At 60.4% G+C, this 230,686-nt stretch carries 197 protein-coding genes and 7 pseudogenes (2 of these 204 running past the window's edge); 101 read left to right on the forward strand and 103 right to left on the reverse strand.

The genetic code is table 11. From position 1 onward, the window contains the following. A protein-coding gene (gene hisD, locus AC4PTT_RS20760; RefSeq protein WP_297562201.1) for a histidinol dehydrogenase crosses the window boundary here: on the forward strand, positions 1 to 439 show its 3' portion. The gene continues 878 nt to the left of window position 1, outside the view; only the last 439 of its 1,317 coding nucleotides appear in the window; its start codon lies beyond the left edge, outside the window; its stop codon occupies positions 437 to 439. Between the two features lie 705 nt (positions 440 to 1,144). Here the strand turns inward: hisD and AC4PTT_RS20765 are convergent. The 9 genes from AC4PTT_RS20765 to AC4PTT_RS20805 form a co-directional block, all read right to left on the reverse strand. Beyond that, on the reverse strand, positions 1,145 to 1,357 hold the full coding sequence (locus AC4PTT_RS20765; protein WP_492162628.1) for a hypothetical protein: 213 nt from the start codon (positions 1,355 to 1,357) through the stop codon (positions 1,145 to 1,147). A gap of 83 nt (positions 1,358 to 1,440) precedes the next feature. Further along, positions 1,441 to 2,505 carry an ABC transporter ATP-binding protein gene (locus AC4PTT_RS20770; protein ID WP_492162629.1) on the reverse strand — a complete coding sequence of 355 codons (1,065 nt, stop codon included), beginning with the start codon at positions 2,503 to 2,505 and terminating at the stop codon, positions 1,441 to 1,443. Between the two features lies 1 nt (position 2,506). Then, positions 2,507 to 4,576, reverse strand: coding sequence for an ADP-ribosylglycohydrolase family protein (locus tag AC4PTT_RS20775; protein ID WP_492162630.1), 2,070 nt, complete (start codon positions 4,574 to 4,576; stop codon positions 2,507 to 2,509). After that, positions 4,573 to 5,700 (reverse strand): ADP-ribosylglycohydrolase family protein, encoded by a 1,128-nt coding sequence (locus AC4PTT_RS20780; RefSeq protein ID WP_492162631.1) that lies wholly within the window; start codon positions 5,698 to 5,700, stop codon positions 4,573 to 4,575. Before AC4PTT_RS20780 ends, AC4PTT_RS20775 begins: the two co-directional genes overlap by 4 nt. Positions 5,701 to 5,780: 80 nt before the next feature. After that, positions 5,781 to 7,196, reverse strand: a complete 1,416-nt coding sequence (locus tag AC4PTT_RS20785; RefSeq protein WP_492162632.1) for an extracellular solute-binding protein — start codon at positions 7,194 to 7,196, stop codon at positions 5,781 to 5,783. A gap of 22 nt (positions 7,197 to 7,218) precedes the next feature. Beyond that, positions 7,219 to 8,112 (reverse strand): carbohydrate ABC transporter permease, encoded by an 894-nt coding sequence (locus tag AC4PTT_RS20790; protein ID WP_113156657.1) that lies wholly within the window; start codon positions 8,110 to 8,112, stop codon positions 7,219 to 7,221. Further along, a complete protein-coding gene (locus AC4PTT_RS20795) occupies positions 8,112 to 8,960 on the reverse strand; it encodes an ABC transporter permease (RefSeq protein ID WP_210344136.1) in 849 nt (282 codons plus the stop codon). The genes AC4PTT_RS20790 and AC4PTT_RS20795 overlap by 1 nt, the downstream gene beginning before the upstream one ends. Before the next feature lie 140 nt (positions 8,961 to 9,100). Continuing rightward, positions 9,101 to 10,147: a LacI family DNA-binding transcriptional regulator gene (locus AC4PTT_RS20800; RefSeq protein ID WP_224873253.1), complete on the reverse strand. Its 1,047-nt coding sequence runs from the start codon at positions 10,145 to 10,147 to the stop codon at positions 9,101 to 9,103. A gap of 167 nt (positions 10,148 to 10,314) precedes the next feature. Continuing rightward, positions 10,315 to 11,229: a LysR family transcriptional regulator gene (locus tag AC4PTT_RS20805; RefSeq protein ID WP_113156655.1), complete on the reverse strand. Its 915-nt coding sequence runs from the start codon at positions 11,227 to 11,229 to the stop codon at positions 10,315 to 10,317. Positions 11,230 to 11,361: 132 nt separating this feature from the next. On the opposite strand from AC4PTT_RS20805, the gene AC4PTT_RS20810 reads away from it, so the two are divergent. The 5 genes from AC4PTT_RS20810 (at position 11,362) to arsH (ending at position 16,615) form a co-directional block, all read left to right on the forward strand. After that, the gene (locus AC4PTT_RS20810; protein WP_113156654.1) at positions 11,362 to 12,645 is read left to right on the forward strand and encodes a TRAP transporter large permease; all 1,284 of its coding nucleotides are present in this window, start codon (positions 11,362 to 11,364) and stop codon (positions 12,643 to 12,645) included. Between the two features lie 30 nt (positions 12,646 to 12,675). After that, entirely contained in the window at positions 12,676 to 13,659 is a 984-nt protein-coding gene (locus AC4PTT_RS20815; protein ID WP_113156653.1) for a TRAP transporter substrate-binding protein, read from the forward strand. Positions 13,660 to 13,674: 15 nt separating this feature from the next. Then, complete coding sequence (locus tag AC4PTT_RS20820) at positions 13,675 to 14,208, forward strand: TRAP transporter small permease (RefSeq protein WP_246747111.1); 534 nt, start codon at positions 13,675 to 13,677, stop codon at positions 14,206 to 14,208. A gap of 30 nt (positions 14,209 to 14,238) precedes the next feature. Continuing rightward, positions 14,239 to 15,690, forward strand: coding sequence for an N-acyl-D-amino-acid deacylase family protein (locus AC4PTT_RS20825; RefSeq protein WP_492162633.1), 1,452 nt, complete (start codon positions 14,239 to 14,241; stop codon positions 15,688 to 15,690). 193 nt (positions 15,691 to 15,883) lie between these two features. After that, positions 15,884 to 16,615: an arsenical resistance protein ArsH gene (gene arsH / locus AC4PTT_RS20830; protein WP_113156650.1), complete on the forward strand. Its 732-nt coding sequence runs from the start codon at positions 15,884 to 15,886 to the stop codon at positions 16,613 to 16,615. A gap of 142 nt (positions 16,616 to 16,757) precedes the next feature. On the opposite strand, the gene AC4PTT_RS20835 is transcribed toward arsH, so the two are convergent. From AC4PTT_RS20835 to AC4PTT_RS20855, 5 genes are all read right to left on the reverse strand, one after another. After that, positions 16,758 to 18,011 (reverse strand): ABC transporter substrate-binding protein, encoded by a 1,254-nt coding sequence (locus AC4PTT_RS20835; RefSeq protein ID WP_113156649.1) that lies wholly within the window; start codon positions 18,009 to 18,011, stop codon positions 16,758 to 16,760. A gap of 70 nt (positions 18,012 to 18,081) precedes the next feature. Beyond that, entirely contained in the window at positions 18,082 to 18,909 is an 828-nt protein-coding gene (locus AC4PTT_RS20840; protein WP_113156648.1) for a carbohydrate ABC transporter permease, read from the reverse strand. Beyond that, positions 18,906 to 19,805, reverse strand: a complete 900-nt coding sequence (locus tag AC4PTT_RS20845) for a carbohydrate ABC transporter permease (RefSeq protein WP_206549305.1) — start codon at positions 19,803 to 19,805, stop codon at positions 18,906 to 18,908. Before AC4PTT_RS20845 ends, AC4PTT_RS20840 begins: the two co-directional genes overlap by 4 nt. Next, entirely contained in the window at positions 19,802 to 20,872 is a 1,071-nt protein-coding gene (locus AC4PTT_RS20850; protein ID WP_206549304.1) for an ABC transporter ATP-binding protein, read from the reverse strand. The genes AC4PTT_RS20845 and AC4PTT_RS20850 overlap by 4 nt, the downstream gene beginning before the upstream one ends. 61 nt (positions 20,873 to 20,933) lie before the next feature. Further along, positions 20,934 to 21,563, reverse strand: a complete 630-nt coding sequence (locus AC4PTT_RS20855) for a TIGR00725 family protein (protein ID WP_492162634.1) — start codon at positions 21,561 to 21,563, stop codon at positions 20,934 to 20,936. A gap of 153 nt (positions 21,564 to 21,716) precedes the next feature. On the opposite strand from AC4PTT_RS20855, the gene AC4PTT_RS20860 reads away from it, so the two are divergent. From AC4PTT_RS20860 to AC4PTT_RS20905, 10 genes are all read left to right on the forward strand, one after another. After that, a complete protein-coding gene (locus AC4PTT_RS20860) occupies positions 21,717 to 22,367 on the forward strand; it encodes a DeoR/GlpR family DNA-binding transcription regulator (RefSeq protein WP_492162635.1) in 651 nt (216 codons plus the stop codon). A 369-nt stretch (positions 22,368 to 22,736) separates the two neighbouring features. Then, positions 22,737 to 23,057 (forward strand): ArsR/SmtB family transcription factor, encoded by a 321-nt coding sequence (locus AC4PTT_RS20865; protein ID WP_492162636.1) that lies wholly within the window; start codon positions 22,737 to 22,739, stop codon positions 23,055 to 23,057. Positions 23,058 to 23,213: 156 nt separating this feature from the next. Beyond that, entirely contained in the window at positions 23,214 to 24,098 is an 885-nt protein-coding gene (locus AC4PTT_RS20870) for an MBL fold metallo-hydrolase (protein WP_113156642.1), read from the forward strand. 151 nt (positions 24,099 to 24,249) lie between these two features. Next, a complete protein-coding gene (locus tag AC4PTT_RS20875) occupies positions 24,250 to 24,678 on the forward strand; it encodes a YeeE/YedE family protein (RefSeq protein ID WP_206552970.1) in 429 nt (142 codons plus the stop codon). Beyond that, positions 24,678 to 25,121: a YeeE/YedE family protein gene (locus tag AC4PTT_RS20880; RefSeq protein WP_206994662.1), complete on the forward strand. Its 444-nt coding sequence runs from the start codon at positions 24,678 to 24,680 to the stop codon at positions 25,119 to 25,121. The genes AC4PTT_RS20875 and AC4PTT_RS20880 overlap by 1 nt, the downstream gene beginning before the upstream one ends. Positions 25,122 to 25,123: 2 nt before the next feature. After that, a complete protein-coding gene (locus AC4PTT_RS20885; RefSeq protein WP_206552972.1) occupies positions 25,124 to 25,486 on the forward strand; it encodes a protein tyrosine phosphatase family protein in 363 nt (120 codons plus the stop codon). Positions 25,487 to 25,561: 75 nt separating this feature from the next. Then, positions 25,562 to 27,310 carry a SulP family inorganic anion transporter gene (locus AC4PTT_RS20890; protein WP_492162637.1) on the forward strand — a complete coding sequence of 583 codons (1,749 nt, stop codon included), beginning with the start codon at positions 25,562 to 25,564 and terminating at the stop codon, positions 27,308 to 27,310. Positions 27,311 to 27,976: 666 nt separating this feature from the next. Next, complete coding sequence (locus AC4PTT_RS20895; RefSeq protein ID WP_162742413.1) at positions 27,977 to 28,693, forward strand: GntR family transcriptional regulator; 717 nt, start codon at positions 27,977 to 27,979, stop codon at positions 28,691 to 28,693. Further along, a complete protein-coding gene (locus AC4PTT_RS20900; protein WP_432515718.1) occupies positions 28,690 to 30,600 on the forward strand; it encodes a TRAP transporter permease in 1,911 nt (636 codons plus the stop codon). Before AC4PTT_RS20895 ends, AC4PTT_RS20900 begins: the two co-directional genes overlap by 4 nt. Before the next feature lie 17 nt (positions 30,601 to 30,617). Next, positions 30,618 to 31,598, forward strand: coding sequence for a TAXI family TRAP transporter solute-binding subunit (locus AC4PTT_RS20905; RefSeq protein ID WP_206552984.1), 981 nt, complete (start codon positions 30,618 to 30,620; stop codon positions 31,596 to 31,598). Positions 31,599 to 31,691: 93 nt separating this feature from the next. Here AC4PTT_RS20905 and AC4PTT_RS20910 read toward each other — a convergent pair whose 3' ends face one another. Further along, on the reverse strand, positions 31,692 to 32,081 hold the full coding sequence (locus AC4PTT_RS20910; protein WP_206549154.1) for a carboxymuconolactone decarboxylase family protein: 390 nt from the start codon (positions 32,079 to 32,081) through the stop codon (positions 31,692 to 31,694). Then, on the reverse strand, positions 32,078 to 32,710 hold the full coding sequence (locus tag AC4PTT_RS20915) for a GntR family transcriptional regulator (protein WP_236042305.1): 633 nt from the start codon (positions 32,708 to 32,710) through the stop codon (positions 32,078 to 32,080). The genes AC4PTT_RS20910 and AC4PTT_RS20915 overlap by 4 nt, the downstream gene beginning before the upstream one ends. Positions 32,711 to 32,870: 160 nt before the next feature. On the opposite strand from AC4PTT_RS20915, the gene AC4PTT_RS20920 reads away from it, so the two are divergent. The 3 genes from AC4PTT_RS20920 (at position 32,871) to AC4PTT_RS20930 (ending at position 35,814) form a co-directional block, all read left to right on the forward strand. Continuing rightward, positions 32,871 to 33,473, forward strand: a complete 603-nt coding sequence (locus tag AC4PTT_RS20920) for an amino acid synthesis family protein (RefSeq protein ID WP_113156598.1) — start codon at positions 32,871 to 32,873, stop codon at positions 33,471 to 33,473. Then, entirely contained in the window at positions 33,445 to 34,257 is an 813-nt protein-coding gene (locus tag AC4PTT_RS20925; RefSeq protein WP_492162638.1) for an alpha/beta fold hydrolase, read from the forward strand. Before AC4PTT_RS20920 ends, AC4PTT_RS20925 begins: the two co-directional genes overlap by 29 nt. Before the next feature lie 108 nt (positions 34,258 to 34,365). Next, a complete protein-coding gene (locus tag AC4PTT_RS20930) occupies positions 34,366 to 35,814 on the forward strand; it encodes an NAD-dependent succinate-semialdehyde dehydrogenase (protein WP_492162639.1) in 1,449 nt (482 codons plus the stop codon). 85 nt (positions 35,815 to 35,899) lie between these two features. Here AC4PTT_RS20930 and ltnD read toward each other — a convergent pair whose 3' ends face one another. The 3 genes from ltnD to AC4PTT_RS20945 all read right to left on the reverse strand — a co-directional run bounded on the left by ltnD (position 35,900) and on the right by AC4PTT_RS20945 (position 39,118). Further along, a complete protein-coding gene (ltnD, locus tag AC4PTT_RS20935; protein WP_492162640.1) occupies positions 35,900 to 36,835 on the reverse strand; it encodes an L-threonate dehydrogenase in 936 nt (311 codons plus the stop codon). Further along, positions 36,832 to 37,824, reverse strand: a complete 993-nt coding sequence (denD, locus tag AC4PTT_RS20940; protein WP_299936543.1) for a D-erythronate dehydrogenase — start codon at positions 37,822 to 37,824, stop codon at positions 36,832 to 36,834. The genes ltnD and denD overlap by 4 nt, the downstream gene beginning before the upstream one ends. Positions 37,825 to 37,885: 61 nt before the next feature. Beyond that, a complete protein-coding gene (locus AC4PTT_RS20945; protein WP_492162641.1) occupies positions 37,886 to 39,118 on the reverse strand; it encodes an NAD(P)/FAD-dependent oxidoreductase in 1,233 nt (410 codons plus the stop codon). A gap of 344 nt (positions 39,119 to 39,462) precedes the next feature. On the opposite strand from AC4PTT_RS20945, the gene AC4PTT_RS20950 reads away from it, so the two are divergent. The 11 genes from AC4PTT_RS20950 (at position 39,463) to AC4PTT_RS21000 (ending at position 51,189) form a co-directional block, all read left to right on the forward strand. Then, positions 39,463 to 40,275: a creatininase family protein gene (locus AC4PTT_RS20950; protein WP_297558460.1), complete on the forward strand. Its 813-nt coding sequence runs from the start codon at positions 39,463 to 39,465 to the stop codon at positions 40,273 to 40,275. Further along, positions 40,272 to 41,075 carry an ABC transporter ATP-binding protein gene (locus AC4PTT_RS20955; RefSeq protein WP_113156592.1) on the forward strand — a complete coding sequence of 268 codons (804 nt, stop codon included), beginning with the start codon at positions 40,272 to 40,274 and terminating at the stop codon, positions 41,073 to 41,075. The genes AC4PTT_RS20950 and AC4PTT_RS20955 overlap by 4 nt, the downstream gene beginning before the upstream one ends. Positions 41,076 to 41,085: 10 nt before the next feature. Beyond that, positions 41,086 to 41,919: an ABC transporter permease gene (locus AC4PTT_RS20960; protein WP_206545208.1), complete on the forward strand. Its 834-nt coding sequence runs from the start codon at positions 41,086 to 41,088 to the stop codon at positions 41,917 to 41,919. A gap of 2 nt (positions 41,920 to 41,921) precedes the next feature. Further along, a complete protein-coding gene (locus tag AC4PTT_RS20965) occupies positions 41,922 to 43,175 on the forward strand; it encodes an amidohydrolase family protein (protein ID WP_492162642.1) in 1,254 nt (417 codons plus the stop codon). Further along, positions 43,172 to 44,554, forward strand: a complete 1,383-nt coding sequence (locus AC4PTT_RS20970) for an FAD-binding oxidoreductase (RefSeq protein WP_492162643.1) — start codon at positions 43,172 to 43,174, stop codon at positions 44,552 to 44,554. Before AC4PTT_RS20965 ends, AC4PTT_RS20970 begins: the two co-directional genes overlap by 4 nt. A gap of 53 nt (positions 44,555 to 44,607) precedes the next feature. Beyond that, a complete protein-coding gene (locus AC4PTT_RS20975; RefSeq protein ID WP_222474321.1) occupies positions 44,608 to 45,594 on the forward strand; it encodes an ABC transporter substrate-binding protein in 987 nt (328 codons plus the stop codon). A 61-nt stretch (positions 45,595 to 45,655) separates the two neighbouring features. Beyond that, positions 45,656 to 46,315, forward strand: coding sequence for a TetR family transcriptional regulator C-terminal domain-containing protein (locus tag AC4PTT_RS20980; protein ID WP_113156588.1), 660 nt, complete (start codon positions 45,656 to 45,658; stop codon positions 46,313 to 46,315). Between the two features lie 94 nt (positions 46,316 to 46,409). Beyond that, positions 46,410 to 46,730, forward strand: coding sequence for a 2Fe-2S iron-sulfur cluster-binding protein (locus tag AC4PTT_RS20985; protein ID WP_113156587.1), 321 nt, complete (start codon positions 46,410 to 46,412; stop codon positions 46,728 to 46,730). Between the two features lie 284 nt (positions 46,731 to 47,014). Further along, positions 47,015 to 48,358 carry a metal-dependent hydrolase family protein gene (locus AC4PTT_RS20990; protein ID WP_492162644.1) on the forward strand — a complete coding sequence of 448 codons (1,344 nt, stop codon included), beginning with the start codon at positions 47,015 to 47,017 and terminating at the stop codon, positions 48,356 to 48,358. 136 nt (positions 48,359 to 48,494) lie between these two features. After that, a complete protein-coding gene (locus tag AC4PTT_RS20995; protein WP_113156585.1) occupies positions 48,495 to 49,439 on the forward strand; it encodes a SphA family protein in 945 nt (314 codons plus the stop codon). Positions 49,440 to 49,509: 70 nt separating this feature from the next. Then, a complete protein-coding gene (locus tag AC4PTT_RS21000) occupies positions 49,510 to 51,189 on the forward strand; it encodes an alpha/beta hydrolase (protein ID WP_492162645.1) in 1,680 nt (559 codons plus the stop codon). 76 nt (positions 51,190 to 51,265) lie between these two features. On the opposite strand, the gene AC4PTT_RS21005 is transcribed toward AC4PTT_RS21000, so the two are convergent. The 6 genes from AC4PTT_RS21005 to AC4PTT_RS21030 form a co-directional block, all read right to left on the reverse strand. Continuing rightward, positions 51,266 to 51,493 (reverse strand): LuxR C-terminal-related transcriptional regulator, encoded by a 228-nt coding sequence (locus AC4PTT_RS21005; RefSeq protein WP_492162646.1) that lies wholly within the window; start codon positions 51,491 to 51,493, stop codon positions 51,266 to 51,268. A gap of 54 nt (positions 51,494 to 51,547) precedes the next feature. Further along, positions 51,548 to 52,327, reverse strand: coding sequence for a FadR/GntR family transcriptional regulator (locus AC4PTT_RS21010; RefSeq protein WP_492162647.1), 780 nt, complete (start codon positions 52,325 to 52,327; stop codon positions 51,548 to 51,550). Further along, complete coding sequence (locus AC4PTT_RS21015; RefSeq protein ID WP_492162648.1) at positions 52,320 to 53,312, reverse strand: ABC transporter ATP-binding protein; 993 nt, start codon at positions 53,310 to 53,312, stop codon at positions 52,320 to 52,322. The genes AC4PTT_RS21010 and AC4PTT_RS21015 overlap by 8 nt, the downstream gene beginning before the upstream one ends. Next, positions 53,305 to 55,242, reverse strand: coding sequence for a dipeptide/oligopeptide/nickel ABC transporter permease/ATP-binding protein (locus AC4PTT_RS21020; protein ID WP_492162649.1), 1,938 nt, complete (start codon positions 55,240 to 55,242; stop codon positions 53,305 to 53,307). Before AC4PTT_RS21020 ends, AC4PTT_RS21015 begins: the two co-directional genes overlap by 8 nt. Continuing rightward, positions 55,242 to 56,186, reverse strand: coding sequence for an ABC transporter permease (locus tag AC4PTT_RS21025; protein WP_492162650.1), 945 nt, complete (start codon positions 56,184 to 56,186; stop codon positions 55,242 to 55,244). The genes AC4PTT_RS21020 and AC4PTT_RS21025 overlap by 1 nt, the downstream gene beginning before the upstream one ends. Positions 56,187 to 56,420: 234 nt before the next feature. Then, positions 56,421 to 57,977, reverse strand: coding sequence for an ABC transporter substrate-binding protein (locus tag AC4PTT_RS21030; protein WP_206545117.1), 1,557 nt, complete (start codon positions 57,975 to 57,977; stop codon positions 56,421 to 56,423). A 138-nt stretch (positions 57,978 to 58,115) separates the two neighbouring features. On the opposite strand from AC4PTT_RS21030, the gene AC4PTT_RS21035 reads away from it, so the two are divergent. Beyond that, on the forward strand, positions 58,116 to 59,369 hold the full coding sequence (locus AC4PTT_RS21035; protein ID WP_492162651.1) for a Zn-dependent hydrolase: 1,254 nt from the start codon (positions 58,116 to 58,118) through the stop codon (positions 59,367 to 59,369). Between the two features lie 153 nt (positions 59,370 to 59,522). Here AC4PTT_RS21035 and AC4PTT_RS21040 read toward each other — a convergent pair whose 3' ends face one another. Then, positions 59,523 to 60,197 (reverse strand): GntR family transcriptional regulator, encoded by a 675-nt coding sequence (locus tag AC4PTT_RS21040; protein ID WP_492162652.1) that lies wholly within the window; start codon positions 60,195 to 60,197, stop codon positions 59,523 to 59,525. A gap of 281 nt (positions 60,198 to 60,478) precedes the next feature. On the opposite strand from AC4PTT_RS21040, the gene AC4PTT_RS21045 reads away from it, so the two are divergent. From AC4PTT_RS21045 to AC4PTT_RS21070, 6 genes are all read left to right on the forward strand, one after another. Continuing rightward, on the forward strand, positions 60,479 to 61,339 hold the full coding sequence (locus AC4PTT_RS21045) for an alpha/beta hydrolase (RefSeq protein WP_492162653.1): 861 nt from the start codon (positions 60,479 to 60,481) through the stop codon (positions 61,337 to 61,339). Further along, on the forward strand, positions 61,336 to 62,454 hold the full coding sequence (locus tag AC4PTT_RS21050; RefSeq protein ID WP_492162654.1) for a C45 family autoproteolytic acyltransferase/hydrolase: 1,119 nt from the start codon (positions 61,336 to 61,338) through the stop codon (positions 62,452 to 62,454). Before AC4PTT_RS21045 ends, AC4PTT_RS21050 begins: the two co-directional genes overlap by 4 nt. Positions 62,455 to 62,524: 70 nt before the next feature. After that, the gene (locus AC4PTT_RS21055; RefSeq protein WP_492162655.1) at positions 62,525 to 64,078 is read left to right on the forward strand and encodes an ABC transporter substrate-binding protein; all 1,554 of its coding nucleotides are present in this window, start codon (positions 62,525 to 62,527) and stop codon (positions 64,076 to 64,078) included. A gap of 83 nt (positions 64,079 to 64,161) precedes the next feature. Continuing rightward, positions 64,162 to 65,106: an ABC transporter permease gene (locus AC4PTT_RS21060; protein WP_492162656.1), complete on the forward strand. Its 945-nt coding sequence runs from the start codon at positions 64,162 to 64,164 to the stop codon at positions 65,104 to 65,106. After that, positions 65,103 to 65,927 (forward strand): ABC transporter permease, encoded by an 825-nt coding sequence (locus tag AC4PTT_RS21065; RefSeq protein WP_317562386.1) that lies wholly within the window; start codon positions 65,103 to 65,105, stop codon positions 65,925 to 65,927. The genes AC4PTT_RS21060 and AC4PTT_RS21065 overlap by 4 nt, the downstream gene beginning before the upstream one ends. A 42-nt stretch (positions 65,928 to 65,969) precedes the next feature. Beyond that, positions 65,970 to 67,724: an ABC transporter ATP-binding protein gene (locus AC4PTT_RS21070; protein ID WP_492162920.1), complete on the forward strand. Its 1,755-nt coding sequence runs from the start codon at positions 65,970 to 65,972 to the stop codon at positions 67,722 to 67,724. Positions 67,725 to 68,101: 377 nt separating this feature from the next. Here AC4PTT_RS21070 and AC4PTT_RS21075 read toward each other — a convergent pair whose 3' ends face one another. The 7 genes from AC4PTT_RS21075 to AC4PTT_RS21105 all read right to left on the reverse strand — a co-directional run bounded on the left by AC4PTT_RS21075 (position 68,102) and on the right by AC4PTT_RS21105 (position 78,677). Continuing rightward, positions 68,102 to 70,405 carry a dipeptide ABC transporter ATP-binding protein gene (locus tag AC4PTT_RS21075; RefSeq protein ID WP_492162657.1) on the reverse strand — a complete coding sequence of 768 codons (2,304 nt, stop codon included), beginning with the start codon at positions 70,403 to 70,405 and terminating at the stop codon, positions 68,102 to 68,104. Beyond that, positions 70,402 to 72,120, reverse strand: a complete 1,719-nt coding sequence (locus AC4PTT_RS21080; RefSeq protein ID WP_492162658.1) for an ABC transporter permease subunit — start codon at positions 72,118 to 72,120, stop codon at positions 70,402 to 70,404. Before AC4PTT_RS21080 ends, AC4PTT_RS21075 begins: the two co-directional genes overlap by 4 nt. After that, positions 72,117 to 73,094 carry an ABC transporter permease gene (locus AC4PTT_RS21085; RefSeq protein ID WP_113156579.1) on the reverse strand — a complete coding sequence of 326 codons (978 nt, stop codon included), beginning with the start codon at positions 73,092 to 73,094 and terminating at the stop codon, positions 72,117 to 72,119. Before AC4PTT_RS21085 ends, AC4PTT_RS21080 begins: the two co-directional genes overlap by 4 nt. Positions 73,095 to 73,163: 69 nt before the next feature. Beyond that, entirely contained in the window at positions 73,164 to 74,762 is a 1,599-nt protein-coding gene (locus AC4PTT_RS21090) for an ABC transporter substrate-binding protein (protein WP_206552997.1), read from the reverse strand. Between the two features lie 936 nt (positions 74,763 to 75,698). Then, positions 75,699 to 76,520, reverse strand: coding sequence for an ATP-binding cassette domain-containing protein (locus AC4PTT_RS21095; RefSeq protein ID WP_492162659.1), 822 nt, complete (start codon positions 76,518 to 76,520; stop codon positions 75,699 to 75,701). Position 76,521: 1 nt separating this feature from the next. After that, positions 76,522 to 77,646: an ABC transporter permease gene (locus AC4PTT_RS21100; RefSeq protein WP_492162660.1), complete on the reverse strand. Its 1,125-nt coding sequence runs from the start codon at positions 77,644 to 77,646 to the stop codon at positions 76,522 to 76,524. A gap of 80 nt (positions 77,647 to 77,726) precedes the next feature. After that, positions 77,727 to 78,677: a sugar ABC transporter substrate-binding protein gene (locus tag AC4PTT_RS21105; protein WP_492162661.1), complete on the reverse strand. Its 951-nt coding sequence runs from the start codon at positions 78,675 to 78,677 to the stop codon at positions 77,727 to 77,729. 187 nt (positions 78,678 to 78,864) lie between these two features. Between AC4PTT_RS21105 and AC4PTT_RS21110 the strand changes: the two genes are divergently transcribed. Continuing rightward, positions 78,865 to 79,869: a LacI family DNA-binding transcriptional regulator gene (locus AC4PTT_RS21110; protein WP_317562380.1), complete on the forward strand. Its 1,005-nt coding sequence runs from the start codon at positions 78,865 to 78,867 to the stop codon at positions 79,867 to 79,869. Between the two features lie 80 nt (positions 79,870 to 79,949). On the opposite strand, the gene AC4PTT_RS21115 is transcribed toward AC4PTT_RS21110, so the two are convergent. Genes AC4PTT_RS21115 through AC4PTT_RS21125 form a run of 3 tightly spaced genes read right to left on the reverse strand, consistent with a single transcriptional unit; the run spans position 79,950 to position 83,112 of the window. After that, on the reverse strand, positions 79,950 to 81,083 hold the full coding sequence (locus tag AC4PTT_RS21115) for a Gfo/Idh/MocA family protein (protein WP_492162662.1): 1,134 nt from the start codon (positions 81,081 to 81,083) through the stop codon (positions 79,950 to 79,952). A gap of 12 nt (positions 81,084 to 81,095) precedes the next feature. Then, the gene (locus AC4PTT_RS21120; RefSeq protein WP_492162663.1) at positions 81,096 to 81,989 is read right to left on the reverse strand and encodes a TIM barrel protein; all 894 of its coding nucleotides are present in this window, start codon (positions 81,987 to 81,989) and stop codon (positions 81,096 to 81,098) included. Positions 81,990 to 82,008: 19 nt separating this feature from the next. Continuing rightward, a complete protein-coding gene (locus AC4PTT_RS21125) occupies positions 82,009 to 83,112 on the reverse strand; it encodes a Gfo/Idh/MocA family protein (RefSeq protein ID WP_492162664.1) in 1,104 nt (367 codons plus the stop codon). A gap of 118 nt (positions 83,113 to 83,230) precedes the next feature. Between AC4PTT_RS21125 and iolD the strand changes: the two genes are divergently transcribed. From iolD to AC4PTT_RS21155, 6 genes are all read left to right on the forward strand, one after another. Next, positions 83,231 to 85,099 carry a 3D-(3,5/4)-trihydroxycyclohexane-1,2-dione acylhydrolase (decyclizing) gene (gene iolD, locus AC4PTT_RS21130; protein ID WP_492162665.1) on the forward strand — a complete coding sequence of 623 codons (1,869 nt, stop codon included), beginning with the start codon at positions 83,231 to 83,233 and terminating at the stop codon, positions 85,097 to 85,099. Then, a complete protein-coding gene (gene iolC / locus AC4PTT_RS21135) occupies positions 85,099 to 86,079 on the forward strand; it encodes a 5-dehydro-2-deoxygluconokinase (protein ID WP_317562375.1) in 981 nt (326 codons plus the stop codon). Before iolD ends, iolC begins: the two co-directional genes overlap by 1 nt. 12 nt (positions 86,080 to 86,091) lie before the next feature. Further along, a complete protein-coding gene (locus AC4PTT_RS21140) occupies positions 86,092 to 86,949 on the forward strand; it encodes a 5-deoxy-glucuronate isomerase (RefSeq protein ID WP_492162666.1) in 858 nt (285 codons plus the stop codon). After that, positions 86,946 to 87,776: a class II fructose-bisphosphate aldolase gene (locus tag AC4PTT_RS21145; protein WP_492162667.1), complete on the forward strand. Its 831-nt coding sequence runs from the start codon at positions 86,946 to 86,948 to the stop codon at positions 87,774 to 87,776. Before AC4PTT_RS21140 ends, AC4PTT_RS21145 begins: the two co-directional genes overlap by 4 nt. A 1-nt stretch (position 87,777) precedes the next feature. Continuing rightward, a complete protein-coding gene (iolG, locus tag AC4PTT_RS21150) occupies positions 87,778 to 88,767 on the forward strand; it encodes an inositol 2-dehydrogenase (protein ID WP_492162668.1) in 990 nt (329 codons plus the stop codon). A gap of 500 nt (positions 88,768 to 89,267) precedes the next feature. Then, positions 89,268 to 90,959: an FMN-binding glutamate synthase family protein gene (locus tag AC4PTT_RS21155; RefSeq protein ID WP_297561358.1), complete on the forward strand. Its 1,692-nt coding sequence runs from the start codon at positions 89,268 to 89,270 to the stop codon at positions 90,957 to 90,959. A gap of 59 nt (positions 90,960 to 91,018) precedes the next feature. Here AC4PTT_RS21155 and AC4PTT_RS21160 read toward each other — a convergent pair whose 3' ends face one another. From AC4PTT_RS21160 to AC4PTT_RS21205, 10 genes are all read right to left on the reverse strand, one after another. After that, on the reverse strand, positions 91,019 to 91,330 hold the full coding sequence (locus AC4PTT_RS21160; RefSeq protein WP_222474319.1) for a DAK2 domain-containing protein: 312 nt from the start codon (positions 91,328 to 91,330) through the stop codon (positions 91,019 to 91,021). Beyond that, on the reverse strand, positions 91,282 to 92,256 hold the full coding sequence (locus tag AC4PTT_RS21165) for a hypothetical protein (RefSeq protein WP_492162669.1): 975 nt from the start codon (positions 92,254 to 92,256) through the stop codon (positions 91,282 to 91,284). The genes AC4PTT_RS21160 and AC4PTT_RS21165 overlap by 49 nt, the downstream gene beginning before the upstream one ends. Positions 92,257 to 92,306: 50 nt before the next feature. Beyond that, the gene (locus AC4PTT_RS21170; RefSeq protein WP_492162670.1) at positions 92,307 to 94,316 is read right to left on the reverse strand and encodes a vWA domain-containing protein; all 2,010 of its coding nucleotides are present in this window, start codon (positions 94,314 to 94,316) and stop codon (positions 92,307 to 92,309) included. A 207-nt stretch (positions 94,317 to 94,523) separates the two neighbouring features. Beyond that, positions 94,524 to 95,069: a hypothetical protein gene (locus tag AC4PTT_RS21175; protein ID WP_492162671.1), complete on the reverse strand. Its 546-nt coding sequence runs from the start codon at positions 95,067 to 95,069 to the stop codon at positions 94,524 to 94,526. A gap of 222 nt (positions 95,070 to 95,291) precedes the next feature. Next, positions 95,292 to 96,536, reverse strand: a complete 1,245-nt coding sequence (locus AC4PTT_RS21180; protein WP_492162672.1) for an MFS transporter — start codon at positions 96,534 to 96,536, stop codon at positions 95,292 to 95,294. An 89-nt stretch (positions 96,537 to 96,625) separates the two neighbouring features. After that, positions 96,626 to 98,134 carry a tripartite tricarboxylate transporter permease gene (locus AC4PTT_RS21185; protein WP_492162673.1) on the reverse strand — a complete coding sequence of 503 codons (1,509 nt, stop codon included), beginning with the start codon at positions 98,132 to 98,134 and terminating at the stop codon, positions 96,626 to 96,628. A gap of 14 nt (positions 98,135 to 98,148) precedes the next feature. Further along, entirely contained in the window at positions 98,149 to 98,592 is a 444-nt protein-coding gene (locus tag AC4PTT_RS21190) for a tripartite tricarboxylate transporter TctB family protein (RefSeq protein ID WP_492162674.1), read from the reverse strand. 60 nt (positions 98,593 to 98,652) lie between these two features. Further along, complete coding sequence (locus AC4PTT_RS21195) at positions 98,653 to 99,606, reverse strand: tripartite tricarboxylate transporter substrate binding protein (protein WP_492162675.1); 954 nt, start codon at positions 99,604 to 99,606, stop codon at positions 98,653 to 98,655. Positions 99,607 to 99,633: 27 nt separating this feature from the next. Then, positions 99,634 to 100,314, reverse strand: a complete 681-nt coding sequence (locus AC4PTT_RS21200; RefSeq protein WP_492162676.1) for an RraA family protein — start codon at positions 100,312 to 100,314, stop codon at positions 99,634 to 99,636. A 2-nt stretch (positions 100,315 to 100,316) separates the two neighbouring features. Further along, on the reverse strand, positions 100,317 to 101,327 hold the full coding sequence (locus AC4PTT_RS21205; RefSeq protein ID WP_492162677.1) for a hydroxyacid dehydrogenase: 1,011 nt from the start codon (positions 101,325 to 101,327) through the stop codon (positions 100,317 to 100,319). A 180-nt stretch (positions 101,328 to 101,507) separates the two neighbouring features. Between AC4PTT_RS21205 and AC4PTT_RS21210 the strand changes: the two genes are divergently transcribed. After that, positions 101,508 to 102,404, forward strand: coding sequence for a LysR family transcriptional regulator (locus tag AC4PTT_RS21210; RefSeq protein ID WP_492162678.1), 897 nt, complete (start codon positions 101,508 to 101,510; stop codon positions 102,402 to 102,404). 134 nt (positions 102,405 to 102,538) lie between these two features. Here AC4PTT_RS21210 and AC4PTT_RS21215 read toward each other — a convergent pair whose 3' ends face one another. The 4 genes from AC4PTT_RS21215 to AC4PTT_RS21230 form a co-directional block, all read right to left on the reverse strand. Further along, positions 102,539 to 103,852, reverse strand: coding sequence for a YjiH family protein (locus AC4PTT_RS21215; RefSeq protein WP_492162679.1), 1,314 nt, complete (start codon positions 103,850 to 103,852; stop codon positions 102,539 to 102,541). An 88-nt stretch (positions 103,853 to 103,940) separates the two neighbouring features. After that, complete coding sequence (locus AC4PTT_RS21220) at positions 103,941 to 104,237, reverse strand: Dabb family protein (RefSeq protein ID WP_492162680.1); 297 nt, start codon at positions 104,235 to 104,237, stop codon at positions 103,941 to 103,943. Next, on the reverse strand, positions 104,237 to 105,193 hold the full coding sequence (locus AC4PTT_RS21225; RefSeq protein ID WP_492162681.1) for an arginase family protein: 957 nt from the start codon (positions 105,191 to 105,193) through the stop codon (positions 104,237 to 104,239). Before AC4PTT_RS21225 ends, AC4PTT_RS21220 begins: the two co-directional genes overlap by 1 nt. 14 nt (positions 105,194 to 105,207) lie before the next feature. After that, complete coding sequence (locus AC4PTT_RS21230; protein ID WP_475085566.1) at positions 105,208 to 105,894, reverse strand: IclR family transcriptional regulator; 687 nt, start codon at positions 105,892 to 105,894, stop codon at positions 105,208 to 105,210. A gap of 96 nt (positions 105,895 to 105,990) precedes the next feature. Here AC4PTT_RS21230 and AC4PTT_RS21235 point away from each other — a divergent pair, with 96 nt between their 5' ends. Together AC4PTT_RS21235 and AC4PTT_RS21240 are read left to right on the forward strand one after the other, a co-directional pair. Further along, positions 105,991 to 107,289 (forward strand): amidohydrolase family protein, encoded by a 1,299-nt coding sequence (locus tag AC4PTT_RS21235; protein ID WP_492162682.1) that lies wholly within the window; start codon positions 105,991 to 105,993, stop codon positions 107,287 to 107,289. A gap of 14 nt (positions 107,290 to 107,303) precedes the next feature. Continuing rightward, positions 107,304 to 108,956 carry an S-methyl thiourocanate hydratase gene (locus AC4PTT_RS21240; protein WP_492162683.1) on the forward strand — a complete coding sequence of 551 codons (1,653 nt, stop codon included), beginning with the start codon at positions 107,304 to 107,306 and terminating at the stop codon, positions 108,954 to 108,956. A gap of 409 nt (positions 108,957 to 109,365) precedes the next feature. Here the strand turns inward: AC4PTT_RS21240 and AC4PTT_RS21245 are convergent, their stop codons facing one another. Genes AC4PTT_RS21245 through AC4PTT_RS21265 form a run of 5 tightly spaced genes read right to left on the reverse strand, consistent with a single transcriptional unit; the run spans position 109,366 to position 114,609 of the window. After that, positions 109,366 to 110,226, reverse strand: a complete 861-nt coding sequence (locus AC4PTT_RS21245; RefSeq protein WP_492162684.1) for a DUF296 domain-containing protein — start codon at positions 110,224 to 110,226, stop codon at positions 109,366 to 109,368. Continuing rightward, positions 110,223 to 110,963 (reverse strand): SDR family NAD(P)-dependent oxidoreductase, encoded by a 741-nt coding sequence (locus tag AC4PTT_RS21250; protein ID WP_492162685.1) that lies wholly within the window; start codon positions 110,961 to 110,963, stop codon positions 110,223 to 110,225. Before AC4PTT_RS21250 ends, AC4PTT_RS21245 begins: the two co-directional genes overlap by 4 nt. Before the next feature lie 21 nt (positions 110,964 to 110,984). Then, a complete protein-coding gene (locus tag AC4PTT_RS21255) occupies positions 110,985 to 112,616 on the reverse strand; it encodes an acyl-CoA synthetase (protein ID WP_492162686.1) in 1,632 nt (543 codons plus the stop codon). Beyond that, on the reverse strand, positions 112,613 to 113,782 hold the full coding sequence (locus AC4PTT_RS21260) for an acetyl-CoA acetyltransferase (protein ID WP_492162687.1): 1,170 nt from the start codon (positions 113,780 to 113,782) through the stop codon (positions 112,613 to 112,615). The genes AC4PTT_RS21255 and AC4PTT_RS21260 overlap by 4 nt, the downstream gene beginning before the upstream one ends. Positions 113,783 to 113,799: 17 nt before the next feature. Beyond that, positions 113,800 to 114,609, reverse strand: a complete 810-nt coding sequence (locus tag AC4PTT_RS21265) for an IclR family transcriptional regulator (protein WP_475085582.1) — start codon at positions 114,607 to 114,609, stop codon at positions 113,800 to 113,802. A 207-nt stretch (positions 114,610 to 114,816) separates the two neighbouring features. Between AC4PTT_RS21265 and AC4PTT_RS21270 the strand changes: the two genes are divergently transcribed. The 13 genes and pseudogenes from AC4PTT_RS21270 to AC4PTT_RS21330 form a co-directional block, all read left to right on the forward strand. Continuing rightward, on the forward strand, positions 114,817 to 115,821 hold the full coding sequence (locus AC4PTT_RS21270; protein ID WP_475085584.1) for a DctP family TRAP transporter solute-binding subunit: 1,005 nt from the start codon (positions 114,817 to 114,819) through the stop codon (positions 115,819 to 115,821). Positions 115,822 to 115,897: 76 nt separating this feature from the next. Further along, positions 115,898 to 116,383: a TRAP transporter small permease gene (locus AC4PTT_RS21275; protein WP_475085586.1), complete on the forward strand. Its 486-nt coding sequence runs from the start codon at positions 115,898 to 115,900 to the stop codon at positions 116,381 to 116,383. After that, complete coding sequence (locus AC4PTT_RS21280; RefSeq protein WP_492162688.1) at positions 116,376 to 117,698, forward strand: TRAP transporter large permease; 1,323 nt, start codon at positions 116,376 to 116,378, stop codon at positions 117,696 to 117,698. The genes AC4PTT_RS21275 and AC4PTT_RS21280 overlap by 8 nt, the downstream gene beginning before the upstream one ends. Before the next feature lie 19 nt (positions 117,699 to 117,717). Next, the gene (locus AC4PTT_RS21285; RefSeq protein WP_492162689.1) at positions 117,718 to 117,942 is read left to right on the forward strand and encodes a hypothetical protein; all 225 of its coding nucleotides are present in this window, start codon (positions 117,718 to 117,720) and stop codon (positions 117,940 to 117,942) included. A gap of 430 nt (positions 117,943 to 118,372) precedes the next feature. Next, the gene (locus AC4PTT_RS21290; RefSeq protein WP_492162690.1) at positions 118,373 to 119,461 is read left to right on the forward strand and encodes an ABC transporter ATP-binding protein; all 1,089 of its coding nucleotides are present in this window, start codon (positions 118,373 to 118,375) and stop codon (positions 119,459 to 119,461) included. A gap of 12 nt (positions 119,462 to 119,473) precedes the next feature. Then, on the forward strand, positions 119,474 to 120,559 hold the full coding sequence (locus AC4PTT_RS21295; RefSeq protein ID WP_492162691.1) for an ABC transporter ATP-binding protein: 1,086 nt from the start codon (positions 119,474 to 119,476) through the stop codon (positions 120,557 to 120,559). Beyond that, a complete protein-coding gene (locus AC4PTT_RS21300; RefSeq protein ID WP_206545134.1) occupies positions 120,559 to 121,431 on the forward strand; it encodes a carbohydrate ABC transporter permease in 873 nt (290 codons plus the stop codon). Before AC4PTT_RS21295 ends, AC4PTT_RS21300 begins: the two co-directional genes overlap by 1 nt. A 1-nt stretch (position 121,432) precedes the next feature. Further along, complete coding sequence (locus AC4PTT_RS21305; RefSeq protein WP_283801576.1) at positions 121,433 to 122,287, forward strand: carbohydrate ABC transporter permease; 855 nt, start codon at positions 121,433 to 121,435, stop codon at positions 122,285 to 122,287. A 15-nt stretch (positions 122,288 to 122,302) separates the two neighbouring features. Then, a complete protein-coding gene (locus AC4PTT_RS21310) occupies positions 122,303 to 122,575 on the forward strand; it encodes a DUF2160 domain-containing protein (RefSeq protein ID WP_113156545.1) in 273 nt (90 codons plus the stop codon). A 57-nt stretch (positions 122,576 to 122,632) separates the two neighbouring features. Then, the gene (locus AC4PTT_RS21315) at positions 122,633 to 124,339 is read left to right on the forward strand and encodes an ABC transporter substrate-binding protein (protein WP_283801575.1); all 1,707 of its coding nucleotides are present in this window, start codon (positions 122,633 to 122,635) and stop codon (positions 124,337 to 124,339) included. Between the two features lie 169 nt (positions 124,340 to 124,508). Continuing rightward, positions 124,509 to 124,758: pseudogene (locus tag AC4PTT_RS21320) on the forward strand (DDE-type integrase/transposase/recombinase); the annotation flags it as partial. 229 nt (positions 124,759 to 124,987) lie between these two features. Next, positions 124,988 to 129,703 (forward strand): autotransporter domain-containing protein, encoded by a 4,716-nt coding sequence (locus tag AC4PTT_RS21325; protein WP_492162692.1) that lies wholly within the window; start codon positions 124,988 to 124,990, stop codon positions 129,701 to 129,703. A 318-nt stretch (positions 129,704 to 130,021) separates the two neighbouring features. Further along, positions 130,022 to 130,171: pseudogene (locus AC4PTT_RS21330) on the forward strand (transposase); the annotation flags it as partial. A gap of 108 nt (positions 130,172 to 130,279) precedes the next feature. Here the strand turns inward: AC4PTT_RS21330 and AC4PTT_RS21335 are convergent. The 5 genes from AC4PTT_RS21335 to AC4PTT_RS21355 all read right to left on the reverse strand — a co-directional run bounded on the left by AC4PTT_RS21335 (position 130,280) and on the right by AC4PTT_RS21355 (position 134,645). Beyond that, positions 130,280 to 131,056, reverse strand: a complete 777-nt coding sequence (locus tag AC4PTT_RS21335; RefSeq protein ID WP_206545142.1) for a MetQ/NlpA family ABC transporter substrate-binding protein — start codon at positions 131,054 to 131,056, stop codon at positions 130,280 to 130,282. 29 nt (positions 131,057 to 131,085) lie between these two features. Further along, entirely contained in the window at positions 131,086 to 131,754 is a 669-nt protein-coding gene (locus AC4PTT_RS21340) for a methionine ABC transporter permease (RefSeq protein WP_113156532.1), read from the reverse strand. After that, positions 131,744 to 132,784, reverse strand: a complete 1,041-nt coding sequence (locus AC4PTT_RS21345) for a methionine ABC transporter ATP-binding protein (RefSeq protein ID WP_206996031.1) — start codon at positions 132,782 to 132,784, stop codon at positions 131,744 to 131,746. The genes AC4PTT_RS21340 and AC4PTT_RS21345 overlap by 11 nt, the downstream gene beginning before the upstream one ends. Before the next feature lie 487 nt (positions 132,785 to 133,271). Then, positions 133,272 to 133,994 (reverse strand): aspartate/glutamate racemase family protein, encoded by a 723-nt coding sequence (locus AC4PTT_RS21350; protein WP_113156528.1) that lies wholly within the window; start codon positions 133,992 to 133,994, stop codon positions 133,272 to 133,274. A 21-nt stretch (positions 133,995 to 134,015) separates the two neighbouring features. Continuing rightward, on the reverse strand, positions 134,016 to 134,645 hold the full coding sequence (locus AC4PTT_RS21355; RefSeq protein ID WP_432515744.1) for a flavin reductase family protein: 630 nt from the start codon (positions 134,643 to 134,645) through the stop codon (positions 134,016 to 134,018). Between the two features lie 135 nt (positions 134,646 to 134,780). Here AC4PTT_RS21355 and AC4PTT_RS21360 point away from each other — a divergent pair, with 135 nt between their 5' ends. Next, positions 134,781 to 135,458 carry a GntR family transcriptional regulator gene (locus AC4PTT_RS21360; protein WP_113157101.1) on the forward strand — a complete coding sequence of 226 codons (678 nt, stop codon included), beginning with the start codon at positions 134,781 to 134,783 and terminating at the stop codon, positions 135,456 to 135,458. Positions 135,459 to 135,511: 53 nt separating this feature from the next. Here AC4PTT_RS21360 and AC4PTT_RS21365 read toward each other — a convergent pair whose 3' ends face one another. The 8 genes from AC4PTT_RS21365 to AC4PTT_RS21400 form a co-directional block, all read right to left on the reverse strand. Next, positions 135,512 to 136,492, reverse strand: coding sequence for an ABC transporter ATP-binding protein (locus AC4PTT_RS21365; RefSeq protein ID WP_113156527.1), 981 nt, complete (start codon positions 136,490 to 136,492; stop codon positions 135,512 to 135,514). After that, a complete protein-coding gene (locus AC4PTT_RS21370) occupies positions 136,489 to 137,472 on the reverse strand; it encodes an ABC transporter ATP-binding protein (protein ID WP_206545146.1) in 984 nt (327 codons plus the stop codon). Before AC4PTT_RS21370 ends, AC4PTT_RS21365 begins: the two co-directional genes overlap by 4 nt. Next, positions 137,465 to 138,982, reverse strand: a complete 1,518-nt coding sequence (locus AC4PTT_RS21375) for an amidohydrolase family protein (RefSeq protein ID WP_492162693.1) — start codon at positions 138,980 to 138,982, stop codon at positions 137,465 to 137,467. Before AC4PTT_RS21375 ends, AC4PTT_RS21370 begins: the two co-directional genes overlap by 8 nt. Continuing rightward, positions 138,982 to 140,175 (reverse strand): amidohydrolase family protein, encoded by a 1,194-nt coding sequence (locus tag AC4PTT_RS21380; protein ID WP_113156524.1) that lies wholly within the window; start codon positions 140,173 to 140,175, stop codon positions 138,982 to 138,984. Before AC4PTT_RS21380 ends, AC4PTT_RS21375 begins: the two co-directional genes overlap by 1 nt. A gap of 5 nt (positions 140,176 to 140,180) precedes the next feature. Beyond that, positions 140,181 to 141,152 (reverse strand): ABC transporter permease, encoded by a 972-nt coding sequence (locus AC4PTT_RS21385; protein ID WP_162742401.1) that lies wholly within the window; start codon positions 141,150 to 141,152, stop codon positions 140,181 to 140,183. Positions 141,153 to 141,173: 21 nt separating this feature from the next. Further along, the gene (locus AC4PTT_RS21390; protein WP_113156522.1) at positions 141,174 to 142,142 is read right to left on the reverse strand and encodes an ABC transporter permease; all 969 of its coding nucleotides are present in this window, start codon (positions 142,140 to 142,142) and stop codon (positions 141,174 to 141,176) included. A gap of 61 nt (positions 142,143 to 142,203) precedes the next feature. Beyond that, positions 142,204 to 143,775, reverse strand: a complete 1,572-nt coding sequence (locus AC4PTT_RS21395; protein ID WP_492162694.1) for an ABC transporter substrate-binding protein — start codon at positions 143,773 to 143,775, stop codon at positions 142,204 to 142,206. A gap of 445 nt (positions 143,776 to 144,220) precedes the next feature. Further along, positions 144,221 to 145,783, reverse strand: coding sequence for an ABC transporter substrate-binding protein (locus AC4PTT_RS21400; RefSeq protein WP_113156520.1), 1,563 nt, complete (start codon positions 145,781 to 145,783; stop codon positions 144,221 to 144,223). Positions 145,784 to 145,936: 153 nt separating this feature from the next. Here AC4PTT_RS21400 and AC4PTT_RS21405 point away from each other — a divergent pair, with 153 nt between their 5' ends. Continuing rightward, a complete protein-coding gene (locus AC4PTT_RS21405) occupies positions 145,937 to 147,418 on the forward strand; it encodes an amidohydrolase family protein (protein ID WP_492162695.1) in 1,482 nt (493 codons plus the stop codon). A gap of 524 nt (positions 147,419 to 147,942) precedes the next feature. Here the strand turns inward: AC4PTT_RS21405 and uxuA are convergent. The 6 genes from uxuA to AC4PTT_RS21435 form a co-directional block, all read right to left on the reverse strand. Then, the gene (uxuA, locus tag AC4PTT_RS21410) at positions 147,943 to 149,163 is read right to left on the reverse strand and encodes a mannonate dehydratase (RefSeq protein WP_317562260.1); all 1,221 of its coding nucleotides are present in this window, start codon (positions 149,161 to 149,163) and stop codon (positions 147,943 to 147,945) included. 148 nt (positions 149,164 to 149,311) lie between these two features. After that, complete coding sequence (uxaC, locus tag AC4PTT_RS21415) at positions 149,312 to 150,712, reverse strand: glucuronate isomerase (RefSeq protein WP_492162696.1); 1,401 nt, start codon at positions 150,710 to 150,712, stop codon at positions 149,312 to 149,314. A 13-nt stretch (positions 150,713 to 150,725) separates the two neighbouring features. Beyond that, positions 150,726 to 152,186, reverse strand: a complete 1,461-nt coding sequence (locus AC4PTT_RS21420; protein WP_492162697.1) for a mannitol dehydrogenase family protein — start codon at positions 152,184 to 152,186, stop codon at positions 150,726 to 150,728. 3 nt (positions 152,187 to 152,189) lie between these two features. Further along, positions 152,190 to 154,568 carry a glycoside hydrolase family 31 protein gene (locus AC4PTT_RS21425; RefSeq protein ID WP_492162698.1) on the reverse strand — a complete coding sequence of 793 codons (2,379 nt, stop codon included), beginning with the start codon at positions 154,566 to 154,568 and terminating at the stop codon, positions 152,190 to 152,192. A gap of 10 nt (positions 154,569 to 154,578) precedes the next feature. Continuing rightward, positions 154,579 to 155,883 (reverse strand): TRAP transporter large permease, encoded by a 1,305-nt coding sequence (locus AC4PTT_RS21430; protein WP_113156514.1) that lies wholly within the window; start codon positions 155,881 to 155,883, stop codon positions 154,579 to 154,581. A gap of 9 nt (positions 155,884 to 155,892) precedes the next feature. Next, on the reverse strand, positions 155,893 to 156,429 hold the full coding sequence (locus AC4PTT_RS21435) for a TRAP transporter small permease (protein ID WP_206545155.1): 537 nt from the start codon (positions 156,427 to 156,429) through the stop codon (positions 155,893 to 155,895). Positions 156,430 to 156,642: 213 nt separating this feature from the next. Here AC4PTT_RS21435 and AC4PTT_RS21440 point away from each other — a divergent pair, with 213 nt between their 5' ends. The 3 genes from AC4PTT_RS21440 to AC4PTT_RS21450 are packed head-to-tail and all read left to right on the forward strand — an operon-like array spanning position 156,643 to position 160,190. Further along, positions 156,643 to 157,614: a TRAP transporter substrate-binding protein gene (locus tag AC4PTT_RS21440; protein ID WP_412033323.1), complete on the forward strand. Its 972-nt coding sequence runs from the start codon at positions 156,643 to 156,645 to the stop codon at positions 157,612 to 157,614. 27 nt (positions 157,615 to 157,641) lie between these two features. Next, the gene (locus AC4PTT_RS21445; protein ID WP_206553030.1) at positions 157,642 to 159,447 is read left to right on the forward strand and encodes a glycoside hydrolase family 2 TIM barrel-domain containing protein; all 1,806 of its coding nucleotides are present in this window, start codon (positions 157,642 to 157,644) and stop codon (positions 159,445 to 159,447) included. A 2-nt stretch (positions 159,448 to 159,449) separates the two neighbouring features. After that, a complete protein-coding gene (locus AC4PTT_RS21450) occupies positions 159,450 to 160,190 on the forward strand; it encodes an FCD domain-containing protein (protein WP_299941533.1) in 741 nt (246 codons plus the stop codon). Between the two features lie 309 nt (positions 160,191 to 160,499). Here AC4PTT_RS21450 and AC4PTT_RS21455 read toward each other — a convergent pair whose 3' ends face one another. The 7 genes and pseudogenes from AC4PTT_RS21455 to AC4PTT_RS21485 all read right to left on the reverse strand — a co-directional run. Beyond that, on the reverse strand, positions 160,500 to 161,414 hold the full coding sequence (locus tag AC4PTT_RS21455) for an ABC transporter permease (protein ID WP_492162699.1): 915 nt from the start codon (positions 161,412 to 161,414) through the stop codon (positions 160,500 to 160,502). Continuing rightward, the gene (locus AC4PTT_RS21460; protein ID WP_206548917.1) at positions 161,411 to 162,346 is read right to left on the reverse strand and encodes an ABC transporter permease; all 936 of its coding nucleotides are present in this window, start codon (positions 162,344 to 162,346) and stop codon (positions 161,411 to 161,413) included. The genes AC4PTT_RS21455 and AC4PTT_RS21460 overlap by 4 nt, the downstream gene beginning before the upstream one ends. Then, the gene (locus tag AC4PTT_RS21465) at positions 162,343 to 163,083 is read right to left on the reverse strand and encodes a glycerophosphodiester phosphodiesterase (protein ID WP_297559147.1); all 741 of its coding nucleotides are present in this window, start codon (positions 163,081 to 163,083) and stop codon (positions 162,343 to 162,345) included. The genes AC4PTT_RS21460 and AC4PTT_RS21465 overlap by 4 nt, the downstream gene beginning before the upstream one ends. 2 nt (positions 163,084 to 163,085) lie before the next feature. After that, the gene (locus AC4PTT_RS21470) at positions 163,086 to 163,985 is read right to left on the reverse strand and encodes an ATP-binding cassette domain-containing protein (RefSeq protein ID WP_206548919.1); all 900 of its coding nucleotides are present in this window, start codon (positions 163,983 to 163,985) and stop codon (positions 163,086 to 163,088) included. Next, the gene (locus AC4PTT_RS21475; protein ID WP_492162921.1) at positions 163,982 to 164,953 is read right to left on the reverse strand and encodes an ABC transporter ATP-binding protein; all 972 of its coding nucleotides are present in this window, start codon (positions 164,951 to 164,953) and stop codon (positions 163,982 to 163,984) included. Before AC4PTT_RS21475 ends, AC4PTT_RS21470 begins: the two co-directional genes overlap by 4 nt. Before the next feature lie 71 nt (positions 164,954 to 165,024). Continuing rightward, entirely contained in the window at positions 165,025 to 166,581 is a 1,557-nt protein-coding gene (locus AC4PTT_RS21480; RefSeq protein WP_222474290.1) for an ABC transporter substrate-binding protein, read from the reverse strand. 253 nt (positions 166,582 to 166,834) lie between these two features. Then, positions 166,835 to 166,957 (reverse strand): annotated as a pseudogene (locus AC4PTT_RS21485) (IS6 family transposase); the annotation flags it as partial. A 457-nt stretch (positions 166,958 to 167,414) separates the two neighbouring features. On the opposite strand from AC4PTT_RS21485, the gene AC4PTT_RS21490 reads away from it, so the two are divergent. From AC4PTT_RS21490 to AC4PTT_RS21530, 9 genes and pseudogenes are all read left to right on the forward strand, one after another. Further along, entirely contained in the window at positions 167,415 to 167,822 is a 408-nt protein-coding gene (locus AC4PTT_RS21490) for a hypothetical protein (RefSeq protein ID WP_492162700.1), read from the forward strand. Between the two features lie 233 nt (positions 167,823 to 168,055). After that, the gene (locus tag AC4PTT_RS21495; RefSeq protein ID WP_492162701.1) at positions 168,056 to 168,280 is read left to right on the forward strand and encodes a hypothetical protein; all 225 of its coding nucleotides are present in this window, start codon (positions 168,056 to 168,058) and stop codon (positions 168,278 to 168,280) included. 57 nt (positions 168,281 to 168,337) lie between these two features. Continuing rightward, positions 168,338 to 168,633 (forward strand): annotated as a pseudogene (locus AC4PTT_RS21500) (type II toxin-antitoxin system RelE/ParE family toxin). After that, positions 168,633 to 168,929: an addiction module antidote protein gene (locus tag AC4PTT_RS21505; protein ID WP_492162922.1), complete on the forward strand. Its 297-nt coding sequence runs from the start codon at positions 168,633 to 168,635 to the stop codon at positions 168,927 to 168,929. The pseudogene AC4PTT_RS21500 and the gene AC4PTT_RS21505 overlap by 1 nt, the downstream one beginning before the upstream one ends. Before the next feature lie 186 nt (positions 168,930 to 169,115). Continuing rightward, the gene (locus AC4PTT_RS21510) at positions 169,116 to 169,379 is read left to right on the forward strand and encodes a BrnT family toxin (RefSeq protein ID WP_206553038.1); all 264 of its coding nucleotides are present in this window, start codon (positions 169,116 to 169,118) and stop codon (positions 169,377 to 169,379) included. Further along, positions 169,366 to 169,581 carry a type II toxin-antitoxin system BrnA family antitoxin gene (brnA, locus tag AC4PTT_RS21515; protein ID WP_492162702.1) on the forward strand — a complete coding sequence of 72 codons (216 nt, stop codon included), beginning with the start codon at positions 169,366 to 169,368 and terminating at the stop codon, positions 169,579 to 169,581. Before AC4PTT_RS21510 ends, brnA begins: the two co-directional genes overlap by 14 nt. A gap of 25 nt (positions 169,582 to 169,606) precedes the next feature. After that, positions 169,607 to 171,649 (forward strand): CCDC174 family protein, encoded by a 2,043-nt coding sequence (locus AC4PTT_RS21520; RefSeq protein WP_492162703.1) that lies wholly within the window; start codon positions 169,607 to 169,609, stop codon positions 171,647 to 171,649. Between the two features lie 21 nt (positions 171,650 to 171,670). Beyond that, positions 171,671 to 171,781: pseudogene (locus AC4PTT_RS21525) on the forward strand (IS6 family transposase); the annotation flags it as partial. A 165-nt stretch (positions 171,782 to 171,946) separates the two neighbouring features. After that, positions 171,947 to 172,831: a hypothetical protein gene (locus tag AC4PTT_RS21530; protein WP_492162704.1), complete on the forward strand. Its 885-nt coding sequence runs from the start codon at positions 171,947 to 171,949 to the stop codon at positions 172,829 to 172,831. Between the two features lie 172 nt (positions 172,832 to 173,003). Here AC4PTT_RS21530 and AC4PTT_RS21535 read toward each other — a convergent pair whose 3' ends face one another. The 5 genes and pseudogenes from AC4PTT_RS21535 to AC4PTT_RS21555 all read right to left on the reverse strand — a co-directional run. Further along, positions 173,004 to 173,432: a type II toxin-antitoxin system VapC family toxin gene (locus tag AC4PTT_RS21535; protein WP_492162705.1), complete on the reverse strand. Its 429-nt coding sequence runs from the start codon at positions 173,430 to 173,432 to the stop codon at positions 173,004 to 173,006. Further along, a complete protein-coding gene (locus tag AC4PTT_RS21540) occupies positions 173,429 to 173,680 on the reverse strand; it encodes a type II toxin-antitoxin system VapB family antitoxin (RefSeq protein ID WP_492162706.1) in 252 nt (83 codons plus the stop codon). Before AC4PTT_RS21540 ends, AC4PTT_RS21535 begins: the two co-directional genes overlap by 4 nt. 72 nt (positions 173,681 to 173,752) lie before the next feature. After that, complete coding sequence (locus AC4PTT_RS21545) at positions 173,753 to 174,190, reverse strand: hypothetical protein (protein ID WP_492162707.1); 438 nt, start codon at positions 174,188 to 174,190, stop codon at positions 173,753 to 173,755. Beyond that, positions 174,187 to 175,371, reverse strand: coding sequence for a ParA family protein (locus tag AC4PTT_RS21550; protein ID WP_492162708.1), 1,185 nt, complete (start codon positions 175,369 to 175,371; stop codon positions 174,187 to 174,189). Before AC4PTT_RS21550 ends, AC4PTT_RS21545 begins: the two co-directional genes overlap by 4 nt. Before the next feature lie 131 nt (positions 175,372 to 175,502). Beyond that, positions 175,503 to 175,879 (reverse strand): annotated as a pseudogene (locus AC4PTT_RS21555) (integrase core domain-containing protein); the annotation flags it as partial. Between the two features lie 241 nt (positions 175,880 to 176,120). Between AC4PTT_RS21555 and AC4PTT_RS21560 the strand changes: the two are divergent. From AC4PTT_RS21560 to AC4PTT_RS21570, 3 genes and pseudogenes are all read left to right on the forward strand, one after another. Further along, positions 176,121 to 176,641 (forward strand): annotated as a pseudogene (locus AC4PTT_RS21560) (IS6 family transposase); the annotation flags it as partial. 241 nt (positions 176,642 to 176,882) lie between these two features. After that, complete coding sequence (locus AC4PTT_RS21565; protein ID WP_492162923.1) at positions 176,883 to 178,058, forward strand: tyrosine-type recombinase/integrase; 1,176 nt, start codon at positions 176,883 to 176,885, stop codon at positions 178,056 to 178,058. A 182-nt stretch (positions 178,059 to 178,240) separates the two neighbouring features. Beyond that, on the forward strand, positions 178,241 to 178,489 hold the full coding sequence (locus tag AC4PTT_RS21570; RefSeq protein ID WP_206546499.1) for a WGR domain-containing protein: 249 nt from the start codon (positions 178,241 to 178,243) through the stop codon (positions 178,487 to 178,489). Positions 178,490 to 178,536: 47 nt separating this feature from the next. Here the strand turns inward: AC4PTT_RS21570 and AC4PTT_RS21575 are convergent, their stop codons facing one another. From AC4PTT_RS21575 to AC4PTT_RS21600, 6 genes are all read right to left on the reverse strand, one after another. Continuing rightward, positions 178,537 to 179,049, reverse strand: a complete 513-nt coding sequence (locus AC4PTT_RS21575; protein WP_206548922.1) for an RES family NAD+ phosphorylase — start codon at positions 179,047 to 179,049, stop codon at positions 178,537 to 178,539. After that, positions 179,042 to 179,413 (reverse strand): antitoxin Xre/MbcA/ParS toxin-binding domain-containing protein, encoded by a 372-nt coding sequence (locus AC4PTT_RS21580; RefSeq protein WP_492162709.1) that lies wholly within the window; start codon positions 179,411 to 179,413, stop codon positions 179,042 to 179,044. Before AC4PTT_RS21580 ends, AC4PTT_RS21575 begins: the two co-directional genes overlap by 8 nt. An 81-nt stretch (positions 179,414 to 179,494) precedes the next feature. Next, positions 179,495 to 180,883: a plasmid replication protein RepC gene (gene repC / locus AC4PTT_RS21585; RefSeq protein ID WP_492162710.1), complete on the reverse strand. Its 1,389-nt coding sequence runs from the start codon at positions 180,881 to 180,883 to the stop codon at positions 179,495 to 179,497. A 229-nt stretch (positions 180,884 to 181,112) separates the two neighbouring features. After that, positions 181,113 to 182,240, reverse strand: a complete 1,128-nt coding sequence (repB, locus tag AC4PTT_RS21590) for a plasmid partitioning protein RepB (protein WP_492162711.1) — start codon at positions 182,238 to 182,240, stop codon at positions 181,113 to 181,115. Then, positions 182,237 to 183,487, reverse strand: a complete 1,251-nt coding sequence (gene repA / locus AC4PTT_RS21595; protein WP_206546510.1) for a plasmid partitioning protein RepA — start codon at positions 183,485 to 183,487, stop codon at positions 182,237 to 182,239. Before repA ends, repB begins: the two co-directional genes overlap by 4 nt. A 652-nt stretch (positions 183,488 to 184,139) precedes the next feature. Beyond that, the gene (locus AC4PTT_RS21600) at positions 184,140 to 184,949 is read right to left on the reverse strand and encodes an IclR family transcriptional regulator (RefSeq protein ID WP_299941961.1); all 810 of its coding nucleotides are present in this window, start codon (positions 184,947 to 184,949) and stop codon (positions 184,140 to 184,142) included. Positions 184,950 to 185,160: 211 nt separating this feature from the next. Between AC4PTT_RS21600 and AC4PTT_RS21605 the strand changes: the two genes are divergently transcribed. From AC4PTT_RS21605 to AC4PTT_RS21635, 7 genes are all read left to right on the forward strand, one after another. Beyond that, positions 185,161 to 186,693, forward strand: coding sequence for a M81 family metallopeptidase (locus AC4PTT_RS21605; RefSeq protein WP_475080228.1), 1,533 nt, complete (start codon positions 185,161 to 185,163; stop codon positions 186,691 to 186,693). An 83-nt stretch (positions 186,694 to 186,776) separates the two neighbouring features. Next, positions 186,777 to 188,402, forward strand: coding sequence for an ABC transporter substrate-binding protein (locus AC4PTT_RS21610; protein WP_206553056.1), 1,626 nt, complete (start codon positions 186,777 to 186,779; stop codon positions 188,400 to 188,402). 167 nt (positions 188,403 to 188,569) lie between these two features. Next, a complete protein-coding gene (locus tag AC4PTT_RS21615; RefSeq protein ID WP_206546493.1) occupies positions 188,570 to 189,511 on the forward strand; it encodes an ABC transporter permease in 942 nt (313 codons plus the stop codon). Next, positions 189,511 to 190,395, forward strand: a complete 885-nt coding sequence (locus AC4PTT_RS21620) for an ABC transporter permease (protein ID WP_113156411.1) — start codon at positions 189,511 to 189,513, stop codon at positions 190,393 to 190,395. The genes AC4PTT_RS21615 and AC4PTT_RS21620 overlap by 1 nt, the downstream gene beginning before the upstream one ends. A 2-nt stretch (positions 190,396 to 190,397) precedes the next feature. Continuing rightward, positions 190,398 to 192,059: an ABC transporter ATP-binding protein gene (locus tag AC4PTT_RS21625; RefSeq protein ID WP_492162712.1), complete on the forward strand. Its 1,662-nt coding sequence runs from the start codon at positions 190,398 to 190,400 to the stop codon at positions 192,057 to 192,059. Between the two features lie 28 nt (positions 192,060 to 192,087). Continuing rightward, entirely contained in the window at positions 192,088 to 193,251 is a 1,164-nt protein-coding gene (locus AC4PTT_RS21630; protein WP_492162713.1) for a M20 aminoacylase family protein, read from the forward strand. 120 nt (positions 193,252 to 193,371) lie between these two features. Further along, on the forward strand, positions 193,372 to 194,502 hold the full coding sequence (locus AC4PTT_RS21635; protein ID WP_492162714.1) for a M20/M25/M40 family metallo-hydrolase: 1,131 nt from the start codon (positions 193,372 to 193,374) through the stop codon (positions 194,500 to 194,502). Between the two features lie 17 nt (positions 194,503 to 194,519). Here AC4PTT_RS21635 and AC4PTT_RS21640 read toward each other — a convergent pair whose 3' ends face one another. After that, complete coding sequence (locus tag AC4PTT_RS21640) at positions 194,520 to 194,999, reverse strand: Lrp/AsnC family transcriptional regulator (RefSeq protein ID WP_297559127.1); 480 nt, start codon at positions 194,997 to 194,999, stop codon at positions 194,520 to 194,522. 145 nt (positions 195,000 to 195,144) lie between these two features. Between AC4PTT_RS21640 and AC4PTT_RS21645 the strand changes: the two genes are divergently transcribed. Beyond that, a complete protein-coding gene (locus AC4PTT_RS21645; RefSeq protein WP_492162715.1) occupies positions 195,145 to 196,158 on the forward strand; it encodes a 1-aminocyclopropane-1-carboxylate deaminase in 1,014 nt (337 codons plus the stop codon). Positions 196,159 to 196,167: 9 nt separating this feature from the next. Here AC4PTT_RS21645 and AC4PTT_RS21650 read toward each other — a convergent pair whose 3' ends face one another. The 4 genes from AC4PTT_RS21650 to AC4PTT_RS21665 all read right to left on the reverse strand — a co-directional run bounded on the left by AC4PTT_RS21650 (position 196,168) and on the right by AC4PTT_RS21665 (position 200,379). Then, positions 196,168 to 197,283 carry an ABC transporter ATP-binding protein gene (locus AC4PTT_RS21650; protein WP_206546487.1) on the reverse strand — a complete coding sequence of 372 codons (1,116 nt, stop codon included), beginning with the start codon at positions 197,281 to 197,283 and terminating at the stop codon, positions 196,168 to 196,170. Positions 197,284 to 197,286: 3 nt separating this feature from the next. Then, on the reverse strand, positions 197,287 to 198,165 hold the full coding sequence (locus AC4PTT_RS21655; protein ID WP_206553059.1) for a carbohydrate ABC transporter permease: 879 nt from the start codon (positions 198,163 to 198,165) through the stop codon (positions 197,287 to 197,289). Beyond that, the gene (locus AC4PTT_RS21660; RefSeq protein ID WP_113156403.1) at positions 198,162 to 199,040 is read right to left on the reverse strand and encodes a carbohydrate ABC transporter permease; all 879 of its coding nucleotides are present in this window, start codon (positions 199,038 to 199,040) and stop codon (positions 198,162 to 198,164) included. The genes AC4PTT_RS21655 and AC4PTT_RS21660 overlap by 4 nt, the downstream gene beginning before the upstream one ends. Before the next feature lie 91 nt (positions 199,041 to 199,131). Then, a complete protein-coding gene (locus tag AC4PTT_RS21665; protein ID WP_371685998.1) occupies positions 199,132 to 200,379 on the reverse strand; it encodes an ABC transporter substrate-binding protein in 1,248 nt (415 codons plus the stop codon). A 256-nt stretch (positions 200,380 to 200,635) separates the two neighbouring features. Here AC4PTT_RS21665 and AC4PTT_RS21670 point away from each other — a divergent pair, with 256 nt between their 5' ends. Next, entirely contained in the window at positions 200,636 to 201,688 is a 1,053-nt protein-coding gene (locus AC4PTT_RS21670) for a LacI family transcriptional regulator (protein ID WP_113156401.1), read from the forward strand. 16 nt (positions 201,689 to 201,704) lie between these two features. Here AC4PTT_RS21670 and AC4PTT_RS21675 read toward each other — a convergent pair whose 3' ends face one another. Next, positions 201,705 to 202,265, reverse strand: a complete 561-nt coding sequence (locus AC4PTT_RS21675; protein ID WP_113156400.1) for a TetR/AcrR family transcriptional regulator — start codon at positions 202,263 to 202,265, stop codon at positions 201,705 to 201,707. Positions 202,266 to 202,439: 174 nt separating this feature from the next. Here AC4PTT_RS21675 and AC4PTT_RS21680 point away from each other — a divergent pair, with 174 nt between their 5' ends. From AC4PTT_RS21680 to AC4PTT_RS21690, 3 genes are all read left to right on the forward strand, one after another. Further along, positions 202,440 to 203,624, forward strand: coding sequence for an efflux RND transporter periplasmic adaptor subunit (locus tag AC4PTT_RS21680; protein ID WP_206548932.1), 1,185 nt, complete (start codon positions 202,440 to 202,442; stop codon positions 203,622 to 203,624). Further along, positions 203,621 to 206,707, forward strand: a complete 3,087-nt coding sequence (locus AC4PTT_RS21685) for an efflux RND transporter permease subunit (protein WP_113157088.1) — start codon at positions 203,621 to 203,623, stop codon at positions 206,705 to 206,707. Before AC4PTT_RS21680 ends, AC4PTT_RS21685 begins: the two co-directional genes overlap by 4 nt. A 226-nt stretch (positions 206,708 to 206,933) precedes the next feature. Continuing rightward, positions 206,934 to 207,344 (forward strand): DUF4168 domain-containing protein, encoded by a 411-nt coding sequence (locus tag AC4PTT_RS21690; RefSeq protein ID WP_113157087.1) that lies wholly within the window; start codon positions 206,934 to 206,936, stop codon positions 207,342 to 207,344. Positions 207,345 to 207,372: 28 nt separating this feature from the next. Here AC4PTT_RS21690 and AC4PTT_RS21695 read toward each other — a convergent pair whose 3' ends face one another. Beyond that, on the reverse strand, positions 207,373 to 208,017 hold the full coding sequence (locus AC4PTT_RS21695; protein ID WP_224873312.1) for a GntR family transcriptional regulator: 645 nt from the start codon (positions 208,015 to 208,017) through the stop codon (positions 207,373 to 207,375). Positions 208,018 to 208,278: 261 nt separating this feature from the next. On the opposite strand from AC4PTT_RS21695, the gene AC4PTT_RS21700 reads away from it, so the two are divergent. The 8 genes from AC4PTT_RS21700 to AC4PTT_RS21735 all read left to right on the forward strand — a co-directional run bounded on the left by AC4PTT_RS21700 (position 208,279) and on the right by AC4PTT_RS21735 (position 217,880). After that, complete coding sequence (locus tag AC4PTT_RS21700; protein WP_113157085.1) at positions 208,279 to 209,058, forward strand: class II aldolase/adducin family protein; 780 nt, start codon at positions 208,279 to 208,281, stop codon at positions 209,056 to 209,058. A gap of 71 nt (positions 209,059 to 209,129) precedes the next feature. Continuing rightward, positions 209,130 to 210,677 carry an ABC transporter substrate-binding protein gene (locus AC4PTT_RS21705; protein WP_297559122.1) on the forward strand — a complete coding sequence of 516 codons (1,548 nt, stop codon included), beginning with the start codon at positions 209,130 to 209,132 and terminating at the stop codon, positions 210,675 to 210,677. Positions 210,678 to 210,753: 76 nt separating this feature from the next. Then, a complete protein-coding gene (locus tag AC4PTT_RS21710; protein ID WP_113157083.1) occupies positions 210,754 to 211,722 on the forward strand; it encodes an ABC transporter permease in 969 nt (322 codons plus the stop codon). Beyond that, a complete protein-coding gene (locus AC4PTT_RS21715) occupies positions 211,722 to 212,561 on the forward strand; it encodes an ABC transporter permease (RefSeq protein WP_113157164.1) in 840 nt (279 codons plus the stop codon). Before AC4PTT_RS21710 ends, AC4PTT_RS21715 begins: the two co-directional genes overlap by 1 nt. Positions 212,562 to 212,570: 9 nt before the next feature. Continuing rightward, complete coding sequence (locus AC4PTT_RS21720) at positions 212,571 to 214,193, forward strand: ABC transporter ATP-binding protein (protein ID WP_492162716.1); 1,623 nt, start codon at positions 212,571 to 212,573, stop codon at positions 214,191 to 214,193. A gap of 380 nt (positions 214,194 to 214,573) precedes the next feature. Further along, the gene (locus tag AC4PTT_RS21725; protein WP_206995834.1) at positions 214,574 to 215,875 is read left to right on the forward strand and encodes an ArgE/DapE family deacylase; all 1,302 of its coding nucleotides are present in this window, start codon (positions 214,574 to 214,576) and stop codon (positions 215,873 to 215,875) included. Continuing rightward, complete coding sequence (locus AC4PTT_RS21730) at positions 215,868 to 216,833, forward strand: NAD(P)-dependent oxidoreductase (protein ID WP_492162717.1); 966 nt, start codon at positions 215,868 to 215,870, stop codon at positions 216,831 to 216,833. The genes AC4PTT_RS21725 and AC4PTT_RS21730 overlap by 8 nt, the downstream gene beginning before the upstream one ends. A gap of 9 nt (positions 216,834 to 216,842) precedes the next feature. Beyond that, positions 216,843 to 217,880, forward strand: a complete 1,038-nt coding sequence (locus AC4PTT_RS21735) for a histone deacetylase family protein (RefSeq protein WP_206553066.1) — start codon at positions 216,843 to 216,845, stop codon at positions 217,878 to 217,880. A 98-nt stretch (positions 217,881 to 217,978) separates the two neighbouring features. Here AC4PTT_RS21735 and AC4PTT_RS21740 read toward each other — a convergent pair whose 3' ends face one another. The 4 genes from AC4PTT_RS21740 to AC4PTT_RS21755 are packed head-to-tail and all read right to left on the reverse strand — an operon-like array spanning position 217,979 to position 220,585. Then, the gene (locus AC4PTT_RS21740; protein ID WP_206546482.1) at positions 217,979 to 218,617 is read right to left on the reverse strand and encodes a CDP-alcohol phosphatidyltransferase family protein; all 639 of its coding nucleotides are present in this window, start codon (positions 218,615 to 218,617) and stop codon (positions 217,979 to 217,981) included. Next, entirely contained in the window at positions 218,614 to 219,000 is a 387-nt protein-coding gene (locus tag AC4PTT_RS21745; protein ID WP_317088437.1) for a hypothetical protein, read from the reverse strand. The genes AC4PTT_RS21740 and AC4PTT_RS21745 overlap by 4 nt, the downstream gene beginning before the upstream one ends. After that, entirely contained in the window at positions 218,997 to 219,947 is a 951-nt protein-coding gene (locus tag AC4PTT_RS21750; protein WP_113157076.1) for a phosphatidate cytidylyltransferase, read from the reverse strand. The genes AC4PTT_RS21745 and AC4PTT_RS21750 overlap by 4 nt, the downstream gene beginning before the upstream one ends. After that, the gene (locus AC4PTT_RS21755; RefSeq protein ID WP_206553069.1) at positions 219,947 to 220,585 is read right to left on the reverse strand and encodes a lysophospholipid acyltransferase family protein; all 639 of its coding nucleotides are present in this window, start codon (positions 220,583 to 220,585) and stop codon (positions 219,947 to 219,949) included. Before AC4PTT_RS21755 ends, AC4PTT_RS21750 begins: the two co-directional genes overlap by 1 nt. A 787-nt stretch (positions 220,586 to 221,372) precedes the next feature. Between AC4PTT_RS21755 and AC4PTT_RS21760 the strand changes: the two genes are divergently transcribed. The 4 genes from AC4PTT_RS21760 to ugpA form a co-directional block, all read left to right on the forward strand. Continuing rightward, positions 221,373 to 226,946: an MBG domain-containing protein gene (locus tag AC4PTT_RS21760; RefSeq protein WP_492162718.1), complete on the forward strand. Its 5,574-nt coding sequence runs from the start codon at positions 221,373 to 221,375 to the stop codon at positions 226,944 to 226,946. A gap of 2 nt (positions 226,947 to 226,948) precedes the next feature. Next, positions 226,949 to 228,739, forward strand: a complete 1,791-nt coding sequence (locus tag AC4PTT_RS21765) for a ShlB/FhaC/HecB family hemolysin secretion/activation protein (RefSeq protein ID WP_492162719.1) — start codon at positions 226,949 to 226,951, stop codon at positions 228,737 to 228,739. 445 nt (positions 228,740 to 229,184) lie between these two features. Beyond that, a complete protein-coding gene (ugpB, locus tag AC4PTT_RS21770; protein WP_113157072.1) occupies positions 229,185 to 230,510 on the forward strand; it encodes a sn-glycerol-3-phosphate ABC transporter substrate-binding protein UgpB in 1,326 nt (441 codons plus the stop codon). 59 nt (positions 230,511 to 230,569) lie between these two features. Then, positions 230,570 to 230,686: the beginning of a sn-glycerol-3-phosphate ABC transporter permease UgpA gene (gene ugpA, locus AC4PTT_RS21775; RefSeq protein ID WP_206546477.1), read on the forward strand. Its footprint extends 765 nt past the window's final position; the window shows 117 of its 882 coding nt (coding positions 1-117); the start codon lies at positions 230,570 to 230,572; the stop codon falls past the right edge of the window.

Below are 230,686 nucleotides of genomic sequence, written 5' to 3' on the forward strand. Positions count from 1 at the left end.
CGCGGTTGCAGCCGAATCCTGGCAGCGTTTCGGCGAGATCGTCCTGTGCGACGATGTCGACGCCATGATCGCCTATTCCGATCTGGTCGCTCCCGAGCATCTTGAGGTCATCACTGCCGATTCCGACGCTGTCGCAGCAAAGCTGCGCAATTACGGCTCGCTGTTCATCGGCGCGAACGCCTCGGTTGTCTACTCGGACAAATGCTGCGGCACCAACCACACGCTGCCGACGGCCGGCGCCGGTCGTTACTCCGGTGGTCTATGGGTCGGCGCGTTCGTCAAGGTGTGCACGCATCAGCGCCTGACCACCGAAGCCGTAGCAGAAGTCGCGCCGCATGCGGTTCGCCAGAGCCTTTATGAAGGCATGGAAGCCCACGCCCGCGCCGCCGACTATCGCCTCGTGGCCGCTGGCCTCGGATCGAAGATCACGAAGAACTGACGCAAAGCGTCACCCCGCACATGAACCCCCGGCGGCGAAATCTCGCGTCGCCGGGGGGGCTTTTTCGGGTATCTCGTGGTTGGATTTACCTGTCACCAGTTTGGTGTATTCCCACACGATGTGCGGGCCAAGGCAGGGTCGCAACAAAGGCCTGCAATCCGGCTTTCTGGACATCTGCTTTCAACGGACACAGTTTCCCAACTTTGTTCAGGAACCTTCACTTAGTGCATTGGTTCCGCACTAATACGCAAGGGCACGCTCCAATGAGCTTCAGGAAGAGCGCCTAGATTAAGCAAATTTCTACGCCGATCTCATCCTGCAGCTTTGACAGTCGTATAGACTGGCAGCGAAGAGCAGGCTGCCTCAAGAAAGCCACCGCACTAAAGCCATCTGCTCCAGTCCCGAATTGCCTTCTTGAGCGCTTCTGTCGGGCGACTTGTGAAGGCACTGTTGGGATAACGGAGATAGAGCGGCAGGCCAGGCATCGCATTGCCGGAGTGGACCATCGAGCATGTGATTGAGATTCAGGCGATGACCCGCTCACGAAGTGAAACGCCCAATTCCAATACGCGCGACATTCTTGGCCGCCCTGCACGGCCCCTGACGGACCTACCTGCGCGAACTACTCAGCGCAGTTGCAAGGGCATGTGTCATCGCCGAGACGCAAACACTGCGAGCTTGGGCTAAACCAAGGCCTTCTCGAACCTAGCCGTCCCCTCCCGGGATCGCCTGCAACAGCGACTGCGTGTAGGGGTGCCGGGAATGGATGAACAGCTCACGCGGTTCCGCTTCCTCGATAATGCGGCCCCGCTGCATGACGCAGATCCGGTCGCAGAGTGAACTGGCAATACGCAGATCATGGGTGATGAACAGCATCGCGAAGCCAAACCGCTCCTGCATCGTGCCCAGAAGTTCCAAAACCTGAGCATTCTGGCCCGCGGGACCGCACAGACCCGCCGCCACACCCGGCGAGCCTTCCGGTCAGCCTCCCCCGATCCGGATCACAACAGGCGTCCACCGGTCGCCGGGTCGAAGACCAGCGCGCGTTCAGCGGGGATGCCAAGCGCGATCTGGCGTCCGGGTTCCAGCCCGGCTTTCGCCGGAAGAACGGCGGCCATCTCCTGCCCCGCGAGCGAGAGCGTCACTTCGGCTGTCTCGCCGGTCGGCTCCACAAGCAGCACCTCGGCCACAGGACCTGTTTCAGAGATCTCGATCGTCTGCGGACGAATGCCGTACGTCACCTCGGTGCCTTCAGCCACGTCCAGCGGCCGCCCGAGCGGCATGGTGACGCCGCCGTCCAGAACGACGTGATGCGCGCCTTTCGCACCTGCCTTCGCCTTGAACATGCTGATTTCGGGCGAGCCAATGAAACTCGCCACAAAGGCTGAGTTCGGATTGTTGTAAAGCTCGGAGGGCGGCCCGATCTGGGCAACATGACCGTCATGCAGAACGACGATGCGGTCTGCCATCGTCATCGCCTCGGTCTGATCATGCGTGACATAGATCGTCGTCTTTGCGAGCCGCTGATGCAGCTTCTTGATCTCCGACCGCATGCGCACACGCAGCTTGGCGTCGAGGTTTGAAAGGGGCTCATCGAACAGAAAGGCTTCCGGATCGCGGACGATGGCCCGCCCCATGGCGACCCGCTGCCTTTGGCCACCCGAAAGCTCTTTGGGCAGACGGTCGAGATAAGGCTCAAGCCCGAGTATCTCGGCGGCCTGCCGAACCTTCGCGTCGATCTCGGATTTCTTGACGCCTGCGAGACGGAGCGCAAAGCTCATGTTCTCGGCAACCTTCATGTGCGGGTAGAGCGCATAGGACTGAAAGACCATCGCCAGCCCGCGCTCCTTCGCCGGAACCCGGTTCGCAACCTTGCCGTCGATGATGATGCGGCCCTGCGAAATGTCCTCAAGCCCCGCCACCATACGCAGGAGCGTGGACTTGCCACAGCCCGAAGGTCCGACGAGGACGACGAACTCGCCGTCCTCGATATCGAGATTGATGTCCTGCAAGACCCTGGTTCCACCATAGGTCTTGCCAACATTCTCCAGCTGGATCCGTCCCAAATCAGCCCTCCAGTATCTCGAAGCGGCGGCAGATCACGACACCGGCGCAACCGAGCCTGAGACCGGCCATGCCGCGCGGATGCCGGCTGTCAGTCGCCGAGACAATTTCCTTGCCGTCGATGGACAGGGTGAGCGTCTCACCCTTCGCAGCGAATGTCAGGGTCACGTCCTGCCCCACCTCAACCGGCGCAGCCGCAAGGATCTCGGTTCCGAAATCCTCGCGGAGGATCACAGCCTGGCCCTCGTGGATGCCCGCCGCATAGAAGCGCTCATTGCCCGAGGCGCGCACGCTGACCAGATGGCTCTCGCCCTCGACACGGGAGATCTGCGCCGTCGCAGTCTGGTCGGTTGCGAAGGCGTGACCGGTCCAGAGATCTCCGTCCTTCGTCGCCTCACCGCGAATGCAGCCATCCGACAGGCCCCAGCTTCCGCGATTGAAGCTGAAACGGCTGACAGAGCCCCATTCCTCGGATTCGATCTGCGGGTTGATGACCGTCTTGCCGGCTCCCGTCACGGTGAAGCTGCGGATCAGCACGTTCATGAAAACGCGGGCTTCCGCCGTCTGCTTCATCAGGATGCCAATCTCGTCAATAGCCTCCTCGCTGTCGGGAAGCGTGAACCCGATGACCTGCCAGTCCTCCGGCAGAAGCGACCATTCTCCCAGTTCCCGCACTTCGCCGGAAGCGGCAAAGCGGACATAGGGAACGAACGTCACCTGTCGCGGACCTTCGAGCGCCTCGGTACCCGTCAGGGAAATCTCGACGCGCTGGCCCGAGGCCGTGACGGGTGAGAGCATCGGACGATAGCGGTTATCGTCAAACTCGCATTCCCGGTAGAAGGGCTTCCAGAACACGCGGCCATTGTCGCCAGCGGCCCAGCGGTCGATCTGGACGGTGATCGCGCCCTCGGCGTTGCCCGGCAGTGTGCGCAGCCGATGCGAACCTTCCGCACGAATGCCATGGCTTGCGCCCGGCAGCGCGAAGTCGAAATCGACGGCGCGGGCGAGCGCCTTGTCGGCCCAGCCCTCCGGGATCGCATCGCCCCGTCGACGCAGCGCCAGCACAGCGAAATCGCGCGCGGCCGAGGGCATATCAACGATGTTGAGCGAACCGGTCACCGCCGAGGTGATCAGGATGTCGTTGATCGGACGACGCCATTTGGCCCAGTGTGGCTGAACACCCTGAAGCACGCCTGCAATGTTTGCGGCATTGCCCGCATTGCAGTCGGTGTCCCAGCCACACATCGAGGCCACTGCCGCCGTGCGCGGCATGTCGCCCTCACCATAGAGCAGCGCCAGTGCTGTCACGCCCGCATTGGGGATCACGTGGCAGACGCCGGTCCATTTGTCATAGCCGAAGTCACGCTCCAGCATGTGAAAGCAGCCGCGCCAGTCTTCGGGGTTCGCCGCATGGTAGGCTGAAACCGCATCGAGAACACGGGCATAGTGCGAGCCGTCGGCAACCAGTGCGCGCGCGGTTTCATGCACTTCGGCGATGGTCGAAGCGGTGAAGGCCGCCGCCGTCGCTCCGGCGACATAGGCCGCGCCGTGCAGCGCTTCGCCGTCATGCGACACGGAAGCCATGATCCGCGCGAGCCGCGCGGCTTCCCCGGGCTTGCCAGGGCAGACCCAGCCCCAGCAATCCGAAAAGATCTGCCCGCCGATCTGTTCGGCTTCGATCTGGCCGCGCAGCTTGATGCTGCCCGAGGTCGGCGCGGTGACACCGTCCTGAAGATAGCGATAGGCCGTTTCCTCGGTGGAGATATTGAACCCGCCCCACCAGAGCATTCCGTGGCCGTCACCGATATAGTTCAGCCATGTGCGCCCGGCGGATGCGTAAGTCAGCTCATCGCCTTCGTCCCAGAGGGCGCGCACAAAGAAGAGCGGTCCATTGGTGTCGTCGTCCGCCGCGAAATTGCGGTAGTCGCGCACATAGTCATCGATCTCGCCATAGACCTCGCGGATCAGCTTTTCGGTCCAGACCGTCGGTTCGACCGGCGCACCAAGGCGCACGCCAACGGCCTTGCCGATCAGTCCGGCATAGATCTTTTCGCGGATGCTCTCCGGGGTCATTCGGCAGCTTCCTTCTTGTCCTGTGCGAAGATTGCGGCACGCTGCGCAGCCCTTGCGCGCGCAGCCTCTTCATCCCCCTGGATGATCGCCTGCGCAGCGGTGGTGAAACGGTCTGCGCTCTCGGAGAGGCAGAACCGGTTGGCGCTATCCAGAAGCTCGGCGTCATCCTCATCGATCACCGAAGGGCCATGCATTGCCCCGAGGATCGCGCCGACCATCACACCGATGGAATCCGTGTCGCGGCCCGAGTTGATCCCGTCGATCACCCCCTGCCGGAAATCACCGCCGGCCGTGATGCAGAACCCCAGCGCCAGCGGCAACTCCTCGATCGAAAGCAGACGCGAGGGCTGGTAAGCAGCGGTCGCCACCCCGGCCTTCTCGGGCCCGTGCGCAACGTTGTCCCCCATCGGCGAGAACGGCGCGATAAGGCGATGGAACGTGTCGGTGACCTCGTCGGCTTCGGCTCCCTTGCGGGCAAGCTCCCCGGCGGCAGCAACGATCTCGCCGATCGCCGTGCGGGTGCCGTCATGGGCGAGATCATAGGCCGTCTGAACGACCTCGGAGAGCGTCGCGCCCGGTACGAAAGCCTGTGCAATCGCAGCGGCAAACACACCGGCGGCCTCAAGGCCATAGCTTTGCTGATGGCCCTCAGCGAAATTGATCGCCTCATCATAGGCCGCGCGCGGGTTGCAGGCGTTCACAGCGCCCACCGGCGCGATATACATCGTCGCACCGCAGTTCACCATGTTGCCCACGCCGCCCTGACGCGGATCGCAGGCCGATAGCTGCAGACGCTGGAAAATCCATTTCTCGGGATAGAAGAGGCGTTCGATCAGCGGCGTCTCGCGCTGCAGCTCGGGCACCCAGCGGCTTTCCCATGCGATTTCGCGCACCATGCCTTCAGCCATGTCCCAGGCGTCCAGATGGCGGCATTCGCGCTCATAGATCCGCATCAGCGAAAGCGTCATTGCCGTGTCGTCGGTGGTGATCCCGTTGCCGCGAACCCTGCCCTTGCGCTGATCCTCGCTCTGCCCGTCACGATGCCACGCGGTGCGCAGCGAGGTCACCCGACCATAGCGCTCGCGGATTTCGGCTGCAGAAAGTTTCTCGACCGGGGCACCCATGGCGTCGCCGAAAGCGACGCCATGAACCATTGCCCGGACGCGACCACGGAACGGGGAGGTTCCGTCTTGTCCTTGCTGTGTCACATTACGGTCCTTGCATGATCAGTCATTGCCTGCCCACCAGCGGCCAGCCAGCCCGCAACGAAGGCATCCCAATCGTTTTCGGTCGACAGTTCGCCGGAGACGAAGCGGAAGACATTGGTGCGGTAGTAGGTCTCCGCCCCGTCCACAGCCGCCGCCAGATCCGGGGACCAGACGAAGGTATTGTCGGCGCGGAAGAAGTCGACGCCCTGCTGAAGCGCGCTCTGGGCCAAAGGCGACAGAGGGCTGAGCGGCGGCTGGTGGTAGTTCGGGTTTGCATAGATGAAGCGCGGATACCAGGCGCCGAGCTTGTCGGTCGCGGTCAGCGTATCACCTTCGCGGGTGTAGTGTTCGCCCTCGAAGCCGAGGCGCTCCATCATCTGCCCTTCCGGGGAAGCCACGAAATCGAAGAAGGCCATGATGGCGTCGGTGTTCTTCGTGGTGACCGGAATGGCGAAGCCCCGGCTTTCCTTGCTGACATCAACGGCCTGAATGCCGGCGGGCGGGGTCAGAAGCACCAGCTCGGCGCCGGGGTTCACCTGCGCCATCTTGGCTTCGTAGATGCCCACGACCGGGCCGGCCGTGCCCATCACCACACCGACCTGGCCAGTGTAGAACTTGTCTTCCTTCACTTCCCAGTTCGAGGTGATGAATTCCGGATCGAGCACCCCGTCGGCGAAGAGGCTGGCGTACCAGGCGAGCTTGGCGCGCTCGCCCTCGCTGATGCGCGAGTGGATCAGTTCGCCATCGGCGTTCTTCATCCAGGTCTGTTCGATGCCGAAGGCCGGATCGAAGATCGCGTCCAGCTCGGCAGTGTTGTTCGGCGCGATGATGCCGTGCTTCACGGCTTTGCCGCCGATCTCGGTGCCGGGGATGGCGCGCAGAAGCGCATCCCATTCCTCGAGCGAGGTCGGCGCGGAAAGGCCGGTCGCTTCCAGAAGGTCCTTGCGCATCACCGGCGCCTTGGTCCGTGCCGGGTAGACATAGAGCAGATGCGGGTAGTTGCCGAGCCGCGCGGTATTGTGCGGCCAGAGCGCCTTGCTCAAATGTTCGGTTTTGGCAATCAGCGGGTTCAAATCCATCAGCACGCCCTGCTGCGCGATCTGCTCGTCACCGCCCTGGAAATAGATGATGTCCGGCACGTCGCCCGAGAGCAGCATCAGGTTGAGCTTTTCCGCATAGCCTTCGGACGGCAGATCGATGATCTCGATCTTGATGTCGTGGCCACGCGCGGCAAGAGCCTCTTCGATGCGTGCGACATGGGCAACATCTTCCGGGTTGCTCGTCAGCAGATCCTTCATGACGATCCGGATCGTGCCGCTTGCGGCCATTGCCCTGCCCGGCAGCATTGCAAGCGCCGGTGTTGCGGCAAGCCCTGCAAGCAGGGCGCGACGGGATATGGTTAGGTCTTTCATCATTTCCTCCCTGAATATGCGGTCATTTGAGGGCACCGGACATGGTTCCCTTGGTGAAGTAGCGAAGGATGAACGGGTAAATCGCGAGGACGGGCAGGATGGTGAACAGGATCATCCCGGCGCGGAACGCCCGGAGATCGATCTGGCTCGCGCCCTCGTAATTGTTCATGGCCTGAAGTCCGACGATGGCGGCCTTGTCGCCGACCACGACGAACTGGCGCAGCACAACCTGCAGCGGCCACATGTCCTGATCGTTGAAATAGATCATCGGACGCAGGAAATCGTTCCAGTGATAAACCACGTAGAACAGGGTGATGGTCGCCAGCGCCGGTCTGGCGAGCGGCAACACCACGCGCCAGAAGACCTGAAACGCATTTGCACCGTCCAGCGTCGCTGCCTCGATGAGCTCTTCCGGAACCTCCTCGAAGAAGCGGATCAGGATGATGAGGTACCAGGCGTTGACGAGCTTGTAGATGATGACCGAAGCATAGCTGTCGATCAGCCCCAGGCGTCGCATCACGAAGTAATCGGGAATGATCCCCGGTTCGAAGACAATGGTCGCAAGGATCAGCACAAACAGGGTCCGGCGCAGCGGCAGCTTCTTGCGTGACAGCGCCCAGGCCATCATGGCGGTAAACGTGACGTTGAGGATCGCCCCGACGAGGGTGATGAAGATCGAGTTCATCAGCCCGCGCTGCACCGCCGGGTGGCTTGCGAGGAGTTTCCAGATATCGATCGAGAACCCGTCCGGCACGATATCCATGCCGCTCATCCCCGGCACGCGGGCCGGATCGGAGAGCGAGATCGCCAGAAGGTTCAGGATCGGCTGCACCGTCACCACGACGATGGCGATAAGGACGGAATAGATAATCGCTTCTTCGAGCCGTTCCATCCGGGTCTTGTTGCTGGATGCCATCACCACACCCCCTTGCCTGTCAGTCGCTTGGACAGCGTGTGCGCGCCGATCATCAGGATCATCCCGATCACCCCCTTGAAGAGGCCGGCGGCCGTGGCGAGCGAGAACTGCCCGCCGGTGATACCGAGCCGGTAGACATAGGTGTCGATGATGTCGATCTTGTCCCGGATGGCGTCGTTGGTCAGGTTGAAGACCTGATCGAAGCCCGCGTTCAGGAAGAGCCCGACATGCAGGATGAAGAGCGTCGCAATCGTCGGCACAATGCCCGGCAGCGTGATGTGGCGCATCTTCTGCCAGCGCGATGCACCATCCATCTCGGCAGCCTCATAAAGCGCCGGATCAATGGCCATGATGGCGGCGAAATAGAGCAGGCTGTCCCAGCCGGCGCTGCGCCAGGCCTCGGACCAGACCAGCACCCAGCGGATCGATCCGCTGTCAGTCATGAAGCTGCGACGGTCGAGACCGACGAAGTCGCGCAAATCGTTGACCACGCCATTGGACGGCGAGAGCGCTGCAATGAAAATGCCCGCGATCACGACCCAGGACAGGAAATGCGGCAGATAGATCACCGACTGCACGCCGCGCCGGAAACGTCCCGAGCGCACCTCGTTCAAGAGCAGAGACAGGATGATCGGAAGCGGGAAGACGAAGGCGACCTTCATCGCGCTGATGATGAGCGTGTTCTTCAGGACCTCGAAGAAGGTCGGCGACGCAAAGAGCTGCGCAAAATGCTTGGTGCCGACCCAGACATTCGGACCGATGATGCGCAGATCCTCAAAGGCAAGCCGCGCCTCCCAGATCGGCAGGTAGTGGAACAGCCCGAAGTAAATCAGGCCTGGCGCCAGCATCAAATAATAGGGCCACCATTCGCGCACCCCGTCCCGCAGTCTCGCACCACGCGAGTTATAGGCATCGGCCTGTCGAGGCCGTGTGCGATTGGGAACGTTCCCAATTTCGGGCGAAAAAGCCCCTGTCCTGTCGTGCTTTGTCACGTCGCTGTCCTCTCCTCCCCGCGAACGACGCGCGGCCCTTCTCTTGTCGGCAGCGTCCCCCGCTCAACGAGCGAACAGGGCAGCGACATGTGCGGAACATCCTCATCACCAGCGATCTTCCGGCTCAGCAATTCAAATGCCCGCCGGCCAATATCGCGCGAAGGCTTCATGATCGTTGTGAGTCCCGGCATCGAGACCTCCGCCGCCGGCGTTCCGTCGAAACCGAGAATGGCCACATCCTCCGGGCAGTTCAGCCCGGCCTCCCGGACGGCATGAAGCGCGCCCAGCGCCATCATGTCATTGGCCGCGAAAACAACGCGCGGCACACCGCCCTGAAGCAGCCGCTTCATGGCGTCGCGACCACCCTCAATGGTGTAGTGACCGTCCTGAAGCCTCAGCCCCTCGACCGGCCAGCCCTGCGCCGCGCCAAACTCGCGAACAGCGCCAACGAACCGCTCCCGCGCGGTACGATGCGGATCGCCGACCAAGAGGGCCGGCATTCCGAGATCGGCCTGAACAAGTCGCTCAAGCCCGAGCTGCACACCCTGCGTAATATCGCTGCCGACCGAAGGCAGTTCCGGAAACCGTTCGGCCGACGAGCCGATCAGCACCAGCGGAACCTGGCTGCGGGAGAGTTCATCCAGCCCGTTCTGGACCGGATTCACAATCGCGCCATCGACCCGCGACTGGGTCAACGCCATGAGATGCCGGCGCTCGCGCTCGGGATCCCAGTCAGAATTGAAGATCAGGACAGAGGCCATCTCTTCCGTGGCCGCATCCTGCGCACCACGGGCGACCTCGGCCCAGAAGGGGTTGGCAATATCAGGGATCAGAAGGCCGACCATGCCGGTGCGCCCGGACCGCAGGGACCGCGCAAGCTCGTTGCGCCGAAAGCCGGATGCCTCAACGGCCTCGGTCACCTTGCGACGCGCCTCCTCGGACACATTCTCCGCCCCGGACAGCACACGGGACACGGTGCTCTTGGACACGCCAGAGAGCCGCGCAATGTCGATAATGGTCAGGGAAGCGGCGTTATCCGTCACTCTGATTCTGTCCTCCTCATCTTCTTCATTAGCATGAGCCCTTGCTTGTGGGAACCTTCCCACGGAGATTCTGTCCATGCCTGATCAACGGCACAGCATCATGGGCAATGGGGACATCCACCGACGTGAAGCACACCACGCCGAAGCGCGCAGGACGCGCCCCGCTCCTAAAACTGCATCTTCCCTGCCCGCCAGTCTGCGAGCATTCCACGTATTTCCTTGAGGAAGAGCTGGCTGGCCACTTTGCTCGCCGTTGCACCCATGGAGATCGACTGGATATCGAGCGGCAGGTCGGGCTCCAGCGGCAGCGTCACCAGCCCATCCAGACCGTGAAAGGCGGCGGTAAACTCATCGACCACCGCAGAACGCTGCATTGCCAGAACGAGATGGGGTACGGAAACCAGTGTGTTGCCCGTCACCGTATTGTCGAAAGGCAATCCGCGCTCCAGAAGCGCCTCGTTCAGCACACGCCCGATGGGACCGCGCGGGGTTAGCCCCAGCATCGGCACAGAGCTCAGATCTTCCAGCCTGACACGGTCCAGCCGGGTCAGCGGGCCGTCCTTTGGGCTCAGTACCACCAGACGGCCACGCCCCAGCGGCTCTGTGGATATGTCGTCAGCCTGAAACCTGCCAATGACGAGCCCTACATCGACCATGCCCGCACGTATCGCCTGAACCTGCTGCTGCGCCGTCCCCACATCCACGGCCACGCGCAGGCCCGGCATCGCATCCAGCACCCTGCGAAGCGCGGTGGGCACGAAATAGGGAGCGAAAAGCCCGACCGACATCACCAGAAGGCGCGTGCCGACGCCCTTTCGCAGCGAGTCGATGCGTTGTTCCAGCCGGCTGATCCCGTCATAGAGAAAACGGCTCTCATTGTAGATGGCGTCCGCCTCGACGGTCGGGATCACGCGCCCCTTGTCGAGCACGAAAAGCGTCAGGCCGATGGCCGCTTCGAGGTCACGCAGATGGCGGCTGACCGTGGGTTGCGACAGGTTCATTTGCCGCGCCGCCGCCGTGATCGACTGCCGCTCGTAGACCGCGCAGAAAACCTGCAAACGCTGCAAAGTCAATGGTTTCATGGCCGCGCTGCCTTCCCGTTTTTCCGCCACTCCATAGAGAAATGCTATGGAATAGTGAAAACTTTTCTATTTTCTAACGCAAGCGCTTTCGCCAGATTTGTGTGAGCCATCGGGGAGGGGAACCCAAGAGCCATGCAGGCGCCGCTTATCATCGCATTCACCGTTTTCGGCCTCATGGCCGGCGCCGCCATTGCCTATGTCATTGGCGCTTCCGCGATCCTGACCTTCATTGCCGCAGACCGTCAGATGTATATGGCGGTGCTGCCCCAGCGGCTTTTCAGCCAGCTCGATGTGTTCGCCTTTCTGGCCATGCCGCTGTTCATCTTCGCGGGCGATTTGATGAACCGTGGCGGTCTGGCAACCGCGCTGATCGATTTCTGCATGTCCTTCCTCGGACGCCTCAAGGGCGGCCTGGGCCATGTCAACGTGATGACTTCGGTGTTCTTTGCCGGCGTATCCGGCTCGGCGGTCTCCGACGCCGCCGCACTCGGCAACTCGCTGGTGCCCGAGATGCGCCGGCGCGGCTATTCGCTCGACTACGCTGCGGCCATCACCGGCGCATCGTCGATCATCGGCCCGATCATCCCGCCGTCGTCCATCCTGATCTTCTATGGCGCGCTGATGGAGACGAACGTCACTGCGCTTTTCGCCGCCGGCATTCTGCCCGGCCTGCTGCTGGCCGGCGTTCTGATGGCGATCAACGCCTATTACGCCCATCGCGACAACCACCCCGGCGGCCCGGGCGAGGACGTGCCTGCATTCTTCCCCTCGCTCCTGAGGGCCCTGCCCGCCATGACCCTGCCGGTGATCATTCTCGGCGGCACGCTGTTCGGCTTCATGACGCCGGCTGAAGCGGCAGCGGTGGCCGTGATTGCGGCTCTGGTGGTCGGTTTCACCCATGGCAATCTCACCTGGAGCCAGGTGGGCGCAAGCCTGCAACGCACGGCGGTGATGCTTGGCGGGCTTTTCATCATCCTGTGCGCGATCTCAACCTTTTCCTACATCGCCGCGCTTCTGCAATGGCCGCAGGCCATCAAGGCGACGGTGGAAGACTGGAACCTCAGCCCGCTGCAATATCTGATGCTGATCAACCTGATCTTTCTGGTGGCCGGCATGGCGATGGATGTGAAGGCCGCCGTGGCGCTGTTCGCGCCGATCTTCGCACCTGTCGCAATCGCCATGGGCGTCGACCCCGTGCATCTGGGCATCGTGATCTGTTTCAACATCACCACCGGCCTTCTTTCGCCGCCGCTTGGAGGGGTTCTGCTGATCCTCGCGACCACGGTGCGCATGAATTACTGGCGGCTGATACGCGCCACCCTGCCCTTCTTTCTGGCCGAAGTCGCGCTGCTGCTGGTGCTCACCTATTTCCCGGAGATTTCTCTGGCCATTCCACGCCTGTTGGGGCTCGCCTGACGGAAAACGAAACAAAACGGAGGAGAAAAAATGAAGTTTTTACCCAAAGCCCTCGCCATCTCGGCGCTTGCGCTCATGACCGCCGCTGCACAGGCCGCTGACATCAAGATCGCCATGAACGGCGCCGACGATACGGCGACCAACCCGGAAGCAGCCTTCGCCCACGGCTTTGCCGATGCGCTCAAGGGAACCGAATTCGAGGTCTCCATTTTCCCGTCCGGCACGCTGGGCTCGGAAAAAGAGCGTTTCGACCAGGTTGCCCAGGGCCTTCTGGAGGTCAATCTCGCCGCCCTTTCCACCGGTTTTGGCATGTCACCGCTGATGAAGGGCGTCCAGCTCCCGTTCTTCTTCGAGAACCGCGAACAGATCGACGCCGTGCTTTCGGAAACGGACATGCTTGAGCAGATGAACGGTCCGCTTCTCGACAATGGCGTGCGTTTCGTGGACGTCAATTACATCGGCATGGATATCGGCATTCACAATTCCAAGAAGCCGATCGCCAAGGTCGAGGACATGTCCGACCTGCGCTTCCGCGCGCTCAACAGCGAGCAGATCGCACTGCAGGAAGCGCTGGGCGCAACCGGCACGATCGTCTCTTGGTCGGAAGTGGCAAACGCCATCCAGACCGGCGTTGCCGATGGCTATTTCAACCCGCCGAACTCGGCCATCCGCACCGGCCACACCGAGTTTCTGAAGCACTTCACGCCCGCCGACATCACGCCGTCCTCGCGCATCGTTCTAATTTCGGAAGACTGGTACACATCGCTGGGTGATGAGGAAAAGGGCCAGATCGACGCTGCCCTCGCTGCCGGCAAGAAAGCGAACAGGGACTGGGTCAACAACTGGGCCAGCGAAGTGCGCGCAAAGCATGAAGCCGCTGGCGTGACCATCACCGAGCTTGCCGAAGGCGAACGCGGAAAGATGGCCGAGCTGGCCCGCGCCACCTGGGCGACGTCTCTGCCGGACGACCAGCTGAGCATCTGGACCGAAGCCCGCGACTCCGTCGCAGACTAAGCAATGGCCGCCCCCATGAAACACATCGCCAAATCCGTCATCCGCTTCAGCAACGGACTCGATCGTCTGGCCACAGTGATGGCCGGCGTGGCGCTGGTGATCCTCGTGGGGGCCGTCATGCTGCAGGTGCTGGCGCGCTATGTCTTCAACCAGCCGCCGGCCTATACAGAGGAGCTGGCCCGATACGCGATGATCTGGGCCGGCCTCATGGGCGCCACGATATCATTCAAGCGCCGGTTCGATCCGGCGCTCTTCACCGGGGAAGGTTCACGCAACGCCCTTCTCGGGCTTGCCGCCGCGCTGATGCGGTCGGCCGTGGTTCTGATCTATCTTCTGCCGATCCTCTGGTACGTTTTCTACGGTCCCAACATGAACCCGGCGCGCGGTTTTCTGCTGCGCCACAGCCGCACCATGGCCGACGCACTGCCCTTCAGCACCTTCTGGGTGGCCGTGGCCGTTCCGATCATGATCGTCTTCATTCTCGTTCATCTCGCCGCCCGATGGTGCGGCGATGACGGCGTGCCGCCTGCGGACAGCGACGCCACCTGACCTTCGACATAACAATACAGGAGCCTTCCCATGCACGCTGATCTCATCATCCGCGGCGCAGACATCATCGACGGTACAGGCGCCCCCCGTCGCAAGGGTGATGTGGCCGTGTCCGACGACCGCATTGTCGCCACCGGTGACCTGCAACACTGGACCGCCGGACGCGAGATCGAAGCGAAGGGCCGCGTCGTAGCGCCCGGCTTCATCGATCCGCATGTGCACCATGATGCCGCGATGCTCACCCTGCCCGACATGGAGTTCATGACATCGCAGGGCGTCACCTCCGTCATCAACGGCAATTGCGGTTTCTCCATCGCGCCGCTCGTGCCGAAGGGCGAGATCCCCGCCCCTCTGCGCATGATCATTGAAGATGAGGCGCTGCGGTTTGAAACCTACGCCGCCTATCGCGACCGGCTTCTGGCGGAACCGGCAGCGGTCAATGCAGCCTGTCTGATCGGACACTCCACGCTGCGCGTGAACGAACTGCCCGACCTGAACAAAGCCGCCGATGCAGCGCAGCTGAAAGAAATGTGCCGCAAGCTCGACCGTGCGCTGGGCGAAGGCGCAATCGGGCTCTCCACCGGCCCTTTCTACCCACCCGCACGCGCCTCCACCACTGAAGAGCTGATCGAGGTGGCGAAGATCACGCAGGCCCACGGCAAGCTCTATGTCACCCACATGCGCGACGAGGGCGACCGCGTGGTTCAGGGGCTTGAGGAGACCTTCACCGTGGGGCGTGAATCCTGCTGCGGTGTGCATGTTTCCCATCACAAATGCGCCGGGCTCGCCAACCACGGTATGTCGGTCACCACGCTGAAAATGATCGACGATGCCATGCAGAAGCAGGATGTGGGCCTCGACACCACACCGTGGATTGCGTCATCCACCATCCTCGATTCCGGCAGGCACAGGCAGGCGACCCGCGTGATCGTGGCTGAAAGCGAGCCCTATCCGCAGATGGCTGGCCGCGACCTGTCCGACATCGCCGGGGAATGGGACACCGACATCGACACCGCGCTGCAGAAGCTTCTGCCCGCGACCGGTATTTTCTTCATCATGAGCGAAGACGATGTTCAGCGCATCCTGTCTTACGAACACACGATCATCTGTTCGGACGGCATCCCCAGCGGCAAGCACCCCCACCCGCGCGTCTGGGGCACATTCCCGCGCGTGCTTGGTCACTATGCCCGCGACCTGTCGCTGTTCTCGCTGGAAGAAGCCGTGCGCCGCATGACCTCCATGCCAGCAGACCGCTTCGGGCTTGGCGGTCGCGGTCGCATCGCCGTCGGCGGCTTTGCAGATCTCGTCATCTTCGATCCCGAGACCATCGCCGAGGGCGCAACCTTCGAGACGCCAATCCGCCCGGCGGTGGGCATCGACCGGGTGTTCGTCAACGGACGCGAAGTCTGGGTCGATGGCGAGAAAACCGGCGCCCGCCCCGGCCGGCCGCTCGAACAGACCGCCCCGTGCATGGTGGTCTGACGACAGAAATACCGGCCCGTCCCTCAGGAGCTTGGACGGGCCAAACGCTTCCGTTCAGCCAACGGAGGCGTGGTGGACCTGCCGGCCCGTTGGCCGCATATGGCCTTGACTGCGCATTCGCACGACGTTACGCATATTTCGACAATCATCGAAATAAGGGGCGATGCCGCCTTGCGCGCCCGTGAGAATGCCAATGACCCTTCCAAGCCAGCCCATAGACAACCTCCCCAACCTCGACGAGGAACAGTTTCGGACAATCGATCCGGAAGCCCTGTTCCAGCCGCCCCTTTCGACGCATCCGCCACGCATTCTCATGCTTTATGGCTCGCTGCGCGAACGCTCCTATTCAAGACTGGCCACGGAAGAAGCTGCACGGATCCTGCGCAGGCTGGGAGCGGAGGTTCGCATCTTTGATCCTTCGGGCCTGCCATTGCCCGACGCGACATCAGCGGACCATCCAAAGGTCAAGGAACTGCGCGATCTGTCGATGTGGTCGGAGGGACAAGTCTGGTGCTCGCCCGAACGCCATGGCTCAATGACCGGGATCATGAAGGCGCAGATCGACTGGCTGCCGCTGTCACTCGGTGGCGTAAGGCCGACACAGGGCCGGACCCTTGCCGTGATGCAGGTCTGCGGCGGATCACAGAGCTTCAACGCGGTAAACCAGCTGCGTGTGCTCGGTCGCTGGATGCGGATGGTTACCATCCCCAACCAGTCGTCTGTGGCCAAGGCGTTTAACGAATTCGATGCCGAGGGCCGGATGAAACCCTCGCCTTACTACAATCGCATCGTCGATGTGATGGAAGAACTGATGAAGTTCACGCTGCTCCTGCGCGACCGCACGGAATACCTGACTGACCGCTATTCCGAACGCGTTGAGAGCGCGGAGGAAGTGTCGAAACGGGTCAATCAGCGCTCGCTGTGAAGTCCGCTCTGTACAACTTGCTGTCAGATGGAAGCGTCTGACAACCGCATGATTGCGAAAAAGCAAAAGACAGACTGACTCCACGGGCCCGAAAAACGCCGGCGAACGGTAGAGAAAACCGCCCGCCGGCATTGCGCTTGGGCTAGTTCATGCCAAGGAGGTCGCGCAGTGTCTCGGCGAGATCCTTGGTCGTTGCTTCAGCGTCTGCACCTTCGGTCACTTCGACCAGCGACGCTGCGATCAGATCAGTCGCCGCCACGCCTTCCGCACCTGGATACGCGTACCAGGGGCCGGCATAGTTTGCGACCTGGGTATGCGCCACGCGGGCATTGGGGTTGCTTGCGTAAAACTCGCCCAGATAGGCTTCGTCCTCGATCACCTTGGCGTTGGCCGGCGCGTAGCCGGTGTTCTCCACGATAATCTTCTGGCCCTCGGGGCCGGTCACGAAGGCCATGTAGTCCCAGGCAGCCTGTTGCTTGGCTTCGTCATCGGTCAGCATGACAATGGCCGAGCCGCCGGTCGGGAAGTAGACCTTGGACTTGTCTTCAGCAGCAACCGGCAGCGGCTTGACCGTCAGGTCGAACTTGTCGCCAGCGCCTTCCGTAAAGCGCGTCTGCAGTGAGGAGCTTTCGAACATGATGCCAAGCGTTCCGGCAGGGAAAGCCTGACGGGCGTCGTTCTCGGAATAGGACTTCATGCCCGCTTCATCGGCAAAGCGCTGATAAAGCCCCGCTGCCGTGATCCCTTCCGGGCCGTCGAAGGTGATGTCGCTTTCGTCCTCGTTCATCGGACGACCGCCATGGGAACCAAGCAGCGACTGGAAACGCCAGTCATGCCGACCGATCCATACGCCATCCGTTGCACCGTCGAGCGCATTGATTTTGGCGGCCAGTTCGATCACGCCATCGAACGTATCCGGGAATTCCTCCATCGAGCCGCCGGCTTTCTCGACAAGCACCGGGTTCACATACATGACCAGGGTCGAGGCCGAGGTGGCCAGCGCATACTGCGTATCCTGGAAACGGCCGAGGGACAGAAGCGCCGGCGTATAGCCCTGCGCGAGCGGCTCGTCTCCGAGGAACCCGTCAAGCGGCTGGGCCAGACCACGGTCTTCCAGAACGCGCCAGAGGTTGAGCCCGACATAGGCGACATCCGGGCCTGTGCCGGCAACCGATTCACGAAGCAGGCGCTGCACCCCGTCTTCGTAGCCCTCGGCGGCGCCGTCGAGCGTGATTTTGACGTCCGGATGCTTCTCCATGAATGCATCGGCCAGCGTCTTCTGGGTGTCGGCCCAGATCGTGGGGATCGCGTAGTGAACGCGGATCTCGGTTTCCTGCGCGTGCACGCCGGTCACGCCGGCTATGGCAAAGACTGATGCGAGTAGTGTCTTTCTCATGTCGTTTCACTCCTGATTGATGGAAGTCGTCGGCGCGGTTGGATCCGGGCACATTCTGGAATTGCTCGGCTCAACCCTTCAGTCCTCCAGCGGCAATGCCCTGAATGAATTTGCGTTGAGCCAATAGGAAAGCGATCACGAGCGGTGCGGTGACGATAACGGCGGCAGCCATCAGCGGGCCGACATTGTCGCCGGATTCCTGATCGCGAAAATAAAGGATGCCGCGCGGCGGCGTGGCCAGATTCGGGTCCGTCGTCGCGATCAGCGGCCAGAACAGGTCGTTCCAGTGCGCGGTGACCGAGAAGATCGCGAATGCCGTCGCGGCCGGCAGGGCCAGGGGGAAAGCGATGCGCCAGACAATGGCGGTCTCGCTCATCCCGTCCACGCGGGCTGCATCAAACAGATCCGCCGGCAATTGCGCGAAAAACTGCCGGAAGAGGAAAATGCCGAATGCGGTCTGAATGAACGGCAGGATCAGCGCCCACATCGTGTTCAGAATGCCGATTTGGGCAAAGCCCAGAAAAATCGGGATCGCCGTCACATGGAATGGCACCAGAAGGGCGGCGACGACCAGACCGAAAAGCAGGCCGCGCCCGGCAAATCTGCGCTGGGCAAGCGCATAGGCGCACGGAACGGCGAACAGGATCTGGAAGAAAAGGATGCCCGTCACCATCACAAGCCCGTTCCACAGAAACAGGGGAATGTCCGTTTCGGTGAGCGCAAAGGTGAAATTGCTCCATTCGATCTGCGACGGCAGGAACTCGATTGTCGTCGTGAAGATCTCGTCGCGCGGTTTGAACGCCAGTGACAGCATCCACACGAAGGGCAGCAGAATGACGGCTGCACCCGTCAGCAGGAGAACGAGAGGTAGCACGCGGCTGCGGATCGGATGGTTCATCGGTAATGCACCCGCTTTTCGACAAAACGGAACTGGATGAGGGCGAGCGCGAGCAGGAAGGCGAAAAACACCATCGTGATGGCGCTGGCGTAGCCGGCCTTGAAGTAGACGAAACCTTCCCGGTAAAGCGCATAGACAAGCGTGTCCGATGCGAATGCGGGACCGCCCTTGGTCATCGTGGCCACGGTTTCAAACACGCGGAACGCATTGGTCGCGGTCACGACCATCACGAACAGTGTCGTCGGTCCGAGCATCGGCCATGTGACGGTCCAGAAACGCGACCACCCGCTCCCCGCGCCGTCAACTTCGGCGGCGTCATAGAGTTCTGACGGGATTGCCGCGAGGCCGGCCAGAAAAAGCACCATGTTGTAGCCGACACTCTGCCAGATGCCGATCATGGAGAGTGTGTAAAGCACCAGCCCGCGGTCGCTGAGCCAGTTTGGCGTCGGCAGCCCCATCGAGAACAGCGTCTGGTTCACAATCCCGAGCGAGGGGTGCAGAACCATCTGCCAGGCGACGGACATGGCGACCAGCGTTGCCGCCACCGGCAGGAAGTAAACCGTCTTCAACACGTTGGAGAGACGCGGAGCCCAGTTCGACATCTGATGCAGCCCGGCCGCGACAAGCAGGCCGAAGCCGACCGAGAACGGGATCACGATCGCCACATAGATCAGCGTGTTGGTGACCGCGCGCCTTCCGATGCTGGAGGAAAAGAGCTTGATGTAATTGTCCAGGCCGCTCCAGTTGAAGCTCGCAGCGCCGAACTGGTAGTCGGTGAAGGACAGGACCGCGACAATGGCCACTGGCAGGAAGATGAAGAGAAACAGCGCAAGGGTCGCCGGCCCGACGAGCCACAGATCGGTCAGCGCCTGACGCCGTTCGATTGACAGCCTCATGGGGTTGTCCTCCGCCGAACGCCCGTTGCAGCGTCAAACAGATGCAGTTTGTGCGGCGCGTACCCGAGGCGGACTTCGCTGCCGGGTGCGGGCACGTCGAAATCGGCAGGCGCTATCGCCCGGATCTCTGTGCCTTTCGCGCTGCGCAGGCTGAGAACGATTTCCGAGCCCAGATATTCGGCAGATTCCAGCCGCCCGGTCAGTGCGCCGGTCGCGGCGGGCGCAAGATCTTCGGGCCGCAGGCCGACGATGGCCCCGTCGACATCGATCCCGTCGCCCGGCTCAAGGAAGTTGATGGCGTTGTGTCCGATGAAGGCGGCGACGTCGCGATTTGCCGGCCGCTCATAGAGTTCACGAGGCGCACCTGCCTGTGCGACATCGCCGCCGATCATCACGACGATCTGGTCGGCCATGGCCATCGCTTCGGTCTGGTCATGCGTCACATAGACGAACGCCTTGCCGGTTCTGCGATGCAGCGCGCTGATCTCGGAACGCATGCGAATGCGCAGCCGCGCATCGAGGTTGGACAAGGGCTCATCAAGAAGAAACAGTGCAGGATCACGCACCAGCGCGCGCCCCAGGGCCACACGCTGCTTCTGCCCTCCCGACAGCTGGCCGGGTTTCCGGTCCAGCAGTTCGGCCAGTCCCAGACTTTCAGCCGCTTCGCCAACCTTCGAGAGAATGGTCCGGCGCGCCTCCGCCGCTCCCGGCACGAGAGAGCCGAGAAACGGGACGCGCCCCAGTGCTGAAAGGTGCCGCATGGTGAGCGGCAGGGCGATGTTCTGCGCGACAGTCAGATGCGGATAAAGCGCATAGGACTGGAACACCATGGCGACGTTGCGTTCATAGGCGCTCAGACCGCTCACATCGGAGCCGCCGAGAAGCACCTCGCCGGATGTCGGCCGGTCGAGACCGGCCATGATGCGCAGACTGGTGGATTTGCCGCATCCGGAAGCGCCGAGAAGCGCGGTAAAGCTTCCCTGCGCAATCGTGATCGATACCTTGTCCAGCACGGTCTTATCGCCAAAGCGTCGCGTGACGTCGCGCAACTCAAGTATTGCTGACATGGGTGTATGTCGCCCTCTCGAATGTGAGATAGTTTACACGTATCAGGCCAATATGTAACCTTTATGACAATATAGCACTGGCAATGAGGTGCGACGACAAACGCTCGATTGCATCGTCAGCGCCGTTCGCGCGCTCTGTCCCCTCGATATCAGGCGCATCTCCAAGGACGATGACCGGCTTCGAGAAATGCAGCCCGTAGGCGATTTCGCTAAGGGTCCCGTAGGAGCCACCGACCGCAACAAGAACAGCACAGGATTTGGCAATGATCATGTTGCGGGCTTCGCTGAAGCCCGTTGCAATGGGCAGCATGATATCATCATTGGCCTCGCGCCAGTCATGGCCCGGCAACAAACCCACCGTAAGACCTCCGGCAGCGCGGCAACCCTTTGCTGCTGCGGCCATAACGCCAGTGCGCCCGCCGCAGATCATCGTGAGGCCGAGCGCGCCTATACCCGCCCCGACCTGCTCGGCCAGCGCCAGCTTTTCCGCATCGCATTCGCGCGGACCGATGACGCCCACGGGAATCCGGCGCGCTGCCGTAGCTGCAAGCTGCGCAATGGCCTGTCGCGCCGTCGCCTCGCGCGCGCCCTCGGGCGCGGCTGCCGGCTTCCAGGACCAGCCCCAGGGATCCAGACGGCCATTGACGCCGTAGACGGTCCCGTCCGCCAGACGATAGATCGGTTGTGTCATTTTATGCCTCGCTTTTCTTGCGCATGTTCAGTATTGTAAGTTTTCTTACATTACAGCGAGCATCTGAACAAGCACATGAAGCATGACGCTCAACGAGCCCAACTGAACACCCGACAAAGCGAGATACTGGCCCGCGCGGAAGCATCCGGCTTTGTGACGATCGAAGGATTGGCCGAAGAGTTTGGCGTGTCGGCGCAGACGGTGCGTCGCGACATCATCCTGCTGTCGGAAGCCGGATTGCTTCAGCGCTTTCACGGCGGCGCAGGTGTCATCGGCAGCACCGAAACCCTGCGCCTGGATCACCAACACAAGCGCAGCATGGCGGTGGACGACAAATTGCGCGTTGCAGAGGCTGCCGTCGCCCTTCTCCCTGACGGAGCCAGCGTTTTCTTCGATGTTGGCACGACGAGCGAAATGACAGCCAGCGTCCTGAACCAGCGTCCCGGCTTTCGGGTATTCACCAACTCAATGCGCGTCGCCCTCGCCTTCGACCCCGCGCAGCATGACGTCAATGTCCTTGGCCGCAAGGTCGAGGGGCGCGACGGCTCGCTTGTCGGAGAGGAAATCATGCTCTCTCTCGCAGCCCTGCGCTTCGACTTCGCGCTGATCGGGTGCTCCGCAGTGGATACCGAGGGGCGCGTGATGGATTTCGACCTGTCGAAGATCGCAGTCAAAAAGGCCGCCATGAAGGCAGCCTCCCGGAAGCTCCTGATTGCAGCGCCCAGCAAGTTCGGCCGCACGGCGCTCTCCGCCTTTGCCGAGATTTCGGAGTTCGATGCAGTGGTTGACGGGACCTCGTCATAGGGCGCTACCCATCAGCCCGACTGGGCGCGAGAATCCACCTCAACCCCGTATGAACCCGCACTGCGGAAGCGCTGAGCGACTTCGCTCAGCGAAAAACGCCCCCCCGATCAACTGAAGTCCGCGCACATTGCCGCGATCGGTCCTGCCACATTATCGGCAAGCACGGCCCCGCCCTTCACGCATCAGGGCGAGGCTCCGCACCACCAATAATCAACGACCCGCCCTGAGCAAAAGCGCGCCCTGCGGCGCAACGAAACGCCATTGCGCCGCTGGCGTTACACACCTCCTGAAAATCGACCTCCGACCCACCGTACGACCGCAGCGGAATTGATGTTGACTTTATATACGCATCAACGTATATACGCATTTATGAATATTAAACCCGCCATCAACCCGGACGAGATGCGCACCGCCGTAGATCAGGCGAGCGAGCTGATGAAGGCGCTATCGAACCCGCACCGCCTTTTGATCCTTTGCAGACTGATCGACGGGGAGAAATCCGTTGGACAACTCGCGGAGTTCCTCGGCATCCGCGATTCCACGGTTTCGCAGCATCTGGCGCTGCTCCGTCGGGACGGCATCATTGCCGGTCGCCGCGACGGACAGACGATCTGGTACCACATTGAGGGAGATATCGCCCGAGAGGTAGTGGGCGTGCTCTACAATCACTACTGCTCAGCCGGCACCTGATCACCCGTCGCCTGAAGCGTGCCAACCAGCCCAACCAGCGCCGCTCATCGTCAGCGCACAAATCAACCACAAGACAACATCCGCACAGAAACGCAGACAGCATCATTCGACTGTCAGCCGCCTGTCGATCATGACAATGAACAAGAGGACGTTTCCATGACAGCCAAGCCCGAAGTTACCGGCTTTTTTGATCCGCGCACCTGGTCGATCCAGTATGTCGTCGCCGATCCTGAAACCGGCAAATGCGCCATCATCGACCCTGTTCTCGACTATGACGAGAAGTCGGCAGCGACAGCGACCACACATGCCGACAACATTCTCAACTTCATTGCCAGTAAGGGCTATGAGATCGAGTGGATTCTCGACACGCATCCGCACGCCGACCACTTTTCCGCCGCTGCCTATCTCAGGGACAAAACCGGAGCGCCGACCGCAATCGGTGAAAAGGTGACAGAGGTCCAGAAGCTGTGGAAGGGGTTTTACAACTGGCCCGATTTCCCGGCAGACGGCTCGCAGTGGGACAAGCTCTTCGCCGATGGCGAGACCTTCAAGATCGGCAACATCCCTGCAAAGGTGATGTTCTCACCCGGCCATACGCTCGCGTCGATCACGTATGTGATCGGTGACGCCGCTTTTGTTCACGACACACTGTTCATGCCTGATGGCGGCACGGCCCGCGCGGACTTTCCCGGCGGCAGTGCGACAGAACTCTGGAAGTCCATTCAGGATATTCTGGCCCTGCCCGACGAAACGCGCATCTTCACCGGCCACGACTATCAGCCGGGCGGGCGAGAGCCCATGTGGGAATCGACCGTGGCCGAGCAGAAGGCGAAGAACATCCATATGTCGGTCTACAAGACTGAATCGGAGTTCGTCACCGCACGGGACGCGCGCGACAAGACGCTTTCCATGCCGAAGTTGATCCTGCACGCCCTGCAGATCAACACCAATGCCGGACGGCTTCCGGAACCCGAGAAGAACGGACAGCGCTATCTCAAGATTCCGATGAACCTGCTGGAAGGCGCCGCCTGGGACGACTGATGGAGGATTGCAGTTCTGGGTGGAGCCCAGCGACAAAAGGGAAAGGGGGCGGAACGGCCGCCTTCCCGGAGAAGCACACCACCTGGAACCGCCCACCACTTCCCCCGGCCTGAGCACTCCTCAAACCGTCGACATCAAGGACCTAGAATAAATGACTGAATTCACCCCGTGGCTCTCGCTGCTGGGCGGCAGCCTGATCGGCCTTGCCGCAGTGCTGCTGATGGCTTTCCACGGCCGCATAGCCGGCATGACCGGAATCCTCTCCGCTCTCATCCCACCCCTTTCAAGCGACTGGGGCTGGCGCGCGGCATTCATTGTCGGAGCCATCGGCGCACCGGCATTGATCGTCGGCCTGACGGGCTACACCATACCCTTTGAAAGCCCCACCCCCGCGCCCTGGCTCATCATCGGCGGCCTGATTGCGGGCGCCGGCGCTTATTTCGGTTCGGGCTGCACCTCCGGGCATGGTGTCTGCGGCATGGCGCGTGTCTCGCCCCGCTCAATCGTCGCGACACTCACCTTCATGGCGTCAACCGCCATCACCGTCTTTGTCATCCGTCACGTCATTGGAGGTCTTTAATGACCCGGATCTTCTCCGCTCTCGTCATTGGCCTGATCTTCGGGGCCGGCATTGCACTCTCCGGCATGGCCAATCCGGCAAAGGTGCTGAACTTCTTTGATGTTGCCGGAAGCTGGGATCCTTCCCTCGCCTTCGTCATGGGTGGCGCCCTCGTGGTTACCGCCATCGGATACACATTTGTCCTGAAGCGCAAAGCACCGGTCTTTGACCGGCTGTTCCACCTGCCGACCCGCCGGGATATCGATCTGCCGCTTCTCGCTGGTTCGGCCGTGTTCGGCATCGGCTGGGGCATCACCGGCTTTTGCCCGGGCGGCGCAATCCCGGCGCTGGGGCTGGGCTATTCCGATGCCTGGGTTTTCGTCGGCTCGATGGTCGCCGGCATCGCGCTTGCCAGAATTGCCCGGCACACCATGGCCGCACGCGCAGCCGGAAAGGCGGTCTGAAAATGTGGCCCTTTAGTCTTTTCCGGAGATCCGGGAAAACGAACGTCCGGAAGATCGACGAACGTTTCGCGACCGCCGGGCAGGTTCGGCCCGAAGACATCGCTCAACTGGCGCAGGAAGGCTATGTCGCCATTCTCTGCGCGCGGCCCGACAATGAAGAGCCGGGTCAGCCCGCATTCGCGGTGATTGCCTGCGAGGCGGAGAACCACGGCATGAAAGCCGTCCACGTCCCGGTCACGGGAGCGCCGTCGGCGGCACAGGCCGACCGCTTCAAGGAAGCAATGAAAGCTTTCGACGGGCCGGTTCTGGGATATTGCCGATCCGGCGCACGGGCCGCCGTGCTCTACTCATCCATCAGGCAGTGATCTGCCGGTGACCGACCCAACGCCATCGCGCCGGACGCGATGGCGTCCACCCCTTATTCGCGTGACAGACCGATCATGACCAAAGCATCTCGATATTTTCCGTTTCTCCAGTGGATCAGGGACTATGACGGAACGGTGCTGACCAGCGACCTTCTGGCCGCGGTCATCGTCACGATCATGCTGATCCCGCAATCACTCGCCTATGCCATGCTGGCCGGCCTGCCGGCGGAAGTCGGCCTGTACGCCTCGATCCTGCCTCTGGTGGCCTATGCGATATTCGGCACCAGCCGCACACTCGCTGTCGGCCCCGTCGCCGTCGTCTCGCTGATGACCGCCTCGGCCGTCGGGCAGATTGCAGCGCAAGGCACGCTGGACTATCTCACCGCAGCAATCGCCGTGGCGCTGCTGTCGGGCGGCATGCTCATCATCATGGGCATTTTCAGGCTCGGCTTCCTCGCCAATTTCCTGTCACATCCGGTGATATCGGGCTTCATCACCGCATCCGGCCTGCTGATCGCAGCTGGCCAGCTTCGCCACATCCTCGGCGTATCGGGTGGCGGCGGCACGCTTCCAGAAATCCTCGGTTCGCTGTCCGGTCAGTTCACTGCCATCAATCCGGTCACGCTCGCCATCGGCGTCAGCGTTCTGGCCTTCCTGTATTTCGCCCGCAAATATCTAAAACCCCTGCTGGTCGCCGCGGGCATCCCCGCGCGCGCCGCAGACATGGTGGCGAAAGCAGCTCCGATCCTCGCGGTTGCAGCAACGGTTGCACTGGCTGCCGCCCTCGATCTGGGTGCGCGCGGCGTCGCGCTGGTTGGCGCAATACCGCAGGGCCTGCCAGCCTTCGGCGCACCTGCTCTCTCGCTCGATCTCCTGTCGACGCTTCTCGTACCTGCCTTCCTCATTTCGGTGGTCGGCTTTGTCGAATCCGTTTCCGTGGGACAGACCCTTGCGGCCAAGCGGCGACAGCGCATCAATCCCGATCAGGAGCTGATCGGGCTGGGCGCCGCCAACATTGCTGCCGGTCTTTCATCCGGCTATCCCGTGACCGGCGGCTTCGCGCGCTCCGTGGTCAATTTCGACGCCGGCGCACAAACCCCCGCCGCGGGCATTTTCACCGCTGTCGGGATCGCGCTCGCAGCTTTGTTCCTCACCCCGCTGCTCGCCAGCCTGCCACAGGCGACCCTTGCCGCAACGATCATCGTTGCCGTGCTTTCGCTGGTGGATTTTGGAGCGGTGCGCCGGGTTTTCGCCTATTCCAGATCCGACTTCGCAGCCATGGCCGCCACCATCCTCGTCACGCTTGGCTGGGGCGTCGAACTCGGCATCGTTGCCGGTGTCCTGCTGTCGCTGCTGCTGCATCTCTACCGCACCAGCAAGCCACACACGGCCATCATCGGCCAGGTGCCGGGCACCGAGCACTACCGCAATATCGAGCGGCATTCCGTCCTCACCAGCCCGGAAATCCTGTCGATCCGCGTCGATGAAAGCCTGTACTTTGCCAATTCGCGCTACCTTGAAGACACAATCGCCAAGCACGTGGCCGCCCGGCCGGACCTCAAGCACGTGATCCTGATGTGTTCGGCTGTTAACGCGATCGATGCATCGGCGCTGGAAAGCCTCGAAGAGATCAACCGTCGCCTCTCCGATGCTGGCCTAGGTTTTCACCTGTCGGAGGTCAAAGGGCCGGTCATGGACCGCCTCGGGGACACTGAATTCCTGAAACATCTCAACGGCAGGGTCTTCCTCAGCCAGCACGAAGCAGTTTCGGCGCTCAGGGAACCCCGTCAGCCTGTAATGGAAAGAGCGACCATCGACGCCTGACCCCCGCGCCCGGAGCGTACTATGTCGCCCTCGGCATATCGGTGACATCCTAGGGCCTTGATAGCCGTGCAGAGGCGCAGGCAGTAATGGCGACTGTAGTCATCGCTCCAAGGCGTTTCCTGCGTCGATATCCTCAGGGCGACGCCGGGTTTCCCGAATGGTCCGGCGATAGCCGTGCGCGTGGCAAAAGCCCCTTGCACCAAGACGATGTTGTTGCGGATCCCAGCAACCTCACCTCTGCCGGCTCCTGCTCAAGGGCATACTCATCACAATGAACGTCCACGCCTTTTGCGTGCATAAATCGTTTCATGGGGCACATCAACTTCATCGCCGCGTGCGCTCTCCCGCCGACGGCCTTATCCAGCCTGCCCCACTTTTCCGATCGCCGTCCCTGATCCGCAACACGGTGCACCGTTTCCCACGATCTCAGAGCTTATCGGGTCAGCCCCCCGAGGTGTTCGCCTTCGTCCCCTGGAACAGCATCCATTGCTGAACACAAGGCTCGGTCGAGCGGACAATGCCCGGATTCCGCCCCGAAACAGAAAACGGGTTGAGTATTCTGTAATACGGTATTATTGTATACCGATGTTCAGGCGGCGAGGCATTCGCTGGCCCGCCCGCTTTGGGCAGGAACAGATGACGGGTCTCAGGCATGGGAGGTGGCTGATGAGCGTTCACACTATGGAGATGCTGCGCATCGACCGGACCACGCCGACATTGCGGTCGCGGGTTCAGGACACCATTCAGGGTGCAATCCTTGATGGGAAGCTCGCTCCCGGCCAGAAGATCGTCGAACGCGAACTCTGCGAAGCAACCGGCGTGAGCCGGACCATTGTTCGCGAGGCCCTTGCCCGGCTTGAAGAGAAAGGGCTGGTCGGTCGCGACGCCAACAACAATCTAATTGTCGTTCTGATGAGCGCACGCGAGATCCGGGACATCTACGAAGTACGCGCCAGCCTGGAAGCTCTGGCGGCGCGACTTTTCACCCAGCGCGCCTCCAGTGACACGATCAACGACATCGCCGGGGCCGCCGAGAGGCTGAAGAATGCCTTCAGAGCCGGCGAACTCGCAGCGATCAGGGAAGCGACCACGACATTCTATGACATCATGATCGAAGGGTCCGGAAACGGGGAAATCCAGCGTTCCCTGAACGCGATCATCGAACGCGTCTACTTTCTGCGGACGCAGTCCATGTCCGACCCGGAACGTCATGACGCAAGCCATTCGGAGATGCAGGCAATCGCTTCTGCCCTGATTGCCCGCGACACCGCCGCCGCCGAAAAAGCAAGTTTCGTCCACGTCGCTGCAGCGTGTGACGCGGCCCTGCGCCACCTGAAAAAGGCGCCACAGGGCTCCACCCCACAAGGAGATCAGTTGAAATGACAGAACCCACGCGAGAGCGTCGCTCCGGCGTCGACTGGGTGCTGACAGCGGTCGGGATGCTCATATTCGCTTATATGGCATACGCGACGCTTTTCGGACCGTACAAGACAACCATCGTTCACCTCGCGCTGTTTGCCTGCGCCATGCTCTGCATCGCCTTCCTTGACCGGACGCGGTCCGATCAGCAGGTCATGCGAAGCGTTCAATGGGGCCTGGACGCCACATTTGCCGCGGCCACCATCGTGACCATGGGCTATGTGATCGTCAATTTCGAACGCCTGATCAATCTCTGGGGCTCCAGCTACCTCACAGGCACGGATGTCGCCATCGGCGTCGCGATCATCGTCATTTCGCTGGAGGCCGCGCGCCGGCACTCCACCATACTGTTCGCGCTTGGCGTGTTCGGTGTCGTCTACATGCTCTACGGAGCCTACTTTCCCGGCGTCATGCAGCATGCGGGCATGGACCTCAAGCGGATCATCTACCTGACCGCCTATACCACCGAAGGCTTTTTCGGCACCGGCCTGAGCGTCGCGGCATCCTATCTGTTCATGTTCATGATGCTGGGTTCGGCCCTGCAGGCAACGCGCACGGGCGACTTCATCATGAAGGTCGCAAACGCCACCACCGGCCGGCAGGTCGGCGGCGCGGCCAAGAGCGCGATGGTCGCCAGCGCCGGTCTCGGCACCATGGTGGGAAGCTCTGTCGGCAACGTCGTCACCACGGGAACGTTCACGATCCCGCTGATGATCCGCACCGGCTTCCGGCCGCATGTGGCAGCCGCCGTGGAAACCAACACCTCGGAAGGCGCACAGCTCGTTCCGCCAATTCTGGGCGCGGCCGCTTTCATCATGGCGCAGCTCACCGGCATCCCCTACGCAACGATTGCAGTTGCCGCCATTCTGCCCGCCGTTCTCTACTATCTCTCGCTCTACTGCGTGGTGCATTTCGAGGCGCGCAAGGCCGGCCTTGCAGGCATTCCGGAAGACGAGATCCCCAGCCTGCGACAGAGCTTTGCCGATGGCTGGCATCTTCTGGTCGCGCCCGCCGTGCTCTTCTATCTGCTGATCGTCGAGTCCTACACACCGTCTTACGCCAGCCTCATCGCCATCGGCATCGCAATGGTGTGCGGTCTCGCACGAAGCGTTTCGCGCATGCCTTTCCGGGCCATTCTCGACCAGTTCGACAGTGGCGCGCGCCAGGCCGCCGCGATCACGGCCCTGATCGTCTCAATCGGCCTTCTTCAGGCAGCGATCGTGACGACGGGCCTTGGACCGCGCATTGCCGACATCATCCTCTCGGTCAGCGACGGCTCGCTGCTGATGACCGCCATCCTCGCTGTGGTTGCGGCAACGCTGCTCGGCATGGGAATGCCCACGCCCATCGCCTACCTGCTTCTGGCGATGTTCACGGCTCCGGCTCTGACCGCCGCCGGCGCACCGCTGCTCGGCGCGCATCTGTTCCTCTTCTACTTCGCGATCAAATCCGGCTCCACACCTCCGGTGGCCCTCGTGGCCGTGGTGGCTGCCGGCATTGCACGCGCGAACTGGTGGAGCACGGCAGTCACCGCATTCGTTCACTCGCTGCCGGGCTTCATTGTCGCGTTCATGTTCCTGTTCTCACCGGCCCTGCTGCTTCAGGGTGATGCCATGACGGTCGCGCTTTCGGCCTGCTCGGCTGCGATCGGCGTCTTTGCCATGGCAGCCGCGGTGCAGGGCTGGTGCGCCGGACGGATCAACTGGATCGAACGCGCATTGCTGGCGGCAGCGGCCATCTCGCTCATCAACCCCGGCTACCTCACCGACATCGCAGGCGTCGCCGTCGTCGCCCTGATCTATCTGCGCCGCGCCAGGCTCGATGGAATCCAGAGCGCCCCGGCAACCGGCGCAAAACACCAGAACACGTAATCAAAAGGGAGAAGTAAATGTTCAAGATACCGTCCAAAATCCGGCATGCAGCACTCTTTGCCGCCGCCTCGATCATGGTTTCGTCCGCCGCCTCGGCTCAGGAGCAGCTTTCCATTGGAACCAGCAGCTCCGGCTCCGGCCCCTACATCAACGGCGCAACCATCTCGGAAGTGTTCAACAACGCGCAGGACAAGTACAAACTGTCCGTCCAGACCACCGGCGGCTACCGCGACAATCTCGGTCTGGTCCTGAACAGCGAACTCGACATCGCTCTCAACACGCTGATCGATCTGGAATTCGCCTACAACAAGCGCAATGACTTCGCCAACATCCCCATCGCGGACGAGTTCAAGAACCTGCGTCAGCTGTTCATCTTCAGTGTCGTGCCGGAAAATGTCTTTGTGCGCGAAGATTCAGGGATCACATCGCTTGAGGGCATCAAGGGACATGCGATCAACCTCAACACGCCGTCGAGTTTCACCTACGGGCTGAATCTGGAGCTGCTCAAGGCAGCCGGCCTTTCCACGGACGACATCAAGGCAGGAACGGTTTCCACCGGGCAGGTTTTCGATGAAATCCGCAATGGCGTCTTCGACGGCGGCATGCATGTCTTCCAGGTGGGGCTGGCAAACGCACAGCAGCTCTCGTCCACCGTGCCGATGCGCTATCTGAACCTCGACCCCGAGGTGATCGAACGCCTCAACGAAGTCTACTATGACCTTCTCGTACCGTTCGAAGTGCCCGCAGGCACCTATCGCGGGCAGGATGAGCCTGTGTCCACCTTCGGTCTGGCGCAGGTGATCTACACAGACGCGGAAGCCGACGAGGACATGATCTACGAATTCACGAAGGCGTTCTGGGAAAACCTGCAGGCGCTCGGCGAGAGCAACACGAGCTTCAAGGGACTGACCGTCGAGCTTGGAGCGCAGAAGCGGACCGTTCCGATGCACCCCGGCGCGGAGCGTTACTTCAAGGAAATCGGCGCGATTGCCGATTGATGCTTCCGGGCCGGTCCAAGACCGGCCCGTTTTCTTTCCAGTCGTGAAAGCACATCTAAAAAGGCAGAGCAGTCGCCGCCGGTGACCGGCCTGCTACTCCGCTTCCACCTCTTCCAGAACCTTGCGCGCGGCGCGAAAGCACTCCAGCGCCTGCGGCACGCCGCAATAGATGCCGATCACATGAATGATGGCGCGCAGTTCGTCCTGGGTCACGCCATTGCGAATGGCCCCGCGACAATGCAGTTCCCACTCGTGCATCTTGCCGAGCGCGCCAATCATCGAGAGGTTCATCATCGACCGCGTTTTCGCGTCGATGACCTCATCGCCCCAGCCGAAGCCCCAGCACCAGGCCGTCATCGCTTCCTGAAAAGGGCGTGTGAATTCATCAGCCTTTGCCAGATTGCTTTCGACATACTCGGCCCCAAGCGTGGACTTTCGTTTCTCCAGCCCCTTGAGGAAGAGGTCTTCGTCGAATGCGCTCATGATTTTTCCTTGTCTCCGGCCAGGAGTTTCTGTGCGATGGACGTGGCGTCCGTCAGGTGGGCTTCAACGGCAGCCAGGGCCGCGTCCGGGTCACGCGCAGCAATCGCTTCGCAGATGTTGCGCATATGGGTCGGGCCAGACACTTTTCTGTTTTCGCTGGTCAGCGTCATCACGCGCAGGCGGGAAATACGGCCGTTCAGGCGCTGCACGACTTCCCAGGCGATATTGTGCCCTGCCCCCTCGAAGATGAGAGCATAAAACCGCGTCGTGGCCTTGAAGAGCGCACCGGGTGTTTCCTTTGCAGCAGCGGCTTCCAGATCGACAAGCGCTTCGCGCAGACGCCGCTCAAGATCCGGTGTCATATTCCTTGCGCAGGCCTCGGCAGCCGCCGTTTCAAGCTTCAGCCTGATATCGTAGATCTGCCGTGCATCGTCCCAGTCCATCCTGGCGACGATCGGCCCGCGATTGGGCAGATGCTCCACCAGACCTTCCGCATCGAGATAGCGCAGCGTTTCTCGAACCACCGTACGGCTGACGCCCAGTTGCTCGCAGAGCACGCGCTCAACCAGTCGGTCGCCCGGCTTGAACACGCCGTCGATTATCGCATCGCGCAGGCGTTCAAGAACCATGTCTCGCAGGGTGGTGGGCTGCTGCTCAATTTTATTCAGGCCAAGATTTGTCATGCCGACGAGATAGCAGCGTCGATTCCCGCAAGCAAGGTTGTTTGAATGATTGTATTACGGTATACCATAATCAACACCAACCGTTCGAATCAACCGGGAGCTGCGAATGCCTGCTGAGATCCGCAAAACACTACTACACGTCGAGGAAACGCTCATCGAAGGCGGGAAAGCTGCACCAACGCCCCTGAAAATGATCGCGGCAGTGGCCGTCATCCGGAACCCGTGGGCAGGACGGGGTTTTGTCGAGGATCTGAGGCCCGAGATCATGGATTGCGCCCCCGGACTGGGCGAACTCCTCACCGAAATGATTCTGGAAGCAGCAGGCGGCGGCGACAAGGTCGAGGGTTACGGAAAATCGGCAATCGTCGGCCTGTCCGGCGAAGTCGAGCACGCTTCGGCTCTGATCCACACGCTCCGTTTCGGCAACCATTACCGTGAGGCGGTGGGCGCCAAGTCATACCTGGCTTTCTGCAACACGCGCGGTCCGGCGAACGCTCCGCTCATGATCCCGCTCATGGACAAGAATGACGGCGGAAAGCGCAGTCATTATCTCACCATCCAGCTTTCAATAGCAGACGCACCGGCAGCGGATGAAATCGTGATCGCGCTTGGTGCTTCGATTGGCGGACGGCCGCACCACCGCATCGGCGACCGGTATCAGGACCTCAAGGAGCTCGGGCATGACGTTGAAAACCCTGCAGCTGTCTGAGGGTTACGGCCAACTGGGGTATCGCGAGGCTGGAGAGGGCGACATTGTCGTCCTCATCCATGGCGTCGGCATGCAGTCTGCGGCCTGGGGGCCGCAGATCGATGCACTTTCAAAGACGCATCATGTCTTTGCTCTGGACATGCCCGGGCACGGCCTCACCAGCCACCTGCCCGAAGGCGCGCAGGTGTGCGACTATGTGCGCTGGCTGCGCACGGCGCTGCAGGCACTCAACCTGCAGAAGATCAGTCTGGCGGGTCACTCCATGGGCGCCCTGATCGCCGTTGGCTTCACGGTCACCTATCCCGATATGGTTGAGCGCGTTGCACTGTTGAACGGCGTGTACCGCAGGGATCCTGACGCGCGTGCCGCCGTCGAAGACCGTGCCGCGCAAATCCGGGCTGGCGCCTTTGATGTCGCCACCCCATTGAGCCGCTGGTTCGGTGACAGCCCTGCCGAGCAGGACGCGCGCGATCAGGTGGCCGAATGGCTCGGCAGTGTCGATCATGCGGGCTATGCAACGGCCTACACGGCCTTCTCCCGTGGCGATACATACTATGCCGATCACGTCTCAGGCATTGAATGTCCGTTGCTGGCGCTCACCGGTGAAGGTGATCCAAACTCCACACCGGCGATGTCGCGCGCCATGGCGCAGGCAGCACAAAACGGTCACGCGGTTATCGTCGCCGGGCATCGCCACATGGTGAACCTGACAGCGGTGGATACCGTGAACCACGAGCTGGAAACCTGGCTCAGCATCCCTTGCGCATTGAGCCGCACAGCCTGATCCGCACACTCACCGCAAAGCGTTGATCAAGGCGTACAAGAGAAAGGCCGTGTTCTTCGAAACAGAGCACGGCCGCAACGTCCCTTTCCCAAGATTGCGAGAGAAACGATGATCCCCCTTGATCGACCCGACCTTCTCATTTCGGATGCGTTCATCGCCGGAGACTGGCACCGCACCGACCGGGCTTTTCCGGTGACGAACCCTTCCACGGGAGCAAAGCTGGCCGATGTCGCGGATTGCACACGCGACGATGTTCGCCGCGCCATATCGGCGGCCGCGCCAGCGCAGAAAGTCTGGGCGCGTTGCGCCGCAAAAGAGCGCGCCAGCATCCTGCGCCGCTGGTTTGACCTGATTGTCGATCATGTCGACGACCTGGCGGCCATCCTGACGGCTGAAATGGGAAAGCCGCTGGCTGAAGCGCGCGGCGAAATTCTCTATGGCGCAAGCTTTGTCGAGTGGTTCTCAGAAGAAGCCAAACGCATCTACGGGGAAACCATACCGGGGCATCATGAAGACAAGAGGCTGATGGTGATCAGGCAGCCTGTTGGCGTGGTTGGCGCAATCACCCCTTGGAACTTCCCCAATGCGATGATCACGCGCAAAGTCGCGCCAGCGCTTGCCGCCGGCTGCGCCATTCTGGTCAAACCGGCAACCGAAACACCGCTTTCGGCCCTCGCGCTCGCAAAGCTGGCCGAACAAGCAGGCCTGCCTCGGGGACTTCTTTCCGTTCTCCCGTCGACAGACAGTGTCGGCGTGGGACTGGAGTTCACGGAAAACCCGACCATTCGCAAGATCAGCTTCACCGGCTCGACCAATGTGGGGCGCATTCTGATGCGCAACGGGGCAGACCAGATAAAGAAACTGTCGCTTGAGCTCGGCGGCAATGCGCCATTCATCGTGTTTGACGATGCCGACCTCGACGCCGCCGTGGAAGGCTGCGTCACCTCGAAGTTCCGCAATGCAGGACAGACCTGCGTTTGCACAAACCGCATCTATGTTCAGGATGCCGTCTATGACGCGTTTGTCGAGAGATTGAGCAAAGCCGTATCCAGCCTGCAGGTTGGCGATGGTTTTCTGGAAGGCTGCGCGGTCGGCCCGCTGGTGAGCCATTCTGCGATGGACAAGGTTCGCGCCCATATCGACGACGCGGTGGAAAAAGGGGGCACGGTGGTTCTGGGCGGCGCGCCGCATGACCTCGGCGGCACGTTCTTCCAGCCGACCGTCCTGCGGGACGCCACACCTCAGATGGCCGTTGCAAAAGAAGAGACGTTTGGGCCTCTGGCGCCGGTCTTCCGCTTCTCCACTCTGGAAGAGGTGGTGGAGGCTGCCAATGATACGGAATTCGGTCTCGCATCCTATGTCTACAGCCGCGACCTCAGCCGCGTCTGGAGAATGATGGAAGAACTCGAATACGGCATGGTCGGCGTGAACACCGGCCTGATTTCAACGGAAGTCGCGCCGTTCGGGGGCATCAAGCAATCGGGTCTGGGCCGGGAAGGCTCCCGCCACGGGATCGAGGACTATCTGGAAATGAAATATTGCTGCCTGGCGCTGTGAGCGTGTCGCTCCAAGACAGTTTCGCCGCAGGCTCCCCTGCGGCGAAACCGCTTTGCTCAGCTGAACCTGCAGCCGGGCAACAACTCTATTTGTCCTCGTAGCGCTTCGGCGGCAGGTCGATGCCGCTTTGGGCAGCATAGAGCTTCATGAGCGCAATATCCCCCTCGCGCCCCATGCCCTCGGCAGAAGCCGCGCGGTAGCGTTCGAGTGCAGCCTGCGAAACCGGCAGGTCGAGTTTCGCGCCGGATGCCGCATCGGTGACAATACCCAGATCCTTGACGAAAATGTCGATCGCCGAGTGTGGCCGGTAGTCGCCATCTGTGATGTATGGCCCCCGGTTCTCGAACATCCACGACGAGCCGGCGCAGGCGGGAATGACCTGCATGATCTGATCCGCATCCAGCCCCTGCGCGATGCCGAAGGAGAATGCTTCCGCTGCGGCGGCGATATGAATGCCGGCCAGAAGCTGGTTGACGCTTTTCATCGCCGACCCCGGCCCGGCCCGGTCGCCAAGCCGGAAGACTGTTTCAGCCATGGCGTCCAGCGCTGGCTGCGCTTTCTCAAACGCTTCCGCCGAGCCTGAGGCCATGACCGAAAGCTTGCCCTGTGCCGCACGCGCGGAGCCGCCGGAGATCGGGGCGTCGAGATAAAGAATGCCTTTCTCAGAAAGCTCCTTCTCGAACGCAATGGCCTGCTGCGGATCGATGGTGGCGCAACTGATCACAACCGCACCCGGCTTCAGCATTGCGGCAAGACCGTTCGCGCCGAACAGGGCCTCACGCGTCTGTGCGGCGTTGACCACGACGAGAATGGCGCCATCGGCTTCGCCGGCAGCCTCCGCCAGCGGGCGGTCTCGCCCGGCCTCAGCCCGGAAGCGCGCCTGCGTATCACCATTCAAATCGAAACCATCCACGCCCAGACCGGCGCGCAGCAGCGAACTGCCCATGCCATAGCCCATCGCGCCGAGACCGATCAGAAGGAAGTTTCCGGCGGTGTTGTCCTGCACTGCTGTGTTCATCATGCCTGCTCCGCATCTGTTGCGTAATCTTCGAGATAGGCGCGCACGATCGCTTCAAACGACTCGTCGGCCTCAAAACCGAGTTTGAGCGCCCGGTCGGCTTCAAACGCCTGGGGCCATGTGGAGAGGATGGCCTCAATGGCCGGGTCTTTTTCGTGACGGATGAGGGCAACAGCGGCATCGCCGGCTATGGCGCGCAGCGCCTCGATCTCATCGGCCACGGTTGCCGAAACGCCGGGCATGGTCATGTTGCGCCGCCCGGCGAGCAATTCGCTGCTGACTGCTGCCGCATGGGCCATGAAGCCGATTGCCGCGCGGGGGCTGGCGAACCAGTGCCGCATGGATGTATCGACCGGAAGGATGGCCGGTAGTCCGGCCAGCGGTTCACGCAGAATGCCGGAATAGAAGCTGGAAGCTGCAGCATTCGGCTTTCCCGGTCGAATGCAGATGGTCGGCAGGCGGATGCCGATGCCGTCGAAGAAGCCGCGCCGGCTGTAGTCTGCAAGGAGAAGTTCGCCGATGGCCTTCTGGGTGCCATAGCTGGAGTGCGGCGTAATGATGTGGTCATCGCCAATCACATCGGGCAGTGGCGATCCGAAAACCGCCAGCGACGAGGTGAAGACCACGCGCGGGCAGTATCCGTCTTCTTCATTGGCCTTGCGTATCGCCTCGAACAGATTGCGGGTGCCATCCAGATTGATGCGGTAGCCCTTTTCGAAATCCCGCTCCGCCTCGCCCGATACAATGGCCGCCAGATGGAAGATCACGTCGGGACGGGAAGCAACGATTTGCTCCGCCGTTTCCACGGCCGAGATATCGCCCGCCTCAACCGTGACACTTATCTCTTCCACGTGAGGCGCTTGGGCTGGAACGATATCGAACAGCGTCAGCCGTCCGATTTTGCGGCCTCCGATTTCGCCATCCTTTACGAGGCGCTTTGCCAGCCCGTCGCCGAGCATGCCGGCCGCGCCGATGATAAGGCAGTGAAGCATTTCACAGAACTCCGGATGATTTTGTGCGACTGTCGCCTCAGCCGCGCAATGTGTGAAGGGCTTAGTTCGCCTTGAAGGCGCTGATCAGTTGCTTGAGGCGCTGGGCGCCCTCCGCGATATCCGCAGCCGAAGGGTTGATGCCGGCTCCAAGAAGTCGGCGCGCGATCATGTGGTCGGCTGGCCTGTTGATGGAATCGACGGCGACCAGTTTCTCACCCCTGAAATGATAGACGGAGAAGGCATTGTCTTCGGAAGCGCCGGAAACGATGAGACTGTCTGCGCCCGCCGCCAGCCCCGCGGTCTGGATCTTCATGTCCCCCTGATCGGACCAGAACCAGGCAACCTCGGCATAGGGCCTGCCACCGCCGGTGAGAACCCGAGCGATGTGCCGCGCATGGTCGGTGGCGTTCTGCACCGATTCCAGCCGCACCCGGTTACCAAGCTGATGGTGATCAAAACTCACGCAATCGCCAATGGCGTAGATGTGCGGTGCTGAACTGCGCAGGTTTGGATCGACAACGACGCCATTCGCAACCTCAAGCCCCGCCTCGGCGGCAAGCTCCACATTGGGCACGGCCCCGATGCCCATCACGACCATATCAGCGTCGAAGCGGCGACCGTCTGCGGTGGAAACCGCAACGACCTTTCCACCCTCGCCATGGATAGCGGCAAGCTGCGTGGAGGTGATCAGATCGATGCCGGCGGAGCGGCTGCGCTCTTCCACGTGAGCGGAAACGACCGGCGCGACAGAGCGGGCAAGCACGCGCGGTGCAGCCTCGATGAGGGTGACCGACTTGCCAAGGCCGATGCAGCTATGCGCCATTTCCATGCCGATGAAGCCGCCACCGACGATCACGACATTTTCAACCATCGGCATTGCCGCGCGGATGCGGCGGGCGTCTTCCATGGTGCGCAGAGTGACGATGCCGTCAAATTCCATTCCGGGAAGCTGTGGCATGCGAGCGCGTGCGCCCGTCGCCAGAACGAGATCGGTAAACCCGAGCTCTCGTCCATCTGCAACGATCAGGCGCTTGCCATCCACGTCGATCCGCTCGGCATGCACGCCGAGCTCCAGTTCGACGGCATTGTCGCGATAGACGGCTTCGGTGCGCAGCACCAACCCTTCTCCATCGGGCGTTTTCAGGTAGGATTTCGACAGCGGCGGACGGTGGTAAGGCAGATCCTTTTCATCGCTGACCAGCACGATCTCGCCGGAATATCCCTCCTGGCGCAGACTGACAGCAGCCTGCGAGCCACCGTGCCCGCCGCCCACGATGATGCATCTCTCAACCATAAACACCTCCGCTGAAAGCCCCGGCACAAAGACCTGCGCCAGAGCAATCTCAAGCGGCCCGCTTACCGCGCCATTTGCACGTTTCGCTCTCCCTCGAGGGGCCGCAGGACATTTCGTTGCATATTTCCAACGTCATTTAAACAATTAGTTTGACCGATTGGTCAGATCAGTTAGTAATATTGCTCAGAACATCGTTCCAACCCCCATGGAACGCAGGGAGGAAGCCTTCAGTTTCAGGGATGGGGAAGTCGCTTCGGCGGTGTGTGGAGGCACACCGCCATGTGGGGCGGCTTGGCGTCTTGCCGTGGCGAGACTGCACGGAACATGAGGGAGGAATACTGATTTTGAAGAGATATTGGTCGGACTATACGAGCGAAGAGTTTTCCCGGCTTGATCGAGGCAACATGGTGGCGGTTCTGCCTGTCGGCGCGACAGAGCAGCATGGACCCCATCTGCCCCTGTCGGTGGATGCCGCGATCGTCAGCGGAATGGTTTCGGCCATCGTCGAGCGATTACCGGAAACAAGCCGGACCCTGTTTCTGCCAACGCAGCCGATCGGCAAAAGCAATGAACATGCGCGTTATCCCGGCACACTGACCTATTCGGCACAGACACTCATTTCAATGTGGTGCGAGATTGGAGCCTGCGTCGCCGCCAGCGGTGTGCGCAAGATGGTGCTGCTCAACAGCCATGGCGGACAGATCAGCATCATGGACATCGTTGCGCGCGAACTGCGCCAGCGCCACGGCATGATGGTGTTTTCCGTCAACTGGTTCGGACATGGCCTGCCGGACGGCCTTTATGACGCGCATGAAACGCTGCACGGCATTCATGCCGGCGACATGGAGACATCGGTGATGCTTGCCATGCATCCCGATCTGGTCGTGATGAGCAAGGCGCAGAACTTCGCCGCCCTCACCGAGACCTTCGCCAGCGAATATCGCCACATCTCGCTGGCGGGCGCAAAGCCCGGCTGGCAGATGCATGACATCAATCCCTTCGGAGCTGCCGGCAACGCCACGGCGGCGACCGCAGAGAAAGGTCACCAGACAATCGATTATGCAGCCGACCGTCTCGTCGAAGTGCTCGCCGAGGTGGAGCGCGCGCCTTTGACCTGGCTCGACAACAATCCTGCCTGGGGTGAGGAAGCACAATGAGAGCAGCAGCTACGACCGGCTCGCAGCCACTGATCGAAATCAAGAACGTCTACAAGCAGTATGGAACGGGCATTGTGGCTGTCAGCGACATGTCACTCTCCATTGAGGACGGTCAGTTCGTCAGCTTCCTTGGCCCCTCCGGCTGCGGCAAGAGCACTGCACTGCGCATGATCGCCGGCCTGTCCGAAGTGTCCGCCGGGTCGATCACGGTGAACGGCCATGCGCCGGGAAGCAGTTCCGGCCCGCAGGACGTCGCATTCGTGTTTCAGGAGCCGACACTCATGCCCTGGGCATCGGTGTTCGACAATGTGTACCTGCCGCTGCGTCTTGGCGGCATGTCGCGTGCGCAGGCAGCGCCGCGCGTCGAGGAGGTGTTGGCGCAGGTGGGGCTGAGCAAGTTTGCGAAAGCCTATCCGCGCGAACTTTCGGGCGGCATGAAGATGCGTGTCTCGATTGCGCGCGCAATCGTGACCAAGCCCCGCCTTCTGCTGATGGACGAGCCGTTCGCCGCGCTCGATGAAATGACCCGCTTCAAGCTGAACAACGACGTTCTGCGTCTGTGGCAGGAGCACGGGCTGACGGTCATCTTCGTGACCCACAGCGTTTATGAGTCGGTCTATCTGTCCAACCGCGTCGTGGTGATGGCCGCAAGGCCCGGGCGCGTGGTCGACGATATCGCCATTCCGGGAAGCTACCCCCGTGCGGACAATTTCCGCGCCACCCGCGAATACACCGAAAGCTGTGAAATCGTCTCCGACGCGCTCAACCAGACGCTCGGCAATGACGACATCAACCATTGAGGGCCGCGCCATGACAACCGAGACGCCAGTACTCAATTCAGAACAGAACCGCCGCGCCCGCATCGAGCGCCGCAAGGCGGTCATCATGCCGACAATGGCCATCATCATCGCGCTTCTCGTGTGGGAAGGGCTGGTGCGCTACCATGAGGTCCCTCACTACATCATCCCCGCACCGTCGCTGATCGCGCAAACGCTGGTGAAGGACTGGTCTTCGCTGATGAGCTCGATGATGTTCACGGTGAAGCTGACCATGCTTTCACTGCTCTGCGCCATTGCGGGCGGCGTTCTGATGGGCATGATCTTCGCTCTATCGCGCACCGTGGAAATGAGCTTCTTTCCCTTTGCGGTGATCCTTCAGGTCACGCCGGTCGTGGCGATTGCGCCGCTGATCCTCATCTATGTGCATGACACCTTCACAGCGCTGCTCATCTGCGCCTGGATCGTGGCCTTCTTCCCGATCCTGTCGAACACCGTGATCGGCCTGCGCAGCGCCGATCACAACCTGCGCGACCTGTTCAAGCTCTATCGCGCCACGCCCCTGCAGCGTCTGCGCTTCCTGCTCGCGCCCAGCGCCCTGCCCTATTTCATGGCAGCGCTGAAGATCGCCGGCGGTCTGGCTCTGATCGGGGCCGTGGTGGCGGAGTTCGTCGCGGGCACCGCCGGTCAGAACACGGGGCTCGCCTCGCGCATTCTGGAATCCAGCTTCCGCAACGAGATACCGCGCATGTTTGCCGCGCTGTTCCTCGTCTCGGTTCTCGGCATTGTCATCTTCCTTGCAACGAGCTGGCTGTCGCGCCTTGTGCTTGGTCGGTGGCATGAAAGCGAAATCCGCCGGGAGGCCTGAGCGTGTACAAAGGCCACGACATTCCACACGTTTCTGCGCCGGATGGGACATTGCGCCTGTCAGGCGTGGGCGTGGCCGCACTTCCCGGACGCCACGATGTCGTGGTGAAGGATGGGGTTATCGCCGATATCATTACGGCAGCCCCCGGCGAGGCCGAAAAAGCACACGGCGGCTTCATCACGCCGCTTCTGGCCGATGTGCATGTTCACCTCGACAAGACCCACACCATCGCAAGGATCAGGGCCGGCAATCCGGCCCCGATCCAGTCCCTGTTTGACGCCATTGCGCTGATGGAAGAAGACAGACCGAACTGGTCGGCAGCCGATATCCGCGCGCGGGCCGTGCGCGCGCTCGAAGCGGCCTTCGCCCATGGGGTCGGCGCAGTACGCAGCCATGTGGACTGGGTAACGCCGGAAGTGCCGGATGCATGGCCCATCATTTGCGAATTGCGCGAAGAGTGGAAAGGCCGGATCGATCTGCAACCGGCAGCCCTCGTTCTGGGAGATATCGTACCGGAGGCCGGAAGCGCCATTGCGGCGCGGGTCGCGGATGACGGTGGCGTGTTCGGCGCCTTCTTCTACCGCAACGCAGATCTGGCGGCGAAGGTTGAAACCATGTTCACCCTTGCCGCGCGCCATGACCTCGACCTCGATTTCCACATCGATGAAGGGCTGGAGCCGGAAGCCGACGGGCTGTCGCTCGTGATCGACGCCACAGCGCGTTTCGGCATGGCCGGTCGCGTTCTGTGCGGCCATGCCTGCTCCCTGTCGCTGCGACCGGCAGACGAACTGGAGCGGATTTTGGCGGCTGGCGCGCGCGCAGGCGTGGCGCTCGTTACCCTGCCCTCAACGAACCTCTACCTGCAGGATCGCAGAAACGGCCGCACGCCAAATCTTCGCGGCCTCGCGCCGCTGAAGGAAGCGCGCGCGGCGGGCATGGAAGTGATGATCGCTTCCGACAATGTCGGCGACGCCTTCTACCCCTACGGCGATTACGACCCGCTGTCCGTTCTGCGGCTGGCGGTGCCGGCCGCGCATCTGGAACCGGACGCCTGGCTGGACAGCATTACCTCACTGCCCTCCCGCAGATGCGGAAGCAGCATTTCAGGGCTCATCGAAAAGGGCATGCCGGCCGACTTCATCTGGCATGCCGCAACAGACATGGGCGACCTCATCAGCCGGCCCCGCAGCGAACGCATTGTCTATCGGAGCGGTACGCCGCTGCCGACGGCAACCAACGACTGGAGAAACACATGAACCTCGCGACCAAGTCCGCGCGCGCCTATGACTGGGCCGCTTTCCGCAGCGAGATCGATGGCATTCGCGTCTATGACGATCCGAAACAGGTCGAGCTGCGCTCCCGCGATTACTTCTGGTACAGCCCCATCCTCAGCGAGGATATCGGCCATTTCGTCGGCGATCTCGTCGTCATCCCCGCCGATGAGGAACAGGTGCGCCGCGTGGCGGCAGCGGCGGCCCGGCTGCGCATCCCGATCACCATCCGTGGCGGCGGAACCGGCAATTACGGCCAGTGCGTTCCGCTGGAAGGCGGCATCATTCTCGACATGACCAAAATCGACAGGGTGCTGTCGATAGAGCCGGGCCGTGTGCGGGTTCAGGCTGGTGCGCGCATCGCCCGGCTGGACGACGCGGTGCGCGAAACCGGCCAGGAACTTCTGATGTACCCGTCGACACGGCGCATCGCCACCATTGGCGGCTTCTTCACCGGCGGCTCGGGCGGCATCGGTTCGCTGCGTCACGGCATGCTGCGCGACGATGGCAACATCTATTCGGTGAAGGTCATGACGCTGGAGCCGGAACCGAAAATCATCGAGCTGCACGGCCACGACATCCAGAAGGTGCAGCATGCCTATGGCACCAACGGCATTGTCATGGAACTGGAGATCGGCCTGACCGAGAAGACGGACTGGGTTCACACCGCAGCCCTCTTCGACAGCTATGATGCAACGCTTCGCTTCTGCCTCAAGGCGCTGGAAGAGAAACTCGACTGCTATCTGCTGACCACCGTGGATCGCCGCTTCTCGCGCTTCTACACCAAGTTCGGAGACCTGTTCCCGGCAGACCGCGACGCGGTGTTCGCGATGATCGCGCCCGAAGAGCAGGAGCGCTTTGCCGAACTGGCGGCATCGTTCGGCGGGCGCGTTTCCTTCAGCATGACGCAGGACGAGCTTCACGCGAACGGGCTGCAACCTGCATATGAATGCGGCTGGAACCACACCACCCTGCAGGCGCTGAAAGCCGAGGAAGGCTGGACCTACCTGCAGGTCGCCTACCCGCGCCCCTTCGATCCCGAGACCGTCATGCGCCAGATGGAGCGCTATGGCGACGACCAGTACATGCATCATGAAATGGCGCGGCTGGAAGGCGAAGTGCAGATCTTCGGCCTGCCGCTGGTCCGCTACAAGGACCGCGATGACACCTATCAGGTTATCCGCGAACTCGAAGAGCTGGACGGTTGCGACATCTACGATCCGCACGCTTTCACCATTGAGGATGGTGGAATGAAGCAGATCGACACCATGCAGATCGAATTCAAGAAACTGGCCGATCCCTTTGGCCTGCTCAACCCTGGCAAGACCCGTGGCTGGACGGCCGACATGGCCGCCAAAGACTGAACCGAAGAACGAATGGGAGTGAAGTTCTTATGAAAAGCATGCACAAAGTCGCAATGACCGCAGCAGCTCTTGTGGTCTCCACGCAATTCGCCATGGCGCTGGACAAGGTTACGTTCGGCACCAACTGGCTGGCTCAGGCCGGCCATGGCGGTTTCTATCAGGCCGTGGCCGACGGCACTTATGAGAAATACGGTCTCGACGTCACCATCGAGATGGGTGGCCCGCAGGTCAACAACCGGCCGATGCTCGCCGCCGGCCGGCTGGACTTCCTGCTTACCGGCAACCTTCTTTTGTCCTTCCACAACAACGCCAATGACATTCCCACCACCGTCATCGCTTCCTTCTATCAGAAGGATCCGCAGGCGCTGATGGCGCATGAAGGCGCTTACAAGGACTTTGAGGACCTCACCAATGCGCCTTCCGTGCTGATCGCCAAGGACACCCAGTATGGTCTGTGGCGCTGGCTGGTCAGCGACTTCGGCTTCAAGGACGAGCAGATCCGCCCCTATGGTTACAGCCTCGCCCAGTTCCTGAGCGACCCAAAAATGGTTCAGCAGGCCTATGCTACCGCCGAACCGCTTTATGCCAAGAAGGAAGGGGCTGACGTCGCCACCTATCTGCTGGCCGACTATGGCTACAGCACTTACGCCAACACGATCGAAACCCGTACGGATCTGGTCGAGAACAATCCTGATCTTGTTCAGCGCTTCGTGGATGCGAGCATCATCGGCTGGAACAACTTCCTCTATGGTGATCGCAGCAAGGCCTATGAGCTGATCATGCAGGACAATCCCGACATGAGCGCCGAGACGCTGGATGGCGAGATCGAGATGCTCAAAAAGCTGGAGATGATCGACAGTGGCGATACGCTGGAAAAAGGCATCGGCGCGATGTCGCTTGACCGTGTGAAGCAGTTCTACGAACTTGCAGTCAAATCGGGTATCGTCGAGGATGGCAAGATCGACATTTCGGAAGTTGCAACCGACGCATTCGTCAACAAGGGCGTCGGGCTCGATGTGAAGAAGCAGCTCAACCCATAAACGCAAAACGGAAAGTGGAGTGATGGGCAGCCGTTCTGCCCATCACCTTTGTGCAAAGGCAATGACGCAGCAAAACGCTGAAAATCAGGAAACTCAGACGTCGCGCGCCAGGGACAAGGTTCTCGAGCGGCGGCGCATGATCCTTGCAACCATTCGCGATGCAGCAATCGATGAGTTTGCCAGCAAGGGTCTCATCGGCGCCTCCACGCAGGCCATTGCCCAGCGTGCCGGGCTGACGAAACCCCAACTGCATTACTACATCTCCAGCAAGGAAGAGCTGTATGAGGACATACTGGTCTATATCCTCGACGAATGGCAGGAGCTGTTTCTCAGCGCCTCCACCGGTGACACGCCTGCAGACGTGATCCGCGCCTATGTGCACAAGAAGCTCGAATATGGACGCAGGAACCCCAACGCTTCGCGCCTCTTCACCACCGAGATAGCCAATGGCGCGCCCGTGCTGGGCCGTCACTGGGCCCCCTATCAGGCCTCAACCCGCGAAGCGGTCGGGCTGATCCAGTCCTGGGTTGATCAGGGGCTGGTCAGAGCGGTCGACCCCCTGCTGTTCCAGATGCATATCTGGGCGGTTACCCAGCATTATGCGGATTTTGATGTTCAGGTCCGCAACATGATGAATCTGGATGAGGGCGAGGAGCCGGACTACGGGCAGATCGAAAAAGAGGTCACGTCCCTTTTCCTGCGCGCACTGGGCATCGAATAGCCTTCCTCTTCCCACCCTGCAGACAAAACAATCCGGGCCGCAGCAGTCAAAACGGCCGCGCCCTTAATCACACAAGACCCGAAAGATCACTCCCATGGCACGCATCATCTATGTGACCCACGACAACCAGCGTTTCGAGCATGATGCTGAAAACGGGTCCTCAGTCATGGAAGCCGCCGTGCGTGCCGGCGTTCCCGGCATCGAGGCTGAATGCGGCGGGGCCTGCGCCTGCGCAACCTGCCACGTCTACGTAGAGCCGGAATTCATGAACACGGTTGGCGAAGCTGACGGCATGGAAACCGATATGCTCGATTTTGCCTGGGAGCCATCGGCCAATTCGCGCCTCTCCTGCCAGTTGACGGTAACCGACGCGCTTGATGGCCTGGTGGTGCGCGTTCCCGCACGTCAGGGCTAGAGCGGGCCACGAGGCAGCTTTGCGGAAATGCCTGCGGCTGCGTTCCAGCGCGCAAGCTGACGCCGCGCAGACAAGCTATGCAAATCGCCGCCATTTATTATGATCAACACAATCAAAAATAAATAAGATAAAATCTGCCCAGAAATCCCCATTCTCTAAGAGATTCTGATTTTTCTCCTGTTGAATATTTGCATATTCATTGTATTGCTGCGCTTATCCTGATCATTTAAGTGTCTGGAAATTGTGTTGAAATTGGCTGCATGGAATGGGCGGGTGAAAGAAAAATGATCGGCAAACTTGGCAATTTATTCGCGAGCGCCATGTTGGCGCTGTTTGTAGCCAGCCCCCTTCAGGCACAAAATATCTCTTCGAACGCAGTCGTTTTTGAAAATGTTCGCATTTTCGACGGGGCTGCCTTGACCGAGCCAATGAACGTGCTGGTCGAAGGAAATCAGATCGCAGAGATATCAGCTGACCCGATCAGTACGGACGCGGCCACCACACGGATCGCGGGCGATGGTCGGACGCTGATGCCAGGGCTGATCGACGCCCACTGGCATACGTTCATGGTCCGCCCCTCGATGATGGTTGCGTCCACTGCACCATTTCCCTTTATCACCCTGCTTGCGGGCGCCGAGGCTGAGGCAACGCTCATGCGCGGCTTCACAAGTGTTCGTGATTTGGGTGGGCCCGCATTCGGCCTGAAGATGGCTATTGACAGAGGCGTGACCCGCGGGCCGCGGATCTGGCCGTCCGGGGCCATGATCTCGCAGACTGGCGGGCATGGTGATTTCCGGATGCTTTCCGAAATTCCGGCCACACCGGACACCTTGAGCTATCCTGAACGTATGGGCATGTCCGCCATCGTCGACTCGCCGGACGAGGTTCGCAAGCGCAGTCGGGAGCAATTGCTGCAGGGCGCCAGCCAGCTCAAATTAACCGTTAGCGGTGGGGTCTCGTCCCCCTATGGGCCAATCGACACAATCCAGTTGAGTGTTGACGAAATCCGGACAGCGGTCGAAGCCGCTGCAAACTGGGGCACTTATGTAACAGTGCACGCCTACACGCCAGAAGCCATACGCAACGCCATCGAGGCTGGCGCAAAAGTCATCGACCACGGCCAGCTGGCTGATGAGGCCACCGTCAAGATGATGGCTGAAAACGGTACGTGGTGGAGCCTTCAACCCTTCGTTGGCGATGAGAATGCAAACCAGCATGCGGATGCCGAACGTCAGGCCGCCTCAGCCGAGATTCACGCCGGCACCGACAGGGCATATGAGCTGGCGCGCAAATATGGCGTTAAGGTCGCCTTCGGCACGGATATCCTGTTTGATGCCGCACGCGCTGCAAGACAGGGCGCGCAGCTTGAGACAATGACGCGGTGGTACACTCCGGCAGAGGTGCTGAAGATGGCGACGGCAGACAATGCCGAGTTGTTGGCCCTGTCTGACAGGCGTAATCCCTATCCGGGAAAGCTGGGCGTCGTTGAAGTCGGGGCGCTTGCCGACCTGCTTCTGGTCGATGGTGATCCAATCGCTCAGATCGACCTGTTTGCAGATCCCGCCAAGAATCTGCTGGTCATCATGAAGGACGGTCGTATCGAAAAGAACATCGTCACGGAGAACTGACAAAGTCGGTCGGGCAGCCCTGGTGTCGCTCGCGGGGTTCTTTTCAGGCCGGTGTTCAGGGCCGTTTTTTGATCGTTGGATCAGCCATCGAGCCGCAATGGTCAAGGCAGATGCGCTGGGAGTTTAGGCTGATAATATGAAGTTCCGTTTCGGTTGTGCGATTTCCCTTGCTCTTGGCTGTCTCTATCCGGTGGGTGACCTCCATGCCGCTGAAGGCGGCGCTGGTGTTTATCTGTTGGGGTTGCGCAGCAGCGGCGCTGGTTTCACTCCGCCTCCGGGGCTGTTCTTTTCGGATCAGCTCTTCATGTATAACGGGTCGCTTGAAGGGCGTGTTGAGCTGGCCGGCGGCGTGCTGGCCGGTGGCGTCGACGCTGACCTCATCATTAACATTCCAACGGCGCTTTGGGTGACCGAGGCCGAGATATTCGGAGGGCGGCTTGGTTTCTCGGTAACAACGCCGTTTGGCCGCACCAGTGTCAGCGGGTTCGTGAACCCGTTTGGGAGGACGAGCGACAGTGTGTTGACGTTCGGAGACCCTGCCCTGACCACCTTCCTTGGCTGGAACGTTGGCAACTTCCACATACAGTCTGGCGTCACCGGGTATTTCCCGATTGGTGACTACAGGGAAGCTGCACTGGCGAATGTTGCTCGCCACAGGCTGGCGGCAGACGTCTATACGGCCATCACCTGGCTCGATCCCGAATGGGGCATTGATATCTCGAACACGATCGGGATCACCTTCAATGCGAAAAACCAGGCGACCAATTACAAGACCGGAATTGAATTCCACTGGGAAGGCGCGATTACCAAGCAGCTGACCGAGCGTTTCTCGGCAGGGCTCGTCGGGTATTACTACAAGCAGCTCACCGCCGATAAGGCGCCCCCGCCAATCGCCGCGGTTCTTGGCGATTTCAAGGGCGAGATAGCAGGTGTGGGTGTCCAGGTTGGTTATAACTTCCAGATTGGCGAAGCACCCGTCTCGACCCGCCTGAGATATTACCATCAGTTCAGCGCAAAAAATCACCTTGAGGGTGATTCAGTCTTCCTCTCTCTGAGCTTCCCGCTGGCGGTTAATCGGTAGAGAACATTTCAATTCACTTGAAATGTGAAAATCATTGGCTTCGGCTCGGATCTAAGTTTTGGGGTTTTTGATGGGTAGGCTGTATTCTGCATTTCAGCGCCATTTTAGTGGTGCCGGAATGGTTCTTGGAGTTTTGTTCTTCTTTGCTTCACTGACCCCCAGCCTCATTCCGCGCAGCTTCGAGGTGCAGGGTATCCTTGGCGGCGTGGCATTCAGTGCAGGCTATGGCATCGGTGTTCTTCTTGTCGCCACGTGGCGCTATCTGCAGTTGCCGTCGGTTGATAAAGGGCTTCTGAGGCTCACAAGATTAGTTCTTTCCCTGATTTCATTGATCGTCATAGTCGTCGGCTTGTATAATTCTGCCGCTTGGCAAAATTCGGTTCGCGGTGTTCTGAACATGGAACCGGTGGATAGCGCCTATCCTGTAAGCGTCATCATCATCGCCATTCTCACCTTCGCTTTCCTGTTTCTCTTGGCGCGCGGAATCATTGCGCTGGGTCGCGCCGTAGCAAACAGGCTTGATAAATTTCTCCCGCGACGGGTTTCAATCATCGCTGGTGCAGCGGTGACGCTCATCGTCGTTGCCACACTCGCGAACGGCCTTTTGATCGAGTACACGTTTCGTCTTCTGGACAAGTCATTTGCGGAACTCGACGCACTACACGAACCTGAACGCCCGCAGCCTTCAGTCATCGAGCGCGCAGGCAATCCGTCTTCGCGGCTGGAATGGCCAAAACTGGGTCGAGCTGGAAGAGAGTTTGTCGCATCGGGCCCGACGGCGGCAGATATCAGCCAGGTTACCCAAAGAGCCGCAGTTGAGCCCATCCGTCTGTATGCCGGTTTGCAAGTCGCAGAGACGCCCGATGAGCGCTCACAGCTCCTGCTTGATGAGCTCATTGAGCTGAATGCCTTTGATCGGGCTGCCCTGGTTGTCGTTACGCCGACTGGCACAGGTTGGGTTGATCCGTCTGCCATCGATGGTCTGGAGTACCTGTATGATGGCGACACTGCCAGTGTCGCTCTGCAGTACTCCTACTTGAACAGCCCGCTCTCATTGGTGTTCCAGTCTGAAAACGGCCTTGAATCGTCGCAAAGCCTTTTCCGAACCATCTACAGATACTGGCAGAAACTCCCTGCCGGTCAGAGGCCCAAGCTTTTCCTGCACGGGCTCAGCCTCGGTGCGTTCAATTCCCAGCGTTCCATAACGTTCCTTGACCTCCTCGGAGACCCGATCGACGGCGCTGTCTGGAGCGGAACGCCTTTTCCAAGCGAGAAATGGCAGACAATCACCGCAGACCGCGATGCAGGTTCCACACAGTGGCTACCGGTTTATCAGGGTGGACGCTTTGTCCGCTTCATGAACCAGAATGGCGTCCCCGAGGGCAACAGTGCATCGTGGGGCAATGTTCGCATTGTCTATCTGCAGTATGCCAGTGATGCGATCACGTTCTTCGACAAGCACCTGCTCTACAGAGAAGCCGACTGGATGAAGGCTCCAAGAGGTCCTGATGTTTCTCCTTTGCTGAGTTGGTATCCGATTGTCAGCATGCTTCAATTGCTGGTCGACATGCCGTTATCCGATGGTGTGCCGATGGGGTATGGCCATGTCTATGCGCCGGATCACTATCTGGATGCCTGGCTTGAGGTGACAGGAGTGGAAAACTGGAGTTCTGAAGAGATAGATGCGCTTAAAAAGTATCTGCATTCGAAAGCCTCAAATGCGGACGGCTACGAGTATCGCGGCGGATGATCGTGAAAAGGGCGGCTGAATGCCCCCCCTGGCAGGGTGGCCCAAGATTAAGCGTGCACCGGCGGAAGAGAAATGCTCAGCGAGAGCCCGAACGCACCAGACCTGTCTCCAACGCGATGCGCGTGGCCTGCGCGCGTGATGTCACCTGCAGCCTTTTGTAGATGCTTTTGACGTAATCGCCGACCGTATGCTCCGACAGACCCGCGTTTGCTCGAAAGGATGCTGTCGCAACATTTGCGAATTCCGGACGCGTGGCAAGGCAGTGTCCAGCTCCAGAGCACAGTGTTTGCAGTGACTGGCTCATGGGAGTGAATGACCCAGCGTTTCTTTGGCTCTGTTGCAACGAAACCCTTGGCCGCTATCCCTTCCGGCGAATTTCGGCCCGTTCCAGCATGTAGCACTCCGCTGCTTCCATGTGGTCGCGCATGATCTGCGCGGCCCGCTTGCCGTCGCCGGCCTTGATCGCCCGCATTAGGCTGATCTGATAATGCAGGCCCGCCTCGCGCAGCGCCGGGTTCGGCTCCTTGTAGATCGCCCGGCATACGGTCATGTCGCGCAGAAGGCTGACAAGGAAAATGCAATTGAAGCCGAGCAGCGCGTTTTCTGCGTGGCGCGCCAGCTCGACGTGAAAGTCGAGTTCGGCGAGACGCTGCCGGTATTCCTCTTCCGCCGTCTCCGGTTCCGCCTCATAGAGTCGGATCTTGGCCTGCAGCGCGGTGAACGCCTCGGGCGAAAGACGCCCGGCGACACTCGCTGCAAGCTGCGGTTCAAGAACCTTGCGGATCGCATAGATCTCGGCGATGGACGGTGGATGGAACAGGAAGAGATTGTCGAGTAGCCGGATTGCCTGATCAGCCCCGACAGTGGAGACAAACACGCCGCCGCCCGGTCCAGTCTTGCTGACAACGAGCCCCTGAAACTCAAGTATCTTCTGGGCTTCGCGCAGCGTTCCGCGTGATGCTTCCTGCGTTTCCGGCAACAGCCATTCATGCGGGATGCGGTCGCCGGGTCGGAGCCCGTGCGTGACGATCATCTCGCGTATGCGGTCGGCGATGATATCCGGTCGCTTGCGGCGTTTGAGCACCGTGGAAAGCTGCGACGCCTCTGGAGCCGGTGGCGGACTACTGCGGTCAGGCATCCTCGTTCTCTTTGACGGGGTGATGGCACGCCGCCATATGCCCCGGATGACCGGGCGCGGCCTCGAGTGGTGGTTGCTCCGATTTGCATCGGTCGGTTCCGCGCGGGCAACGGGCAAAGAACGCACAGCCCTGCGGTGGATCATACGGATCAGGCAATTCTGTATTCGCATCTTCCGGGATGAGCGACCGCTTTCCCGGAACCGGTGCCGATTTCAACAGAAGATGCGTATAGGGATGCCGCGGCGCAGAGAAGATGCGCTCTGACGCCCCGAGTTCGGCAAGCCGGCCGAAATAGAGCACAGCCACCCGGTCGCTGACGCTTTCGATCACCGAAAGATCGTGGCTGATGAAGACATAGGTGAGGCCGAACGTCTTCTTGAGGTCGTCGAGAATGTTCAGAACCTGCGCCTGCACCGAGACGTCAAGCGCGGAAACCGGCTCATCAAGGACGATCAGTTCGGGGTCGGCGGCCAGCGCACGGGCGATGCCGATACGCTGCGCCTGCCCGCCTGAAAACTCGTGCGGGTAGCGCTCCAGAAACTCCGGCGCGAGATTGACCGCTTCCATCAGCTCACGCAGGCGCTTTTCGCGCGCCCCACGGTCCAGTCCGAGCAGGTGTTTGAGCGGCGCTTCCAGAATGGTGCGGATCGTCTTGCGTGGATTGAGCGATGCGACGGGATCCTGAAAGACATACTGCACGCGCTGCGCAAGCTTCTGCGGATCGCGTCTGGCTTCGGCAACCAGATCCATCCCGTCGAAGGTGATCGCACCGCTGGTGGGCGTATCGAGACCGACGATCAGACGCGCGAGTGTGGACTTGCCGCAACCAGATTCCCCGACCACGCCGAGCGTCTCGCCCCTGCGCACATCGAACGATATGCCCTGCACCGCATGCACCGCCGGCAGGGATTTTCCGAACAATGTGCGGCCACCGCCAAAGACCCGCTCCGCAGTGTCGATTTCCAGAAGGGGCGTGTCAGTCATCGGCGGTCTCCCCGGTAAGTGGGTAGAGGCAGCGCACAGCCTGCGTATCGCCAAGGCTGGAAAGTGCGATGTGCCCCCTGCGGCAATCGGGCTTCACCCGGGGGCAGCGTGCTGCGAAGGCACAGCCCGGCGGCAGATCGTTGACCACCGGCGGGCGCCCCTCGATCGCGTCGAGCCTCCGGCCGGGCTCGCCCAGAACCGGCACGCAGTCGATCAGCTTGCGGGTGTAGGGATGCGCCGGCGCATTGAGCACCTCTTCCGTCGTGCCCGTTTCGACGATGCGTCCCGCATACATGACGGCAACCCGGTCGCAGACGGCCGACACGACCCCGAAATCATGGGTGATGAACAGGATCGCCGCGTTGCTTTCCCGCCTCAGCGTGTCCATCAGCGAGAGGATCTGCGCCTGCACGGTCACGTCCAGCGCCGTTGTCGGCTCGTCGGCGATGATGATCTTGGCGTCATTGGCGAGCGCCATGGCAATGCAGACGCGCTGCCGCATGCCGCCGGAAAGCTCATGCGGATAGACCTTCAGTCGCTCCGCCGGATTGGTGATGCGCACCAGACGCAGCAGCTCCTCGGCGCGCGCATCCGCCTCCGACCGCCGGATCGGCCGGTGCGCCATGATCGCCTCCGTAAGCTGGTCACCAATGGTGAACAGCGGGTGCAGGGTGGACAGCGGGTCCTGAAACACATGGGAGACATCCGCGCCGCGCAACGCGCGGATGCGCTCATCGCTGACGGCGAAAAGATCTTCACCGTCGAGCCAGGCGGCCCCGCCCGTGATGCGGCCGGGCGGTGTCGGCACCAGCCCCATGAGCGACATGGCCGTCACCGATTTGCCCGAACCGGATTCACCGACAATGCCAAGGCATTCGCCCTGCTTCAGGTGCAGATCGATGCCGCCCACCGCGCGATAGACGTCGCCGCCGATGTGAAACTCCGTGTTCAGATCCGCCACTTCCAAAACGCTGTCGCCATGGGTCCGGGTTTCGGGCACCGTGCGGCGCTCAACGGCTGTGCGGGCCACGGGCCGCGTGAGCGCACCCGATTTCAGCCGCGGGTCGAGCACGTCACGCACGCCATCGCCCAGTAGATTGATGCTCATGACCAGCGCGAAGATCATCAGGCCGGGAATGATCGACACATGCGGCGCGGTGAAGAGGATCTTGCGGCCCTCGCCCAGCATTGAGCCGAGATCAGCCTGCGGCGGCTGCGCGCCGAGCCCGAGGAAGGACAGGCCGGCCGTTTCGAGGATCATCCAGCCAATGGTGGTCGACATGGTGATGATGATCACCGGGAGCACGTTGGGCAGGATCTCGCCAAACAGAATGCCCGCATTCGACTTGCCCGAAAGACGCGCTGCATCGACGAATTCGCGCCGCGACAGGCCGATGGTGATGCCGCGAATGTTGCGCGCGAAGAAAGGGATGTTCACCACAGCGATGGCGTAGAGCGCATTGAGCAAACCCGGCCCGAGCGCTGCCACGATGGCAAGTGCCAGCAGGATGTAGGGAAACGCCATCACCATGTCGATGCCGCGCATCAGGAAGGCGTCCACGCGCCCGCCCGCATAGCCTGCAACAAGCCCGATGAGCGAACCGAAGAAGGCGGCGATCAGCGTGGCCGAGATGCCCACGGCAAGGCTGACGCGCGTGCCCCAGACAAGCCGCGAGAGGATATCGCGCCCGAGCGCATCCGTGCCAAGCAGATGCCCTTCCGTGAGCGGGCGCAACAGCCTGTCGGCCGGCGCTGTCGCGTCAGGGTCGGGCAGCGGCAGGAGCGGCGCCAGAAGCGCGGCCGCGATGATCAACACCAGCAGCACCAGCCCGGAAGCCGCAAGCATGTTGTTGAGAAGCAGACGGATCGGACCGGGGCGGCCTGCCCCGCGCGCCCTGCCCTTCGCTGCGGTGGAAACGGCTTCACTCATCAGCGCAACCTCGGATCAAGAAGCGTCTGCACCACATCGGCGGCCAGATTGAAGAGAACATAGGCGGCGGCCACCACCAGAACACCGCCCTGCACCAGAAGCAGATCGCGGGTGGAAATGGCGTTGACCAGCATCGAACCGATGCCCGGCCACTGGAACACGGTTTCGATATAGACCGCACCGCCGAGCACGAACCCGGCCTGAATGCCGATCACCGGAATGACGCTGACAAGTGCGGCCTTGAAGGCGTGACGGTAAATCACGCGCCTTTCGCTCAGCCCCTTGGCGCGCGCGGTGCGAATGTAGTCCTGCCGAAGCACTTCAAGCATGGCCGTGCGGGTCAGCCGGGCGATAACGCCGGTGGCGACGACCGCCAGCGTCAGCGCCGGCAAAAAGAGGTGATGAAGCAGGTCCGGCAGATCGCCGCCACCATAAATGGCGTACATGCCACTGGCGGGGAACAGCCGGATCTTGACGGCGAACGCCAGGATGAGAAGCAGGCCGAGCCAGAAGGACGGTATCGAAATGCCGATCAGCACCAGAACCGTGATCACCTTGTCTGCCAGACCATACTGGCGCACGGCCGAGACGACGCCCGCCAGAAGCCCAAGGATCGAGCACAGCACCAGCGCCGTGCCGGCCAGGATCAGCGTGGCCGAGAAACGCTCAAGCACCTCGTCCAGCACCGGTCGGTTGAGCGCATAGGAGCGTCCGAGATCGCCCTGAAGAAGGTTCCCGAGCCAGATCAGATATTGCTGGGGCAGTGGCTTGTCGAGGCCGAGATCGGCATTGATCCTGGCCACGTTCTCCGGCGTCGCATAGGAACCGAGAATGGCCGTTGCCGAGTCGCCGGGGATCATCGCCATGATCAGGAAGACGATGATCGAAAGTCCGAACAGGACAGGGATGGCGGCAAGGAGGCGCTTGGCTATGTAGGCTGCCATGGCTGGGGCCTCGTTTCAGATTCGGTTATGGGCGCGGTTCGCCTTTGGTCCGGTGCCCTGCATGCCACCCTCGCCCTTCGCCTTTCGACAAGCTCAAGAGGCTCGGGATGAGGGCTGTGGATGCGCAGTGCGTCGTTTGAACATCTTGCATGTGCGCCGTCGTCCCACCCTCATCCTGAGCCTCTTGAGCTTGTCGAAAGGCGAAGGACGAGGGTGGGAACCACGTTCACACCCCTAGGGCTTGGCCACGTCCTGCAGCATCAGGAAGAAGGACGGCTGGAGCTTGAAGTTCTCGACATTCGCGCCGGTCACCGCATTCTGCTTCCAGTTGGCGACGAAGACCCACGGTGCGTCGTCCTGAACGATCTCCTGCATCTCCTTGTAGAGCGCAGCGCGTTCGTCCTGATCGGTCGAGGTACGGGCCTTGTTCAGGAGTTCGTCGACCTTCTCATTGGCGTAGTAGCCGGAGTTGAACCCGCCCTTTTCGGGCCAGGCTTCCGAGCGCAGCGCCAGGAAGGGCAGCGTGTCCGGCGAGTTGGTCATCCATGCCATTTCGGCCATGTCCGCCTTGCCTTCGAGGCCCGGATTCACCTTTCCAAGGAACGTGTTCCACTCATAGGTCTCGATGTTGACCTTCATGCCCACGGCCTGCAGATCGGCCTGAATGGCCGTGCCCATGGCGATGGGGTCGAGCATGCCCGAGCCGCCCTCGGTGACGTAGAAGGTCAGTTCCTCACCACCATAACCGGCCTCTTCCAGAAGCTGTCGGGCCTTGTCCGGATCATAGGGATAGGGCTGCAGCTCTTCATTGTAGGCCCATGCGAAGGCCGGCGGCGTCGGGCCCGCGGCCACGTCTGCCGTGCCCTGCAGGATGTTCTCGACCAGCGCCTTCTTGTTGATGGCGTAATTGGCAGCCTGACGCACCGCCTTTTCGGTGAACGGCCCCTCCTTCATGTTGAGGATGAGGAACCAGACATGCGGGCCCGCCTGCTCGTAAACGCTGAAATTCGCGTCATCGCGGAACTGCTGCAGGCTGTCCGGCGGCACCTCCACCATCACGTCCAGACCACCGGAGAGCATTTCGGCAATGCGGGTGTTGGTGTCGGTAATCGGACGGTAGATCACGGCCTCCAGCGGCGGCGCGCCATCCCAGTAGTCTTCGTTGCGTGTAATGACGACGCGGGAATTGGCCTGCCATTCCTCGAACCTGAAGGCCCCGGTTCCGACCGGGTTGCGGCCGTAGTCCTTGCCGTGTTCCTTCACCGCCTCGGGCGAAACGATCAGACCTGTCGGATAGGACAGGTTCGACAGGAAGGGCGCGAAAGGCTCTTTCAGCGTGAACTCGACAGTCAGGTCGTCCACCGCCTTCACCGCGTCCACGGACGAGAAATAGAAGGCGAGCGGGAACGGTCCCGTGTCGTGATAGGGGTGATCTTCGTTCAGCATGCGGTCGAAGTTGAACTTCACCGCTTCCGCGTTAAGCGGCGTGCCGTCATGAAACGTCACCCCTTCGCGCAGCTTGAAGGTGTAGGTGATCCCGTCATCGGAAATCTCCCAGCTCTCCGCCAGCGCCGGTTCCGGCTCCAGCGTGCCGTCCTTGTAACGGGTCAGGCCGTCATAGACGTTCATCAGGATGCGGAAATCGTTCACGGCTGTCACCGCATGGGGATCAAGCGACTTCGGCTCCGCGATCTGCCCCACAACCAGAACGTTGGGCGGGGTCTGCGCAAAAACCGGCGATGCGAAGAACATCGTACCGGCAGTCATGGCGGCTGCAATCAGTTTCCTCATGGAGGTTCCTCCCTCTGTTGCCCATAATTAATCCTAACAATCTATCCATTGGCAAGCATTTATTATAATAAATAGACGGTGCGTCATTTCTCCGGGCTCATCGACGCCGAATAAACGTTTGAAAAACAGGCACGTCTCATGGCCAACACACCCGTCATAAATTCACAGCGCCTGCGCGCCCTGCTCGACGGGGTCAACACCTTCGGTCGCAATCCGCAGACCGGCGGCTTCAACCGCGTCGGCTTCAGCGACGCGGACATGGCCGTGCGAAACTGGTTTCTGGAACAGATGCGCGCTGATGGGCTGACCGTGCATCGCGACCCGGTCGCCAACCTGTTCGGAAGATACGGCCCGGCGGACGGTCCATGCATCATGGCCGGTTCGCATCTCGACACCGTGCCCGAGGGCGGCGCCTTCGACGGAGCGCTCGGCGTCTGTGTGGCGCTCGAATGCGTGCGCGCCATGAAGGACGCCGGCTTCACGCCGACGACCGCCATAGAAGTGGTCGCCACCGCCGAGGAGGAAGGACGGTTCGGCGGCATGCTGGGCTCGCAGACCATTGCCGGCCTGGTGACCGGTAAATGGCTGGATGAAGCCCGCGACGCCGACGGTATCCGACTTGCCGACGCAATGGGCGATCAGGGCCTGAACATCCGTGAGGCGCTCGACGCCGCCCGCCCGCCCCGCGACGTCAAAGCCTTCCTCGAACTTCACATCGAACAGGGTCCGGTACTGGAACAGGCTGGCATCCCCGTCGGGATCGCCGACAGTGTCGCCGGCGTCATCAATCTCGCCGTGTCGCTGGTCGGCCGCGCCAACCATTCAGGCACCACGCCGATGGCGCTCCGCGCCGACGCCTTCGCCGGTCTCTCGGCGGTCGGCCAGGCGGTGCGTGGCGTGATTGCCGAACACGGCGGAGAGCGCAGCCGCATCACCATCGGCAAGGTGGCGCTTCAGCCCAATTTCATTCACACCGTGCCGGGCTGCGCCGATTTCATCATCAACATCCGTGACACCGATCCCGGCACGATGGCGGCTCTCGCCCAGGCCATGGAACAGGCCGTGCGCGATGCAGCGCAGGTAAACGGCCTCAGCTTTTCCATCGAGGAGCAGAGCCGGATGGAACCGGTCCGTCTCGACGGCACACTCGTCTCACTGTTGAACGGGGAAGCGGACCAGCTCGGGCTCAAAGCCCTCACCATGCCATCCGGCGCAGGCCACGACGCCCAGACGATGCAGACCCTGTGCCCCTCCGGCCTCATCTTCGTACCGAGCCACAATGGCGTCAGCCATGCGCCGGAGGAGTGGACCGACTGGGAAGCAATCGAAAAGGGCGCACAGCTGTTGCTGTCAGCGCTCATCAGGCTCAGCGGCTCCGTCGCCGCAAAATAGCGGCCTGCCCTGCAGACATCCACCGCATCAAAGGAAACGGAGATGCCATTCCTAACTGATGGGTGAGACATCCATGCCAATGCGCTTCCCCATCCAATCGCTCACTTGGTGAGAAACCAGTGTGACGGCACCTCGCTCAGGGATCTTTCGCCATCAACGCTTGACCGAAGAGCCACCGGCCATCCGTTCCGGGCCCTTGTCGTTGATATGGCTCGTGATAACCGTTTTCATGGCTTCCACGTCCCTGTTCTTGATCGCGTCGACAATCAGGAAATGATCGTTGGAGGCCTTCTCGAGCTGTGCCACGGTGTGCCAACGCGTTACCGGAGCAGCCGGACCGCGCTGTCGCAACTCGGTAATCAACTCCACCAGCGACTTGTTCGCGCAAAGTTCCAGAAGCCTGAGATGGAAGCGAAGATTGGCCTCATTCTGCTCCAGAATGGTTCCGTTATATGCTGCTTCCTTGAAGCCTTCCGCAAGCGCTGTGAGGTCCTCGATGTCTTTCTCGGTCGCCCGTTCCACTATTCCTGGAGCCGCGGCCGTTTCCAGCAGCGTACGAATCTCGGAAACCTCGCGGCGCTGTGTCGGACTGAGTGCATAAACCCGGTAACCGCGATTCGGAATATGCTCGACCAAACGCTTGGCCACCAGTTCATCAAGCACCCGCCGCACAGCGATACGCGTGACACCATACCGCTGTTCCAGGTCGATCTGCTTCAGCCATTCGCCCGGACCGTATTTTCCGATGTTGATGTCTCTGACAATTCGCTCAGAGAGCTGAACATGCTCGCTGTCGACATTTTTCAGCGATTCTGCGGCTTCCGACAATGGCGCACCTATGGTTTCGTTGGAAAGGCGTCTGCACAACGCAGTCTCGATTTAAGCGCATTTATAGCGGCAAGCCTGCCGTATTTCCACCTGACAGAGACACATGTTCGACTGGTTCCGCTCCGCCCCGACCTTTGACTTAGGGCTTCAGAACGGCGGAAAAGCCCGATTTTAAAGGAATGAAGGGAGCCAGACAAAAATCTGAATTTAAATTGGCGCCAATATTGACGAAATTAAAGTTACTAATTAGCGTGGCCTCGAATTTGAAGAAGGAGAGGCGTGTGCTAGCGCAATCGACACATACCGCTGAAGATCGCCGCAAGGCGCTTTATCAGCGCGGACGGACAACCATATTTGCCTGCAAGGCTGACCCGCGCTTTAGCTACAGCCTCTACGTTCCCGAAGACATCAAGGTAGACGGGGAGCCGAACCTTCTGGTTTCGGTCCATGGAACTGCGCGTATGCAGTTCCAGTATCGCGAGGCGTTCACCGGATTCGGTCAGTACAACAACACCGTTGTATTGGCACCGCTTTTTCCGGTCGGCGTGTGTGGCGACGGAGATGCGGATGGGTACAAGTACATTCTCGAAGGCGACATACGGTATGATCTGGTGTTGCTATCGATGGTGGCTGAAGTCGAGGAAATGCTCGGCTGTCGCTTTCCACCGTTCATGCTCTTCGGCTTCTCCGGTGGTGGACATTTCACACATCGTTTCCTGATCCTGCATCCAGAGAAACTCAGCGCCGCCTCCATAGGATCGCCGGGTTCCGTCACCTTGCTGGACCATGACAAGGACTGGTGGGTCGGCATTCGCAACCTCAAGGAGCTCTTCGGACGGGAACTGAATGTTCAGGCCTTGCGCGCGGTCAAGGTGCATCTCGTCGTCGGTGGAGCTGATGTGGAAACCTGGGAGATCCAGCACAAAAAGGACGGTCGACGTTTCATGGAGGGCGCCAATGACGCAGGCCTGACCCGTATTGACCGCAACAACAGCCTTCGCTCATCGCTTGAAAAACAGGGCGTGACAGTCAACCAGGACATCGCACCCGGGGTGGCACACAACATGGAGGGCATTGTTCCTTACACCATCCGGTTCTTCCGCAGCGTTCTCCGGCAGCAGGAATACCAGGCTTCAAAATGAGCATCGTCAAGTCCCCCCCTCTTGTTGAAATCGAAGGTCCGGCAGAAGCGCGGGGTGAAGCCTATGGCCGTGCCACCGACACACAGATCAAGTGTGGTGTCGAGCGATATCAGTCTTTCCTGGCCGCAAAGGGCTGCACCTGGGATGCCGTTGTCAGGGCAAGCAGCCTCCTGGCAGGACGGCTGGAAGAAGCCTGCCCAGAACAGTACCGCGAGTTGAACTCAGTTGCCAAAGGTGCGGGCGTCGATCTGGCAGACGTCCTCCTGATCAATGGCCGCAGCGAGATTCTGAATGCCGCCGGCATAGATATCGAGGCCGAGGATAGAAAGCATCTCGACGACGGGTGCACTGCGGCGGTTGCGATGCCAGAGCGAACGGCCGAGGGCCGGTTGATCCATGGGCAAAACTGGGACTGGCGCCCTGAATGCGAAGACACAACGGTCATTCTCGTTGTGCGTCGAAGCGACGGGCCTGACCTCATGACCTACGTCGAAGCCGGAGGGCTTGCTCGCGCCGGCTTCAACGATGCTGGAATCGCGATTACCGGCAACAATCTTCAGACCACCGACGAGACCTGGGCGAAACCGGGTATTCCACTTTCTGTCATTCGCCGTCTGGCACTGGAAGCTGAAACCTACCCCGCAGCCCTGCAGGCTGTCGCTTCATCGCCGCGCACTGTCTCCAACAACATGATCATCTCCTGTGCCAGGGATGGAGGCGAAGCATTCGATCTGGAGACCACGCCTCAGGAGATATTCTGGCTTGCACCAGACAACGGTCTGCTTGTCCACGCCAATCATTTTGTATCCCTGGCAGCACAGGCAAAAGTGGTCGACGCAGGCCTGCTGAACGGCATGGACTCGCTTTACCGCGACCGCCGTGTGCGGGCCCGGCTTGAGCAGGCGCAAGACAAGATTACCCAATCTGATTTTGAAGACGCGTTCTCCGATACATTTGGCCATCCAGCGGCCGTGCTTCGCTCGCCCGTGTCTCGCAGCAGAAAGCAGTCCATTTCCGCTACGGTCGCGACAATCCTGATGGACGCCGAAGCGCGCATGATGCGGGTCTGCCAATCTCCGTACAAGAACAGTGAATATGCAACCTACACCCTGTGAGTTCACGCCACAAAGCAATTGAACTCCACAACACGAAGACAACAACAGCTGGCGAAATGGGAGACCAGATATGCGCAATCAATCCAGGGGAACATACATATTGGGAGCACTTGCGTCCGCATTGCTGCTTTCAACCAGCGGTGTCGTTCAGGCCGAAACGGTCCTGAAAGTGGCTTTCATCCAGGATATTCGCGGTACCAATCCCGGTGTGGACCGAGACGGCAATACCGATACGATCCATATGCATGTGGTTGAGGGACTTGTGGCTTATGCGGCAGACTTCTCCGTTCAGCCGATGCTCGCAGATTCCTGGGAAGTAAGTGACGACGGGCTCACCTACACATTCAAGCTCCGCGAAGATGTCCCGTTTCACAACGGCGAGATCATGACATCCGAGCATGTCAAATGGTCATGGGACCGCTTCATGGATCCGGAAACCAAATGGCGCTGCCGGAGCTATTTCGATGGCGAGAATGGGCCCGAAGTGGTCTCAATGGAGGCTCCCGATGCACATACAGTCGTCTACAATCTGGCGAGCCCAAGTTCGACCTTTCTGGGCAATCTTGCGCGCTTTGACTGTGGGAATACAGCGATCCTTCATCCAGATTCCGTTGGTGCAGACGGGAAATGGCTACAACCCGTAGCAACGGGCCCGTTCAAGTTCGGAGAGATCAAACACGGACGCTACATCGATCTCGAAAAGTTTAACGACTATGCAAGCCGCTCCGAGCCTCAGGACGGTTATACGGGAGCAAAAGCGGCTCTGGTCGACAGGGTCCGGTTGCAGATATTGCCCGAACCCTCCGTTTCAAAAGCAGCTTACCTCGCCGGCGACATTGATCTTCTCACGATCCAGCCTGCAGATCTGGTGGAGATGGAAACTGCGCCCAATACACAGATCGTGAATGCAGAGACCGCCCTGTGGGATGCATTGCTGATCAACTCGAACGATCCCCTGCTGAAGGACAACCGGATACGCCGGGCCATGGCGCATGCCATCAATCGCGACCAGGTCGTGGCTGTGATCTCGGAAGGTCGCGGGCGCGCCAATCCCTCGCCTCTTCCCCCTGCCTCATCCTTCTTCACCGATGCCCAATGGGAGCAACTGCCTTATGACAGGGATCAGGCAAAGGCGCTGCTTGAAGAAGCCGGCTACGAAGGACAGCCGATTGAAATTCTGACCAACAAGCGGTCAGGTGCATATTATGAGCGGGCACTTATCGCACAGTCCATGCTTAAAGAAGCAGGCATAAACGCCCAACTGAAGGTTCTCGAATGGGGTACCCAACTCGACGCGTACACTTCGGGTGATTACCAAATGCAGTCCTTCAGTTACTCGCCACGGCTCGATCCTGCACTGAGTTTTGAGATGATCTCCGGTGAGCAATCCCGCAAGGTCTGGAAAGATCCCGAAGCCATCGCGCTGGTCGAGAAGGCCATGGTGGTTTCCGACCGGGAAGAACGTCAGGCCATCATTGATGAGCTGCACCGCCGCTTCATCGAAGAAGTTCCGGCGATCGGCCTTGGCCACCGGGATAAGTTCTATGCCGTGAGGGACACAATCGAAGGCTTCACACCGTGGGGTGCGGGTAAAGAAATCTTCTGGGGCGTGGAGCTGAAATAGTCAGCCCCCTTTCTGGAGAGGTGCGCTAGAGGCAGCGCCCTCTCCCCTCCTTTGCCCGACATTATCATTCTTGGGGTACCTTCATGTGGAGCTACACACTGAAGCGGGTGTTAACGGCCATCCCGACCGTTTTTCTCGTTTTGATTATCGTTTTCACCCTCATCCGGCTCATTCCTGGTGACCCGGCGGAGTTGATGCTCTACGAGCTGGACGACCCGGCTGTCGTTCAGCAAATGCGCGAGGACCTGGGGCTTGATAAACCCATCCCCGTGCAGTTCTTCATCTGGTTGGGCAATCTGGCAACGGGTGACCTTGGTGTTTCCATCCGAACACATGAGGCTGTCCTGCCCGCGCTTCTGGAGCGGTTCAGCGTCACTGCCACTCTGGTCTTCTGGGCCGTATTATTCGCGGTTCTGATTGCGGTTCCTGCAGGAATGGTTGCCGCCTGGAAGCAGAATACAAGGATAGATTTCGCCATTGTGCTGCTGGCGATTTTCAAGCTCTCGCTTCCCAGCTTCTGGGTTGGGTTGATGCTGCTCCTGTTCTTCGGAGTTTACCTGCAGTGGCTTCCGACTGTTGGTTATGTGGAATTGAGTACGGATTTCGGTGTTGGGGTTCTCTACCTCATCATGCCCGTGATCTCGCTGGCCCTAACCGAAATCGCAGTTCTCACTCGTATGATGCGCTCAGGCACGCTGGAGGTTCTGCGGCTGGAATATGTAACCCATGCGCGTGCCAAAGGGCTTTCCGAAGGCACTGTGCTCGCCCGTCATGTTTTCAAGAATGCGTTCGCTCCGGCCCTGACCATGCTGGGACTTGTCATGGCCTCATTGCTCGGAGGCGCAGCAGTGACCGAGACGGTTTTCAGCCTTCCCGGCATCGGCAAACTGGTGGTGGATTCCATCTATGCGCGTGACTATCCAATGCTGCAGGGCGCGCTTCTTCTAATTGCCGGCGTTTATGTCGTGGTCAATCTGGCGGTTGATCTCCTCTATGGCTTCTTCGATCCGCGTGTGACCCTGAAATGAAAAAACTGAAGAAAATTCTCTCCCGCCCCAATGGTCTGGCCGGCGGCCTGATGCTGGGCTTCGTCTTGCTGGTCGCTGGCATAGGCTCCATCTACACCCCCTACGATCCAACTGCGCAGGATTACCTCGCCCGCTTCGAAGGTCCTTCCGGACTGCACCCGTTGGGAACAGACATGTTCGGTCGCGATCTCCTGTCGCGCCTCCTGGCTGGCGCAGGTGTTTCAGTCACTGTGTCTTTTCTCACAGTTGCAGCAGCGGTAACCGGCGGCGTCATCATCGGGGCCTTCTGCGGCTACTGGCGCGGCTGGTTCGACCGTCTGGTGATGATGGTGGTCGAGGCGCTGATGGCTTTTCCGGGCATCCTGCTCGCACTGGCATTGATGGTTGCGATCGGCCCGAACAAATATGGTGTCGTGCTCGCTCTGGCGCTGGCTTACCTTCCATCGGTCACCCGCCTTGTGCGTGGGACGGTGCTCTCTCTACGCGAGAAGGAATACATTGAGGCTTCCGTTGCGTTGGGAAACGGTACGTTGTTCACCCTGTTTCGGCATGTTTTGCCTAACAGCCTCGGACCACTGATCGTTCTTTCAACGACAATGTTTGGCTGGGTTCTTCTTGCAGAAAGCTCGCTCGCATTTCTGGGCTTGGGTGTACCCCCACCGGCTCCAACCTGGGGCAACATGCTGGCAGAAGCGCGCAGCTATCTAATGCGTTTTCCCTGGCTCGGCATCCTCCCGGGCATCTGCATCTCCTTCGCTTTGCTGGGCGTCAATCTTTTTGGCGATGCCCTGCGCGACGAACTCGACCCCCGCAACAATTGATCCGAACGAGGCCTCGCCGTGACGCTCTCTCCTACCACGCCTCTGCTCCAGATTAGCGATCTCGAGATCGTTTTCCCCTTCAAGACGCCGATTACCGCCGTGCACAAAGCCAGTCTCACCATTGAGCCCGGCCAGATACATGCCGTGGTAGGTGAATCGGGAAGCGGCAAAACCATGCTCGCACGTTCGGTCCTGCGGCTTTTGCCCCCACCCGCAGAAATTGCGAGCGGGCAGGTGCTATTTCAGGGGCGTGATCTGGCCTCCCTGAGCAACCGGCAGATGCGAGCCGTGCGAGGTGCCGAGATAGGCATGATCTTTCAGGAGCCCCTGGTTTCGCTCAATCCGGCACTCCGGATCGGCAAACAACTTTCCGAGGGACTGAAACTTCACAGCAATCTGGAAAACGATGAAATTCGAGATCGTGCCATCGAGATGCTGAAGGCAGTTCGGATTCCTGATCCTGAAGACTGCCTCAACCGTTATCCGCATGAGTTCTCTGGCGGGATGCGGCAACGCATCATGATCGCGTCGGTTATGATGCTTCGTCCGAAGCTTCTGCTCGCAGATGAGCCAACAACTGCGCTCGATGCCATCGTGCAGAAGGATGTGCTGGACATTATGCGCGATGTGGTTGGCGAGCTTGGTGCAGCCGTCATGTTGATCAGCCACGATCTGGGACTGGTGGCACGCTACGCCGACCAGGTCACCGTCATGGAGAAAGGGCTGATTGTTGAACAGGGGGCGTCGGAGAAGATACTGACCACGCCGGCCCACCCCTATACGGTCAAGCTACTCGCATCACTGCCGCACGGCCCGCGGCCAAAGCCGGACGACGTAACCGAACCAGCTCGGGCGAAGCCTCTTTTGAGTGCGCGCGATGTCAAGGTGAATTATGAAATTCCCTCTCCGTGGCCATTTGCCCGTGCCGGGCAAAAATGTGCTGTAGCTGGTGTTTCGCTTGATCTGCATGAAGGTGAAATGCTGGGGCTGGTAGGAGAATCCGGAAGCGGCAAGAGCACTCTCGGTCGCGCCCTGATCCGCCTAAAAGACCCATCTTCCGGCACAGTGACATTCCGCGGCAAAGACATGCTCGGCCTGCGCGGCGAACCGCTGCGCGCGGTACGAAGGGAGCTCCAGATTGTTTTTCAGGACCCGTTTTCTTCTCTCGACCCACGCATGAGGGTCGCAGAGCTAATCGCCGAAGGGTTGCGTCATATTCCAGGCATTAGCCGCAGGGAGAAACGTGAAAGAGTGGCCGAGATGCTTGACGCCGTCGGCCTGGGCGGCGCCTATGGCGAACGCTTCCCTCACGAGCTCTCCGGTGGACAGCGTCAACGCGTTGCAATTGCCCGCACTCTGGTGACGCGCCCATCGGTGGTGGTGGCAGATGAACCAGTGTCCGCGCTGGACGTTACGGTGCAGGCTCAGATTCTGAAGCTGCTTCGAGAACTCAAGGAACGCTTCAGCTTTTCCTGCCTGTTCATCAGCCACGATCTGGGTGTGGTTGAATCGCTGTGTGACCGCGTTCTTGTGATGTATCGTGGCCGGATCATGGAACAAGCCCCAACACGGCGGCTCTTCGAACAACCGCATCATCCCTATACATGTCGGCTGATGAATGCGGTCCCCGTCCTATCTGAGACAGAGCACGGATATCGACTTCGCGAAAGCTCCCTGCAGGCGGTTCCAAGGGAGGATCAGACAAACTATTTCGATCCCATGTCCGACCAGAGCAGAACGGTGAACTCACGATTGGTGGAAGTCACACGCGATCACTTTGTTGCTCTCGAGGCCTGAGGTAGTGAGCGGATGCAGGCAGCACACTCACGTCTTCCATTCAGCCGATGGCCAGAAGGCAGTAAAGGCGCTGGGCGAAACGGTCTGAACGAGATGTTTGCGTAGAGCAGAGGAAATCGAAATGGAGGGGCAGGCCATCGACTGACCGGAAGTCAGCGTCATTCGTTCCCGTGTTCCAGCGGTACACGGGAACGCTCAGTGCAGTCTTCATGCCCCTTGGTCACTTCAACAACGGGCGCACGAACCGACGTCCCGTTATTAAAGGGACAAGTTCAGAATCTTCAGCCGGTCCCCTACCCTTCTGCCGGCGGCCAACAGGTTGCGCCAGAACTGCCTGAAACTCCAGGCAAGGTCTGCCCTGACAGCACCCCACTCTTCTAAACCTCGTCAAGAAGGACGCACGCCGCCGCGTGCCCGCCACCAAGGTCGCGAAGTCCCGGAGGGGGCTGCGAAGCGAAGGTGACACGCAGATCCGATCCAGTTTCGACAATCTGCGCCGCTTCTACCAGCGATGCGTGCTTCGCCTCCATCGCTGCCAACAATGCAGTACGTGCAGAGGCCAGACCCTGCGGTGCCTTGACCACAAGATCCAACCCTTCTCGGGTGATCTTTCCCAGAGCAGCCGTCTGCCGTTCCTTTGCTGCACCATCACGCACCGCTTCCTCAGAAAGCGCTGAAAGCACATCGCGCCCCTCCCAGCCACAGCTTGCGGTCGCCAGCGGACAGCGGGTGTGGAAGCGACAACCATTAGGCACATCGATCGCAGAAGGGATTTCACCCGCGACCTCCAACGGTGGCTTTGTCACCTCTGGATCGGGTTCCGGCGACGCCTCGATCAGCAGTTGTGTGTAAGGGTGGCGGCGCTCACGGATGACCTTTTCGGTCGGCCCAATCTCAACGATCTGGCCCAGGTACATAATGGCGGTACGGTCGGCGACGTAGCGAATTGTTGGAAGGTCGTGGCTTACATAAATAAAGCTGATACCCATCTCATCGCGGAACCGCCGCATCAGGTTCAGAACCCCGGCTCTGATAGAAACATCCAGCATCGATACTGGTTCATCTGCGACAATAATCCGGGGCTCCAGCACGATTGCACGCGCAATCGCCACACGTTGCCGCTGCCCTCCGGACAGTTCATGCGGAAAGCGCTCCAGGTAAAGCTCCGCTGGTTTGAGGCCAGCGCGCTCCAGCACATTTGTGACATGCTCCTTTCGCTCGGAGGCCTTTCTCGCAAGTTTGTGGACGATCAGTGGTTCACTCACGATCTGTGCGATGGTGAAGCGGGGATTAAGCGTTTGATAGGGATCCTGGAACACCATCTGCGCGCGGCGGCGGAATGCCTTGAGTGCTGCGCCACTGAGACCAGAAATATCCTCCCCCTCTGAAGCAATGACACCGGCGGTCGGTTCCTGCAACTTGACCAGAACCTCTCCCGTGGTGGTCTTGCCCGATCCTGACTCCCCGGCAAGCCCCAGAATCTCGCCTGCCTGAACACTCAGGCTGATGCCATCGACTGCATGAACCTTGCGTTCCGGGCCCAGGAAGCCTGACGGCGCATCAAAATGGCGCGAAAGGTTCTCGACCCGCAGCACCTCGCCTTTCACTGTTTCGCGCGCGGAAGACGGTTTCCCCACTACTTCAGCGCCAAAGCGGCGGCTCACAGCCTCCCAGGTTTCATTGTTCGCTGCCGTTTTACGGAATTCATGGACCCGGTCGACGTAATGACACGCGGCCGAACGGGTCTCATCGATCTTGTGAAGAGGCGGCATCTCGTTGCGACATAACTCGGTGGCAAAAGGACATCGCTCAGAGAACCGGCACCCGGCAGGCGGGCTCAACAGATCAGGGGGATTGCCGGGTATGGAGATCAGCTCTTTCTGTGCGCCGTCCAATGTCGGAAATGCGTTGGTGAGGCCCATCGTATAGGGATGGAAAGGGGCGCCGAACACTTCACGCACCGGGCCGATCTCCATGATCTTGCCCCCGTACATCACCGCTACCCGATCACATGTCTGCACCACGACAGAAATGTCATGCGTAATAAACAGCAGGCTCATCCCGCGCTCACGGCGCAGTTTCGCCAGCCGGGCGAGGATCTGAGCCTGCGTCACCACATCCAAAGCGGTGGTGGGCTCATCCGCGATCACGAGTTTCGGTCCAAGCGCCATTGCCATGGCGATGACCGCCCGCTGCTTCATGCCGCCCGACATCTCATGTGGATAGGCACGTAACCGTGTGGGGTCTATGCCCACGGCTCGAAACAGTTCAGCTACCTGGTTCAGAGCATCATCCCGACTGATCGTGATATGCGTTTGCATGGCCTCAACGATCTGGTCACCGACCCGGTAAACCGGATCAAGCGCATTCATTGCGGCCTGCGATATCCAGGCGATCTCCTTCCACCGCACGGCACGCATTGCCTCCCCGCGCAAAGGAGCGAGATCGCGACCATCCAGATCTATGCGTCCTCGAGCAATCTCTCCATTGGGCGGCAACAGCTTCAGTATCGCCTTGGCGGCAGTCGTCTTGCCGCAACCGGATTCACCAACGAGTCCCAGGGCTTCACCCGGCCGGATAGTGAAATCGATGCCGTCGACGGCTTTGATCGGCCCTTTCCCCGTGCCGTACTGGATCGCCAGATCGCGCACATTCAACAGCGGCTTGTCGTCATTCTTCATGTTCGTGCCCTCAGCCGCGGGTTCGCGACGACTTCCAATGATCGTGAGATGAAGAAGACCGACAGCACCGTTGACATGATGAACAGTCCCGGCGGCAGGTTCCACCACCAGGCGGTTCGCCAGGCGCCAGAGAGCCGTGCATCATGCAAAATACCGCCCCATGAAACCGACTGTGGCGGTCCAAGTCCGAGAAACGAGAGCGTGGCTTCGGCGATGATCGACACGCCGACTGTGATGGCAAGCTCCAGAAACACCAGCGGCATCACATTTGGCAGGATGTGCAGATACATTATGCGCAGATCCGACGCACCCGCGACACGCGCCGCCTTCACGAATGGCCTTTCGCGCAGACTCAGCACCTGAGCCCTGATCAATCGTGCGGTCGTCCGCCATGTAAGCAGTGAAACAGCGAGAATGACGATCAGCAGGCTGGGCTTGAACAATAGCACGAGGATCAGGGCGAAGGGCTCGAAGGGAATGCCATACATCACGTCCACGGTTCGCATCAGAATCGAGTCCGTACGCCCCCCGTAATAGCCTGCGATCAGCCCGACATTGGTGCCAATCAGCATGACCAGAAAAGCACCAAGAAAGCCGACCAGAAGCGCAATTCTTGCCCCATGGATATTGCGGCTGAACAGGTCACGGCCCAGATGGTCTGTGCCGAACCAGTGCTGTGGTGACGGTGGCGAGAAGCGAATAACAAACCTGTCGGAGCCCAGCGCCAGCGCATCAGCGTCAGTGACAAGAATTGCCCGCAAATGCCGCTCGGACTCGGTGTTTGCCAACGTCCACTCCCCGCCGCGCACAAGCTCCATCACGATGCCATTGCGACCCACGGCATATCCAGTGCCATCGTCACCGATCCAGCCTGACATCAGCGCGCGGCTGTCCGGCGTGCGATCACTGACCCAATCAGCGTTGGGACCGTCCCGACGCAGTAGGGTTCCGCGCTCACCTATGGCCAGGGCTATGCCGGCCGGCGAAACATGAACATCGTTGAGGTCGCGGCTGGTACCCAGACGCAGCATTTTTGCCTGTTGGCTGACCGGATCATATTGCAAAGCCAGCCCACGCTCACCCACCACCAATGCCGTTCCATCGACATCGCGCTCGACCCCACTCAGAGACATCCCCCGGTTGATCGGGCTGGTAACAGGGGTCAGGCTTCGATCAGCAAGCGCAAAGAGCCACAACGTCTCTTCGTCACCAACAATCAAAGCCGTGTCATCAGCCAACCAGGAGACGGAGCGCAATGTAACTGGAGCGGGGGACTGCAAAGACTGCCATTTGTCCCCCTCGCGCAGCAGCAATGTTCCCTGCTCACCCACAATCAGCGCGACGCCGGATGCTGTGACATCGACGCCGAACAGATCGACTTCGGCGGGAAGAACAGTCCGCGACCAACCGCCGTTTTTTCGAGTCCAGAGGCTACCCTCGCGCCCAACAATCAGGTCTTCACCGGGACGCGATGCCGTATCGTTTAATGCGACATGACCAAGGGAAGGCTGGAGCACCCAGCCCTCATCGCTTTTCATCAGGACGGAGCCATCCTCGTCCTCGTTGATGGCGAAAGGATCTTGCGGTGCGATCAGCGGGGCGAATACGGCCATGGCGAAGATCAGCCCGAGCACGCACAGACCGACAACGGCCAACCTGTCCTGCATCATCAGCCGCAATGGAGCGAAAGTCTCTCTCAGAGCCGGGGACATCATGCCAGTCGCACCCTCGGATCAAGGGTCGAATAGAGGATGTCGACCAACAGATTCAGAAACACCACGAAAGCCGCCATGATGAGGAAGCAGGCCTGCGCCAGCGGAAAATCAGACGTGCGCACGGCGTTGAGTATTTCGCGCCCCAGGCCAGGCCACGAAAAGACCACCTCCACAACGACCTGCCCGCCGGCGGCAAGTCCGATGGTGACTGCAAGCTGTGTCACCACCGGGAGCAGCGCGTTGCGGGCCGCGTGGCGATACAGCACCGTGCGTTCTCGCAGTCCCTTTGCGCGCGCCATCTCGATGAAGTCTTCTCCATAGACCTCAAGCATGGTGTTGCGCATGATCAGCAGAGGGGAGCCCAGATAGAAGAGCGCCACGATCATCGCCGGCAGTATGAGGTGGTGCAGGAAATCCAGAGTCAGGATTTTGTCCCAAAAGCCCGTCGCTTCATATGGAAGCGTGCGCATCCCCGATGTCGGCAACCATTCAAGCCAGACGCCGAACACGAGGATCGCGATCATGCCCGTCCAGAACATCGGGGCTGAGCGGAACATCAGCCCCAGGAAAATACCGAGAGAATCCGCGCTGGTCCCGCGTCGCCAGGACAGCCAGGCGCCCAACGGCACGCCCACTCCATAGGCAAGAAAGATCGCCGCCAGCATCAGAACCAGCGTGTTGCCCAGCCGCTCCCAGATGATCTCCGCAACCGGCGCGCGGTAGTGGAATGACATTCCGAAGTCGCCGGTAGCGGCATTCTGCAGGAAGATCATATATTGCTGCCACAAGGGCTTATCCAAGCCGAATTGTTGGCGAACTTGCGCACGCTGCTCGGGGTTTAGCCCCTCGGATACCAGAGCCGTTGTCGGGTCAGGTAACCCCACACGAAACAGAAAGAACAAGAGAGTCGCGATAATGAACAGGGCCAGAAGCGCCTGTAGAAAGCGACGTAAAAGATAGCCGCGGCTGTGCATGGGAAATCCTGCAAGCGTGAGAGACCGCCATGGCCGGAACGCCATGGCGGAACAATGGAGTGATTGCGCTTACTTCTGGAGTTTTCCGTCGTCAGACCACGTGTAGCCAGCAGCTTCCAGTGCGGCCCGAGCCGCCTCTGGATCATGTTCGAACCGTTCCGTGAACGGGTTGTGCCAGAAGCTGTTCACCGGAGCGATCACGCCGGATCCAACCTCGCCTCGCCCATCCAAAAGCACGTTGACGATGCGTTCGCGATCGACCGCCTGGGTTAGTGCACGCCTGAACTCAACATCATCGAAATGTGGCTCTCTCAGATTGTAGGTCAGGTGATAATAGCCAAAGTCCGGCACCGACACGACATTCAGGTCCGTGTTCTCCTCGGCCAAGGGGATCTGCCCCGCCTCCATGCGCCAGGCGGTTACGTCAATCTGGCCGGTCTGAATGGCCGTGAAGACGCCTTCGCTGTCGGCAAAAATCTGAAATTCGATCGCATCGACCGCGATTTCATCCGCATGGAAGTGATCCGGGTTCTTGTCGAGCTTCATGAACTCACCCGGCGAATACTGGTTGAATTTGAACGGCCCCGAGCCAACTGTGGGGATGTCGGCCGGAGCCAACTCCATCGGGTTTTCGATCTTTTCCCAGATGTGCTTGGGGAGGATCGAAATCTGGCTAAGCGTAATCGACGTGAAAGGCGCGGAAGGCTCGCTCAGATTGAAACGAACTGTCAGCGGATCAATGACCTCCACATTATCCAGCGCGGTCAGATAGCTGTTGAAATAGCCGTAGTCCGAACCGACCAGATAGTCGAATGAGAATTTCACGTCTTCGGCAGTGACAGGCTCACCGTCGTGGAAGGTAAGCCCTTCACGCAGCTTGACCTCAATTGTCGTCTCGTCAACGCTGGTAATGGATTCAGCCATCCAGTTCTGCGCCTCAACTTCGGGCGTCAGGCGAACAAGACGGTCATAGTACAGCCGCATCCATTTCCAGGCCCATACCGTGTTGGCGAGCATGGGATTGATGTTATCGGGCGACTGCGGCCCGCCGTAGCGCAGGGTCTTTCGCTCGGTAAGTGGCTTTGCCTGCATCGGGACCCACTCGGAATAGAGGGCTTCGCCGGGCATGGCATTCATGTTCTCAAAGGTTTTATTGTTATACGCGACGACTTCATCGCGTTGAAAGAGGACCACCAACGGGGCGTCAGGCGCGGCGATTTCTTGCAATCGGTGGACAATCTCCTGCCGTTTTGCCTGATCAAACTCCCTGGATTGCTGCTCAAACAGCCGGTCGTACTCTGCGTTCTCATAGCCACCGGGGTTGTTGGCGCCCATTACCGCGTTCTCGCTGTAAAGAGTGCCGAGAAAGAACTGCGGATCCAGGCGAGCCACTCGACCAGACCAGCCGGCGATAACCACGGAGAAATCCTGCTGATCGTAAAACTTGTTCAGCAGGGTTGAGAACTCTGTCGGAGAAACCGTGACGTCCAGCCCCAACTCCCGCCAGGCATCGGCAATGATATAGGCGCCCTCATAGCGGATCGGATCATAGGCTTCCGTGGTCGTCAGAATTTCGATTGGAGGCACCGCCTGCTGAGCATGGGCGATAACCGGAGATCCGAACGTAAGGCAAAGCGCCAATCGGCCGGCAGTTGCGATATCCAACATCTTGTTCCCCTTGGTGTTTCTTATGCACACACGATGCGGTGTGTTTTTTTGGTTGTTAGAGATCAACCCGCCGGAGAAACGTTGCTCGGCGGATCAGTTCGTATCTGGAGTGGTTCAGAGAGATTGTTTAACCAAGCAGGCCTGTTCACCGATCAAGCTTTGCGATGTCCTGACCGTGGCCGCATTCAAAATCGATATAAGAATTGCATCTTTCGAGATGCCTACTGAAACAAAAAGACGCCCGATGAAATTTAAAATTAAAATTCAAAATAAACTCCCAAGCGATATAAAATACTAATCCATTAGTTCAATAAAAATAACAATATTAAATGGCGCGAAAGCGGTATTGAACAAATTTGATATTTGATTATCGAATTCCAATAACTTTAGCCGATTAATTATAAATGATGCACAGAACCACTACTTAAATCTGGACCTGTCTTTTCACGACGGAAAGATGGCAAGGCATCCGACACAGGCTACTGGCAGGCTATGTCAAAGTGAATTCCGGCCAATAGTTCGTTGGGTAGACTGAATGAGGTCAATGCCTCGCCAATCAGCTACAAGCGCCACCACATACCGTCACAGGCCATCGCACAGGCGCCCTGGCTCTCATGGGGTTACCGCAGGAAAGAGGACGATCCGTTCTGCGCACGACATTTGCTTGGCAGGCAGCCAAACCGGGCGACGTGTGACATATGGGCGAGGCAGATCACCGTCGCCGGCAAGAAGCACCGGCAGCGTGCGCTGTCTCGAAGCAATTCCGAGTGCAAGTACGGGGTCGAAACCACGACCTGTAGTCAGCCTGATTACGACAGCCTTTGGAGACACCGCACGCCTTCGCAGCTGCGCTGACTGAGCTTCTCCTGCCCTGAGGGGCTTAAGCAGAAGAGTTTGCCGGGCAGCCGCTCGACGAACTCCTCAATATCGGTGAACTTAGACCGTACCGCCGAGCGAACCTTCGAGTTCGGCCAGCTCCTGCCCACCCGCCATCAGATCCTGTAGCTCCTCGGGCGAGATCTCACCCCGCTTCGCTGTCCCCAGTGTCTTGCCACGATTCAGGACGGTGAAGCGATCCCCGACGGCCAAAGCATGGCGTACATTGTGGCTGATAAAAACCACTCCGACCCCCTGCTTGCGGACCCTGTCAATCGTCGCCAACACGTTGGAAGTCTGTCGCACGCCGAGCGCCGATGTCGGTTCGTCCAGAATCAGGATCTTGGCGCCGAAATAGACCGCCCGGGCGATAGCCACTGTCTGACGCTCGCCGCCCGAAAGGGTGCCGACAGCCTGATCAGGACCACGCAGGTTGATACCCATTTTGCGCATTTCTTCCATGGTCACCTCATCGGCATACCTCTTGTCGAGCAGGCGGATGCCGGCCACCTTGCGCACCGGTTCGTTGCCCATGAAGAAATTTCTCGACACGCTCATCAGAGGGATCATGGCGAGGTGCTGATGGACCGTGGCTATCCCTGCGGCAATGGCGTCGCGCGGATCTTCGAAGTGCATCGGCTTGCCTGCAAAGTAGATTTCGCCCGCCGTCGGCTTATGCACACCTGACATGGTCTTGATGAAGGTTGATTTGCCCGCACCATTGTCACCCAGAAGGCAATGGCATTCCCCGGGCTTCACATCGAAGCTGACCCCGGCCAGCGCAATCACGCTGCCGAAATGCTTTTCGATGTTCTTCATTTCGATGATCGGGGCGACATCATCCTTGGGGTCACTGTGGTGGAATTTGCCATCATTGGTCATGTCAACGCTCCCCCGTGATGATGCGTCGGATGTAGGTGTTCAAAATGACTGCTCCCAGGAGGATCACGCCCAGGAACACCCGGAAGAGCGAGCTTTCGACACCCGCGAAGAACAAGCCCTGCTGTACAACGCCGAAGATCAACGCCCCGAGCGCCGCCCCAAGAACCGAACCGTAGCCACCCGTCAGAAGCGCGCCACCGATGACCACCGCGATGATCGCCTCGAACTCCTTTAGCAGACCACGATCAGCACCCGCCGAACCGAACTCCATCACCTGACAGACCGCGAAGACGGTGGCGCAGAAGGCGGTGAACATGAACATCAGGATCTTGACCCTGTTGACCGGAACTCCCGAATTGCGGGCTGCCTCGGCGTCGCCGCCAGCCGCAAAAATCCAGTTACCGAACTTTGTCTTGGTCAGAAGGATATGCCCGAAGATTATCAGGACGATGGCCCATACGATCAGCATCGGAATACCATCGACGACAGGCTTTCCGGCATTCGCGCCCCGCTCAAAGGTCGCAATCATCCCGGCATCGCCTAACCAGGTGAATAACCCCTGCAGGACCTTGCCGCCAAAGATCGGCGCCAACCAATCGCCCTCGGCAGCATCCGAAACACCACCGATGATGGTCTTGCGCTCGATTACTTGCGGCAGAAAGATCGTGAAGCCTCGCAGAATGAAGAGAAATGCAAGCGTCACGATGAAGCTCGGCAGCCCGGTGCGGATCACGATCCAGCCATTAAGCGCTCCGATGGCGACGCACAGTACAAACGTCGTGAGGATCGCCAACCAGACCGGCCAACCATACGAGACGGAAAAAATCGCGATCAATATTCCCGCGAAACCGATCATCGAGCCAACAGAAAGATCGAACTCGCCGGCGATCATCAAAAGGCACGCGCCGACTGCGATGATCATGAACTGCGCCGAGACTACGGACCAGTTCATGATACCTTGACTGTTGAACATCCCGCTGTCGAAGGCGAACAGGAGAAAGAAGGTGAACACGGCGGCAGTTCCGACGATGCCACCCAGTTCGGGACGTATCAACGCTTTACGAATCGCAGAAATCTCTTTGACGCGCTCGTCGGATTTCGCCGTGGATTGGGTCGCGTTTGCCATGCGACATCTCCGCAATGACTAGGTTTTCAGGAACGGGACAAGGAAGGGCGCAGCGATTGCCGCGCCCCTAAAGAAAAGCGTCAGCGATATTCGCCTGCGAATTCCTCAATTTTTTCAAGGCCATCTGCGGTAACAAAACCCGGGCCGGAATTGATGTTGTTACCCGGAAGAACGCCATAGCGGTGGTAGTTTGTCAGGATCACCACCGGCAGGTAGGCCTGCAGGAACGGCTGCTGATCAATACCCCACTGAATAACGCCAGACTTGATGCCTTTGACGATTTCCTCGCCCAGATCAAAGGTTCCGAAGTAGATGTCACCCGCCATGCCGTTTTCTTCCAGTGCAAGCAGGGTTGGGTCCGCTGAAACAGGGCCGAGTGTCAGGATCGCATCGGTTTCTGGATTGGCGGAGAGGTACGCCAGCACACGGTTTTTGATCTCGGCCGGGTCCGCGCCACTATCGAGCATGGAATTGCCCAATTCGACGCCAAGTCCATCCGCGAACCCCTGGCAGCGTTCGACCAGCGTGGGCTGCTGGATCGAGTGGTTCACGCAAAGGAACGAGCCCATACCATCTCCCTTGGCGCGAAGACCGGCAGCATAACCAGCATCGTATTCCGGCTGTCCCACATACATCAGCGCCCCCACTTCGCGGGCCTGCTCGCCACTTCCGGTGTTCATGATGATCACATCAATGCCGCTGTCGACCGCCTTGCTGATTGGGTCTTTCAGCACGTCATAGTCTGCAAGCGTGGTGATGATACCGTTGGGACCAGAGGCTGCAGCCTGGTCGATGATCCGCGCCATATCCGCGAGATCGCCAGTGGGCGGGTTGCGGTATTCGACCTCGACGCCCATCTGCTCACCGGCAAGCGCAATGCCATTCTTGATGGTGTTCCACCAGCTGTCACTGTCAGGGGCGTGGCTGACGAGAATGTACTTCTCACCCTCCGCCGATGCGCCCGTCGCGGCCACCAGCGGCAGCGCTGCAATTGCGGTCGCCATGGCGATCTTTTTCACTATCGAAATCATGTTGGTCCTCCCTGGATGTTTGTCTCACCGGCCTGGGATTCCAGACGCAGCTCAAGTCAACGACTCAAGCCTAACTCACACTTTTCGATTTTGCAACCGGTTGCAAAATGGACTCATATCATGCAAGCTGCACAGACTGCCAGCTCGGTGTAATACCGGTAGTTCAGGACACAAGGAGAGAACGGAGATGCCGGTTACGTTGAAAGAGGTTGCTGAGCGAGCTGGGGTCTCGCGCTCTGCCGTGTCACGTACATTTACCGACGGTGCCTCGGTGTCCGAGAAAATGCGCCGGAAGGTGGAGAAGGCAGCCCGGGAACTGGGCTACAGCCCAAATGCGCTTGCCTCATCACTGACCACCGGGCGGACCAAGCTGATAGGGCTGGTGTCCAACAACTTCCACAACCCGATCTTCCTGCAGGTGTTTGACCTTTTTACTCGCGGACTTCAGGACAAGGGCCTGCGCCCGCTGCTGGTCAACCTCTCGGACGAGGTCGAACCAGGAAACTCCGTCCGCATGCTGCGCCAGTATTCCGTCGATGGTGTCGTGGTTGCGTCCTCCACCCTCCCCCCGGAGTTCGCCAAGGCCTTCCGCGATGCCGGCGTCCCGGTGGTGCACTCATTTGGCCGCTATTCCTCGTCCCCGGATGTGCATGTCGTCACCATAGACAACCGTGAGGCCGGGCGGATGGCCGCCCGTACGCTAATTGCGCGCGGCTATACCGATGTTGCCTTTCTCGGTGGCCCGGAGAGCGCAACCTCGACTCAGGACCGCTATGCTGGCTTCATGTCTGAAATGTCGGCAAACCCCAATTGCCGCAGCAGCTACTCCTTCGCCGATGCGTATTCCTTCGATGCCGGCCGTCGCGAGATGCAGCGCCTGCTGAAGTCGAAACCGGCCGAGGCCTATTTCTGCGGTGATGATGTACTGTCGATCGGGGCGCTCTCCGCCATCGCCGACAGCGGGCTATCCTGCCCCGAAGACATCGGCATTATCGGGTTGAACGACATGGAAATGGCGCGGTGGGAAAACATCAACCTCACCACCATTCATCAGCCGATCGAACAGATTATTACGTCCTCGATCGAGTTGATGCTTGCGCTGCTGGAGGACGCCAACCGGCATCCGGAGGCCCGAATTTACTCATGTCCTGTGGTTGAGCGGGGCACATTGCGGCCCTTACCGCCAGCCTGATGCCCACCAGGAAATGCCGGACGCGCCTGGTTCCCGTCCGGCTCTCGCAGAACGGGAACTCAGGACACCCGGATCCACTCCTAACGGAACATCGGGGGCCGCGCGTCCATCCAGGCGCCCCCAGCTTTGGCCGACGCCACCGCAGTGTGGACCGCCGCCATTGACCGCACACCAGCCGATGCACCCGGCAATCCATCACGTTTCTCGCCGGCTATCGCATCGGCCAAATCGCAGTAAAGATTGGCCACCGCCAGCGGAAAGCCCTCGGGATGCGCAATCGACACTCGCGACAGGCGCCGCGCATCCTCGTGCAGCCCCCCTTCACCCTTCTCGATGATCTGCGTACGTCCACCGACCGGCGTATAGATGAGCTGGTTTGGCTGCTCCGAGAACCAACGCAAGCCGCCCGTTTCGCCAAACACCTGGACGTCGAAACCATGTTGCCGCCCGATTGCTACAGACGAGGTCCAAAGCCGCCCCACGGCGCCATTGGACATACGGAAATTGACCATCGCATCGTCTTCAAGTTCGCGGCTGGCAATGGTCGATGCGAAGTCCGCTGAGAGCGTATTCACCTCGTCATCACAGATAAAGCTCGCCATGTGGAGGGCGTGAATGCCGCAGTCGGCGAATTGACCCGAAACACCGGCCATCTTCGGGTCATAGCGCCAGCGTACGCGAGGGTTGTCGGAATCCGTCGCGTCGCCATGATGGCCGTGCGAGAAATTCGTCACCACGACCCTGACAGCGCCGATCTCACCGTTGCGCACCATTGCGCGCGCCTGCCGCACCATCGGATAGGCGGAATAGCAGTAATTCACCGCGCAGATCTTGCCGGTTTTCTCCGCCACACGCACGATTTCCTCACCCTCTTCCACGGTCATGGTCATCGGCTTCTCGCAAAGCACGTTGAAACCTGCCTCGAGGAACGCCTTGGTGATTTCAAAATGCGTGGCATTTGGCGTTGCCACGGTAACAAGATCGATCCGGTCGTCGCGGCCTTTTTCTCCAGCCAGCATCTCGGTCCAGTCGCCATAGGCGCGGTCGGCGGCAATGCCAAGCTTCTCTGCATAGGCCCGCCCCACGTCGGGACGGTGATCCAACGCACCTGCGGCGAAATCGAACCGCCCGTCGGCCAGCGCACCCAGACGATGTGCCGGACCGATCTGGCTACCCTCGCCGCCGCCGATCATGCCCCATTTCAGTTTCGTCATGTCATTGCCTTCCTATTTGAATCCTATGGATTCGAGGTACTCGCGGTTCTTGCGGGCGTCGCCCAAAGTGTCCGGATCAAGGGTGGGATCGCAGTCCTGCTCCACCGTGCACCAACCCTCGAACCCGTTGTCCAGAAGCACTTGCTGGACGGCAGAGAAATCGACGTCGCCTTCACCCAGATTACAGAAGATGCCCTGGCCGCAGGCTTCATAGAATCCGGTGCGGTTTTCGATTACACGGGCCTTCACCTCCGGATCGATATCCTTGAAATGCATGTAGGAAATGCGGTCGATGTGCTTCTTCATGAAGGCCACCGGATCAAACCCTGCATAAGAGTGGTGCCCGGTATCGAAGCAGATCTTGAGGATGTTTTCATCAACCTCGCCCAGGAGCCTCTCAAGCTCCGGCTCAAAATCCATGAAGCCCGCAGCATGGGCATGGATGCCCACCGTCAACCCATATTCCTCGGTCCCTATCCGGGCGGATTCGGCGATGCGGTCGCGGTAAGCAATCCACTCGGCCTTGTCCATCTGCTCTGCTTCTCCGGCGCGGCCGGCGGTCGGCGCGCGGCGTGGAGAGATCGAATCGATGAGCACCATGTGCTGCGCACCATGCGCCTTCAATGCCTTGCCGGTGCGGTGCGTCGCATCCAGCACATCGCCCCAGGCATCCGGGTCGTGGTAGGCGCGAAACACGACGCCGCCAATCAGTTCCAAACCGTTCTCCGCCAAACCGTCCCGGAGCACCTCGGGGTCCTCCGGCATGAAGCCTACCGGGCCAAGTTCGATACCCTTGTAGCCCGCCTCGGCGCATTCCCTGAGAACATGCTGCCAGGACGGATTGCGCGGATCGCCCGCGAATTCCACCCCCCAGGAACAGGGCGCATTGCCGATTTGAATAGTCATAGTTCGATATCTCCCGTCATCAGAAGTCTTTGATGTCTTTCCATATTCCGGCATCCGCCGAAGCGAGTGCGGCAGCGATCACACGATTGACCTCATGCCCGTCTCGGAAGGCTGGCCATTTAGCCTGGCCAACCTCGATCGCTTGCAGGAAGTCCTTTGCCTGAATGATGATCTGGTCCTGGTAGCCGGTGCCATGCCCCGCCCCCTGGCAGAATGCTTCGTAATCCGGATGCTCGGGGCCCGTCAGAATTCTGGTGAAACCACGTGTCGCTTCGGGGCCTTCCATTCGGTAGAGCCAAAGAGTGTTTTGATCCTCCTGATCGAACCGTATCGCACCCTTGGTTCCCGATATCTCATAAGCATAACCCATCTTGCGCCCGGTCGAGATGCGCGAGAAATACATCTGCCCCATCGCGCCGTTCTCAAACCTGCACATCAACTGAGCATGATCATCATTGGTCACTTCGCCGCCCGGGCGGGCCTTGTGGACCGTCTCGTATACGCCGATGACCTTTGCGATCGGCCCCATCAGCGCCAGTGCCCCATTGACCATATGCGGCGCAAGATCCCCCATTGTGCCATTCGCCATTCCGGTCGTCCGCCAGTTTGCAGACGCCTGCGGATCGGCCAGAAAGTCCTCGGTGTGCTCGCCGCGGAACCATGTGATCTCGCCGATCTCCCCGGCGGCAATGAGTTGCCGGGCAAACTGACTGGCCGGGGTTCGGATGTAGTTGAACCCCACCATGTTCACGACACCAGCGGCCTCGGCCGCTGCGACCATGGCAGCGCTATCCTCAAGAGAGGCGCCCAGTGGCTTTTCGCAGAACACTGGCTTGCCGAGAGCCAACGCGGCCTCCGCTATGGCACGGTGTGTTTCCTGCGGACTGGCAATCACAATGGCTTCGACCCCGGGGTCGGACACCAGCGCTTGCCAATCCGCAGTGCCCCGCGCAAACCCGTATTTCAAGCGGTAGCGCTCCGCGTTTTCAGATGACGAAGCGCAGACCATTTCAAGCCGCGGGCGAAGCTTGGTGCCAAAGGTCGCGCCAACCGCGGACATGGCCACCGCATGCGCCTTACCCATGTAGCCGCCACCAACAATACCTATTCCAATCTGGGTCAAATCGGCTGTCCCCCGAATTTAAAATTTGCAACCGGTTGCAAAAACAGTATCCTGAGAATCAACGACTCGCAAGCGACATTCGCCGGCAAGGCAAATTCCCAGGGAGGCTTACGCTGATATGAGCGCGTCCGATGACACTATCCGGCTGACCACCGCCCAGGCGATCATCAGCTGGCTCGCAAACCAGTACATCGAAATCGACGGGACCAAGCGGCGCCTGTGCGGCGGTGGCTTTGGCATTTTCGGCCACGGCAACGTGACCTGCCTCGGCGAGGCGTTGCATGGCGCACGGGAAGAACTTCCACTCTATCGCGGCCAGAACGAGACCGGCATGGGGTTTGCCGCTGCTGGCTACGCCAAGCAATGGCTGCGCCAGCGTTTCATGTTCTGCACCGCCTCTGCGGGGCCAGGCACAGCCAACCTGCTCACCGCCGCCGGACTGGCCCATGCGAACCGCCTGCCGATGTTGATGCTCTGCGGCGACACCTTTATCACGCGGCTGCCCGATCCGGTCCTTCAGCAGATGGAGAACTATTACGACCCGACCCTGGGCGTGAACGACGCCTTCAAGTCGTGCAGCCGCTACTGGGACCGGATCAGCCATCCCGCGCAGGTTATCCAGTCGCTTCCCGCGGCGATCGCAACCATGCTTGATCCTGCGGATTGCGGCCCAGCCTTCATCGGTCTGCCGCAGGACGTGCAGGGATGGTCCTACGACTATCCGGTCGCGTTCTTTGCCGAAAAGGTACATCGCATTCGCCGCCAGTCGCCGGACGCATCCGAGATCGCCGACGCCGCAGCTGCGCTGAAAACCGCGAAACGTCCGATGATCATCGCGGGCGGCGGGGTGCAGTATTCCCGTGCGGTGTCGGAACTCACCGCCTTCGCCGAACGGCATCAGATCCCCGTGGTTGAGACCATCGCCGGCCGGGCAAACATGCTGGCGACCCATAAGCTCAACACCGGCCCCATTGGCGTAACCGGTTCGGAAAGCGCCAACGCAGTGGCGGCGAAGGCGGATGTCATCCTCGCCGTCGGCACGAGGCTGCAGGACTTCACCACAGGCTCCTGGACGGCCTTCGCCAAGGACGCTCAAATTATCTCAATCAATGCCGCCCGGCACGACGCTGGCAAACACATGTCGTTGCCGGTTGTGGGTGATGCAAGACTCTCACTCGCAACGCTGGACGAGGCGCTCGACTACACCGCCCCTGACGCGTGGGTGCGCTTCGCCAGGGATGAGCGCCGGAAGTGGGACGCTTATGTCGCCGAGAACATCAAACCCGGCAACCGTCCGAATTCCTATGCGCAGGCCATTGGCGTGGTGAACGATCTCTGCGATCCGCGTGACCGCGTGGTCGCAGCGGCCGGAGGCCTTCCGGCCGAGGTCACCGCCAACTGGCGCACGCTGGAGATCGGCACGGTGGACGTTGAGTTCGGCTTCTCCTGTATGGGCTACGAGATTGCCGGTGCGTGGGGCGCCCGCATCGCGCAGATGGAGCAGGAGCCCGAACAGGACACCATCACCTTCTGCGGCGATGGATCTTACATGATGCTGAATTCGGATCTCTACTCGAGCGTGCTCAGCCGCAAAAAGCTGATCGTTGTACTGCTCGACAATTTCGGTTTCGCGGTCATCAACAAACTGCAGAACAACACTGGCAACGAGAGTTTCAACAACCTGCTGGAGGATTGCCCGACCATCCCGGAACCCTTCCGCGTGGATTACGTGGCACATGCGACCTCCATGGGGGCAGAGGCTGAAAAGGTCGACAACCCTGTCGAACTGGGCGAGGCGTTCAAGCGCGCCAAGAACTCGGACAAGAGCTACGTGATTGTCATGGATGTCGACGCCTATGAGGGTTGGACGACGGAAGGCCACGCCTGGTGGGAAGTCGGAACACCGCACGTGACAAAGAGCGATCGTGTGCGCGAGGCGCATAAGGACTGGGAAGCCGAGCGTGCCAGGCAGCGGCGGGGGGTCTGATGAAGCAATTGATCCAGGCCATTGAGCGGGGCCGCTTCGCCGTCTTTGGGAGAGCGGGCATGGACATGTTCGCCACCCCCCAGGGCGTCAAGGCGGAAAACGCCGAGACCTTTCTCGCCGACCTGGGCGGCTCTTCCGCCAACATTTGTGCCGGTCTCTGCAAGCTGGGCATGCAGTCGGCGCTTGTAACGTCGGTCAGCGACGACACAGTCGGGCGTTTCTGCACCAACCGGCTGCGCCACTATGGCGTCGATACGCAATATGTGAAGGTCATCGGCGGCGAACACCGCGTTTCACTCGCGGTTTACGAAAGCACGATGGACGATTTCCAGCTCTGCATCTACCGCAACAATGCGGTCGACTTCCAGGTGACGGAAGAAGACGTGGATCGGGTGAACTATGCAGATTTCGGCGCGTTGATCACTGCCGGAACCGTGTTTGCCGCCGAACCGTCGCGCAGCTCAACCTTCCGCGCCTTCGAGAATGCCCGCGAGGCCGGACTGCCGGTGATCTTCGACATCGACTATCGCCCGTATAGCTGGCCTTCGGCGGAGGTCGCTTCTGACGTACTGACCTGCGCCGGTGAGCAAAGCGATCTGATCGTTGGCAACGACGAGGAGTTCGGCTTCATGGCGGGCGGCATCGAGAAGGGGTTAAACAAGGCGCGCGAGCTGGCCGCCAAAGGCAAGATGGTGATCTACAAGATGGGGCACGAGGGGGCGATCACTCTCGTTGGAGACGAAGAGATCCGCACCGGCATCTACCCCGTCACTGCTATCAAACCCAACGGCGCGGGCGACAGTTTTATCGCTGGGTTGCTGGCCGGAATCGCTGAAGGCCGGCCGCTGCGCGAAGCGGTTCTGCGCGGCTCTGCCTGTGCTTCCATGGTGGTGAGCCAACCGGGCTGCGCTCCGGCAATGCCCACCACCGCACAGCTGGAAGACTTCCTGGCCGACCACCCCGGCCCAACTGAGACCTGAAAGGAGAGGCCAATGCATATCGCGCCCCATGACAATGCCAACAAGCCCATCGTCGATGCGGATCATGATCTCGTTCCACTGAACTACTTCAACATCGTAAAACTGAAAAAGGGCGAGAGCTTCGAATACGTTGTCGATGGCTACGAAACGTGCGTCGTGCCTGCCACCGGGACGGTGAACGTCGATATCGACGGCACCTCCTTCGATGGTATCGGCCAACGTACCGAGAACGTCTGGGACGGAGAGCCCGAGGGTGTCTACGCCCCCACCGGCTCCAAAGTCCGCATCACCTGCACCACGGACACCACCGAGACCTTTATCGCCGGCGCGAAATACGACAAGAAGCTGGCGCCTTTTGCTGTCCGCGCCGCCGATCTGGATGTGGTGCAATACGGATCTGACGAGACCAAAACGCACCGCAAGATCAAGCACATCCTGGGGGCAAATCACCACGACAAGGTCGGCCGCCTGCTGGTTTCCGAGCTTTATACCGTGGGACAGGGCGGCTGGTCCGGCTTTCCATCACACAAGCACGACACCGACCGTCGCGGCGACGATGGCGAGATGATCGAGACCCGCCACGACGAGACCTACAACTTCCGCTTCCGCCCGGATTACGGTTCCGGCCTCCAGATGTTGCAGCGCGAAGAAGGCAAACCGGGCGATGCCTATCACATAGTGGACGGCTCCACGATCCTGATCGACAAGGGCTATCACCCCTGCGCGGTGCTGCCGGGCTACGAGATGTATTATTTTACCATCCTCGGCGGCCTCAGCCAGCGAAGCCTGAAGCAGTACTTCCAACCCACCCATGCAGAGCAGCTGCATACCATTCCCGGCATCATGGATATGGTGGCAAAGTTCAAATGAGCCTCGTCACTCTGTCCCAGGCCCTGCAGCCTGCGCTCCGGGAAGGCTACGCCGTCGCGGGTCTCGTTACCCTCGGATGGGAGGACATGTGCGCCTATGTCGCCGCCGCCGAGGCTGAAGATTGCCCGTTGATCCTGCAGGCCGGGCCATCATGCCGCGAACACACGCCACTGCCAGTGCTCGGCGCCATGTTCCGGCATCTCGCTGAAAATGCATCCGTCCCTGTAGTGGCTCATCTTGACCACGGGTACAGTGCGGAGGACTGCCGCATTGCCATCGAAAGTGGATTCACTTCGGTAATGTATGACGGATCACGCAAGCCGCTGGCGCAGAACATCGAGGAAACCGCTGCAATCGTCGAACTGGCTCATGCTGCGGGCGTGTCCTGTGAGGGCGAGATCGGCTTCGTCGGCTATTCCGGCGGCGAAGGCTCTTCCGGAACCGACCCGGAAGAAGCCGCGCAATTTGCTCGCGCGACCGGCGTGGACGCAATGGCCATCTCTGTTGGCAACGTGCATCTGCAACAGGACAAGGAAAGCCGTCTCGACGAGGCCGGTATCCGCGCTATTGAAGCGGTCACAGAGGTGCCTTTGGTCATTCACGGAGGGTCCGGTGTGCCAGTGTCGCAGCGCAGCGCGCTGGCTCGGAGCTCTTCGATCTGCAAGTTCAACATCGGAACCGAACTGCGCATGGCCTTCGGGCGCGCGCTGCGCGAGGCCGTCAACCGTGATCCAGAGCGCTTCGACCGCTTGCAGATCCTCCGCGAAACCCACAACCCACTGGTAGCCGCCACCCGCACGGTGCTGCGGGCACTCAAGGGAGCTTAGCATGCTCAATATCGGACTTCTGGGCTGCGGCCGCATCGGCCAGGTCCACGCCCGCTCCATCGCGCAGATCGAGGGCGCACGCGTCTCGGTAGTCGCTGACGCCTTTGAGGACGCAGCCAGGGCGCTAAGTGACAAGACCGGCGCCAGGGTCATGGAACCCTCTGCACTGATCGAGAGCGCCGAAGTGGATGCGCTTGTCATTGGCACGCCCACCGACACACATTACGATCTGATCCATGCAGCAGCAGCCGCTGGCAAGGCGATCTTCTGTGAGAAGCCGGTGGATTTGTCCGCCGACCGTATTCGCGATTGCATCAAGGTGGTTGAGCGCGCAGGCGTGCCCTTCATGACGGCCTTCAATCGTCGGTTCGACCCAAACTTCGCCAATGTGCAAGCGCGTATCGCGGAGGGTGAGATTGGCGACGTCGAAATCGTTACCATCCACTCCCGCGACCCTGCACCGCCTCCGATGAGCTATATCAAGTCCTCAGGCGGGCTGTTTCGCGACATGATGATCCATGATCTAGACATGGCCCGCTTCCTGCTGGGCGAGGAACCCGTGTCGGTCTATGCCGTCGCCGCCGCGCTCGTCGATCCAGAGATCGGGCAGGCAGGCGACGTGGATACCGCAGCCGTGACACTCTCGACAGCCAGTGGCCGCATTTGCCAGATCAGCAATTCGCGGCGAGCAAGCTATGGTTATGACCAGCGGATCGAAGTCCACGGCGCCAAGGGAATGCTGCGTGCGGAAAACGTGCTGGAAAACACCGTGGAAGTAGCTACCTCGGCGGGGTTCAGAAAGTCACCGGCGCAACATTTTTTTCTGGAGCGCTATGAGACCGCTTATCGCTCTGAGATGGCGCATTTCGTGAACTGCATCGCGAATTCGAAACCCATCGCCCCCGGGATAGAAGATGGATTGCGCGCCCAGTTACTTGCAGATGCCGCGACACATTCGTTCGAGACGGGCACGGTCGTCTCCATCGTTTAGTAGACACCGTACTGCGAGGATAAAGTCTCCGCAGAAACGGGTTCTGCGGATAGCATCTCCCATACCATGCGCTCGAACTCGGCTCTGCGAGGCGGCGCGCACATATGGGGTGTCGGCCAAGATCCGTGGCCGCTCGGCCGAGCGCTTCAAGGCTGCAGCGTGTGCGGGCACGGGCCTAAACCATCGCATACCCAACATCGCAGGTTCGTGCCGCCGAACTGCCTGTCTGGCTACATAGATGCAATTGGCACAGGCCACATGACAGCCTCTTGAGGCCCCAGCTCCAGCCGACACTTTGGTCTTTCGCCGAAGGAGGCTGTCCAGGCAGGGAGGGGCGCCGCATTCTTCAACGACAATCCAGCCATGCACCAATGCATACAAATGATCACCGCAGGCCATCAATCCTGTGCTATCAGCTGGTGCTACGGAAAACCTCAAACAGCGGCTTCTGTCACGTCCCCCGCTCTTGTTACCTTGCGCACTTCCTGGACCTATTCGAAATGCTCAACAAACTGATCTCAAGCCAACGTTACACGGTGTTTGTCTTATGCGGGCTCATAGCCCTGGCTGCACTGGTTGGCACGGTGCTTTACACCCCCTGGTTTTTGCTGCCCGCCGTCATCTCGACCGCGCTGTTTCTGGTAGGCGTCCATGATGTTCGGCAGAGGCGGCATTCCATCCTGCGCAACTATCCGGTGGTCGGGCATCTGCGGTTCCTGCTTGAAGGCTTCCGGCCCGAAATCCGGCAGTACATCATCGAAAGCGATCATGAAGAGGTGCCGTTTAGCCGCGAGGCCCGCGCACTTGTCTACCAGCGGGCCAAAGGTGAGGAAGACAAGCGCCCCTTCGGTACGATCGAGAACGTCTATGGTTCAGGCTATGCATGGCTGACGCACTCGGCCACCCCCGTTACCATTGCTGATACCGACTTCCGTGTTCGCATCGGTGGTCCCGCCTGCCGCCAGCCGTATAACTCCAGCCTGTACAATATTTCAGCCATGAGCTTCGGTTCGCTGTCGGCCAATGCCATCCTCGCGCTAAACACAGGCGCACGGAAAGGCGGCTTTGCCCACGACACCGGCGAAGGCAGCATCAGCCGCTATCACCGCCAGGGTGGAGGCGATCTCGTTTTTCAGGTTGCATCCGGATATTTTGGATGCCGCTCGGATGATGGCAGTTTCTCGCCGGAGAAATTCGCAGAGCTTGCCGCCGACCCACAGATCAAGATGATTGAGGTCAAGCTAAGCCAGGGCGCCAAGCCCGGTCACGGCGGCATGCTGCCGGCGTCGAAAATTTCCCCGGAGATCGCCGAGGCTCGCGGCATTCCCATGGGCATTGACTGCGTGTCGCCTCCTGCGCACTCCACATTCTCCACCCCCACCGGCCTGATGGAGTTCCTCGGTCAGCTACGCGAGCTTTCCGGAGGAAAACCCGTTGGCTTCAAGCTCTGCATAGGGCACCGCCGCGAATTCATGAGCATGGTCAAGGCAATGCTGAAGACCGGCATTGTTCCCGATTTCATCGTTGTGGACGGTGCAGAGGGAGGAACGGGGGCCGCTCCGGTAGAATTTGCCAACCGGGTCGGCATGCCGATGCTGGAAGGCTTGACGTTTGTGCACAATACGCTGCGCGGCGCCGGCATTCGCGATCAGGTCAAGATCGGTGCTGCTGGCAAGATCATCTCCGCATTCGATATTGCCCGCGCCATTGCGCTCGGTGCGGACTGGTGCAACGCCGCCCGCGGCTTCATGTTTGCCGTTGGATGTATCCAGGCACAGGCATGCCACACCAACAAGTGCCCCGTTGGCATCGCCACCCAGGACCCGGTGCGTCAGCGCGGCGTCGATGTTGCCGACAAGAGCGAACGCGTAGCCCGCTTCCACAAAAACTCCATGAAGGCGCTGGGTGAACTTGCCGGAGCAGCGGGCCTGAGCCACCCCAGCAACTTCATGCCCTACCACTTCATGTTCCGGCAGAAAGACAATGAGTTCCTCGATGGCAATGAGGTCTATCCCTATCTCCCCGATGGATTTCTTTCTGCTCAAACGGAAATTCCAGAACTTGCCGAATGGTATAGCCGTTGGGAGCGCGCCAACGCAGACAGCTTCGCTCCGCCACTCATCCCGCAAGCCGCATTCGAACGTCGACAGATCAAATCGATGCCCTCGAAACAGCACGAAGTGGCGAAGTAAGTCACGACCCGGGCTGATCGCTTCGTGACATCAGATGGAGCGGGGTGCGCAGATCCGCCTCAGCGCAGCCCCTCCGTGATAACCACGAGCGCCAGTTGTCCGGGGTCAGGAAGGCCTAAGGATTTTTCCGCAAAGTTGCGCGCGCGCCCCGCCTGATTTGGCTTTTGCGTGAACTCTTCAACCGTATCCTTCGCAGCCTTGAGGGCAACATCGATCAAAGCGCCGGACTGTGTCGCCTCAAGCGCGCGAACCTGTGCGTCCAGCCCATCCAGAACGGTTTTCTCGCCAAGGGAAGATTTGCCTCGCGCCGCATTGCTTAGACTCAGGGGCAAAACTCGCCCGGTGCAGCAAATTCCGGCCCGCGCGCACATTCGTAAGCGCTGGCCCCGAACACTGCCGGTTGCCCGTCGATCCCCGAAAACGACGCCAGCCTTTTCCAGATTGCGGCAACCGAGTCATCGAGCAATCCACCCCAGCGATAGGCGGCATCCAGACCTTCATCCTGCCCGAGGTTCACATCGATGACGGCTTCAATCGCCCACTCGGGAATCTGCGGGTCGGAAGGAGCCATGTCTGACTCAATACTGTCGACCTCGCCCAGCAGCAGATCGGTGGCCACCACCGAAGTCACGACATTGTCCGAGGGAACCGGCCATGGGTTTTCGGAAACGGCGCTGACAGGCTCCATTTCTCCCCACGCGGCAGCCGCCTCGATCGGCGAACCAAGGTCGAGGCAGAGGGCACCAAAGCACTCTTCGCCCTGTGCTACCTTCTCGTCCATTTCCATGCGTCCAGCGGCCAAAATCATGGCCCTGTTGCCCATCACCGGCCTGGTAATCAACCGCCACCCCGCATGTGGGCCAACACCGAATTCACTGGCATTCGCCACGTTTTCATGACCCAGCGTATTAACGAGGTTTTGGTGAATGGCTGGTCCGAGATTGAAGCGAACCACTTCGATATAGCTGATGGGAAGAGGTGCACCGCCCGGCTCCGCCTCAATCCAGTTCGTCGCGTAACGAAGCCGATAGCGCACTCTTTCCAGCGCTTGTTCAGATATCTCAAGAGCAAAAACAGACAGGGGTATCGGACCAATATCAGCGGCGGGCAAAAAGGCAGATCGCGGATTGGCAGGGGAAAGAGCCCCGTTGATTTCGTCCCACAACCGGTCCGGGTCAACTGCAGCGTAGCCGCTCTCGTTTACGAACTGCGCATGTGGATCCGCATGTACGGCATGCGGAACAAGGCCCGTCATCATTGCCGCCGAGAAAAGGGCAATTGCGATTGTGGTTTTCATCGTGCCTCCGGAACTGCGCGAAGATAGGTCAGTTTGCTGCATTGCTTCGCTTACTCCACATCAATGATGGCGCGACCGAGCACCGCCTGGCCAGAGATGTCAAGATAACGGAACTCGTAGCGACCAGGCTGCTCGGGCATGACGAAGGTCAATGCCCCCTCCGGATCGATCGGTTGTGCGGAGATCCACGCAAACAGCGCCTGATCTTCCCGAGCCAGCGCAATACGCTGATCCGCGCCGTCCGAACCTCCGGTCCATGTAACAGTCACGGTTTCGCCCGGTGCGGCAGCCCGAGGGGCCGACAGGCCCGCGCCTTCATCGAGGCTGGCCGTGGCTTCAACCACCTCAACGACATGCCGACCGAGCGTGATCCCACCTTCATTGAGCACATAGCGCAATTCATAGAGGCCCGGCTCATCGGGAGCAGCTATGTCGCGCTGCGTATCTGCGCCCACGCGGTGGAAAATCGTATAGGCCCCCTCATCGGCGCCCACCGGAACAATAGTCACCCAGTCACGTGGATGCACAGGATCAGACCAGGAGAAACGCAGAGCGTTCCCGGCGCGAACCCTTTCCGGCCCCGTGATGGATGCCTCGGCACCGGTGATTTCGATCGGCGCGCGAGCCAGCGTGACACCGCCTTCATTGAGAACGTAGCGAACCTCGTAGAGACCCGGATCAGCCGGCGCTACAAGGTCACGCCCATCGTCCGAGCCCACCCGATGGAAAGCCGTGTAGGTCCCCTCATCGGCCCCCACCGGAACAATGGTCACCCAGTCGCGCGGATGAACGGGGTCGGACCAGGTGACACCAAAGCTGCTGCCCGCCATCGCCGTTTCCGGCGCGCTTATCGAGGCCTCAGCCCCCATGACTTCGATCGGCGCGCGGGCAAGCGTGACACCGCCTTCATTGAGAACGTAGCGAACCTCGTAGAGACCCGGGTCAGCCGGGGCAACAATGTCACGCCCATCGTCCGAGCCAACGCGATGGAAGACCGTGTAGGTGCCCTCATCGGCACCCACGGGAACAATGGTCACCCAGTCGCGCGGATGAACAGGGTCGGACCAGGTGACGCCAAAGCTGCTGCCCGCCATCGCCGTTTCCGGCGCGCTTATCGACGCCTCAGCCGCCATGACTTCGATCGGCGCACGGGCAAGCGTGACATCCCCATCGTTCAGCACATAGCGCACCTCGTAGAGACCCGGTTCGGCCGGCGCTACAATGTCACGCCCACCGTCCGAACCGACGCGATGGAAAGCCGTATAGGTGCCCTCATCAGCGCCCACGGGAACAATGGTCACCCAGTCGCGCGGATGAACAGGGTCGGACCAGGTGACGCCAAAGCTGCTGCCCGCCATCGCCGTTTCGGGCGTGCTGATCGACATTGCCGGCAATTCGGCTTCCGGTTCGGGGAGCGGTTCCGGTTCAGGGGCCGGTTTCGCTATGGTTTCTCCAACCTGCTTGACGGCGGCGGCGAGTTGGGCGGCATCTTGAGCAGGCAGGAACATTCCTCCCGTATTCTTGGCGATGCAGGCGAGGTGTTGGTGCTCGTCAGTGGCCAGATCGAAGCCGATGACATGGGTGGTGAACGCCACGCCCTGCCTGGCAAGCTGCTCCGACAACGCGCACGGATCTGCGTCACAGTTTTCGACCCCATCAGAAATCAGAACCACGGTCGCTGGCGTGTCACGCCACGAGAGTTCCTCGGCAGCGTGCTGCACCGCTGCCGAAAGAGGCGTGCGTCCCAAGGGCATGATCCCGTTGACGACCTGCTGGAAAGCATCGCGCTCCACCGGGCCCACAGGCATCGCCGTTTCGATGTCCGAGCAGAGGCCCTTCTCACGATGGCCATAGGCGACAAGCCCCAGATTCGTGGAAGCTGGCCAGGTCGCCAGCAAATCGCTCATCGCCTCCCGGGCGATCTCGATCTTGGGCACGCCGTCGATCTGGCCCCACATGGAACCCGAGGCATCATAAACGACCATCACATCGCCGGCTTGCAGTGTAGTGGTGGCCAGAAGCGAGATGCCCAGAGCCGAAACAGCCATTAGCGCTTTCATATTGGTTCCCCGATTTTGCTTTTGCTGGCTCGTTGCCGGCAGAAGACGCTGAAGGGCGCCCTCCCCGAGCCAACGAGTGTTCCTTGAGTTTCCCATTCGAAGCTGGGCGCGCGGCTCTCTGTGATCTCGAAATGGAGTTGCACCAGTCACGTCACAGCGACCACACTGAACCGATTGCATCGCTTCGCTTGTGTCTCCTGATGCAGCTCAGTCCGCGAGATGAAGCACGGTATCGAAGGTTCCTTCGACAGTGATGCAATCTTCGGTATCGATCTCAGACATCATGCCTTCGCGCTTGCACAGAAGCGAAGAGAACGTGCCGCGTGCATTTCCCTGCGCGCCGTCGATGAGCAGGCTCTCCAGGGTAACCGAGACATGAGCGGGCTCTTCATCGCTGACATAGAAGTTCCGCATCCCTTCGGGAAAATAACTCACCGACGCGTCAGTGGCTGATGCATCTGCGCCGCTGATGAGACCAAACTCCACACTCAGCACGCCGCGCATAATACTCGCGGCGTCGGGGTCATGCGCCTGGATATCCACCATGCGGAGGGGGCCAAAGTCGCGCACCTCCGCAGTAGCCGTCCCCTCCGAGGGCACATGCAACGTTTCCCCGCGATAGGACGCGCCATCTATGGTGGCCTCGACCGTACCGATCGGCACCGTAGTCTGGGCCCACGCCGCGCCTGAAAGAAAAAGAGCTGTAAAAAAAGTACAGGCAAACCGCCCCAACGCTCTTTGCGATGAACTCATCGACGCTACCCTTCTGATGCCAGTGTTCGTGACGGAAGGCTCTAACACCGGTTCTGGTGCGCCGCCCCGTTCGTTTAGTCGGGTCGACGCCAAAACTTGCGTAACAGTACGATTTTTCTAAAACAGGCCGCCCTTGTGAAGTAATTCACATTGAGAAGGGCTGGAGACCCAGAGGAGCGTCAGGCGGATTGGCGTGCACGGACGTGGCACTGCCATGGTGTATCACTCAGACGCTTCCGCCCGTCTTGTTTCGATGAAAACCCACACGATGAGGATGGTCATCAAGATAGCCAGCCCCATGAAAACAAGCCCAAGCGGCACGACCTCGCCGATGGCTCCAACGAAAAGAGCGCCCATGGCAGGCAACCCCCGAAACGTCATTGTATAGAGCGAGAGGGCGCGACCTCTTGCACGCTCCGGTAAACGAGTTTGCAGCGCGATTTGTGTCGCGATCCCGTTGGCAAGTACTGCGCCGGACAGGACCGCAATCGCCACCAGGGCGATATGGAACTGCCTGGTCCCGACAAACACAAACGCCGCCAATGTGGACACCAGCCCCGTCAAGATGACGAAGCTCTGGTACTTCATACGCGCAAGAAGGTGAGCAGCGGAAAATGCGCCAATCATGGCTCCAAGCCCCTGGGATGACGTCAGGAGAGAAAAAACGACTGCCGCCCTGTCTTGATCCTGCGCAATTCCATCCGCAAAACTTGGCAAAAGCTCGAAGATCGGCCGGATCAAGGCCGCAATTGCCGCAAACAGGGCAAACGCGAGGAGCAATGATTTCTCGAAGCTCGAGATCACCCCTTTCCAGCCAATGATTTCACCATTCAGGCTGCCGGTGTTCCCTTGCCCGGTTTTAGTCGCGGCTGGTTTGAGGCACGATATGACCCCGGCAAAGAGCAAGAAGGACACTGCATTGACCCCGAATATCGCGATTGGTGAGCCTGCAGAGACCGTCCAGCCACCGATTGCGGGACCGGCCATCCGGCCGATGTTAAACATGATGGAGTTTGAAGCGATCGCTCCTGAAACCAGCTTTCGTGGAACGATGCTTCCAATGAGCAAGAGGCGCAATGGATGGTCGAGACCGTTCAGGATGCCCCCTGCCAGGGTCAGGAGCATCAGTACTGGCAGTGTCACTTCACCAAACTGAAGTACGCCGACCATGATGAGAGGAGGGACAGCGGATATCGCCTGAACGTTACGCGTGAGAACGAACGCGGGGCGGCTATCAGCAAGAGAGCCCGCGACCGGAGCCATCACTACAGAAGGCAAAAGATCGAGTGCGGCCAAGACCCCGAGGACCGTCATGGAACCGGTGAGCTCCCACGCTGTCCAGAACACGACGACACGCTGCCCCCAGGTGCCGGCGATCGAAACAAGATTGCCTGCAAGATACGCCAGTAGTTGTGGAGATCGCAGAAGACCACTCATCGAAAATTCAGGCTGAGGCGGCTGCGACATGTCATCGCTCCGGCGTGCGGTTTGTTACGCACGTCGGAGCGATGGAAGTCGATCCAGATGGAGAAGGTCGCTTCAATCATGACCAACGTTTAGCCAGTCGTCTCTTTCTTACGGCCGCCGTAGAAGCGTCGCTTGACCATCGGCCCGATGATCACCGCCACCGTAAGCGCGACAAGGATCAGGCTCGTCGTGTTTGCGAAGAGCACCGACCAATCACCGCGCCCGATACGCAGAGCAAGCCTCAGATTCTCTTCGGCGAAGCCCCCAAGGATGAGCCCGAGTACCACCGGTGGAAGCGGAAACTTCAGCTTGTCCATCACCCAACCGATCACGCCGAAACCAAGCATGAGATAGACGTCGAACATGCGTCCATGGATCGAGTACACCCCGATCAGCATCAGCACGACGATCACGGAACCCAGAAGCGGTCGGGGCAGATTCAAGAGCCGCGCGAAACTGTTCGTCGCAAGCGAGCCGCCAAGCAGAATGAGGAGGATTGCTCCGAAAAGAAATTGCCACATGAAACCGAAGACGACATCTGGATTATCACGGAACAACATCGGGCCCGGCTGAAGGCCGTGGACGAGCAGTCCGCCGAGCATGACAGCAGCAACTGCGGTACCCGGGATCCCGAGCGTCAGCGCCGGAATGAGGGCGGATGCGGTATCCGCGTTGTTGGCAGTTTCGGAAGCGGCAACGCCTTCAGGTTCACCGTTGCCCCAAGTTTCAGGGGTCCTGGAAGTGCGACGCGCCTCATTGTAGGACATGAACGCTGCCATCGAGCCTCCTGCTCCGGGCAGTATGCCGATCCAGATCCCGATGATCGACGAGCGGATCCAAGTCTTCCAGAAACGAAACATGCGCGGCAAGGCCCGCCAGATTGGCTCTGTCCCAAGATTCGAGCTCTTGACCCCGTCCGTCTTGAGAGGCGTCTCCAGAAGATCGATCACGGGAGGAAGAGCATAAAGGCCGACCAGAAGGATGACGATGTTCACGCCGTCGAGAAGTTCCAGCTGGCCGAGGGTGTACCGATCATTGCCGTAGATGGGATCAGACCCCACAACTGAAACAAAGACCCCGAAACAGGCGCTGATCAGGCCCTTTATCGGGTTTCCACCCAGCAGAAAGATAATGCTGGCAAGGCCGAAAACGGCTACCCAAAACACCTCCGAAGGACCAAACAACAGGGTAACCTTCGAGAGCGGCGGCGCAAGAAGCATCAACGCAAAGGCACTCGCAATACCACCGATCGCCGAGGAAACGACTGCAACCTGCAGGGCGAAGCCACCTTCACCTCTCTGGGCCAGCGGGTAGCCGTCGAATGTCGTGGCAACGGCGGCAGGAGTGCCGGGGATGCGCAGGAGCACCGCGGGGATGGCGCCGCCATACATCGCGCCATTATAGATGCCGGCCATCAGCCCCAGAGCCACCAGCGGTTCCAGACCGAATGTGAACGGCACCAGAACGGATATCGCCATCGTGGCGCTGAGCCCCGGCATGGCCCCCACGACAATGCCGGCAATCACACCGATCACGACCGCGGCGAAGTTCGCGAGGCCAATGACCTCCGGGAGTGCATTGAGAAGATCGGAGTACATGAGGCTCAGTCCTGTCAGAAACGACCTGTCGGAAAGTCCTGCGACATCCCGAAATCAAAGATCAGCCAGACCGTCCCCACGACGATCAGCGTTGCAACGCCGAGACCAAATGGGTTGCGATATCCGAAGGCCCAGGCCACGAGCGGGATAGACAGTGCAGTGCTGGGATAGAAACCGATCACATCGGTGGCGAGAGCATAGCCGAGAATCAGCAGGAAGGCGCCGGCGACACGCCTAGGCGACTTTGTCATGGTGGTCGCTTCTTCGCCAGCGGAGGCCTTGCGCTGATCAGCGACTAGCAGAACGATGGCAAGAACGATGAGACCGGCAAGCATCGCAGCGGGCAGCAATGCCGATATCGGTCGCAACGATACCGTCGGAAAGAGAAATGCCGACGCGGCGGCGACGATGCCGAGAGCGGTCAGCGTCTCGGGCCGAAGGATGCGGTTTTCAGACATTGCATTGGCTCTATCTCAAAGAGGATGGAGACGCGGGGACCAGGCCCCGCGTGATAAGCATCAGTTCCAGGGAGTGGTATCCCAGACCTGCTGAGCCAGGGCGCGCAGATCCTTCGTCAAAGCCTCGAACTCTTCCCCTGTCACCACTTCGACCGGATTGGCGGTCTCCTTCATGGCCTTGAGGAAGTCGGAATCCTCGGCAAGCTGCTCAAAAGCCGCCAGAAGCTTTGCCTGAACATCTTCGGGAAGCCCCGCCGGTGCTACGAAGCCTCGCATGGAACCGTTGACGAGGTTCAGGCCCTGCTCTTTGAGGGTCGGCAGATCCGGCGCGAAGTTCGAACGCTCCACGGTCGCCACTCCGAGAACATTGAGCTCTTCCTGGAACTCAGCAACCTCGGAAATGTTAAGAATACCCATGGCAACGTGCCCACCCATCAGTGCAGTGCGGGCAGGGGCCGAGCCCTTGAAGGGCACGATCGTGAACTCGGTTTCAGTAAGGCCTTGCAATTTGATCAGCGCGAAATGGTCATCACCGCCGAGGCTCGACATGCCGACCGTGATGGCACCAGGGTTCGCCTTGGCCTCTGCGAGCAGCTTGTCGAGGGTATCGAGGCCGCTACCTTTCGACGTCACGATGACGTTTGGATCGTTCACGACATTTGCAAGATAAGTGAAGCTATCGGCATCGTAATCCGCCTCACGATCAATCGTGCGGGCCATCATGCCAGGCAGATTGAAGGTTCCGAGCGTGTAACCGTCCGGATCCGCGTTCGCGGCCGCAGTCACGCCGATCTGTCCACTCGCTCCGGGCATGTTCTTGACGACGAGACTTGCGCCATCACCTAGATATTTCTCGATGAAAGGCGCGGTGGTGCGCGCCATTACGTCGGTGCCACCGCCAGCGGAATAGCCGACAATCACCTCAATGGGTTTTTCCGGATACTCCGCCATGGCTGCGCCCGCAGCCATGATCATTGCACCAGCAAGTGCAGATGTCTTAAGGTAATGAAACATGGTATCCCCTCCCTTTCTTGGGATATTTCAGTTCAGTGGAAACTCGCAACCCCGTTCCTTAAGGGCGGCGTCGACCCAGTTGCGGTCGTTCTTGCCCTCCGCGATTGCCTTCATCTGGCGCAATTCCGCATCCTGCTTCGCAAGGGTCTTCTGGAGAACGTCGTCTGCATCAGCAAGCGGAACGGACAGGACGCCATCGGCATCCCCGATCACGATATCGCCAGGCTCAATCACCATTCCGTCCAGGCTGATCGGAACATTGATCTCACCGGGCCCGTCCTTGTAGGGGCCGCGATGGGTAACGCCGGCAGCGAATGTCGGCAGATTGGTTGTGACGAATGCTTCGAGGTCACGGATTGCGCCATTCAGAACGAACCCGGCAACGCCGCGCTTGACCGCATGGGCCAGCATCAGTTCTCCCATAAGCGCATTCGTCAGGTCTCCGCCTGCATCAACGACAATCACGTCACCCGGCTCAGCCAGATCAATCGCCTTGTGGAGCATTAGATTGTCGCCTGGACGGCTCCTTACGGTCAGCGCAACACCCGCAAGCCCGCCAGAGGCATGCATTGGCCGCAGCCGCGGACCTGCTGCCCACAGGCGCGCCATACTGTCGGAAACGTTGGCGACGGGTAGCTTGGCAAACTCCGCGACAAGCGCGGCAGACGCGACCTGGTTTCGGCTGCAGATTCGGAAACCGATGGACATACTCATTCTCCTGCCTTGGCGTCTAGATTGCCGGCTTGCTCCAGAAGTGCACGATTGGCGATACGTTCGGCGGGCACTGGCTGGCCTTCGAGGATTTGCAAGATACCGCGCACCGCCTCGACACCGACACGCGCGCCGGCCTCGCGGGTGACACCGCCAATATGCGGCGTCAGAACAACACGCGGCTCATCGAAGAACGGATGATCTGCCGACGGCGGCTCCACCGAAAATGTGTCTAATCCCGCCCCCGCGAGATGCCCCGACCCGATGGCGGCCAAGAGGGCATTCTCATCAATCAGCGCCCCACGAGCGGTATTGATCACGTAACTGCCTTCGGGCATCCGTGCGATTGCGCTGGCATTGATGACCCCGCGTGTCTGATCTGTCAGCGGGCAATGCAGACTGAGAACATCAGAGCGCTCCAGCAATTCCTCAAGAGAGCTGCAGCGTGTCGCCCCGACTCCCTCAAAAGCCGACGCAGCGGCATAGGGATCGTGCCCCAGCACCTCAACTCCAAGCCCCTTCGCAATGCGGCCCGTCGCCTGTGCGATCGCCCCCATTCCGAGCAAGCCCAACCGGGCTCCCGCAAGCTCGCGGCCAAGAAAGCCCGCCTTCTCCCACCGACCCGCGCGCAGCCCCGCATCGAGCGGCAGGATCTGCTTCACGGTTGCCAGCATCAGCGCGACAGCATGTTCCGCGACCGAAACGGCATTCGCGCCGGTCGCAACGAGAACAGGTATCCCCCGGGCGGCCGCTGCTTTGAGATCAATATTGTCCACGCCAACGCCATGCTTGGAAATCACGCGCAATTTTGGAGCGTTGTCCATGACGGTCGCGTCCAGACGCCCCATGCGGGAGACAATGCCTTCTGCTTCGGTTTCGATCAGCAATTGCGAGATCAGTGCGCCGTCGGCATAGGCCGGAGTATGAACGGTTTCATAGCCATGCTCTTTCACAAGATCGACCGCGCTTTGATCCAGATACGGTCCGGTCACAAGGATTTTCTTGCTCATACGTACATCTCTTCGCTCTCCGCAAAGCGGAAAGCGTTTATGCTTCCATTCTGATTGATTGACTGCGCCTGACGCCCAACCCGCCCGGCTAAACTCCTCTACCGTCTTGAATAAACGGCAGAATAGCTTAATGAAAGCGAATATTTCTCGCTGATAGATTAAGCAAATCTGGATCTAAATATGGATACCCGACAGCTCAAGACACTGGTTGCAATCGCAACAAATGGCACGTTCGCCCGTGCCGCAGACGAGGTGAACCTGACCCCCTCGGCCGTCAGCCAACAGATCCAGGCCCTGGAACAGGAACTCGGTATCTGCCTGTTCGAACGGACCTCCCGCCCTCCCAAGCTGACCTCGCAGGGCCTGCAAATCCTTGAAATGGCGCAGGAGATGCTCCGTCTTGAAGATGACACCAAAGCCAGTCTGCGCGGCGAAAAGTTCGCCGGCACGATGATGCTGGGCTCCGTCCGCTCAAGCGCCTTGAATCTTCTACCGAACGCGATTGTTCAGATGCGCCATCAGTATCCCGAGTTGAAGACCAATCTCAGGGTTTCACTATCCTCCACCTTGATTGCAGATGTCGCGGCCGGACGCCTTGATGCGGCAGTGGTTGCCGAACACATTGGAATTCCCCCGACGCTGCGCTGGAGTCCCTTTCTCCGCGAGCCGCTCTGGCTGATCGCCCCCGGGGCCACAGAGGCCGCAGACGCAGCGCAGCTTCTGACGGATCACCCGTTCATCCGCTTTTGCAGCCCCGTGCCACTTGCCAATCTGATAAACACCGAGATCTCGCGGATGGGTGTTGCAACCAACGACGTAGCCGAAATTGACACCATCGGGTCCATCGTCACATGCGTGCGACAGGGTATGGGCGTTTCTGTTGTGCCCCATGTCGCGCTTCAGGAGCCCGATGAGCGAAATCTGGTGAAGGTGCCATTTGGCAATCCGCAGGTTACGCGGCAGATCGGGATCGTTGAGCGGATCGTCTCACCGCGTGCTGAAGTCGTCGCCCGCCTTCACGAAGTCCTCGTCGGACTTTGCGATCCACACGGGGTACGCCGTTTGGAAGGCGGATAGTCATAAGCAAGAAAGGCCTTCGCGGCTCTTCAGGCCGCTTTGCCGGGCAAAAGACCGCCCGGCACGTATCTCGTTGCATCTCTGTGCCCATCGTTCACCAATCAGACAGGTTTGGCGGGCCCTGCCTCTGACGTTCAGACAATTTGTCCGAGATGAGCCACCAGTACTGCAAGCGGGATGCTCAGAAGAACGCGGATGATCCAGATGAGCACCAGATGCGGAACTTTCACCGGGATCCCGGTGGCCAGAATGCAGGGGATGGAACCTGCAAAGAACAAGACACCCGAGACCGATGTTACACCGAAGATGTAGCGGGATAGCATCGGCGCATCGCCCAGCATGCCGGTAGGAAAGAACATCTCGGCAAGCGCTGCCGCCATGGCTTTGGCCGTCAGCATCGCCTCTGGCACCTGCAGAACGGCAAGCAGCGGGTAGAAAATCATGCCCAGCCAATCGAAGACAGGCGTATACGCACTGAGCAGAAGACCGAGCAGGCCAACCGACACACCGGTCGGCAGAATGACCGAAGTCATCTTCAGTCCGTCCTTGATGTTCACCATTAGCAGGCGTGCGAGGGTTGGATTTTCTTCAACCCGGCTCAGTCCGGCATTCAACGCGGACCTGAAATAGCCCTGACTGGCGATGGCTTGTTTATGGTCGGGCTCGGGGTGGTCTTCATAAAGTGTGATCGGCGGAATTCGTGCCGTGATGGCGGTCACCGTGAAGGTCACCAGAAGGGTCGTCCAGAAGTAGAAGTTCCAGATGGGAAGAAGTCCCAGAACCTTGGCCACGACCACCATGAAAGTGACAGAGATCGTCGAGAAACCGGTAGCGATGATGACCGCCTGGCGGAAGGAATAGGACTTGTTCAGATACATCCGGTTGGTGATGAGCAGGCCGATGGAATAACTGCCAACAAACGAGGCAACGGCATCCACTGCCGAGTAGCCCGGTGTGCGCCAGACGCGCCGCATGACCGGCTCGAGAAAGACACTGCAAAATTCGATAAGCCCGTAGCAGATCAGGAAGCTCAGCCCAATGGCTCCGATCGGAACGATCAGCCCCAGATTCAGAACCAGCTTTTCAAACAGAAAGGGCATCATGTCGGGAGTAGTGATCACTGCGGGGGCAACGCCAAGCAGATAGATCACCGTCACGATCAGGCCCAGAACCTTGAAAGCAGAGAATACGGCCTCTCCGAAAGAACTGCGCCAGGTGCCCTGAACGAAAGGCGAAATTGCTCCGTACGCGATCAGCATCAGCACGAAGACGATGGCTGCGGGCCGGGCATGTTCGACCACCGCATTCGCAGCATGTACCGGCAAAATTGTCGTGCGCCCTCCCAGCGGCATCTCGACAAAGAAAATCACGATACCGACAAGGCTTAGCAATATCATCTTGGCGAGGGAGGCCCCTCGGGATGACTTCTCTGTGGTAATTGTGGTCATGCTTCCTCCCTTTCCGCGATGCATTCACATGCGGATCTTTGCGTTACTTGGCTCTTTGGTGGGAATGCGTCCCGGCAGACGCGGCGGATCAGGACATCAGGTAATCCGCGATCCGCGCATCGAAAATGTCCTTCGTAGCGACCAGGACCGCTTGATGGGCGGGATGGGCGCTGTACTGGTCCAGCCCTTCCTGATCCCGGAACTGCCACAGGGTTGCATAGTCGAAGGAATGCGGCTTGCGGGAAACGTCCCAACCCAGCTCGGCAGTTTCCACGGTGTCGATTTGCGCGGGCAGTTGCTCAATCATGTCGACGGCTTTGATCACACGGGGATCATCGCGCGAGACGCCTTCCTTGAGCTTGAACATGACGATATGGCGCAGCATCAGGCGGTTTCCTTGCAGTTTTGGCGCCGGTCGAGCGTGGCGCCGATGACGTTGCAGATCAGCCGCGTGATCGCGACCGATGTGATGTTATGGGTGTCGAATTCCGGATAGTGCTCGGCGAACCCGATTCCGCGCAGGTTGCATCGCGTGACAAGGTCGCGGATCAGGTCCACGCCATCGTAGAATTGAAGGCCGCCGGGCAGTGGCACGCTGGTGCCCGGCATGACCGACGGATCAAAGCCGTCACAGTCAATGCTGATGTAGACATTGGCGCCATCGGGAAACTGCGCCAGAGCCCGGGCTATGCCATCACGCGCAATCTCACGGGCTGTGATGATCGCATTTCCTGCGGCCAGTGTATCTTCGTAATCGTTGCAATAAGCACTGCCGATGCCGCGCGCGCCCACATGCACGATCTTGCTGAAATGCGCCATCTCGCGGATACGACGCATTGGGCTCGAATATCCCTGCCGGTTTCCGTTCACCTCATCCCGGTAGTCGAGATGCGCATCAATCTGCAGCAGATGGATATCAGAATGGGCATCCAGCCCGGCGCAGATCGGAATAGGTGTCGAATCGTCGCCACCCAGGACGATTGGCAGGGCCTGCCTTTCAACTGCGGCACGCACACGGTCTTCGATAACGCCAACATGACGGGTGGGATCTTCGACAGGGCCGATGCAGTCACCCAGATCGACGAGACCGATATTGTCGGGATCGAAGAACGGCCCTCCCAGATCAAAATCGTAACGCCCCTTGAATGCGTGATACCGTGCAGAAGACGAGCGGATCGCGCCGGGAGCACGGGACGCGCCGGGCGCGATACCCTGTACCGTGTAAGCAAAGCCAAAGGGCGCGCCGATAACCGCAAACCCGCCCGCCTCAACGTCCTGCACCACTCCGGTCGGGGCGCCGAGAAAGCTCGGTCCCTGTTGCACGGTGGCGTAACCATTCATGAATCTGCCTCGTTTCAAAGGTTCTCTTCCATTTTTGCGACTTCCGCGCGCAGCAAACCGGCTATCTGGGGGATGTCGTCATCGGAGATGCGGAACGTGGGACCAGTGATGTTCACGGCGCCGACAAGTTTTCCATCGGACCCGTAGACCGGCATCGCGATTGCAGTCACATCCGGCTCCAGTGTCGTGCGTGAACTGCGGAATTCTCCTCTTGGGCAACCCTCGCTGAGAACAGCGCCTATGACCGTGCCCTTAACCGGAACATGCTGTCCGACCCAGCGCACGTGCCGCACGGCAAGCGGGCTGTCGCACTGCTCGAGATAAACAACCTCGTCAGGGCTCGCGAGCTGACCGAAACAGACGGTTTCCCGGGTCTGGTCGCGCAGTCGCTCCAGATGAGGGCGGATCACGTCCGGCAGGTTCAGGCAGCGCGACAGGGACAGCGCGATGCGCATCATCCGTGCGCCGGGCGCGTAAAGGCCATCATCGCGCTTACGGATGTAACCTTCACTCTCGAGTGTCTGAACCAGACGCACTGTCGTGCTCGAGGGCAGGCCAAGCTCCTCTGCGATGTCCTTCATCGAAAGTTTGGGGCGCTCGGGAGTGAACAATTCGATGATTGAAAAGGCACGCAGGGCAGACCGTACGCTATCGCGCCCCTTCTTGTCGCCAGCCTCGCCGACCGTCGTCGATCCTGCCATCAGGCACCTCCTTTGCTTGACTTCTCCCTTTTGTCGTATAGGACAGTTTCAAATTCTGCAAGACGGAGTTTAATTCCGCTATACGGAGTCAGTTTTATGAAAACAGCTGTCGACCTCATTATCGCCAACGCCGGTGAGCTGGTGACCTGCGCCGGTCCGGCGACCGGAGTTGCAGGAGCCGCGTTGGCCGACCTGCCGGTGGTACTGAACGGGGCAGTAGCGATTCAGGAGGGATGTGTTGCGGCCACGGGCACCACAGAAGAAATCCTGAACCGGTTCTCTCCCGGGGAGCTGGTCGACGCGAAGGGCAGGCTTGTCTCGCCCGCTTTGGTCGACCCCCATACACATCTGGTCCATATGGGCAGCCGTGAAGACGAACTCGAAGCCCGTGCGACCGGCAGCAGTGCAACCAAGGGAATCTCGACCGGAGGAATCCGCACCACCATTGAGCAAACCAGCGTAGCCGACGACCAAACTCTCACCAGGTACGCCCTTCATACGCTGGACCAGATGGTCTTGAATGGCACCGGGACCGTCGAAGCCAAAACCGGGTATGGGGCGGACATGGATCAGGAGCTGCGCCTGCTGAAGCTCACCCGTGATCTGGATGTCCTGCATCCCGTAGAGGTGATCCCGACATTTCTGGGTGCCCACATCCCGCCACAGGAAGGACGGGAAGCCTTCGTGCAATCGGTTATCGACGCCCTGCCGCAGGCCGCGCAAATCGCCGAGTTCTGCGACATTGCCTGCGACGCGGTTTGCTTCACTTTCGAGGAAAGTGATCGCATTGCAGAAGCGGCGACACACCTTGGAATGCGACTGCGCATCCATGCCAATCAGGCTTCGCACTGGCCGGGCCTGAAACTGGCGGCAAAGTGGAAAGCCGCCAGCGCCGATCATGGTGACTACGCTACCCGGGAGGACCTGGAGGCCATGGCCGCCGCCGGCGTCGCGTTAACGCTTTTGCCCGGCGCGAATTTTCACATGCTCGAAGCAGTCAGCACACTCGACGGCGACACCATCGGCCCGGCGACGAAAAATCACCTGCCGCAGACCGGGCAGCTCCTGCTTCAGTCGGGCTGCGTTCCCGCGGTCGGCACCAACTACAATCCTGGCTCATCTCCGTGCCTGTCGATGCAGATGATGATGCAGCTCCTGCCGCGCATTTTTCGGATCGGCTTTGCACCGGCCTGGTACATGGCGACGCTGAACGCTGCCGCAACGCTTGGACGCGGTGATCGCATCGGCAGCCTGGAGCCCGGCAAAGAAGCCAATCTCATCGTGTGGGACGTCGAACGGCACGGACAGGTGATCGACCGCTTCGGCGGCAATCACGTCCGCGACCTCTGGCTGAAAGGTCACCAGGTCGTCTCGAACCGCAACCTTTCCGACTAAAACAGGGGTGAACAATGTCCGATAACCACAGGCCCGTAGCCGCTGCGCGTGGACTTGCGCTGCGCTGCAAGGGGTGGCGGCAGGAAGCAATTCTCCGCATGCTTGAGAACAACCTCGAAAACGCTGAGCGCCCCGAGGACTTGATGATCTACATGTCGCGCGCCAAGGCGGCGCGGGACTGGCCGGCCTTCGACCGCATCTGTGCCGCCCTGAAGGTACTGGAAACGGATCAGACACTGGTCATGCAGTCAGGCAAGCCAGTCGGGCTGTTTCCCACACAGGACACGACGCCGATCGTCATCATGGCGAATGGCAACCTCGTTGGCCGCTGGACGGAGGTCTCCAAAAGGCGCGAGCTCGAGAACCGGGGCCTCACCATATTCCCGGGCATGACCGCAGCCGCGTGGCAGTACATTGGCAGCCAGGGCATCCTGCAGGGCACCTACGAGACGTTCAAAACCGTCGGCCGCCACCATTTCGATGGCAGTCTTGCCGGGCGCTGGATTGTCACGGCCGGCTGCGGCGGCATGGGGGGAGCACAGGCGCTGGCGGGCAAACTTGCCGGGGCTGTTACGCTGGTGGTCGACGTCAACCGGCGGGCCCTGGAACGGCGGATGGAGAGCGGATATCTTGATCTGATTGTCGATGATCTCGACAGCGCGCTGCAGATTTGCAACGAGAAACGCGCAGCCGGTGACGGCGCGGCAATCGGCCTTTGTGCAAATGCCGCAACCGTGCTGACGAGCCTCATCGAACGCGACATCATTCCCGACGTGGTGACGGATCAAACCGAGCCGGACGCCTATCGCGGCTACGTGCCTGAAGGCATGACTGCCGAGCAGTGTCTGGAGGCCAGAAAGTCCGACCCCGAGGGGCTTGCGAAGGCGGCAAACCAGACCATGCTGAAGCACTTCCGGGCCATGCTGACCCTGCGTGATCAGGGTGCAATCTTCTTTGAATATGGCAACAATTTCCGCAGCGTCGTATCCGCGCTCGGCGAGGCACGCGCTTTCGAGGTGGATTCCTTCGTGAAGGCATATATCCGCCCACTGTTCTGCAGCGGAACAGGCCCGTTTCGCTGGATCGCCGCTTCCGGCGACCCTCGGGATATTGACCTGATTGATAATCTGATCCTGGAAAACTTCGCCCCCGACAGCCCGATCTCCCAATGGATTCAGGTCGCTCGCGATCATGTCCAGCACACGGGTCTCCCAGCGCGGATCGGGTGGCTTGGTTTTGGTGAACGCTCGAAACTGGCGCTCCTGGTAAACCAGGCCGTTGCCGATGGGCAGCTGTCGGCCCCCATCTGCTTCACGCGGGACCATCTTGATTCCGGGTCTGCAGCGCTTCCATTCCGCGAGACTGACGGGATGCGGGACGGATCGGATGCCATCGCCGACTGGCCTCTGTTGAACGCACTTCTCAACGCCTCTGCCGGCGCCGACCTTGTAGCGATCCACGAGATGGATGACTGGGCGCGTTGTGCGGGCGTAACGCTTATCGCCGATGGCAGCAGCAGCGCAGCAGCAAGGATCAGGAACGTGCTCGATTGCGACACGGGGATCGGTGTCGCACGACATGCAGACGCCGGGTACGAAGCAGCGATCGAGGCCATGATGCAACCCGCCTACACCTCCCGGATAAGGCCCGCTGACAGTCTCGACTGAGTCAGAGAAAATGCCGGCAGGGTCTCCCTGCCGGCATTTGTTATCTGGATTGCACTGCCCATCAAACGATTGGCGCACCAATCCCTGCTCCACACTGACATCATAGCGGGTAACAAGCCCACATAGCCTTATTTCCGCCAGCTAATGAAGAGCTATGTAGGTGCTGTGAGGTTAATTGAATGCGGTCGCGCGAAGATGGTCACAACATTTGTCAGGCTGGCAGTGCACGCATGGCCCTCCATTCAGCCAGGGCATAACGCCGATGATTTCGAAGCTGTGCTGCAGAGCGGTTGGTTTGGGACGGGGCGAAGAGGATAAGGACTGCTTTAGCAAACCGATGGACAGGCCCTCGTCTTCCTGATCGTTCACGCTTTCGCAACGTTAGGTGAGATTCTGCGCCCCGCCCCCTTCATCCAAGTATCAAAAGCTCGAACGTGACGCATACGGGGTTCACGCCGCGCACGAGCACGCCCTCGGCAATCGCACCATCCATGCCGACCAGGGCGATATCGAGCCGCGCCCTCGGCCCCTGCGCCGTGCGCCGCACCCTGCCTTCCCGGATCAGCACTTCGGTGGCATAGGAAGAGACGTGGCCACCGCCCTCGAAATCGGAACCGACGAGGCTGCCGATGCCAAGCACCTCGGCCTCATTGAAGCCATGTTCGGCGCAGATCGCTTCGACCGCTTCGCAGATGTCGCCATTGGGGTGAACCGTGGCGAGCACCGCATGCCGCCCCCGGGCCCGGGAGCGTTCGGAAGCCGCCGAAACACGCGGCGTGAACAGGCGAAAATTCGTCTCTACATCATCTGTAACGTCAAGAATTGCACCGGAAACGCCGTAGGCACGCACCTGCGTGGGGCTGCGCACTTCCGCATCGAAAGGCAGAAGATGCCCCATGCGAAGTCCCTCGCCCGGCACGTCCCATGATCCATGGCAATGCAGAAACGGTTCACCGTCGCGACGCCCCAGATGAAACCCCGCGCGCCGGATCACGCCCCCCGAGGGGGGCGCATGGGTCTCGCTATACCAGGCGGCATGGCTCTCATCGGGGCTTTCGGCCGGGATTACATAGTCCATGCGCTTCATCGGCACGTCTTCAAGCAGAACATAGCCTGCCTCAAACCCTTGTGCGGACAATGCGTCGGCCACGCTGGAAACGATGCACCTGCCCGGTTCCAGAGTGAGCGTCAACGAATGCGCCTCGCACGCCACGGCGGCATGGCGGTCATGCGCGGGCGGACCGGGATGCCGGATGCTACGGCCACTCATGTCGAAAGCCCCGCCGTGACAAAGCCACCATCGACGGAAATCACCTGGCCGTTCACATAGCCTCCATCCTCGGACATGAGGAAAGCAACCGTTCCGGCGATCTCGCCAGTGGTGCCATAGCGGCGCAACGGCACGCGTTTATGCCACTGGGCACGCACATCCTCCGTGTGTACCGCCCGCGAAAGCGGCGTATCGATCGGACCGGGCGCTACGGCATTTACGCGAATGCCTTTCGGCCCCAGCTCATTGGCCATCACCATGGTCATGGTGTTCAGCCCCCCTTTCGAAGCCCCGTAGGCGGTGCGGCCCCTGTTTCCGCGCAGGCCCGAAATGGAACTGATGTTGACGATGGAGCCTCCCGCACCGCGCTCGAGCCAGTGCCGGGCAGCAGCCCGCGAAACGATGAATGCGCCGGTCAGGTTGACGTCCAGTATGCGACGGAAATCCTCCACACTGGTCTCGACCGCCAGACAATCCATCCCGATGCCGGCGGAGTTGACGACGCCGACGAGTTGCCCGGCCTGCGCGATCTTTCCAATGGCCCCGGCCACCGACTTCTCGTCCACCACGTCACAAACGAACCCGCAATCCGCCGAAATGCCGAGTTCGGAGCAGGCATCCGCCAGCATCTGCGGCTCCAGATCGAGGAGCCAGGGTGAAAAACCGCGTGCCAGCAGCAGCCTTGCCGAAGCCAGACCGATTCCAGACGCGCCCCCCGTGATGGCGACACATTTCATGTCCTCTCCTCCCATCGCGCGTCAGCCCGTACCGGCCGTGTCGAAAACGGTTATCTCCCCGCGCCTTTCGAGTTCCGCGCGGATCATCTTCTTCGTGATCTTGCCGTAGGCTGACTTCGGCATTGAATCCCAGAAAAGGAACTGCTTTGGCAGTTTGTAGCGCGCAACCTTGCCGTCGAGCCAACCGCGCAGATCAATGCGCGCCACATCCACACCCGGTCGGGCAATGCAGACGGCAACCCCAGCCTCTCCCCAGACCGGGTCAGGAACGCCCAGGACCGCCACCTCGCTGATGTCGGGATGCAACAGGATCTTTTCCTCGATCTCCCGGGGATAGATGTTGGAGCCGCCCGAAATATACATGTCCGACGAACGACCCGTGATGTACACGAAGCCCCGTTCGTCCATCCGGCCCAGATCGCCTGTGCGAAACCAGCCGTCACGGAAGGATTTCGCGTTTGCTTCAGGGTTGTTGTAATAGCCGGCAAAGACAGCGGGACCGATGACGCAGATTTCGCCCTGCCCGCCCAGCGCAACCTCGCCGCCCTGCTCATCCTGAATCTGCACCTGCATGCCCGTGCGTTCGAAACCGCACGTGCCGATGCGCGCATGCTCGCCATCCCCCAGCGAATGTGCGGATGGCGGCAGAACGGTGATGTTGCCCGTTACCTCGCCAAGCCCGAAATACTGCACGAGAACCGCGCCCAGTGTCTTCAGCGCCCGCTTCTGATCGGCCCGGTACATGGGAGCGCCAGCATAGATAACGTAACGAAGCGTCGAGTGGTCGTACCGCTCCACGGAAGGGTCTTCCACCAGCATCTTCAGAATGGTCGGAACGGTGAAGACATTGGTGACCTTCCATTTCTCGATCAACGACCAGACCAGATCCACATCCAGTCTTTCGGATGGCGGCAGGATCGTCTTGACGCCATGCGCCACCTGGGTGAGCTGATGCACCCCGGCACCATGCGAAAGGGGAGCGACGACGATGGACGCGTCGTCCGGGCCGGTTCCCGGCATCAGATCACAGAGATGATTGGTGATGACGAACGCGAGTTGGCCATGGGTCAGCACTGCTGCCTTGGGGCGGCCCGTTGTGCCTGACGTGAAGAAGAACCAGCACGGATCATCCCGGTCGACCGCCACGCTCGGCAGCTTCCTGCCAAGATGGCGTTCGACCAGCACGTCGTAATCCTCCGCAAAACCGGCGGGACCAATGGCGATCATGTGCTCCAGATGAGGCGACGTATCCCTGCAGACACAGGCATGTTCGGCAAATTCCGCGCCGCAAATCATCACCCGCGCGCCGCTCGCCTGGCCCAGATACGCAACTTCCTCCGGCGACTGCCGGTAGTTGGTGGGAACCCAGACGGCACCCACCCGAAAACACGCAAACATGGACTCGAACATCTGATTACAGTTGGACGACTGCACCAGAACCCTGTCGCCCTTCGTGACCCCGAACTCAGCGACGAGCGCGTGCGCCATGGCCTCGACACGCGCCTCCATCCGCGACCAGCTCCAGACCGCATCCCCCCAGACGAAACCAGCCTTGTCCGGATCGCGGCGCGCCGCCTGCGTGAGAAAATTGGCCAGATTCATCACGCGCGTCGAACAGGGAGCAACGCCCCCTTCGGGTGCGGGAGTTTTCATTTCGCACGCTCCATGATGGACACGTAATTGGCCACGGCAGCGCCACCCATATTGAAGACACCCGCAAGCTCCGCATTCGGCACCTGCATGTCACCGGCCTCGCCGGCGAGTTGCATCGCGGCCATCACATGCATGGAAACACCCGTCGCGCCGATGGGATGCCCCTTCGACTTGAGACCGCCAGACGGGTTGACCGGCAGCCTGCCGCCTCTGGCGCTGATCCCCTCGCGAATGACCCGGTATCCCTGGCCGGGGCCGGCAAGGCCCATGGCCTCGTACTCGATCATCTCGGCAATGGTGAAACAGTCATGCGTCTCCACGAAGGACAGATCGTCGATCCTGAGCCCCGCCTCATCAAGCGCTCCGTTCCAGGCGCGGCGCGCCCCTTCGAAGGCCAGCACGTCACGGCGGCTCAGTGCGAGAATATCATTGACGTGGCGGCGTCCGCGAAAGCTGATGGCGCGCTGAAGCGAAGCGGCCGTTTCCTCGTCGGCGAGCACGATTGCCGCCGCACCGTCGGAAATCAGCGAACAGTCGGTGCGGCGCAGCGGACCGGCAACACGGGGGTTCTTCTCGGACGCGGTGTTGCAGAAGTCGACGCCGAAATCCTTGCGCATATGGGCGTAAGGATTGAGCACGCCATTGGCATGATTCTTGGCGGCAATCATGGCGAGTTCCTCAGAGTGATCGCCATAGCGCTGGAAATAGGTCTGCGCGATGCGCCCGAACAGGCCAGCGAAACCACCCTCCACATCCGCTTCTTCCTTGCGGTAACTTGCACAGAGAAGAATATCCCCCACCTCCGAGGTCGGCAGCGCGGTCATCTTTTCGGCCCCCACCACGAGGGCGATGCGCCCACGGCCCGCTTCGATGAAGTCCATCGCGCTGTAGAGTGCGGCCGACCCGGTCGCACAGGCATTCTCAAGTCGGGTCGCCGGCACATGCGCCAGCTTCTCGTTGCCCATGGCGACGAGCGCCCCCTGGAAGTCCTGCTTCGAGAACCCGTTGTTCATGACGCCGACGAAAATTCCGTCGAGATCGTTCATCTCGATGCCTGCATGGTCCATCGCCGGGGTGGCAACGGAGGCCATGAGTTGCTCGGTATCTTCCAGTTCGGATTTCCCGAAGGGTGAATGCGCCCAGCCGACAATCTGTGCTTTTGTCATGTGCTCTGCCTCCTCCTCTACAGCTTCTCCGCGGCGTCGCCGCGCGCGGAAAACATGGCTGCGAGTTTCTCTTCTATGTGTGCGACTTCCTGCTTGAGATAGCCGGCGAGTTCGACCTGCCTCGCCTCCTGCATCCGACTGTCGATGGCAGCAACACTCAGTGCGCCGGCCAGCCGGCCATCGGGAAAGTGAAACGCCACGCCCACGCCCCAGGAATTGGTGACGATCAGACCAGGGTTGAGCGAATAGCCCCGGCGCCGGGTCTCGACGACATCGGCTCGCACGCGCTCCGGGGGTAGGTTCGGATAGCGCTCCAGCAATATGGCCTCATTGGCCGCAATCGCTTCGTCCACCTGGGTGTCGGAGAGAGCGGCCAGCATGGCCAGCGATCCCGCGCCGATGCCCAGCGGATGCTCGAGCCCCATCTGCAGCGCATGCGTGCGGATCGGATAGGTGCCCTCCTCGCGATACAGGCACAGCGATTGCATGCCATGGCGCACCGACAGGAAACTGGTGTCCTGCGTGGTCTCGGAAAGCCGCCCAAGACTTGCCCGGCAAATTTCGAGAAGATTGAAACGCTGCGAGGCCAACGTGCCGAGGACATAGGCTTCCGTGCCGAGGAAATACAGCCGGTTCTGTTCGTCCTGTTCCACCAGACCGCCACGGATAAGCGCCAGAAGAAGCCGGCGAACTGTTGGCTTGTTGAGGCCGCTTTCCAGGGTCAGGGTTGTCAGCGACACACCCCGGTCCGCATGTCTGCCGACCGCCGACAGAAGCGCCAGAGCGCGATCAACGCTTTGCGCACCGCTCAGCACTGTCAACTGCACATTCTCCAAAGTTTCATAATGTGGAACACTTAAACAATCATCCTGCTTTGCAAATCTTAGGGTTCACGAATTATCTTGCAGCAGGCAGATCAGAATGTAAATTGTGACTGTATTGGACGAGGAGTACGATCCATAATGTGGACCATAGCGTGATGGAGGTCACGCGGCCCACATGCCGACAACGGCAATATTGACGGAGGAGAAATCATGAAATTCGCAAAGCTGGGCGCGATCGCCCTGTCATCTGCTGTCGCATGCTTCGCCATCTTCGGCTCAGCGAGCGCCGAAACAATGCGCCTCTCCCACAACACCGGCGATGCCACCAGCTGGCACAAAGGCGCCGAAAAGTTCAACGAGCTTCTGACCGCCGCGACCGATGGCAATCTCTCGGTCCGCGTTTTCCCGAACGCCACGCTCTCGGGTGGCGATCAGATGAAGCAGGCCGAGATGGTCAGCCGCGGCGCGCTGGATTTCGTGATCACCTCGGCGATCAACGTGACCCCGCTGGTGCCGGAGATGGCCGTCTTCTCGCTGCCCTATCTCTATTCGAACTATGAGCAGGTCGACGCCACCACCGACGGCGAGCCCGGTCGGAAGATGAGCGAGATCATGGCCGAGAACGACATCATCGTGCTTGCCTGGGGCGAGAATGGCTTTCGCGAGGTCACCAACAACGAGCGCGCGATCAAATCGCCCGAAGACATGAAGGGCCTGAAGATGCGCGTCGCCGGCCCCATGTATATTGACGTCATGAATGCACTCGGCGCCAATCCGCAGCAGATGCAGTGGACCGAGACCTTCACGGCGCTTCAGCAGGGTGTCGTGGATGGTCAGGAAAACCCCATCGGAGCGGTCATCATTCCGCAGCGCGTCTATGAGGTGCAGAAATACCTGACCACCTGGCACTACTCCTACGACCCGATCTTCATCGGCGTCAGCAAGAAGCGCTGGGACTCCTTCGACGATGCGACCAGGGAGAAGGTCCAGAAAGCCGCCACCGAAGCCATGGCCTATCAGAAGGAAATCACCCGCAAGAGCACCGAGGAAGGCATCGCCTTCCTGCGCGAGAAGGGCATGGAAATCTATGAGCCCAGCGCCGAGGAGCTGCAGGCTTTCCGCGAGGCCACCAAACCCGCCTTTGACACATGGGCCGCCAAGGTGGGCGACACCCTCGTGAAGAACTTCCAGGACACAGTCGCGGGAACGAACTGACCACAGCGCGATCCGAACCGCAGCGGGACCGACCTTCCGGGCCGGTCCCGCCCCATCGGCACCCCGGAGAAAAGCGATGTCCTTCATCCTGCGCGACGCGGAGAAGATCGCCTGCGCGATCATCTTTCTGGCCATGACGGCGCTTGGCTTCATCAATGTCGTCGTCCGCTACACCACCAGCTACTCCTTCGCCTCGTCCGAGGAGCTTCTTACCAACGGCTTCCTGCTGCTCACGATTTTCGGTGCCGCGATTGCCGCACGCAATGGCCACCACCTGGCCGTCACCCTGTTCTTCGAGCTTCTGCCAAAGCCTCTGCGCAAACTGCTTCTCGTTTTGACGGGCCTGCTGTCGGTCGTGCTTCTAGCCCTTTCCGCGTGGTTTAGCGGGATACTGGTTTCAAACCAGGTGTCGAGCGGGATACGCTCCTACGCCCTGCAGGTTCCCGCCTGGTATTACAGCGTCGGCCTGCCCTTCGGCTTTGCCCTTATTCTGATCCGTTATGTCCAGCACATGCTCGACACGTGGAAGGCGCTTTCCGACGAGGAGCCCGGCGATGCATGATCTCGGTGCGGGCACGCAGATGCTCCTCCTCTTCTTCATTCTGCTGGTCCTGCGTCTGCCCGTTGCCTTCGCGCTTGGCCTGTCCGCTCTTTACGCAATGTGGCAGCTGGGCTTCGGGCTCGACCTCGTGGGCGATCTCATCGCCACCGGCGTGGCGAAATTCTCGCTTCTGGCCATCCCCTTCTTTATCCTTGCCGGCGAGCTGATGGGCTCCCTCGGCATCGCCGAACGCATGATCCGCTTCTTCCGCACGCTGATCAGCGCCCTGCCAGGCGGCATGGGCGTGGTCGGCACGGTCGTCTGCCTGTTCTGGGGCGCAGTAAGCGGCTCCGGTCCGGCTTCTGTCGCAGCCATCGGTCCACTCATCATCAAGGGCATGGAGGAAGATGGCTACACCCGCTCCTTCGCGGCGGGTCTGGTCTGCACGGGCGCGGCCCTCTCCATTGTCATTCCGCCGTCAATCGGACTGGTCATCTATGGCGTGATCGCCGAAACATCGATCTCCCACCTCTTCATCGCCGCAATCATCCCCGGTCTCTTCATGGGCACCCTGATGCTGCTCACCCTGCCATTCGCCAGGAGGAGCAGGGTTGCGGAAGGTTCGCCCAGCCTCGACCGCCTGATGCCGGCACCCCATGCGGAACTGCCTTACGGCGCGCGGCTCTGGCGCTCCTTCCTGGATTCATTCTGGGGCCTGATGACCCCGGTGGTCATTCTCGGCGGCATCTACTCCGGTGCCTTCACGCCTACCGAGGCAGCCCTGGTGGCCACGGTTTACGCTCTGTTCGTGGGTGGCGCCATCTACCGTACGCTGACCTTCAAAAAGCTCTACGAAGCACTCACAGACGCGGCGGCTTCGTCAGCGGTCGTCATGCTGGTGGTTGCCTACGCCAGCCTTTTCGGCTGGGTCGTCACGGTTGACGATCTCATAGGACAATATTCTTCCGTCCTGCTCGGGATCAGCGATAATCAGTGGGTGATCCTGCTCATCATCATGGTGATCCTGCTGATTGCCGGCATGTTCATGGACGCGATCACCATCATGTTCATTTGCCTGCCGATCTTCCTGCCGGTATCGCGAGAGCTCGGCTGGGATCCCGTCTGGTTTGGCATTCTGGTGATGATCAACCTTGCCATCGGCCTCTTCACACCACCGGTGGGGATCAATCTCTATGTCGCCGCGAACGTCACCCGGCTTCCGCTCGAACGCGTTGCGCAGGGCGCGATGCCGTTCCTCGTGACGGCCGCCATCGGCCTGGCCATCGTCGCGGCGCTGCCGGAAATGTCGTCTTTCCTGATAGACCTTCTGGAATAGCCCTGAGGGAGGACTTGGTGTGATCCGCAGTGAGAAACGTCTTGCGGGATTGATCCAGTATCTCATCACTCACGCTGACTTCCTGAATGTCGAATTCGAGCAGGTCGTCGTCGCGCTCGCGCGCGGAACAGCCGATCACGGCCAGATCGGACAGGTCGCGACGAAATTTGCTGGATGTTATGTTCGGTTTTCTTCGTTTTTCGCGCCCCCCCCGAAAAACACCAAAACACGCGTCAAATCCTGAATAATTATCGCGATTACCGTTCTTGTGTCGTGAGCATTTTTCCAAAGCGGCAGAAAATCGCAGGCTAAGTCACTGATTTTGAATATTCGAACATAATTCGCTTGATTTTCGCTTTGTTTCGTTTTTACGTTGGGACGATAACTCGGGAGGTTGTCTGTGCGCGGAAACGAGAGTGTTTATCCGGTCGCTCTTTTTGCGACCGGCGGCGGCATCCATGGCTGCCGGATTGTGCATGACACAACGGGATGCGGCCATTTCGTAACGTTTGCTGAAAAGGGCGACCTTGCGTTTGCGTCCCCTTCTTTCTCTTCGAAACGGTTCTATGGCAGGCTGCGCCTGGGTGACTGGATGAACAACCACCGTGCGGGAGAATACCGCAGCTGAATAAAGCCAGTGGCCAAATTCAATAAAGCGCGGGGAGGAGGGCCTTATGACGCTGGAACTGAAGGGCGTGTCGAAGATCGTGGAGGGGCAGACCCATATTGCCACGACCGATCTGACGCTCGAAAAGGCGACCATGAACGTTCTGCTGGGGCCGACCCTGTCGGGCAAGACCTCGCTGATGCGTCTGATGGCAGGGCTCGATCAACCGAGCACAGGACGGATTTTCTGGGACAGCAAAGACGTGACCGGGATGCGGGTGCAGGATCGCAAGGTCGCGATGGTGTACCAGCAATTCATCAACTACCCGTCGATGAGCGTTTATGAAAACATCGCCTCTCCGATAAAGCTCATGGGAGTGGACAAGGCGGAGATCGACCGCCGGGTGCGGGAAACGGCGGAGTTGATGAAGCTGACGCCGATGCTGGACCGCAAGCCTCTGGAACTCTCGGGCGGGCAGCAACAGCGCTGTGCTCTGGCACGGGCTTTGGTCAAGAACGCCGGGCTTGTGCTGCTGGATGAGCCTTTGGCGAACCTTGACTACAAACTGCGCGAAGAGCTGCGGGTGGAGATCCCGAAGATTTTCGCGGCGTCCGGATCGATCTTCGTCTATGCGACGACGGAACCAGAAGAAGCGCTCTTGCTGGGGGGCAACACTGCGACGCTTTGGGAGGGCCAAATCACCCAATTCGGGCCGACGCCCGAGGTCTATCGCAAGCCAGTCGATGCGACAACGGCGCGGGTTTTCTCCGATCCACCGATGAATTTCCTGCAGATCTCCAAGACCGGTGATCGATTGATGTTCGGCGACGGACAAAGCGCCGTTGCGACCGGCAAGCTCGCTGAACTGGCGGATGGGCGTTACACGGCGGGATTCCGTCCGAACCATCTCGAAATCGTGCAGCATTCCGAAAACGCGATGAGATTCACCACACAGCTGCATGTGACAGAGCTGACCGGTTCGGAAACCTTTGTCCATCTCGACCACGATCGCGCGCGTTGGGTGGGGTTGATTCACGGCGTGCATGATCTTGAGATCGGCGCCGCGCTCGATGTCTGGCTTGATCCCCGTCATGTCTATGTATTCAGCGAAGACGGCGGGCTTGTTGCGCCTGCTGCCTACGCAGCGGCGGCGTGAGGAGGCGCGATCATGGCCAGGATTACACTCGACAACCTTGCGCATTCCTACAATCCGAATGCCGCTTCGGAACGTGACTATGCGCTCAAGGAACTCAATTACGAATGGGAAGACGGCGCGGCCTATGCGCTTCTGGGCTCGTCGGGCTGCGGCAAGTCCACGCTTCTCAATATCATTTCGGGTCTGTTGATGCCGTCACAGGGGCGTATCTTGTTCGATGGCATCGACGTCACCGGCGCCCCCACGGCAGAGCGCAACATCGCGCAGGTTTTCCAGTTCCCGGTGGTCTACGACACGATGACCGTGCATGACAATCTGGCCTTTCCGCTCAGGAATCGGGGCCATGATGAGACCTATGTTGCAGAGCGCGTACAGGAAATCGCGCGGATGATCGGCATGGAGGACATGCTGCGCAAAAAGGCACGTGGCCTTGGCGCTGACGCCAAGCAAAAGATTTCTCTGGGCCGCGGCATGGTGCGCAAGGACGTGAACGCACTCTTGTTCGATGAGCCTCTGACCGTCATCGACCCCCATATGAAGTGGGAGCTGCGCACCCAGCTGAAGAAACTGCATCACGATTTCGGTCACACCATGATTTATGTGACCCATGACCAGACGGAGGCGCTGACCTTCGCTGACAAAGTGGTGGTGATGTATGACGGCCGCGTGGTTCAGATCGGCACGCCAGAGGAGCTGTTCGAACGTCCCGCGCATACCTTTGTGGGCTATTTCATCGGCTCGCCAGGCATGAATGTCATCCCGGCCAAGGTCGAGGGCGCGAAAGCCTATATCAACGGCTGCGAAATCGCGCTTGGCGCAGGTTATGCGCCCCTGGACGGCAAGGTGGAGATCGGCGTGCGACCCGAGTTCGCGCGGCTTAGCGAGACGGACGGCCTTCCTGTGAGAGTGCGCCGCGTAGAGGATGCGGGGCGTCACAAGATCATACGCGCCGAGTTCTTTGGACAGGACATCAACATCATCGCGGACGAGGACGATACGGTGCGCGCGGACATGACACGCGTCACCTTCGACCCATCGCGGGTGAATGTCTATGCGAATGATTGGCGCGTGGCGCCCGAAAGCGCGGAGGCCGCGTGATGCAACAGAAAACAACCAATCACAAAGCATGGTTCCTTGTGCTGCCGATGCTGGTGCTCGTTGCCTTTTCGGCCGTGATCCCGCTCATGACGGTGGTCAACTATTCTGTACAGGACACGTTCGGCAACAACCAGTTCTTCTGGGCGGGGCTCGAGTGGTTCGAGGAAATGCTCTCCGACGAGCGCATGTGGAATGCGCTGCAACGTCAGCTGATGTTCTCTGGCATCATCCTTGCCATCGAAATTCCGCTGGGCATTCTCGTGGCTCTGAACATGCCGAAATCAGGCTTTTGGTCCTCTTTCTGCCTCGTGGTCATGTCCCTGCCTCTGCTGATCCCCTGGAACGTGGTCGGCACGATCTGGCAGATATTCGGTCGCGTAGACATCGGACTGCTGGGCTACACGCTCGACGCGCTGGGCATTCATTACAATTACACCCAGGACACGATTTCTGCGTGGATCACCATCATCGTGATGGATGTCTGGCACTGGACCTCGCTTGTAGCGCTCTTGGCCTTTGCCGGTCTCAAATCCATCCCCGACGCCTATTATCAGGCCGCACGGATCGATCAGGCCAGCCGCTGGAAAGTGTTCCGGTTCATCGAACTGCCCAAGATGACGGGCGTGTTGATGATCGCGATCTTGCTGCGCTTCATGGACAGTTTCATGATCTACACCGAACCCTTCGTGGTGACGGGCGGTGGTCCGGGAAATGCGACGACGCTTTTGTCCATCGACCTCGTGAAGATGGCTCTGGGCCAGTTCGATCTTGGACCAGCTGCGGCCTTCTCGCTGATGTACTTCCTCGTGATCCTGTCGATCTCCTGGGTCTTCTACACCGTGATGGTCAACCTCGACAAAAAGGGCGCCTGAGATGACGGATGCAGCCGCACAGTCCCCCGCCGCCGTCAAATCCCGCAGCTTCCCGAAGGTGAAGGGCGGCACCGTGGTGATGACGCTCTATCTTCTGTTCCTCATGTTGCCGATCTACTGGCTGTTGAGCATGAGCCTCAAGACCAACGCAGAAATTCTTGGGGGCTTCTCGCTTTGGCCGCGCGATCTGACATTTGCCAACTACATCACGATCCTCACCGATGAGGCGTGGTATATGGGCTATGTCAATTCGATGATCTACGTGGTGATGAACACGGTGATCTCGCTCGCCGTGGCTTTGCCTGCCGCCTATGCGTTTTCGCGCTACAACTTCCTGGGCGACAAGCATCTTTTCTTCTGGCTTTTGACCAACCGAATGGCGCCGCCTGCAGTATTCGCGCTGCCGTTCTTTCAGCTCTACTCCTCGATCGGGCTCTTTGACACGCATATCGCCGTGGCTTTGGCGCATTGTCTCTTCAACGTGCCGCTCGCCGTTTGGATCCTCGAAGGTTTCATGCGTGGTGTGCCGAAAGAGATCGACGAGACCGCCTATATCGACGGCTACAGCTTTGGGCATTTCTTCGTGAAAATCTTCATGCCGCTGATCGCCAGCGGGATCGGTGTGGCCGCATTCTTTTGCTTCATGTTTTCGTGGGTCGAGCTCTTGCTGTCACGTACGCTGACCTCTGTGGAAGCCAAGCCCATCGCCGCCACCATGACCCGCACGGTGGGTGCGGCAGGTGTGGACTGGGGCGTGCTGGCCGCCGCAGGCGTGCTCACCATCGTACCGGGCGCGCTCGTTATCTACTTCGTGCGCAACTACATCGCCAAGGGCTTCGCGCTCGGCCGGGTCTGACAGGAGGATCTAGACATGGACTGGATGGCATGGACGTGGCCGACTGCCGCCTTTTTCGGAACCATTGCAACGCTTTTGGTGATCTTCACCATTCTGGCGATCAAATTCCCCGAAACGCCGCGGGTTGGTGTTCTGGGCATCGAGACCACGCGGGGGGATCGTTTGTTCATCACCCTTCTTGGCTCAGCCTTCATCAATCTTGCGTGGCTCGGCCTGGTCAGCGCGAACCAGGCGCTCGCGCTTGTCGTCTGCCTGATTTTTGCAGCCGTCGTATTTCGCTGGGTCTGAGGAGGCCCCGCGACTGATCGAAACCCAAAACCAGAGGTTCACTTAGGGAGGAAACCAATGAACCAACGTCTCAAGACAACCACCGCACTGGCGCTGTGCCTCGGCCTTTGGTCGGTGCCGGCTTCTGCCGACATGGATGCCGCGAAGGCCTTCCTGGATGCTGAAATCGGCGATATGTCCGCGCTGTCTCGCGCTGATCAAGAAGCCGAAATGCAGTGGTTCATCGACGCGGCCCAGCCCTTTGCGGGCATGGAGATCAAAGTGGTCTCCGAGACCATCACCACGCATGAATATGAATCTCAGGTGCTTGCGCCGGCGTTCGAGGCCATCACCGGCATCAAGATCACGCACGATCTGATCGGCGAAGGCGACGTCGTCGAGAAGCTTCAGACCCAGATGCAGTCGGGCGAGAATATCTATGACGCCTATGTCAACGACTCCGACCTGATCGGCACGCACTGGCGCTATCAACAGGTGCGCAACCTGACGGACTTTATGGCGAACGAAGGTGCGGATGTGACCAATCCTGGTCTCGATCTCGATGATTACATTGGCACCCAATTCACCACCGCGCCCGATGGCAAGCTCTACCAGCTTCCCGACCAGCAGTTCGCGAACCTATACTGGTTCCGCTACGACTGGTTCAACGATCCCGCGATCATGGCCGAGTTCAAAGAGAAATACGGGTACGATCTCGGTGTTCCGGTCAACTGGTCGGCCTATGAGGACATCGCCGAATTTTTCACCGGGCGCGAGATCGACGGTGTCAAAGTCTACGGTTCGATGGATTACGGCAAGAAAGACCCCTCGCTCGGCTGGCGTTACACCGACGCATGGATGTCCATGGCGGGTATGGGCGACAAGGGCGAACCCAACGGCCTTCCGGTTGATGAATGGGGCATCCGCGTGAACGAGAACTCCCAGCCGGTCGGCGCCTGTATGGCGCGTGGCGGGGCGGCGAACTCTCCGGCGGCAGTCTATGCGGTGGAGAAAGCCATCGACTGGCTGAACAAATACTCCCCGCCATCCGCCATGGGCATGACCTTCTCCGAAGCTGGCCCGGTTCCGGGACAGGGCAACATCGCTCAGCAGATGTTCATGTATACCACCTTCGTGGCGCCTCTGGTCGACAGCCCGGCGGTGATGAACGAGGACGGCACGCCGAAATGGCGTCTCGCACCCAGCCCGCATGGGGTTTACTGGGAAGATGGCATGAAGGTCGGCTATCAGGATGTGGGCTCCTGGACGCTGATGAAATCCACCCCAGAGGACCGCGCCAAAGCCGCCTGGCTCTACGCGCAATTCGTGGGTTCCAAGACCGTCGACGTGAAGAAATCCCACGTTGGCCTGACGTTCACCCGAGAATCCTCCATCCAGCATGAGAGCTTTACGGATCGTGCGCCGAAACTTGGCGGTCTCGTCGAGTTCTACCGTTCCCCGGACCGTGTGCGTTGGTCGCCCACAGGCACCAACGTCCCGGATTACCCGAAGCTGGCTCAGCTGTGGTGGCAGAACATCGGTGATGCCATGTCCGGCGCGAAGTCGGCTCAAGATGCGCTCGACAGCCTCTGTGCCGATATGGAGCGTGTGATGGAGCGTCTGGAGCGCGCTGGCATCCAGGGCGACCTTGGCCCGGTCATGAACGAAGAAACCGACGCTGCGGATTGGATTGCGGCAGAAGGCGCGCCGAAGCCGGCTATCGAGAACGAGCGCGAAGCGCCTAAAACCGTCTCTTATGACGAGCTCGTCGCCTCTTGGCAGTAAGCTTTTCAACGCAGAGGGGGCGGGATATTCCCGCCCCCTTTTTCATTCTCCTATGGGGCCTTGTCGTGAAAGGCCGGTATTGCCAGGCTATTTGGGCGCTCTGATCCGTGTAAGCGGCAGTGGCGTTGACCCCGTATCTCGTCGGTTCTGTTGCAAATTTTTCGCTTACTGCGATGCCGAGAACCGCTTGAAGGATTAGTCCCGCCGAGCATTGAAGGCAATCCATATCCGTTAGACCCAATACCTTAATAACCGGACCGGGCAGGATCATCGCCGCCTCACACGGAGGGTTCGGGCGATGCTGGATTCAAGTCATTCTCTTCGGCACCGTCACTCTGGCTGGCATCGAAATGGCTCACATCAAGCGTAAGTGCCATGCCGGCTTTGCCGACAACCCGGCCCCATCACTCACGGAATAGTTCGAGCTGAAATCTGCCCAGCGGAACCATGCATGTCGTCCATTCTAATATTCGCTCCAGAACCGTCAGAATTAGTCAAAATTCATCAGAATTGAATGATGGAATCTACTGCACAACTTTCTTTATTACAGGGAGGGTTGGATAGATGCCCCCTTCCAAACGGGCGGGGGATAATGCAGAGCGATAGTATCCAAATGGATGCATTCGCCAGACGAGGGGAAAACTCGCGATGGCAGATTTTACGCTATTGGTGTATCGATTAGGTCTGTTCGTAGGCTCTTCCCTGCTCGTCCTTTTGGCCGTGATCCAGAAGACGGCGCTCGGCACCAGTTCCAAACTGCCCACCCGCCCCGATCATTTTCGATGGCACCATCTACGGACCAAGGCTCAAACTTGGTTTACGCGGATGTTCGCCGTGAGCCGGCTCATCCTGTCAGGTCTTGCGCTTCTGATCGGCGTGCTGGTCTGGCCAGCGACGGCTTTCGCCGCACCATCTGTCTACTGCCCGACCTTGAACGCCACTGTCGCCAATGGCGGATCGGTGGCCATCGATGTAAGCGCATGCGATGGCCCGTTTGACGGGGGTATGAGCGGCCCGATTACGCCTTTTGCCCAGCACGGCACGGTGACCATCGGCTCTAACACCGGCGGCACGCAGTTCGTGACCTATGCGCATAGTGGCGATGCGGCGACGAGCGATCAGTTCGCCCTTGAAGACAACGACCTGGGTGTCGTGACTGTCAACATAACCATCGATCCGCCGGCCTCGCCGATCACGGTTTCGCCAGGCGCGCTCCCAAGTATGACCGCAGGAACCGCGTTCAGCCAGTCGCTGTCGGCAACTGGCGGTACGGCGCCTTACACCTACAGTGTGCAGTCGGGATCGCTCCCTGTCGGAATCACCCTGACCTCCGGGGGACTGCTGAGCGGTACGCCAACGCAGCGCGGTGGCTACGCTTTCGCCGTGAGGGCGACCGACAATATCGGGCAGTTTGTCGACAAGGGCTACACCAGCACGGTGCTGAACCCGACGATCTCCATTGCCCCGACATCGGCGACGGCCGTTCAGGGCGTCTCGTTCTCACAGACCATCACCGCCAGCGGCGGTGTCGGCCCGTATACCTTTGCAGTGGAGAGCGGCCTTTTGCCGGCGGGGATATCCCTGTCCAGCAGCGGCCTTCTCAGCGGCACCACCTCCAGCGCGCCCGGATCTTATCCTCTGACGCTGCGGGTCACGGATTCCAGCACCGGACCGGGTGTCTATTTCGAGCTTGAGAGCTTCACTCTGACAGTCGCAGCCGCACCGTCGGTGTCCATCAGCGTCAGCCCGGCCTCGATGAGTGAGGACAGCGCAGGCAATTTGGTTTACACGGTCACGCGCAGCCAGAACCTGTCGTCATCCACGATCGTCAATCTCGGTTACACGGGCAGCGCGGATGCCAGCGACTATACCGGTGAGACCTTGACCGTGACCATTCCGTCCGGCTCGACCAGCGGCATCGTGGTGATTAACCCGTCTGCCGATGTCACCGTGGAGGCGGACGAGACTGTAATCGTTAGCATACAGAGCGGCTCAGGCTATACCATCGGTGTGCCTTCCTCTGCCACGGGCACCATCCTGAACGACGACCTTGGGGTTCTGACGATCAACGACGTCACCTTTCCCGAGGGTGGCTCCGGAACTCAAGCGATATCGTTCACAATATCGCTCAGCCAGCCTGCCGGACCCGGTGGTGTAACGTTCGACATCGCAACCGCCAATGGCACATCGACGGCAGGCGAGGACTATCAAGCGAAAAGCATCGTGGGCGCCACCATCGCGCCAGGGCAGAGCACTTATTTCTTCTCTGTTAATGTCTACGGTGATACGTCCAACGAACCCAATGAGTGGTTTTTCGTCAACATCACCAACGTAACAAACGCTATCTTGGGCGATGGCCAGGGCGTGGGCACCATCGTCAACGACGACCCCGTACCCACGATCACCCTGGCTCCTGCCAGCCTTTCCGCGACAACAGTCGGAGCGTCCTATAGTGAAACCCTGACCGCCAGCGGCGGGACGGGTCCATACACCTATGCCGCCACCGCCGGCGTCTTGCCTGACGGCCTGACGTTGACTTCTTCAGGCGTGCTTTCCGGAACGCCAACGGATGAGGGCACGTTCAATTTCACCATCAGCGCCACCGACAGCAGCGGCGGAACCGGGCCATACAGCGGAAGCAGGGCCTATACGCTTACCGTTGCCGCGCCCGTCATCGCATTGAGCCCCGCCACGCTGCCACCCGCCACCCAGGGCGTCCCCTACGCCCAGACCATAACCGCCAGCGGCGGCACCGCGCCTTATACTTACTCGACTACCGCCGGTGCCTTGCCTTCAGGAATGAACCTGAGCAGCTCTGGTGTGCTCTCCGGCTCGCCGACGGTAAACGGAACATTCAACTTCACCGTCACCGCCACCGATAGCAGCACTGGCAGCGGCCCCTACAGCGACAGCCGGGCCTATTCGTTTCAGATAAGCGCCGTTGCTCCGCCGGTGGTCGGTTCCGTGAGTGTTCCCGCCAACGGATATTATCGCGCGGGGGAGGTTCTTTCCTTCACTGTCAACTTCAATGAAACCGTTCTGGTCGACACATCTGGCGGTTCACCGGGTCTTCCCGTGGTGATCGGCGCCGCAACGGTCGATGCCGGCTATGTGTCCGGAAGCGGATCGAATGCGCTTGTCTTCCAATATGCCGTCAATCCGGGCGATCTGGACCTGAACGGCATTCAGGTCGGCAGTGCCATCGGTCTCAACGGCGGCGCAATTGCAAACGTCTTCGGAACGCCTGCCGATCTGGCCCTCAACAGCATAGGCAGCACCACCGGTGTCCTCGTTGACACAATGGCGCCAACGGTAACCTCCAGCGCGGTGGGCGCCAATCCGGCGCCGGATGCGGTCGCCATTGATTTCCTGGTGACATTCTCGAAGCCGGTGAATGGCGTCGATTCATCGGATTTCGTCCTGACGACCACGGGGAGCGCCATGGGCACGATCTCCGGCGTCGCCACCTCGGACAACGTGACATATACGGTCAGCGTCACCGGTGTTTCCGGGATAGGCTCGTTGCGGCTCGATGTTCTGGCGGACGGGTCGATCACCGATACACCCGGCAATCCGCTGACCGCAGTCTACGCCGCCGGAACGCCCTGGGTGCGCAGCGGATCCTCCAACGCGTCGCTGGCCGGCCTTGCGCCGAGCGCCAGCGCCCTCGATCCCGCTTTCGATCCGGCCACGTTCGACTATGCCGTTGCGGTCGCCAATTCCGTTGCCAACCTGACCCTGACCCCGACCGCCGACAACGCCAATGCGACGATCACCGTTAACGGCACGACGGTTGCATCCGGCAGCACCAGCCAGCCGCTCGCCCTCGCAGTCGGAGCAACGGCGATCCCTGTGGTGGTCACGGCACAGGACGGCACAACCACACGCACCTATACGGTCACGGTCACGCGGGCGTCTTCTGCCCCGACCGTGATGTCCCGCACCGTCGCGATCAACGCGGGCCAGACGGCGTCCGTCGAACTCACGGACGGCGCGACCGGAGGTCCGTTTACCAGCGCGGCGATGATCGACATATCCGACAGCAGCGCCGGTTCCGCCCATATCGAACAGAACGGGCAGAGTTTCCTGCTCGTCTTCGCTTCCAGCCCGACCTTTTCAGGGGGCGCAGACATCCGGTTCACGCTTTCAAGCGTTCATGGCACTTCGGCTCCCGGAACAATCTCCTTCACCGTTCTTGCACGGCCCGACCCCACGCTGGATGCCGAAGTCCTTGGGTTGCTGAGGGCTCAGACCGATACCGCAAAGCGCTTCGCGCGGGTGCAGACAGGCAATTTCAACGGCCGGCTCGAGCAGTTGCACGACGAGGGCGACCGTCGCAGAAACAGCCTGAACGTGCGGTTGGGCTATAATGAAAACGGGCAGCGCGGCGACCAAGCGGCCCATGCACTGAACGAGGCAGGAGCCGATGTGCCCGGTCTTCTCGGCTATGCTTCGCAATCTTCCGGCGGGTCTGGCAATGGGGCGCTGGCCAAGGGCCAGTCGAATGGACCGGGCGCTTCGGATGGCCGTGGCATGGATCTCGGACCCTATGCAATCTGGACCGGCGGCTTCGTCGATTTCAGCCAAAGCGACAAGGGCGGCATTGATCTCGACGGCACGCTCGTTGGGGTGAGCGCCGGCATCGATTACCGCTTTTCCGACAGGTTCATCGCCGGGTTCGGCGTCGGGTTCGGCCGCGACCATACCGATATCGGCGGAAACGGCACCGAAAATACAGGGCTCGCCTACAGCGCCGCACTCTATGGAAGCTACAAGCCCGCCAACAATTTTTTCATCGACGGGCTCATCGGTGCAAGCTGGCTCGACTTCGACAGCCAACGCTATGTCACCGCCACCGGCGATTTCGCCACCGGCAGCAGGTCTGGGCAACAGGTCTTCGGATCGTTGAGCGCAGCTTACGAGTTACGCGACGAAACATGGCTCCTTTCGCCCTACGGCCGCATCGAGATGTCCCGGACATGGCTCGACGGCTTCGCTGAGGAAGGCGGAGGCACTTTCGGCCTACGCTACGGAGACCAGACCATCGACACGGTTTCCGGCGTGATCGGTCTTCGTGCAGAATATGCGTTCAAAAGGAGCTGGGGCACGCTGACACCAGGAGCGCGGGTCGAATACACTCACGACTTCGCCGGGTCGAGCCGGGCGCACCTGGGCTATATCGACCTGAATCACCTGCCCTACTGGCTCGACGTCGAAGCCTCCAACAGGAGTTACGTGACGCTGGGCCTGTCACTCGATGCGGAGCTTCCGCAGGCGTGGACGCTTGGCTTCGACTATCGAACCGCCTTCGGAAATGCGCGCCAGGATCACACGTTCGGGCTGAAAGTCGGCAAACGGTTCTAACCACCTTCAAGATTGGAGTCTTGAATGGATCGATCCGCTCTCCTGCCAGCGTCAGGCTCCCGTCCTCCGGCGGATGCCGCACGCCCGGACTACGATTTCGATCGGAAAGTGGTGTGGCGGCATCCCTGCTCAATTCTGGGGCATGCCCCACGCCGTTTGCCTGTGCTTGCGATTTCCGCCCGGCCTTCGAATGTTGACGGCGCGTAGGGTCTGAGCTGCTCCCCGATTTTCGGAGCATTCTGATCTGGAATTTTCCAATTATGATCCCTGCTCTGGGAGAAGGAGAGTTCCATGAAGAAGTCGAAGTGTTAGGAGGCGCTGATCGCTTTCATTCTGCGTCAGGCGGATGAAGGCGCTTCGGTCGCGGAGGTGTGCCGAAAGGCGGGCATCAGTGACGCGACCTTCTACAACTGGCGCAAGCGTTATGGCGGGTTGACGCCGTCGGAGGTCAAACGCCTGGGTCAGCTTTAGGATGAGAACAACCGGGTGAGGAAGATCGTCGCCGACCTGACACCCGACAAGGCCATAAGGCCGCGCTCAGGGAACGCGGCCTTCTTTAAATTTCCTCAGCAGGTATCACCAACTGGGGATCACAGCGCCCTTGAACTCTTCGGCGATGAAGGCCTTCACGTCGTCATTGTGGTAGGAAGCGATGAGCGTCTTCAGCCACTCGGTATCCTGGTCTTCCAGGCGAACGGCGATGACGTTCACGTAGGGAGCCTTCTCGCCTTCCAGCGCAATCGAGTCCGTCTTCGGGTTCATCCCGGCTTCGATGGCGTAGTTGGTGTTGATGGCAGACGCGTCGACATCATCGAGAGAGCGCGGCAGTTGGGCGGCGTCCAGTTCGATGATCTGGATGTTCTTGGGGTTTTCGGTCACGTCGGCAATGGTGACCTTAACGCCCTTGGCCTCGTCGACCTTGATGAGCCCCTTGTCCGCGAGTAGCAACAGCGCGCGTCCACCGTTCGTCGGGTCGTTCGGAATGGCAACAGAAGCGCCGTCCTCGAGTTCGTCGAGGCTCTTCACCTTCTTGGAATAGATGCCCATCGGGAAATTGACGTTCGAGGCGACGCTCACGATGCCGAAGCCGCGATCAGTGACCTGATTGTCGAGATAGGGCTGGTGCTGGAAGGAATTGGCGTGGAGGTCGCCATCGGCCAGCGCCTGGTTCGGCACGACATAGTCGGAAAATTCGAGGATCTCGATGTTCAGACCCTTGGTCGCGGCGATTTCCTTGACCTTCTCCATGATCTGGGCATGCGGGCCGGGGGTGACGCCGACCTTGATGTCTTCGGCAAGCGCTGAGCCGGCGGCAAAGACAGTGAGCGCAGCCGCAAGTATGATCTTCTTCATGGTTCTTTCCTTCTCAAAGTACACGAAATTCAGTTTTTGCGGGTCCGCTTGTCGAAGTGGCGTGCGAGCATGTCGCCTGCGCTCTGGATCGCCTGGACGACCACGATCAGCACGACCACGACAGCAAGCATGACTTCCGGCATGAAGCGCTGGTAACCGTAGCGGATGCCGAGGTCACCGAGGCCACCACCGCCAACCGCACCGACCATGGCGGAATAGCCCACAAGGCTTACGAGCGTCAGCGTAAGGCCGAGGATAATTCCCGGACGGGCTTCCGCCAAAAGGACCTTTGTGACGATCTGGAACGGCGTCGCGCCCATGGCCCTTGCCGCCTCGATCAAGCCCTTGTCGACTTCGCGGATCGAGGTTTCGATCAGCCGCGCGACGAAGGGAATGGTCGCGATCGTCAGCGGCACGATTGCCGCGGCGGTTCCGATCGAGGTCCCGGCGATCAGTCGCGTGAAGGGAATGATCGCCACAACGAGAATAATGAACGGCGTGGACCGTGCAGCGTTGACAATCGCGCCGACGATCTTGTTGACGGTCGGCGCAGGGAACAATTCGCCCTTCCCGCTGGTCGCGAGAAAGATGCCGATCGGCAGGCCAATGAGCGAACCGATGAAACCCGCAGCAGCCACCATGTACATGGTCTGCAGGAAAGCCTTCCAGAGAAGGGAAACGAGCATGTCAGGCGCCATAGCCGAGCACCTCCGTGTAAAGTCCGGTCTGCCGATAGAAATCACCGGCCCTTCTGAGCGTATCCGGATCGGCGGGATAGGAAACGACAAGAGATCCGTAGGGCTCACCGGCGATCTCGTCGATCGCGCCGGCCAGGATGTTCACGTCCGGTCCGATCTCGGCCACCAGACGCGCGGTCAGCGGCTGGAAGGCCGTGTCCCCGAAGAAGACCAGCCGCACCAGCGCACGCGCACCTTCAGCCGGCGCCTGCTTCAGATCGGCGCTGATCCATTCCGGCAGCTTGGCGCCGATCACAGCCGACAGGAGCGAACGGGTGGTCTCGTGTTTGGGCGCGGTGAACACGTCGAATGTGCTGCCATTTTCGACAATCTTGCCCTTGTCGATTACCGCGACCTGCGAGGCAATCGTCTTCACCACCTCCATCTCATGTGTGATGAGGAGAACGGTGAGGCCGAGGTCACGATTGATTGTCTTGAGGAGCTCGAGGATCGACTGCGTCGTCTCCGGGTCGAGAGCTGATGTTGCCTCATCCGACAGCAGGAGCTTCGGTTCCGTCGCGAGCGCCCGGGCAATTCCGATACGCTGTTTCTGTCCACCGGAAAGCTCTGCCGGATAGCGGTCGGATTTGTCACCAAGACCGACGAGGTCGAGCAGCGGTGCGACGCGATTGCGGATCGTCTTGCGGTCCATCCCCGCGATCTCGAGCGGCAGCGACACATTGTCGAAGGCGGTACGCGACGAGAGAAGATTGAAGTGCTGGAAGATCATTCCAACCTGGCGGCGCAGATCGCGCAGGCCCGTTTCCGGAAGATCGCCCACGTCGACGCCGTCAACGACGACCCGTCCCGAAGTCGTTTTCTCCAGACCATTGACCAGCCGGATAAGCGTCGACTTGCCAGCGCCCGACCTGCCGATGATGCCGGTGATCGCGCCACGGGGGGCAACCATGTTCACGCCGTCAAGCGCGGTGAATTCGGGCTGGTTCCCCGTTCCGCCGAAGCGCTTGATGACGTTCTCGAACGTGACCATGGGAACGGCAACCGGAGTCTGAGGGGGGGCGACGCGGTTCATCGGAGGCCTCGCAGGGAAGCTTCACGGGGTGTGAGCGGGTAGGTCATTTAATTCTCTGTGGTGAATGCCGCACATGCGGAGACGACGCACAAGCGCCGGTAAGTCAGCTCAAAGTCCACATTCGGACGGTTTGGCACCGCATTAGCATCTTTACATTCACCTGATCAAACCCTTGCCTGCTGCGGCATGACAACTTGCCCCGTGCTTATCGCACCGCATACCGGGGAGGCCTAGGAATGGAATTCCAGTTGTCGTGAGAAAAGAGGAATAACCGTGCCGCAGTATCAGGCCACGAGGTCCAACTTCGGTGGCGAGAAGACCTCGAGGGCGAACCGCCGAAAGGGTAGCTCTGCCCAACGGCGCCATCCAGACATGACAACACCGTATTAAGAACACGGGAGGCATCGCCAAACACGCAGGTGGAAGCCGACAAACTCCGCTGTCTTCAGGCGCAAACCACGCAGCCGGCACTCTTTTCGCGAGGGTAGTTGTAAGAATTCACTTTCGACGTCGTGTAACCTGCAACGACAAGCGCTTCAGCAAGCTTCATTGCCGCCGTCACACCATCGATCACGGGCACGCCCGATACCTCCGTCAATCGGTCACAAAGCGTGCTCATGCCAGCACAACCCAGGATAACCGCTTCAGCTCCATCCTCCAGGGTGGAGCGCTCAATCTCCCGGAGAAGCAGCGCTTCTGCCTCAACCGGACTTTCCTCCAGGCTCAGGACCGGCAAGTTTATGGATCGAACCTTGCGGCAATGGCGATCAGCACCGTATGCGCTGACCAGTTCCTCAATAATGGGTACTGAGCGCGGCAAAGTGGTGATGACCGAGAAGCGCCTGCTGATGGTCATCGCGACCTGCACCGCAGCCTGACAGATGCCCAGGACCGGGCCTCGCGCAACTTCACGGGCTGCATGCAGGCCCGGATCGTCGAAACAGGCGATTATGTAGGCATCCACCCCCAAAGCCTCGCCCCTGATAATTTCGGACAGCAGACCGGGAACGGCCATGGCCTCGTCGGCGCCGCCCTCAATGCTCAATGGCGTATCGAGCGGGTTGACGGCGGAAACCTGCGTATCCGCATTCTTGACGACCAGCGCGCGCTCCAGAGCCTGTCTGGTCATCGACGCCGTGGAGTTTGGATTGATGATGCGAATATGCATTACGGCAACCTTCGGAAGGGATTAATCGCAAGGCGGTTTTGAAAAGTCGTCAATGTCTGGCGCCTTCAAAACGAACTGACGATCGGAAACGATGTAATTATCGGCATGGAGGCGGGCGATGGGTTGATATCGTTCCGGGTCCACATAGCGGCTTTCGGCGTCGAGACAGTCCTGGCGCACATGCATGTGAACAACCTCGCCCAGAACGAGCGTACGCCGGGGATAGTCGATCAGACGCTCCACCCGGCATTCGAAAACGCACGGCGCCTCCTGCGCGTAGCTCGCCTCCACCTTGCGGCATTCAACCGGCGTAAGCCCGGAGACCTCCAGCTCATCCACCCCGCTTTCAAAGCCCAGGCCACAGACCAGCATCTGCCGGGAAATGGCCATATCCACCATATTGACAGCAAAAGCGCCGGTGCGGCGGATGTTGACCATCGTGTCCTTCTCCGCCCCGCCAAGGCGCGGCTGAATGCCCAGCACGACAATGGCCGGATCGTGCGAGAAGACATTGAAGAAGCTCATGGGAGCGGCATTGTTCCGCCCCGTTTCAGAGCGGGTCGAGACCAGCGCGATCGGTCGCGGCCCAATGAAATTCGTCAGCAGCCGGTAACGGCTCTGCGGCTCCAACTGCTCGAAATCAAATTCCATACCGCTCTCGATGGGTGTCATTATAATATACAATATCATCCAACATTGTTGACAATATTGCAATGAAAAACACGCTCACAAGTTGACTTTTTGCTCCGCATCACGCTTGTCTACCCGCACAATGGAGGGAGCGGCATGAGTGAGCAGACTGGAGTATCGACGCATCAGATCGTTGAAAGAATCTGGCTGTCGATCGCCGAGCGCAGACTGCGGCCCGGCGTTCAGTTGAAAGAAGGTCAACTGGCTTCGATCTTCAGCGTAAGCCGTGCCCGCATTCGCCAGGCGTTGACGCTTCTGGAGCGTGACGGGCTTGTGACGATCATCCCCAACCGGGGGGCGTTCGTCTACAAACCGACCGTAGACGAAGCCAAAGACGTCTTCTTCATACGCCGCACCGTCGAGCACCGGATCGTCGAACGGCTTTGCAGCCACATCAGCAAGGCCGACACCAAGCGCCTGCGCGACCACGTCGCCCTGGAGCGCGAAGCGAATGCAAAGGACCAGACGACGGATATCATCAAACTGTCTGGCGGCTTTCACTTGCTGCTTGCCGAAATCACCGGTTCCGACTTTCTCTTCACGACCATGCGGGACCTCATTGCTCGGTCCTCGCTGATAACCGCCGTCTACCGCAACACCTCCCGTTTCAATTGCGGCCCGGACGAACATATCGAGATCGTGAAGGCCATTTCAAAAGGTGACACCCGCAAGGCCTCGGACCTGATGGGGCATCATCTGGAACACGTCGAATCCGAACTCGACCTGACTGAGATCCGCGACCTGTCACACGATCTGAAAGCTGCCCTTTCATAATTCACCGCACGGATCGCCCTGCTCCCGCGGACCGCGCAGCAGGGGCTTCCCCTCTACTCCTCAACATCGACCATATGGCAGGCTATGCGCGCTCCGCTCGAAGAGGTCCTGATCTTCGGGGCCTCGCTTGAGCACCGGGCGGTAGCAAGCGGGCAGCGCGGGTGAAACGTGCAGCCGGACGGCGGGTTGAGAGGGCTTGGCACCTCGCCATTGGCCGGCTCGCGATCCCGGTTCGGGGTTCGCACGTTCGGGATCGTCTGCAACAGAAGCTGCGTGTAGGGATGCAGGGGACGCGCGAAAATTTCTTCCGTATCGCCCTCCTCCACGATGCGCCCCAGATACATCACGGCCACCCGGTCGGACATATGATGGACCACACTCATATCGTGGCTGATGAACAGGTAAGTCAGCCCCAGCCGATCCTGCAACTCGCGCATCAGGTTCAGAACCTGCGCCTGCACCGAAACATCGAGTGCCGATGTCGGCTCGTCGCAGACCAGAAATTCGGGCTCACTTGCAAGCGCACGTGCAATGGAGATGCGCTGCCGCTGGCCGCCGGAAAACTCATGCGGGTACTTTTCGCCATCCGACGGTGAAAGACCGACAATCCGCAGGAGTTCCTCAACACGCTCGGTGATTTCCGCAGCGCCGGTGCGCAGCTTCAGTTCCCGCAACGGCTCCGCAATGATGTTCTTCACCGACCAGCGTGGATTGAGCGAGGCGTAGGGATCCTGAAAGATCATCTGCGCTCTGAGGGTCTTTCCATCGCGCCCATTGGCAAAGTTCAGATCGCCGGCGCTCGGTCTGTAAAGACCGGTGACCAGACGGGCGACCGTCGACTTTCCGCACCCGCTTTCGCCGACAATCGCAAGGCAGCCGCCGGCGGGCACACTGAAACTCACATCATCGACCGCCTGTAGCAATTGCCGTGGCTTGCGCTCCACAACCCGGTTGAGCCAGGGAGCCGAAACATCGAAGGTTTTGGTCAGCCGCGAGACCGTCAGTGCGGCCGTTTCGCCCGTTTGCATCGTCATGCGGTTCCTCCCGCGTTGAGCCAGCAGGCGCTTGCGCCTTCGCCTGCAAAAGTGAGTTCGGGCCGTTCCTTCAGGCAACGCGGGCCGGCATGGCTGCAGCGCGGGCTGAAGGCACAGCCGATCGGGATCGCATCCAGACGCGGCATGGAGCCGTCGATCTGGCTCAGTTTCTCCACGCGACCGTCAAGAGAGGGGATCGACGCCATCAGGCCCTGCGTATAAGGGTGACGCGGAGCGTGGAGCACCTGCTCCACCGGGCCAAGCTCGATGAGACGCCCGGCATACATGACCGCAACACGGTCTGCCGCCTCGGCGATGACGCCCATATCATGGGTCACGAGCATCACGGCCGTCTGCTTCTCCTTGCAGAGCTTGCGCAAAAGGGAAATCACCTGCGCCTGGATGGAAACATCGAGCGCCGTCGTCGGCTCATCGGCAATCACCAGCTTCGGCGACGCCGCCAATGCAAGCGCAATAACGACACGCTGCCGCATGCCCCCGGAGAACTGATGCGGATACTGCTTGACCCGCTCTTCCGGTGAGGGGATGCCGACATCCCGCAGAAGCTGGATTGCCCGCAGTTTCGCCTCACGCTTCGAAACAGGCAGATGCTGGCGGATCGTCTCCCCCAGTTGCGCGCCAACGGTGAACAGCGGGTTGAGCGAGGTCAGGGGATCCTGGAAGATCGCACCGATTTCACGGCCGCGTATCTGCTCCATCGCCTGGTCGTTCAACTGATCAATGCGCCGTCCTGCGAGCCAGATTTCCCCGCCGGAAATATGACCGGGACGTTCCAGCAGCCCCTGGATCGCCAGGCCCGTCATGGACTTGCCGGCACCCGATTCACCGACCACGCCCAATATCTCACCCGCCTTGATGGAAAGCGAAACGTCCGACAGTGCGGTTACGCTTCCCCGGCGGCCAGGAAACTCGACCCGCAACTCGCGAACATCGATGACTGGTTTGTCCGCTTCACCCATGATCTTCCACCTCTATCGGATAGCTAGGGGGAAATATCTCGGAGACCGCTGGATGCCCCCAGCTTCGCTCCGGATATTTGGCGATGAGCCCGTCGTACTGCGCCTGCGCGCGGGCGCGCGCCGCCTGCATGTCGATCCCGGCAACGGCGCGGTTCCACATGGAGACACGCCCGTCCACGAAGACCGCCTGCGTGACCTTGCCCGAACCGCCGGTCACAAGGGTTGTGATCGGGTCGACCGAGGGCGCCATGGCCGTGTCGTCAAGCCGGAAGACGGCGATATCCGCGCACGCGCCGGCCGAGAGATGCCCGATGTCGTCGCGGCCAAGCGCTTTTGCACCGCCGAGTGTCGCAGCGTCGAAAAGGTCAGCGCAGCGCACCCGATCAGGCGCACCGTCACTCATTCGGCAGGTGATGAGGCCGACCAGGAGATTCATCAGCATGTCGGGCGGGGCAGTGTCGGTTCCCATGGCGATGTTGATGCCGCGCGCGCGGCACTTCGAGAATGAGTTGAGCGCGCCACCGCTGCGGCCGGAAACCAGCGGGCAATGGACGATGGAAACGCCGTTGTCCGTGTAGAGCGCCAGATCCTCATCGGTGGCGTTTGTGGCATGCGGTGCGATCATTCTTTCACTCAAGAGACCGGCCTTCGCCAGCCAGACCGGCGCCGTGCTGCCATGCAGCGCCCGCACCGTGTCGACCTCCATCGTGCCCTGCGCCATGTGCAGGCGGAACCGGCAATCCAGATCGCGTGCGGCAGCATCCGTCCGCTTCAACAGGTCGAGTGTGCAGGTTTCCACGCGATCGGGCGCAAGCATGCCGCGAACCAGATCGCCATGACGCCCGTTCTGGCGTTCGATATAGGCGATTGCGTCGCGCAGTCCCTGAAAGCCGCGCTCCTCGTCGAAGACGGGAACGATCTTGTCCGGGCTTTCAAGAACCATGCCGCCGGAGCGATAGGCGGGGCTCAGATAGACGCGCATGCCAAGATCGCCGGCGGCGTCTGCAGCGGCATCGAACTCGGCGACGGTCTCGCCCCATTCACGGTAGAAGAGCGAGGCGATGGGTGCAGCCGTGGTTATGCCGTTCTGGAGAAGCTGCCCGAATGCAAAGCGCTTCTGAAACGCCAGCTCTTCGGCTGAGTACATCTCATAAGGCCCGGCTTCCACATAGGACCGCGGCCAGACGCGGCCCTTTGCCCAGCCGGGATGATGATCGATGCCCAGGATCGTCGTATCGAGATCCGAAAGCGCATCGAGATCGATGAAACCAGGGCTGATGAGCGCCTCGCCGAAATCAATCCGGCGGGCGACCGTGCCGGGAAAGCCGTGCCCGACAAAGAGTATCTTGCCGCCCTCGATCACCACTTCGCCATCGCGCAGAAGACGGTGGCTACCATCCCTGTGCCCGACGACCCACCGCGCGGTGAGAAGCGTTGGACCTTCCGGCCGGTGGCCCAATGGCAAATCCTGGGGCAGACCTTCAGGCCGTTTTTGAGGCGTGGGGTTCATCAAGGCATCTCCACCAGCGCTTTACCATCGCGCGCGGTTACCCGACCGCCTTTCACCACCATCGGGCGCGGCGCGGTTTCCACCACCGCATGAGCGAGCGTTTCGCCGGCAACAAGCGTGAAATCCGCAGCGCAGCCTTCGGCAAGGCCATACCCTTCGATGCCCATCACATCGGCACCGCCCTGCGAGACGATGTGCAGTACATGCTCCAGTTCAATGTCGGAGCGCACGCCGTTTTTCATGCCGATCACCCGCGCGCGGTCCATCATGTCGGGTTGCCCCCATGGCCCCCAGGTGTCGCGAATGCCATCGCAACCGGCGGCAACGCGCACCCCGGCCGCCTTGAGCTGACGAATTGAGGGCACCGTGGCCGATGGCGCGCCGGTGGTGACGATAGCGACATCGAGCGCTGCGATCTCCTCGATCAGACGGCCGACGCGCAGATGATCGTTCATGCCCAGTGCGAAGGCGTGGCTGATCGCAACCTGGCCTTCCATGCCGTTGGCGCGTACCCGTTCGAAAATGAGCTCCATGGTGAAAGCGCCGAGCTCACCGGCTTCGTGCAGATGGATGTCGATTGGCACCCCATGTCTGACGGCGAGTGCGAAAAGAAGATCAAGCTGCCCTTTCGGGTCGCGGTCGATGCCGCAGGGATCGATCCCGCCCAGCACTTCGCAACCCTGCTTCAGGGCTTCGTCGAGCAGTTCGGCCGTTCCCGGCATGACCATGAGCCCCGATTGCGGGAAAGCGACCACTTCGATGTCAATCACGCCGCGGAGCTTCTCACGGGTCTCCCAGATGCCCTCGACCAGAGACAGGCCATGGGTTGGGTCAATATCCACATGGCTACGGATGTGCGTGCTGCCGTGCGCGACAAGGCCAATTGCATGGCGCATTGACTGGCGATGGGGATCGATGCCGATTTCCTTGCGGTTTTCCCGCTCGAAATCGATGCGCTCGCGCAGGATGGCGGCGCGGTTGTTGACGTGCCAGGGCATGCCCCATGTGGTCTTGTCCAGATGGGTGTGCGCATCGATCAGTCCCGGAATGACGATGGCGCCGCCACCCTCTTCTACAGGCATCCCGGCCACAGGCTCGAACTGGCCGAAACCGGCGATCCTGCCGTTCTCGATGAGGATGTCGCACGCTTCGTCAGCCAGCGGGCGAACATTGCGAAGGAGAAGGTTGGTCATGGATGCTACCTGAGTTTTGGATTGAGGGCGTCACGGAGCCAGTCGCCGAGCACGTTGACCGAGACGACCAGAAGACAGAGCTGGACCACGGGGAACAGCACGATCCACCAGGAACCGGAGAACAGGTACTGGTTGCCGATACGGATCAGTGTGCCCAGCGAAGGCTGGCTGGGTGGCATGCCGATGCCGAGGAAAGAAAGAGTCGCTTCGGTCAGGATCGCCATGCCGAAGTTAAGCGTCGCCGCGACCAGAATGGGGGTAAGTGTGTTGGGCAGGATGTGTTTGACCATGATGCGGCGGGCGGGAACACCGATCAGCCTGGCCGCCTGCACATAATCCTTGCCCGCCTCGACGATGGCCTGAGCGCGCGCCGTGCGCGCATACTGTACCCAGGCGGACAGTGCGATTGCGAAGATGAGCACCGCAGACGCGCCGATCTCGCGCAGAGAAAGCGGCAACATCTGCCGGATCACGGCCGAGACAAGAATGGCGACCAGGATTGTGGGCAGCGAAAGCGTTATGTCGCCGAACCGCATCAGCAGATTGTCGATGAAGCCACCGAAATAGCCGGAAATCAGACCAGCGCTCATTCCGATCAGGAGCGACAGCGCAACGGAGCCGACGCCGATGATGATCGAGATGCGCGTTCCGTAAAGGATCGCCGAGAGCATGTCGCGCCCCTGCGTATCCGTTCCGAGAAGGTAGGGCCACTCGCTGCCCGCCTCCCAGATCGGCGGAAGCTCTGCTTTCCACATGTCGAGCTGGGCGCCATCATAGGGGTTCTGCGGCGCGATGAGCGGCGCGAAAACGGCCGTCAGCACAAGGATCGCCAGAAGCGCGGCGCTGACCATAGCCGCCTTGCTGTGAGTGAAGGACCACCAGACCGCGCTGTCACGCATGCGCGAGAACATTGAGCGTCGCGCTGTCTTAACCGGCGCCACTGGTTTCGATACTTCGGAAATCTGCTGTGTGGACATCGAACTCATCTCTTCGTTCGTTCACTGCGCGGTGCGCAGGCGTGGGTCGATTACCGCATAGGCAATGTCCACTGCGGTGTTCAGGAGGACAAAGATGAAGGCGATGATGCACAGATACGCGGCCATCACGGGGATATCGAGGAATGTCACCGCCTGGATGAACAAGAGCCCCATTCCCGGCCACTGGAAGACAGTCTCGGTGATGAGCGCGAAAGCGATCAGCGAACCGATGTTCATGGCCGTCATCGTCACCACTGGCATCAGGCAATTGCGCAGCGCGTGGCGAAAATAGATGCGCCAGCGTGGAATGCCTCGGGCGCGGGCGAATTTGACATAGTCGGAGCGCAGCACTTCCAGCATTTCAGCGCGCACGAGGCGCATCACCAGTGTGACCTGATAAAGCGAAAGGGAAAGCGCCGGCAGCAACAGCGCGGCACGGCCCGAAGGCGTGAGCAGGCCCGTGGACCACCACCCGATCTGCACAACCTCGCCGCGCCCGAAGGCGGGCAGCCAGCCAAGAACGACCGAGAACACCAGGATCAGGACGATGCCAACCACGAAGCTTGGCAACGACACCCCGATGATGGACACGAACTGCAAACTCTCCGAATACCATTGCCCGCGTTTGATCGCCGTCAAAACGCCAAGGGGTATGCCCACGAGCAGGGAAATCAGCGTCGCAAGAAAAACGAGTTCGAGCGTGGCCGGAAAGCGTTCGGCAATGAGCTTCAGGACATCCTGCCCGTTGCGGTAGGAAATGCCGAAATTGCCCTGTGCCGCGTTGACCACAAAGCGTGTGTATTGCGTCAGGACGCCGTCGTTGAGGCCAAGCCGCTCGCGCAGTTCGTCCCGGTCGGCCTGGGTCATCTGTTCGTTGGCCATCATCTCGACCGGGTCGCCCGCCAGCCGGAAGATGAGGAAGGCGAGCATGGCGACGGCAAGCATGACCATGATGGCGTTGGCCGTGCGCTTGATGATAAAAACCAGCATTCAGGTAACCTTTGGCTAGATCGCGGCCCGGAGGCTTGCTCCGGGCCAGCTGTCGTGGCTGTTACTCGGAGACGTGCGTCAGCCAGTGGCGGACCTTGTTGTCCGCAGCCTGCGCGATCTTGTCGATCTTCTTGTCCATCACCCACGCCATGGGCTGCTGGTGCAGCGGGAGCATAACGATCTCTTCCTTGACCAATTCAAGCGCGCGGGTCTGTAGATCAAGCCGCTTTTCCCGATCCATTTCAGTCGATGCCTGTTCGATCAGGTCATCGATTTCCCGGTAGCTCCAGCCGCCCCAGTTGAACACGCCGGCGGTGTCAGACCTGGACTTGATCATCTGAACGAGGATCGAATAGCTGTCCAGCATCGGCTCATTGGCCCAGCCGATCAGATAGACATCGGCCTTGCCACCGGTGCGCTTCGGCGCCTGAGCGGCGGTCGGTGCGATGTCGAGCTGAGGCTTGAACCCGCCACGGCTGAGCATGTTGACAATGCCCTGGCAAAGCTCTTCCTCGTTCACGTAGGCGTCGGTCGTGCAAACCAGCGTGAACGGGTAATCGGCTGCACCGGCCTCCTGCAGGAGCCTGCGGGATTGCTCTGGATCATACAGGTAGGGCGTGTCCAGTTCAGTGGAGTAACCAGGAATGTCCGGCGCTACGATTGTTCCGGCAGTTCGCGACTTGCCGCGCATGATGCGCTGCTGGATGAGTTTCGGATCAAGCGCGTGGGCGAACGCCTGGCGCACGCGCAGGTCGTTGAACTTGTTCTCCGAACCATTGTCCAGGGTCGGCTTGCGGTTGAAGCCGAGCATGACCGTGCGAAGGTTTGTGCGCTCCATGACCTTCAGTTCGGGCTGCGCGGAAAGGCGCGGCACATCCTGCGCCGGCGCTTCCTCGCTGAAGTCGATCTCGCCGGAGAGAAGTGCAGCCACGCGGGTCGCGGCAGAGGTGATCGGCACGAACTCGATGCGATCGATGTTGTGGGCCGCCTCATCCCACCAGTTTTCGTTCACGAGAAGGACCGTTTTGCTATCCGGAACACGGCTTTCCAGCCTGAAGGGACCGGTGCCGTTGGTATGATAAGTGGCGTAGCCCTCGATCTGTGCGCCGACATCCGTTGGCTTTTCGGAATCGTTGTCGACCAGCCAGCCCGCATCGAACATGTGAATGTTTGTCAGGTCGTTGAGCAGGAGCGGATACGGGCCGGTCATTTCGATATCGACCGTGTAATCGTCCACCTTTTTCGACGACTTATAGGCTGGCAGATTTCCGCGCAGCGGCGAAACCGGATCACTGACACGCTTCAGCGAGGCCAGAACGTCGTCGGCCGTGAATTCAGCGCCATCGTGAAATGTCACGCCCTCGCGCAGATGAAAACGCCAAACCGTGTCCGAAACCTGCTCCCAGGACGCGGCCAGTGCGGGCTCGATCTGAAGATCGGCGTCGTAGCGAACCAGCCCCTCGTATACGTGATTGAGAAAGGAAAGCGTGTAGCTGTCGCCATAGGAATATGGGTCCAGCGAATAGATATCCCGCGCGGCGCCCCATTTCAGGGTCTCCGCAGACGCCACTCCGGTCAGGGCTCCGCTCAAGCCCAGGGCAATGGTCGCCGCCACTCCGATTTGCTTCAACATTGGTTTGTTCCACTCCTAGAGAGTTGCGCCTCCTTGACGGAGGTCTGCTTCGCTTCAACCCACCGGAAATCGTGGCCAACCACGAGGGATGCGTCTCACGATTGCGAAAGCGCAAACCGGCAGGACAGGAATTTCAGGAAGCGAATGCCGCGCATGCGACCGGTTGAACGCCCCGGCAGTCCAGAAAACCCCACTTGGGGGGCCTCTTCTGCGGCCGCCACGCTACTCTCCCGTCTGAACGCATTGCCTCCCGTCAGACCCATAGGCATTATGGAGGAGGCCAGAATTGTGTCAACTATATTGTCTACAATTTTTCCCGAATCTAAGATTGAAAATGTCGACAAACATGCAACCAAACCCTCGAAGCCGGGCGGCACAGCGCAAGAAGAAGGGCGCTTCATCGGAGAGATGAAACGCCCTTTTTTGCGTATAGTGCCTGGGGCCGTTACTCGGCCATGCGTGTCAGCCAATGGCGCGCTTTGTTGTCGGCCCGGAAGTCGACGTCCTGCACCGTGTCCATCATGGCCCAGGCGATGGGCTGCTGATGAAGCGGTATGAGAAGAGTATCATCCTTTGCAATCTTCAAAGCTGCCTCTTCCAAGGCGAGACGCTTCTCATTGTCCGGTTCCTGTGCCGCCTTACCGACCAGCTCGTCGATCTCGGGATAGCTCCAGCCACCGTAGTTAGACACGCCGGTCGACTCGCTACGCGTGGAAAGAATCTGAGAAAGCAAGGAGTAGGCATCCAGCGTCGGCTCGTTTGCCCAACTCATATTGAACATGTCCGCCTTGCCGTTGGTTCTTTTGGGAGACTGCACCGCACGCGGCCCCATATCAATGGTCGGCTTGAACCCCACACGCTCCAGCATATTCGCGATGCCGGTGCAGAATTCCTCTTCGTTGATGCTCTCATCGTTCATGCACATATAGTTGAACGACAGTCCTTCCTGCCCCGCTTCGGCAAGAAGCGCCTTCGCCTTTTCCGGGTCTGCCGGCTCGTAAACATCGAGTGCCTTGGCATAGCCAGCGACCTCCGGTGCGATCAGGGAGCCGGAAGGACGCGCCAGCTTTCGCATCACCTTGGCATTAATCAGGTCACGATCGATTGCCGCTTCCACAGCCTGACGGACGCGGATGTCGTTGAACGGGTTCGGGCGGCCATCTTCCAGCGTTTCGCGGCGGTTGAACCCGACAAAAACGGTGCGCAGCTCGGTTCGCTTGTTAACCTGAATGTCCGGCGCAGCCTCAAGACGCGGCAGATCCTGGATTGGTGCGGAATCGACCAGATCGACCTCACCCGAAAGGAGCGCGGCAACACGGGTGGCCGGCGATGCAATGGGCATGAACTCGATGCGGTCGAGATTGTGCTTCTTCTCATCCCACCACTGATCGTTGACGACCAGGATCGTCTGGCTGTCCGGCACCCGGCTTTCCAGTTTGAACGGCCCCGTGCCATTTGTGTTGTGCGTGGCATAACCTTCGACATTGGATGCGAGGTTCGTGGGCTTTTCGCTGTTGTGCTCCTTCAGCCATTCGCCACTGAACATGAAGATGTTCGTCATGTCGTTCAGGAACAGGGATGTCGGCGCAGAGACTTCGATATCAACCGTGTAATCGTCGACTTTCTTAATGCCAGCATAAAGCGGGATGTTGCCGCGCAGGGGCGATTCCGGATCGCTCACGCGCTTGAGCGAAGCGATCACATCATCCGCATTGAACGCGTCTCCGTCATGGAATTTCACACCTTCGCGGAGCGTGAAGCGCCAGTATTTATCGTCAATGAGCTCCCACTTGGTCGCAAGTGCCGGCTCGATCTGGAAGTCCGGACCATAGCGGACCAGCCCTTCATAAATGTGATTGAGGAATGCAAGGTTCGATGTCGACGCCACCGAGACGGGGTCGAGCGAATAGATGTCGGCGCGGCTGCCCCATTTAAGGGTTGCCGCACCGGCGGGCAGCGCAAGCGCCGTCGCCATCAAGGCCGATAGGATTGTTCGTTTGAAGCGCATGCTGATGCCTCCCGCTTGGTCGCTTTCAGGAACGAGTTGATGGAACACTCACGGCCAAAACAGCAATTGTCAATTATATTGTCGGCAATTATTGTAAAAAATGTCAGCCAATGCGTCGGGTAGATTGCCGCGCAACCAAGCCGGGAGTGAGATATGAGTGAGCTTCTTCTACTGCACGGGACAATCGTCACCGTCGACGGAACCCGCCGCATCATCGAGGATGGCGGCCTCGCCATTGTTGACGACAGGATCGTCGACATCGGCACCGCCGACGAGCTGGCGCAGCGCCACGAAGGCAAGAAGGTGCTGGACTGCAAGGGCAAGATGCTGATCCCCGGCCTGATCGACGCGCATGGCCACGCCGGCCATGCGCTGATCCGCAGCATCGGCGCCGACACCAACGCCTTGTGGATGCGCATCGTCACACCTGCCTATTATCATTATGTGACACGCGACTACTGGTATGCGGACGGGCTCGTTTCCGGGCTTGAGCGACTGCGCGCCGGCGTGACGACAGGAGCGAGCATCATCACCTCCATGCCGCGCAGCGACGATCCGGCCTTCGCCATCAATCATGCGCGCGCCTATGATGAAATCGGCCTTCGGGAGATCGTTTGTGTCGGCCCGGCGGGATTGCCCTGGCCGCAAACCGTTACGCGCTGGGAGAGCGGCCAGCCGGAACGACGCCAGATCTCCTTTGAGGAAATGATCGAAGGAGCCGAGGCCGTCATCGACGCGGTCAATGGCAGCGGAGACGGTCGCATCAACGTCTTTCTCACGCCATTCACGATCGTGCCCTCGGTCGAGCCCTCCAACGCATCGTCCCCCGACATGGCTGTCAACCTGACGGCGGACGACCGCATGCAAGCGCGACGCGTTCGCGAAACAGCCCGGAACTGGGGCGTTCGCATTCATTCAGACGCTTTCGCAGGGCAGATACGGATGGCGTTTCAAGACAAGGAGAACGCGCTTCTGGGACCAGACGTCCACCTGCAGCACTGCTGGGGTATTTCGCATGAAGAGATCGACATTCTGGCGGAGACGGGAACCTTCGTCACCCACGCACCGCCCGGACGCTCCACCCCGATCATGGACATGATGGCGCGCGGGGTGCCGGTCGCAATCACCTCGGACGGCGCAGCGCCCAGCCGCCATTTCGATATGTTCCAGGTGGCGCGCATCGCGCAGCAGACCCAGCACATATTGCATAATCACGACCGCTATCTGCTGCCACCCGGCAAATTGTTCGAGATGATTACCATCGATGCCGCGCGCGCCATCGGCATGGATCATGAAATTGGCTCGCTGGAGATCGGCAAGAAAGCCGATATTGCCGTGATCGACATGCGCAAGCCGCATCTCACACCCAACTGGATGCCGGTCCACAGACTGGCTCATCAGGTTCTGGGCAGCGATGTGGACACGGTGATCGTGGATGGAAAAGTGCTCATGGAAGGTGGCCGCGTTCTGACGGCAGATGTGCAGTCGGCGCTCGATGAAGGCGAAAAGGAAGCCCGCGCACTGGTCGAGCGGGCGGGACTGCAAGACCACATGCACGAGCCCGGCTGGGGCAAGCTGCATCGAACATTCGAGAAACCTGTGATAACCCCGGTTCCACCGCAGTACAATCAGTAGGATGACTCTGGTGCATAGATCCATTTTAAGGATCCATCGATGTGCGATGACATCATGTCAGGTAATGGGCGTGTGAATGCAGATGGAATTGTGATGCTGTTTTCAATTGCCGAGTGATCAGCACCACCTGAGTGGCCCAGTTTGATTGTTCGTGCATGACCGGTCTTTGGTTCATCGGTACATAGGTTTCCTGCGCCGACGGCCGGCATCACTCGCCCTATCCGCTTCTCGTTCACCGGATGACCTTCGTTCTTCCGGTGAAAAATCGTCTGCGCACATCGAAAAACGGCGTCTCCAGAAGCTGTTGATCGGTCTGGCGCATCAGGGCGAGGTTCATCTCGCTCTCGCCCTTCAACGCTTCAACGCTTCAACGCTTCAAGAGCGATTGTCGCCGTAGATTCCGGCGAGCGCTGCTAGCGTTTCTGCATCTCTGATCTCCTGTTCTCGAAGACCAGCAGACAACAAATCGCAGCTTACGTCAGTGTCCGGTTTCCGGGGAGCAGGTCAGTTTACAATGCCCCCGTTTAGCTTGCCCCCAGACCATGCGTGCGGTGCTCCAGCGTGGCGATGATGCCGCGCAGCTCCGCCAGCCCCTTCAGGCGACCGATTGCCGGGTACCCCGGCTGGGAGCGACGTCCGAGATCGTCGAGAATATCCTGCCCGTGATCGGGACGGAACGGAATAGACACATCCGCACGCCCGGCGGCCCGGCGGCGCGCTTCTTCCTCCACCACGGCAGCGACAAGATCGACCATGTCCGTGCACCCGCCAAGATGTTCGGCCTCATGGAAAGAACAGGCGACCTGGTCGCTCTCACGCTGCACATTGCGCAGATGCAGGAAGTGCACCCGCTCGCCGAGCCGGCGCATCATGCCGGGCAGATCGTTATCTGGTCTGACACCGAGCGAACCTGAGCAAAGGGTGATGCCGTTTTCCGGTACATCCACCGCATCCATCATCGCCTTGTAATCAGCTTCCGTCGACATGATGCGCGGCAGGCCGAGCAGAGGGAACGGCGGATCGTCCGGATGACAGCACATGCGGATACCCAACTCCTGCGCCAGCGGCACGACTTCTTCCAGAAATGCAATGAAATTGCCGCGAAGCTCATCCGGCGAGATCGTTCCGTATTCGTCGAGGTGCGCCTGGAGACCGTCCAGCGTCAAACTTTCCGTCGCGCCGGGAAGACCCGAAATCACATTGCGGGTCAGCTCTTCCCGCCGCTTCGCGCCCATACCGGAAAAGCGCTCTGCCGCAGCGGCGACCACGTCTTCCGGAAAGTCTTCAACCGCGCCCGGGCGCCTCAGGATGTGGATGTCGAAAGCCGCGAAATCCACGATGTCGAAACGCATGCAGGTGCCGCCATGAGACACCCGGTAGGCGAGATCGGTGCGCGTCCAGTCAAGGATCGGCATGAAATTGTAGCAGACAATCTCGATGCCGGCCCCGGCCAGATGGCGCAGGCTCTGCCTGTAGTTCTCGATATGCTGGCGCCAGTCGCCCTTCTGCTTCTTGATGGCCTCGGAGACCGGCAGACTTTCCACGACCTCCCAGGACAGGCCGGACGGAGAGCCGTCACGGCGCGTTCCGATCTCCCCCTGCCGCGCGGCGATGGCCTCGGGGGTCCAGACGTCACCGGTCGGCACCTGATGGAGCGCGGAAACCACGCCCTCCACCCCGGCCTGTAGCATGTCGTCCGTCGAAACCAGATCATTCGGCCCGAACCATCGCCATGTCTGTCGCATACTATCCTCGTCACCCTGTCGCAGCGCCAGTGGAGCGCCGCATGCAAATGCTGGACCGCTTCATCGTTTCACGCATGCGGTGAAGCGATCCAGGAGTTCTTGTTCACGCAATTCCCGCCGGAAAACCGATCAATGCTCGGGAAGAGCTCTAGAGAAACCACCGCCGCGCATTGCGGTAACAGATGTCCTCAATGATCCCCGCGGCGAGGTCATGGTCAGGGGGCATGGCCCCCTCTTCCATCCAGCCGCCCACCATGCGGCAGACAAGCCGCCGGTAGTATTCGTGCCGTGGAAAGGACAGGAAGGAGCGGCTGTCTGTCAGCATTCCGACAAAACGCGACAGAAGGCCCATCTGTGCGAGCTGCGTCAGCTGATGCTCCATGCCGTCCAGCTGATCGTTGAACCACCAGGCCGCGCCCGCCTGCACCTTGCCCGCCGTGCTGCCGTCCTGAAAATTGCCGGCAGTCGCGGCGATCATCGCGTTTTTCGTGGGGTCGAGGCAGTAGAGGATGGTGCGCGGCAGCTCATCCGTCCGATCGAGCCGGTCAAGAAACGCGCTGAGAGCGCCGGCAACGGCCAGATCGTTCATGGAATCGCCGCCCGAATCCGCCCCCAGCGCGTCGAACAGACGCGTGCGCGTGTTGCGCAACGGTCCGATGTGGAGCTGCATCACAAGGTCGTGCTTCGCATAGGCACGGCCAAGCTCAACGAGCAGCGCGGTCTGGAAATCGGCAATCTCATCCTCATCCAGGGTTCCGCCATCCAGGCGCTTCCGCAGGATGGCGTCGAGACGTGCGGCCGTCGCGTACTGTCCGGCCCGCAAAACCTCAAGCCCGTGATCGCTCGCGCGGCAACCAAGCGCCACGAAACGCGTGAGCCGATTGTTCAGCGCGCCCACGAGATCGTCAAAGCGCCTTACCGGCGTCCCGCTCACGGTGGCCAGCTTTTCGACATAGGTCGCAAAGCCTTCCGCCTCGATCTTGATTGCCCTGTCGGGACGAAAGCTCGGAACCACCTTGAAAGGCAGCCCCGCGTCGAGCATCGCCTCGTGATGTTCCAGCGTGTCGGTCGGGTCGTCGGTGGTGCCGACCAGTTCGACCTTCATCCGCTCCAGAAGACCGCGCGCCGAAAACGCGGGCCGGGAAAGCTGCGCATTGGCCGCTTCCCAGCATTCATCTGCAGTGGCGGGCGAAAACACCGTGCCCTCAAGGCCGAAATAGCGCCAGAGCTCCAGGTGCGACCAGTGGTACATCGGGTTGCCGATGCATTGCGGCATGGTTTCGGCGAACGCATCAAACTTTGCGCGCCATCCGGCCTTGCCCGTGATGCGCTCTTCCTCAATGCCCGCCCAGCGCATGAGCCGCCACTTGTAGTGGTCATGTCCGAGCCAGAGCTCGCCGATATTGTCCCAGGTGCGGTTCTCCGCAATCTCCTGCGGCGGCAGATGATTGTGATAATCGATGATCGGAAGATCCGCCGCCACTTCGTGATAAAGCCGCCGCGCCGGCTCGTTCGGCAGCAGGAAGTCCGGTCCGAGAAAAGGCTGCATTTTTCTACCCGTTTTACCCGTTGGCCAGATCGTGTCTGTCGCACGCCGCGCCGATGGCAGCGCGAACACCTGTTCCGCGAAGGGCGCGGTAGGCTTCATGGATCGCCTGTCTGAAACGTGGATCTTTCGCCAGTGGCTGCGGGAAAACCGCCTCCACGCCGAGAAGAGCGTCGACATAGGCCGCGCCGTCTTCGCCGCCAGCGATTTCCAGGAGACGCCCGGCAAGCGGATCTGAAAGCGACAGCGCTTCGCCCGTTTCGCTTTTGCCGCGCAGATAGGCCATCCAGCCGGCAACGCCGAGCGCCGACAGAGGCCATGGCGCGCCTGTTTGCAGGTGCGCGGCGATGGGCGCGAGAAGACGCTGCGGCAGCTTTTGGCTGCCGTCCATGGCGATCTGCTGCGTGCGATGGCCAAGGCGCGAATTGGAGAAACGCTGCATCAACGCCTTCGCATAAGCGTCAAGATCTACATCGGCAGGCACCGACAGGGTCGGTGCCTGCTCCTGCAGCATCAGCATCTGTGCAGCACGGCCGAACACGGGGTCCGCCATGCAGTCAGCCACGGTCTCGTGCCCGGCAAGCGCACCGAGATAAGCGAGAAAGGAATGGCTGCCATTGAGCATGCGCAGCTTCATTTCCTCGTAGGGCCGCACATCCTCGACCAGCATCGCACCGGCCGCAGCAAAATCGGGATGGGCGGCAGAAAAACTGTTTTCAATCACCCACTGGCGGAAGGGCTCGCAAACGATGCCCATCGCGTTCTCATCCCCGGCAACTTTCGTCACCAGTTCCCGCCCCGCAGCGTCGAGCGCCGGCACGATGCGATCCACCATGGTGGAGGGGAATGCGACATTGCCGACGATCCAGTCCGCCAGGTCGTTCTCGACCGCCCCGGCGTAGGCAATGACGGCTGCGCGCAGAGCCGTCCCGTTTTCCGGAAGGTTATCGCAAGCCATCAGAGTCAGCCCGCCAGCTCCCGCCTCGCGCCTGCGCCGCAGACCCTCCACCAGAACACCAATTGCCGAACGCGGGGCGCGCGCATTCTCCAGATCGACGCTGATGGCTGGATTGCTCCGGTCAAGCTGTCCGTTGCGCAGGCAATAGCCCTTCTCGGTGATGGTGAGCGTCACGAGGCAGAGCGCCGCGCTGGCCATCAGGTCCGGCACCGCGTCTACACCGTCGCGCTGCGGGTTCAACGTACCCACGACACAACCGATGGTGCGTGCGCGCATAGCTGTGTCATCGGCCTCGATAACCAGATATTCGCGGCCCTGCGCGTCGAGTTCGCTGAGTTCGTCGGCACCGGAATTGAGACGCGCGACCACCGCACCGAAGTCACCGCCCGCCGTGTCCAGCGCGTCGTCAAGATAGCGCAGCGTGTGCGCCCGCGAGAACGCGCCAAAGCCGATATGAAGCACACGCGGCTTCAGCTTCGAACGGTCGTAGGCGTAGCGTTCACGAACGATTTCGGCCATGCGTCAGTCTTTCTCCAGATAGTCGCCCGGGGCGAACGGTCTGCCATTCACCGCAAGCGGGCGCGTCTCGCCCGCGGGCAATGTTATGCGCAGCCTGTCATAATGGGGCTCGAAAGCACCTTCGCTGCTTATGGAAAGCGAGATCTGCGCCCCGGTGCATTTCAACCGGTAGGTGCTGATACGGAAGGCGTTTTGCGCCGCGTCGATGCCAATACCGTCATCCTCATATTCGCAGCTTTCGCCTTCCCCCTCGCCCCTCGACGGAAAAACAGCCAGCGTTCGCGCCGTGTCGCTGGCGGCGTCGGCGCGGTCGACGGCATCGCCGAGCGGAAGAACGCATCCGGCGCGCACGAAGAGCGGCATGCTTTCCAGTGTTACGGGAATGGTGATTTCCTGCCCGCCCGCATGCCAGTTTCCGGTCCAGAAATCCCACCAGCCAGCGCCATTGTCCGGCAGGTAGACGCAGCGTTCGCACGCACCCGGCTCTACCACGCCTGCAACGAGAAGATCGCGTCCGAGCATGAAATCGGACGTCTCCTCGAAGCAGCGTGCATCGTGTTCATGGTCGAGAAAGGTTGGCCGGATGATCGGTTCGCGCAATGCCACCGCCGCACGCAACAGCGTGTAAAGATAAGGCAAAAGCCGATAGCGAAAACGGATCGCCGCGCGAATGAGCGGTGTAACCTCAGGGTACATCCACGGCTCGTTGACGGTGCCATCGTCATTCCACGAATGGATCGTGAAACGCGGATGGAAGATGCCGTTCTGGACCCAGCGCACGAACAGTTCGGGTTCGGGCCGCGGGCCGGCAAAACCGCCCACATCGTGACCGATATTGTAGAACCCGCTAAGGCTCATGCCGAGTCCCATGGGGATATTGTAGCGCAGCGTCTCCCAGGATGTGTAATTGTCGCCCGACCAGGTCTGCGCGTAACGCTGCAGGCCCGGCGCGCCGGCCCGGCAAATAAGATAGGGGCGCTCGTGCGGCCTGTGTTCAAGCTGGGCCTCGAAAGAAGCGCGCGTCATCAGAAGTGAAAAGAGCGGGCGGATCAGACCGACCGGTATCGGTTCGCCAAAACCGTGGCAGCGCGCTTCATCGTCCCAGATTTCGTATTCGTTGTTGTCGTTCCAGGTGCATTCGATGCCCTGGTCGAGCAGTTTTGTGGTGACGTTTTCCTTCCACCAGTCGATGGTCGCCGGGTTGGTGAAATCGAGATGCGAGCCCTCGTCGTCCCAGAAGCTGGAGCGCTCCGGCGCATCGCTTTCGCTGTCGCGGATGAACAGTCCGCGGGCGGCGACATCCTCGTAAAGCGGGTGATCCTGAAGAAGACACGGCTTGATGTTGGCCGCCAAGTGCATGCCCGCATCGCGGAAATGTTTCGAAAGCCGTTTCGGCTCGGGCACGCGGTCATGATTCCAGTTGAACACGTAGCGCTTGTGACCAATGGCCGTGTAGCCGGATGACATCTGGAAACTATCGCAGGGGATCGCGTGTTCAGCGCACAGGTCCACGAACCCCTGAAGCTGCTCCTGCGCATTCCCGGCATCCGTATAGGACATGGTCGACCCGGAATAGCCAAGCGTCCAGCGCGGCGGAAACGCCGTGCCGCCTGTCAGCCAGTTCTGCGTCTTGACCACGTCGAGGACGGTCGGTGCCCAGCTAAAATAGAAATCCAGATCGCCATCCAGAGCGCGGTAGGCGCGGAAGCGACCATGATAATTGTCGTACTCATTGCCAATGTCGAACCAGCTGCCCGCCAGATTGTCATAGAACAGACCGTAGGAACCGGCCTCCGGCGTGCGTGTCACTGTAAAGGGCAGAACCTTGTAAAGCGGATCCGTGCTCTTGGCATCATAGCCCATGGCGTCGAGATTGCGCATCTCGAAGCGGCGTCCATTGCGCTTCAGGTCACCCGCCTTCTCGCCGAGGCCGTAGACGAGATCTTCCGGCCGGTAGGCCAGGAAATGCGCGTTGCGACTGTCACGCACACCGGCCATGTAGGCGCTGGTGGCGCGATCGGCAGCAAGCGGGCGATAACCGCCCGCCCCGTCGCTCGCCTCCCACTCCAGCGCCAGCGGCCGGCGAATGGTCAGGCGCAGTTGCGGCGTGGTGAGAACCAGACTTGTTCCGCGCTCCTCGAAAACGAAGCCCGGACAAGTGAAACCGGAGAGATCATCGCGTCTGCGCCCTTCCCACGGGGCCTTGCCCCCGGGCGCGATGCTCCAGCTCCGGTCGAGCCGCCAGACGCCATCGCGCTTGAGCGAAATCCTGAACAGCGCCTCTTCCAGCACATCGACCCTGAAGTGATGCCGGCCATCGACAAGAAGCGTCAGGCCGGTTTCACTCCGTTCGATGAAGGACCAGTTTTTCAGCGTCTTCATCTTTGCGAGCTCAATAATTCAGAAGCAGACGCGGCAGCCACAGGCTGAGCGCGGGAATGTAGGTAACGGCGAGCAGCAGAGCGAAAAGCACGGCATAGAAGGGCAGAAGAGGCCGCAGCACCGAGGCGATCGACGTCTTGCCGACGGAGCAGCCGACGAAAAGCGCCGAACCGACCGGCGGCGTACAGATGCCGATGCACAGGTTGAAGGTCATCATCACACCGAAATGCACCGGGTCCATGCCGAGATCCTTCACCACCGGCAGGAAGATCGGCGTGAAGATCAACAGTGCCGGCGTCATGTCCATGAAGGTTCCGATGACGAGCAGAGCCAGGTTGATGATGAGCAGAATGACAATCGGGTTTTCCGACAGCGCCAGAAGCGCATCCGAGATCATGTAGGGAATGTCGGCAAAGGCCATGGCCTTGGACATGGCAATCGACGCGCCAATCATCAAAAGGACGATCGAGGTGGTGACGGCCGCCTCGATGAGCACGGACGGCAGGTCGCGAATGGTGATTTCGCGATACCAGAACAGCGCCAGGAACAGCGTGTAGACGACCGCGATGGCGGACGCTTCCGTGGCGGTGAAGATGCCGGCGATGATGCCGCCCATGACGATCACGATAAGGCCGAGCGGCGGCAGCGCGCGCAGCCCCGTATCGACGACTTCGCGCCAGGACGACCGCTCGGCCACCGGATACCCCCGCCGCTTGGCGATGATGCCGGCAACCAGCATCAGGGAAAGGCCCATCAGAATGCCGGGCACATAGCCGGCCACGAAAAGAGCGGCGATCGACGTGCCGCCGGTGATCAGCGAATAGACGATGAAGGTCGCGCTTGGCGGAATCAGAAGGCCGGTCGGGCAGGAGGCGATGTTCACCGCCGCCGAAAACGACTTGTCATAACCCTCCTTCTCCTGCAGCGGCGCCATGACGCCGCCCACGGCGGCAGCCGACGCGACGGCGGAGCCGGAGATCGAACCGAACATCATGTTGGCCAGGACATTGCAGTGTGCCAGCGCGCCGGGCAGCCGCCCGCCCAGCACCTTGGCGAAATCGATGAGTCGCATGGCAATGCCGCCGCGATTCATGATGTGCCCCGCCAGGATAAAGAAGGGAATGGCCAGAAGCGTGAAACTGTCGAGACCCGAGGCGATCTGCTGGGCGACGATGAAGACCGACTGGTTGAAGGTCATGAACGTCATGAACGTCACCACAGACGCAAGGCCGATGGCAAAGGCAATGGGCACGCCCAGCACCATGAAGAAGGCGAAGGAACCGAACAGGACGATGGCGTTGAAATAGTCTTCCATGATCCTCTCCTAGTCGCCCATCAGCGGGGCAACGTCGTGCCCCATCAGGATGTCGCGCGCCGACAGCCCGCAATAGAACAGCATGACCAGGCCGGAGAACGGTATGGCGCCATAGACGTAGCCCATCTGCACCCGCAGCACCGGCGAAACCTGCCCCGTCTGCAGCACACCCAGGAGAAGCTGCCCGCCGCCATAGACCATGACCAGCCCCGCGAAGGCGGCAACCATGCCGACGATCACCAGGCGCAGGTTGCGCTCCGCAGCGCCCTTCAGACTGAGCGGCAGAAGGTCGATGGCGAGATGCCGTTTCAGGCCAAGCGTGTAAGCCCCGCCGATCAGCGCCAGCCACATGAACAGAAACCGCGCCAGTTCGTCGGTCACCGTGCTTGGTGTACCGAACACGTAGCGGCTGACCACCTGCCAGACCACACAGACGACCAGAACGGCAAAGATGATGCCGATGATCGCGCGCAGCGATGCGTCGATGACACGGTGCATCCGTTCCAGGCCACCAGTCCTGGCCGGCCTTCCAGCGGACTCGTTCATGAATCCTCCCCGACAGTTTCGGCGCCTCGGCGGCGCATTTCCGGTCAGGATTCCCTGTTTTGCAAAATTGGTCAACCAAATTTCAGTTATGGATTGACTTTTGGTCGCCCAATTTGGAAAGTTTGCGACCAGGGAGAACTATTGGCGCACCATTTTGCCGGCTGCTCCCTTGCGTACCTAATTTCAACAGGGAGGGTTTCCTCGATGAAGAAGATGTCCGCTATCGGCGCGCTTGCTGGTGCAATCGCCATGCTCATGGCCGGGACCGCTTATGCCAAGACGCTCAAGCTCAACCACAACAACCCGGACGACCATCCGCTCCACAAGAGCATGGAGTTCATGGGCGACCGGGTCGAAGAACTGACCGACGGCGAGATCAAGATCCGGGTCTACGCCAACGCCCAGCTCGGCACCCAGCGCGAATCCATGGAGCTCGTGCAGAACGGCCAGCTCGACATGGCCAAGTCCAATGCCAGCGAGCTCGAGGCTTTCGAGGACTCCTACAGCGCGCTGAACCTGCCCTACATCTTCAAGGATGAAGATCATCTCTTCGACGTTCTGCTCGGCGAGATCGGCGACGAGGTTTTGATGGCGTCGCGCGACAAGGGTTTCATCGGCCTGACCTACTACACCGAGGGCGCGCGCTCCTTCTACGCCAACAAGCCGGTCAAGACGCCGGCCGACCTGAAGGGAATGAAGGTTCGCGTCCAGCCGAGCCCGTCGGCGATCCGCATGGTCGAGCTCCTTGGCGGCAACCCGACCCCGATCAGCTGGGGCGAGCTCTACAGCGCGCTGCAGCAGGGCGTCGTCGACGGTGCGGAAAACAACCCGACCGCGCTCACGAGCGCCCGGCACGGCGAAGTCTCCAAGCACTTCTCCTTCGACGAGCACACCATGATCCCGTCGATTGTCGTGATCTCCACCAAGGTCTGGGACGAACTGAGCGAAGAGCAGCAGAAAGCGCTCAAGCAGGCTGCGACCGAATCCGCCCAGTTCCACCGCGAACAGTGGAACAAGGCCAGCGAAGCCTCCATCGAGCAGGCCAAGAAGGAGCTCAATGTCGAGTTCCACGAGGTCGACAAGGCTGCCTTCGCAGAAGCCGTCGCGCCGATGCACGAGGAAACCGCCGCGAAGTCCGAGAAGGTCTCCGACCTGATCGACCGCATCAAGGCCGCCGGCGAATAAGCCACACCCGACCGACGGAGAAAAGACGTGCTCGAGCGATCTCACCTTGCCGAAAACGCGCTGACAGCGCTGCATGACGAGGACTATGACGTCCCCTTCAATACGCAATCGCTGAACAACACCACCATGATCTTCACCGGTGGGCGGCAGGCGCGCTCGCTCGACGGCGCGTATAATTTCTGCGTCGATCTCCTCGACACGGGGCTGCGGCAGAAATGGTTTTCCATGCTGCCGCAGCCCCAGGAGGAAAAAACCGAGCCCTGGGATTACGATCCCTATGAGGGCGAGACGGTTCCGGTTCCCTCATGCTGGGCAATGCTCAAGGAGAAGTGGTACTTCTTTGAGGGCAGCGCCTGGTACACGCGCCCGCTCGACATGGAAGAGCTGAGCGCCGATCGCCGTTACTTCCTGCGCGTCGGCGCGGCACAATACGATTGCAAGGTGTTCCTCAACGGCGAATTCCTCGGCAATCATTACGGTGGGTCGACACCCTTTTTCCTTGAACTGACTGATCATCTGCGCGAAGGCCGCAACTGGCTGATGTTCTGCGTCAACAACACCCGTACGCTGGACCGCGTACCGATGCGCAACACCGACTGGTTCAACTATGGCGGCATCTACCGCGAAGTGGAGCTCTACGAAACGCCGAAGACCGTCATTCGCGACCTGTTCGTGCGCCTTGCCGGCGACGCGGGTTACGAACGCATCGAGGTGTCGGGCGACGTCGATGGCAACGCCCAAAGCGCGCGGCTGACCATTCCCGCACTCGGCATTGATGCGACCCTGCCAATTCAGGATAGCCGTTTCCACGCGCTTCTCGACGCCCGACCGGAACTCTGGTCGCCCGCCTCGCCCCGTCTCTACGATGTCACGCTGGAAGCGGGCGGTGACCTCGTCCAGGACCGTGTGGGCTTCCGGCGCATCGAGCGCAGCGGAACCGACATCCTGCTCAACGGAAAGCCGGTTTTCCTGCGCGGCATCTCCGTACACGAAGATGATCTGAAGCATGGCAAGGTGACGGGTGAGGACGACCTGCGCCGCCGTTTCGAACATGCGCGTGAACTGGGCTGCAACTATCTGCGCCTTGCGCATTATCCCCATCACGAGCGCGCGGCACAGATGGCCGACGAGCTCGGCTTCATGCTCTGGGAGGAAATCCCTGTCTACTGGGCAATCGATTTCGAGAACCCGGCAACCTTCAAGGATGCGCAGAACCAACTTCTCGAACTGATCAAGCGCGACCGCAACCGCGCCAGCGTGATCATCTGGTCGGTCGGCAATGAGAACCCCGACACCGATGCACGGCTGTCCTTCATGCGCCGTCTCGCCGAGACCGCCAAGGAGGCAGATCCGACGCGCCTCACTTCCGCGGCCTGCCTCATCAATCACGCCAGGCGCAAGATCGAGGATCGCCTCGCCGACCACATCGACGTGATCGGCATCAACGAATATTACGGCTGGTACGATGAGAACATCGACGACCTGGAAGTGATCGGCCGCAACTCCGCGCCCGACCGTCCGGTTGTCATTTCCGAGACAGGCGCCGATGCTGCCATCGGCGAAGGGGCGCCGAAGAAGGGCTTCTTCAGCGAAAGCTACATGGCTGACGTCTATCGCGACCAGATCGCGATGCTGCGTCGCCTTCCCTATGTGAAGGGCATATCACCGTGGATACTCTATGATTTCCGCATTGAGCGGCGGCAGAATATCTATCAGGCTGGCTTCAACCGGAAAGGGCTGATCCACGCGGACAAGGAAACGCGCAAGGAGGCGTTTTCCATTCTGGCGGCCTGGTATCATGAGCTGGCAGCCGGAGAACGCGAGGAGGACTAGAAATGGCTGCAACGGCCAAACGACGCTATCAGGATGTGGCCGAAGCACTGAAGCAGGACATCGTCACGCGCGGCTGTGCGGTGGGCGACCGCCTGCGCACGGAACGCCAGATTTCCGAAGACATGGGCGTCAGCCGTTCCGTCGTCCGTGAAGCCGTCATCATGCTTGAGATCGAAGGGCTGGTCGAGGTACGCAAGGGCTCCGGCATCTATCTGGCGCGCCTGCCCCATGCGTGCCCTAATGAAACGGCGGTCGACTTTGGCCCCTTTGAACTGCTGCAAGCGCGCCAGCTATTGGAAAGCAGCATCGCAGCGCTTGCCGCCGTCACCGTCACCAAGGCGGACATCATGCAGATGCGGCAGGCGCTCGCTTTAGAGAACAAGGCCATTGAAGCTGGCGACGACGATTATTCTGGTGATGAACTTTTTCATCGACTGATTGCCGAAGCTACCCAGAACGCCGTTCTCGTCGACATGGTCGAGGAGCTGTGGCGCAAACGCGCGCAAAGCCGGATGTGGGCGCGGCTGCACAATCGAATTTTCGATAAGACCTACCGTTCCAACTGGCTGTCGGATCACCACGCGATCCTGAATGCCCTGCAGATGAAGGACGCCCCGGCGGCGCGTCAGGCAATGTGGCAGCATCTGGAGAACGTCCGCCTCACTCTTATGGCGCTCTCTGACGTCGATGATCCGGAATTCGACGGCTATCTCTTCTCCTCAGAGGCCATCGCCCCGGCATAGGTCCAGACTGCGTTGCAACTCAACGAATACGGGTGAAGAGCTTCGCCCTTTTCTTTCGGTTGCGCGGTTCGTAGGAAAGTGATCTCACTCCACATTTGCATGGCTGTGGTTCTCGGCTCGCGGTGATGGTGAACCGCTCCGGGTTTGCCGGAGGCTGATTTCGGTTGGTTACGCGTCAATGTTTGAATAGATGGAGTGGTTGCCGGCGGTTCTGGCGGCGGCCTTTCCTGCCAAATCACCCGCAGCAGTGAAACAGACAAGGCCGTCCGCGTGAAACCTTAAATCGACTCTGCGTTCATCGAAGATGCTCTAGTTGTGAGCGTTGTTGAGTGTCGGATCCAGTCGATCCCGCAGCCAGTCGCCTGCAAGGCTGATCGACAGCGTTGTCAGGAAAATCACCACGCCCGCAGGCACACCTACCCACCAGGCCGTAGCCAGGTAGGTGCGTCCGTCCCCTAGCGCCAGCCCGAGGCTCGTCTGCGGCGGCTGGATCCCAAGCCCCAGGAAACTCAGCGATGTCTCCAGAAGGATCAGGTCGGGAAAATTGAGGGTCACCTGAACGATCAGAATGGACAGGATGTTCGGCAGGATATGGCGTAAATAGATCTGCACCGGCGGGATTCCGAGGGTGCGGATGGCGAATGCATAACTTTGGCTGTTTGCCTGCAGAACCAGCCCGCGGGTGACACGCGCATATGTTTCCCAGCCATGCAGCCCCACAATGAGGATGAACAGTTCGATCGAGTTTCCGAAGAAAGCCAGAATGGCCAGGACGATTATCAGGAAAGGCATGGCCGCCTGCAGGTCGACCAGGGTCATGATCGCTTCTTCAACCCAGCCACGGAAATGTGCAGCGACAATGCCAATTACCGTGCCAACCGTTGCGCCGATCAGGGAGCCCGCGAGCGCGATGATCACGCTCATCCGTGTGCCGTAAAGCAGTCGGCTGAGGACATCGCGGCCGAGGTTGTCGGTACCCAGTAGATGAGCGGCATCGCCACCTGCGAAGACGGGGGGCTTGAGGCGGGAAAGCAGGCTCTGCTCGGTGTAGGAATATGGCGCGAGGAGGTCAGCAAAAATGGCTACGAACACCACCAGCGCCAGCCAGATGAAAGAGAGCTGAACCATGGGACCGGGAGCAGTTGCGGAACGTTTCGCACGGGCCCTTCGCCGCCAGAAGACGTCGGGACGTTCTGGAGTGAGGGAGATATCTGGAGTGCTCATCCTGCGTCCTTTCCTGCGGTCGCGATGCGTGGATCGAGCCACCGATAGGCCAGATCCACCAGATAGTTGGCCGTGACCATCGTGAAGGCGATCAGGATGACGATGGTCTGGACCACAGCCAGATCGCGCTGCCCGACCGCAGTCACAAGCAATTGCCCGATGCCCGGCCATGCAAAGACGGTCTCGACAACCACCGTGCCGGAGATGAGTCCCCCCATACGCAGGCCCAGAACTGTGATGACTGGGATCGCTGCATTCGGCACCGCATCGCGCAGAACCCGTGTCCGCACCGGTACGCCCTTGGCGCGGGCGGTTCTAATGTAAGGCTGGCTGAGCACTTCCAGCATGGATGACCGCGTGAAGCGCGCGATCGCTCCTGCCCCTCCAACGGCCAGCGTCAACGCCGGCATGACCAGGTGGGCCGGCGTTCCCATGCCGGCGCTGGGCAGGATCCGCCAAGTCATGGCGAATAGCAGGATCATCAGGATGCCCAGAAAGAAGCTCGGCATTGAATGGCCGAAGATGGAAAAGCTGATGACGGCATGATCCACTGTACTGCCGCGTTTGAGCGCAGCAATAACGCCGGCCACCATGCCGAAGATGGTGGACAGGGCGAAGCTGACCAGCCCCAGCAGCAGTGTTGCAGGAACACGGCTCATGACTGTGTCCAGTGCTGGCTGCTGATCCCGGAATGAGTAGCCGAATTCACCCTGTGTCAGTCCCTGCAGATAGCGCAGATATTGCACTGGCAGTGGCAGGTCCAGCCCGTAGACGTGCCGGTAGTGTTCCAGCACATCCGGCGGTGTGTCATCGGGCAGCATTAGGCGCATCGGGTCGCCCGCGAACCGCAGGATTAGGAAGACGAAGGTGACGGCCAGAAAAAGCGTCAAAATCCCGCGCAGTAATTTCAGAGTGACGAAGCCGAAGGTCATTCGCTTGCGCCCTTCGTTTGATTTAGCAAACTGCGACACGCAGCCGGGTCGTTGACGAGGAAGCCGGATGCACCCATTTCGGCCAGCCCGAGAAGGTTTGATGCATCGTGATCTCCGACCTGGCGCCCGTTAGTTCTACCTGTGGTGATCCAGACTGCGTGGTCCGCCTGTACATGTTGGCGCAGTCTTTCGGGAGCTGACAGGGCGTAGTCTTCCCACATTCTGAGGACGGTTCCGCTTTCGGCGAAGAAAGCTTCCTGTTCCTCCATGTCCACCAGCAGACCGAGCACGTCTCCGCGCCAGCCGAGTGCTCGGAGCCGAACCAGGCTGTCCACATGGTGCACACCAAATATCAGCGCTTTGCGGCCACTGGCGAGTGACGCCTCGACCAGCAGCGCCAGTGCCTCGGGGCGTTCATCCTTTATGTCGTAGAGCAACGCCTGATCCGTCGGTACAGTGGCAAAGAGCTCGGCAAGTGCCGGTGCAGCCGGTTCACCCTCGGCAAGCAGCTCCTGAAGCTCGGAGAAAGTTGTCTGTGCGACAATCGCAGGCTGTCCGGCCACACGGGTCAGATCTGCATCATGGCTGATGACGATGCGATGATCTTTGGTAATGCGGGTATCGGCTTCGATAATGTCGGCGCCCGCGGTCACGGCTCCACGCCATGAAGAAGGAGAGTTTTCACGGTAATGGCTCGAGGCCCCACGGTGAGCAATCAGAAGGGGTCGGTCGATCATTGTTACAGTCTTTCCATGGCGCGGGGTTTTGCGACCGGGGTCTGTTCATTGCCTTGAGCGCGGGCAATGTGGCGGGGTGCACGCTGAGTTTCATCACGTGCGCGCCTTGCGGCAGGGGTCGCAGCTGGCACGGCCGCCAGCAAGGCCCGGGTGTAGTCGTGTTGAGGTGTGGTGAAGACTTGATTGGCTGAGCCGCTTTCAACGACCTTGCCCCTGCGCATGACCGCGATTCGGTCGGAGATGTGCCGCACCACGCCCAGATCGTGAGAAATGAACAGGTAGCTTATTCCGAACCGCTGTCGCAGATCTCCAAGTAAATTGATGATCTGTGCCTGCACCGAGACGTCGAGTGCGCTGACCGCTTCATCGCAGACCACCAGCCTTGGTTCGAGAGACAATGCGCGCGCGATTACGGCGCGCTGCTGCTGACCGCCGGAGAGCTGGTGCACGAACCGCTCTCCCAGCCCGTCGAGTCCTGTCAGATGCAGATACTCCTCCACCCTGTCGCGCCGCAGTCTCCGATTGCCTGACACGGGCAGCCCATGAGCTGCCATGGCCTCGTCGATCTGCGCTGCGATTGACATGCGCGGGTCCAGCGCGCGCGAGGGATTTTGCCAGATCATCTGGATACACGCCCGCTCCCGGCGCCATGCAGCTGTGCCAATGCGCGGCCCCCGGGCTCCATCGATCAGGACCTCTCCGCTGGTGGGTGGTTCAATACGGGCGGCGATCCGGCCGAGGGTCGATTTTCCGGACCCACTTTCGCCAACGATGCCCAGTACTTCACCGGGTGCGAGGTTCAGGCTGACATCATCAACCGCGCGCACTGCAGGACGGCGGCTGAGGAAGCCCCCGCCGTAGACACGGCTAATCCCTGTCAGCGTCAGGATATCTCCGCTCATCGTTCATCCCCGGGGTAGTGGCATGCGACACTGTGGCCCTCTTCTCGGGCCGTCAGAGCGGGCATCTCAACACAGGTCGTTGTGGCCTGTGGACAACGCGGCCCGAAGGCGCAGCCTTGTGGACGCGCGGTCGGGTTGGGCACAACGCCTTCGATGGCGACCAGACGTCCGGTGTTGTGGGTGCCCGCGTGCAGGCGACAGGCCATCAAGCCTCGAGTGTAGGGATGCGAGGGAGCGTCGAAGAGAGTGTCAGCGGTCGCCAGTTCGACGATCCGGCCAGAATACATGACCGCGACACGGTCGGCGATTTCTGCCACCACCCCCAGATCATGCGTGACGAAGATCATTGCAGCACCGGTTTCCGCCTGCAGCCTGCGCAGCAGTTTCAGGATCTGCGCCTGGGTTGTTACGTCGAGCGCCGTAGTGGCTTCGTCGGCGATTATCAGCTGGGGTTTGCAGGCCAGCGCCATGGCAATCATGATCCGCTGGTTCATACCGCCGGACAGCTCATGCGGGTATGCACGCAGACGCGCGCGTGGGTCTGGAATGCCGACCATCTCGAAAAGCTCTGTCGTTCGGTCGCGAGCCGCGCGGGACGTAAGCCCTTCGTGAAGGGACAACACCTCGGCAACCTGATCGCCGACCCTGCGAACCGGGTTCAAGGCAGCGGTGGCATCCTGGAAGATCATCGAAACCTTGCGGCCCCTGAGGCGCAGAAGAGCTGTTTCAGACAGACCGGAAAGCTCCTCACCAGCAAACATCACTCGCCCGGCCTTGCGCTTCACCGGCGCGGACAGCAAACCCATTGTCGCCAGGCAGGTAAGGGACTTTCCGCAGCCGCTTTCGCCGACAAGGCAAAGGGTTTCTCCCGGAGCCAGGTCGAAGGAGACATCCAACACCAGATCAGAGTGTTCCGTGCCGACGCAAAGCCCATCGACCCGGAGCAACGGCTCAGATCGCGAAGCCATTGCTCCGGCAGGAGCGCAGGCCATCGATACGCGCCGGCTATTTCCGGCGCGCATCATGTTTTCCATCAGGGTCACTGAGTAGCGGCCTGATCTTCGAAATTGTAATTTCGCAGGTCAAGATAGAAGTGCGAATAGGGGCGCCACTCGAGCGATGAACGCACGCCATACGTTTCCAGCGGCTGGTAAAGGATAGTGCCCGGTGCTTCGTCTTCCCAGATGTCGAGCATTTTCTGGAAAACCACTTTGCGTTCCGCCAGATCAGATGTCACGTCCAGCTCTGCACCGAGCACATTGAAGTTCTCTGGCGTCCACTCATTCTTCCGCTGAACACCCTGATGGGGGCCCCAGAGGTTCCACAGGCCACCGGCGGGATCGGGGAAGCGGGTGGTATTGGACCAGGTCCGTACCATACGCTCGTTCTCAGGCACGCCCATGACGTCCTCGACGAGGTTCAGCTTGCCGTTGATGCCGACGGCCTTCCACATCTCCATGATCGCTTCTGCGGCGGGCACGGTATTGACGTAGTAGTTGGGGTTGGTGCTGTAGTAGATGGTCTCGCCGTTATAACCGGCTTCGGCCAGCAATTCCTTCGCGCGTTCGGGATCATAGGTGAGACCTTCGCGGTTCGGCTCGAACAGTGCGCCATACTCCTTGTACTGGTGCGACAGCGGCACGACGGTCTTGCCTGCCCAAAGGGCCTGCACCAGAAGGTCACGGTCAATGGCCAGATTCATTGCCTGGCGGATACGCTTGTCGGCGATCACCGGGTTCTTGGTGTTGTAGACGAGGACGTGGGAGTTCGACAGCACCACCGAGCGCGCTTCGACATTGTCGTAGCTGTCGATCTGGGCGATCTGATCCGGGCCGATGGTCGTGACGATGTCGAAGTCACCGGCGACGAGACCGGCGATGCGCGCAGCTTCTTCGGGCACCTTCACGAAAGTAAGAGACGCCGCCTTGGGCTTGCCACCGAAATAATCGTCGAAGGCCACGAGGCGGATCGACTGGTCTGGCTTGTATTCGTCCAGCATGAAAGGACCGGTGCCGACAGGAAACTGAGGATAGCTGTCGCCGGCATTTTTCAGCCAGTCGCTCTTGTTGACGACCCATGCAGTCCAGGAGGCCAGGCGCTGTTCAAAGATCGCGTCAGGCACTTTCAGGGTGAAGGTCACTTCGAGCGGGCCGGTTGCCTCGACGCTCTCGATGTTGCCGAAATAGCCGCGACCATTGGCCATTATCGCCTCCGGGCCGGACAGGCGTTCGGCGGAGAAGGTGAAGGCGACGTCTTCGGCGGTCATTGTCTCGCCGTTGTGGAACTTGACGCCTTCGCGCAGCTTCAAGGCGAGCGTGCGGTCATCGGTCCATTCCCAGCTTTCAGCGAGCGCGGGAACCAGTTGCGAGCCCGAGCCATCTTCTGCTGACAGGAAATCACGGCGGATCACGGTGTCGAAGATGTCATAAGTTATGCGGGTGCCGATATTGGAGAGTTCCTTGGCGGGCTCAAGGGTCGGCGGGAGATCCGGAACAGCGACGACGATGTCGGGGCGATCGCTGGCGGTTGCAGCGGACGCGCCGAGCACTGCAGTCAGGCCGAAGGCGACGCCTGCAATGGCGGACAGAATTTTCAATGGATTTCTCCGGGTGAGATGTTCACATGGCTTGCGCTGGGCAAGCAGAACCTCCCCCTAGAAACGTGACATGACACCTGCGTGACGACTGCCTTACAACCCCGTGACAATTTTGTCGGCTTCGTATTCCCAAGAGCGCTTCATGTTGAATGAATGCAATCTCATACAATCGATGCATTGCAGCTTGGTCGAGTGTGCGACGGCGATGTCACGTTAACGAGATCGGGACGCGATTGGATGTGTGGCGCTGTTTTCAGCGGCCGATGGTTGCAGCGTTCCATTCTGCCATGGCGCGCAGGCGATGACTGCGAATGCCGAGAGCGGAGCGCTGTGAGCGGGGCGGGACGAAAAGGTTGTGGGGACCACTCTCAATGCTGGTGCTTTGGACGGGATTGTCCAACTGGCATTCGATGAGCAAAAGCGCATGAAACTCTCAATCCGAGTCTCTATATGTCGCCAAGTCGGAATCTTGTGCGGGACAGGTCTGGGGGGGGGGGGAGGGGCTTCACCATTTTCCGGCGATCTGGTCGGTATTGTTGATGGCGGCCCTACTGATGATTCAGTTTGTAATCATCAGTAGGTTTTTTGTGGACTATCAAAACACCCCTTCAAAGTCTCAACAGGACATTGTTGCGGTATGGAGGGGGGGGTAGTAGCGATTCTGGGGCACCGGACGCTCGCATTCACCATATTTAATATTGGACTTCTCTTCTCCGCCTCTCAGATGGCGAATGTTCTCGTTCCCGGTTTCGTCAAAGACACCTTGAATCAAGGCAGTGACGTCTATGGTCTCCTTGAAGCAGCTTGGGCCGTTGGGGGGGGGGGTAATTTTGGTGACGGCGGCGGCGCAAACAAAGTTGTTCAGCGCTCATCGCTGGGAGCTTATCATCCTCGTAGTGGTCGGGGTCGCAATGGTGGCATTTGCCGCCTCTAGAAATATTCCCCTGTTGGTCATGATTTACGCGGTTCTCGGCGGTATGTTCGCATTGGGAAGAGCTATATGTGACGGTCGAATACTAATTCTTGCGAAGAATGAAGAAATCGGTCGTGTCCGTGCTGCCACATCAATGGTGGTCAACCTATTGGGCACGGCGATCTATATATCGCCTACGGTGACCGGCATCGACGATGCGATTTTTTATTATGTCTTGTGGGGCGTTCTGATCTCGGCTGTAGGGGCTATCATGTTGGGACTGAGTGCTTATTCTGGTCGATCTAGTCCGCCTACATCAACTCTTTAAGCAGGGCTATGTTGCGCTATCGAGTCTGCATCAGGTCCGAAGGATAACGGGCCTCTCAATTGTTTGGACACGGCCGCGTCTGACCGCCTGCGCCGTGACGGATATTGCGCAAAGCGCTTCTCCCTCATGGTGCATATGCCCGACCGGCAAGGCATTCCCGCAGTCTCACGCTCACGGCAAGCCAAGACACGGCGGCATTCCATAGCCTGCTAGACCGACTCTGGATTGATTGCATGCGCACGAAACCGCGCGTGATCCTGTCTGTTGGCGTTCAGTTGAGCGATGTGATCGCTCTTGCCGAACGGCCCGGAGAACTGTTCCTGCCGCTTGAACCCGGCGCTGCCAGCTCACGCGAAAAGCTCGCCACGACAATCGACCGATTGAACCGCAGATTTGGAGGCCGGGTTGTCACCTTCAGCGTCAATCAGGCGCACCCCGGATTCTTTGAAAAAGGCTAAGTGATCCGCATTGGAATTAGCAACTAAAGTGGACAATTCCGGCGCTAGCAACCATAGTTGTCACATAATCGAGCTAATCAAGACCGGTGGATCACCCGGCTCCGTGATCGTAAGGGACGGGCCATCATTGAGGCCCGAATTCGCCGGTTGAGCCTTGGAAATCCCGGCACTGTCAAGCCAGTGGGCGAAGGCGTGTCGGAAATGAAGATCGACTTCGGCCCCGGATACCGGGTCTATTTCATCAAGCACGGCCCGTTGTGGTCGTGCTGTTGTGTGGCGGCGACAAGAGCAGCCAAGACCGGGATATCGTGACCGCCAAGGCCATTGCTGCACAATGGAAGGAGCAAGAATGATGGACGTGAAATTCAGCCGATACGATACCGCCGACTATCTCAAGACCGAAGATGACATTGCCGACTATCTGGAAGCGGTCATGGAGGACGGCGACCCCGCCCTTATCGCCGCTGCGCTTGGCGATGTGGCCCGTGCCCGAAACCTGAGCCAGCTTGCGCGCGAAGTCGGCATGAGCCGCCAAGGTCTCGACAAGGCCCTGTCGGGCGAAGGAAACCCAACACTTGCAACCGTGATGAAGGTTGCCCGGGCGCTCAATATCCGCCTGTCCTTCAAGCCCGCCCAGCCGGCAGCATAACAAGACAGCGCCGGCTCTTTGAGGGGAACCGACGCCCCTCGCCTGTCGCGCTGGACATAGCTGCGGCCGCCTATGGCTGCCACATCGGACCCGACCGGAGACATCCAATATCGGAGGGCCGAACTGGCGATGGTAGTCACATAAAACCATGCTTGGAAATGGATAATTACTATACCATATTTTCGCATGGATTTTGAGTGTGACCCCGCTAAAAGTGCCTCGAATCTGTCGAAGCATGGCATCTACTTTGATCAGGCACAGGCTCTTTGGGATGACCCGTGGATGCTCGAAGCGCCCGCAAAGACCGAGGGCGAACCGCGCTTTCTGTCGATCGGGAAGATCGAGGGCAAGCACTGGGCGGCGGTTTGGACGCCGCGAAGTGATGCGGTGCGGATCATCTCGGTGCGCCGTGCCCGAAAAGAGGAGATCGGATACTATGAAGGCAACTGAGTTCGATAAAAAGTTCGACGCCGGTGAGGACGTGAGCGATGCAATCGACTGGTCCCAGGCGCGCCGCCCAAAAGACCAGCCTAAGCGCGTGAACGTGGATTTTCCGGCGTGGGTCGTTGAGAGCCTAGACAAGCAGGCTCGGCGCCTCGGCGTGACCCGGCAATCGCTGATCAAGCTGTGGATCGCTGAACGGCTTCAGTAACGCTGGGAAGAAGGAAGCTGACTAGTTGTATAAGCTCGCAGTTATGATGGGTGATAGTATCAATGTGCCATATGAAACGCCGCGTTTCTCGCATGGAATATCACTCTTTAAATCCATGATAATGGCGCTGAGCCTTCTGGTGTCAGCGTCCGGCGCAAAGGCTGGGCCGATGCCTCCCCTCCCGGACCTGGCCGGACACACCTTGTTCGGCGCTACAGCTGAAAGCGGCGCGGTCTGGTCGGTCTATCTGGGCCATGACGGGCGCGCCGAATTCTCCTATGCCAGCGGCAACACTGGCACGGCGCGCTGGCGCGCTGCCGACAAGGAGGTGATCTGTTTTGCATTCGATGACAGCGGCGCGGAAACCTGCAAGCGTGGCAGCGCCTATGGCATTGGCAGCGGCTGGTCCACGGTCTATCCACGAGAGGATGGCGGCTGGCGCCCCTATCAGGAAGACCCGTATGGCTCTTCGCGTATTTTCGCGGCCTGGCCGGGGCATCACCGCCACAACCCGGCTTCATTTACCGGAGATCTGCGCGATTCGCTGCCCGGCCGGCTTTATTTCGACGATCTCGGTACTGGCGTATTCGCGGTTGAGGTGCGCCCTGATGGCACCGGCGCACTGTTGTCATCCAGGGGGGTTCGTCAGATTGAAGAGACAGAATACGGGGCGCGGCATGTTTGTATAGATGAGGAATGCGCGGAGCTGCGGATCGAGCATGAGCGGCTGCGGCTGTTCAAGCGCGGCAACGACCGGTCTGAGGGCAACCTGATCTACCTGGCATTGGGCCGCTACGATACCCCTGCCGCGCCAAAACCGAGAGACATGCCTGAACCGGCTCCCTCTACCGATACCGTGGCCGAGGTCCTCTCTGCCGAAGTGCCACCACCGGAAGGCGAAGACTGCGGAGGCTCTATTTTTGGTGGTGCCGACGCTGCTTGTGTAGATGCGAAGATCAGCGCGGCAAGGGAGGAGGCTTTGGCTGCCGCCGGGTGGAAACCAGCGCAGCCTGTAGAGAGCGCCCCTGAGATGGACAAGCGAGAGATCGAATATCCTTGGTTCGGGCGCTATGACGACATCCCGATCCGAAACGTTAAAACATGGGATCTTAGTGATCCGGTACGGGTTGATTTCGAAAATGGATCACCGAGGATCGGCGGGCGCATTTTGATGCCCGGATTTGAGCCTGATGCTGCACGAATTGTTGCGGTGACTGAATCATATGCTCTGATCCGTTATTCAGATCCGATATTGCCGAACGGCTGCGCCGAAGCCTATCGCTGGCTTTGGGTCACGGAACCTGATTACGGGCTGATGTCACCCCCCTTCGGGGCTTGCACCGAAGCGGAAGAGGTTGAGCTGACATGGCAAGGCGCGAAGCTTCTGGCAACAATCACGCCGGAAGCTGGGGTGGCGAGCACATTCAGTATCTTTCCGTCACGTAGGGATGGCCGCAGTCCGCTGCGGGTGTCCGTCACCTCTGGTCCGTCGATTGAGTTCGCGCCGCTCGATGAACAGGATTGGAAAGCAATCGAACGCCGCGAAGCCAAAGCCCGCCTTGCGGCCGAAGAACAGCAAACGGCAGAGGCGCAGCGTCAGGCCAGGGAAGCCCGAAGGGATGAACGCGCAGCGCAACTGGAGGTCAGACGTCAGTCCGCCAGACCCGCTGGGCAACTTGATGGTGGGAATGTCTTCGACATCCTTGCTCAGGATGCAGTGCAATCCGCCATGGCGGATTCTGAAAATGGGAAAGGCCTGCGTGACGTGTTCGCGCAGTATTTCAACACCGCAACCTATATGCCGGGAAACAGGCGGGTCGGCGATACTTATATGGGCTTGGCCTGCGGCCCGGACGGGTGTGATGAACTTCAGGTCATGGTGCTTTATGATGCCGGGACTGGGGCCGCATTCGGAGCCGTATCTGCCGGTTTAAGCACCTCGATCAAATTTGGTTCTGAAGGCTGGTTCGAAGAAAAGGAGGAACTGCTGGCGCCGGACCTCAAGGCGATGATGGAGGGAATGGGAAAGGTGATGGCGGCCGACATGGTGTCTGAATACACGGAGTGAGCGATGATCCGGCGTAACCCGTCCAAGCGGTTTTTCCGAAACGTGCTTGAACGCCATGGCCGGCCCGAGCGGGTCGTCATCGACGGCAGCCAGACCAAACGGGAGGCGATTGTCTCCTGCGATGCCGAGAACTGACTGCGGGACCGCTCGCGGCGCGCCCCGATGACATTTTCGACTTTGGCCGCGTATACCCCGAACGGCAGGAATTGCCCGAAGCCGATCAGAAGCGGATGGACGAATTGACTGCCGTGGTTGACGATCTGGCCGACCAGATCGATGCGGATGAAGACGCAAAGGATGCGCGCGCGTCTTGAGCAGATCGAGGCGGAAATGGAAACGCTGACCGCTGCAATGGATGTATATAAGCCCGCCGACAAGGCGAAAGCCGGGGCGATGGTCTTCATGGACTTTTACGGCAACACCGAAATCGCGCGTGGCCTTGTACGCGCCGAGGATGAGAACGACGAGGGCGGCACCGAAGAAGGCCCGGAGGCGGGCAATTCCGAAGCAGAAGCCGAGGCCCCCGTCATGAAGTATTCGGCGGCCCTGATCGAAGATCTGACCGCACAGAAGACCGCCGCCCTGCGTGTGGAGTTTGCCAACAATCCCGATATCGCGCTGGTGGCCGTGGTCCATGCGCTTCTTTTGGGAAGCGTCTACAGGACCGGCAGCGCCTACAATTCTGCAAGCGGACATTCTGCCCTGCAAATCTCGCTCACCCATGAGGCGCACGAGGTTGCCATGAAGAACCCCGAAAGCTGCAAAGGAGCAAAGGCGTTCGCTGACATGCAGGAGCGTTGGGGCGACAAGCTTCCCGGCAATCCCGCTGACTTGTGGGAATGGTGCTATGACCAGTCCCACGATGAGCTTCTTTCTCTCATGGCCTTCGCCGCCGCTCACAGCCTCAATGCCATGGAACCGAAGTTCCATTGCCGTTCAGCCGGCATCGCTCACGCCAACCAGATCGGCAAGGCGCTCAATGTGGACATGCGCGACTGGTTCACGACCACCGGCGACAGCTATTTCCGTCACCTTAACCGGCAGAGCATCGCCGGTATGAAGAAGGCGGAAGCCGCCACATATGCCGACCGTCAGGTTGAGGGCACTGGATGGCTCCCCTCCCCCATTCGGATCACCACGCCCGCAGACGAGGGCGACGAGCTTCCCGAAGCGGCTGAATAGCAGCCGCTGCCGGTCGCGCTTTTGTCTCCGGCGCAGCCCCGTTTTCCATCCCGCCGCAGGCGGGGCGCAGCGCAGCGAAGCAGCCGGAGGGCTGAACGCGCTCATCATATAGCGCCGAAGAGAAGCCCGGAGGCTGTGGTAAACGGGGCTGTGTCGGCTTCCACGCCCGCCCCTACCCTATGTCGGTTTCGGAGAAGTCGTTGCCCTTGTAGAGCAACGGCAGACGGTAGACCCGAGCGGCACCGTAAGCGAAGCAATCACCAAAGTTCAACGATGCCGGATGACCGGCAACTTTGCCATATCGCGCCATGGCGTCGATGGCTTCAGCGCCCACCCGCGCGTCAATCGGCGCTTCCTTCGCCCGGATCGCCTGGACGAATTCATCGACCAGCGAGCGGGCGTCAGCAATCACCTGTTCTCGATCAATCTTGCCCTTCGCGGCCGCGATATGGAGCCAGGAGATTGCGGCGACTGCCTCGAACCGCACGAGCGGCGATATGTAGAGCTGGCCCGGCGCATCGTTGAGCCGCTTTTCCAGTTCTTCAAAACCTGGCTCTTCATTGAGGATCGCGACAATGACGGATGCATCAACGAGGCTCATTCGCTTTCATCCCAAAGCTCATTCATGAACTTTTTCATGTCGATATCACGAACGGGCGGGCCAAGGCGCTCACGCGCCTTGGCCCGCAGCTCTGCGAGTTTCTGGCGTACAGGGATCGTTTCATCGGCGCGCTCCAGCTCATGCTGTAACGCTTTGCGGACAGCATCGGTCTTGGTCTTGGCACCGAGCGCGATGCGCACTTTCTCGGCCAGATCGTCTACGCTGGAATCTCGGATATAAAGGGCCATCGGGATATTCCTTTCTGCATATTCAAATATGCGAGAAGGGATATCCCGTCAATCTGTCCAATGGTTGAAGCGTCAGCCCCGAGTGAGGCAGGGATTCCCGGACACAGGCTCCAGCTCGATGCGAAGTTCCTTCGCGTCTGCCTTGAGCGTCACAGTTCCACCGGCGAACAGCAGATTGGTCGCCGCGTTCCATTCCGCGCCGTTCTGCGTCGACAAGATCGCGGCTGCATTGATCTTCAAGGACGCAGTGTCATCGCCCTGCTCAACTTCGAGCGTTCCGCTCTCAAGTTCCTTGCCGCTTAGCTTTACAAGCATGTAGTTTTGCGGCGGAATGAACGCTCCATCCGGATCGCAAACAAGCGTCAGTTGGAAGGGCGCGGCATTCAGATTGTGAATGACCAGCACTTTGTCGTTCTCGATCTTCCACGCTTCGGCATACGCAGGCACCGCTGCAAAGGTGCTGCCAATCAAACCAGTCATGACGACGAGTTTCCCGAAATTGCGCATCATCCAATCAGTTCCTTTAGTACGGTTCGAGCTGCCCTGTTAAACGCAACATTTGCAGCGCCTCGAACAATATCCCCCGGCTTCATACTACCAAATGGATCGTACTTCTTTGCCCATTTCGCATAAAGGTTGTGATCAACCTTGCATATGATCTGGTGGGTTGTGATCGCGAGTTGGTCGCGTGCACCTGGCACACCAGCATCGGAAAAGTCGCTATCCGCGATGGTAACAGTTCGAGCAATAACTTTTGCGAGCTGGCTTGTATGCCCGCCATGTTTCTCAAGGCATTGATTGGCGAGCCGTTGCGCATCTTCGGCAAAGCCAACTCGCACTGTAACGCGAACGGGCGGAACATCGTTTGCCATATTCTCTTTTGGAGACTGGTGGCTTGGCTTTGGCTGGTTGTTGGAGCCGGCCTTACTGACGATATTGGGCTGCGATGGTTCGGTCCCATTTGCCGGTTCTGGTTCCTCAGCTCCAACAAGATCAACATTCATGACGGCACGCAAAAGCGACCGCGCTTCTTCGAGTGCGTCCGCAACATAGCGCGCCGGCTGTTTGTTCTCCTGTAGGCGCTTCATCATCTCGCCAAGCAGAATACCGTTATCCGTCGTGTTGTAGACGTTCTTGTCCGACACGAAGACGCGCAGCATCGCGGGATGCTCGGCCATTTCGAAGAAATGTTCGCTTAGCGCCTTCGGATATTTGGTGCCTGGCTTGATCTGGTTGAGGACAAAGCAGATTGGCGGAAGGTCTTCAGGGTTCTCAACCGCCTCTTTCAGCAACATGTACCGATTGTATGTCGCCATCTGCTCGGAAAAATCCGTCTTGGAAACCTTCAATGGAATGATGATGCGGTCGGAAAGTGCGATCACTTCATCAACCCACACCTCAAGGACGCTTTGCGTGTCTATGAGGCAGTAATCGACCTTGCCAGATGCATGTGCCTTGTCGATCAGCTCTTCAATATCTTCAGTCGATAGACAATGATGAGCCGACACAAATGCTGCACTGTCCGGGTCATTCTCTGCCAGACTTTCGGCAAATGCCATTGTGCTTCTGATCGGATCAGAATCGATCAGCAAGACGTGCTTGCCATCAGCTACCATCGCGGACAGCAACACTCGGATCAACGTGCTTTTGCCCGTACCGCCTTTCTGTCCGATGAGCGAAATTACCTTCATATCAACCTCGACTGTATGGGGGTGCATACAGCTGAATAGTGCGAATGCACGTCAATCGATCCATGATTCATTAATCAAGTGTTGCCCGATAACTCCACTCATCGGCATAGCTTAGCCGTCAATAGGCACAAGCGGACATTGTTGTAGTCCTTACGCCATCCCTCCATTTTCAAGCGGGCGTCGTCAAGCGTCAGGAACCAGTGCGCATTGAGGCACTCCGTCCTGAACTTGCCACTGAAGGACTCGATGAACGCATTGTCCGTGGGCTTGCCCGGACGCGAAAAGTCGAGATCGACGCCACGCTGATAGGCCCATAGGTCAAGATCACGGGAGATGAACTCCGAGCCCTGGTCAACCCGGATCGTCTTCGGGTAGCCGACCAGCGACATGTCCGTTCCAGCGTCGCCACGACATCTTCTCCCCGGTAGCTGAACCGCGGATCGACCACCGGCGAGAACCGTGAGAAGGTGTCGACGACGGTCAGAACGCGGATCTTGCGACCCGTCGCTCTCGCACGCCCGAGCAACTCTTCAGGCCTGGAGGAACGACTACAACCTCAACCGCCCACACTCCCGGCTCGGTTGGCTGACCCCGACCGAATATGCCGACACCTTGAACCCGAAACGGGATCTGCCGCTCCGCTCGCTCGCGAGCTCCGCGTCAGACCCCGTCAATAGCCCCGGCCATATCGGCCAAACCCACCGCCAGAGTCTCCTCAAACTGGATAAAACTTGGGGGGCAACGTCACTGCCTATGCGCGTGACCTGCGCCGCAAGCAGCCATCCCCCAGTGATGTTGGTTTCTTGATGAGATGCGCATCGTTATTGCTGGCAAGAAGCACTGGCTCTGGCGCGCCGTCGATCAGGACCGCTATGTGCTGGACGAAATCGTTCAGACCCGGCGCATCACCAAGGCTGCCAGGCGATTGCTAACCCGGCTCCTGAAAAAGCAGGGGATCGCACCAAAACGGATGATCACCGACAAGCTGCGCTCTTATGGAGCCGCCAGGCGACAGGTCATGCCGACTGTCGAGCACTGGTCGCATAAGGGATTGAATAACCGTGCGGAGAATTCGCATGTGCCGCTTAGAAAGCGAGAATGGTCAATGCAGGGCTTTCAATCACCTGGAAGCCTGCAGCTTTTCATCTCGATCTTCTCCGCCGCCCGCAACCTTTTCGTCCCGCCTCGCTCACAGTGCTCCGCTCTTGGCATTCGCAGTCATCGCCTGCGCGCCATGGCAGAATGGAACGCTGTAACCATCGGCCGCTGAAAACAGCGCCACACATCCAATCGCGTCCCGATCTCGTTAACGTGACAGCGCCCCATCAGCCTATCTCGCAAACACCTGCCTCGTCGTTAACGTGACAAGCCCTGTTCAGGGAATGGCAGGAACGGCGTATCATCGCCCGGCGCTTTTTGTGCGCTATCAACAACAAAACCGCCGCGCCTGTCGGGTACAAATAATGTCCGATAATCTTGCATTATCGGACATCTGCGTACTAGATGGCGAAATGGCCTCTGAGATCGAGCAGAATACCAAAAACTGGCACTTAGCCCCGTCTGCGACGCGAGAGAGCACGTCGCAAAACGACGAATCTCGCACTCAGAATGCCATAACAACGTTAAAATGCGATCAACCATCGCCAGAAAATCCTGACCTGCCGGACATTGTCGACATCGTGCTGGCCATGGATGAGCCGGAGGCCCCCTCCCCTCTCCTGCCCGCCGAAACGGACCCGCTCGTCGAAACGGCGCGCAGTTACGCGCGCGCGGCCCGCTCGGAAGCCACACAGCGCGCCTACGCTGCCGATTGGCGTCATTTCGCCTCCTGGTGCCGGCGCACGGGCTTCTCGCCCTTACCGGCCAATCCAGAGACCGTGGGGCTATACCTGTCCGCCTGCGCTTCATCCTCACCGCGGCCGACCGTTTCGACGTTGGAGCGGCGGCTTTCCGGGCTCTCTCAGGCGTTCTCGCAACGTGGGGACCGTCTCGACCGCAAGGATCCGCACATTGCAGAAGTCTTTGCCGGCATTCGCCGCAAACACGGCCGCCCGCCGGTTCAGAAGGAAGCGCTTTTGGCTGACGACATTCTGGCCATGCTCGAAACCCTGCCCTACGATCTGCGAGGACTGCGCGACAGGGCGGTGCTGCTGGTCGGCTTTGCTGGCGGATTGCGCCGCTCCGAGATCGTTGGCCTCGATGCCGGTGTCGACCAGACGGAAGATGGCTGTGGTTGGGTCGAGATGTTCGAAAACGGCGCGCTTCTCACGCTGCGCGGCAAAACCGGATGGCGTGAAGTGGAGATCGGGCGCGGCTCGGCAGACCGTTCCTGCCCCGTTGAAGCGCTGAAAATCTGGATGCGGCTCGGGCGCGTGGCCCATGGTCCGCTGTTTCGCAGAATTCGCGGTGAGAAATCGGTTCAGGAAAGCCGTCTCAGCGACAAACATGTCGCCAGACTGGTCAAAAAGACCGCGCTCGACGCCGGTTTGCGTCCGGAATTGTCTGAAAAGGAGCGTGAAAAGCTGTTTTCGGGCCATTCCCTGCGCGCCGGGCTTGCCTCTTCAGCCGAGGTGGACGAACGCTTCGTTCAAAAGCAGTTGGGCCACACAAGCGCTGAAATGACCCGCCACTATCAGCGTCGCCGCGATCGTTTCCGGGTCAATCTCACCAAGGCGAGTGGTCTCTAGAGCAGTTCCAGCATCGGTTTTGCGTCCCACACTCTATAGAAACAAAGGGATTGAGCGCTCTCGATACCGCGCATTCGCCCTCGATCTTCAGTGACGGAACGATAAGCGACGTGAATCGGTCACCGCTGATCGATTCAGCAAATGCGTTGGACGCAGCCGGTTTTTCCGGGCCAGCTATAGGCATGGCTACCAACCCACATCTCTGCTGTCTGAAACGCATCGATCCCGCACGCAACATGGCGCGCTATTACACGCTTTCCGTTGAGCCCACACTGTTTGGCGACGCTGCTCTTGTGCGCCAGTGGGGCCGGATCGGCACGCGCGGGCAGTTCAAGATCAATCTCTTCGACACGACGGGGGCTGCGGAGACAGCCCTCCAGCGCCTGCGCAAAATCAAGGAAAAGCGCGGATATCATCCCGAAATGAGCTGAAACGAGCCATTTTCAGGTGAAAATACCGAGAAAACCGAAAAAAGGATCTAAAGCCAGGAAGCCGCGTCATTTGGCAGTCTGTGCTCGGGATCCGTCACGGAAAGACCGGGCCCTTTCTCTCCATTCCAGCTCCACAGCGCGACGCAGCTTCCGCCGGGCGACATGAAGGATGGATAGATCACGCCGTGATAGCCTTGCAGAAGCAGTTTTTCGCGCAGGAGATGGGTTTCGGGCAGCTTTCCGGCATCCATATCCGCCCGCCACTCGCACTGATGCAAAGCTGGCGATTGCCCGACTGCCTCAAGCCCCTCTTCGCTCGTCAGATCCGCAAGGCGCGCTTTTGAAAGCGTCAGCTGGGCGATCAGTGCGGGGTGCTGCACAAATCCCTGATTATATTCAGCCCAGGCCGTGGAAAGCTCCCGCGCCGCGTAGATCGTGGCTGCTCCAACCGGGTTCCAGCGTCCGCCAAAGCGTGCGGCCCCCTCCCCTGAGAGCGGCGCGTGCGCCCAACGCGGCACATAGGCCCGCCAAAGGGTCTCATTGCGCAATTCTTCAGGCATAGACGCCGGCACGCACCGCTTCGAGATAGGTCAAAACCTTGTCGGCCTTCCCCTCCCCTACCAAATCATAAGCGGTTTTTCCCGCCCAGCCGGGAATGGGCTGATGCTTGAACCAGATCACGGCCCGGTGCTCATCCCCGGCCATTTCCGTCGCCATTACCAGAATGCGCACAACCGGGCTCAGCGCCTGATCAACCTTTCTCTGGCCGGATTTGGCCGTCAGCGTGTTGCGGGCAACGCCAATCAGCCGTGCGAGCTCCACCATTGTCACGCCCAGAAGTTCAGAAACCCGCCGGGCGGATAGAAACGGTGCGCGTTCGTCAGCGAAATGGGCCGCTGCGAAATCGAGTTCTGCCGCAGTCATGCTCTTTGACCTCCTGAATCAACGCGAAATGAGCACATAATGATCACTACCCGATTAATCTATGCCCAGAATATGTTCATTTCAAGCTTGCGCTCTCCTTGAGCCTATAAGGGCTCGCTGGCGGGCCGAAACGAGCGCATTGAGCATCGGCTTGACGGAGAACGAGCCGCCATGGGCCCTTTCGGTCAACCGCCGGAGATAGGCGCCGGGCGACCGGATGGCCTCGGCCCGCTCCAGCATGGCTGCAATGGTGATTGCCGCGTTGATTTCGCCCATCTCTGTCCGCGCTTTCGCCCAGGCGTCCGGTGGAATTCCCAGCATGGAACGCACCGTTTCGGCGGCTTTCATGAGATCTCGCCAGTTTGTGAGGCCACCGGGCGCATAATCGCGCATTTGCGGACAGGCTGAGGTCACAATTTCCAGCCGCATCGTTGCGGTTCTGCCAGTATTTTCGCTTGCAGAAGCCTGTTTTGTCGGTCGTGGGGCTCTTTCCAGCCTTCCGGAAGGGCTTTTCCGGTGTGCTTTGGCAAGGGCTACGCTTTCATGAGCCTTTCGCGGCGTTTCCGCTTCGATGTCGTCTACGTCTATTTCAAAATTAGAGTCTGAGTCTGAATTATGAATATGGCGCTCATTTTGGGACTCATTGGCGCTCACTTTTGTGATTTCATTAACCATGCGCTCTGGATTTTGAGCCGCCAGCTCTTCGTCGCGAAGGTTATCGAGATAGGCGTTTTCGATTGCGTCGCGCAGTTCCACGAGTGCGTCTCTGCGTGCTTTGAGCGTTTTCCAATCGGTGTTGCGGCCCAATCTTCCAGAAAGCGCCTCGAGACGCTCTGCAAAGGCTGCAAAACGCTCTCCCCTGCCCTCCTGGGCGGTTGCGTGAACAATGGCCGCAATATCCCTCAGATGGATCGTTACTTCGCTCCTGAGGGCTCTCAGGGCCTTTGCAAGCCGCCGTGCTTCTGCTGCGTAAGCCTCGATTTCGCCCGCACGCATGACCAGAGGCGCTAGATCAAAGCCGAAAGCTTCCTCGATCTGGCCTTCTTCACCACGGCGCGCAAAACGTTTTCCATTGGCGCTGTCGCGGCGCAGAATGAGCCCGGCCTTCACCAGCGCGGCCAGATGCCGACGCAGTGTTGCTGGCGCCATGCCACGGGCGCGAATGGAGAGTTCGGCATTGGACGGGAACACGACAAGCTCCCCGCCGGGATCCAGCATGCGTTCACTGTTGAAGCTCACAAGCGCCTCCAGAACCACAATCGTCCTGTCGGAGAGGCCAAGCGCCGGTCGTGCTTCGGTTACGGCCCGCAGCAAATGCCATTTATCCACGGTATTTTCAGAACAGGCACGTGCATCGTCCGAGCGCGTGTTCAGGGCCTTGCGGGCACGCCGAACCTGCTCACTGACTATGATTTGGGCACGCGCCATCCCTTTCCCGCCGAATGGCGAGATTGCAAATCTATCCGTCATTGTCTCACCTTGCATTAGGCAAGAAAAAGACGCTCACCGAGTAACCCGGTGCTTGACTTTGAACGCTGGAAGTGATTCTTTCAGATTGCTACATCGAAAGGGGCTTCCGGAATTTAAACGTTCTGGGGGCCTTTTTCTTGCGCGTTTTTCCTCTCGCTCTACCTCTTCACTCTTCGTCTGACCGGCGTTTCCGCCGGATTTGTTTCACCGCATCTCGCGGCTGATGAACCTAGTTGCCGTCCGCCCGCTCTTTTTCAAAACGTTCGGACAGTTCGGGCAGAAGCCCGGCCACATAGTCTGCAAAGCCCGGCCGCGTCTTCTCGTCGAAATCGAGCCTGGGTTTGCTTCCCGGCGTCACCTTTGCAAGCAGACGGCCTTTCCTGTCTTCCACAGAGCGCGTTTTCTCAGCCTTCTTGGCTTTTGCCGACACCCTCTTGGCGAGGCGTTCGTAGAGCCTGCGGAACCGCTCGTCTGAATCGGCGGCACGGAACGCGACGGACTGAATCTCCTCCTGTGCGAGGGCCACAGCTGCTTCACGCTTCAGATACTCTGCCAGCGCCATCCAACGCGGGCGTCCGGCTTTCGGGGCAGGGCCAATCGCTGCTGCAATGTCTGCCGGAACGGCTTCAGCCACCTGCAGAAGCCGCGTCATCTCCGCCTTGTGCAGCGACAGTGCGCGCTGAACGACACTGCGGTCGAAACCATGGCGCATCAACGCATCGGCAAAGAAGGCGCGCTCGATGAAGGAGAGATTGCGACGTTCGGTGTTTTCCTTGCCCTGGGCAAGCACAAGATCGTCATCGCTCAGGGTCCGGACAATCGCCTGAACCGGCCTCTTGAGGCGGTTCGCGGCACGCACACGGCGATGACCATAGGCCACCTGAAAGCGGCCATTCTCCGTCGGATGGGGGCGCAGAAGAACAGGCACCTGCTGGCCATTCTCGCGTACGCTGTCCACCAGCGCAGAGAAATCTTCGTCGCCGTCATCTTCGAGGCTCAGGCGGTCGCGCACGATCGATGGGTCGATCAGGTGCGGCTCCACTTCGATCACGCGTTCGCCCTTGGCGAGGCTCTCGCGAATGGCCCGCGCATCTTCCACTTCACGTGTCATGGATGAGAGCGAAAGCCCCATCGCCTTGACCGCGCCGGAGGAACTGCGTGCAGGCGCCTCTGTGCTAGACGGAGCAAGCTTTGCTGCAAGTCTGGCTTCCGGCGCGGACTGTGTGGGATTTGACTGCGCGGAATTCGACTGGGCCGGTTTTGCCTGAGCAGGCTGCGGCTTATGGGAAGGCGAGGGGGCTTCGCCCTCACCTGCACCACCGAACAGCGCCTTCAGATGGTCCTTGCGCTTGCTCATGCCCCGTCTCCTGTCGCGTTACGACCCCAGGCGTTCTCGACCAGCGCTTCGACCTCGGCGTTGACAGATGTCAACGCTTCCATCGCGCGGTCATAGGTCGAGCGTGTGAAGTTGTCCCGGCCCACTTCATAGAGTGTCTGCTTGGTCAGGCCCGCATCGGAAATCGCGGTCGACTTGACCATGGGCGCCGTCAGAACGCGTTCGCCAAACTGCGACCGCAGGAAGCCGACAATCTGCGTCTGGGGACCATCATTCGGCTCGTAGCGCGTCACGAGGTAGCGCAGGAAATCGAAGTTCAGCGAACCGCCTGCCTCGCGCACAACCGACAGAAGATCGGCCGTCATGTAGAGGAACTGGCTCATCGAGGCGACGTCCAGCATCTGCGGGTGCACGGTCACGATGACCGAGGTGGATGCGCACAGTGCGGATAGCGTCAGGAAGCCGAGCTGCGGCGGACAGTCGATGATGACCACATCGTAATCATCGGCAACCGTGGCAAGTGCGGCCTGAATGCGCGCGAAGAAGAATTCGTCCGCACCGTCACCCGCCTGGCGCTCGGCCAGCATGCGCGGTGTCGTGTGCTCGAACTCGTGCAGCTCGAGATTGCCCGGCACCAGATCGAGCCCGTCGAAATAGGTCTTGCGGATGATCTGGGAAAGCGGCCTGCGCTCTTCGTCATATCGGATCGCGCCATAGAGCGTGTCATTGCCCGAAAGATCGATTTCGGGCTGATAGCCGAAGAGGGCGGAGAGAGACGCCTGCGGATCGAGATCCACCGCCAGCACACGATAGCCCGACAGGGCCAGATGCTGCGCCATGTGCGCGCTGGTCGTCGTCTTGCCGGAGCCACCCTTGAAGTTGGTCACCGAGATGACCTGCAGGTGCTCGTGCTCTGGGTCGCGCCACTTCACATAGGAACGGGCCTTGGCGAGGTTGCCCTTCGCCTTGGCCTGCGCCGCAAGATGCTGCCGGAGCGCGTTGATGTCTGAAAGGGAATAGTAACGGCGTCCGCCGGACCCGGTCTCTGGCTGCGGACCTTCGCCGGCAATGGAGAGCTGACGCAGATATCCATCGGAGACGCCGATCAGACGCGCCGCTTCACCACTTGAGAATGTGCGGAGCGTCTTCTGGGCTGCCGGCGGATAAAGACGGTCGCGCATGACGCGCAGCTGTTCGGAAAGCCGCGCAGCGTCCGCCGCGATGGCCTGGTCAGCCGCCAGAACCGGCTGCGCGTCCGCACCCTCCATCGCTACTTCAGCAACCTTGTCCAACTCCCGCTCTCCTTCATGGTCAATGGCCATGTCCATGCCGTGCCGCTCCTCGTCATCCAATCAAGTCGGCGCTGGTTGACAGGTGTCAACGCAACGCATCCCGTTGGCGGGCGCAGCGCGAATTGCCTTAACGTCACCACCCTCAAAAGGGCGCATGACGGAATAATATTGCGCAACGTAACCCGATTCGGAGCCATTCGGCGAGTGGCCTACGCTTGAGGGTATAGATACGCTTAAAATGCAAACGCGCTGAGGCAGGTTTGAAATCGGAAGTAACCGCTACTAACAGGTACGCATCGCGGTTACGCCAATTTCTCACATTCGCCGCCAGTTCCGTAACTAATGCCACGATGCAGGCGGCCATCGTCAAGAAGTTTTTGGTTAACAAGACGTTAACGGAACATGTTCTGTGATGGAAGTGAGCCGAATAATGCAGCCGTTACCGTGACTTAAGCCTTTCGGCGGAGCATATCGCATCGAAAACAAATCGACAGGGCCGGCTGGAAGTAGACCAAAACGCCGCCCGGGCCTCTGAAAAGGCACACATTTTCTTAACCGCAGCTCGCGCGCGGACAGAATCGGAGCGCTGCGCGCGCCGCTAAAAGATCTGGCAGGGGAGGGGAGGGCGTTAAAACCTGTTAATGACGCCTGCGGCCTCTCCGGCAAGAGGGGCGAAACGCCGACAGAAGCTCTCCGCATCCCATTCGCTGAGCGAGCCGGCAATGTGAATGGCCCCCAGCGGTCGTCCCTCCGGAGAGAGCAGCGCCGTGGCGATCGCGATCTCGCCCTGGAGCACTTCTTCGAGCGCCAGCGCATATCCATTCTCGCGCGCTTCCTGAACCTTGGCCCGGATGGCCTGAGGGTCGGTGATCGTTTTTGGCGTGATCTCGCGGCGCTCGGAGCGCTCGATGATTTCGTCCACTTCGTCGTCGCTCATATGCGCCATCACGGCGCGCCCGCCAGAGGTGCAGTAGATCGGCACGCTCTGCCCGACCAGCGTTGCGAAGAACGTTTCGCGCTTGCTTTGAAGGCGCGCAGCATAGATGAGCCGCAATCCGTCGCGCAGGCTGAGATCCACGCGCTCGCGCACACTGCGCCGCAGCTCCATCAGAACCGGGGAGGCCCGCGCCACCAGAGGGTTCAGCCGCAGATAGTCGCGTGTATGATCGAGAATGCGAATGCCCGGCACATAACCGCGGTCGTCTGCGTCGCGTTGCACATAGCCAAGCTGGCGCAGCGTGTGCACCACGCGCTGCGCGGCGCTCTTGCCCATGCCGCCGGCAGCCGCAATCTCGTTCAGCGTCAGCGGTTTGCTCGCATCGTGAAAGGTCGAAAGCACCTGCATGGCGCGCGCAATCGCCTGCACGAAAAGGGGATCGTTCTCATCGATGCTTGTGCTCGGCGGGACACCGTATTCGCCCTTCTGAATGTAACGCACGCAGACTTCCAATCCCGCCAGAATTCGTTTGACACCCGATCCGCTGTACATCTATCGTTATATCGATACGAAAGTATCGTACAGCGATACTTGGTCCTTCACCCTATCACGCATTTCACGGGCGTCGACCCGAAAATGCGGTCTTGCAACAGCGGGGCTTGTGAATGCGGCGTAGCCTATCGATCGGCAGTCTCTTGCGGGGAGGCGTCTTATGAAAAGGCGCGTTGCACTCGCCGGTTTCCTTCACGAAACAAACACTTTCGCACCATCTCCCGCGACCTATGCGCATTTCGAGCAGGGGGGCGGCTATCTGCCCCTGTCGCGCGGAAACGAGATCATCGAGCGCTCGCCGGGCGTCAATCTGGGCATATCCGGCGCGGTTGCGCATGCGCAGAAAGCCGGATGGGAAATCGTCCCGGTTCTGTGGACCGGCGCCATCCCGTCGGCTCATGTCACGCGGGACGCCTATGAGCGCATCGCCGGTGAAATCGTGGACGGGATCGCTGCGGCCGGTCCGCTGGACGGCGTCTGCCTCGACCTGCATGGCGCGATGGTCGCCGAACATCTCGATGACGGAGAAGGCGAACTGATCGCCCGTGTGCGCGCGGTCGTCGGTCCCGACGTGCCGATTGCCGTGAGCCTTGATCTGCATGGCAACACGACGCAGCTCATGGTCGATGAAGCCGATCTGCTTGTCGCCTTCCGCACCTATCCGCATGTGGACATGGCCGAGACCGGCCGGCGCGCCGCCGAGGGCCTCGACAGGCTGATGGCGCGGGGCCGCTCCTTCGCCAGCGCCTTCCGGCGGCTTCCCTATCTCACTTCCATTCCCTGGCAGTGCACTTTCATCGAACCGGCGAAAAGCCTCTATGAAGAGGTTGCCGCGCTGGAGACGGGGCCGGTTGCAAGCGTGTCCTACTGGATGGGCTTTCCCGCAGCCGATATCGAGGCGTGCGGCCAGACCGTTCTCGCTTATGCAGAAACCCAGGACGCGGCCGACCGCGCGGCGGACCAACTCTATGCGCGCATCATGGAAGCGGAGGAGGCTTTTGCCGGCCGCGCCTGGGGCCCTGATGAAGGCGTGCGCGAAGCCATGCGCATTGCCGAAGGGGCGAGCCGCCCGGTGGTCATTGCCGACACGCAGGACAATCCCGGCGCCGGCGGCGATTCCAACACGACCGGCATGCTGCGCGCGCTTTTGAGAAACGGCGCGCGTCGCGCCGCCATCGGCATGATCATCGATCCGCTTGCGGCCCTTGCCGCCCACGCAGCAGGGGAGGGGGCCGAGATCACCATTCCGCTGGGCGGTCAGTCCGGCGTTCCGGGTGACGCGCCCTTCACCGGCACGTTCCGCGTGGAAAAGCTCTCCAATGGCGATCTTCATGCGACCGGCCCCTATTACGGCGGCACGCATATGAATGTCGGCCCGTCCGCCTGCCTGTCGATCGACGGTGTGAAGATCGTCGTCGCCACGCACAAGGCGCAGATGGCCGATCTCGCCATGTATCGTTTCGTCGGCATCGAGCCGACGGAGATGGCCATTCTGGTCAACAAGAGTTCGGTGCATTTCCGCGCCGATTTCGATCCCGTCGCCGAGACCGTTCTGGTCTGCACGGCGCCGGGGCCCATGCCGCTCGACCCGGCGGACCTGCCGTGGACGAAACTGGCGGATGGAATGCGCCTGTCGCCCCGGGGGCCGGTTTTCCGCCGCTCACAGAGCGAACCGCTCATGATGGAGGGCTGACAGGAGAAAAGCGCGGCGGGAGAACCGCGTTTGAGACGTCACGACGAACACAATTTCACTTTCCAAAGAAAAAGAGGGAACTCATGTCGCGTCTTCAGGATAGAATTCACCACTTAAAGAGCCATGTGCGCGGTGCGTCGCTTGGCCTTGCCGCCGGTGCAGCGCTGATCGCGGGCATCGGGGCGGCCACGCCGGCCCTTGCGCAGGACAACACGATCACGGCCGTCATGCATTCGGGCCTGCGCGTGCTCGACCCGATCATCACCACCGCCCACATCACCCGAAACCATGGCTACATGGTCTATGACGTGCTGGTGGCCGTTGACGAGAACTTCGCCCCGCAGCCGCAGATGGCCGACTGGACGATCTCCGACGACAATCTCACCTACACGTTCACGCTGCGCGACGGTCTGAAGTTCCATGACGGCGCGCCGGTCACCGCAGCCGACGCCGTTGCCTCGCTCCAGCGCTGGGGCAAGCGCGATTCCGGCGGCCAGCTCATCTTCGATGTGACCGAAAGCCTTGAAGCCACAGACGACAAGACCATCGTCTGGAAGCTGAAGAGCGCGTTCCCGGCGCTGCTTGACACGGTCGGCAAACAGTCCGCCGTGCCGCCCTTCATCATGCCGGCGCGCGTGGCCAGCGGCTCCGCCGACGAGGCCATCACCGACTACACCGGCTCCGGGCCGTTTGTCTTCGTTGCCGACGAGTACCAGCCCGGCGTTTCGGTCACCTATCGCAAGTTTGAGGATTATGTCCCGCGCGATGGCGCAGCGAGCTGGATGGCCGGCGGCAAGAACGTGAAGGTCGATGAGGTGAAGTGGGTCACCATGCCCGATGCCCAGACCGCCATCAATGCGCTCATGTCGGGTGAAATCGACTATATCGAGCAGGTGCAGATCGACCTTCTGCCGCTGCTTGAGGCGAGCGAGGATATCACGGTCGAGACCCGCGACGACCTGGGTTACCAGACCATCGGCCGCATGAACTTCAAGCATCCGCCCTTCGACAATGTGAAGATCCGCCAGGCCGCGCAGATGGCGCTCAGCCAGGAAGCGGTTCTCGCAACGCTGATCGGCAATCCGGACTACTACAAGGTCTGCGGCGCGATCTTTGGCTGCGGCACGCCGCTGGGTGATGAATCCGGCTCCGACACGCTCACCTCCGGCGGCGACATCGAAGGCGCGAAGAAGCTCCTCGAAGAGGCCGGCTATGACGGCACGCCCATCGTGCTGATGCAGCCGACCGACGTGGTCAGCCTCACCGCCCAGCCGGTGGTGGCCGCACAGGCCATGCGCGAGGCCGGCTTCAATGTCGACATGCAGGCGATGGACTGGCAGACGCTCGTCACCCGCCGCGCCAGCCAGGCCAAGCCCGCCGAAGGCGGCTGGAACATCTTCTTCACCAACTGGATGGTGCCGGAGATCAACTCGCCGCTCATCAGCCCCATGCTGAACGGCCGCGGAGACGCCGCCTGGTTCGGCTGGCCCGAGGACGAGAAGATCGAGGAGCTGCGCGCAGCCTTCATCGCCGCCGATACGCCTGAAAAGCAGAAGGAAGTCGCCGTCGACATCCAGAAGCACACGCTGGACAATGTTCTGTATGTCCCGCTTGGCCAATATGTCATGCCGCAGGCGCGCACCAACAAGCTGACCGGCATGATCCCGTCTCCCGTTCCGGTGTTCTGGAACATCGAGAAAGCGGACTGACCGCGTGAACTCCTGCCCCGCCGGTTGTCTGGCGGGGTCATTCACGGGGCATTCGGGCCATGCGCCCGGCGCGATTCCCTTTCGCTCCCTGATCGGGATCGCGCGCCCCGCTTTTTTGCAAGGCGGCAGCCTTTCGCACGTCACAGGTCAAAGGACGTCACGTTCCGATGCTAGGCTATATTCTCCGGCGCGTTCTGGCCGTCATTCCGGTCATGGTCATCGTCGCCATATTCGTTTTTCTGCTGCTCCGGCTGACGCCGGGCGATCCGGCCGCCATCATCGCCGGCGACATGGCGACGCCCGAACAGCTTGAGCGCATCCGCACCTCGCTTGGCCTGTCCGATCCGCTGCACGAACAGTTCATCACCTGGGTCGGCCTTCTCATGCAGGGCGAGCTCGGCACATCGCTGATTTCCAGCACACCGGTCACCCAGATGATCGGTCAGCGCATCTGGCCCACGGTGAACATCGCCGTCCTGACCATTCTGCTTTCCGTTCTGATCGCCGTTCCCATGGGCGTGCTCGCCGCCTGGCGTCATCGCACCTGGGTCGACTACGCGGTCATGACCTTTTCGGTTCTGGGCTTTTCGATCCCGGTTTTCGTCATCGGCTACATCTTCATCAAGATCTTCTCGATCGAGCTGCGCTGGTTCCCCGTTCAGGGCTATGTCGCGCCAACGGAGGATTTCGGAAAGTTCCTGTCCCGCGCCATTCTGCCCTGTCTCACGCTCGCCACCATCTATGTGGCGCTTATCGCGCGCATGACCCGCGCCTCCATGCTTGAGGTTCTGGGTGAAGACTATATCCGCACCGCGCGCGCCAAGGGCGTGAAGGAAACCGTGGTCCTGTTCCGCCACGCGCTGTCCAATGCCGCCGTGCCGATCATGACGATCATCGGCACCGGCTTTGCGCTTCTGATTGGCGGCGTGGTGGTCACCGAAAGCGTGTTCAACATTCCCGGCATCGGGCGCCTCACGGTCGACGCCATTCTGGCGCGCGACTATCCGGTCATTCAGGGCATGATCCTACTGACGAGCGGTCTCTACGTTCTGATCAACCTGCTCATCGATCTCTCCTACACCTTCTTCGATCCGAGGATCCGCTACTGATGGTCGCTTCCCCGCAACCCGCATCCCGCATGCAATGGCTGTTCGGCGCGATGGCGCTGCCGCGGGGCTGGCGTCTCGGCGCCGGGCCGGTCATCGCTGCCATTGTGCTCTTCATCATCGTCATGCTGGCGCTTCTGGCCCCGCTCATCGTGCCGCACGATCCCATGGCCATCGATGCGCTCCAGCGGCTCAAAGGGCCGAGCGAGACCTATCCGCTTGGTACCGATGCCTATGGGCGCGACGTGCTTTCGCGCGTCATCACCGGAGGCCGCGTGTCGCTCTTCATCGGCATATCGGCTGCGGTCGTCAGTGTGCTCATCGGTCTTTTGATCGGTCTTGTCTCGGGCTTCTTCCGCACGGCGGACGCCATCATCATGCGCATCATGGACAGCCTGATGGCCATTCCCTCCATTCTGCTCGCCATTGCGCTGGTCGCGCTCAACGGGCCGAGCATCTGGTCGGTCATGGGAGCCATCACCATTCCCGAGATACCGCGTGTCGTGCGGCTGGTGCGTTCGGTGGTTCTGTCGGCGCGTGAAGAACCCTATGTGGAAGCCGCCATCGCACTCGGCTCCTCCATGCCGAAAATCCTCTGGCAGCATCTCATGCCCAACACGCTCGCACCGCTCATCGTGCAGGGTACCTATATCTGCGCATCGGCGATCCTCACCGAAGCGATCCTGTCCTTCCTGGGTGCCGGTGTTTCGACCGAAATTCCCACCTGGGGCAACATCATGGCCGAGGGCCGTGTCTACTTCCAGCTCAAGCCGTCGCTCATCTTCTGGCCGGGGCTGATGCTCTCGCTGTGCATCCTGTCGATCAACCTTCTGGGCGACACCGCACGCGACATGCTGGATCCGCGTCTCAAGAAGCGGGAGGGGTGACCATGAAATTCAAGACCCGCAATTTCGATGACATGCCGAACGTTCTGGAAATCGAGGAACTGACGGTCCGCCTTGCCGGAAACGAAACGGCGGCCCCGGTTCTCGACCATGTGTCGCTGAAAATCCGGCAGGGCGAGACGGTCTGTCTTGTCGGGGAGTCCGGTTCGGGAAAATCGGTCACCTCGCTCTCCGTCATGGGGCTTTTGCCCAAGGGCGCGCTTGCCGCCACCGGCGGGCGGATCGGGCTTGAAGGCAAGAACCTGCTCGATCTTGGCCCGCAGGCGATGCGCGACATGCGCGCGCAGAAGATCTCGATGATCTTTCAGGAGCCCATGACTGCGCTTAACCCGGTTATCCGGGTTGGCGACCAGATCGAGGAAGTGCTCAACACGCACACCAGGCTCTCCGCGAAGGAGAAGAAGGCGCGTGTGCTCGACATCATGAACCAGGTGCATCTGCCCGATGTCGAACGCATCTACCGGTCCTATCCGCACCAGCTTTCCGGCGGCCAGCGCCAGCGCATCATGATCGCCATGGCGCTGATCCTCGAGCCGCAGCTTCTGATCGCCGACGAGCCGACCACCGCGCTCGACGTGACGACGCAGCAGCAGATCCTGACCCTCATCGCCGAGCTTCAGGAAAAGCACGGCACCGCCGTTCTCTTCATCACCCATGATATGGGCGTGGTGGCCGAGATTGCCGACACCGTTCACGTGATGAAGCTTGGCAAGATCGTCGAACAGGCCCCGGTCGAGCAATTGCTGCGCCACCCGCAGGAGGAATACACGCGCGAGCTTCTTCAGGCCGTGCCGAGCCTCACCCCGCGCGCCGCGCGCGATGCGCCCGGTGGGGAGGCGGTTCTGTCGGTAAGCGGGCTGCAGAAGGTTTATGGCGCGCATGGCGTGTTCAAACGCAGCGAACCCACAAAGGCGGCCACCGATGTGAACTTCGCCATTCAGCGCGGGCGCACGCTCGGTATTGTCGGCGAAAGCGGCTCGGGCAAATCCACCGTCGCGCGCTGCATCATGCGGCTGATCGATCCGACGGAGGGCGAGATCCGCGTTGCCGACCATGAGATCGCCACGCTTTCACGCCGTGCGCTTCAGCCGCTGCGCCGTCACATCCAGATCGTCTTTCAGGATCCCTTCCGCTCGCTGAACCCGCGATGGACCATCGGGCGCAGCCTCGTCGAGGGACCGCTCAATATGGGAACGGAGCGCAAGGCAGCGCTTTCGCGGGCGCGTGAACTCCTGAAACTCGTTGGTCTGCCCGACGACGCCATCGACCGCTATCCGCACCAGTTTTCCGGCGGGCAGCGCCAGCGCGTCGCCATCGCGCGCGCCATTGCCATGGAGCCGGATGTGCTGGTGGCCGATGAGGCGGTTTCCGCGCTCGATGTTTCCGTTCAGGCGCAGGTGCTCGACCTTCTGGACGAGCTTCAGCAGAAACTCGGCATCGCCATTCTTTTCATCACCCACGATCTGCGCGTTGCCGCCCAGATCTGCGACGAGGTGGTTGTGATGCAGCATGGGCGCGTGGTCGAACATGACAGCGCCGCCAATGTGCTTTCCGCCCCCAGACACGCCTACACCCGCGCGCTGATCGAGGCAGCACCCGGGCGTCAGTGGGATTTCGCGAATTTCAGAGAATTGCAGACCGTTTGACGTGAAAAGCGTCAGTTTGGAGAAAAAAATGCCCGTTTTGCCGAAAATCGCTGATTACTCAGATGAGCTGACGGAGATCCGCCGCGACTTCCACCAGCACCCCGAAATCGGCTTCGAGGAAGTCCGCACATCGGGCATCGTGGCGGAGCTTTTGAAGAAGTGGGGCGTGGACGAAGTTCACACCGGGCTCGGCAAGACCGGGGTTATCGGCGTCATCAAGGGCAAGAAGGAAGGCGACCGCACCATTGGCCTGCGTGCCGACATGGATGCGCTTCCCATGGATGAGCTGACCAATCTTCCCTACGCCTCGAAAAACCCCGGCGCGTTTCACGGCTGCGGGCATGACAGCCACACCACCATGCTTCTGGGTGCGGCGCGCTATCTGGCCGAAACGCGCGACTTTGCCGGCCGTGCGGTCATGATCTTCCAGCCGGCGGAGGAGGGGCTTGGCGGCGCGCGCGCCATGTTGGCCGACGGGCTGTTCGACAAATTCCCCTGCGACGAAGTCTATGGCATGCACAACAACCCGCTCGCGGAGCCGAACAAATTCGGCGTCAAGCCGGGACCGGCGATGGCCGGCGCGACCTTTTTCGACATCACCATCAACGGCGTCGGCAGCCATGGCGCGATGCCCCATCATGCACGCGATCCCATCGTCATTGCCACGGCGCTGGTGCAGAGCCTGCAATCCATCGTTAGCCGCAACGTGCAACCGACGCAGCCCGCCGTGCTCTCGGTTACCCAGATCCATTCCGGATCGGCTTATAATGTGGTGCCGGACAAGGCGGTGATCTCGGGCACCATCCGCTATTTCTCCGACGAAGTGCGCGACCTGATCCATGAGCGGGTGGAAAAGCTCTGCGCCGGTTTTGCCACGAGTTACGACGTGGAAATCGTTCCGGACCTGCGCCCCGTCTTCGATGTTCTGATGAACGACGCCGACCTTTCCGAAGCCTATCGCGAAGCGGCGGCCGAGATTGTCGGCCAGGACAATGCGACCATCACCAGGGAGCTGGTCACGGGCAGCGAGGATTTCGCCGACATGCTGAAAGCGGTTCCCGGGGCCTATTGCACGCTTGGCCACAAGGGCTCGGTCCCCGTTCACAATCCGGGCTTCATTCTCGATGACGGGATTCTGCCCGTGGGTGCGAGCATCATGGCCCGTATCGTCGAAAAGCGCCTTCCGCTCTGAGCCAGCCATATGAGCGTTTTCGCTGAAATGCGAAAACGCTCCAACCCATTGTTTTTGCGCAATTCCGAACGAAACCCGTTTCCACTTTTCCCGTAATTGCTCCAGTTCAGGATACAGACCATGAATTTCAAGAACCTGCCATTCGACACGGACACCATGCTGGCCGGGCTCAAACCCTGGATCCTCTGCGAGAGCCCGACATTCGACGCGGCTGCGGTGGACCGCATGATGGACCTCGCCGCCTATGAGCTTGCCGCTGTGGGCGCGGAGATCGAGCGCATTCCCGGCCGCATGGGTTTTGGCGGTTCGGTGCGCGCGCGCTTTCCGCACCGGGACTTCGGCAAGCCTGGCATTCTGATCTCCGGCCATCTCGACACGGTTCATCCCGTCGGCACGCTGGAGAAGAACCCCTGGCGCATCGAGGATGGCCGCTGCTACGGCCCCGGCATTCAGGACATGAAGGGCGGCAACTATGTGAGCATCGAGGCGATCCGCCAGCTCATTCTCGCCGGCATCGAAACCCCGTTGCCGATCACCGTGCTGTTCACGCCCGACGAAGAGGTGGGCACGCCTTCGACACGCGAGCTGATCGAGATGGAGGCGCGCAAGAACAAGATCGTTCTGGTGCCCGAACCCGCGCGCGAGGATGGCGGGGCCGTGACCGGCCGCTACGCCATCGCCCGCTACAATGTGAAAACGTCGGGCCGCCCGAGCCATGCCGGCTGGGCGCTCAAGGATGGCCGCTCGGCCATCGCCGCCATGGCGCGCAAGATACTCGAAATCGAGAGCATGACCGGCGACGACTGCACCTTCTCGGTGGGCGTGGTTCATGCGGGCCAGTGGGTCAACTGCGTCTCGTCCTTCTGCGATGCGGAAGTGCTTTCCATGGCCAAGCGTCAGGCCGATCTCGACCGCGGCATCGAGCGGATGCTCGCGCTTTCGGGCGAGGAGAACGATGTGGTGATCGAGGTGACGCGCGGCGTGACCCGCCCCGTCTGGGAGCCGGACGCCGGAACCATGGCCGTCTACGACCTCGCGCGCGGCGTTGCCGACGAGATCGGCTTCGACCTGACCCATGCCAGCGCCGGCGGCGGCTCCGATGGCAATTTCACCGGCGCGCTGGGCATACCGACGCTCGATTCCATCGGCGTGCGCGGCGCGGGCCTACACACGCTTGGCGAACACATCCAGATCGACAGCCTTGTCGAACGCGCACAGCTGATGGCGGGACTTCTGACGCGGCTGAAATGACGGGAACGGCGCGGCGCTCAGAAATCGAGCGCTGCGCCGTCCACCACCTCTTTCATCACGAAGAAGGTGCGGGTCTGGCGGACGCCGGGCAGCGCGATCAGCTGGCTGCCGTGCAGCCTGTTGAAATCAGCCATGTCGCGCACTCTTATCTTGAGGAAGTAGTCAAAATCGCCGGCGACCAGATGGCAGTCGAGGATGAAGGGCAGTTCGCGGATGGCGGCTTCGAAGGCGGAAAAGCTCTCCGGCGTTGAACGGTCGAGCACCACACCGACCATGACCAGCGCGCCGCGCCCGACATGCCCGGGCGCGATTGAGGCGTGGACGCCGCGAACATAGCCATCCCTGAACAGCCGCTCGGTGCGGCGATGGCAGGTGGCCGCGCTGACGCCAACGCGCTTTGCCAGATCAGCATTGCTCAACCGCCCGTCTCGCTGAAGATGGCGCAGAATGCGCATGTCGGTGCGGTCGAGTTCCGTGCCTGCGGAAGGTTCTTCCATATCTTCCCCATAATTTTTGCGGCTTGAAGCATTGTACGGAACTGCTGTCGCTTTCCTGCTTCAAACTTCATCGAACTATGGAAGCACCTTTCTTCGGTTTTTGGCTAGCCTTTCCGCAACGATCCAACTTCTGGAAAGGTCTGCCATGCTGGAAAAATTCGAGCGCTACCCGCTCACCTTCGGTCCCACCCATATCGAAAAACTGGAACGTCTCTCGGCGCATCTGGGCGGCGGGGTCGCGCTTTATGCAAAACGGGAGGACTGCAATTCGGGCCTCGCCTTCGGCGGCAACAAGCTGCGGAAGCTGGAATACATAGTGCCCGACGCCATCGCCTCTGGCGCGGACACGCTGGTTTCCATCGGTGGCGTGCAGTCGAACCACACGCGCATGGTTGCCGCCACGGCTGCGCGGATCGGCTTCAAATGCCGGCTGGTGCAGGAAAGCTGGGTGCCCCATGAAGACGCCGTCTACGACCGCGTGGGCAACATTCTCTTAAGCCGCGTGATGGGCGCGGATGTGCAGATGGTGGATGAGGGGTTCGACATCGGCATCCGGCAAAGCTGGGAAGACGCTTTGAAGGACGTGGAGGCAAAGGGCGGCAGGCCCTATCCGATCCCCGCCGGCGCATCGGTGCACAAATATGGCGGGCTTGGCTATGTGGGCTTTGCCGAAGAGGTGCGCGCGCAGGAGGCCGAACTCGGCTTCACCTTCGACTATATTGTCGTGTGCACGGTGACGGGCTCCACCCATGCCGGCATGCTGGTGGGGTTTGCCGCCGATGGCCGCGCCCGCAATGTGATCGGCATCGACGCCTCGGGCACACCGGACCAGACGCGCGCCCAGGTGCTGGAGATCGCGCGCAACACGGCGAAGCTGGTGGAACTCGGCCGCGACATCGAGGAAGACGATCTGGTTCTGGTGAAGGACTATGCGTATCCCGCCTATGGCGTGCCTTCGGAAGAAACGAAGGAGGCGATCCGCCTCTGCGCGCGGCTGGAAGGCATGATCACCGATCCGGTCTATGAGGGCAAATCCATGCAGGGCATGATCGACCTCGTGAAGAAGGGCTACTTTCCCGAAGGTTCGAAAGTGCTTTACGCGCATCTGGGCGGCGTGCCGGCCATCAATGGCTACAGCTACGCCTTCCGCAACGGGTAGGTCCTGAGCCTAGACAATCCGCGCTTCGGTTTCCGGGTCGAACAGCAGCGCCTTGTCGAGATTGAAGGCGAGGCGGGCTGTCTGCCCGGCCGAAATGGGTGCGTCGGCGCGAAGCCGCGCGACGATCTCACGACCACCGAGCCGTGTGACGGCGAATGTGTCGGAGCCGGCCGGCTCGATCACCTCGATGTCGCAGTCGAGTTCGCTCACATGGCGCGCATTGCGGTCGGCGCTGTCCGGATCGGTCAGCGCTTCGGGCCGGATGCCGAACACCACGTTCTGACCGTCTCGCCCGGCAAGCGCGCCATTGGCGCCGGCGAAGGGCAGGGCAAGTGGCTCGCCCTCGTCGCGCTCCATCATGATGGCCACATCTCCGCCGCTGGCCTTCACCTTTGCGGGGATGAGGTTCATGGAAGGCGAGCCCATGAAATCGGCGACGAAGAGGTTGTTGGGCGTGTTGTAGATTTCAGCCGGCGTGCCGAATTGCTGCAGAACGCCGTCCTTGAGCACGGCAATTTTGGTGGCCAGCGTCATCGCCTCGATCTGGTCATGCGTGACATAGACGATGGTGGTGCCCATGCGCTGATGCAGGCGCTTGATCTCGGTGCGCATGTCGACCCGGAGCTTGGCGTCGAGATTGGAAAGCGGCTCATCGAACAGGAACACCATCGGATCGCGCACCAGCGCGCGGCCCATGGCGACACGCTGGCGCTGGCCGCCTGAAAGCTGGCTCGGCTTGCGGTTGAGCAGCGCGCCGATCTGCAGTGTCTCGGCCACTTTGGCGATGGCCGCATCGCGTTCCGCCTTGGGGACGCCGCGGATTTCCATGCCAAAGCCGATGTTTTCGGCCACCGTCATGTTGGGGTAGAGCGCGTAGGACTGGAACACCATGGCGATGTCGCGCTGCGAGGGGTGCAGGTCGTTGACCACCTTGCCATTGATGCTGATCGAACCGCTGGTGATGGGCTCGAGCCCGGCAATGGTGTTGAGCAGGGTGGACTTACCGCAGCCGGACGGGCCGACGAGAACCAGAAACCCGCCTTCCTCGATCTCCAGATCGATGCCCTTGAGCACATCGACCTTGCCGAAGGATTTCCTGAGATTGTCGATCTTGAGAAAGGCCATGGCTTATCCTTTGACGGCGCCGGCCATGAGGCCGCGCACAAAATAGCGTCCGGAGACAATGTAGACGACGAGCGTGGGGAGTGCGGCGAGGATCGCGCCGGCGAAATGGACGTTGTACTCCTTCACGCCGCCCGACGATGACACCAGATTGTTGAGCGCCACCGTCATCGGCTGGGAGTCGAAATCGCCAAACGACACGCCAAACAGGAAGTCGTTCCAGATGTTCGTGAACTGCCAGATCACCGTGACGACGATGATCGGCGCGGAGGACGGCAGGAGAATGCGCCGGAAGATCTGGAAGAAGCCAGCGCCGTCGATCTGCGCCGCGCGTACCAGCTCGGTGGGGAAGGCGGCGTAGTAGTTGCGGAAGAAGAGCGTGGTGAAGCCCAGCCCGTAGACCACGTGGATGAGAACCAGCCCCTGCGTCGTGCCGGCAATGCCCAGCATGCCCAGAATGCGCGCTGCGGGAATGAGCGCGATCTGGAACGGGATGAAGCAGGACAGAAGGATGAGCCCGAAGACGATGTCGTCACCCCGGAAACGCCATTTGGTGAGCACATAGCCGTTGAGCGCGCCCAGAACGGTGGAGATGGCCACCGCCGGCACCACCATCAGGATGGAGTTGAAGAAATAGGGTTTCAGCCCGGTCGGCTGCACGCCTATCTGCGCGCTCGACCAGGCCCTGGCCCATGGCTCGAGCGTAAAGACGTCCGGCAGCGCGAGCATGTTGCCCTGACGGATCTCGTCCAGCGGCTTCACCGAATTGACCAGCATCACGTAGAGCGGCAGGAGATAATAGACCGCGAAGACGATCAGCACGGTGTAGAGCAGGGCGCGGGCAAGCCTGTTGCCGCTGACGCCAACGGTTTTCCCGGCGCTCATCTCTGCCTCCCCGGTTTCAGCTCGGAATAGAGATAGGGAATGATGATCGAGAAGATCATCACCAGCATGATGATGGCCGACGATGCGCCAATGCCCATCTGGTTGCGGGTGAAGGTGTAGGAATACATGAAGGTTGCCGGCAGTTCGGTCGCCTGACCGGGGCCGCCGCCTGTGAGCGCCACCACCAGGTCGTAGGACTTGATCGCCAGATGCGCGAGCACCACGAAGGCGGAAAGAAAGACGGGGCGCATCATGGGGATGATGATGCGGCGATAGATGGTGACGTTCGACGCGCCGTCCATCTGAGCGGCCTTGATGATCTCGCTGTCGACGCCGCGCAGGCCCGCAAGAAACATGGCCATGACAAAACCGGAGGATTGCCAGACAGCGGCGATCACCACCGTGTAGATGGCCAGTGTCCGGTCCTTGATCCAGGCGAACTCGAAACTCGCCCAGCCCCATTGATGCATGGTGTTCTCAAGACCGATGCCCGGATCGAGAAACCATTTCCAGGCCGTGCCGGTGACGATGAAGGAGAGCGCCATCGGATAGAGATAGATGGGACGCAGGAAGCCTTCGCCGCGGATCTTCTGGTCGAGCAGGATCGCCAGGAACAGACCGAGCACCGAGCAGATCACTATATAAAGAGTGCCGAAGATCGCCAGATTGGTGAGCGCCCGCCACCAGTGGCGTAAGTTCCATAATTTCTCGTAGTTTTCGAAACCGACAAAGCCGTAGGACGGCAGCATGCGCGAGTCGGTCATCGACAGGTAGAAGGTGTAGAGAATGAAGGCGTAGACGAAGATCAGGATCAGCGCCATGCTCGGACTGAGCACCAGGCGCGGAATGATCTCCTGCAGGCGATTGCGGTTCATGCGGGGCTTCCCGTTGAACGGTGCGGCGCGGCAGCCGGATCAGCCAGGCGGAGCGAAGACCCCGCCTGACGATGCGTTGCACTGGCCTGTTTTACTGTGCGGCAGCGACGGCGTTCTGAAGCTCTTCGACTGCTTCTTCCGATGTGAGGTCACCGTTGAAGTGCTGCGTGACCACATCGTTCACCGCGTTCTTCACCGCAGCCGGCGCGCCATGACCATGGGCCATGGAGCCGAACAGCGAACCGCTGGCATTGGCTTCCGCAAGATCGGCCATGCCCTTCTTGCCGCAATCGTCAAAGGCCTCGTTGGGCACGTCGGTGCGTGCGGGAACCGAGCCCTTCACCACATTGAAGGCGGACTGGAATTCCGGGTTCATGACGGAAGACGCCATCATCTTCTGGGCCTTCTGCTTGTCTTCACCCACCTGGAACATGACGAACTGGTCGGAGTTGAAGGTCACGGAACCCTGCGTGCCGGGGAAGCGGATGCAGACGAAGTCCTCGCCGGGCTTCTTGCCGGCCTTGAGGAATTCGCCCTTGGCCCAGTCGCCCATCATCTGCATGCCGCCGGTGCCCTCGATCACCATGGCGGAGGCCAGGTTCCAGTCGCGACCGGAGAAATTGTCGTCCACATAGGTGCGCAGCGTGGCCATGCGGTCGAAGGCTTCCTTCATCTTGTCGGAGCCAAGCGCCTCGGGATCAAGATCGTTGAGTGCGGACTTGTAGAAGTCGTTGCCCAGAGAAAGCACCACCGCCTCGAACACCGTGGCGTCCTGCCAGGGCTGACCGCCATGGGCGAGCGGGGTGATACCGTTCTCCTTCATCTTGTCGAGCACGGCGACGAGCTCTTCCCAGGTTTCCGGGGCCTTGCCGCCGGCAGCATCAAGCGCGGCCTTGTTGATCCACACCCAGTTGGTGGAATGGACGTTGACCGGCGAGGCAATCCAGTTGCCGTCATATTTGGAGAAATTCTGAAGGGCGGCGGGAACCACTTCGGCCCAACCCTCTTCTTCGGCGACGTCGTTGAGATTGCCGACCACGCCCTGTTCGGCCCAGTCGAGAATGTCGAACCCGAGCATCTGCACGGCAGTCGGCGCGTTGCCGGCGGTCACGCGGGCGCGCAGGGCGGTCATCGCGGCTTCACCGCCGCCACCGGCCACCGGCATGTCCTGCCAGGTCACGCCCTTGGATTCCAGATCTTCCTTGAGCACGTTCAACGCGGCTGCCTCGCCACCCGAAGTCCACCAGTGCAGAACCTCGACATTGTCTTCGGCCATTGCACTGCCAGCGGTGAGGGAAAGAACGGCTGCTCCCGCCGCAAGCGCGGCGAATTTGCGAATGATCATGATACTCCTCCCAATGGGATCGCTTGCTCCTCTGCGATCTATATATTTATAACGTTATAAATCCGGGGAAGGTCAATCAGTTTCTTGTCTGATTGGCGGAAGGAGGTAGAACGTTGAAACTCAAAACGAAATCACAACAGGCAGGTCGCGCCTCGAGCGCAAAAGATCCGATTTATATCGATTGAAATGAACAAAATCAGAAATTCAGACGCGTCCGGGGGCTGGATGACGTCTGCCGGCGGAGCCTGACATGGCGCGCCGATCCGACCGACCGACGCTGCGCACCATCGCAGAGATTACCGGGCTTGCCGTCACCACGGTTTCGCGGGCGCTGCTCGACGCGCCGCAGATTGCGCTTGAGACGCGCCAGCGCGTTCAGCGCGTGGCGCGCGAGATCGGCTATCAGCCAGACCGCGCGGCACGCCATCTGCGCACGGGCCGCACCAATGTCATCAGCTTCGTGCTCGACCCGCATGACGAGCTGCTTGGCTTCTCCACTTCCATGATCAGCGGTCTCACACGCGCCCTGCGCGATACGCAGTATCATCTGGTGATCACGCCGCATTTCGCCGAAGCGCCCACGCTCGATCCGATCGAATACATCCTGCGCAACCGCACGGCGGATGGCGTCGTCTTCTCGCGTACCGAACCGGATGACCCGCGCGTAAAGCTGCTGGTCGAAAACGATTTTCCGTTCGTCTCCCATGGGCGCACCGATCTTGGGATCGAGCACGCCTTCGTCGATTACGACAATGCGGGCTTTGCCCGCATGGCGGTGGAGCGTCTTGTCGCGAAGGGCAGGCGACGCCTTGCGCTGATCCTGCCGCCGCAGCGCTTCACCTTTCACCGATATCTGCGCGACGGCTTTCTTGCCGCCGCTGCCGAAAACGGCGTCGAATGGGAGCTGCCCGCCGAGATCAATCTCGACAGCAGTGCGGCCGATCTCTACGCGTGGCTGGGCTGGCGGCTTGAACAGCCCGCTCCGCCTGACGGTGTGGTGTGCGCGGGCGAGGTTTCGGCGCTCTCCATCATGGCGGCGCTGAGCGACCGGGGGCTGAAGGTGGGCGAGGACTTTGACCTCGTCGTCAAGCAGACTTCGCAGCTCTATGACGAGGTGCGTCCGCGCGTGGATGCCGTCTATGAGGACATTGCAGAGGCGGGCGAATTGCTGGGGCGGTTGCTCGTCCGGCGCATCGCCGGCGAACCGGTCAGCGCCTTGCAACATCTGCAGGAGCCGATCCCGCGTTTTGCAGACCGCAGCCATGGCACGCGCGCGGCGGTGGGGGCGCGGCAAAGCGCCTGACGAAACTGAAAACGACTCAGGCTGGCTGTGGCGTCTGGCCGTCGAGCATGCCGCGCAGGGCGGCGACCGTTTCGGAAATTTCCTGATTGTTCACCACGTTGATGGAAAGCAGCTCCATCGCCCGGACGCCATGCACGACGAGAAGGGTGATGACGGCCAGCGCGGGGTCGCTTGCCGTGGCGCGCATCTGGTCCAGAATCTCACGCTCATAGGCCTGCACCGGTTTTAGAAAATCCGGGTTCTCGGCAAGGGCGGCCAGCAGGCCGGAGGGCGGCGGCTGGCACTTCTTGCGGTCATCGACAAAGAGATCGAGATAGGCATGGACGCCGCCATTGGCGCCGCCTTCGTGATGCTTCTGGCGCTCCTGAAAGCGCTCATATTCTTCGGAAACGAACTCTTCCACCATGGCTTCGAACAGCTTCGCCTTGCTGGAAAAATGATAGAGCAGGCCGCCCTTGGAAACGCCTGCCCGCGCTGCGACCGCGTCGAGCGACATGTTCCCGGCGCCGGCCTCACGGACAATCTCCGCCGCCGCCGCCAGGATCTTTTCCCGCGCCCCTGAGCCTGTTCTGGCCACAACAATTATCCTGTGTCTTGACAATACCGTCCAGACGGTACAGTAAATGCGCCGCAGTTTGCAAGCCAGGATCGTGACCATCCCCACTTGTGGGTGAACAGCAACGTCGCTATCTCCGCCATTCTTATGTAAGCGAACCATTATTTTTCAGATACGCCTTCGGGGGCCGACGACATGATCAAGCGTCTTCTTATTGCCATTGTCCTGCTTGCGGTTCTCGCAGGCGGAATAGTCGGCTTCAACATGTTCCGAGATCAGGCGATCGAGCAGTTCTTCGCGAACATGCCCGTTCCCACCGTGACGGTTTCCACCGTGGAAGCGGAAGAGGCCAGGTGGACGCCCAGCATTGAAGCCATTGGCACGGTTAATGCCAATCAGGGTGTCGACCTGACCGTGGAGACCACGGGCATCGTCACCGACATCCTCTTCGAGGCAAACCAGCAGGTGGAGAAGGACCAGATCCTTCTGCAGCTCGAGGATAATGTGCAGCAGGCCGACTTAAGCGCCTCGCGCACACAGGCCGCCCTCGACAAGCAGGCGCTCGACCGCGCCCGCGAACTGCGCAGCCGTGGTGTCAGCTCCGGCGCTTCGCTGGACAATGCCGAAGCCGCCGCCCAGGCATCCGCCGCACAGGTGGAGAAGGCAGAAGCCGTGGTGCAGCAGCGCCAGCTTCGCGCGCCTTTCAGCGGCACGATCGGCATCCCGCGCGTTGATCGCGGTCAGTATCTTTCGCCGGGCACGATTGTCGCCACGCTGCAGGACACCGAGACCATGCGCGCCGACTTCACCGTTCCCGAGCAGCGCCTTGGCCTTCTGAAGATCGGTCAGCCGGTTCGCCTGTGGCTGAACTCCGGCAATGACGTGTTTGAAGGCACGATCACCGGTATCGATCCCAAGGTTGACCCGTCGAGCCGCCTCGTTTCGGTGCGCGCCCGCATCGACAACACCGCTGGCAAGCTCACCCCCGGCCAGTTCGTTCAGGTTGGCGTGATCCTGCCGGAAGAAGACGGCGTCATTTCGCTGCCGCAGACGGCCGTCGTCACCAGCCTCTACGGCGATTACGTGTACGCGGTTCGCAAGCCGAAGGACGCCGGGGAAGGCGATGAAGAGAAACTGGAGACCCGCCAGGTCTTCGTCAAGGTTGGCCGTCGCTCCGGCGACCGTATCGAGATCAGCTCCGGCGTCGAGCCGGGCGACATCATCGTGACCGCAGGCCAGAACCGTCTCTCCAACGGAACGCCGGTGAAGATCGACAACCAGATCAACCCTGGCGCCCCTGGCACCCCGGGCGCTCAGAACGCCGCGACCGAAGACACCAACGCCGAAGACAGCAAGGCTGAAGAGGCAGCGGACAAATGAGTTTTTCTGACATCTTCATACGCCGACCGGTCCTTTCGACCGTTCTCGGCCTCATGATCCTGCTGCTTGGCTTCCAGGGCCTTTTCAATCTCCAGGTGCGTCAGTACCCGGAGGTTGAGGAGACGGTTATCACCGTCACCACGATTTATCCCGGCGCGAGCGCCGATTTGATTCAGGGCTTCATCACGGCCCCGATCGCGCGTGCGGTCGCGACGACCGAGAATGTTGACTATGTCACCTCTCAGAGCCGTCCGTCCGCCAGCACGATCAGCGTGAAGATGCGCCTCGGATCGGATCCGGACGTCGCGCTGACCGAGGTCATGTCCAAGGTGCAGGAGGTGCGCAGCGATCTGCCGCCGGACGCCAAGGACCCGACCATCGTCAAGGGAACGGGCATGCAGTTCGCCACCATGTATCTGGCGATGCAGAACCCGAACATGACGAGCGAGCAGCTCACCGAATATATTGAACGCGTCATCCGTCCGCGCATGTCCACGATCCCCGGCGTTGCCGAGGTTCAGGTCATGGGTGCGGCGGAATACTCGATGCGCGTGTGGATCGATCCCGTGCGCCTTGCGGCGCGCAAGCTGACGGCGGCTGAAGTGCTGGCCGGCATTCGGGCATCGAACTTCCTTGCCGCTCCCGGCAAGACGGAGAATGACTACGTCTCCTACGCCATCCAGATGGAATCCACTCTTCAGACGCCGGAAGCCTTTGGCGCGATGCCGCTCAAGGCCGTCGGTGACGAGGTCGTTCGCCTGCGTGATGTTGCGGATGTGGAGCTGGCAGCCGAAAGCACCGACACGCGCGTGAACTTCAACGGGCAGCCGGGCACCTTTATCGGCGTCTTCCCGTCGCCGAGCGCAAACCCGCTCGACGTGTCGGCAGCAGTGCTCACCGAACTGCCGTCCATTCAGGACAGCCTGCCCGAGGGCATGACCATTGAAGTCCTCTATGATGCGACCGATTCCATCAGCGCGTCCATCGAGGAAGTGTTCAAGACGATCATGGAAGCGGTGCTGATCGTTATCGTCATCGTTCTTCTGTTCCTCGGCTCGTTCCGCTCCGTTCTCATGCCGATCATCACGATCCCGCTTTCGCTGATCGGCGTCTGTTTCGTGCTGTTCGCGCTCGGTTACTCGATCAACCTTCTGTCGCTTCTGGCCATGGTTCTGGCCATCGGTCTGGTGGTGGATGACGCCATCGTCGTGGTGGAGAACATCCACCGTCACATCGAGGAGGGGCTTTCGCCCCGCCGCGCCGCCTTTGTCGGCATGAAGGAGATCACCGGCCCGGTCATCGCCATGACCATCACGCTGGCAGCCGTGTTCGCACCGCTCACCTTCATCGGCGGTCTGACCGGCTCGCTGTTCCGCGAATTCGCCATGACGCTGGCGGGTGCGGTGGTGATCTCGGGCATCGTCGCGCTGACGATCACGCCGATGATGTCGGCGCGCATTCTGAAGCGCGGCAACCACAGCCGCTTCCAGAAGATCGTCGACAGCACGTTTGACCGGCTGGCGAACTTCTATGAGAGGATCGTCAAGGGGTCGCTCAACTATCGCCCGATCACCGTTCTGGTGGTGCTGGTTCTTGTCGGGCTCAGCGGGTTCATGTTCATGAACACGTCCAGCGAACTTGCGCCGGAAGAAGATGAAGGCGCTCTGTTCTCGCTGGTCACTGCGCCTCCTTACGCGACGAGCGATTACACCACGCTCTACACCGACCAGATGCGTGAGCTGACCAAGGATCTGCCCGAACTCAAGGCCAACTTCTCGATTGTCGGCATTGGCGGACAGACCAATTCGGGCATCGCGCTCTGGGCGTTCAAGGACTGGGCCGACCGTGAGCGGTCGCAGAAGGAAATCCAGCAGGATATCCAGCAGCGGCTTTCCGGCATCGCCGGCGTTCAGGCTCTGGTCTTCGCGCCGCCTTCGCTTCCCGGCGCGGGTGGTGGCCTGCCGATCTCGCTCGTCATCCAGTCGACCGACGACTCGTCCCGCGTCTACGAAGTTGCCGAGAAGATCAAGGCGGAAGCCGAGGCTTCGGGCCGCTTCATCGTCGTGCAGAACTCGCTCGCCTACGATGCGCAGCAGGTTGTCGTGACGGTGGACCGTGATCGCGCGGCCGCGCTCAACCTTCCGGTGAGCGACATCGGCAGCACGCTCAGCCTGCTTGTCGGCAGCGGATCGGTCGCGCAGTTCGACCGCGATTCCAACAGCTACGACATCATCATGCAGGTGCCGCAGGAATACCGGAACAACCCCGAGCGTCTGGGCGACTTCTTCGTGCGCAGCGCAACGGGCGAAATGGTTCCTCTCTCGGCGGTGATCACCGTGTCGACCGATGTGGCGGCTGCGGCCATCGAGCAGTTCAACCAGCTCAACTCCGCGACGATTTCGGCGCTTCCGGTGCCGGGTGTTTCGACGGGTGACGGACTGGCCGTGATCGAAGATATTGCCCGGAGCACCATTCCGGACGGCTTCTTCATCGAATATTCCGGCCAGTCACGCCTGGAGGTGGAGCAGGGCAACACGATCGTGATTGCCTTCTCGCTCGCCATCGTGGTGATCTATCTGGTGCTTGCGGCGCAGTTTGAAAGCTTCCGCGATCCGCTCATCATCCTGATGACCGTGCCGCTGTCGATCTTCGGCGCGCTCCTGCCGCTCAACCTCGGCCTTTCGACGTTGAACATCTACACGCAGGTGGGCCTGATCACGCTGATCGGCCTCATCACCAAGCACGGCATTCTGATGGTGGAGTTCGCCAACCAGCAGCGTGAAGAGCATGGCATGTCGCGCCATGAGGCGATCATCGCCTCGGCCAAGGTGCGTCTGCGCCCGATCCTGATGACCACCGCCGCCATGGCGCTGGGCGTCGTGCCGCTCATCCTCGCGGATGGTGCGGGTGCCGCGGCGCGTTACTCGATGGGTCTGGTCATCTTCACCGGCCTGATCATCGGCACCATGTTCACGCTGTTCGTGGTTCCGATGTTCTACACCTACATTTCGAAGGCGCAGCTGGTTCAGGAAGAAGATGATCATCCAGACCAGCAAATACAGCCCGCTCCGGCGGGCCACTAGAACGCCATTCCAAACAAAAAGATTTGCCCCGCTTCGGCGGGGCTTTTCTTTGGTTGCATCAGAAGACTCATTTTTTGTTTTTCCCGGCAATCCGAATTGATTGGGCGGGTGCGGCGTCTTCTTTCTTCTCGCCACATTCTTCATGAGGGTGGCAGCCGGGATGAACCCGGGGTCGGGCCATGCATGGTCCCTCGTGGAGGGACACCCGAAAGGAAGGAGTTCCAGTATGATTCTTCGCACCAGGCTGCGCACTGCCGCCACCGCAATTGCCTTTACCGCCAGTGCGGCCGTGTTTTCACCGGCCATGGCGCAGGATGCGGTTCCGTCACCTTCGCCGGCTCCGCAGGCGCAGACGCAGTCGTTCGACGATCAGAAGCTGCAGGCCTTCACGGTCGCGTTTCTCGCCGTCAGCGACGTGAAGGAGCAATACACCAAGCGTTTCCAGGGCGCGTCTTCCGACAATGACAAGCAGCAGGTTCAGGCGGAAGCCACACAGCAGATGGAGCAGGCCGTGGAGAAGACCGACGGCATCTCGGTCGATGAGTACAACCAGATCATCCAGTCCGCACAGACGGATGAGGCGCTGGCCCAGAAGCTGAACGGAATGATCGGTGAGACGGCCAAGGCCCGCAACTGATTGCATTCCATGAAAGGAGAGGGCGCTTTCAGGCGCCCTTTTCTATCTCATGGAACAAGGCGACGACTTCGTCGCGGGCGACCGCGATGTGATATCGAAGGGCCTCGCGCAGCTCTTCTCCGTCGCGCTTCTTGAGCGCTTCCATGATTGGCTCATGCGTTTCAGCCATGCGCTGCGGATCGTCATAGAGCTTGCCGATCAGCGTGATGCCGGCGCGCATTTCCATCGCCAGTTCGTCATAGACTTTCAAAAGGCGCGCATTGCCGCCGGCCTTGCAGAGCATGCGGTGAAAGGTGAAATCCTCGAACATCTGCGTTTCGAGGGAGGCCTGGCTGCCCTTCTGGTTCTGGTAGAGCAGGCTGAGCTGCGCCTCCAGACCGGCGATATCGGCTTCGGTGGCGCGTTCCACGGCGAGACAGCCCGCATGAAGCTCCAGACCGATTCTCAACTCATAGATGTCGCGCATCTCGGTGGCGTTGAAGGTGCGGACGAAGAAGCCGCGCCTCGGAGAGAAGGTGACGAGCCCCTGGCTTTCCAGTAGCCGGGCGGCTTCACGCACCGGCGCGCGGCTGGTGCCAAACTCCCGCGATAACTGCAATTCGGTCAGGCGTTCGCCCGGCTTCAACTGGCCGGCGACAATCGCCGCAGTGATCTGCCGGGCGATCTGTGTCACCAGATCTGTCGTTGAAACTTCCGAGAACAAGCTCACGCATACCGTCCGTGCATCTGGTTAGGCCACCCTGCCAATTGCCACCAGGGCGGGTAGCCGCGGCTGGGAGTATGGCACCATCAATGACGATTGTCGACAATTGACACTTACCCCCGCCTGTGTTTGCCTAGATGCTTCTTGCACGGCTCTGAGGGGAGTCCTTTGGCAAGACAAGGCGCCGGCAGGGCCAAAGCCCGCAGGCGCACAGAAAGCAGGGAGAACTGGATGAGCGCACAGCCGCAGCTTGTCGCCGATACCGACATTCAACAGCCGCAAGAGCGAATCGAGCTGGCCGCCGCCTATCGGCTGGTCGCGCACTACAATCTTGACGACAGCATTTTCACGCACATTTCGGCGCGCGCGCCGGAAAATGAAGGCGAGCACGCCTTTCTGATCAATCCGTTTGGCCTGCGCTTTGACGAGGTGACGGCTTCCAATCTCGTTACCGTCGACATCAATGGCGACATTCTGCGCGACAGCTATGGCGCGGGCATCAACAAGGCCGGCTTCACCATTCACAGCGCCGTTCACGCCGCGCGCCCCGACGTGCACTGCGTTCTGCACACGCACACGGTCGCGGGCGTTGCGATCTCCTCCATGGAGGAGGGCATCCTGCCGCTGAACCAGTGGTCGCTGCAGTTCCACAACCGCATCGCCTTCCACGACTATGAGGGCATTGCGCTGGATCTGGACGAGCGCGAACGGCTCGTTGCCGATCTCGGTGACCGCAATGCGATGATCCTGCGCAATCACGGTTTGCTCACCTGCGGCCGCACGGTGGGCGAGGCGTTTGCGCTGATGTTCAACATGGAGCGCGCCTGCCGCGCCCAGCTTGCGATCATGTCTTCCGGCGGCAAGCCGGTGCGGGTGAATGAGGAACTCGCCGAAAAGACCGCCCGTCAATACGAAGGGTGGGACAAGCACCACGCCGGCAACAAGCCGGACCCGCAATGGGAGGCGTTCCAGCGCCTTGCCATCAAGCACTATCCCGACCTCGTTACCTGAGGCCAATCCATTTTCCGGTGCGGGCAAAGGAGAACGCCCGGCGCCAGTCAGCAAGAAGGGGAACAATAGCCATGCTGAAACGACTGACCCTACTCGCCGCCGCCTTCATGGTTACAACCGCGCTGCACGCCGAGCCCGTTACGGGTGGGCGCGCCAATGTGGTGATCCAGCCCGAACCGCCGAGCCTGATGCTGGGCCTCGTGCAGAACGGCCCGACCCAGATGGTCGCCGGCCAGATCTATGAAGGCCTTCTGCGCTATGACGAAAAGCTGCAGCCCATGCCGCAGCTCGCCAAGTCCTGGGAAGTTTCCGAGGACGGCCTGACCTACACGTTCAACCTGCATGACAACGTCAAATGGCATGACGGTGAACCTTTCACCTCCGCTGACGTCGTGTTCTCCGCCGATGTGTTCCTGCGTGAAACCCATGCGCGCCTGCGCACCTCGCTGGAGCATGTGGAATCCATCACCGCGCCCGACGACACCACTGTCGTCTTCAAGCTGAAGCAGCCTTTCGGTCCCTTCCTCGGCATTTTCGAGGCCGGCACCATGCCGATGGTTCCCAAGCACATCTATGAAGGCACGGAGTACAAGAGCAACCCGGCCAACAACACGCCGATCGGCACCGGTCCGTTCAAGTTCGCGGAATGGGAGAAGGGTTCGCACATCCTGCTCACCAAGTTCGAGGACTATTACGAGGACGGCAAGCCGTATCTCGACGAGATCTACTGGCATGTGATCCCGGATGCAGCCTCGCGCGCCGTTGCCTACGAAACCGGCGTGGTCGACATCCTGCCCGGCGGCTCGGTCGAGAATTTCGACGTGCAGCGCATCGCCGACATGGAGAACACCTGCATCACCGACAAGGGCTGGGAGTATTTCGGTCCGCTGTCGTGGATGTGGCTGAACAACCGCGAAGGCCCGACCGCCGACAAGCGCTTCCGCCAGGCCGTCATGTACGCCATGGACCGCAATTTCGCGCGTGATGCGCTTTGGAACGGTCTCGGCAAGGTTTCGACCGGTCCGGTCTCCTCGTCCACGCGCTTCTACACCGATGACGTGAACCAGTACGACTACGATCCGGAGAAGGCCAAGGCCCTGCTCGAAGAGATGGGTTATGACGGCGAGACCGTGCGTCTTCTGCCGCTGCCTTATGGCGAGACCTGGCAGCGCTGGGCCGAAGCCGTGAAACAAAACCTCGGCGAGGTCGGCATCGATGTCGAGATCGTCTCCACCGATGTGGCCGGCTGGAACCAGAAGCTGGCCGAGTGGGACTACGACATGGCCTTCACCTATCTCTACCAGTACGGTGATCCGGCACTTGGCGTCGCCCGCAGCTACATTTCCACGAACATTGCGAAGGGTTCGCAGTGGAACAATGTCGAGGGCTACGAAAACAAGGAGGTCGACGACCTCTTCGCCAAGGCTGCGGTGGCCGTGACAGCCGAAGAGCGCCAGAAGCTCTACGACGAGGTTCAGCAGAAACTGGTGGACGATGTGCCGGTGGCCTGGCTCCTCGAGCTCGGTTTCCCGACCATCTACCGCTGTAACGTGAAGGATCTCGTCACCACCGCCATTGGCGTGAATGACGGCTTCAAGGACACCTATATCGAAAAATAGGTCGTCACCCTGATCCGGATGCGCGGGCCAGACCGTCCGCGCATCCCTGCCTTGATTCTGATCCTGCAGGGGCTCGATGCTACGCTTCATACTCATGCGCCTGGGCAAGGCGGCGATCATCCTGATCGCCATCCTGACGCTCAATTTCTTCCTGATCCACGCCGCCCCCGGCGATCCGGCCGCCGTCATGGCGGGCGAAGCGGGTGCTGCCGACGCCAAGTTCATCGCCCAGCTGCGTGAACAGTTCGGCCTCGACAAGCCACTGCTGACCCAGCTCGGGATTTACCTGAAGGGCGTGCTGCAGTTCGATCTCGGCTATTCCTATCGGCAGCAGATGCCCGTCGCGGACCTGATCCTCGACCGTCTGCCTGCCACACTGCTTCTGACGATGACGGCCTTCGTCATCTCGCTGGTGCTCGGCACCGCAGCCGGCGTTCTCGCCTCGGCGCGTGTCGGCAAATGGTCGGACACGGCCATCTCCACGCTGGCGCTGCTCTTCTACGCGACCCCGCTCTACTGGGCCGCGCTGATGGCGGTGCTTCTGTTCTCCGTCTATTTCAACTGGCTTCCGGGCTTCGGCTACGAAACGGTCGGCGCGAACTACACCGGCTTCCGTCGTGCGCTCGACATCGGCCAGCACCTGATCCTGCCGGCCACCACGCTCGGCCTGTTCTTCATGGCGGTCTATATGCGCATGACGCGCGCCTCCATGCTGGAGGTCAGCCAGCTCGACTTCGTGAAGACGGCGCGCGCCAAGGGCCTGAAATCGGGCATCATCCAGCGTCGCCACATCTTCCGCAACGCCATGCTTCCGGTGGTGACGCTCGCGGGCCTTCAGGCCGGCCAGCTGGTTGGCGGCGCGGTTCTGACCGAAACCGTTTTCGCGTGGCCGGGCATCGGACGCCTGATGTTCGAGGCGCTCGCCCAGCGCGACTACAATCTGCTTCTTGGCGTGTTCTTCGTGTCCGCCGCCATGGTGCTCGTGTTCAACCTCATCACCGACATTCTCTATCGGTTCGTTGACCCAAGAATCCGGGTGGCATGATGGCTGATTTCTGGAAACGTTTCTCACGCAATCGCGGCGCCGTGATCGGCCTTGCGATCCTCGCCATCGTCGTTCTCGTGGCGATCCTTGCGCCGCTTCTGTTCCCGCAGTCGCCCTGGCGCATGGTGCAGCGGCCCTTCCTGCCGCCCTTCGCCATGGACCAGTATCCGCTGGGCACCGATGCGCTCGGCCGCAATGTCATTTCGGGCCTTGCCTATGGTGCACAGGTTTCGCTTCTGGTCGGCCTCGTCTCGACAGTGGCTGCCCTTCTGATCGGCATTCCGATCGGGGCGCTCGCCGGCTATTTCGGCGGCTGGGCGGATGATGCGCTGATGCGCTTCACCGAGTTCTTCCAGACCGTGCCGAGCTTCGCTCTGGCCATCGTTCTGGTCGCCATTTTCGAACCGTCGATCCAGTCGATCATCGCCGCCATCGCCATTGTGAGCTGGCCGCCGGTCGCCCGTCTTGTACGCGGCGAGGTGCTGTCGCTGCGCTCACGCGAATATGTGGAAGCGGCGATCCTTTCCGGCCAGACGAGCCTGACGATCATTCTCAGGCAGGTTCTGCCCAACACGATCTCGCCCATCATCGTGCTTGCATCGCTGATGGTGGCAACCGCGATCCTGCTGGAATCCTCGCTGTCCTTCCTCGGGCTCGGTGATCCGAACCTGATGTCCTGGGGCTACATGATCGGCGCTGCGCGCACGGTCATCCGCCAGGCCTGGTGGCTCTCCTTCTTCCCCGGCGTTGCCATCCTGCTCACCGTTCTGGCGCTCAACCTGATCGGTGAGGGCCTGAATGACGCGCTCAATCCCCGCCTTGCGCGGCGTGGCAAATAGGAGGGCGCGATGAAAGACCCAGTGCTCAGCATCAAGAACCTCAAGATCGCGCTGCCGGAAGGCGCCGACCGCGACTTCGCCGTCGATGATGTGACCTATGATCTGTTTCCCGGCGAAATCCTCTGCATTGTCGGTGAATCGGGTTCCGGCAAATCCATGTCGGCCAATGCCGCGATGGGCCTGCTGCCCGATCTGGTGCGGCCGGTCGGCGGCGAGATCATCTTCGACGGCACGGATGTTCTGAAACTGTCCGAAGCCGAGATGATGGATTTGCGCGGCAAGAAGATCGCCATGATCTTTCAGGAGCCCATGTCGGCCCTCAACCCGCTGATGCGGGTGGAAGATCAGATCGCGGAAGTGTTCGAGGCGCATGGTCTGCTTACGCCGAAGGAACGCGCTGCCCGCGCCATCGAACTTCTGACGGAAGTGGGCATTCCCGATCCGCAGAAGGCTGCGCGCGCCTATCCGTTCCAGCTTTCGGGCGGCCAGCGCCAGCGCGTCATGATCGCCATGGCGCTTGCGCTCGAACCGCGCATCCTGATCGCCGACGAGCCGACCACTGCGCTCGACGTGACGACGCAGGCGCAGATCCTTGAGCTGATCCGCAATCTGCAGGAAAAGCACGGCATGGCGGTGATGTTCATCACTCATGATTTTGGTGTGGTGGCCGAAATCGCGGACCGCGTGGCCGTGATGCAGTATGGCAAGATCGTCGAGGCGGGAACCGCTGACGCGGTGCTGGACAATCCGCAGCACGAATATACGCGGAAGCTGATCGCTGCGATCCCGAAACTTGCGGCCGAAGAGGCCGAAGCACCGGTGGGCAAGACGCCGATCCTTGAGGTGGAGGGGCTCAACAAGACCTATGTCACCGGTGGCGGCCTGTTCTTCTCCAAGCCGCGCGTCGTGCATGCGGTCAACGATGTGAACCTCACCCTCTGCGAAGGCGAAACGCTCGGCATTGTGGGCGAATCCGGTTCTGGAAAGTCCAGTGTCGGGCGCTGTCTGGTGCGACTGATGCAGCCGGATTCCGGCACGGTGAAGCTTGCAGGTCATGACATGGCGCAGCTTTCCGGCGATGCGCTGCGCGAGGCGCGCAAGTCGATCCAGATGATTTTCCAGGACCCCTACGCTTCGCTGAACCCGCGCTCCAAGGTGGGGCGCATCATCGCCGAGGGGCCGATGGCGCACGGGGTTTCCAAACAGGAAGCCTATGCCCGCGCGGTCAAGCTTCTGGAACTGGTGGATCTCGATGCGCTTGCCATCGACCGCTATCCGCACGAGTTTTCAGGCGGCCAGCGCCAGCGCATCGGCATCGCCCGCGCGCTGGCACTGGAGCCGCGCGTCATCATCGCCGACGAAGCGGTTTCCGCGCTGGACGTGTCGATCCAGGCGCAGGTGCTCGATCTTCTGGCCGATCTGAAAGAGCGGCTGAACCTGGCTCTTATCTTCATCACCCACGATCTGCGGGTCGCCGCACAGATCTGCGACCGCATCGCAGTGATGCAGAAGGGCAAGGTGGTGGAGATGGGACCGGCGCACGCCATCTTCAACAATCCGCAGAGCGACTACACCCGGACCCTGATCGAGGCCATTCCCGGCCGCGAGAAGGAGCTGGCGGCAGCGGGGTGAGAATGGTTGCTATGTGTGGCTGTGGCAGCGCGGTGCGTGCACCTTCCCCCGCCCTTCGACAGGCTCAGGATGAGGGAAGTGGCATGGAGAGGCTGGCGGGTGTGGCATCGGGTGCCGACATCCCGGCCGAAGCGTTTTCCCCAACCCTCCCCATGCTCTCATCACTGTCACCAGCCCTGAGCCGGTTCTCACCAACACCAACACCAGCGCTCAGCCAGCTATCACCGCCACAAGCCCTCATCCTGAGCCTGTCGAAGGGCGAGGGCGGGATGACGCGCGCAGGCATTCGACGTTCTGCTGCTGCACGACCTGTAACGGTGGGAGAAGCAGCGCGCACCATCTCCCACCATCCTCAATACTAATCTGCAGGAACCACCAACGTGGACGAACAACTGGCACAGAAGATCCTCGCCGCAGTCGAGGAAGGTTTTGAAGAGCAGATCGGCTTTACGGAAGACCTGATCCGTTTCCCCTCGCTGCGCGGCAAGGAAAAGCCCGCTCAGGAATTCGTGCACAAGGCGCTCGAAGCGCGCGGCTACGCGGTTGAGACCTTTCACATCGATGAAGACAAGATCAGGGATCATCCCGGTTTCTCGCCCGTGGCCGTCGATTATTCCGATGCGGTCAATGTGATTGCCACGCATGCGCCGCGCGTCGAGAAGGGCCGTTCGCTGATCCTCAACGGCCATATGGACGTTGTGCCGGAAGGCCCCCACGACATGTGGGAGGTTTCGCCGCCCTATGAGCCGAAGCGCGTGGGCGACTGGCTCTATGGGCGCGGCGGCGGCGACATGAAGGCCGGCATCGCGGCGAATATTTTCGCGCTCGACGCACTGCGTCGCATCGGCCTGCAGCCGGCGGCAAAAGTGCATGTGCAGAGCGTCGTTGAGGAGGAGTGCACCGGCAATGGCGCGCTCGCCTGTCTGGTGGAAGGCTATACGGCGGACGCCGCCATCATTCCCGAGCCGGAAGACGAAATGCTGGTGCGGGCCAACACCGGCGTTCTGTGGTTCGAGGTGAATGTGTCGGGCCATCCGGTGCATGTGCGCGAGGCCGGCACGGGCGCGAACGCCATCGAAGCGAGCTACCGCGTCATCGAGAGCCTGAAACGCCTGACCGAGGAATGGAACGCCGAAAAGGTGAACTATCCCTATTTCGAGGAACTCGATCACCCGATCAACTTCAATGTCGGCAAGATCGAGGGCGGCGACTGGGCGTCCACCGTTGCCGCATGGTGCAGGATTTCCTGCCGCATCGCCATCTATCCCGGCGACGACCCGAAGGACCGGGCAGCGCAGATCGAGGCGCATCTGGCGCGTGAGCTGGCCGATGATCCGTTTCTGGGCAACCGCCCGCCGGAGGTGATCTGGAACGGGTTCTTCGCGCGCGGCTACGTTCTGGAAGAAGGAACCGAGGCCGAGCAGGCGCTGGCCGAAGCCCATCGCAAGGCCACATCGAGCGAACTGAAAAGCTTCGTCACGCCGGGCTATCTCGATGCGCGGGTCTTCGTGATCTATGCCGGCATGCCGTGCCTCGTCTATGGCCCGATCACGGAGAACATCCACGGTTTCGACGAGCGCGTCAGCCTGTCGTCCATCAAGCGCGTGACGGGTGCGATTGCGCTTTTCATCGCCGACTGGTGCGGGGTCGAACCGATCGAGGAAGAGGCCGGCAATGGCTGAGCAGGACGTGATCGAGGGCGTCTTTCTCAGTGCCGCATACGATCTTCGGGAGATTTTCGCCGAGGCGCTGGCACCCCATGCAGACAAGATCCGGCTGCGCCATCCCCATGAGATCGACGATCCCGAAACGATCCGGTTCGCGCTGTGCTGGCGTCCTGCGGACGACGCCTTCCTGCCCTATCCAAATCTGCGGCTGGCAAGTTCCATCGCCGCCGGTGTCGACAGCATCATCAGCTGCCCGAGCCTGCCAGCCGATGCGCTGGTGACGCGTGTGCGCGACGAGGATCAGGGCGATGTCATGGCCGGTTTCGCGGCGTGGCACGTGGTCTGGCATCACCGCAACATGCGCCATCACATTGTACATGAAGCGAAGCATGAATGGGCGCGGCTGATCTCGGCAAAGATGAAGCCGCCACGGGAAACGCTCGTCGGCATTCTGGGTTTCGGCCTGATGGGCCGCGCCATCGCGCGCGCGGTGACAGCGATGGGGTTTCCCGTTGTTGCGGCCGTGCGCAACGCACCACGCGACGCCATGCCGGGTGTGCGTTTCGAAAGCGGGGAGGGGGCTGCCGAGCGGGTTGCCGAGCAGGCCGCCATCCTCATCAACGTGCTGCCTTTGACCGCGCAGACGCGCGGCCTTCTCGATCTCGATTTCTTCAATCGCATGCCCGTGGGCGCGGCGCTGATCCAGCTTGGGCGCGGGGAACATCTGATCGAGGCCGATCTTCTGAAGGCGCTCGACAGCGGACGCCTTTCCTCCGCCTCGCTCGACGTCTTCGACATCGAGCCGCTGCCGGCGGAGCATCCCTTCTGGGCGGATGAGCGCATTCTCGTCACGCCCCATCAGGCAAGCGACTGCTCACCCCGGCGCATGGCGGAACAACTCGCCCGCGCAGCCAGGGACGTGGTGGCAGGACGGATACCGGAAACGGTGGTCGACAGAGCCAACGGATATTGAAGGATGACAATGAAAGCCATTTTCGACGAACGTCAGCTGTTACATACGCCCGCCCGCTATTTCCGGCGCGGGGCCTACATGCCGCATCCCGAGCAGGCCGAACGCGCCATCCTCATCCGCGACATGCTCAGGCGCAACGCCTTCCCAATCGAGACCCCGCGCGATTTCGGCGAGGACCCGATCAAGGCCGTGCACGATCCCGATTACGTGGATTTCTGGAAGGACGCCTATGAGCGCTGGCGCGCCGAAGCGCCGGATCAGGAGCCGATCCCGAACTGTCATCCCGGCCCGCGCCGGGGGCGTCCGTCATCCTCCGTTTTCGGTCAGCTCGGCTGGTGGGCGACCGACACGTCGGTGCCATTGACGGAAGGCACTTGGAACGCGGTCTACTGGTCGGCGCAGACGGCGCTTGAAACCGCCGAACGGGTGAAGGAAGGCGCGCGCATGGTCTATGGCCTGTGCCGCCCGCCGGGACACCACGCGCTTTCCAACGCCTCGAACGGCTTTTGCCTGTTCAACAATGCGGCCATTGCCGCGCAGAGCCTGCGCTCGCGTTTCGGCAAGGTGGCGGTGCTCGATATCGATACCCACACCGGCAATGGCACGCTCGACATCTTCTATGATCGCGGTGACGTTTTCGTCTGTTCGCTGCACACGGACCCGGATCTCTACCCGACCTATTATCTGGGTTATGAGGATGAGCGTGGCGAGGGCGAAGGCGAGGGCGCGACGCTCAATCTTTGCCTGAAACCCGGCTCCGACACCGAGACGATCCTGACGCGCTTTCGCGAAGGGCTCGCGGCGCTCAGGGATTTCGGCACGGAAGCGCTGGTGGTTTCGCTCGGCCTCGACATGGCGGAAGACGATCCGCTGTCGGAGGTGAAACTTACAGGCGAAGGGTTCGCGACCATGGCGCGCGAGATCGTTGGTCTCGGCCTGCCGACTGCGCTGATCCAGGAGGGCGGTTATCTCGGCCCGTCACTGTCGAAAAACGCGGAAATCTTCCTCACCGCCAGCCGCGATGCGCTGGCGAGTGCGGCGGACTGACAACGGACATGCCGTCACCCCGGATTTCAAACGGGGTGATGGCGCGATGCTCGATCTGCTCTCGTATTTGTGCGGATTTCAGCCCAAAGCGAAACGCGTTATCCGCGAAGCGCCTTCACCAGACGCGCCGAACGGCGCAGCGCAGTGAGGGCCGCGCCGATGGCCACGATCCATAGCGCCACGGTCAACACTTCACCGCGCCCGTTCCAGAGCGGCTCGAAGAGCGACAGCACGGCCGCCGCCGTGATGGTCGCCATGCGGTGTGGCTTGGCCATCGGGCCGGAAAAGTCTGCCTGCTGGCCGCAGGCGCGACCGAGCTCGCGCACATAAGCCGTCAGAACGGCAAAACCCGCCGCCGCCCAGCCAAGTGCTGGCAGGCCAAGGCCATAGCCGACACCGATGAGGATCGCGATATCAGCAATTCGGTCGGGAAACTCGTTCCAGAAAGCGCCGTCCGGCGCGCTTTTGCCCGCCTCGACCGCAACCATGCCATCGAACAGATTGCACAGGAGGCGGAACTGCACGAACAGCCCGCCCAGAATGAGAAGCACTGCCCGGATCACGCCATCGGCAGATCCCGCCTGCCAAAGGGCGAGACCGGCGAGGGCCGCAAAGCCCATGCTCGCCATGGAAATCTGGTTCGGTGTGATGGATGTGGCGGCCAGCCAGCGCGTGATGCTGTGCGCCCAGCCGGTGTCGCGGCTGGCCAGCGGACGTCGGTTCTCAGTATCGCTCACGGTCGGGCGCTCCATAGGGTGTAGGTGTAAAGGGCGGCATAGGATGTGGCGACCGTCAGCGGCAGGGCGACCGTCGCAAGGAGTTCGGGTGTGCCCGCCGCCGCGTGGATCGCGGACAGAAGCGTTGCGGAAACGAGGCAGGCGATGAGCGGCGGCAGAACCAGCGCGCCAAGGCCGGAGAAGCGGCTGGTCAGCCACTCCACGATGCGTTTCAGGAACAGTGTGATGCAGGCGGACAAAAGCCCCTGCACCATGCCCGCCACCAGCGGACGCGGCATTGCGTGCCCCCGGTTGGCGAACACGGCCCAGCTTCCCATGGCGAGAAACGCGAACGCCATGTGAACGGCGTTCGATCTCGCCAGTCGGGCAAGCGCAGGGCTCATGTGAGCGACCACCAGTAGCGCACCAGGTGGAAGAAGATCGGGGCCGAGAAGATGACCGAATCCAGCCGGTCGATGAAACCGCCATGCCCGGCGATCAGATGCCCCCAGTCCTTCACGCCGCGATCACGCTTGATGGCCGACATGACGAGCCCGCCGAAAAAGCCCAGAAGCACGATGACGAAGGACAGAAGCCCGGCCTGAACCGGGGTGAAGGGCGTCATCCAGAACAGCCCTGCGCCCACCAGCGTTGCACTGAGCGCGCCACCGATCAAACCTTCCAGTGTCTTGGAGGGTGAGAGGTTGGGCGCGATCTTCGTGCGCCCGAGCAGCTTGCCCCAGACATATTGCAGGACGTCGCTCGACTGCACGACCACCACGAGGAAGGCGATCAGAAGCAAATTGCGTCCCTCATAGCCGGGGATATCCAGCGTGAGGAGCGCGGGCACGTGGGACACACAGAAGACGCAGATCATCAGCGCCCATTGCACCTCCGCCACCCGGACGAGGAAATGATCCGTATCGCCGCGCACCGCCGAGACAATGGGCAGAAGAAGGAACGCATAGACCGGCACCAGGATCGAATAGAGGCCGTACCAGTCGATATAGATGAGATAATATTGCAGCGGCAGGAAGATGAAGAAGGCCGAGGCGAGCGCCCAGTGGTCGCCGCGCCGCGTGTTGGTCAGCGTTACGAATTCGCGCAGTGCGGCGAATGATGCAAAAGCGAACAGCAGGATCGCGCCAACCCGGCCGAACATGAGCGCGCCGCCCATGAGGATGATCATCACCCACCAGGCGTTCACCCGGTCGTTGAGGTTTTCGATGGCCGTGTTGGAGCCATCGGGCGAGAATTTGCGCTGAAGCACATAGCCCACCAGCGATGCCGCAATCAGCACGCCGGCCAATCCGCCGAGCAGTTTCAAAAGGTCGATCTGATGTTCGCTCATCACGCGTCACCTTCCGAAGCTGCCGAGAGGGAAAGAAGCGCATCGCGCGCCCGGGTGAGGAAAGCCTCTTTCGTTTCGTCATCACCGACCCGCATGGCTTCACCGAACGTGACCGTGCAGATGAGCGGTACGGGCACGAATTCGCCCTTGGGCATGACGCGGTTCAGATTGTCGATCCACACCGGAACGAAATCCACGTCTGGCCGCGCCTTGGCCAGATGGTAGATGCCGCTCTTGAAAGAGAGCAGCGGCGCGTCGGTCTCGTTGCGCGTGCCTTCGGGAAAGATGATGAGGGAGGCCCCGCCATCCAGCGCATCGGCCATTTGCCCGATGGGGTCGCTTGCGCGCGTGTCCCGGTTTCTGTCGATCAGCACCGCATTGAACACGTCACGGCCGATGAAGCGCCTGACGGGTGATTTCAGCCAGTAATCGGCGCCGGCGACGGGCCGGGTCTGCCGGCGCATGCGCGGCGGCAACACCGTCCATAGCAGGATGAAATCGCCATGGCTCACATGATTGGCGAAATAGACGCGCTGACGGGGAACCGGCTCGATGCCCTGCCAGTCGGCGCGTACAGCGGTGATGAAACGTGCAAACAGCGTGATCGCGCCTGCCGCCACCCGCGACAAAAATGCCATTGTGTCCCCTGGAGCTTTGCGTGGAAACCAGATTCAGACGCTGTATAGAACGGTTGCAGCGTGCGGCCAAATAATAACGGCGATTGAAAACAGCATGAATTACCTGCGCCATAAAATGTGCGGACACACTGGAGCCTGACACGTTATGGGAGCGTCAGGCCTCTGCTTGACTGACCGGTTTCGGTGAAGAGCGGGGCGTTATCGTTCCCTGCACTGTGATCTCCTCCGAAGAGGTCGCACTGGTCAGCCATGCGGGGCTTATTGGCCCATAAGCCAGATTTTCTTACTTTGAAACCGTCGCTGCACACGGTTTTGCCCATCATGCCCCCCTCGCTTCCAGAACGAAAGGGAAGGCGTTTACGCGGCAGGTCGCTGTTTACATCTCAGACATGCGGGCCGGTCAGACATGCGAGCAGGTCAAACATGCGAGCAGGCTGGCGCGTTGTGATGGCGCTGAATGAGGCCAGCATGGCCTAGACACTGCGCGAGCCGGGAAAGAAGCAGCGTCGCACGGCCTGACAATGAGTTCGACCGAACAATGATCACGAATGCGCTCCAGTAAGCCAGCCCGGTCGTCAGATTCAGTCAGTATTGGTCAGAATTGGTAGGTGGAATCTGACCTGAAACACTCTGTATTGAAAGTGATATCGGCTGGAACACGTGTCTTCCGGGAGGATATTGAGGCATGACGGATCGGATGGTTGGTTTCTGTGCGACGGAAACCGGGAGGGGTAGCAGGACCTTATCCAAGCATGTCCGGCTCTCCCGCGCGCTGTACGCGTCGCTCATGCTGACCACGGCGCTCGTTCCCGCCACCGCCATGGCTGATGACGCTCTGCCCACCGGGGGACAGTTTACGACCGGCAACGGGACAATATCGGCAAACGGCCCGCGGTTGGATATCCGCCAGACGACCGAAACCGGCGTCGTGAACTGGAGCGGCTTTTCTGTAGGATCGGGCAATCAGGTTCATTTCGACAACGGCAACGGCGCGACGCTCAATCGCGTCACCGGCAATGTTTCAAGCCAGATCGACGGCAGCCTCACCGCGACCGGCAGCGTGTTCCTCATCAATCCAGCAGGTGTGGTGGTCGGCAGTGGCGGTCTGGTCGCTACGGGAGGTTCGTTTGTCGCCTCCACCCATGACGTGACCGACAGTGATTTCCTCAATGGCGGCGGGATGACCTTCTCCGGCAACAGCACCGCCGAGGTGACGAATGCCGGCACGATCCGCTCTGCACAGGGCGACATCGCCCTGATTGCCCGGCGGGTGGAGAATACCGGCACACTGGAAGCCCCCAACGGCACCGCCGCGCTTGGCGCAGGCTACAAGGTGCTGATGAAAGATGCCGCCGATACGGACGGGCTCCTCTCCGTGGAACTTGGTGGCCCGGACACAGAAGCGGTGAATTCCGGCACGATTGCTGCCGCGAATGCCGAGATCCGCGCCAATGGCGGCAATGTCTATGCACTGGCCGGCAACACGGACGATGTCATCAAGGCGACGGGCGTCACCAGTTCCGGCGGCCGCATTTTTCTGACCGCCGGGGCCACGGGCAAGGTAAGGGCCAGCGGTCGCCTCAAGGCCCGCAGGATGGCGGCGAACGTGCCCATTCCGACACCGCGTCCGGCGCGCGAGGGCGGAACGATCACCGTCACCGGCGGGGACATCACGGTCACCGGAACCTTTGACGCCTCCGCTGAAAGCGATGGCGACAGGGGCGGCGAGATCATGATCTTCGCCGAAAAGGATACAACCGTCTCCGGCGCGCTCAGCGCGCGGGGCGGGACTGGCGGCACGGGTGGCTTTATCGAGACTTCGGGCAGGAAGACCGTCGACTTCAACGGCGTCTCGATCGACACATCCGCTGCGGGCGGCACGACGGGCAACTGGCTGATCGACCCGGAAGACATCATCATCACCTACGGGCCGGCGCAGACGATTCAGAACGCCCTCGCAAACTCGAACGTCACGCTGCAAACGACGGCGACGACCGCAAACGGCCCCGTGGCCGGAACCCCTGGCCCCGGTCGTAAGGGCGACATTATCGTGAACAATGGCCTGGCCTGGAGCAGCACAAACACGCTGACGCTGGACGCCTACAACGATATCGAGATGAACGCTGGCGTGTTGGCGCCGAATGGCGGCCTGACGCTGATCGCAAAAGGTCAGGGCGGACCCGATAGCGTCGGCACGATCCACACCCATTCCAACTATGCCCTTGTCGATGTCGGGACCTTCACCCTTCAGCGCGGCTATTGGGGGCAGGTCGGGGCTGCCCTGCCATCATTCAAGGCGGGCGACTTCCGGGTTGATGAGTATGCTGGGCAGTTTCTGCGGGCGCGCGGCGGGGACGGGACCGCAGCAAACCCGTATCAGCTCTCCGATATCTACGGGCTTCAGGGAATAGTAGAAAAGGATCGTCGTACAGGGTTGGTTGATCAACTCAATTATCAGCTCGTCAGTGACATCGATGCGTCGCCAGTGTCGGGCTGGAACAGCGGTGCAGGGTTCAGGCCCGTGAGCCTGGTAGGCAATCTGGACGGCCAGGGCCATACGATCGACGGGCTGTTTATAAACCGGCCCTCCGATCACAATGTTGCACTCATTTCTTCTTGGGGGGACCAGGGAACCCCCGGTTCGCCGGAGCCGGAAATCAAGGACCTCAATGTCACCAATGCCAGCGTGACCGGAAATTCTCAGACAGCGATCCTGGTCGGTGAGAACAGCGGCGGGGCCATCGGTCATCACATGTCGAATGTCACTGTCAGCGGTACGGTTGAGACAGAAACGTGGGGCGCAGGCGTCGTAGGCCGGTTTTATGGAAACCTCGACAGATCGACGATGACCAATGTGCATGCGGATGTCTCTGTCACGGAAAACGGCACGGGCAGCGCCGTCGGTGGCCTGGTGAGCATTGTGACTGAGGGGCTGACCATATCGAATTCCAGCTCGACTGGAACAATAACCGGATCGCGTTCTGGCGGACTCGTTGGAACCGCCAATGACAACAGCAACAGGATCGAAAATTCCTACTCGACCGCGACGGTTGTTGCGTCAGGCAACTTCCGTGTGGCTGGAGGTCTTGTCGGGGGCTCCGAGGACCTCACGATTGAGAACAGCTATTTTGCCGGACAGGTGCTCGGCATCAATGGTGCTTCTGCGGGTGGTCTCATTGGCGAGGCCGACCGGTACACGACCATTATGAACTCCTTTGTCACGGGGCGCGTGGCGGCCGATGGCTATGCGGGCGCACTTATTGGTACGCTCCGGAATAACAATGTATCCATGACCAACGCGGCCTGGGACATTGGCACGACCGGACAGAGCGACGCGATCGGATATACGGCGTTCTATACTCCGACAGTTACCAACACCGGCAGCCGGACCACCGCGCAGATGCAGGGCTCGCTCGACTTCGGGCTTGGCTTCAGCCTGAACAACACCATCTGGGCCACTGGCAACGACCTCTACCCCTATTTCGGCTGGCAATATGCTTCGACGCCGGTTGCCGTTTCGGGCACGGCCTATGCTGACAGCGGCAGCACGCCGCTTTCCGGGGCTGATGTCAGCGGCATTTCCGGCGGCAGCCTGTTTGGCTCTGCTGTTACCGGCGCCAATGGCTACTACTATATCCTGACCGATGCGGGATCGCTCGACGCTGCCGGCGTTCTCACCTATCTCGATGGCGAGAGCACGCAAAGCGCAACCTATTCCGACCGCATGACTGCCAGCGGGGTCTCCGGCGCGGACATCTGGGGCAACACGTTCCGGCTCGAGACGGACGCCGCGGCTCTTACGGATGTTTCCACGAACCTGCAGGCCACGCTGGGTTCGTTCAGCGACAGCGATCTGGATTTCATAACCAATCTTCCGGGCAGCGTTCTGAGATCGGACAACAATGGCAAGAGCCTTGATATTGTTCTGGACGCCGGATCTGACTTTTCACTCAACATGAGTATGCACGCAGGGGGCGGGCTGACCGCTTCAACCGGCGGCACATTCTCTGTCGACAAGAGTTCCGTGTTTGTCGGGGCCGTCAATGGCGACCTGACGGTAAACGGGGACCTTGCCTGGGCGAGTTCCAATGAACTCACTCTCTACAGTCATGCCAGCAACACTTCGATCACGGTCAACGGATCGGTGACGGCCGCCAGTGGCAGGCTGCGCGTTGACCGGACAGGCACCGCAACCAACGTCGCCGCCATGGTGACCGGCGACATTTATGTCGACCGGTTCCAGTCTGACGCCAGTTGGACGCAGGTCGGCAGCACACTTCCGGGTTTCCACGCCAATGATTTCAACATAGCGGGCGGCGAGTTCCTTCGTGCGCTCGGGGGCGATGGCTCATCTGCAACGCCCTATCAGATCGCGGATGTCTATGGATTGCAGGGCATGGGATCGAGCGGTCTTCTCGGCAGCGCCTTCGTCCTCGTCAACGATATCGATGCATCGGGTACGGCAGGCTGGAATGGCGGTGCAGGCTTCGACCCGATCGGCGTCTACGGCGCTGAATTCAGCGGCAGTCTCGACGGACAGGGGCATGCGATCAGCGGCCTGACCATCGACCGCGCCGCCGACGACTATGTCGGCCTGTTCGGCTATGCCGCTGCCGGTTCGTCCCTGTCGGATCTCATCCTGTCCGGCGGCAGCGTCTCCGGCAATGGTCATGTTGGCGCACTGGCTGGATACGCCGGATCCACCATCGGTGATGTGCAGACCTCGACGGACGTTTCCGGCACAGCCCACAGCATTGGCGGTCTGGTCGGCACGCTGGATGGGACAGTCGCCCGATCCTCCGCCACCGGCGCGGTGACCGGTATTGGCGGCGTCAGCGATATTGGTGGCCTTGTCGGTGTCGCCTATGGCGGATCGACGATCCATCAGTCCTACGCCACCGGCAATGTGACCGTCGGCGGCGCGATCAACCTGAACTTCAACTTTGGCGGTCTGGTCGGGTACAATACGGGCTCCATCACGCAATCCTTCGCTACCGGCAATGTGACGGCAGGCGGCAACGGGGCCGGTGGCCTGGCCGGCGTGAATGACGGGTCGATCACGGATTCCTATGCGACGGGCGCCGTTTCGGCTGCCGCGTTCGCGGGCGGCCTTCTGGGGCAACTGACGACATCCGGATCGGTTGCAAGAGCCTATGCCACAGGCTCCGCCTCTGCCGGCGACGGCAATGAGGGCGGCATTGCAGGGCTCGTTGATACCGGCGCTTCCTTCAGTGCGACTTTATGGGACACCGATGCGTCTGGCCTGACGGATGCTGTCGGCTTCTCGTATGATCCCACGGTTCCCGGCGTGACCGGCCTTACAGGCGCGCAGATGACGCAGCTCTCGACCTTCACCGCTTATGGCTTCAACATTGATGATGAGGGCGGGACAGGCGCGGTCTGGCGCATCTACGATGGGTATACGACCCCGCTCCTGCGCGGTTTCATGACCGGTCTCAGCGTGACGGGCGGCAGCGTCAGCAAGGTTTATGACGGCAGCGCAGCAAGTCCCGATGTGGGAACGCTCGTTTATGGCGGCCCCTATGACGGCTCCCGGATTTTCGGCACGGCCAGCTATCTTGCAGCCAACGCAGATGCGGGCACCTATACGGGCGGCAACCTGACCCTGGCGGGGCTTTATTCCGGCCAGTTTGGCTATGATCTGACGCTTGCATCGGGTTCTCTCGCCATCACGCCCGCCACCCTGTGGGTGACGGCAAATGCGGCGAGCATGACCTATGGCGACGGTGCGCCGACCCTTGGCTATTCCCACAGCGGACTGGTCGGCGGCGACAACGCATCGGTATTCACCGGAGCGCTGTCCAGTGGCGCGACCTCCACCAGCGATGTGGGTGCCTATGGGATCACGCAGGGGTCGTTATCGGCTGGCGGCAACTATCAGATCGCCTTCACCGGCGCTGACGTGACCGTCAACAGGCGGGCAGTCACGGTGCGGGCGGACGATCTGCAGCGCGACATTGACGAAGCCAATCCCGCGCTGACCTACGCCATCGTTTCCGGTTCGCTGGTCAATGGCGACCATATGAGCGGCAGCCTGTCCACGACGGCGAACCTGAACTCACCGGTCGGCGCATACGCCATTGGTCAGGGCTCACTGGCGCTCTCGCCCAATTACGAACTGACCTATCTCGGTGGCATTCTCACCGTCCTCGACGGGTCGAATATCCCGACACCCGATATCCAGCCTCAGGCATATGAGTCTTCACCGCCTCTGCTGATCGAAGCAGGCGATGGAGAGACCGAGACCTGCGAACCGGTGGCTGTCAGCGAAAGCGGCCCGCTGGCCGTCTACCCCTGTAACCGATCTTACGGCGCATGGCTGAGCGCTGCGGTGGAATGATGATGACATCAGAGTTTTCGATCCGTCAGCATCTGCTGATGCTGCCCATCGCACTGAGCGCTGGCATCCTGTTCCTTCATCCGGCAGCTTTTGCGCAGTCGGCTCTCGAGCGCAACCTGCCGCAGGTCGCGCCGGGCGAGCCGGTGTCCCTCGGCGTGGATGAACAGGAGTTCGGTGCGACGGACACGACGCCACTCGGTGTCGATCTCGCCGGCGTTTATCTGATCGGGGAAGATGATGCGGCTGCCGCTGCACCGCCGAAAGGCGTCGGGGGAAAAATCGAGATCATCGACCGGCAGGCCGCTGAGACTGCACTGGGCGCGTTCATCGGCGAGCCGCTGACGCTGGCGCTGGCGGGCAGGATCCAGGCCGCAATCGCCCGCGTCTACAGGGATGCCGGTTACCCGTTTGTCTCCGTCACCCTGCCGCCGCAGGAAATCACCAGCGGTGTGCTGCAGGTCCGTGTCATAGAGTTTCGCACCGGTGAAGTGACGGTCGAAGGCGTTGCCGCCGGCGAAGCCGAGGGCATCCGGAAGGGATTGCGCGCAGCGCGCGGAGAGAAAATCGATGCACGGGCGCTGGAAGAGGATCTGAACTGGCTGAACCGCACACCATACCGGCGCGCCGAAGGGGTGTTTCGGCCCGGCGAGGACACCGCGCTCAGCAATCTTGACGTCATGATCCGGACGCAGCGGCCCTGGCAGGTTTTTGCCGGCTGGTCGAATTCCGGCTCAAGCGACACCGGGCGGGACCGCTATTTCCTTGGTGGTTCTGCGCGTCTGCCCCTGCCGGGCGCACCCTGGATTTCCTATCAGATGACGGCAAGCGACGACATCTGGAGTGATCCGGGGATCATCATTCCGCGGGGGGGTGATTATCCGGGTTACATCAGTCATGCGGGCAGATTGACCATCCCGACCTTCGCCCGCCAAAGTCTGGAAATCGCCCCGGCCCTGGTTGCGAGCAGCGACCGGCCGAACCGCTTTTTCACCATTGAGAACACCACGTTCGAACTGCCGGTGATCTATCGGTCGGCGGTCTCCAACATCCTGCCGGGACGCTATTGGGGCGATATCTATGGCGGTGTTGAGTTCAAGCGTCTCGAACGCCGTACATTGTTCAACGGAGTGTCGGTGGCAGAGGGAAGTGCGGAGCTTTTCCAGCTGGTGCTGGGCTGGAGCGGGGATTTCGAGGACCGCTGGGGCAAAACGGTCGTCGATATGCGCGTGAAAGCCAATCCGGGCGGCGTGCTTCACGGCAACGACATGACCAGCTGGCACCCGTTTTCCAATGGCCGCATCGATGACCTTCGATACGCCTACCTGGCCATGGATCTCACCCGCGCCACACCACTGCCGGCGCAGCTCTCCTGGATTTCCTCACTCTCGGGAACCCTTGCCGGCGAGGCGCTGCCGGATACCGAGCGCGTCTCTCTTGGCGGGCGCTATGCGGTGCGCGGTTACAATTACGATGATGTGAGCGTGGACAGCGGTATCATCTGGCGCAACGAGTTGCGTCTGCCGAACATCTCGTTGCTGGGAGACGGGGTCGGGGGCGACTGGCTTCCGCCCGTTCAGGACAGCCTGTCCCCCTACTTCTTCGCCGATCTCGGCTTCGGGGGCGATCACAGCACGGACCGGAGCACGACGCTGGGCGGGCTTGGAGTGGGGTTCGATTACAGTGTCGGCGAAACCTTCTCTGCCAGTTTCATAGCCGGCGTTGCTCTCAGTGACGGTGGAAACACGCAGGCCGGTGACTGGAACCTGCAGGGTTCCATAACGGCGCGTTTCTAGCTGTCTGGACCGACGCCGTCCCATGCGCGCCGGCTCATGGCATTGACGATTCGGTTGTTCCTTCAGGCCGTGAGACGGCTGCTGTCGCCATGTGATGGCGGCTGTTCCCTGTCGCCCTGCCTGGCTGCAATGCCATCCACAATTAAATAAATGCAGTTGTCGTGGCTGCCAGGCGCATTGTCTGAATACCCTGCCAATTGATGCGCACTGCCGCGGTGACACGCGAAAGCAGTGTGCTTCCGCGCGCCGCACGCGCGACAAAAACGCCGCATCGAATGCCTCTTTCGCTATGCCAAAAACGAAGGTAAATGAAAGTAATATGAAAATTCTGTGTCCGACAGGTATAGACATATTGTTCTTCAGGTGTTGTCATCCAACGGTAACAATAGCTGGTCAAGAGAGATCGGTTTCAAAATCGGCGACCAGCTCTACAGGGAGATAAGAGATGAAATTTCGCGCAATGCTTTCCGCCGCGACTGCTTTAACGGTGGCGCTGCCGGCAATGGTCGGCGTCGCACAGGCCGAAGCAACCCAGATCCAGTTCTGGCATGCTTTCACCGGTCGTCTCGGTGAACTTCTGGACAAGCAGGTAGCGGACTTCAACGCCAGCCAGGACCAGTATGAAGTCGTTGCCACGCTCAAGGGCAACTATTCGGAAGCTCTGAACGCAGGCATCGCCGCATTCCGCGCCGGCGAACAGCCGCACATTCTGCAGGTCTTCGAAGTCGGCACCGCGACGATGATGGCTGCCAAGGGCGCGATCAAGCCGGTCTACGAAGTGATGGCGGAAGCCGAAGCCGATTTCGACCCGAGCGCGTATCTCGCGCCGGTTGCCGGCTACTACACGAACACCGACGGCGAGATGCTGTCGCTGCCCTACAACTCCTCCACGCCCGTTCTCTACATCAACAAGAACGCGCTTGAGGCTGCCGGTCTCGACCCCGAGACCAAGCCGGCTACCTGGTCGGAAGTCGAGGAAATCCTCGTCAAGCTGAAGGAATCGGGCTCCGAGTGCCCGCTCACGACGGCATGGCAGTCCTGGATTCATCTTGAGAACCTGAGCGCCTATCACAATGTGCCGTTTGCCACGGAAGCCAATGGCTTTGCCGGCACCAACACCGAGCTCGCTTTCAATGGCGACCTGCAGGTGAAGCACATCGACAAGATGGGCGCATGGGCGAAAGACGGCCTGTTCAGCTATTCCGGCCGCCGCAATGAGGGCGGTGCGCGCTTCCGTTCGGGCGAGTGCGCCATGTTTACCGAATCCTCCGCTGGCTATGCCGGTGTGAAGGCCGAGGCCGACTTCCCGTTCACCGTGACGAACCTGCCTTACTGGGCGGATGCGGAAGGCGCGCCCTTCAACACGATCATCGGCGGCGCATCGCTGTGGGTCATGTCGGGCCATGAGGGCGAGGAATATGCCGGCGTTGCCGACTTCCTGAACTACCTCTCCAGCGCCGAAGTGCAGGCTCAGTGGCACCAGGACACCGGCTATCTGCCGATCACCACCGCCGCTTACGAGCTGACCAAGGAGCAGGGCTTCTACGACGAGAACCCGGGCACCGACATTGCCATCCTGCAGATGACCGGCAAGGCCCCGACGGACAACTCCAAGGGCATCCGTCTCGGCAATTTCGATCAGGTCCGCGCCATCATCGACGAGGAACTGGAAGCCGTATGGCAGGGTGAGAAAGACGCCAAGACCGCACTCGACGAAGCTGTGAACCGCGGCAACCAGCTGCTGCGCCGCTTCGAGCAGTCGACGCGCTAATCTTGTAAAATTGCGGGGCCGGCACAACAGCTGCCGGCCCCGTATCATTTGGTCGGCCCATGGAAAAACGCGTTACCTTCGACAATCGATTATTGCCATATCTGCTGCTTGCGCCGCAGCTTCTGGTGACCATTGTCTTTTTCTTCTGGCCTGCCGCACAGGCCCTCTACCAGTCG

This window comes from Nitratireductor sp. WH36-1 (assembly GCF_058725515.1).

Excerpts from the sequence above, each read along its gene's own strand:
- AC4PTT_RS20835 (WP_113156649.1), bottom strand. The coding sequence starts at position 18,011 with ATGAGAAAGACACTACTCGCATCAGTCTTTGCCATAGCCGGCGTGACC.
- AC4PTT_RS21310 (WP_113156545.1), top strand. The coding sequence starts at position 122,303 with ATGGACTGGATGGCATGGACGTGGCCGACTGCCGCCTTTTTCGGAACC.
- AC4PTT_RS21090 (WP_206552997.1), bottom strand. The coding sequence starts at position 74,762 with ATGTTGGATATCGCAACTGCCGGCCGATTGGCGCTTTGCCTTACGTTC.
- AC4PTT_RS21385 (WP_162742401.1), bottom strand. The coding sequence starts at position 141,152 with ATGTCCACACAGCAGATTTCCGAAGTATCGAAACCAGTGGCGCCGGTT.
- AC4PTT_RS20845 (WP_206549305.1), bottom strand. The coding sequence starts at position 19,805 with ATGAGGCTGTCAATCGAACGGCGTCAGGCGCTGACCGATCTGTGGCTC.
- AC4PTT_RS21060 (WP_492162656.1), top strand. The coding sequence starts at position 64,162 with ATGTGGAGCTACACACTGAAGCGGGTGTTAACGGCCATCCCGACCGTT.
- AC4PTT_RS21505 (WP_492162922.1), top strand. The coding sequence starts at position 168,633 with ATGGACGTGAAATTCAGCCGATACGATACCGCCGACTATCTCAAGACC.
- AC4PTT_RS21270 (WP_475085584.1), top strand. The coding sequence starts at position 114,817 with ATGAAATTCGCAAAGCTGGGCGCGATCGCCCTGTCATCTGCTGTCGCA.
- AC4PTT_RS21460 (WP_206548917.1), bottom strand. The coding sequence starts at position 162,346 with ATGACCTTCGGCTTCGTCACTCTGAAATTACTGCGCGGGATTTTGACG.
- AC4PTT_RS21685 (WP_113157088.1), top strand. The coding sequence starts at position 203,621 with ATGAGTTTTTCTGACATCTTCATACGCCGACCGGTCCTTTCGACCGTT.
- AC4PTT_RS21655 (WP_206553059.1), bottom strand. The coding sequence starts at position 198,165 with ATGAGCGCCGGGAAAACCGTTGGCGTCAGCGGCAACAGGCTTGCCCGC.
- AC4PTT_RS21625 (WP_492162712.1), top strand. The coding sequence starts at position 190,398 with ATGAAATTCAAGACCCGCAATTTCGATGACATGCCGAACGTTCTGGAA.
- AC4PTT_RS20980 (WP_113156588.1), top strand. The coding sequence starts at position 45,656 with ATGACGCAGCAAAACGCTGAAAATCAGGAAACTCAGACGTCGCGCGCC.
- AC4PTT_RS21020 (WP_492162649.1), bottom strand. The coding sequence starts at position 55,242 with ATGAGTGAAGCCGTTTCCACCGCAGCGAAGGGCAGGGCGCGCGGGGCA.
- AC4PTT_RS21250 (WP_492162685.1), bottom strand. The coding sequence starts at position 110,963 with ATGAAATGTGTCGCCATCACGGGGGGCGCGTCTGGAATCGGTCTGGCT.
- AC4PTT_RS20875 (WP_206552970.1), top strand. The coding sequence starts at position 24,250 with ATGACTGAATTCACCCCGTGGCTCTCGCTGCTGGGCGGCAGCCTGATC.
- AC4PTT_RS20930 (WP_492162639.1), top strand. The coding sequence starts at position 34,366 with ATGATCCCCCTTGATCGACCCGACCTTCTCATTTCGGATGCGTTCATC.
- AC4PTT_RS21085 (WP_113156579.1), bottom strand. The coding sequence starts at position 73,094 with ATGCACAGCCGCGGCTATCTTTTACGTCGCTTTCTACAGGCGCTTCTG.
- AC4PTT_RS20795 (WP_210344136.1), bottom strand. The coding sequence starts at position 8,960 with ATGCTGGCGCCAGGCCTGATTTACTTCGGGCTGTTCCACTACCTGCCG.
- AC4PTT_RS21425 (WP_492162698.1), bottom strand. The coding sequence starts at position 154,568 with ATGAAGACGCTGAAAAACTGGTCCTTCATCGAACGGAGTGAAACCGGC.
- AC4PTT_RS21735 (WP_206553066.1), top strand. The coding sequence starts at position 216,843 with ATGAAAGCCATTTTCGACGAACGTCAGCTGTTACATACGCCCGCCCGC.
- AC4PTT_RS21345 (WP_206996031.1), bottom strand. The coding sequence starts at position 132,784 with ATGGTCACGTTCGAGAACGTCATCAAGCGCTTCGGCGGAACGGGGAAC.
- AC4PTT_RS21155 (WP_297561358.1), top strand. The coding sequence starts at position 89,268 with ATGCTCAACAAACTGATCTCAAGCCAACGTTACACGGTGTTTGTCTTA.
- AC4PTT_RS21420 (WP_492162697.1), bottom strand. The coding sequence starts at position 152,186 with ATGGCCGAAATCGTTCGTGAACGCTACGCCTACGACCGTTCGAAGCTG.
- AC4PTT_RS21640 (WP_297559127.1), bottom strand. The coding sequence starts at position 194,999 with ATGGAAGAACCTTCCGCAGGCACGGAACTCGACCGCACCGACATGCGC.
- AC4PTT_RS20920 (WP_113156598.1), top strand. The coding sequence starts at position 32,871 with ATGCCTGCTGAGATCCGCAAAACACTACTACACGTCGAGGAAACGCTC.
- AC4PTT_RS20780 (WP_492162631.1), bottom strand. The coding sequence starts at position 5,700 with ATGGGTGCCCCGGTCGAGAAACTTTCTGCAGCCGAAATCCGCGAGCGC.
- AC4PTT_RS20915 (WP_236042305.1), bottom strand. The coding sequence starts at position 32,710 with ATGGTTCTTGAACGCCTGCGCGATGCGATAATCGACGGCGTGTTCAAG.
- AC4PTT_RS21545 (WP_492162707.1), bottom strand. The coding sequence starts at position 174,190 with ATGATGCGCAATTTCGGGAAACTCGTCGTCATGACTGGTTTGATTGGC.
- AC4PTT_RS21340 (WP_113156532.1), bottom strand. The coding sequence starts at position 131,754 with ATGGCGCCTGACATGCTCGTTTCCCTTCTCTGGAAGGCTTTCCTGCAG.
- AC4PTT_RS21680 (WP_206548932.1), top strand. The coding sequence starts at position 202,440 with ATGATCAAGCGTCTTCTTATTGCCATTGTCCTGCTTGCGGTTCTCGCA.
- AC4PTT_RS21395 (WP_492162694.1), bottom strand. The coding sequence starts at position 143,775 with ATGTTGAAGCAAATCGGAGTGGCGGCGACCATTGCCCTGGGCTTGAGC.
- AC4PTT_RS21215 (WP_492162679.1), bottom strand. The coding sequence starts at position 103,852 with ATGACCACAATTACCACAGAGAAGTCATCCCGAGGGGCCTCCCTCGCC.
- AC4PTT_RS21110 (WP_317562380.1), top strand. The coding sequence starts at position 78,865 with ATGCCGGTTACGTTGAAAGAGGTTGCTGAGCGAGCTGGGGTCTCGCGC.
- AC4PTT_RS21305 (WP_283801576.1), top strand. The coding sequence starts at position 121,433 with ATGACGGATGCAGCCGCACAGTCCCCCGCCGCCGTCAAATCCCGCAGC.
- AC4PTT_RS21475 (WP_492162921.1), bottom strand. The coding sequence starts at position 164,953 with ATGGCTTCGCGATCTGAGCCGTTGCTCCGGGTCGATGGGCTTTGCGTC.
- AC4PTT_RS21435 (WP_206545155.1), bottom strand. The coding sequence starts at position 156,429 with ATGAACGAGTCCGCTGGAAGGCCGGCCAGGACTGGTGGCCTGGAACGG.
- AC4PTT_RS21495 (WP_492162701.1), top strand. The coding sequence starts at position 168,056 with ATGCGCACGAAACCGCGCGTGATCCTGTCTGTTGGCGTTCAGTTGAGC.
- AC4PTT_RS21290 (WP_492162690.1), top strand. The coding sequence starts at position 118,373 with ATGACGCTGGAACTGAAGGGCGTGTCGAAGATCGTGGAGGGGCAGACC.
- repB (WP_492162711.1), bottom strand. The coding sequence starts at position 182,240 with ATGAGCAAGCGCAAGGACCATCTGAAGGCGCTGTTCGGTGGTGCAGGT.
- AC4PTT_RS21360 (WP_113157101.1), top strand. The coding sequence starts at position 134,781 with ATGAGTGAGCAGACTGGAGTATCGACGCATCAGATCGTTGAAAGAATC.
- AC4PTT_RS21400 (WP_113156520.1), bottom strand. The coding sequence starts at position 145,783 with ATGCGCTTCAAACGAACAATCCTATCGGCCTTGATGGCGACGGCGCTT.
- AC4PTT_RS21140 (WP_492162666.1), top strand. The coding sequence starts at position 86,092 with ATGCATATCGCGCCCCATGACAATGCCAACAAGCCCATCGTCGATGCG.
- brnA (WP_492162702.1), top strand. The coding sequence starts at position 169,366 with ATGAAGGCAACTGAGTTCGATAAAAAGTTCGACGCCGGTGAGGACGTG.
- ltnD (WP_492162640.1), bottom strand. The coding sequence starts at position 36,835 with ATGATGAACACAGCAGTGCAGGACAACACCGCCGGAAACTTCCTTCTG.
- AC4PTT_RS21575 (WP_206548922.1), bottom strand. The coding sequence starts at position 179,049 with ATGCCTGAAGAATTGCGCAATGAGACCCTTTGGCGGGCCTATGTGCCG.
- AC4PTT_RS21145 (WP_492162667.1), top strand. The coding sequence starts at position 86,946 with ATGAGCCTCGTCACTCTGTCCCAGGCCCTGCAGCCTGCGCTCCGGGAA.
- AC4PTT_RS21635 (WP_492162714.1), top strand. The coding sequence starts at position 193,372 with ATGAATTTCAAGAACCTGCCATTCGACACGGACACCATGCTGGCCGGG.
- AC4PTT_RS20985 (WP_113156587.1), top strand. The coding sequence starts at position 46,410 with ATGGCACGCATCATCTATGTGACCCACGACAACCAGCGTTTCGAGCAT.
- AC4PTT_RS20850 (WP_206549304.1), bottom strand. The coding sequence starts at position 20,872 with ATGTCAGCAATACTTGAGTTGCGCGACGTCACGCGACGCTTTGGCGAT.
- AC4PTT_RS21100 (WP_492162660.1), bottom strand. The coding sequence starts at position 77,646 with ATGGCAAACGCGACCCAATCCACGGCGAAATCCGACGAGCGCGTCAAA.
- AC4PTT_RS21730 (WP_492162717.1), top strand. The coding sequence starts at position 215,868 with ATGGCTGAGCAGGACGTGATCGAGGGCGTCTTTCTCAGTGCCGCATAC.
- AC4PTT_RS21565 (WP_492162923.1), top strand. The coding sequence starts at position 176,883 with ATGGCCTCTGAGATCGAGCAGAATACCAAAAACTGGCACTTAGCCCCG.
- AC4PTT_RS21755 (WP_206553069.1), bottom strand. The coding sequence starts at position 220,585 with ATGGCATTTTTGTCGCGGGTGGCGGCAGGCGCGATCACGCTGTTTGCA.
- AC4PTT_RS21220 (WP_492162680.1), bottom strand. The coding sequence starts at position 104,237 with ATGCTGCGCCATATCGTCATGTTCAAGCTCAAGGAAGGCGTCTCGCGC.
- denD (WP_299936543.1), bottom strand. The coding sequence starts at position 37,824 with ATGCTTCACTGCCTTATCATCGGCGCGGCCGGCATGCTCGGCGACGGG.
- AC4PTT_RS21650 (WP_206546487.1), bottom strand. The coding sequence starts at position 197,283 with ATGGCCTTTCTCAAGATCGACAATCTCAGGAAATCCTTCGGCAAGGTC.
- AC4PTT_RS21660 (WP_113156403.1), bottom strand. The coding sequence starts at position 199,040 with ATGAACCGCAATCGCCTGCAGGAGATCATTCCGCGCCTGGTGCTCAGT.
- AC4PTT_RS21610 (WP_206553056.1), top strand. The coding sequence starts at position 186,777 with ATGTCGCGTCTTCAGGATAGAATTCACCACTTAAAGAGCCATGTGCGC.
- AC4PTT_RS21765 (WP_492162719.1), top strand. The coding sequence starts at position 226,949 with ATGACATCAGAGTTTTCGATCCGTCAGCATCTGCTGATGCTGCCCATC.
- AC4PTT_RS20825 (WP_492162633.1), top strand. The coding sequence starts at position 14,239 with ATGCACGCTGATCTCATCATCCGCGGCGCAGACATCATCGACGGTACA.
- AC4PTT_RS21350 (WP_113156528.1), bottom strand. The coding sequence starts at position 133,994 with ATGCATATTCGCATCATCAATCCAAACTCCACGGCGTCGATGACCAGA.
- AC4PTT_RS21255 (WP_492162686.1), bottom strand. The coding sequence starts at position 112,616 with ATGAAAACTCCCGCACCCGAAGGGGGCGTTGCTCCCTGTTCGACGCGC.
- AC4PTT_RS20775 (WP_492162630.1), bottom strand. The coding sequence starts at position 4,576 with ATGACCCCGGAGAGCATCCGCGAAAAGATCTATGCCGGACTGATCGGC.
- AC4PTT_RS21240 (WP_492162683.1), top strand. The coding sequence starts at position 107,304 with ATGTCCGATAACCACAGGCCCGTAGCCGCTGCGCGTGGACTTGCGCTG.
- AC4PTT_RS21180 (WP_492162672.1), bottom strand. The coding sequence starts at position 96,536 with ATGTCGCAGCCGCCTCAGCCTGAATTTTCGATGAGTGGTCTTCTGCGA.
- AC4PTT_RS21235 (WP_492162682.1), top strand. The coding sequence starts at position 105,991 with ATGAAAACAGCTGTCGACCTCATTATCGCCAACGCCGGTGAGCTGGTG.
- AC4PTT_RS21205 (WP_492162677.1), bottom strand. The coding sequence starts at position 101,327 with ATGAGCAAGAAAATCCTTGTGACCGGACCGTATCTGGATCAAAGCGCG.
- AC4PTT_RS21645 (WP_492162715.1), top strand. The coding sequence starts at position 195,145 with ATGCTGGAAAAATTCGAGCGCTACCCGCTCACCTTCGGTCCCACCCAT.
- AC4PTT_RS21690 (WP_113157087.1), top strand. The coding sequence starts at position 206,934 with ATGATTCTTCGCACCAGGCTGCGCACTGCCGCCACCGCAATTGCCTTT.
- AC4PTT_RS21035 (WP_492162651.1), top strand. The coding sequence starts at position 58,116 with ATGGCCAACACACCCGTCATAAATTCACAGCGCCTGCGCGCCCTGCTC.
- AC4PTT_RS21670 (WP_113156401.1), top strand. The coding sequence starts at position 200,636 with ATGGCGCGCCGATCCGACCGACCGACGCTGCGCACCATCGCAGAGATT.
- repC (WP_492162710.1), bottom strand. The coding sequence starts at position 180,883 with ATGACGGATAGATTTGCAATCTCGCCATTCGGCGGGAAAGGGATGGCG.
- AC4PTT_RS21390 (WP_113156522.1), bottom strand. The coding sequence starts at position 142,142 with ATGCTGGTTTTTATCATCAAGCGCACGGCCAACGCCATCATGGTCATG.
- AC4PTT_RS21570 (WP_206546499.1), top strand. The coding sequence starts at position 178,241 with ATGGCTACCAACCCACATCTCTGCTGTCTGAAACGCATCGATCCCGCA.
- AC4PTT_RS21300 (WP_206545134.1), top strand. The coding sequence starts at position 120,559 with ATGCAACAGAAAACAACCAATCACAAAGCATGGTTCCTTGTGCTGCCG.
- AC4PTT_RS21335 (WP_206545142.1), bottom strand. The coding sequence starts at position 131,056 with ATGAAGAAGATCATACTTGCGGCTGCGCTCACTGTCTTTGCCGCCGGC.
- iolG (WP_492162668.1), top strand. The coding sequence starts at position 87,778 with ATGCTCAATATCGGACTTCTGGGCTGCGGCCGCATCGGCCAGGTCCAC.
- AC4PTT_RS21095 (WP_492162659.1), bottom strand. The coding sequence starts at position 76,520 with ATGACCAATGATGGCAAATTCCACCACAGTGACCCCAAGGATGATGTC.
- AC4PTT_RS21455 (WP_492162699.1), bottom strand. The coding sequence starts at position 161,414 with ATGAGCACTCCAGATATCTCCCTCACTCCAGAACGTCCCGACGTCTTC.
- AC4PTT_RS20785 (WP_492162632.1), bottom strand. The coding sequence starts at position 7,196 with ATGAAAGACCTAACCATATCCCGTCGCGCCCTGCTTGCAGGGCTTGCC.
- AC4PTT_RS20995 (WP_113156585.1), top strand. The coding sequence starts at position 48,495 with ATGAAGTTCCGTTTCGGTTGTGCGATTTCCCTTGCTCTTGGCTGTCTC.
- AC4PTT_RS21065 (WP_317562386.1), top strand. The coding sequence starts at position 65,103 with ATGAAAAAACTGAAGAAAATTCTCTCCCGCCCCAATGGTCTGGCCGGC.
- AC4PTT_RS21710 (WP_113157083.1), top strand. The coding sequence starts at position 210,754 with ATGCTACGCTTCATACTCATGCGCCTGGGCAAGGCGGCGATCATCCTG.
- AC4PTT_RS21510 (WP_206553038.1), top strand. The coding sequence starts at position 169,116 with ATGGATTTTGAGTGTGACCCCGCTAAAAGTGCCTCGAATCTGTCGAAG.
- AC4PTT_RS21325 (WP_492162692.1), top strand. The coding sequence starts at position 124,988 with ATGGCAGATTTTACGCTATTGGTGTATCGATTAGGTCTGTTCGTAGGC.
- AC4PTT_RS21760 (WP_492162718.1), top strand. The coding sequence starts at position 221,373 with ATGCTGACCACGGCGCTCGTTCCCGCCACCGCCATGGCTGATGACGCT.
- ugpB (WP_113157072.1), top strand. The coding sequence starts at position 229,185 with ATGAAATTTCGCGCAATGCTTTCCGCCGCGACTGCTTTAACGGTGGCG.
- AC4PTT_RS21745 (WP_317088437.1), bottom strand. The coding sequence starts at position 219,000 with ATGAGCCCTGCGCTTGCCCGACTGGCGAGATCGAACGCCGTTCACATG.
- AC4PTT_RS21170 (WP_492162670.1), bottom strand. The coding sequence starts at position 94,316 with ATGAAAGCGCTAATGGCTGTTTCGGCTCTGGGCATCTCGCTTCTGGCC.
- AC4PTT_RS20910 (WP_206549154.1), bottom strand. The coding sequence starts at position 32,081 with ATGAGCGCATTCGACGAAGACCTCTTCCTCAAGGGGCTGGAGAAACGA.
- AC4PTT_RS21005 (WP_492162646.1), bottom strand. The coding sequence starts at position 51,493 with ATGAGCCAGTCACTGCAAACACTGTGCTCTGGAGCTGGACACTGCCTT.
- AC4PTT_RS20925 (WP_492162638.1), top strand. The coding sequence starts at position 33,445 with ATGACGTTGAAAACCCTGCAGCTGTCTGAGGGTTACGGCCAACTGGGG.
- AC4PTT_RS20865 (WP_492162636.1), top strand. The coding sequence starts at position 22,737 with ATGAATATTAAACCCGCCATCAACCCGGACGAGATGCGCACCGCCGTA.
- AC4PTT_RS21275 (WP_475085586.1), top strand. The coding sequence starts at position 115,898 with ATGTCCTTCATCCTGCGCGACGCGGAGAAGATCGCCTGCGCGATCATC.
- AC4PTT_RS21605 (WP_475080228.1), top strand. The coding sequence starts at position 185,161 with ATGAAAAGGCGCGTTGCACTCGCCGGTTTCCTTCACGAAACAAACACT.
- AC4PTT_RS21030 (WP_206545117.1), bottom strand. The coding sequence starts at position 57,977 with ATGAGGAAACTGATTGCAGCCGCCATGACTGCCGGTACGATGTTCTTC.
- AC4PTT_RS21105 (WP_492162661.1), bottom strand. The coding sequence starts at position 78,677 with ATGATTTCGATAGTGAAAAAGATCGCCATGGCGACCGCAATTGCAGCG.
- AC4PTT_RS21370 (WP_206545146.1), bottom strand. The coding sequence starts at position 137,472 with ATGGGTGAAGCGGACAAACCAGTCATCGATGTTCGCGAGTTGCGGGTC.
- AC4PTT_RS21080 (WP_492162658.1), bottom strand. The coding sequence starts at position 72,120 with ATGATGTCCCCGGCTCTGAGAGAGACTTTCGCTCCATTGCGGCTGATG.
- AC4PTT_RS20975 (WP_222474321.1), top strand. The coding sequence starts at position 44,608 with ATGACCGCAGCAGCTCTTGTGGTCTCCACGCAATTCGCCATGGCGCTG.
- AC4PTT_RS20870 (WP_113156642.1), top strand. The coding sequence starts at position 23,214 with ATGACAGCCAAGCCCGAAGTTACCGGCTTTTTTGATCCGCGCACCTGG.
- AC4PTT_RS21295 (WP_492162691.1), top strand. The coding sequence starts at position 119,474 with ATGGCCAGGATTACACTCGACAACCTTGCGCATTCCTACAATCCGAAT.
- AC4PTT_RS21185 (WP_492162673.1), bottom strand. The coding sequence starts at position 98,134 with ATGTACTCCGATCTTCTCAATGCACTCCCGGAGGTCATTGGCCTCGCG.
- AC4PTT_RS20790 (WP_113156657.1), bottom strand. The coding sequence starts at position 8,112 with ATGGCATCCAGCAACAAGACCCGGATGGAACGGCTCGAAGAAGCGATT.
- AC4PTT_RS21620 (WP_113156411.1), top strand. The coding sequence starts at position 189,511 with ATGGTCGCTTCCCCGCAACCCGCATCCCGCATGCAATGGCTGTTCGGC.
- AC4PTT_RS21280 (WP_492162688.1), top strand. The coding sequence starts at position 116,376 with ATGCATGATCTCGGTGCGGGCACGCAGATGCTCCTCCTCTTCTTCATT.
- AC4PTT_RS20805 (WP_113156655.1), bottom strand. The coding sequence starts at position 11,229 with ATGAAACCATTGACTTTGCAGCGTTTGCAGGTTTTCTGCGCGGTCTAC.
- AC4PTT_RS21190 (WP_492162674.1), bottom strand. The coding sequence starts at position 98,592 with ATGTCTGAAAACCGCATCCTTCGGCCCGAGACGCTGACCGCTCTCGGC.
- AC4PTT_RS20895 (WP_162742413.1), top strand. The coding sequence starts at position 27,977 with ATGAGCGTTCACACTATGGAGATGCTGCGCATCGACCGGACCACGCCG.
- AC4PTT_RS21380 (WP_113156524.1), bottom strand. The coding sequence starts at position 140,175 with ATGACCAACCTTCTCCTTCGCAATGTTCGCCCGCTGGCTGACGAAGCG.
- AC4PTT_RS21540 (WP_492162706.1), bottom strand. The coding sequence starts at position 173,680 with ATGGCCCTTTATATCCGAGATTCCAGCGTAGACGATCTGGCCGAGAAA.
- AC4PTT_RS21075 (WP_492162657.1), bottom strand. The coding sequence starts at position 70,405 with ATGAAGAATGACGACAAGCCGCTGTTGAATGTGCGCGATCTGGCGATC.
- AC4PTT_RS21260 (WP_492162687.1), bottom strand. The coding sequence starts at position 113,782 with ATGACAAAAGCACAGATTGTCGGCTGGGCGCATTCACCCTTCGGGAAA.
- AC4PTT_RS21175 (WP_492162671.1), bottom strand. The coding sequence starts at position 95,069 with ATGAGTTCATCGCAAAGAGCGTTGGGGCGGTTTGCCTGTACTTTTTTT.
- AC4PTT_RS21580 (WP_492162709.1), bottom strand. The coding sequence starts at position 179,413 with ATGACTGCGGCAGAACTCGATTTCGCAGCGGCCCATTTCGCTGACGAA.
- AC4PTT_RS21530 (WP_492162704.1), top strand. The coding sequence starts at position 171,947 with ATGCGCGCGCGTCTTGAGCAGATCGAGGCGGAAATGGAAACGCTGACC.
- AC4PTT_RS20855 (WP_492162634.1), bottom strand. The coding sequence starts at position 21,563 with ATGACACAACCGATCTATCGTCTGGCGGACGGGACCGTCTACGGCGTC.
- AC4PTT_RS21405 (WP_492162695.1), top strand. The coding sequence starts at position 145,937 with ATGAGTGAGCTTCTTCTACTGCACGGGACAATCGTCACCGTCGACGGA.
- AC4PTT_RS21050 (WP_492162654.1), top strand. The coding sequence starts at position 61,336 with ATGAGCATCGTCAAGTCCCCCCCTCTTGTTGAAATCGAAGGTCCGGCA.
- AC4PTT_RS21200 (WP_492162676.1), bottom strand. The coding sequence starts at position 100,314 with ATGTCCATCGGTTTCCGAATCTGCAGCCGAAACCAGGTCGCGTCTGCC.
- AC4PTT_RS21375 (WP_492162693.1), bottom strand. The coding sequence starts at position 138,982 with ATGAACCCCACGCCTCAAAAACGGCCTGAAGGTCTGCCCCAGGATTTG.
- AC4PTT_RS21535 (WP_492162705.1), bottom strand. The coding sequence starts at position 173,432 with ATGAGCCTCGTTGATGCATCCGTCATTGTCGCGATCCTCAATGAAGAG.
- AC4PTT_RS21450 (WP_299941533.1), top strand. The coding sequence starts at position 159,450 with ATGGCTGCAACGGCCAAACGACGCTATCAGGATGTGGCCGAAGCACTG.
- AC4PTT_RS20990 (WP_492162644.1), top strand. The coding sequence starts at position 47,015 with ATGATCGGCAAACTTGGCAATTTATTCGCGAGCGCCATGTTGGCGCTG.
- AC4PTT_RS20960 (WP_206545208.1), top strand. The coding sequence starts at position 41,086 with ATGACAACCGAGACGCCAGTACTCAATTCAGAACAGAACCGCCGCGCC.
- AC4PTT_RS21615 (WP_206546493.1), top strand. The coding sequence starts at position 188,570 with ATGCTAGGCTATATTCTCCGGCGCGTTCTGGCCGTCATTCCGGTCATG.
- AC4PTT_RS21365 (WP_113156527.1), bottom strand. The coding sequence starts at position 136,492 with ATGACGATGCAAACGGGCGAAACGGCCGCACTGACGGTCTCGCGGCTG.
- AC4PTT_RS21230 (WP_475085566.1), bottom strand. The coding sequence starts at position 105,894 with ATGGCAGGATCGACGACGGTCGGCGAGGCTGGCGACAAGAAGGGGCGC.
- AC4PTT_RS21750 (WP_113157076.1), bottom strand. The coding sequence starts at position 219,947 with ATGAGCGAACATCAGATCGACCTTTTGAAACTGCTCGGCGGATTGGCC.
- AC4PTT_RS21210 (WP_492162678.1), top strand. The coding sequence starts at position 101,508 with ATGGATACCCGACAGCTCAAGACACTGGTTGCAATCGCAACAAATGGC.
- AC4PTT_RS21355 (WP_432515744.1), bottom strand. The coding sequence starts at position 134,645 with ATGGAATTTGATTTCGAGCAGTTGGAGCCGCAGAGCCGTTACCGGCTG.
- iolC (WP_317562375.1), top strand. The coding sequence starts at position 85,099 with ATGAAGCAATTGATCCAGGCCATTGAGCGGGGCCGCTTCGCCGTCTTT.
- AC4PTT_RS21470 (WP_206548919.1), bottom strand. The coding sequence starts at position 163,985 with ATGAGCGGAGATATCCTGACGCTGACAGGGATTAGCCGTGTCTACGGC.
- AC4PTT_RS21720 (WP_492162716.1), top strand. The coding sequence starts at position 212,571 with ATGAAAGACCCAGTGCTCAGCATCAAGAACCTCAAGATCGCGCTGCCG.
- AC4PTT_RS21025 (WP_492162650.1), bottom strand. The coding sequence starts at position 56,186 with ATGGCAGCCTACATAGCCAAGCGCCTCCTTGCCGCCATCCCTGTCCTG.
- AC4PTT_RS20905 (WP_206552984.1), top strand. The coding sequence starts at position 30,618 with ATGTTCAAGATACCGTCCAAAATCCGGCATGCAGCACTCTTTGCCGCC.
- AC4PTT_RS20890 (WP_492162637.1), top strand. The coding sequence starts at position 25,562 with ATGACCAAAGCATCTCGATATTTTCCGTTTCTCCAGTGGATCAGGGAC.
- AC4PTT_RS21055 (WP_492162655.1), top strand. The coding sequence starts at position 62,525 with ATGCGCAATCAATCCAGGGGAACATACATATTGGGAGCACTTGCGTCC.
- uxuA (WP_317562260.1), bottom strand. The coding sequence starts at position 149,163 with ATGCGACAGACATGGCGATGGTTCGGGCCGAATGATCTGGTTTCGACG.
- AC4PTT_RS21630 (WP_492162713.1), top strand. The coding sequence starts at position 192,088 with ATGCCCGTTTTGCCGAAAATCGCTGATTACTCAGATGAGCTGACGGAG.
- AC4PTT_RS21315 (WP_283801575.1), top strand. The coding sequence starts at position 122,633 with ATGAACCAACGTCTCAAGACAACCACCGCACTGGCGCTGTGCCTCGGC.
- AC4PTT_RS20900 (WP_432515718.1), top strand. The coding sequence starts at position 28,690 with ATGACAGAACCCACGCGAGAGCGTCGCTCCGGCGTCGACTGGGTGCTG.
- AC4PTT_RS20880 (WP_206994662.1), top strand. The coding sequence starts at position 24,678 with ATGACCCGGATCTTCTCCGCTCTCGTCATTGGCCTGATCTTCGGGGCC.
- AC4PTT_RS21015 (WP_492162648.1), bottom strand. The coding sequence starts at position 53,312 with ATGACTGACACGCCCCTTCTGGAAATCGACACTGCGGAGCGGGTCTTT.
- AC4PTT_RS21000 (WP_492162645.1), top strand. The coding sequence starts at position 49,510 with ATGGGTAGGCTGTATTCTGCATTTCAGCGCCATTTTAGTGGTGCCGGA.
- AC4PTT_RS21700 (WP_113157085.1), top strand. The coding sequence starts at position 208,279 with ATGAGCGCACAGCCGCAGCTTGTCGCCGATACCGACATTCAACAGCCG.
- AC4PTT_RS21715 (WP_113157164.1), top strand. The coding sequence starts at position 211,722 with ATGGCTGATTTCTGGAAACGTTTCTCACGCAATCGCGGCGCCGTGATC.
- AC4PTT_RS21010 (WP_492162647.1), bottom strand. The coding sequence starts at position 52,327 with ATGCCTGACCGCAGTAGTCCGCCACCGGCTCCAGAGGCGTCGCAGCTT.
- arsH (WP_113156650.1), top strand. The coding sequence starts at position 15,884 with ATGACCCTTCCAAGCCAGCCCATAGACAACCTCCCCAACCTCGACGAG.
- AC4PTT_RS20970 (WP_492162643.1), top strand. The coding sequence starts at position 43,172 with ATGAACCTCGCGACCAAGTCCGCGCGCGCCTATGACTGGGCCGCTTTC.
- AC4PTT_RS20815 (WP_113156653.1), top strand. The coding sequence starts at position 12,676 with ATGAAGTTTTTACCCAAAGCCCTCGCCATCTCGGCGCTTGCGCTCATG.
- AC4PTT_RS21195 (WP_492162675.1), bottom strand. The coding sequence starts at position 99,606 with ATGTTTCATTACCTTAAGACATCTGCACTTGCTGGTGCAATGATCATG.
- AC4PTT_RS21705 (WP_297559122.1), top strand. The coding sequence starts at position 209,130 with ATGCTGAAACGACTGACCCTACTCGCCGCCGCCTTCATGGTTACAACC.
- AC4PTT_RS21465 (WP_297559147.1), bottom strand. The coding sequence starts at position 163,083 with ATGATCGACCGACCCCTTCTGATTGCTCACCGTGGGGCCTCGAGCCAT.
- repA (WP_206546510.1), bottom strand. The coding sequence starts at position 183,487 with ATGGAGGGTGCGGACGCGCAGCCGGTTCTGGCGGCTGACCAGGCCATC.
- AC4PTT_RS21430 (WP_113156514.1), bottom strand. The coding sequence starts at position 155,883 with ATGGAAGACTATTTCAACGCCATCGTCCTGTTCGGTTCCTTCGCCTTC.
- AC4PTT_RS21120 (WP_492162663.1), bottom strand. The coding sequence starts at position 81,989 with ATGACTATTCAAATCGGCAATGCGCCCTGTTCCTGGGGGGTGGAATTC.
- AC4PTT_RS20810 (WP_113156654.1), top strand. The coding sequence starts at position 11,362 with ATGCAGGCGCCGCTTATCATCGCATTCACCGTTTTCGGCCTCATGGCC.
- AC4PTT_RS20820 (WP_246747111.1), top strand. The coding sequence starts at position 13,675 with ATGAAACACATCGCCAAATCCGTCATCCGCTTCAGCAACGGACTCGAT.
- AC4PTT_RS21115 (WP_492162662.1), bottom strand. The coding sequence starts at position 81,083 with ATGACGAAACTGAAATGGGGCATGATCGGCGGCGGCGAGGGTAGCCAG.
- AC4PTT_RS20945 (WP_492162641.1), bottom strand. The coding sequence starts at position 39,118 with ATGGTTGAGAGATGCATCATCGTGGGCGGCGGGCACGGTGGCTCGCAG.
- iolD (WP_492162665.1), top strand. The coding sequence starts at position 83,231 with ATGAGCGCGTCCGATGACACTATCCGGCTGACCACCGCCCAGGCGATC.
- AC4PTT_RS20885 (WP_206552972.1), top strand. The coding sequence starts at position 25,124 with ATGTGGCCCTTTAGTCTTTTCCGGAGATCCGGGAAAACGAACGTCCGG.
- AC4PTT_RS21440 (WP_412033323.1), top strand. The coding sequence starts at position 156,643 with ATGTCCGCTATCGGCGCGCTTGCTGGTGCAATCGCCATGCTCATGGCC.
- AC4PTT_RS21225 (WP_492162681.1), bottom strand. The coding sequence starts at position 105,193 with ATGAATGGTTACGCCACCGTGCAACAGGGACCGAGCTTTCTCGGCGCC.
- AC4PTT_RS20955 (WP_113156592.1), top strand. The coding sequence starts at position 40,272 with ATGAGAGCAGCAGCTACGACCGGCTCGCAGCCACTGATCGAAATCAAG.
- AC4PTT_RS21160 (WP_222474319.1), bottom strand. The coding sequence starts at position 91,330 with ATGTGCGCGCGGGCCGGAATTTGCTGCACCGGGCGAGTTTTGCCCCTG.
- AC4PTT_RS21550 (WP_492162708.1), bottom strand. The coding sequence starts at position 175,371 with ATGAAGGTAATTTCGCTCATCGGACAGAAAGGCGGTACGGGCAAAAGC.
- AC4PTT_RS20840 (WP_113156648.1), bottom strand. The coding sequence starts at position 18,909 with ATGAACCATCCGATCCGCAGCCGCGTGCTACCTCTCGTTCTCCTGCTG.
- uxaC (WP_492162696.1), bottom strand. The coding sequence starts at position 150,712 with ATGCAGCCTTTTCTCGGACCGGACTTCCTGCTGCCGAACGAGCCGGCG.
- AC4PTT_RS21165 (WP_492162669.1), bottom strand. The coding sequence starts at position 92,256 with ATGAAAACCACAATCGCAATTGCCCTTTTCTCGGCGGCAATGATGACG.
- AC4PTT_RS21245 (WP_492162684.1), bottom strand. The coding sequence starts at position 110,226 with ATGAGTGGCCGTAGCATCCGGCATCCCGGTCCGCCCGCGCATGACCGC.